Origin of the sequence: Enterobacter cloacae complex sp. CDL013, from assembly GCF_049238805.1 — a bacterium.
GTDB lineage: Bacteria > Pseudomonadota > Gammaproteobacteria > Enterobacterales > Enterobacteriaceae > Enterobacter > Enterobacter hormaechei_C.
The window spans coordinates 1-226,734 of record NZ_JBMKGT010000005.1 but is presented as its reverse complement, the minus strand read 5'-3'; the positions used below and the strand labels follow the sequence as shown (position 1 = coordinate 226,734).

At 55.1% G+C, this 226,734-nt stretch carries 219 protein-coding genes, 4 tRNA genes, 1 other RNA gene, 1 pseudogene and 1 riboswitch (1 of these 226 only partly in view); of the genes and pseudogenes, 102 read left to right on the top strand and 123 right to left on the bottom strand.

Annotated features, from left to right (window positions below; genetic code table 11):
• On the bottom strand, positions 1–416 hold the 5' portion of the coding sequence (locus ACOTXD_RS11735; RefSeq protein ID WP_421766414.1) for a MipA/OmpV family protein. The gene continues 331 nt to the left of window position 1, outside the view; only the first 416 of its 747 coding nucleotides appear in the window; the start codon lies at positions 414–416; its stop codon lies off the left edge, out of view.
• 432 nt (positions 417–848) lie between these two features.
• Between ACOTXD_RS11735 and yeaG the strand changes: the two genes are divergently transcribed.
• From yeaG to ACOTXD_RS11720, 3 genes are all read left to right on the top strand, one after another.
• Positions 849–2,783, top strand: coding sequence for a protein kinase YeaG (gene yeaG / locus ACOTXD_RS11730; RefSeq protein ID WP_006809140.1), 1,935 nt, complete (start codon positions 849–851; stop codon positions 2,781–2,783).
• 89 nt (positions 2,784–2,872) lie between these two features.
• Positions 2,873–4,156: a YeaH/YhbH family protein gene (locus tag ACOTXD_RS11725; RefSeq protein WP_017384692.1), complete on the top strand. Its 1,284-nt coding sequence runs from the start codon at positions 2,873–2,875 to the stop codon at positions 4,154–4,156.
• A 99-nt stretch (positions 4,157–4,255) separates the two neighbouring features.
• Entirely contained in the window at positions 4,256–4,756 is a 501-nt protein-coding gene (locus ACOTXD_RS11720; protein WP_022650816.1) for a YbaK/prolyl-tRNA synthetase associated domain-containing protein, read from the top strand.
• A 20-nt stretch (positions 4,757–4,776) separates the two neighbouring features.
• On the opposite strand, the gene yoaI is transcribed toward ACOTXD_RS11720, so the two are convergent.
• Positions 4,777–4,878, bottom strand: coding sequence for a small membrane protein YoaI (gene yoaI / locus ACOTXD_RS11715; RefSeq protein WP_017384693.1), 102 nt, complete (start codon positions 4,876–4,878; stop codon positions 4,777–4,779).
• Positions 4,879–5,166: 288 nt separating this feature from the next.
• Between yoaI and ACOTXD_RS11710 the strand changes: the two genes are divergently transcribed.
• The 3 genes from ACOTXD_RS11710 to ACOTXD_RS11700 all read left to right on the top strand — a co-directional run bounded on the left by ACOTXD_RS11710 (position 5,167) and on the right by ACOTXD_RS11700 (position 9,103).
• Positions 5,167–6,498 (top strand): glycoside-pentoside-hexuronide (GPH):cation symporter, encoded by a 1,332-nt coding sequence (locus tag ACOTXD_RS11710; protein WP_044596273.1) that lies wholly within the window; start codon positions 5,167–5,169, stop codon positions 6,496–6,498.
• Positions 6,499–6,513: 15 nt separating this feature from the next.
• Positions 6,514–8,550, top strand: a complete 2,037-nt coding sequence (locus tag ACOTXD_RS11705) for a TIM-barrel domain-containing protein (protein ID WP_023315858.1) — start codon at positions 6,514–6,516, stop codon at positions 8,548–8,550.
• A 106-nt stretch (positions 8,551–8,656) separates the two neighbouring features.
• Positions 8,657–9,103 carry a DUF441 domain-containing protein gene (locus ACOTXD_RS11700; RefSeq protein ID WP_126501181.1) on the top strand — a complete coding sequence of 149 codons (447 nt, stop codon included), beginning with the start codon at positions 8,657–8,659 and terminating at the stop codon, positions 9,101–9,103.
• Here the strand turns inward: ACOTXD_RS11700 and ACOTXD_RS11695 are convergent.
• A complete protein-coding gene (locus ACOTXD_RS11695) occupies positions 9,087–9,878 on the bottom strand; it encodes an AraC family transcriptional regulator (RefSeq protein WP_022650813.1) in 792 nt (263 codons plus the stop codon). The genes ACOTXD_RS11700 and ACOTXD_RS11695 overlap by 17 nt on opposite strands.
• A gap of 99 nt (positions 9,879–9,977) precedes the next feature.
• Here ACOTXD_RS11695 and ACOTXD_RS11690 point away from each other — a divergent pair, with 99 nt between their 5' ends.
• Positions 9,978–11,165 carry a CynX/NimT family MFS transporter gene (locus ACOTXD_RS11690; RefSeq protein WP_022650812.1) on the top strand — a complete coding sequence of 396 codons (1,188 nt, stop codon included), beginning with the start codon at positions 9,978–9,980 and terminating at the stop codon, positions 11,163–11,165.
• Positions 11,166–11,196: 31 nt separating this feature from the next.
• On the opposite strand, the gene ACOTXD_RS11685 is transcribed toward ACOTXD_RS11690, so the two are convergent.
• Entirely contained in the window at positions 11,197–11,904 is a 708-nt protein-coding gene (locus ACOTXD_RS11685; protein ID WP_421766413.1) for a CTP synthase C-terminal region-related (seleno)protein, read from the bottom strand.
• 150 nt (positions 11,905–12,054) lie between these two features.
• Between ACOTXD_RS11685 and ACOTXD_RS11680 the strand changes: the two genes are divergently transcribed.
• Entirely contained in the window at positions 12,055–12,399 is a 345-nt protein-coding gene (locus ACOTXD_RS11680; protein ID WP_003857886.1) for a DUF488 domain-containing protein, read from the top strand.
• Here ACOTXD_RS11680 and ACOTXD_RS11675 read toward each other — a convergent pair whose 3' ends face one another.
• Both ACOTXD_RS11675 and ACOTXD_RS11670 read right to left on the bottom strand, forming a co-directional pair.
• The gene (locus ACOTXD_RS11675) at positions 12,400–12,705 is read right to left on the bottom strand and encodes a hypothetical protein (RefSeq protein WP_022650810.1); all 306 of its coding nucleotides are present in this window, start codon (positions 12,703–12,705) and stop codon (positions 12,400–12,402) included. It lies immediately after the preceding gene.
• Positions 12,706–12,785: 80 nt separating this feature from the next.
• The gene (locus ACOTXD_RS11670; RefSeq protein WP_022650809.1) at positions 12,786–13,040 is read right to left on the bottom strand and encodes a DUF333 domain-containing protein; all 255 of its coding nucleotides are present in this window, start codon (positions 13,038–13,040) and stop codon (positions 12,786–12,788) included.
• A gap of 312 nt (positions 13,041–13,352) precedes the next feature.
• Between ACOTXD_RS11670 and ACOTXD_RS11665 the strand changes: the two genes are divergently transcribed.
• Genes ACOTXD_RS11665 through yoaJ form a run of 3 tightly spaced genes read left to right on the top strand, consistent with a single transcriptional unit; the run spans position 13,353 to position 14,600 of the window.
• On the top strand, positions 13,353–14,381 hold the full coding sequence (locus ACOTXD_RS11665; protein ID WP_023315855.1) for a sensor domain-containing diguanylate cyclase: 1,029 nt from the start codon (positions 13,353–13,355) through the stop codon (positions 14,379–14,381).
• Positions 14,382–14,426: 45 nt separating this feature from the next.
• Entirely contained in the window at positions 14,427–14,525 is a 99-nt protein-coding gene (locus tag ACOTXD_RS11660; RefSeq protein ID WP_126501184.1) for a YoaK family small membrane protein, read from the top strand.
• Positions 14,526–14,600 carry a protein YoaJ gene (yoaJ, locus tag ACOTXD_RS11655; protein ID WP_015570794.1) on the top strand — a complete coding sequence of 25 codons (75 nt, stop codon included), beginning with the start codon at positions 14,526–14,528 and terminating at the stop codon, positions 14,598–14,600.
• 53 nt (positions 14,601–14,653) lie between these two features.
• On the opposite strand, the gene ACOTXD_RS11650 is transcribed toward yoaJ, so the two are convergent.
• Entirely contained in the window at positions 14,654–14,902 is a 249-nt protein-coding gene (locus ACOTXD_RS11650) for a GlsB/YeaQ/YmgE family stress response membrane protein (protein WP_003857896.1), read from the bottom strand.
• A 371-nt stretch (positions 14,903–15,273) separates the two neighbouring features.
• Between ACOTXD_RS11650 and yncL the strand changes: the two genes are divergently transcribed.
• Together yncL and ACOTXD_RS11640 are read left to right on the top strand one after the other, a co-directional pair.
• Positions 15,274–15,366, top strand: a complete 93-nt coding sequence (gene yncL / locus ACOTXD_RS11645; RefSeq protein ID WP_071524166.1) for a stress response membrane protein YncL — start codon at positions 15,274–15,276, stop codon at positions 15,364–15,366.
• 124 nt (positions 15,367–15,490) lie between these two features.
• The gene (locus tag ACOTXD_RS11640; protein WP_023315854.1) at positions 15,491–16,990 is read left to right on the top strand and encodes an EAL domain-containing protein; all 1,500 of its coding nucleotides are present in this window, start codon (positions 15,491–15,493) and stop codon (positions 16,988–16,990) included.
• A gap of 4 nt (positions 16,991–16,994) precedes the next feature.
• On the opposite strand, the gene ACOTXD_RS11635 is transcribed toward ACOTXD_RS11640, so the two are convergent.
• Together ACOTXD_RS11635 and icd are read right to left on the bottom strand one after the other, a co-directional pair.
• On the bottom strand, positions 16,995–17,240 hold the full coding sequence (locus tag ACOTXD_RS11635; RefSeq protein WP_022650806.1) for a YmjA family protein: 246 nt from the start codon (positions 17,238–17,240) through the stop codon (positions 16,995–16,997).
• 75 nt (positions 17,241–17,315) lie between these two features.
• Positions 17,316–18,566: an NADP-dependent isocitrate dehydrogenase gene (icd, locus tag ACOTXD_RS11630; RefSeq protein ID WP_061856391.1), complete on the bottom strand. Its 1,251-nt coding sequence runs from the start codon at positions 18,564–18,566 to the stop codon at positions 17,316–17,318.
• A 117-nt stretch (positions 18,567–18,683) separates the two neighbouring features.
• Here icd and rluE point away from each other — a divergent pair, with 117 nt between their 5' ends.
• The 5 genes from rluE to purB are packed head-to-tail and all read left to right on the top strand — an operon-like array spanning position 18,684 to position 23,019.
• Positions 18,684–19,346 carry a 23S rRNA pseudouridine(2457) synthase RluE gene (gene rluE, locus ACOTXD_RS11625; protein WP_022650805.1) on the top strand — a complete coding sequence of 221 codons (663 nt, stop codon included), beginning with the start codon at positions 18,684–18,686 and terminating at the stop codon, positions 19,344–19,346.
• Complete coding sequence (locus ACOTXD_RS11620; protein ID WP_022650804.1) at positions 19,346–19,819, top strand: NUDIX hydrolase; 474 nt, start codon at positions 19,346–19,348, stop codon at positions 19,817–19,819. The genes rluE and ACOTXD_RS11620 overlap by 1 nt, the downstream gene beginning before the upstream one ends.
• 40 nt (positions 19,820–19,859) lie before the next feature.
• Entirely contained in the window at positions 19,860–20,972 is a 1,113-nt protein-coding gene (gene mnmA, locus ACOTXD_RS11615; protein WP_048208918.1) for a tRNA 2-thiouridine(34) synthase MnmA, read from the top strand.
• A 27-nt stretch (positions 20,973–20,999) separates the two neighbouring features.
• Complete coding sequence (hflD, locus tag ACOTXD_RS11610) at positions 21,000–21,629, top strand: high frequency lysogenization protein HflD (RefSeq protein WP_006809213.1); 630 nt, start codon at positions 21,000–21,002, stop codon at positions 21,627–21,629.
• Between the two features lie 19 nt (positions 21,630–21,648).
• Entirely contained in the window at positions 21,649–23,019 is a 1,371-nt protein-coding gene (gene purB / locus ACOTXD_RS11605) for an adenylosuccinate lyase (protein WP_022650802.1), read from the top strand.
• 87 nt (positions 23,020–23,106) lie between these two features.
• Here purB and ACOTXD_RS11600 read toward each other — a convergent pair whose 3' ends face one another.
• Positions 23,107–23,499: a hypothetical protein gene (locus ACOTXD_RS11600; RefSeq protein WP_022650801.1), complete on the bottom strand. Its 393-nt coding sequence runs from the start codon at positions 23,497–23,499 to the stop codon at positions 23,107–23,109.
• Positions 23,500–23,893: 394 nt separating this feature from the next.
• Between ACOTXD_RS11600 and phoP the strand changes: the two genes are divergently transcribed.
• From phoP to ACOTXD_RS11585, 3 genes are all read left to right on the top strand, one after another.
• A complete protein-coding gene (gene phoP / locus ACOTXD_RS11595) occupies positions 23,894–24,565 on the top strand; it encodes a two-component system response regulator PhoP (protein ID WP_026094318.1) in 672 nt (223 codons plus the stop codon).
• Positions 24,566–26,029, top strand: a complete 1,464-nt coding sequence (gene phoQ, locus ACOTXD_RS11590; RefSeq protein WP_015570801.1) for a two-component system sensor histidine kinase PhoQ — start codon at positions 24,566–24,568, stop codon at positions 26,027–26,029.
• A gap of 91 nt (positions 26,030–26,120) precedes the next feature.
• The gene (locus ACOTXD_RS11585; RefSeq protein ID WP_003857909.1) at positions 26,121–27,242 is read left to right on the top strand and encodes a cupin domain-containing protein; all 1,122 of its coding nucleotides are present in this window, start codon (positions 26,121–26,123) and stop codon (positions 27,240–27,242) included.
• 92 nt (positions 27,243–27,334) lie between these two features.
• Here the strand turns inward: ACOTXD_RS11585 and pepT are convergent, their stop codons facing one another.
• The gene (pepT, locus tag ACOTXD_RS11580) at positions 27,335–28,558 is read right to left on the bottom strand and encodes a peptidase T (protein ID WP_023315823.1); all 1,224 of its coding nucleotides are present in this window, start codon (positions 28,556–28,558) and stop codon (positions 27,335–27,337) included.
• 237 nt (positions 28,559–28,795) lie between these two features.
• Between pepT and potA the strand changes: the two genes are divergently transcribed.
• The 4 genes from potA to potD are packed head-to-tail and all read left to right on the top strand — an operon-like array spanning position 28,796 to position 32,604.
• Positions 28,796–29,944, top strand: coding sequence for a spermidine/putrescine ABC transporter ATP-binding protein PotA (potA, locus tag ACOTXD_RS11575; RefSeq protein ID WP_166726884.1), 1,149 nt, complete (start codon positions 28,796–28,798; stop codon positions 29,942–29,944).
• A complete protein-coding gene (gene potB, locus ACOTXD_RS11570; protein ID WP_017693625.1) occupies positions 29,928–30,785 on the top strand; it encodes a spermidine/putrescine ABC transporter permease PotB in 858 nt (285 codons plus the stop codon). The genes potA and potB overlap by 17 nt, the downstream gene beginning before the upstream one ends.
• Entirely contained in the window at positions 30,782–31,573 is a 792-nt protein-coding gene (gene potC, locus ACOTXD_RS11565; RefSeq protein WP_015570805.1) for a spermidine/putrescine ABC transporter permease PotC, read from the top strand. The genes potB and potC overlap by 4 nt, the downstream gene beginning before the upstream one ends.
• Positions 31,570–32,604 carry a spermidine/putrescine ABC transporter substrate-binding protein PotD gene (gene potD, locus ACOTXD_RS11560; RefSeq protein ID WP_022650796.1) on the top strand — a complete coding sequence of 345 codons (1,035 nt, stop codon included), beginning with the start codon at positions 31,570–31,572 and terminating at the stop codon, positions 32,602–32,604. The genes potC and potD overlap by 4 nt, the downstream gene beginning before the upstream one ends.
• Positions 32,605–32,638: 34 nt before the next feature.
• Here the strand turns inward: potD and cobB are convergent, their stop codons facing one another.
• Genes cobB through lolC form a run of 5 tightly spaced genes read right to left on the bottom strand, consistent with a single transcriptional unit; the run spans position 32,639 to position 37,578 of the window.
• Positions 32,639–33,460: a Sir2 family NAD+-dependent deacetylase gene (gene cobB / locus ACOTXD_RS11555; protein ID WP_022647760.1), complete on the bottom strand. Its 822-nt coding sequence runs from the start codon at positions 33,458–33,460 to the stop codon at positions 32,639–32,641.
• A gap of 14 nt (positions 33,461–33,474) precedes the next feature.
• A complete protein-coding gene (gene nagK, locus ACOTXD_RS11550; protein WP_061856389.1) occupies positions 33,475–34,386 on the bottom strand; it encodes an N-acetylglucosamine kinase in 912 nt (303 codons plus the stop codon).
• 54 nt (positions 34,387–34,440) lie between these two features.
• Positions 34,441–35,685, bottom strand: a complete 1,245-nt coding sequence (gene lolE, locus ACOTXD_RS11545) for a lipoprotein-releasing ABC transporter permease subunit LolE (protein WP_003857918.1) — start codon at positions 35,683–35,685, stop codon at positions 34,441–34,443.
• Positions 35,685–36,386 (bottom strand): lipoprotein-releasing ABC transporter ATP-binding protein LolD, encoded by a 702-nt coding sequence (gene lolD, locus ACOTXD_RS11540; RefSeq protein ID WP_126501189.1) that lies wholly within the window; start codon positions 36,384–36,386, stop codon positions 35,685–35,687. The genes lolE and lolD overlap by 1 nt, the downstream gene beginning before the upstream one ends.
• Entirely contained in the window at positions 36,379–37,578 is a 1,200-nt protein-coding gene (lolC, locus tag ACOTXD_RS11535) for a lipoprotein-releasing ABC transporter permease subunit LolC (protein ID WP_017384712.1), read from the bottom strand. The genes lolD and lolC overlap by 8 nt, the downstream gene beginning before the upstream one ends.
• A 256-nt stretch (positions 37,579–37,834) precedes the next feature.
• Here lolC and ACOTXD_RS11530 point away from each other — a divergent pair, with 256 nt between their 5' ends.
• The 3 genes from ACOTXD_RS11530 to ldtC all read left to right on the top strand — a co-directional run bounded on the left by ACOTXD_RS11530 (position 37,835) and on the right by ldtC (position 43,611).
• Complete coding sequence (locus ACOTXD_RS11530) at positions 37,835–38,908, top strand: acyltransferase family protein (RefSeq protein ID WP_023324461.1); 1,074 nt, start codon at positions 37,835–37,837, stop codon at positions 38,906–38,908.
• A gap of 145 nt (positions 38,909–39,053) precedes the next feature.
• Complete coding sequence (mfd, locus tag ACOTXD_RS11525) at positions 39,054–42,500, top strand: transcription-repair coupling factor (protein ID WP_061856388.1); 3,447 nt, start codon at positions 39,054–39,056, stop codon at positions 42,498–42,500.
• Positions 42,501–42,645: 145 nt separating this feature from the next.
• On the top strand, positions 42,646–43,611 hold the full coding sequence (gene ldtC, locus ACOTXD_RS11520; protein ID WP_022650791.1) for a L,D-transpeptidase LdtC: 966 nt from the start codon (positions 42,646–42,648) through the stop codon (positions 43,609–43,611).
• A 77-nt stretch (positions 43,612–43,688) separates the two neighbouring features.
• On the opposite strand, the gene bhsA is transcribed toward ldtC, so the two are convergent.
• Positions 43,689–43,946: a multiple stress resistance protein BhsA gene (bhsA, locus tag ACOTXD_RS11515; RefSeq protein WP_006809234.1), complete on the bottom strand. Its 258-nt coding sequence runs from the start codon at positions 43,944–43,946 to the stop codon at positions 43,689–43,691.
• A 245-nt stretch (positions 43,947–44,191) separates the two neighbouring features.
• Here bhsA and comR point away from each other — a divergent pair, with 245 nt between their 5' ends.
• The gene (gene comR, locus ACOTXD_RS11510; RefSeq protein ID WP_022650790.1) at positions 44,192–44,827 is read left to right on the top strand and encodes a TetR family copper-responsive transcriptional repressor ComR; all 636 of its coding nucleotides are present in this window, start codon (positions 44,192–44,194) and stop codon (positions 44,825–44,827) included.
• Positions 44,828–44,886: 59 nt separating this feature from the next.
• On the opposite strand, the gene ACOTXD_RS11505 is transcribed toward comR, so the two are convergent.
• From ACOTXD_RS11505 to hinT, 8 genes are all read right to left on the bottom strand, one after another.
• Positions 44,887–45,426, bottom strand: a complete 540-nt coding sequence (locus ACOTXD_RS11505) for a glycine zipper 2TM domain-containing protein (RefSeq protein WP_017384715.1) — start codon at positions 45,424–45,426, stop codon at positions 44,887–44,889.
• A gap of 193 nt (positions 45,427–45,619) precedes the next feature.
• Positions 45,620–46,924: an NAD(P)/FAD-dependent oxidoreductase gene (locus tag ACOTXD_RS11500; protein ID WP_022650789.1), complete on the bottom strand. Its 1,305-nt coding sequence runs from the start codon at positions 46,922–46,924 to the stop codon at positions 45,620–45,622.
• A gap of 236 nt (positions 46,925–47,160) precedes the next feature.
• Positions 47,161–47,703 carry an alpha/beta hydrolase YcfP gene (ycfP, locus tag ACOTXD_RS11495; protein ID WP_006809239.1) on the bottom strand — a complete coding sequence of 181 codons (543 nt, stop codon included), beginning with the start codon at positions 47,701–47,703 and terminating at the stop codon, positions 47,161–47,163.
• A gap of 31 nt (positions 47,704–47,734) precedes the next feature.
• Positions 47,735–48,760, bottom strand: coding sequence for a beta-N-acetylhexosaminidase (gene nagZ, locus ACOTXD_RS11490; protein ID WP_003857934.1), 1,026 nt, complete (start codon positions 48,758–48,760; stop codon positions 47,735–47,737).
• Between the two features lie 11 nt (positions 48,761–48,771).
• On the bottom strand, positions 48,772–49,596 hold the full coding sequence (thiK, locus tag ACOTXD_RS11485; protein WP_061856387.1) for a thiamine kinase: 825 nt from the start codon (positions 49,594–49,596) through the stop codon (positions 48,772–48,774).
• Positions 49,577–50,221, bottom strand: a complete 645-nt coding sequence (gene lpoB, locus ACOTXD_RS11480; protein WP_085929697.1) for a penicillin-binding protein activator LpoB — start codon at positions 50,219–50,221, stop codon at positions 49,577–49,579. The genes thiK and lpoB overlap by 20 nt, the downstream gene beginning before the upstream one ends.
• Positions 50,222–50,234: 13 nt before the next feature.
• The gene (locus ACOTXD_RS11475) at positions 50,235–50,609 is read right to left on the bottom strand and encodes a YcfL family protein (RefSeq protein ID WP_003857939.1); all 375 of its coding nucleotides are present in this window, start codon (positions 50,607–50,609) and stop codon (positions 50,235–50,237) included.
• A gap of 1 nt (position 50,610) precedes the next feature.
• Positions 50,611–50,970, bottom strand: a complete 360-nt coding sequence (gene hinT / locus ACOTXD_RS11470; RefSeq protein ID WP_006809243.1) for a purine nucleoside phosphoramidase — start codon at positions 50,968–50,970, stop codon at positions 50,611–50,613.
• 353 nt (positions 50,971–51,323) lie between these two features.
• Here hinT and fhuE point away from each other — a divergent pair, with 353 nt between their 5' ends.
• Entirely contained in the window at positions 51,324–53,513 is a 2,190-nt protein-coding gene (gene fhuE / locus ACOTXD_RS11465; protein WP_032658035.1) for a ferric-rhodotorulic acid/ferric-coprogen receptor FhuE, read from the top strand.
• A 141-nt stretch (positions 53,514–53,654) separates the two neighbouring features.
• Here fhuE and ptsG read toward each other — a convergent pair whose 3' ends face one another.
• From ptsG to yceD, 14 genes are all read right to left on the bottom strand, one after another.
• Positions 53,655–55,088, bottom strand: coding sequence for a PTS glucose transporter subunit IIBC (gene ptsG, locus ACOTXD_RS11460; protein WP_003857942.1), 1,434 nt, complete (start codon positions 55,086–55,088; stop codon positions 53,655–53,657).
• Between the two features lie 297 nt (positions 55,089–55,385).
• Positions 55,386–56,180, bottom strand: a complete 795-nt coding sequence (locus ACOTXD_RS11455; protein WP_003857943.1) for a metal-dependent hydrolase — start codon at positions 56,178–56,180, stop codon at positions 55,386–55,388.
• Between the two features lie 10 nt (positions 56,181–56,190).
• Positions 56,191–57,195: a DNA polymerase III subunit delta' gene (gene holB, locus ACOTXD_RS11450; RefSeq protein ID WP_061856386.1), complete on the bottom strand. Its 1,005-nt coding sequence runs from the start codon at positions 57,193–57,195 to the stop codon at positions 56,191–56,193.
• On the bottom strand, positions 57,192–57,833 hold the full coding sequence (tmk, locus tag ACOTXD_RS11445; RefSeq protein ID WP_061856385.1) for a dTMP kinase: 642 nt from the start codon (positions 57,831–57,833) through the stop codon (positions 57,192–57,194). The genes holB and tmk overlap by 4 nt, the downstream gene beginning before the upstream one ends.
• On the bottom strand, positions 57,823–58,845 hold the full coding sequence (yceG, locus tag ACOTXD_RS11440; RefSeq protein WP_061856384.1) for a cell division protein YceG: 1,023 nt from the start codon (positions 58,843–58,845) through the stop codon (positions 57,823–57,825). The genes tmk and yceG overlap by 11 nt, the downstream gene beginning before the upstream one ends.
• Before the next feature lie 2 nt (positions 58,846–58,847).
• Positions 58,848–59,657, bottom strand: a complete 810-nt coding sequence (pabC, locus tag ACOTXD_RS11435; protein ID WP_061856383.1) for an aminodeoxychorismate lyase — start codon at positions 59,655–59,657, stop codon at positions 58,848–58,850.
• A gap of 120 nt (positions 59,658–59,777) precedes the next feature.
• On the bottom strand, positions 59,778–61,019 hold the full coding sequence (fabF, locus tag ACOTXD_RS11430; RefSeq protein WP_003857950.1) for a beta-ketoacyl-ACP synthase II: 1,242 nt from the start codon (positions 61,017–61,019) through the stop codon (positions 59,778–59,780).
• 91 nt (positions 61,020–61,110) lie between these two features.
• On the bottom strand, positions 61,111–61,347 hold the full coding sequence (acpP, locus tag ACOTXD_RS11425; protein WP_003857954.1) for an acyl carrier protein: 237 nt from the start codon (positions 61,345–61,347) through the stop codon (positions 61,111–61,113).
• A gap of 154 nt (positions 61,348–61,501) precedes the next feature.
• Complete coding sequence (gene fabG, locus ACOTXD_RS11420) at positions 61,502–62,236, bottom strand: 3-oxoacyl-ACP reductase FabG (RefSeq protein ID WP_003857956.1); 735 nt, start codon at positions 62,234–62,236, stop codon at positions 61,502–61,504.
• Between the two features lie 12 nt (positions 62,237–62,248).
• Positions 62,249–63,178, bottom strand: coding sequence for an ACP S-malonyltransferase (gene fabD / locus ACOTXD_RS11415; RefSeq protein ID WP_061856382.1), 930 nt, complete (start codon positions 63,176–63,178; stop codon positions 62,249–62,251).
• A 15-nt stretch (positions 63,179–63,193) separates the two neighbouring features.
• The gene (locus tag ACOTXD_RS11410) at positions 63,194–64,147 is read right to left on the bottom strand and encodes a beta-ketoacyl-ACP synthase III (protein WP_003857960.1); all 954 of its coding nucleotides are present in this window, start codon (positions 64,145–64,147) and stop codon (positions 63,194–63,196) included.
• Between the two features lie 6 nt (positions 64,148–64,153).
• Positions 64,154–65,188, bottom strand: a complete 1,035-nt coding sequence (gene plsX / locus ACOTXD_RS11405; protein ID WP_153677011.1) for a phosphate acyltransferase PlsX — start codon at positions 65,186–65,188, stop codon at positions 64,154–64,156.
• An 81-nt stretch (positions 65,189–65,269) separates the two neighbouring features.
• Entirely contained in the window at positions 65,270–65,443 is a 174-nt protein-coding gene (gene rpmF, locus ACOTXD_RS11400) for a 50S ribosomal protein L32 (protein ID WP_003857964.1), read from the bottom strand.
• Between the two features lie 16 nt (positions 65,444–65,459).
• The gene (gene yceD / locus ACOTXD_RS11395) at positions 65,460–65,981 is read right to left on the bottom strand and encodes a 23S rRNA accumulation protein YceD (protein ID WP_003857966.1); all 522 of its coding nucleotides are present in this window, start codon (positions 65,979–65,981) and stop codon (positions 65,460–65,462) included.
• Between the two features lie 140 nt (positions 65,982–66,121).
• Here yceD and ACOTXD_RS11390 point away from each other — a divergent pair, with 140 nt between their 5' ends.
• Positions 66,122–66,706 (top strand): Maf family protein, encoded by a 585-nt coding sequence (locus tag ACOTXD_RS11390; protein WP_003857968.1) that lies wholly within the window; start codon positions 66,122–66,124, stop codon positions 66,704–66,706.
• Between the two features lie 95 nt (positions 66,707–66,801).
• Here ACOTXD_RS11390 and rluC read toward each other — a convergent pair whose 3' ends face one another.
• A complete protein-coding gene (gene rluC, locus ACOTXD_RS11385; protein WP_003857970.1) occupies positions 66,802–67,749 on the bottom strand; it encodes a 23S rRNA pseudouridine(955/2504/2580) synthase RluC in 948 nt (315 codons plus the stop codon).
• Positions 67,750–68,319: 570 nt separating this feature from the next.
• Here rluC and rne point away from each other — a divergent pair.
• Positions 68,320–71,427, top strand: coding sequence for a ribonuclease E (gene rne, locus ACOTXD_RS11380; protein WP_061856380.1), 3,108 nt, complete (start codon positions 68,320–68,322; stop codon positions 71,425–71,427).
• 40 nt (positions 71,428–71,467) lie between these two features.
• Here the strand turns inward: rne and ACOTXD_RS11375 are convergent, their stop codons facing one another.
• Positions 71,468–72,406 carry a LysR family transcriptional regulator gene (locus ACOTXD_RS11375; protein WP_198531431.1) on the bottom strand — a complete coding sequence of 313 codons (939 nt, stop codon included), beginning with the start codon at positions 72,404–72,406 and terminating at the stop codon, positions 71,468–71,470.
• Between the two features lie 109 nt (positions 72,407–72,515).
• Between ACOTXD_RS11375 and ACOTXD_RS11370 the strand changes: the two genes are divergently transcribed.
• Entirely contained in the window at positions 72,516–73,727 is a 1,212-nt protein-coding gene (locus ACOTXD_RS11370) for an MFS transporter (protein WP_003857976.1), read from the top strand.
• 75 nt (positions 73,728–73,802) lie between these two features.
• Here ACOTXD_RS11370 and flgL read toward each other — a convergent pair whose 3' ends face one another.
• The 11 genes from flgL to flgB form a co-directional block, all read right to left on the bottom strand.
• The gene (flgL, locus tag ACOTXD_RS11365; protein WP_421766412.1) at positions 73,803–74,756 is read right to left on the bottom strand and encodes a flagellar hook-associated protein FlgL; all 954 of its coding nucleotides are present in this window, start codon (positions 74,754–74,756) and stop codon (positions 73,803–73,805) included.
• Positions 74,757–74,771: 15 nt separating this feature from the next.
• On the bottom strand, positions 74,772–76,412 hold the full coding sequence (flgK, locus tag ACOTXD_RS11360; protein WP_003857979.1) for a flagellar hook-associated protein FlgK: 1,641 nt from the start codon (positions 76,410–76,412) through the stop codon (positions 74,772–74,774).
• Between the two features lie 75 nt (positions 76,413–76,487).
• Positions 76,488–77,441, bottom strand: a complete 954-nt coding sequence (gene flgJ / locus ACOTXD_RS11355; protein WP_061856377.1) for a flagellar assembly peptidoglycan hydrolase FlgJ — start codon at positions 77,439–77,441, stop codon at positions 76,488–76,490.
• Positions 77,442–78,539 carry a flagellar basal body P-ring protein FlgI gene (locus ACOTXD_RS11350; protein WP_003857984.1) on the bottom strand — a complete coding sequence of 366 codons (1,098 nt, stop codon included), beginning with the start codon at positions 78,537–78,539 and terminating at the stop codon, positions 77,442–77,444.
• A gap of 12 nt (positions 78,540–78,551) precedes the next feature.
• Positions 78,552–79,250, bottom strand: a complete 699-nt coding sequence (flgH, locus tag ACOTXD_RS11345; RefSeq protein WP_003857987.1) for a flagellar basal body L-ring protein FlgH — start codon at positions 79,248–79,250, stop codon at positions 78,552–78,554.
• A 57-nt stretch (positions 79,251–79,307) separates the two neighbouring features.
• Entirely contained in the window at positions 79,308–80,090 is a 783-nt protein-coding gene (flgG, locus tag ACOTXD_RS11340) for a flagellar basal-body rod protein FlgG (protein ID WP_000625853.1), read from the bottom strand.
• Between the two features lie 11 nt (positions 80,091–80,101).
• Positions 80,102–80,857, bottom strand: a complete 756-nt coding sequence (locus tag ACOTXD_RS11335) for a flagellar basal body rod protein FlgF (protein WP_058656911.1) — start codon at positions 80,855–80,857, stop codon at positions 80,102–80,104.
• 20 nt (positions 80,858–80,877) lie between these two features.
• The gene (gene flgE, locus ACOTXD_RS11330) at positions 80,878–82,086 is read right to left on the bottom strand and encodes a flagellar hook protein FlgE (protein WP_003857992.1); all 1,209 of its coding nucleotides are present in this window, start codon (positions 82,084–82,086) and stop codon (positions 80,878–80,880) included.
• A gap of 26 nt (positions 82,087–82,112) precedes the next feature.
• On the bottom strand, positions 82,113–82,823 hold the full coding sequence (flgD, locus tag ACOTXD_RS11325) for a flagellar hook assembly protein FlgD (protein ID WP_003857994.1): 711 nt from the start codon (positions 82,821–82,823) through the stop codon (positions 82,113–82,115).
• A gap of 11 nt (positions 82,824–82,834) precedes the next feature.
• Entirely contained in the window at positions 82,835–83,239 is a 405-nt protein-coding gene (gene flgC, locus ACOTXD_RS11320) for a flagellar basal body rod protein FlgC (protein ID WP_003857997.1), read from the bottom strand.
• Positions 83,240–83,242: 3 nt separating this feature from the next.
• On the bottom strand, positions 83,243–83,659 hold the full coding sequence (flgB, locus tag ACOTXD_RS11315; protein ID WP_003857999.1) for a flagellar basal body rod protein FlgB: 417 nt from the start codon (positions 83,657–83,659) through the stop codon (positions 83,243–83,245).
• A 157-nt stretch (positions 83,660–83,816) separates the two neighbouring features.
• Here flgB and flgA point away from each other — a divergent pair, with 157 nt between their 5' ends.
• The 3 genes from flgA (at position 83,817) to flgN (ending at position 85,293) form a co-directional block, all read left to right on the top strand.
• Positions 83,817–84,476 (top strand): flagellar basal body P-ring formation chaperone FlgA, encoded by a 660-nt coding sequence (gene flgA, locus ACOTXD_RS11310; protein ID WP_032610198.1) that lies wholly within the window; start codon positions 83,817–83,819, stop codon positions 84,474–84,476.
• Positions 84,477–84,569: 93 nt separating this feature from the next.
• Entirely contained in the window at positions 84,570–84,863 is a 294-nt protein-coding gene (gene flgM, locus ACOTXD_RS11305; protein ID WP_003858002.1) for a flagellar biosynthesis anti-sigma factor FlgM, read from the top strand.
• A gap of 4 nt (positions 84,864–84,867) precedes the next feature.
• Positions 84,868–85,293: a flagella biosynthesis chaperone FlgN gene (gene flgN / locus ACOTXD_RS11300; RefSeq protein WP_003858003.1), complete on the top strand. Its 426-nt coding sequence runs from the start codon at positions 84,868–84,870 to the stop codon at positions 85,291–85,293.
• A 59-nt stretch (positions 85,294–85,352) separates the two neighbouring features.
• On the opposite strand, the gene murJ is transcribed toward flgN, so the two are convergent.
• The 4 genes from murJ to rimJ form a co-directional block, all read right to left on the bottom strand.
• Positions 85,353–86,888: a murein biosynthesis integral membrane protein MurJ gene (gene murJ, locus ACOTXD_RS11295; protein WP_023324447.1), complete on the bottom strand. Its 1,536-nt coding sequence runs from the start codon at positions 86,886–86,888 to the stop codon at positions 85,353–85,355.
• 129 nt (positions 86,889–87,017) lie between these two features.
• Positions 87,018–87,941, bottom strand: a complete 924-nt coding sequence (locus ACOTXD_RS11290; RefSeq protein WP_032658019.1) for a Gfo/Idh/MocA family protein — start codon at positions 87,939–87,941, stop codon at positions 87,018–87,020.
• A gap of 2 nt (positions 87,942–87,943) precedes the next feature.
• On the bottom strand, positions 87,944–88,594 hold the full coding sequence (locus ACOTXD_RS11285) for a YceH family protein (RefSeq protein ID WP_045350125.1): 651 nt from the start codon (positions 88,592–88,594) through the stop codon (positions 87,944–87,946).
• A 9-nt stretch (positions 88,595–88,603) separates the two neighbouring features.
• Positions 88,604–89,188: a ribosomal protein S5-alanine N-acetyltransferase gene (gene rimJ, locus ACOTXD_RS11280; RefSeq protein ID WP_003858007.1), complete on the bottom strand. Its 585-nt coding sequence runs from the start codon at positions 89,186–89,188 to the stop codon at positions 88,604–88,606.
• A gap of 236 nt (positions 89,189–89,424) precedes the next feature.
• On the opposite strand from rimJ, the gene mdtH reads away from it, so the two are divergent.
• The 9 genes from mdtH (at position 89,425) to ACOTXD_RS11235 (ending at position 96,082) form a co-directional block, all read left to right on the top strand.
• Positions 89,425–90,633, top strand: coding sequence for a multidrug efflux MFS transporter MdtH (gene mdtH, locus ACOTXD_RS11275; protein WP_061856373.1), 1,209 nt, complete (start codon positions 89,425–89,427; stop codon positions 90,631–90,633).
• A gap of 98 nt (positions 90,634–90,731) precedes the next feature.
• Positions 90,732–91,292 (top strand): lipoprotein, encoded by a 561-nt coding sequence (locus tag ACOTXD_RS11270; protein WP_023305855.1) that lies wholly within the window; start codon positions 90,732–90,734, stop codon positions 91,290–91,292.
• A gap of 128 nt (positions 91,293–91,420) precedes the next feature.
• Positions 91,421–92,467 (top strand): dihydroorotase, encoded by a 1,047-nt coding sequence (gene pyrC / locus ACOTXD_RS11265; RefSeq protein ID WP_023315804.1) that lies wholly within the window; start codon positions 91,421–91,423, stop codon positions 92,465–92,467.
• Between the two features lie 74 nt (positions 92,468–92,541).
• A complete protein-coding gene (gene dinI / locus ACOTXD_RS11260; protein WP_003858011.1) occupies positions 92,542–92,787 on the top strand; it encodes a DNA damage-inducible protein I in 246 nt (81 codons plus the stop codon).
• A 273-nt stretch (positions 92,788–93,060) separates the two neighbouring features.
• The gene (bssS, locus tag ACOTXD_RS11255) at positions 93,061–93,315 is read left to right on the top strand and encodes a biofilm formation regulator BssS (RefSeq protein WP_003858012.1); all 255 of its coding nucleotides are present in this window, start codon (positions 93,061–93,063) and stop codon (positions 93,313–93,315) included.
• A gap of 112 nt (positions 93,316–93,427) precedes the next feature.
• Positions 93,428–94,546 (top strand): N-methyl-L-tryptophan oxidase, encoded by a 1,119-nt coding sequence (gene solA, locus ACOTXD_RS11250; RefSeq protein ID WP_061856372.1) that lies wholly within the window; start codon positions 93,428–93,430, stop codon positions 94,544–94,546.
• 50 nt (positions 94,547–94,596) lie between these two features.
• Positions 94,597–94,710, top strand: coding sequence for a YceO family protein (locus tag ACOTXD_RS11245; RefSeq protein ID WP_003858014.1), 114 nt, complete (start codon positions 94,597–94,599; stop codon positions 94,708–94,710).
• 225 nt (positions 94,711–94,935) lie between these two features.
• Positions 94,936–95,502, top strand: coding sequence for a cytochrome b (locus tag ACOTXD_RS11240; protein WP_003858015.1), 567 nt, complete (start codon positions 94,936–94,938; stop codon positions 95,500–95,502).
• Position 95,503: 1 nt separating this feature from the next.
• Positions 95,504–96,082 carry a YceI family protein gene (locus ACOTXD_RS11235; protein ID WP_022650779.1) on the top strand — a complete coding sequence of 193 codons (579 nt, stop codon included), beginning with the start codon at positions 95,504–95,506 and terminating at the stop codon, positions 96,080–96,082.
• A gap of 38 nt (positions 96,083–96,120) precedes the next feature.
• On the opposite strand, the gene ACOTXD_RS11230 is transcribed toward ACOTXD_RS11235, so the two are convergent.
• Positions 96,121–97,170 carry a rhodanese-related sulfurtransferase gene (locus tag ACOTXD_RS11230; protein ID WP_003858018.1) on the bottom strand — a complete coding sequence of 350 codons (1,050 nt, stop codon included), beginning with the start codon at positions 97,168–97,170 and terminating at the stop codon, positions 96,121–96,123.
• A 218-nt stretch (positions 97,171–97,388) separates the two neighbouring features.
• Between ACOTXD_RS11230 and ACOTXD_RS11225 the strand changes: the two genes are divergently transcribed.
• The 3 genes from ACOTXD_RS11225 to ACOTXD_RS11215 all read left to right on the top strand — a co-directional run bounded on the left by ACOTXD_RS11225 (position 97,389) and on the right by ACOTXD_RS11215 (position 100,146).
• Positions 97,389–98,315 carry a Kdo(2)-lipid IV(A) acyltransferase gene (locus ACOTXD_RS11225; protein ID WP_003858019.1) on the top strand — a complete coding sequence of 309 codons (927 nt, stop codon included), beginning with the start codon at positions 97,389–97,391 and terminating at the stop codon, positions 98,313–98,315.
• A gap of 141 nt (positions 98,316–98,456) precedes the next feature.
• Positions 98,457–99,692, top strand: a complete 1,236-nt coding sequence (mdtG, locus tag ACOTXD_RS11220) for a multidrug efflux MFS transporter MdtG (RefSeq protein WP_003858021.1) — start codon at positions 98,457–98,459, stop codon at positions 99,690–99,692.
• Positions 99,693–99,771: 79 nt separating this feature from the next.
• Positions 99,772–100,146, top strand: a complete 375-nt coding sequence (locus ACOTXD_RS11215; protein ID WP_061856371.1) for a MysB family protein — start codon at positions 99,772–99,774, stop codon at positions 100,144–100,146.
• A 7-nt stretch (positions 100,147–100,153) separates the two neighbouring features.
• Here the strand turns inward: ACOTXD_RS11215 and ACOTXD_RS11210 are convergent, their stop codons facing one another.
• The 3 genes from ACOTXD_RS11210 to mdoG form a co-directional block, all read right to left on the bottom strand.
• Positions 100,154–100,381 (bottom strand): YceK/YidQ family lipoprotein, encoded by a 228-nt coding sequence (locus ACOTXD_RS11210; RefSeq protein WP_032658011.1) that lies wholly within the window; start codon positions 100,379–100,381, stop codon positions 100,154–100,156.
• 84 nt (positions 100,382–100,465) lie between these two features.
• Positions 100,466–102,994: a glucans biosynthesis glucosyltransferase MdoH gene (gene mdoH / locus ACOTXD_RS11205; protein WP_061856370.1), complete on the bottom strand. Its 2,529-nt coding sequence runs from the start codon at positions 102,992–102,994 to the stop codon at positions 100,466–100,468.
• Complete coding sequence (gene mdoG, locus ACOTXD_RS11200) at positions 102,987–104,540, bottom strand: glucans biosynthesis protein MdoG (protein ID WP_032608994.1); 1,554 nt, start codon at positions 104,538–104,540, stop codon at positions 102,987–102,989. The genes mdoH and mdoG overlap by 8 nt, the downstream gene beginning before the upstream one ends.
• 255 nt (positions 104,541–104,795) lie before the next feature.
• Between mdoG and mdoC the strand changes: the two genes are divergently transcribed.
• Positions 104,796–105,935, top strand: coding sequence for a glucans biosynthesis protein MdoC (gene mdoC / locus ACOTXD_RS11195; RefSeq protein ID WP_023315799.1), 1,140 nt, complete (start codon positions 104,796–104,798; stop codon positions 105,933–105,935).
• A 41-nt stretch (positions 105,936–105,976) separates the two neighbouring features.
• Here the strand turns inward: mdoC and ymdB are convergent, their stop codons facing one another.
• From ymdB to csgB, 5 genes are all read right to left on the bottom strand, one after another.
• Positions 105,977–106,513, bottom strand: coding sequence for an O-acetyl-ADP-ribose deacetylase (gene ymdB / locus ACOTXD_RS11190; protein WP_023324442.1), 537 nt, complete (start codon positions 106,511–106,513; stop codon positions 105,977–105,979).
• Between the two features lie 80 nt (positions 106,514–106,593).
• Positions 106,594–106,914, bottom strand: coding sequence for a type 1 fimbrial protein (locus tag ACOTXD_RS11185; protein ID WP_003858038.1), 321 nt, complete (start codon positions 106,912–106,914; stop codon positions 106,594–106,596).
• Between the two features lie 153 nt (positions 106,915–107,067).
• Positions 107,068–107,400, bottom strand: a complete 333-nt coding sequence (gene csgC, locus ACOTXD_RS11180; RefSeq protein ID WP_003858040.1) for a curli assembly chaperone CsgC — start codon at positions 107,398–107,400, stop codon at positions 107,068–107,070.
• A gap of 56 nt (positions 107,401–107,456) precedes the next feature.
• Positions 107,457–107,912: a curli major subunit CsgA gene (gene csgA, locus ACOTXD_RS11175; protein WP_003858043.1), complete on the bottom strand. Its 456-nt coding sequence runs from the start codon at positions 107,910–107,912 to the stop codon at positions 107,457–107,459.
• A gap of 39 nt (positions 107,913–107,951) precedes the next feature.
• Positions 107,952–108,407: a curli minor subunit CsgB gene (gene csgB / locus ACOTXD_RS11170; RefSeq protein ID WP_023315797.1), complete on the bottom strand. Its 456-nt coding sequence runs from the start codon at positions 108,405–108,407 to the stop codon at positions 107,952–107,954.
• A gap of 743 nt (positions 108,408–109,150) precedes the next feature.
• On the opposite strand from csgB, the gene csgD reads away from it, so the two are divergent.
• The 4 genes from csgD to csgG are packed head-to-tail and all read left to right on the top strand — an operon-like array spanning position 109,151 to position 111,498.
• The gene (gene csgD / locus ACOTXD_RS11165) at positions 109,151–109,801 is read left to right on the top strand and encodes a biofilm master transcriptional regulator CsgD (RefSeq protein ID WP_061856369.1); all 651 of its coding nucleotides are present in this window, start codon (positions 109,151–109,153) and stop codon (positions 109,799–109,801) included.
• Positions 109,802–109,805: 4 nt separating this feature from the next.
• Positions 109,806–110,195, top strand: coding sequence for a curli production assembly/transport protein CsgE (gene csgE, locus ACOTXD_RS11160; protein ID WP_003858052.1), 390 nt, complete (start codon positions 109,806–109,808; stop codon positions 110,193–110,195).
• 26 nt (positions 110,196–110,221) lie between these two features.
• On the top strand, positions 110,222–110,638 hold the full coding sequence (gene csgF, locus ACOTXD_RS11155; RefSeq protein ID WP_003858054.1) for a curli production assembly/transport protein CsgF: 417 nt from the start codon (positions 110,222–110,224) through the stop codon (positions 110,636–110,638).
• A 26-nt stretch (positions 110,639–110,664) separates the two neighbouring features.
• Positions 110,665–111,498: a curli production assembly/transport protein CsgG gene (gene csgG, locus ACOTXD_RS11150; protein ID WP_061856368.1), complete on the top strand. Its 834-nt coding sequence runs from the start codon at positions 110,665–110,667 to the stop codon at positions 111,496–111,498.
• Between the two features lie 43 nt (positions 111,499–111,541).
• Here csgG and ACOTXD_RS11145 read toward each other — a convergent pair whose 3' ends face one another.
• From ACOTXD_RS11145 to ghrA, 4 genes are all read right to left on the bottom strand, one after another.
• A complete protein-coding gene (locus tag ACOTXD_RS11145) occupies positions 111,542–112,024 on the bottom strand; it encodes a DUF1097 domain-containing protein (RefSeq protein WP_072201885.1) in 483 nt (160 codons plus the stop codon).
• 96 nt (positions 112,025–112,120) lie between these two features.
• Positions 112,121–112,675, bottom strand: coding sequence for a TorD/DmsD family molecular chaperone (locus ACOTXD_RS11140; protein WP_061856367.1), 555 nt, complete (start codon positions 112,673–112,675; stop codon positions 112,121–112,123).
• 19 nt (positions 112,676–112,694) lie between these two features.
• Positions 112,695–113,432, bottom strand: a complete 738-nt coding sequence (locus tag ACOTXD_RS11135) for a phosphatase (protein WP_061856366.1) — start codon at positions 113,430–113,432, stop codon at positions 112,695–112,697.
• An 84-nt stretch (positions 113,433–113,516) separates the two neighbouring features.
• Positions 113,517–114,455 carry a glyoxylate/hydroxypyruvate reductase GhrA gene (gene ghrA, locus ACOTXD_RS11130; RefSeq protein WP_003858063.1) on the bottom strand — a complete coding sequence of 313 codons (939 nt, stop codon included), beginning with the start codon at positions 114,453–114,455 and terminating at the stop codon, positions 113,517–113,519.
• A gap of 229 nt (positions 114,456–114,684) precedes the next feature.
• Here ghrA and ACOTXD_RS11125 point away from each other — a divergent pair.
• A tRNA-Ser gene (locus tag ACOTXD_RS11125) sits at positions 114,685–114,772 on the top strand.
• 42 nt (positions 114,773–114,814) lie between these two features.
• Positions 114,815–114,952, top strand: a non-coding RNA gene (locus ACOTXD_RS11120) — RtT sRNA.
• Positions 114,953–115,083: 131 nt separating this feature from the next.
• Here ACOTXD_RS11120 and ACOTXD_RS11115 read toward each other — a convergent pair.
• A complete protein-coding gene (locus ACOTXD_RS11115) occupies positions 115,084–115,989 on the bottom strand; it encodes a LysR family transcriptional regulator (protein WP_023324439.1) in 906 nt (301 codons plus the stop codon).
• A 109-nt stretch (positions 115,990–116,098) separates the two neighbouring features.
• Here ACOTXD_RS11115 and ACOTXD_RS11110 point away from each other — a divergent pair, with 109 nt between their 5' ends.
• From ACOTXD_RS11110 to ACOTXD_RS11100, 3 genes are all read left to right on the top strand, one after another.
• Entirely contained in the window at positions 116,099–116,959 is an 861-nt protein-coding gene (locus ACOTXD_RS11110) for a pirin family protein (protein ID WP_003858066.1), read from the top strand.
• A 19-nt stretch (positions 116,960–116,978) separates the two neighbouring features.
• Positions 116,979–117,656 carry an isochorismatase family protein gene (locus tag ACOTXD_RS11105; protein ID WP_003858068.1) on the top strand — a complete coding sequence of 226 codons (678 nt, stop codon included), beginning with the start codon at positions 116,979–116,981 and terminating at the stop codon, positions 117,654–117,656.
• A gap of 137 nt (positions 117,657–117,793) precedes the next feature.
• Positions 117,794–117,881 (top strand) — tRNA-Ser (locus ACOTXD_RS11100).
• Positions 117,882–118,357: 476 nt separating this feature from the next.
• Here ACOTXD_RS11100 and phoH read toward each other — a convergent pair.
• The 4 genes from phoH to efeU form a co-directional block, all read right to left on the bottom strand.
• Positions 118,358–119,146: a phosphate starvation-inducible protein PhoH gene (gene phoH, locus ACOTXD_RS11095; RefSeq protein ID WP_003858070.1), complete on the bottom strand. Its 789-nt coding sequence runs from the start codon at positions 119,144–119,146 to the stop codon at positions 118,358–118,360.
• Positions 119,147–119,645: 499 nt separating this feature from the next.
• Positions 119,646–120,929 (bottom strand): iron uptake transporter deferrochelatase/peroxidase subunit, encoded by a 1,284-nt coding sequence (efeB, locus tag ACOTXD_RS11090; RefSeq protein ID WP_003858074.1) that lies wholly within the window; start codon positions 120,927–120,929, stop codon positions 119,646–119,648.
• Between the two features lie 3 nt (positions 120,930–120,932).
• Positions 120,933–122,060, bottom strand: coding sequence for an iron uptake system protein EfeO (efeO, locus tag ACOTXD_RS11085; RefSeq protein ID WP_061856364.1), 1,128 nt, complete (start codon positions 122,058–122,060; stop codon positions 120,933–120,935).
• 40 nt (positions 122,061–122,100) lie between these two features.
• Entirely contained in the window at positions 122,101–122,934 is an 834-nt protein-coding gene (gene efeU / locus ACOTXD_RS11080; protein ID WP_003858080.1) for an iron uptake transporter permease EfeU, read from the bottom strand.
• Between the two features lie 251 nt (positions 122,935–123,185).
• Between efeU and ACOTXD_RS11075 the strand changes: the two genes are divergently transcribed.
• The gene (locus ACOTXD_RS11075; RefSeq protein WP_023315790.1) at positions 123,186–124,370 is read left to right on the top strand and encodes a NupC/NupG family nucleoside CNT transporter; all 1,185 of its coding nucleotides are present in this window, start codon (positions 123,186–123,188) and stop codon (positions 124,368–124,370) included.
• A gap of 82 nt (positions 124,371–124,452) precedes the next feature.
• Here the strand turns inward: ACOTXD_RS11075 and ACOTXD_RS11070 are convergent, their stop codons facing one another.
• Together ACOTXD_RS11070 and putP are read right to left on the bottom strand one after the other, a co-directional pair.
• Positions 124,453–124,872, bottom strand: a complete 420-nt coding sequence (locus ACOTXD_RS11070; protein ID WP_023315789.1) for a DUF3574 domain-containing protein — start codon at positions 124,870–124,872, stop codon at positions 124,453–124,455.
• Between the two features lie 71 nt (positions 124,873–124,943).
• Positions 124,944–126,452 (bottom strand): sodium/proline symporter PutP, encoded by a 1,509-nt coding sequence (gene putP, locus ACOTXD_RS11065; RefSeq protein ID WP_003858085.1) that lies wholly within the window; start codon positions 126,450–126,452, stop codon positions 124,944–124,946.
• Between the two features lie 422 nt (positions 126,453–126,874).
• Between putP and putA the strand changes: the two genes are divergently transcribed.
• Positions 126,875–130,837 (top strand): trifunctional transcriptional regulator/proline dehydrogenase/L-glutamate gamma-semialdehyde dehydrogenase, encoded by a 3,963-nt coding sequence (putA, locus tag ACOTXD_RS11060; RefSeq protein ID WP_421766411.1) that lies wholly within the window; start codon positions 126,875–126,877, stop codon positions 130,835–130,837.
• A gap of 51 nt (positions 130,838–130,888) precedes the next feature.
• Positions 130,889–131,284, top strand: coding sequence for a lysozyme inhibitor LprI family protein (locus tag ACOTXD_RS11055; protein ID WP_032608981.1), 396 nt, complete (start codon positions 130,889–130,891; stop codon positions 131,282–131,284).
• Here ACOTXD_RS11055 and rutR read toward each other — a convergent pair.
• A complete protein-coding gene (gene rutR / locus ACOTXD_RS11050; protein WP_061856362.1) occupies positions 131,281–131,919 on the bottom strand; it encodes an HTH-type transcriptional regulator RutR in 639 nt (212 codons plus the stop codon). The genes ACOTXD_RS11055 and rutR overlap by 4 nt on opposite strands.
• 245 nt (positions 131,920–132,164) lie before the next feature.
• Between rutR and rutA the strand changes: the two genes are divergently transcribed.
• From rutA to rutG, 7 genes are read left to right on the top strand one after another with little or no spacing between them, the layout of a single operon-like run.
• Positions 132,165–133,256, top strand: coding sequence for a pyrimidine utilization protein A (gene rutA, locus ACOTXD_RS11045; RefSeq protein WP_003858092.1), 1,092 nt, complete (start codon positions 132,165–132,167; stop codon positions 133,254–133,256).
• Complete coding sequence (rutB, locus tag ACOTXD_RS11040) at positions 133,256–133,945, top strand: pyrimidine utilization protein B (protein WP_023324432.1); 690 nt, start codon at positions 133,256–133,258, stop codon at positions 133,943–133,945. The genes rutA and rutB overlap by 1 nt, the downstream gene beginning before the upstream one ends.
• Positions 133,946–133,956: 11 nt before the next feature.
• Positions 133,957–134,343 carry a pyrimidine utilization protein C gene (gene rutC, locus ACOTXD_RS11035; protein ID WP_032608979.1) on the top strand — a complete coding sequence of 129 codons (387 nt, stop codon included), beginning with the start codon at positions 133,957–133,959 and terminating at the stop codon, positions 134,341–134,343.
• A 7-nt stretch (positions 134,344–134,350) separates the two neighbouring features.
• Positions 134,351–135,151, top strand: coding sequence for a pyrimidine utilization protein D (gene rutD / locus ACOTXD_RS11030; protein WP_061856361.1), 801 nt, complete (start codon positions 134,351–134,353; stop codon positions 135,149–135,151).
• 9 nt (positions 135,152–135,160) lie between these two features.
• Complete coding sequence (locus ACOTXD_RS11025) at positions 135,161–135,751, top strand: malonic semialdehyde reductase (protein WP_058675228.1); 591 nt, start codon at positions 135,161–135,163, stop codon at positions 135,749–135,751.
• 12 nt (positions 135,752–135,763) lie between these two features.
• Positions 135,764–136,255, top strand: a complete 492-nt coding sequence (gene rutF, locus ACOTXD_RS11020; protein WP_015570873.1) for an NADH-dependent FMN reductase RutF — start codon at positions 135,764–135,766, stop codon at positions 136,253–136,255.
• A 21-nt stretch (positions 136,256–136,276) separates the two neighbouring features.
• Complete coding sequence (gene rutG / locus ACOTXD_RS11015) at positions 136,277–137,599, top strand: pyrimidine utilization transport protein G (protein WP_061856360.1); 1,323 nt, start codon at positions 136,277–136,279, stop codon at positions 137,597–137,599.
• Between the two features lie 110 nt (positions 137,600–137,709).
• Here the strand turns inward: rutG and ACOTXD_RS11010 are convergent, their stop codons facing one another.
• Together ACOTXD_RS11010 and ACOTXD_RS11005 are read right to left on the bottom strand one after the other, a co-directional pair.
• Entirely contained in the window at positions 137,710–138,630 is a 921-nt protein-coding gene (locus ACOTXD_RS11010) for a DMT family transporter (protein ID WP_003858106.1), read from the bottom strand.
• 116 nt (positions 138,631–138,746) lie between these two features.
• A complete protein-coding gene (locus ACOTXD_RS11005) occupies positions 138,747–138,917 on the bottom strand; it encodes a general stress protein (protein ID WP_001273664.1) in 171 nt (56 codons plus the stop codon).
• A gap of 391 nt (positions 138,918–139,308) precedes the next feature.
• Between ACOTXD_RS11005 and wrbA the strand changes: the two genes are divergently transcribed.
• Together wrbA and ACOTXD_RS10995 are read left to right on the top strand one after the other, a co-directional pair.
• Complete coding sequence (gene wrbA, locus ACOTXD_RS11000; RefSeq protein WP_006809323.1) at positions 139,309–139,905, top strand: NAD(P)H:quinone oxidoreductase; 597 nt, start codon at positions 139,309–139,311, stop codon at positions 139,903–139,905.
• Positions 139,906–139,923: 18 nt separating this feature from the next.
• Positions 139,924–140,151, top strand: coding sequence for a YccJ family protein (locus tag ACOTXD_RS10995; RefSeq protein WP_006809324.1), 228 nt, complete (start codon positions 139,924–139,926; stop codon positions 140,149–140,151).
• A 32-nt stretch (positions 140,152–140,183) separates the two neighbouring features.
• On the opposite strand, the gene agp is transcribed toward ACOTXD_RS10995, so the two are convergent.
• Both agp and ACOTXD_RS10985 read right to left on the bottom strand, forming a co-directional pair.
• Complete coding sequence (gene agp / locus ACOTXD_RS10990) at positions 140,184–141,425, bottom strand: bifunctional glucose-1-phosphatase/inositol phosphatase (protein ID WP_032657984.1); 1,242 nt, start codon at positions 141,423–141,425, stop codon at positions 140,184–140,186.
• Between the two features lie 92 nt (positions 141,426–141,517).
• Positions 141,518–142,018: a DedA family protein gene (locus ACOTXD_RS10985; RefSeq protein ID WP_003858113.1), complete on the bottom strand. Its 501-nt coding sequence runs from the start codon at positions 142,016–142,018 to the stop codon at positions 141,518–141,520.
• A 158-nt stretch (positions 142,019–142,176) separates the two neighbouring features.
• Positions 142,177–142,346, top strand: a riboswitch (M-box (ykoK) riboswitch).
• A 60-nt stretch (positions 142,347–142,406) separates the two neighbouring features.
• Here ACOTXD_RS10985 and ACOTXD_RS10980 point away from each other — a divergent pair.
• The gene (locus ACOTXD_RS10980; protein ID WP_015570882.1) at positions 142,407–143,408 is read left to right on the top strand and encodes a magnesium transporter; all 1,002 of its coding nucleotides are present in this window, start codon (positions 142,407–142,409) and stop codon (positions 143,406–143,408) included.
• A 42-nt stretch (positions 143,409–143,450) separates the two neighbouring features.
• Here ACOTXD_RS10980 and ACOTXD_RS10975 read toward each other — a convergent pair.
• Positions 143,451–143,538: transfer RNA gene (locus tag ACOTXD_RS10975), tRNA-Ser, on the bottom strand.
• A gap of 253 nt (positions 143,539–143,791) precedes the next feature.
• Between ACOTXD_RS10975 and ACOTXD_RS10970 the strand changes: the two genes are divergently transcribed.
• On the top strand, positions 143,792–144,310 hold the full coding sequence (locus ACOTXD_RS10970) for a LuxR C-terminal-related transcriptional regulator (RefSeq protein ID WP_003858117.1): 519 nt from the start codon (positions 143,792–143,794) through the stop codon (positions 144,308–144,310).
• Positions 144,311–144,350: 40 nt separating this feature from the next.
• On the opposite strand, the gene ACOTXD_RS10965 is transcribed toward ACOTXD_RS10970, so the two are convergent.
• Positions 144,351–145,964: a mechanosensitive ion channel family protein gene (locus ACOTXD_RS10965; RefSeq protein ID WP_061856359.1), complete on the bottom strand. Its 1,614-nt coding sequence runs from the start codon at positions 145,962–145,964 to the stop codon at positions 144,351–144,353.
• Between the two features lie 173 nt (positions 145,965–146,137).
• Here ACOTXD_RS10965 and ACOTXD_RS10960 point away from each other — a divergent pair, with 173 nt between their 5' ends.
• The 3 genes from ACOTXD_RS10960 to ACOTXD_RS10950 are packed head-to-tail and all read left to right on the top strand — an operon-like array spanning position 146,138 to position 148,931.
• Positions 146,138–147,145, top strand: a complete 1,008-nt coding sequence (locus ACOTXD_RS10960) for an ABC transporter substrate-binding protein (protein WP_061856358.1) — start codon at positions 146,138–146,140, stop codon at positions 147,143–147,145.
• The gene (locus ACOTXD_RS10955; protein WP_115469747.1) at positions 147,142–148,173 is read left to right on the top strand and encodes a FecCD family ABC transporter permease; all 1,032 of its coding nucleotides are present in this window, start codon (positions 147,142–147,144) and stop codon (positions 148,171–148,173) included. The genes ACOTXD_RS10960 and ACOTXD_RS10955 overlap by 4 nt, the downstream gene beginning before the upstream one ends.
• Positions 148,170–148,931 (top strand): ABC transporter ATP-binding protein, encoded by a 762-nt coding sequence (locus ACOTXD_RS10950; protein WP_061856356.1) that lies wholly within the window; start codon positions 148,170–148,172, stop codon positions 148,929–148,931. The genes ACOTXD_RS10955 and ACOTXD_RS10950 overlap by 4 nt, the downstream gene beginning before the upstream one ends.
• A gap of 60 nt (positions 148,932–148,991) precedes the next feature.
• Here ACOTXD_RS10950 and ACOTXD_RS10945 read toward each other — a convergent pair.
• Both ACOTXD_RS10945 and ACOTXD_RS10940 read right to left on the bottom strand, forming a co-directional pair.
• Positions 148,992–149,079, bottom strand: a tRNA-Ser gene (locus tag ACOTXD_RS10945).
• 144 nt (positions 149,080–149,223) lie between these two features.
• The gene (locus ACOTXD_RS10940; protein WP_126501199.1) at positions 149,224–150,852 is read right to left on the bottom strand and encodes an ABC transporter substrate-binding protein; all 1,629 of its coding nucleotides are present in this window, start codon (positions 150,850–150,852) and stop codon (positions 149,224–149,226) included.
• Between the two features lie 270 nt (positions 150,853–151,122).
• Between ACOTXD_RS10940 and yccA the strand changes: the two genes are divergently transcribed.
• Positions 151,123–151,782, top strand: coding sequence for an FtsH protease modulator YccA (yccA, locus tag ACOTXD_RS10935; RefSeq protein WP_061856354.1), 660 nt, complete (start codon positions 151,123–151,125; stop codon positions 151,780–151,782).
• A gap of 88 nt (positions 151,783–151,870) precedes the next feature.
• Positions 151,871–152,200 (top strand): sulfurtransferase TusE, encoded by a 330-nt coding sequence (tusE, locus tag ACOTXD_RS10930; RefSeq protein ID WP_003858129.1) that lies wholly within the window; start codon positions 151,871–151,873, stop codon positions 152,198–152,200.
• Here tusE and yccX read toward each other — a convergent pair.
• Positions 152,197–152,478, bottom strand: coding sequence for an acylphosphatase (gene yccX / locus ACOTXD_RS10925; protein WP_003858131.1), 282 nt, complete (start codon positions 152,476–152,478; stop codon positions 152,197–152,199). The two genes, tusE and yccX, sit on opposite strands and share 4 nt — an antisense overlap.
• Before the next feature lie 93 nt (positions 152,479–152,571).
• Here yccX and rlmI point away from each other — a divergent pair, with 93 nt between their 5' ends.
• A complete protein-coding gene (rlmI, locus tag ACOTXD_RS10920) occupies positions 152,572–153,762 on the top strand; it encodes a 23S rRNA (cytosine(1962)-C(5))-methyltransferase RlmI (RefSeq protein WP_045897369.1) in 1,191 nt (396 codons plus the stop codon).
• 60 nt (positions 153,763–153,822) lie between these two features.
• Entirely contained in the window at positions 153,823–154,140 is a 318-nt protein-coding gene (gene hspQ, locus ACOTXD_RS10915) for a heat shock protein HspQ (protein WP_003858136.1), read from the top strand.
• A gap of 32 nt (positions 154,141–154,172) precedes the next feature.
• Here the strand turns inward: hspQ and ACOTXD_RS10910 are convergent, their stop codons facing one another.
• Positions 154,173–154,586: a CoA-binding protein gene (locus tag ACOTXD_RS10910; RefSeq protein WP_003858138.1), complete on the bottom strand. Its 414-nt coding sequence runs from the start codon at positions 154,584–154,586 to the stop codon at positions 154,173–154,175.
• Positions 154,587–154,757: 171 nt separating this feature from the next.
• Between ACOTXD_RS10910 and csgI the strand changes: the two genes are divergently transcribed.
• Together csgI and mgsA are read left to right on the top strand one after the other, a co-directional pair.
• Positions 154,758–155,420, top strand: coding sequence for a curli synthesis inhibitor (gene csgI, locus ACOTXD_RS10905; protein ID WP_061856353.1), 663 nt, complete (start codon positions 154,758–154,760; stop codon positions 155,418–155,420).
• 80 nt (positions 155,421–155,500) lie between these two features.
• Entirely contained in the window at positions 155,501–155,959 is a 459-nt protein-coding gene (mgsA, locus tag ACOTXD_RS10900) for a methylglyoxal synthase (RefSeq protein ID WP_003858146.1), read from the top strand.
• Between the two features lie 53 nt (positions 155,960–156,012).
• Here mgsA and helD read toward each other — a convergent pair whose 3' ends face one another.
• Positions 156,013–158,067, bottom strand: a complete 2,055-nt coding sequence (helD, locus tag ACOTXD_RS10895; RefSeq protein ID WP_061856352.1) for a DNA helicase IV — start codon at positions 158,065–158,067, stop codon at positions 156,013–156,015.
• Between the two features lie 122 nt (positions 158,068–158,189).
• Here helD and ACOTXD_RS10890 point away from each other — a divergent pair, with 122 nt between their 5' ends.
• Entirely contained in the window at positions 158,190–158,636 is a 447-nt protein-coding gene (locus ACOTXD_RS10890) for a YccF domain-containing protein (protein WP_003858149.1), read from the top strand.
• Positions 158,637–158,654: 18 nt separating this feature from the next.
• The gene (gene yccS, locus ACOTXD_RS10885) at positions 158,655–160,817 is read left to right on the top strand and encodes a YccS family putative transporter (protein WP_003858151.1); all 2,163 of its coding nucleotides are present in this window, start codon (positions 158,655–158,657) and stop codon (positions 160,815–160,817) included.
• Here the strand turns inward: yccS and ACOTXD_RS10880 are convergent.
• The gene (locus ACOTXD_RS10880; protein ID WP_023315767.1) at positions 160,774–161,400 is read right to left on the bottom strand and encodes a TfoX/Sxy family DNA transformation protein; all 627 of its coding nucleotides are present in this window, start codon (positions 161,398–161,400) and stop codon (positions 160,774–160,776) included. The genes yccS and ACOTXD_RS10880 overlap by 44 nt on opposite strands.
• A gap of 217 nt (positions 161,401–161,617) precedes the next feature.
• On the opposite strand from ACOTXD_RS10880, the gene sulA reads away from it, so the two are divergent.
• Both sulA and ompA read left to right on the top strand, forming a co-directional pair.
• A complete protein-coding gene (sulA, locus tag ACOTXD_RS10875; protein ID WP_003858155.1) occupies positions 161,618–162,127 on the top strand; it encodes an SOS-induced cell division inhibitor SulA in 510 nt (169 codons plus the stop codon).
• Positions 162,128–162,483: 356 nt separating this feature from the next.
• Positions 162,484–163,536, top strand: coding sequence for a porin OmpA (gene ompA / locus ACOTXD_RS10870; RefSeq protein ID WP_003858156.1), 1,053 nt, complete (start codon positions 162,484–162,486; stop codon positions 163,534–163,536).
• A 65-nt stretch (positions 163,537–163,601) separates the two neighbouring features.
• Here ompA and matP read toward each other — a convergent pair whose 3' ends face one another.
• Positions 163,602–164,054 (bottom strand): macrodomain Ter protein MatP, encoded by a 453-nt coding sequence (gene matP, locus ACOTXD_RS10865; RefSeq protein WP_003858158.1) that lies wholly within the window; start codon positions 164,052–164,054, stop codon positions 163,602–163,604.
• Positions 164,055–164,240: 186 nt separating this feature from the next.
• On the opposite strand from matP, the gene ACOTXD_RS10860 reads away from it, so the two are divergent.
• Positions 164,241–166,001, top strand: coding sequence for an AAA family ATPase (locus tag ACOTXD_RS10860; protein ID WP_003858160.1), 1,761 nt, complete (start codon positions 164,241–164,243; stop codon positions 165,999–166,001).
• 68 nt (positions 166,002–166,069) lie between these two features.
• The gene (gene fabA, locus ACOTXD_RS10855) at positions 166,070–166,588 is read left to right on the top strand and encodes a bifunctional 3-hydroxydecanoyl-ACP dehydratase/trans-2-decenoyl-ACP isomerase (protein WP_000227926.1); all 519 of its coding nucleotides are present in this window, start codon (positions 166,070–166,072) and stop codon (positions 166,586–166,588) included.
• Between the two features lie 71 nt (positions 166,589–166,659).
• Here the strand turns inward: fabA and rmf are convergent, their stop codons facing one another.
• The 6 genes from rmf to rlmKL all read right to left on the bottom strand — a co-directional run bounded on the left by rmf (position 166,660) and on the right by rlmKL (position 174,585).
• The gene (rmf, locus tag ACOTXD_RS10850; protein WP_003858162.1) at positions 166,660–166,827 is read right to left on the bottom strand and encodes a ribosome modulation factor; all 168 of its coding nucleotides are present in this window, start codon (positions 166,825–166,827) and stop codon (positions 166,660–166,662) included.
• Positions 166,828–167,081: 254 nt separating this feature from the next.
• Positions 167,082–167,648 (bottom strand): membrane integrity-associated transporter subunit PqiC, encoded by a 567-nt coding sequence (pqiC, locus tag ACOTXD_RS10845; protein WP_022650740.1) that lies wholly within the window; start codon positions 167,646–167,648, stop codon positions 167,082–167,084.
• Entirely contained in the window at positions 167,645–169,285 is a 1,641-nt protein-coding gene (gene pqiB, locus ACOTXD_RS10840) for an intermembrane transport protein PqiB (RefSeq protein ID WP_003858166.1), read from the bottom strand. The genes pqiC and pqiB overlap by 4 nt, the downstream gene beginning before the upstream one ends.
• Positions 169,286–169,289: 4 nt before the next feature.
• Positions 169,290–170,543 (bottom strand): membrane integrity-associated transporter subunit PqiA, encoded by a 1,254-nt coding sequence (gene pqiA / locus ACOTXD_RS10835; protein ID WP_045336731.1) that lies wholly within the window; start codon positions 170,541–170,543, stop codon positions 169,290–169,292.
• Positions 170,544–170,556: 13 nt separating this feature from the next.
• A complete protein-coding gene (locus ACOTXD_RS10830) occupies positions 170,557–172,464 on the bottom strand; it encodes an ABC transporter ATP-binding protein (RefSeq protein WP_006809352.1) in 1,908 nt (635 codons plus the stop codon).
• 12 nt (positions 172,465–172,476) lie between these two features.
• Positions 172,477–174,585, bottom strand: coding sequence for a bifunctional 23S rRNA (guanine(2069)-N(7))-methyltransferase RlmK/23S rRNA (guanine(2445)-N(2))-methyltransferase RlmL (rlmKL, locus tag ACOTXD_RS10825; protein ID WP_003858171.1), 2,109 nt, complete (start codon positions 174,583–174,585; stop codon positions 172,477–172,479).
• A gap of 98 nt (positions 174,586–174,683) precedes the next feature.
• On the opposite strand from rlmKL, the gene ACOTXD_RS10820 reads away from it, so the two are divergent.
• Entirely contained in the window at positions 174,684–175,793 is a 1,110-nt protein-coding gene (locus ACOTXD_RS10820; RefSeq protein ID WP_003858174.1) for a YcbX family protein, read from the top strand.
• Here ACOTXD_RS10820 and zapC read toward each other — a convergent pair.
• Both zapC and pyrD read right to left on the bottom strand, forming a co-directional pair.
• Positions 175,790–176,332: a cell division protein ZapC gene (zapC, locus tag ACOTXD_RS10815; protein ID WP_022650736.1), complete on the bottom strand. Its 543-nt coding sequence runs from the start codon at positions 176,330–176,332 to the stop codon at positions 175,790–175,792. The genes ACOTXD_RS10820 and zapC overlap by 4 nt on opposite strands.
• Before the next feature lie 166 nt (positions 176,333–176,498).
• Positions 176,499–177,509: a quinone-dependent dihydroorotate dehydrogenase gene (pyrD, locus tag ACOTXD_RS10810; RefSeq protein ID WP_015570907.1), complete on the bottom strand. Its 1,011-nt coding sequence runs from the start codon at positions 177,507–177,509 to the stop codon at positions 176,499–176,501.
• 249 nt (positions 177,510–177,758) lie between these two features.
• On the opposite strand from pyrD, the gene ssuE reads away from it, so the two are divergent.
• Genes ssuE through ssuB form a run of 5 tightly spaced genes read left to right on the top strand, consistent with a single transcriptional unit; the run spans position 177,759 to position 181,999 of the window.
• A complete protein-coding gene (ssuE, locus tag ACOTXD_RS10805; protein ID WP_003858180.1) occupies positions 177,759–178,334 on the top strand; it encodes an NADPH-dependent FMN reductase in 576 nt (191 codons plus the stop codon).
• Positions 178,327–179,289, top strand: a complete 963-nt coding sequence (locus tag ACOTXD_RS10800) for a sulfonate ABC transporter substrate-binding protein (RefSeq protein WP_061856348.1) — start codon at positions 178,327–178,329, stop codon at positions 179,287–179,289. The genes ssuE and ACOTXD_RS10800 overlap by 8 nt, the downstream gene beginning before the upstream one ends.
• Positions 179,286–180,431 carry an FMNH2-dependent alkanesulfonate monooxygenase gene (gene ssuD, locus ACOTXD_RS10795; RefSeq protein WP_003858183.1) on the top strand — a complete coding sequence of 382 codons (1,146 nt, stop codon included), beginning with the start codon at positions 179,286–179,288 and terminating at the stop codon, positions 180,429–180,431. Before ACOTXD_RS10800 ends, ssuD begins: the two co-directional genes overlap by 4 nt.
• 9 nt (positions 180,432–180,440) lie before the next feature.
• Positions 180,441–181,232: an aliphatic sulfonate ABC transporter permease SsuC gene (gene ssuC / locus ACOTXD_RS10790; protein ID WP_003858185.1), complete on the top strand. Its 792-nt coding sequence runs from the start codon at positions 180,441–180,443 to the stop codon at positions 181,230–181,232.
• Positions 181,229–181,999, top strand: coding sequence for an aliphatic sulfonates ABC transporter ATP-binding protein (ssuB, locus tag ACOTXD_RS10785; protein WP_061856347.1), 771 nt, complete (start codon positions 181,229–181,231; stop codon positions 181,997–181,999). Before ssuC ends, ssuB begins: the two co-directional genes overlap by 4 nt.
• 100 nt (positions 182,000–182,099) lie before the next feature.
• Here the strand turns inward: ssuB and pepN are convergent, their stop codons facing one another.
• Positions 182,100–184,712 carry an aminopeptidase N gene (gene pepN / locus ACOTXD_RS10780; RefSeq protein ID WP_061856346.1) on the bottom strand — a complete coding sequence of 871 codons (2,613 nt, stop codon included), beginning with the start codon at positions 184,710–184,712 and terminating at the stop codon, positions 182,100–182,102.
• Positions 184,713–184,966: 254 nt separating this feature from the next.
• On the opposite strand from pepN, the gene pncB reads away from it, so the two are divergent.
• The 4 genes from pncB to ACOTXD_RS10760 all read left to right on the top strand — a co-directional run bounded on the left by pncB (position 184,967) and on the right by ACOTXD_RS10760 (position 190,779).
• Positions 184,967–186,169, top strand: a complete 1,203-nt coding sequence (gene pncB / locus ACOTXD_RS10775; protein WP_003858188.1) for a nicotinate phosphoribosyltransferase — start codon at positions 184,967–184,969, stop codon at positions 186,167–186,169.
• Positions 186,170–186,338: 169 nt separating this feature from the next.
• Complete coding sequence (gene asnS, locus ACOTXD_RS10770) at positions 186,339–187,739, top strand: asparagine--tRNA ligase (protein ID WP_003858191.1); 1,401 nt, start codon at positions 186,339–186,341, stop codon at positions 187,737–187,739.
• A 606-nt stretch (positions 187,740–188,345) separates the two neighbouring features.
• A complete protein-coding gene (ompF, locus tag ACOTXD_RS10765; RefSeq protein ID WP_023324410.1) occupies positions 188,346–189,404 on the top strand; it encodes a porin OmpF in 1,059 nt (352 codons plus the stop codon).
• Between the two features lie 184 nt (positions 189,405–189,588).
• Positions 189,589–190,779, top strand: coding sequence for an amino acid aminotransferase (locus ACOTXD_RS10760; protein ID WP_003858198.1), 1,191 nt, complete (start codon positions 189,589–189,591; stop codon positions 190,777–190,779).
• 54 nt (positions 190,780–190,833) lie between these two features.
• Here the strand turns inward: ACOTXD_RS10760 and ACOTXD_RS10755 are convergent, their stop codons facing one another.
• The 7 genes from ACOTXD_RS10755 to cmoM form a co-directional block, all read right to left on the bottom strand.
• Positions 190,834–191,481, bottom strand: coding sequence for an MBL fold metallo-hydrolase (locus ACOTXD_RS10755; RefSeq protein WP_022650729.1), 648 nt, complete (start codon positions 191,479–191,481; stop codon positions 190,834–190,836).
• A gap of 20 nt (positions 191,482–191,501) precedes the next feature.
• Positions 191,502–192,053, bottom strand: coding sequence for a YcbK family protein (locus tag ACOTXD_RS10750; RefSeq protein WP_003858202.1), 552 nt, complete (start codon positions 192,051–192,053; stop codon positions 191,502–191,504).
• Positions 192,054–192,228: 175 nt separating this feature from the next.
• Positions 192,229–194,052 (bottom strand): L,D-transpeptidase, encoded by a 1,824-nt coding sequence (ldtD, locus tag ACOTXD_RS10745; protein WP_061856345.1) that lies wholly within the window; start codon positions 194,050–194,052, stop codon positions 192,229–192,231.
• A gap of 179 nt (positions 194,053–194,231) precedes the next feature.
• Positions 194,232–198,680 (bottom strand): chromosome partition protein MukB, encoded by a 4,449-nt coding sequence (gene mukB / locus ACOTXD_RS10740; protein ID WP_032657945.1) that lies wholly within the window; start codon positions 198,678–198,680, stop codon positions 194,232–194,234.
• Positions 198,680–199,384, bottom strand: coding sequence for a chromosome partition protein MukE (gene mukE / locus ACOTXD_RS10735; RefSeq protein ID WP_003858208.1), 705 nt, complete (start codon positions 199,382–199,384; stop codon positions 198,680–198,682). The genes mukB and mukE overlap by 1 nt, the downstream gene beginning before the upstream one ends.
• Positions 199,365–200,687: a chromosome partition protein MukF gene (gene mukF, locus ACOTXD_RS10730; RefSeq protein ID WP_421766410.1), complete on the bottom strand. Its 1,323-nt coding sequence runs from the start codon at positions 200,685–200,687 to the stop codon at positions 199,365–199,367. Before mukF ends, mukE begins: the two co-directional genes overlap by 20 nt.
• Before the next feature lie 3 nt (positions 200,688–200,690).
• Complete coding sequence (cmoM, locus tag ACOTXD_RS10725; RefSeq protein ID WP_003858212.1) at positions 200,691–201,470, bottom strand: tRNA uridine 5-oxyacetic acid(34) methyltransferase CmoM; 780 nt, start codon at positions 201,468–201,470, stop codon at positions 200,691–200,693.
• A 120-nt stretch (positions 201,471–201,590) separates the two neighbouring features.
• Between cmoM and elyC the strand changes: the two genes are divergently transcribed.
• Positions 201,591–202,370 carry an envelope biogenesis factor ElyC gene (gene elyC / locus ACOTXD_RS10720; protein ID WP_061856343.1) on the top strand — a complete coding sequence of 260 codons (780 nt, stop codon included), beginning with the start codon at positions 201,591–201,593 and terminating at the stop codon, positions 202,368–202,370.
• On the opposite strand, the gene ACOTXD_RS10715 is transcribed toward elyC, so the two are convergent.
• The 13 genes from ACOTXD_RS10715 to ACOTXD_RS10655 form a co-directional block, all read right to left on the bottom strand.
• On the bottom strand, positions 202,347–203,240 hold the full coding sequence (locus tag ACOTXD_RS10715) for a YcbJ family phosphotransferase (RefSeq protein ID WP_003858216.1): 894 nt from the start codon (positions 203,238–203,240) through the stop codon (positions 202,347–202,349). The two genes, elyC and ACOTXD_RS10715, sit on opposite strands and share 24 nt — an antisense overlap.
• A 142-nt stretch (positions 203,241–203,382) precedes the next feature.
• Positions 203,383–204,129, bottom strand: a complete 747-nt coding sequence (kdsB, locus tag ACOTXD_RS10710) for a 3-deoxy-manno-octulosonate cytidylyltransferase (RefSeq protein WP_003858218.1) — start codon at positions 204,127–204,129, stop codon at positions 203,383–203,385.
• A complete protein-coding gene (gene ycaR / locus ACOTXD_RS10705) occupies positions 204,126–204,308 on the bottom strand; it encodes a protein YcaR (protein ID WP_003858220.1) in 183 nt (60 codons plus the stop codon). The genes kdsB and ycaR overlap by 4 nt, the downstream gene beginning before the upstream one ends.
• 45 nt (positions 204,309–204,353) lie before the next feature.
• Positions 204,354–205,583, bottom strand: a complete 1,230-nt coding sequence (locus ACOTXD_RS10700; protein ID WP_126501205.1) for a winged helix-turn-helix domain-containing protein — start codon at positions 205,581–205,583, stop codon at positions 204,354–204,356.
• 43 nt (positions 205,584–205,626) lie between these two features.
• Positions 205,627–206,604 (bottom strand): tetraacyldisaccharide 4'-kinase, encoded by a 978-nt coding sequence (gene lpxK / locus ACOTXD_RS10695; protein WP_061856341.1) that lies wholly within the window; start codon positions 206,602–206,604, stop codon positions 205,627–205,629.
• The gene (gene msbA, locus ACOTXD_RS10690; protein WP_003858227.1) at positions 206,601–208,349 is read right to left on the bottom strand and encodes a lipid A ABC transporter ATP-binding protein/permease MsbA; all 1,749 of its coding nucleotides are present in this window, start codon (positions 208,347–208,349) and stop codon (positions 206,601–206,603) included. The genes lpxK and msbA overlap by 4 nt, the downstream gene beginning before the upstream one ends.
• A 36-nt stretch (positions 208,350–208,385) precedes the next feature.
• Entirely contained in the window at positions 208,386–210,650 is a 2,265-nt protein-coding gene (locus tag ACOTXD_RS10685; protein WP_061856340.1) for a ComEC family protein, read from the bottom strand.
• A 212-nt stretch (positions 210,651–210,862) separates the two neighbouring features.
• Positions 210,863–211,150 carry an integration host factor subunit beta gene (gene ihfB, locus ACOTXD_RS10680; RefSeq protein WP_003858233.1) on the bottom strand — a complete coding sequence of 96 codons (288 nt, stop codon included), beginning with the start codon at positions 211,148–211,150 and terminating at the stop codon, positions 210,863–210,865.
• A 170-nt stretch (positions 211,151–211,320) separates the two neighbouring features.
• Positions 211,321–212,994 carry a 30S ribosomal protein S1 gene (gene rpsA, locus ACOTXD_RS10675; protein ID WP_003858235.1) on the bottom strand — a complete coding sequence of 558 codons (1,674 nt, stop codon included), beginning with the start codon at positions 212,992–212,994 and terminating at the stop codon, positions 211,321–211,323.
• 111 nt (positions 212,995–213,105) lie between these two features.
• Positions 213,106–213,789, bottom strand: coding sequence for a (d)CMP kinase (gene cmk, locus ACOTXD_RS10670; RefSeq protein WP_003858236.1), 684 nt, complete (start codon positions 213,787–213,789; stop codon positions 213,106–213,108).
• Between the two features lie 185 nt (positions 213,790–213,974).
• Complete coding sequence (gene aroA / locus ACOTXD_RS10665; RefSeq protein WP_003858238.1) at positions 213,975–215,258, bottom strand: 3-phosphoshikimate 1-carboxyvinyltransferase; 1,284 nt, start codon at positions 215,256–215,258, stop codon at positions 213,975–213,977.
• Positions 215,259–215,326: 68 nt separating this feature from the next.
• Positions 215,327–216,415, bottom strand: coding sequence for a 3-phosphoserine/phosphohydroxythreonine transaminase (gene serC / locus ACOTXD_RS10660; protein WP_058658894.1), 1,089 nt, complete (start codon positions 216,413–216,415; stop codon positions 215,327–215,329).
• Between the two features lie 162 nt (positions 216,416–216,577).
• Complete coding sequence (locus tag ACOTXD_RS10655) at positions 216,578–217,270, bottom strand: DUF421 domain-containing protein (RefSeq protein WP_003858241.1); 693 nt, start codon at positions 217,268–217,270, stop codon at positions 216,578–216,580.
• 127 nt (positions 217,271–217,397) lie between these two features.
• On the opposite strand from ACOTXD_RS10655, the gene ycaO reads away from it, so the two are divergent.
• The 4 genes from ycaO to pflA all read left to right on the top strand — a co-directional run bounded on the left by ycaO (position 217,398) and on the right by pflA (position 223,700).
• Complete coding sequence (gene ycaO, locus ACOTXD_RS10650; RefSeq protein WP_003858243.1) at positions 217,398–219,158, top strand: 30S ribosomal protein S12 methylthiotransferase accessory factor YcaO; 1,761 nt, start codon at positions 217,398–217,400, stop codon at positions 219,156–219,158.
• Between the two features lie 406 nt (positions 219,159–219,564).
• A complete protein-coding gene (gene focA / locus ACOTXD_RS10645; protein WP_017384832.1) occupies positions 219,565–220,422 on the top strand; it encodes a formate transporter FocA in 858 nt (285 codons plus the stop codon).
• A gap of 51 nt (positions 220,423–220,473) precedes the next feature.
• A complete protein-coding gene (pflB, locus tag ACOTXD_RS10640) occupies positions 220,474–222,756 on the top strand; it encodes a formate C-acetyltransferase (RefSeq protein ID WP_003858247.1) in 2,283 nt (760 codons plus the stop codon).
• Positions 222,757–222,959: 203 nt separating this feature from the next.
• Entirely contained in the window at positions 222,960–223,700 is a 741-nt protein-coding gene (pflA, locus tag ACOTXD_RS10635; protein WP_003858250.1) for a pyruvate formate lyase 1-activating protein, read from the top strand.
• 36 nt (positions 223,701–223,736) lie between these two features.
• Here pflA and ACOTXD_RS10630 read toward each other — a convergent pair whose 3' ends face one another.
• From ACOTXD_RS10630 to ACOTXD_RS10615, 4 genes and pseudogenes are all read right to left on the bottom strand, one after another.
• The gene (locus ACOTXD_RS10630; protein ID WP_022650721.1) at positions 223,737–224,258 is read right to left on the bottom strand and encodes an anti-virulence regulator CigR family protein; all 522 of its coding nucleotides are present in this window, start codon (positions 224,256–224,258) and stop codon (positions 223,737–223,739) included.
• 123 nt (positions 224,259–224,381) lie between these two features.
• Positions 224,382–225,530: an MFS transporter gene (locus ACOTXD_RS10625; protein WP_003858254.1), complete on the bottom strand. Its 1,149-nt coding sequence runs from the start codon at positions 225,528–225,530 to the stop codon at positions 224,382–224,384.
• A gap of 274 nt (positions 225,531–225,804) precedes the next feature.
• Complete coding sequence (locus ACOTXD_RS10620) at positions 225,805–226,668, bottom strand: dimethyl sulfoxide reductase anchor subunit family protein (protein WP_061856337.1); 864 nt, start codon at positions 226,666–226,668, stop codon at positions 225,805–225,807.
• A gap of 1 nt (position 226,669) precedes the next feature.
• Positions 226,670–226,734 (bottom strand): annotated as a pseudogene (locus ACOTXD_RS10615) (dimethyl sulfoxide reductase subunit B); the annotation flags it as partial.

Below are 226,734 nucleotides of genomic sequence, written 5' to 3'. Positions count from 1 at the left end.
AAGCCGTTGCTGTTGTCCAGGGTATCGCCCGCCAGCGCAGTGCGCAGGAAGCCATACTCGGTATTATGGACGTAAGAAAGCCCCGCTATCAGTGAGCTTCTGCGTTTGTCCAGTTGACGAAGCGCATTGCTGTCGCTGTCGCCTGGTTTAAAGTGCGTTGGGTCGTAATAGGCCATGATGGAGAGCTTATCGGCCGTATCGTTCCACAGATAGTAGCCGCCGCCCAACCCACGGAACCAGAAGTTATCGCCTTCATAGGTGACAACGGGGACAGGATAAACGTCGCGGTCATACTGCTTGTACGGGCTGTTAATCACGCCAGCACCCGCGCCAACAGTCCACTGGCTCTCAGCCTGTACGGTGCTCGCTGCGGTAGCGGCAAGGATGCCCAATGCCAGAAGTTTGAGTTTGGTCACAATCCATTCTTTCCTGTAGTCAAATAATCAGCGGGTGAAGTGTAACCGCCATTCCCGTACATCCCAAAATTTTTTGCGCACTAATCCGTTTGATTAACCCGTTATTTTTCATTTTTCAGATGACATCCCGCTTTCATTTATGTGACCGATAAATGAAAAACCCGCTTTTCGCTTATAACCGCAGTGGAAATTTTTGGATGAGTTATTGATATGTCATTGAAAGTAGATTTTATCCGTATGCAAGTTTTGCAATTGCCATCTACGCTTTAATTTAAGAAGAGGTTTTGCTGAACACCCTGCGGTTCATAGCCTTCGACCTGGCACACAGGTTGCTGCTCTGGCAGTGAGGTGCGAAAAATTCTCTTCCGGGAGCCTCCACTACTCATACGAACGGCTCTTATCCTGTGCTAAAAAACGAAAGGACGGCATGCCATGAATATATTCGATCACTATCGCCAGCGCTACGAAGCTGCCAAGGACGAAGAGTTCACACTGCAGGAGTTTCTTACCATTTGTCGGCAAGATCGCAGTGCCTATGCCAATGCGGCAGAACGGCTATTGATGGCTATTGGTGAGCCAAACATGGTTGATACTGCCCTGGAGCCACGGCTTTCCCGTCTCTTTTCGAATCGGGTGGTCGCCCGATACCCGGCGTTTGAAGAGTTCTATGGCATGGAAGATGCCATTGAGCAGATCGTCTCCTACCTGAAGCATGCCGCTCAGGGGCTGGAAGAGAAGAAGCAGATCCTTTACCTGCTGGGTCCTGTCGGTGGGGGTAAATCCTCCCTGGCTGAACGGCTGAAAGCGCTGATGCAGCGCGTGCCGATCTATGTGCTGAGCGCCAACGGCGAGCGCAGCCCGGTCAATGACCATCCGCTGTGCCTGTTTAATCCGCAAGAGGATGCGCAAATTCTGGAAAAAGAGTTTGGCATTCCGCATCGCTATCTCGGTACGATCATGTCGCCGTGGGCGGCAAAACGTCTGCACGAGTTTGGCGGGGACATTACCAAATTCCGCGTCGTGAAAGTGTGGCCGTCTATCCTCGAGCAGATCGCCATTGCCAAAACAGAACCCGGTGACGAGAACAACCAGGATATCTCGGCGCTGGTGGGTAAAGTCGATATCCGTAAGCTGGAGCATCACGCGCAAAACGACCCGGATGCCTACGGCTATTCCGGTGCGCTGTGCCGTGCCAACCAGGGGATTATGGAATTCGTCGAGATGTTTAAAGCACCGATCAAAGTGCTGCATCCGCTGCTGACCGCCACCCAGGAGGGGAACTACAACGGGACGGAAGGTATTTCCGCCCTGCCGTTTAACGGGATTATCCTTGCCCACTCTAACGAATCTGAATGGGTGACCTTCCGTAACAACAAAAACAATGAGGCGTTCCTTGACCGTGTGTACATCGTCAAAGTGCCTTATTGCCTGCGGATCTCCGAGGAGATCAAGATTTACGAAAAACTGCTCAACCACAGTGAGCTGGTCCATGCCCCTTGCGCACCGGGAACGCTGGAAACGCTGTCGCGCTTCTCGATCCTGTCGCGCCTGAAAGAGCCGGAAAACTCCAGCATCTACTCAAAAATGCGCGTGTATGACGGCGAAAGCCTGAAGGATACCGACCCGAAAGCGAAATCGTACCAGGAATACCGCGATTACGCCGGGGTCGACGAAGGGATGAACGGTCTGTCGACGCGTTTCGCGTTTAAGATCCTCTCCCGCGTCTTTAACTTCGACCACGCGGAGGTGGCCGCCAACCCGGTACATCTGTTCTACGTGCTGGAACAGCAAATTGAACGTGAACAGTTCCCACAGGAGCAGGCTGAACGCTACCTGGAGTTCCTGAAAGGCTACCTGATCCCGAAATACGCCGAGTTCATTGGCAAAGAGATCCAGACCGCCTATCTGGAATCCTATTCCGAATACGGCCAGAACATCTTCGACCGGTACGTCACTTACGCTGACTTCTGGATCCAGGATCAGGAGTATCGCGACCCGGATACCGGCCAGCTGTTTGACCGTGAATCCCTGAACGCGGAACTTGAAAAAATCGAGAAACCAGCCGGGATCAGCAACCCGAAAGACTTCCGAAACGAGATTGTGAACTTCGTGCTGCGCGCCAGAGCGCATAACAACGGCCGCAATCCGAACTGGACCAGCTACGAAAAACTGCGCACGGTTATAGAGAAGAAAATGTTCTCTAACACGGAAGAGCTGTTGCCGGTCATCTCGTTCAACGCCAAAACCTCAACCGACGAGCAGAAAAAGCACGACGATTTTGTCGACCGTATGATGGAAAAAGGCTATACGCGCAAACAGGTCCGCCTGCTTTGTGAATGGTATCTGCGCGTGCGTAAATCGTCTTAAAACAAGTGCCCGGTAACGCGCTTACCGGGCCAACAAAATGTCCGGCACTTACGGACGCTGCAAGTTGGCAAATGCAGTACGGGGGATATATGACCTGGTTTATTGACCGGCGTCTTAACGGCAAAAACAAGAGCACGGTGAATCGCCAGCGCTTCTTGCGCCGTTATAAAGCGCAAATTAAACAGTCGATCTCCGAGGCCATCAACAAACGCTCGGTGACCGACGTCGACAGCGGCGAATCCGTCTCCATCCCCAACGATGACATCAGCGAACCGATGTTTCATCAGGGGCGTGGCGGCCTTCGCCACCGTGTACACCCAGGTAATGACCACTTCGTCCAGAATGACAGAATCGAGCGTCCCCAAGGCGGAGGCGGCGGTTCTGGCAGCGGTCAGGGGCAAGCCAGCCAGGACGGAGAAGGCCAGGATGAGTTTGTCTTCCAGATTTCAAAAGACGAATATCTCGATCTGCTGTTTGAGGATCTGGCCCTGCCGAATCTGAGAAAGAATCAGCACCGTCAACTCAACGAATACAAAACCCATCGTGCGGGCTATACCGCAAATGGGGTGCCCGCCAACATCAGCGTGGTGCGTTCACTGCAAAACTCGCTGGCGCGACGCACGGCGATGACGGCAGGCAAACGGCGCGAACTGCGCGAGCTGGAAACCAGCCTGAAAGTAGTGGAAAACACGGAACCGGCGCAACTGCTGGAAGAGGAGCGCCTGCGAAAAGAGATTGCCGAACTGCGGGCGAAGATCGACCGGGTGCCGTTTATCGACACGTTCGACCTGCGCTACAAGAACTACGAAAAACGCCCTGAGCCTTCCAGCCAGGCGGTGATGTTCTGCCTGATGGACGTGTCAGGTTCAATGGATCAGGCCACCAAGGATATGGCTAAGCGTTTTTATATTCTGCTCTATCTGTTCCTGAGCAGAACGTATAAGAACGTGGAGGTGGTCTACATCCGCCATCACACTCAGGCGAAAGAGGTGGATGAACATGAGTTCTTCTACTCGCAGGAGACCGGTGGCACCATCGTGTCGAGCGCCCTGAAGCTGATGGATGAGGTAGTGAAGGAGCGCTACGATCCGGCGCAGTGGAACATCTACGCCGCGCAGGCATCGGATGGCGATAACTGGGCGGATGACTCGCCGCTGTGTCATGAAATTCTGGCGAAGAAGATCCTGCCGGTGGTGCGTTACTACAGCTACATTGAAATTACCCGTCGCGCCCACCAGACGCTATGGCGTGAGTATGAGCATCTGCAAGCGATGTTTGATAACTTTGCGATGCAGCACATTCGTGACCAGGATGACATCTATCCGGTCTTCCGGGAACTGTTCCAGAAACAGTCATCCACCAGCAACGCATGACCCAACAGCCAGCGCTCCCGCTGGCTGTTTTCTTTCAGCCCTCTCCGTCCCGTGCTAATGTAGCAAGCTACGTATTGGCAAATCACAGGTGAAATCGTTATGTCTGATGACGTGACCGGGACGACGACCCATCAGCGCCTAATCAGCTTATTAACCGAGCAGGAGGCGCGCTTTCGCGTGGTGGCGCATGAGGCCGTTGGGAAATGCGAAGCGGTCAGTGAAATTCGCGGGACCGATCTCCGGCAGGGTGCAAAAGCACTGGTCTGCAAGGTAAAAGGCAACGGCGTTAAGAAACATATTCTGGCAATCCTTGCCGCCGATCGGCAGGCCGATCTGAGCCTGCTGGCCAGCCATTTCGGTGGGCTAAAGGCCTCTCTCGCCAGTCCGGCAGAAGTGGATGCGCTTACCGGCTGCGTTTTCGGCGCCATTCCCCCCTTCAGCTTTCATCCGGATCTGACGCTGGTCGCCGATCCGCTGCTGTTTGAGCGCTTCGATGAGATCGCCTTTAACGCCGGCCTGCTGGAAAAGTCGGTGATTATGGATACCCAGGACTATCTGCGTATCGCCCGTCCTGAACTGGTGACGTTCCGTAAACAATAAATACAGCGGCTGGCTAACGGTCAGCCGTTTTCCAGCAGCAGCACGGAAGCAATCAAAATAATCGCGATGATAAAAAATGATGAGGAAATAATTAGCGTTTCGACAAACATAGGATCGTTCATGATGCCCTCTGCTTTGCCCATTTACCTCTTTTTTTACTCCCCCACAATGACAGCTAAATGACAATGACGCGTCCGCGAAAAGACGATTTTTTTCGCTGAAACGATTCGCTGTTAACTATCCTCCTCCGTATAAAGTCACTGTTTAAACACTTTATTTGTTACCGGTATCACGAAAAGAAATTTACGTAACCCCGATGCCAGATCTCGCAATTGTTAACCTTTTCATCCTGGTTAACCCTGTTTACGGAGCACCTCAAAAATAAACCTTACACTGGCAAGGTGAATACAATGACCGAGATAATTACCCGTAAAGAAAAGATCAGTTATGGGTTAGGCGATATGGCGAGCCATATTGGGCTGGATAACGTCATTATTTTTCTGACGTTTTACTATACGGACGTGGTGGGGCTACCTGCCGCATTCGTGGGCACCATGTTTCTTCTGGCGAGAACCGCCGATGCCATAATAGACCCGGCGATGGGCTATATCGCTGACAGGACGCGCACGCGCTGGGGCAAATTCCGTCCCTGGATGCTGTGGCTGGCGCTGCCCTTTGGCGCAAGTTGTCTGCTGACCTACGCCGTGCCGGCGTCCCTCGATCTGCACGGTAAAATGATTTTCGCCACCGTCAGTTATACCCTGATGATGCTGATGTACACCGCAATCAATATTCCCTATTGCTCCATGGGCGCGGTGATTACGCCCGACAACGATGCGCGAATTTCCCTCCAGTCTTATCGCTTTTTCCTTGCCACTTTGGGTGGCGCGCTGTCGACATTCTTTATGATGCCGCTGGCAGAGTTTTTAGGTGGCGACGATAAATTACTGGGCTACCGCTGGGCAATGGCCATTATGGCGACCGTCGCGGTCGTCATGTTCTGGATCTGCTTCGCCAATACGCGTGAACGTATTAAGGCTCCCGCTACCCACAATAATTATCTTGCGGAACTGCGGGATTTATTACGAAACGACCAATGGCGGATTGTCGCCGTCCTGGTATTAACCAACATTGGTTTTGGCGTTATTCGCCTTGGCGCAATGATGTATTTCGTCACTTATTATCTCGGTAGCGCAAGCTATTTTATGTGGATGCTCGGGGCGCATATTCTCGGGAAAGCCGCAGGCAGCGCGCTGGCCAAACGTCTGACGCAGAACGTCAGCAAAGTGCAGATGTTTGGATACTGTTCCGTACTGGCGGGGGTACTCAGCATCGCTCTGTTCTTTGCGCCTAAGTCGGTGCTTATTCTGGTGCCCATGACGTTTATCGTCTCCACCCTTTACCAGGCCACCACCACGCTGATGTGGGTAATGATGGCGGACGTCGCCGATTACGGCGAATGGAAACAGGGCAAACGCATGGACGGCGTGATCTTCTCCACTTTCCTCGCCGTACTCAAGTTGGGGATGGCGATCAGCGGCGCGATTGTTGGCTGGACGCTGGGCTTAAGCGGTTATGTTGCCAATGCCCCGGAGCAGACCAACACGGCCATGTACTGCATCATCGCCCTCTTCACCGTCGTGCCTGGCGTCTTGTCACTCTGCGCGTTTGCCACGCTGCGCTGGTATAAGCTCGACGACAGCACAATGCAATCCATCCATCTCGCCAAACACCCTGTTTAGAAGGACGCGTTATCCATGAGTGAGCTGATTCAACATTCCAACAGCATCGAATGGCGTTTTGAACGCCAGATCCTGCGTATTGAACCGTGGGGAGAAAACAGCCTGCGCGTCAGGGCCACCTGCTCCCCGGCTTTTGAGGACGCCTTACAGGCACTGTTGCCCGCCGCCCCTTGCCAGGCTGAGATTATCGCCGAAGCGGAAAGCCTGACGCTGCGCAACGGCAATATTACCGCGACGCTGAACCTTAAAGGTCAGCTGGCCTTCTACAATCAGCGCGGCGAACTGCTGCTGGAAGAGATGTGGCGCCAGCGTTCAACGGTGGGTATCGGTGCCAGCGAGAAGAGTCAGGATAAATATGTCAGCGCCCTGAAGCTGGATGGCCGTGAATTTAAGCCGCTAATGGGGGGAAAATATCAGCTCACCGTCCGGTTTGAATCGCGTCCGGATGAACGCATCTATGGCATGGGTCAGTATCAACAGCCGTGGCTGGATCTGAAAGGCTGTACGCTGGAACTGGCGCAGCGCAACTCCCAGGCCAGCGTGCCCTTTATGCAGTCCAGCCTTGGCTATGGCCTGCTGTGGAACAATCCGGCGATTGGTGAAGCCAGCTTTGCAAAAAATCAGACGGAATGGCGCGCCCGCGTGACGGGAGAAATGGACTACTGGATCACCGCCGCTGACACGGTGGCGGATATCACCCGCCAGTATGTAAAAGCCACCGGAACTCCGCCCGCCGCCCCGGCGTTTATCAGCGGGCTGTGGCAGTGCAAATTACGCTACCGTACCCAGCAGGAGGTGCTTGAGGTTGCGCGGGAGTATCGCCGCCGTAATCTGCCGCTGTCGGTAATGGTCATCGACTTTTTCCACTGGCCGAATCAGGGCACCTGGTGCTTCGACCCCGTAGACTGGCCCGACCCTGAAGGGATGGTCGACGAGCTGCGCGAAATGGGTATTGCGCTGATGGTGTCGGTGTGGCCAACGGTAGAGGCGCGCAGCCCTCTCTATCCGCTGATGAAAGCCAAAGGCTGGCTGGTCAGCAGTGAACGTGGCGTGCAGGTCAACCTCGACTTTATGGGCAATACCACCTTCTTTGATGCGACCCATCCTGAGGCGCGGAAATTCGTCTGGGATACGGTGAAGAAAAATTACTACGACATGGGCATTAAGCTGTTCTGGCTGGACGAAGCGGAACCGGAATACCGCGCCTATGATTTTGACAACTATCGCTACCACGCCGGTCCGGTACTGGAAGTGGGCAATCGCTACCCGCGTGATTTTGCGCAGGGCTTTTACGATGGGCTCCAGGCAAACGGTGAAACCGACATTGTTAACCTTGTACGCTGCGCCTGGGCAGGCAGCCAGCGATTCGGCGTGCTGGCGTGGTCGGGTGATGTCCACTCCTCATTCCATGCTTTTCGCAATCAACTCGCCGCGGGACTGAATATGGGGCTGGCGGGGATCCCATGGTGGACGACCGATATCGGCGGCTTCCAGGGAGGGAACGTTAACGACCCGGCGTTCCACGAATTACTGATCCGTTGGTTCCAGTGGGCGGTGTTTACACCGGTTCTGCGCATGCACGGCTATCGCGAACCGCAGATTCAGCCTCCGGAGCGCTACCGTGACGGCATTCCTCAGTGTAACAGCGGTTCGCCTAATGAGCTGTGGAGTTACGGAGAAGAGAATTACGCCATCATGCAGCACTGGCTTACCGTGCGCGAAACCCTGCGCCCGTATATTGACGCGTTGTACCAGCAGGCTCATCTGCACGGAGACCCGCTCATGCGTCCGCTGTTCTGGCACTATCCGCAGGACAAGCAGAGCTGGGCGTGTGAAGATCAGTATCTGTTTGGCGAAGATCTTCTGGTGGCACCGGTTATGCAGGCCGGCCAGCGTGAGCGCGATGTCTGGCTGCCGACGGGCAATAGCTGGGTCGCTCTCAACGGTGAGCGCTACGCCGGTGGGGAGCATATCCGGGTGCCTGCGGCGCTGGAAACCATCCCGGTGTTTATCCGCGAAGGGAGTCCGCTTATCCAGCAGCTGGTGGACTGACGTCAGGCAAGTGCCCAAAAATAGACAATTTTTTCAGTAAAGCCTGCCTGCCGACGCGTTTGCGCGTAAAGTAAGCAGGCTTACTATTTTTGGCAAGGATCCCGTCATGTTCGACCCTACACTGCTCATACTTCTGGCCCTGGCTGCACTGGGTTTTGTCAGCCACAACACCACCGTCGCGATTTCCATTCTGGTCCTGATCATCGTTCGCGTCACACCGTTGAACACCTTCTTCCCGTGGATAGAAAAACAGGGGCTTACCATCGGGATCATTATTTTGACCATCGGCGTGATGGCCCCGATTGCCAGCGGAACGCTACCGGCCTCAACGCTGCTGCACTCCTTTGTAAACTGGAAATCGTTGATGGCGATTGCGGTGGGCGTTTTTGTCTCGTGGCTTGGCGGTCGCGGCGTGACGCTGATGAGCAGCCAGCCTTCGCTGGTGGCCGGGCTGCTGGTGGGCACCGTGTTAGGCGTGGCGCTGTTTCGTGGCGTGCCGGTTGGCCCACTGATTGCTGCCGGTCTGGTTTCGCTGTTTATCGGGAAGTCGTAGTCAGGCTGGCGATATAGCGGGCCGGCGTCTGTCCCAGTCCTTTCTTAAACATGGTGATGAAGGCGGTGGTGGAGTCATACCCCAGCGCCTGCGCCGCCTGCTGGACCGACTTCCCGCCGATCAAAAACTGCAATGCGACAATCAGCTGGAGCTGGTGCCGCCAGCGGCGAAAGCTTAAGCCGGTCTCTTTCACCACCAGCCGCGCCAGATTGCGTTCGCTCATGGCAAAGTGGCTTGCCCACTGCGCCAGCGTCTGCCAGGCGGCAGGTTCGTTTGCCATGGTCTCACTCATCAGGCGAATTTTTGGATGCGGAGATACCGGCAGCTGTAGATGCTCCTGCGGTTGCAGGGGCAGTTCATCAAACAGGACGTCTACCAGCCTTCCGGTAGCGGGAAGAGGCAACTCTTCCCGTGACCTGTCCGCAAGCGCCAGCACCAGCTCCCGCACCAGGGGCGATATTTTCAGCGTACAGGTACGCGTCGGCAATTCGAGCGCACCGGGTTCAATAAACAGCAGGCAGAGCTGCGCGCCGGGCGTCGCCTTGTTGCTGTGCGGCGTTTGTCCTGGGATCCACACCGCATACTGGGGCGGCACCATCAGCATCGCGCTCTCCACTTCACAGGTGATCGCTCCACCCAGCGCCATAATCAGCTGCCCTTTGCGGTGCTGATGCAGCGGAATAAATTGTTCCTGTGCCACCACGCGGATGCGAAAGGCCACCGCCGCGTCGTGCTGGCTATCGGGATCGTAGCCGTCGAGCCCCAGTCCGTACATAAAGTTGTCCGATATTAGCGATAAACTGTCATTTTAGCCTGATTTCAACCACAACTTAAATCGGTATGGTATGCGCTCGCCTGAACGTAAGAGACAATAATGACTACTGCTATTCAACCTTCCGGGAAACAGGGTGCACTGCTGGTTGCAGGCATCCTGATGATCGCCACGACGCTGCGCGTCACATTTACCGGTGTCGCCCCCCTGCTCGACACCATCCGACAGGACTATGGCTTAAGCACGGCGCAAACCGGCCTGCTCACAACGCTGCCCCTGCTTGCCTTCGCCTTTATCTCTCCCCTTGCCGCAGGCGTCGCCCGGCGCCTGGGCATGGAGCGCAGCCTTTTTATCGCTCTGCTGCTGATTTGCATCGGGATTGGCGTACGTTCGCTGCCGTCGGCCGCGCTGCTGTTTATCGGTACGGCGATCGTGGGCTGTGGGATTGCGCTGGGCAATGTCCTGTTACCTGGCTTAATCAAACGTGATTTTCCGGGCCAGGTCGCAAAACTCACGGGGGCGTATTCGCTGACGATGGGGGCCGCCGCTGCCGCAGGGTCGGCGCTGATCGTCCCGCTGTCGCTGGGGAGTGGTGGCTGGCACGGAGCGCTGTTGATGCTGATGTTCTTCCCGCTGGTGGCGCTGCTGCTGTGGTTACCGCAATGGCGCCAGAGGCCGGCCGCCACCCTGACCGGCGCGGGCGCGTTGCACAACCGGGCTATCTGGCGCTCGGCACTCGCCTGGCAGGTGACGCTTTTTCTGGGCATTAACTCGCTGATTTACTATGTCATTATCGGCTGGTTACCCGCGATTTTGCTTAGCCACGGCTACAGCGAAACGCAGGCTGGCTCCATGCACGGGCTTCTCCAGCTGGCAACCGCTGTTCCCGGTCTCGCCATTCCGCTGATCCTGCACCGTCTTAACGATCAGCGTGGCATAGCCGGGCTTGTCGCTCTGATGTGCGCTGTCAGTGCGGCCGGGTTCTGGTTCGCGCCGGGGCTGGCCGTCGTCTGGACGCTGGTGTTTGGCTTTGGATCCGGCGCCACCATGATCCTCGGCCTGACGTTTATCGGACTGCGGGCCAGCTCGGCACATCAGGCCGCCGCGCTCTCCGGCATGGCACAGTCGATTGGCTATCTTCTGGCGGCCTGTGGCCCACCGCTGATGGGGAAAATTCACGATACCGCCGGAGACTGGCGCATTCCGCTGCTGGCCTGTGCGCTGGCTGCGGTAGTGATGGCCCTGTGCGGCATGCTGGCCGGGCGTGACCGGGAGATCACACCCCGCTGACATTCAAGGCAGACCTGACGGTCTGCTTTTTTTATCCCTGCGCCGCCCGCAGCATGGCCTGTACCAGCACGACAGGTCGCCCTTGAAGCGCAGCCCGCTCATGCTGGAACAGGGTGATGACAAAGAAAGGATGGGTTATCAGCTCTGCCGCGCGGATCTCGCCCTGCTCGTCCCAGCCCGTTACGCGCATGTCGCCCCGCTCAAGCTGGCTGGCAAACTCAGGTGAGACGCCGTAATTGCAGTGATACCCCTCCTGAATTTCCGGCTTGCCATACGCTTTGGCAATCAGCGTGTTATTCCGCAGCTCTATCGCGTCGGTTTTTTCTACCAGCGAGCAGGTCAGCGGCGCAATCACCATCCTTCCCTCGGTATCGGTTTCGGCATGGCCTGCATCGTGCCAGCCCAGTACATTACGCGCATACTCAATCAGCGCATGCTGGAACCCGCCGCAGGTGCCGAGAAAGGGGATGCTATTCTCACGCGCGTAACGCGCCGCAATAAACGCCGCCTCGGTGTTTTTATACGGGCTTGCCGGTACCAGCCAGATGGCATCGTACCCGACCAGGTCTTCGGGGCTGGTCAGCTCAGGCGTGGCGAGCCAGTCATAATCAGCGGTGAGATCCAGAACCGCAGCGGCGTCGTCAATCGCCAGCGGGATCGCCTGGTGCGCAATAACATCAGGATTGAAATCACCAACCAGCGCAATGCGCAGCGTCGTTTTAACCAGGGAGAGTTCCATGAGAGATTCCTTATGCCGGAGGATTTTCAGATAACATAAGGAGCCTCAGACTACCGATCTTTTGCAATTATCACAATACCTTAAATTGGGTGGATAAAAGCCGGGTGCTATAGTGTTCTTGCCGAACGTCGCACGGCAGGAGGAAAACGGATGATTCAATGTAAGCGCGTATATGAACAGGCAACATCAGACGATGGTTACCGGGTGCTGGTAGACAGACTCTGGCCGCGAGGAATAAAAAAGACCGACCTCGCCTGTGATGAGTGGTGTAAATCGCTAACGCCGTCCAGCGAACTGCGAAAAGCTTTTCACAGTGAAACGATAGATTTCACTGCGTTCAGTGAAGCCTATCGTAAAGAGCTGGCGCAGCATCAGGATGAAGGCAAACGCCTGGCGGCCCTCGCCCGACAGCAGACCGTGACGCTACTCTACGGGGCGAAAAACAGGGAGCAGAATCACGCGCGGGTACTGGCGGACTGGCTACGTAAACTGTGATTAACCGATCGCCAGCTCATCCACGTTGTGTGGCATCTCGTCGGGAGTTAGCGGCATCAAATGTTCCGGGCGAACAAACGCAAAACCGTGCTGGTTATCAAAGGCGTAAACATCACCGGTGACCAGCCACAGCGCACGTGCTGATGTATCAGGTAATTGCGTCATGACGCCGTTAACCGGGTTTACAAAACGCTGGCCCGGCTGACAAAGGCCAAACAGCTCCACGGATTTACCGATATTTCGACGGCCTGCCGCCGTACGCGCACCCACGATCATCGCCATGCTGCCCGGTTTTAACTGAAACATACTTCTTCTCGCAAACGTACTGCCAGAAACTGGCTAAGAATAATCCTAAAGAGAAGTGTATCGCAGTTTTATTGCCCTTGTCATCTGGTTGGTTGCGGGTGATCGCGTCGGTAGAGATCCCATTCATCGATCACTTCCCCGCCTGGTAATTTGCACTCGGTACGTACACCCTGCGGGCTTTGAACAGGGATTTGCTCTCCCCCTTTCTCCAGACAGTACACTGACGCCGGGTTTGCCATACCAATAGCGTGCGGCGGTTGAGGCGCATCAGGAGGGGTAGTCTTTGTTGAGCAGGCGGCCAGCGGTACAACCAGCGCCAGGAGTAGATATTTCATTATCATGATCCTTCAGGATGTAAAAAACGTCAGAGTAACGGGTCATCGCCATTTTCTCCATGATTTCTCCATTAAACCTGCACGATTCCCACTTATAGTGATACCTGTTCTCACACTGACCAGAGAACATCATTCCGTAATCAAGATGTTTTGCCCCGATCTCAACATCGGGGCTTTTTTTAGCCTCTCCCTCATCCGCTTTCAGAAGAATCTATAAAATTAATCCTGTTCATGTTTTACTATGACCGGAGTCTAAATTTTCAGCATAACATGCAGATACAGAGGTCTTCTGCATGGGAGTCAACCTGCCTCATGTCAGATATCATTCTTGCCCGTGTTTCAGAAACCCTCTCCACTGAGCAATCTCTCGACAGTCTTGTGCGTCAGCTACTGGAAATGCTGGAAATTGTGACGGATATGGAATCAACCTACCTGACCAAAATCGATATTAACGCGCGTTTGCAGCACATTTTATATGCCCGTAACAGCAAGCAAATGCAAATCCCGGAAGGGTTCAGCGTGCCCTGGGACGAAACGCTCTGTAAGCGCGCCATGGATAGCGACACCTTGTTCAGTAACGAGGTGCCCGACCGCTGGCCGGAGTGTGAAGCGGCAAAAGCACTGGGTATTACAACCTATATGAGCGTGCCGGTTCACCTGGCTGACGGTTCTCTGTACGGCACGCTTTGCGCTGCCAGCACCGCACAGAAACAGTTCAGCGAGCGTGGCGAGCAGGTGATCAGGCTCTTTGCCGGGTTAATTGGTCAGTACATTCAGAAAGAGTCGCTTGTGCTTCAGCTTCGCGAAGCAAATGCGGCGCTCATTGCCCACTCTTACACCGACGCCCTTACCGGCCTGCCGAATCGTCGCGCCATTTTTGAAAACCTTACCACCCTGTTCTCACTGGCGCGCCATCTTAGCCGCAACGTCATGATTGCCTTTATTGACCTCGATGATTTCAAGCGAATCAATGACCAGTACGGGCATGAGGCGGGCGATCGCTTCCTCGTACAGGTCGGCAAGCGACTGACTCACGAGCAAACGCAGGATGAGATTATTGGCCGGCTCGGCGGCGATGAATTTCTGGTTGCCAGCCTGAGTCACAGCGATGATGGCGACGCCAGTACAGAGATCAACGCAATCAAAACCCGCCTCAATGGTCTCATTGCGGGCGAATACGGGTTAGGCAATGCCACCATTCTTTATCCCGGTGCAAGCCTTGGCGTCGTTATTGTCGATCCTCACAGCACGGATGAAGATAGCGCCCTGCGCACCGCGGACCTCGCGATGTATCAGGATAAAAAAGGAAAAAGCAAAACAGGCTTTGTCGCGTTAGATTAAAACCGTACACTCTACGGCCTTATACAAACTCAAACAGGTGATGGCATGAGAATAGGGATCCTCTTTCCGGTGGTTATTTTTATCATAGCGGTGGTGTTTTTAGGCTGGTTTTTCCTTGGCGGTTACGCCGCGCCGGGGGCATAAATGAGAAAAACGACCATCATCATGCTTATTGTCGCCATCGTGGCCGTCGCCGGTACGCAGTTAGGCTGGTGGTAACGCCCAAAGTAAAAAGGCCGCCGTCAGGCAGCCTTTTTTAACACAGGTCAGATTTAGCTTTTGATTTTTCTGTAGATAAACAGAACAACCAGCGCGCCAATCACCGCGACGACAAAGCTGCCGAAGTTGAAGCCATCAACTCTGCCAAAGCCGAACAGGGTACTGATCCAGCCGCCGACGACTGCACCCACAATCCCCAGAATGATCGTGACGATGAAACCGCCGCCATCTTTGCCCGGCATAATCCACTTCGCCAGGATCCCCGCAATCAGCCCAAAGATAATCCAGGATAAAATTCCCATAGCTTTCCTCTCTGTATGGTTTTTGTCATTAAATCAACGACACAGAAAAGGATAGCACAGGATCTGAGAAAGGAAATTTGTGATAAGAATCACACGGCTCGTTTGAGTAAAATATGAGCAGTAAAAAATGTCGATCCACACACATCCTGGGGTTGCATCTTCTACTGAGAAAGATTATCTTTCTCATTACTGAATAGTTGAGCAAATAACTCAGGTATTCAGTACGACATTGCTCACATTGCTTCCAGTATTTCTTGCCCACTTTTTAGTGGGCTTTTTTTTTGCCTCAACCCACCAAAATCTGGCGTTTTTTCTGTGGAGGTGAAACGCTATTCTCTGTTGCTTCTGAATAACCAAAAAGCGTTGATAACATGAACGTATCGAGCAAGTTCGTCATCTGCCTTAATCTTGTTTCTGCCAGTACGCTACTGCTACTGCTCTCAACACGGTTTGAGTGGTTCTGAGTTGAAAGGAGCCTGGCAGGGTGGCTTTCCTTTCGATTCCGTGCAGCCTCAACTCTCATACTTGTAGCTTTTATGACCTGTGATAAGATCCCTGCACCTCAGGACGTGGCGGGACAGCAGGAAAATGAAGAAGGCCATTGCCGTTGCTATCATCTCAACCCTAATGGTCGTCCTGTCGCTGTATGCGGTTAACGCCATTATCGTTGAGCAGCAAAAGAACCGGCAGAGGGAGATCTCCCACACGCTCTTAAGCTATTCCGAAGAGTTAACACAAAATATCGCCAGTACGCTTAAAAATACCACCGTGCAGGGATGCGATAGCGCCAGTCTGAACGTCTACCGAAAATTAAAGATGCGTAGTCTCTATTTCGCCGATGTGGGGTTTATTGAAAAGGGGAAAATCACCTGCACCGCGTTTTGGGGCAAGCTGGCAAATCCCATCGCCCTTCCCCCTGAGCTGCATAAAACCCAGAACGGATTCAGTCTGGCGCAGTTTTCGCAGAAAGATTTCTTTATCGGTAATGCGACAATTTATAACCACCTTATTATTTTCACCTCCCGTTCAGCCTACGATAAATTTGCCCCCGTTACCGCCAACTATTCGCTTCGTTCTTCCACTAAAGATTTCGGCCGCACCTTTTTCACCGTTACGCCGCCATCAGAAAACTTCAGCCGCTTACAGTCTCTGTTATTTACGCTGGCTGTGACAGAGTGCAGTACACGCTGGGATTTGTGCGTTACCGTCACACACCATGATGCCGGACTGGCTTCGCTCTCCCACGTAGTGATGGTGCTTCTGTGCTTGTTTTTATACTTTATCTGGGTATCCCTGACGCTGTTTTCTCTTCGACTTTATGAAGACCGACGTTCTCTGGAACGAACGCTGGTCAAAGCGGTAAAAGCGAATACCATCAGCGTTCATTTTCAGCCTGTTATTCGGGTTGCTGATAAGAAAATCGTTGGGGTTGAAGTGTTATCAAGATGGCAGGATAACAATCACAAAGAGGTTTCTCCTGAGCTGTTTATCCCGTTAATTAAAAAAATTGGCCTGTATAACGTTTATTATCAGAACATGATAAAGAAATCCCTGGCGGAAATTGCCGCGCTGGCCGCTGAACATCAGTTAATGATTTCACTGAACGTTGGCCGGACGGAAATTGAAGACGGCAAATTCCTGTCGGTATTACGTCATGCATGCTCAGAGAACGCGATTCCTTTATCGTTAATCAAAGTTGAGTTATCCGAGAATGGCGTTTCCACCTCGGCCATCCTTGAAGAGTTTTGTGAGGAGCTTAAATCGGCAGGCGTCAAAATTTCAATAGACGATTTTGGCGTGCAAAACTCTAATCTTGCCAGGCTCACAAATCTCAAATATGACGAAATCAAGGTAGATAAGTCGTTAGTGGACGGCATCAGCGAGCACTATAAACAGGATATCCTGGTGATCTTCAGCGACGCGCTCGCTAAACTGAACAAAACCCTGGTTTTTGAAGGGGTTGAAAGCGAAACACAATTTCAGTTCATCGCGCAGAGATACCCCGATGCCCTCGTACAAGGCTGGTACTTTTCAAAGTCGCTAACCCGGCACGACCTCGCCAGGCTGCTGGCAGACTCAGCGCGATGATGCGTTATTCATTGCCCCACTGATTCAGGAAGTTCGCAATATCGTCAATGCGCGCTTCGTCTATCTCCGCCTGGACAGCCATCTCCCGCTGCGCCTCTTCACTGATTTCCTCATTGTTGTATAAGCGAGTGAGCAGCAGCTGGAAATAGTGTGCCAGCGGCGTACGCTCTGCCTCTTCTACCGGTTTCGCCGTTTCAGTCGCATACTCGTCGACGATGTCATAATACTTGAGCGGGATATCATGGGTCATAGCGTTGTTTCCGTCTTGTGTGCATAAAAAACGGGAACCCTCAGGCTCCCGTTGTCATTTAACCCAGCGAGTGGATTACATGTTCGCGATAATCGCGTCGCCAAACTCTGAGCATTTCAGCAGTTTAGCGCCTTCCATCAGACGTTCAAAGTCATAGGTGACGGTTTTCGCGTTAATCGCGCCTTCCATACCCTTAACGATCAGGTCTGCGGCTTCGAACCATTCCATATGACGCAGCATCATCTCTGCGGACAGAATGATAGAGCCTGGGTTGACTTTATCCTGGCCTGCGTATTTCGGTGCAGTACCGTGAGTGGCTTCGAACAGGGCGCACTCGTCACCGATGTTCGCGCCCGGGGCGATACCGATACCACCCACCTGTGCTGCCAGCGCATCGGAGATGTAGTCACCATTCAGGTTCATACAGGCGATCACGTCATACTCAGCAGGACGCAGCAGGATCTGTTGCAGGAACGCATCGGCAATCACATCTTTAATGATGATCTCTTTACCGGTGTTCGGGTTCTTAATTTTCTGCCATGGGCCGCCGTCGATCAGTTCACCGCCGAACTCTTCGGTCGCCAGCTCGTAGCCCCAGTCTTTGAACGCGCCTTCGGTGAACTTCATGATATTGCCTTTGTGCACCAGGGTCACAGAGTCACGATCGTTGGTGATAGCGTATTCGATGGCGGCACGCACCAGACGCTTGGTCCCTTCTTCGGAGCACGGCTTGATGCCGATGCCGCAATGCTCAGGGAAGCGAATTTTCTTCACGCCCATCTCTTCGCGCAGGAATTTAATCACTTTTTCTGCGTCAGCAGAGTCCGCTTTCCATTCGATACCCGCGTAGATGTCTTCAGAGTTTTCACGGAAGATAACCATGTCGGTCAGTTCCGGGTGCTTAACCGGGCTTGGGGTGCCCTGGTAGTAACGCACCGGACGCAGACACACATACAGATCCAGTTCCTGACGCAGCGCCACGTTCAGGGAGCGAATGCCGCCGCCAACTGGCGTGGTCAGAGGGCCTTTGATAGCAACGCGATAGTCGCGGATCAGGTCCAGCGTTTCGGCTGGCAGCCAGACGTCCTGGCCATAAACTTGAGTGGATTTTTCACCGGTGTAAATTTCCATCCAGGAAATTTTACGCTCGCCTTTGTAGGCTTTCTCAACAGCGGCATCAACCACTTTCAGCATCGCCGGGGTAACGTCTACACCGATACCGTCACCTTCGATGAACGGGATAATCGGGTTGTGAGGAACGTTAATCTTGCCGTTTTGCAGGGTGATCTTTTTACCTTCCGCCGGAACAACTACTTTGCTTTCCATTAACCTCTCCTTCGAGCGCTTCTGGTTGTTACTGATCTTATGTTAATAAATTGTAATGAGCCTTCCGATAGTACCTGATTGTCCGACGCCATGAAAGGTCTTCGTTATTAGGCTATAATGCGGCAATTGATAACGCCTGAAAATACCATGACGAAAACTTCTTTTAGAAAACACCGGGTTGAGCGATTCAGCTCACGACAAGCCACCAGAAGAACGCCAGAACCCCAGCCAACGCGGGTCATACTGTTCAATAAACCCTACGATGTATTGCCGCAGTTTACCGACGAGGCCGGGCGCAGCACGCTGAAGGACTTTATCCCCGTACAGGGAGTCTACGCAGCGGGACGCCTGGATCGCGACAGCGAGGGGCTGCTGGTCCTTACCAATGACGGCGTGCTCCAGGCCAGGCTTACTCAGCCGGGCAAACGTACCGGAAAAATTTACTATGTGCAGGTTGAAGGCGAGCCGGACGACGCGTCGCTGGCAAAGCTGCGCAACGGCGTAACGCTGAACGACGGTCCCACCCTGCCGGCTGGTATTGAACGTGTGAATGAACCCGAGTGGCTGTGGCCGCGCAACCCGCCGATTCGTGAGCGTAAATCCATTCCTACCAGCTGGCTTAAAATCACCCTTTATGAAGGCCGCAACCGACAGGTCAGGCGCATGACTGCGCATGTGGGCTTCCCTACCCTGCGACTCATTCGCTACGCCATGGGCAGCTATACGCTGGACTCGCTGGCAAACGGGGAATGGCGGGATGTTACCCCTAAGGAGAACTGATGTTTAAACCTCATGTTACGGTCGCCTGCGTGGTCCACGCGCAGGGGAAATTCCTGGTGGTGGAAGAGACCATTAACGGCAAAGCGCTGTGGAACCAGCCAGCCGGGCATCTTGAAGCCAATGAAACCTTATTGCAGGCAGCGAAACGCGAGCTCTGGGAAGAGACGGGTATCCGCGCCGAACCGCAGCACTTTATCCGTATGCATCAGTGGATAGCGCCTGACCAGACACCTTTCCTGCGCTTTTTATTCGCCGTTGAGCTTAACGAAACGTGCGCCACTGAACCGCACGACGACGATATCGATCGCTGCCTGTGGGTGACCGCAGAGGAGATCCTGAACGCGCCAAACCTGCGCTCGCCACTGGTTGCGGAAAGCATCCGCTGCTGGCAGTCTACGGCGCGCCTGCCGCTGGATGTCATTGCAGAATTTAACTGGCCGTTTACAGAGGGTGTCAATGGTGGGGGGGCGTGATAGAATACGCCGCCTTGAAGTTCAATGTCGTGAGTATTCCATGTCAGATAACAGCCAGAAAAAAGTAATCGTCGGCATGTCCGGCGGTGTCGATTCCTCCGTTTCCGCCTACCTGTTGCAGCAACAGGGCTATAAGGTGGAGGGCCTGTTCATGAAGAACTGGGAGGAAGACGATGGCGAGGAATACTGCACTGCCGCTGCGGATCTCGCCGATGCGCAGGCCGTGTGCGATAAGCTCGGCATCGAACTGCACACCGTTAACTTTGCCGCAGAATACTGGGACAACGTTTTTGAACTCTTCCTCGAAGAGTACAAAGCGGGCCGCACGCCAAACCCGGATATCCTGTGCAACAAAGAGATCAAATTCAAAGCCTTCCTGGAATTCGCTGCGGAAGACCTGGGCGCAGACTACATTGCGACTGGCCACTACGTGCGTCGCGCGGATGTGAATGGCAAAAGCCAGCTGCTGCGCGGCCTGGACGGCAATAAAGATCAGAGCTACTTCCTCTATACGCTGAGCCACGAACAGATTGCCCAAAGTCTGTTCCCGGTCGGCGAGCTGGAAAAGCCGGAAGTGCGTAAGATTGCTGAAGATCTGGATCTGATCACCGCGAAGAAAAAAGACTCCACCGGTATTTGTTTTATCGGCGAGCGTAAATTCCGCGAGTTCCTGGGGCGCTACCTGCCTGCACAGCCGGGCAAAATCGTCACCGTTGACGGTGATGAGATTGGTCAGCACCAGGGACTGATGTACCACACTCTCGGCCAGCGTAAAGGTCTGGGTATCGGCGGCACCAAAGAGGGCAGCGAAGATCCGTGGTACGTGGTCGACAAAGACGTCGAAAACAATATTCTGGTTGTGGCTCAGGGTCACGACCACCCGCGCCTGATGTCCGTTGGACTGATCGCGCAACAGCTGCACTGGGTCGATCGCGAGCCGCTGAAAGGCACGCTGCGCTGCACAGTGAAAACGCGCTACCGCCAGACGGACATCCCTTGCACCGTAACCGCACTGGATGGCGATCGCATTGACGTGCGTTTCGACGAGCCGGTTTCCGCCGTTACCCCTGGCCAGTCTGCTGTTTTCTACAGCGGCGAAATTTGCCTCGGCGGTGGGATCATTGAACAGCGCCTGCCGCTGCCTGCTGTTTAAACCGTTTGCACACATAAAGGAGACCGTGTGGCGAAGAACTATTACGACATCACCCTGGCGCTGGCGGGAATTTGCCAGTCAGCCCGTCTGGTGCAACAGCTGGCGCATCAGGGTCATTGCGACGCTGACGCCCTGCACGTTTCACTTAACAGCGTTATCGACCTCAACCCAGGCTCCACGCTGGGCGTCTTTGGCGGCAGTGAAACCAATCTTCGTCTCGGTCTTGAAACTCTGCTCGGCGTGCTCAACGCCAGTAACCGTCAGGGGTTGAATGCGGAACTGACCCGCTACACCTTAAGCCTGATGGTGCTGGAACGTAAGCTGAACGCGGCAAAAGGCGCAATGAATACCCTGGGCGATCGCATCGCCGGGCTACAGCGCCAGCTCGACCACTTTGACCTCCAGTCTGAGACCCTGCTGAGCGCGATGGCCGGTATCTACGTTGACGTGATTAGCCCGCTCGGCCCGCGTATTCAGGTCACCGGTTCGCCTGCCGTATTGCAAAGCCCACAGGTACAGGCGAAGGTACGCGCTTCGCTGCTGGCAGGCATCCGTGCCGCCGTGCTGTGGCAACAGGTCGGCGGTGGCCGCCTACAGTTAATGTTTTCTCGTCATCGCCTGACGACTCAGGCAAAACAAATTCTTGCTCATTGTTAACCTCCCGGAGTTGCGAATTATGGAATTATCCTCACTGACCGCCGTATCCCCTGTCGATGGACGCTACGGCGATAAAGTCAGCGCGCTGCGCGGGATCTTCAGCGAATATGGCCTGCTGAAGTTCCGTGTTCAGGTTGAAGTACGCTGGCTGCAAAAGCTGGCCGCCCAGACAGCAATCAAGGAAGTTCCTGCTTTTGACGCAAAGGCAAACGATTACCTTGATAAAATCGTTGCTGAGTTCAGCGAAGAAGATGCCGCGCGCATTAAAACCATCGAACGCACCACCAACCACGACGTGAAAGCAGTTGAATACTTCCTGAAAGAGAAAGTGGCATGCGTCCCTGCCCTGCACGCGGTATCTGAATTTATTCACTTCGCCTGTACGTCTGAGGATATTAACAACCTGTCTCACGCGCTGATGCTCTCTACCGCGCGGAAAGAGGTGGTACTCCCTTACTGGCGTAAAATCATTGATGCGGTGAAAGCGCTGTCCGTGGAATACCGCGACATTCCGCTGCTGTCCCGTACTCACGGCCAGCCAGCAACCCCATCTACCATGGGTAAAGAAATGGCGAACGTGGCGTACCGCATGGAACGCCAGTATCGTCAGCTGGAGCAGGTTGAGATCCTCGGCAAAATCAACGGCGCGGTGGGTAACTACAACGCCCACATCGCCGCGTACCCGGAAGTGGACTGGCACCAGTTCAGCGAAGAATTTGTGACCTCTCTGGGGATCCAGTGGAACCCGTACACCACCCAGATTGAGCCGCACGACTACATCGCCGAGCTGTTTGACTGCATTGCGCGCTTCAATACCATCCTGATCGACTTCGATCGTGACGTATGGGGTTACATCGCCCTGAACCACTTCAAGCAGAAAACCATCGCCGGGGAAATCGGTTCGTCCACCATGCCGCACAAAGTGAACCCAATCGACTTCGAAAACTCCGAAGGTAACCTGGGTCTGGCGAATGCCGTGTTGCAGCATATGGCGAGCAAGCTGCCGGTATCCCGCTGGCAGCGCGACCTGACTGACTCCACGGTGCTGCGTAACCTGGGCGTAGGTATTGGCTACGCGCTGATCGCCTACCAGTCAACCCTGAAAGGTGTGAGCAAACTGGAAGTTAACCGCGACCGTCTGCTGGACGAGCTGGATCACAACTGGGAAGTGCTGGCGGAGCCGATTCAGACCGTGATGCGTCGTTACGGCATTGAAAAACCGTACGAGAAACTCAAAGAGCTGACCCGCGGTAAACGCGTTGATGCTGAAGGTATGAAACAGTTTATCGACGGTCTGGCGCTGCCAGAAGAAGAAAAAGCGCGCCTGAAAGAGATGACCCCGGCAAACTATATTGGCCGTGCCATCACTATGGTTGACGAGCTGAAGTAATCGCCCTTCCCCCTTTCCATCCGGAAAGGGGGCTGTTTTTCATCATCGAGTTGATGTTTTCACGTCACATTACCTGTTTTGCCGGGATTAAAGCCTGCCGTCAGGATGGTTGTTAATTTTCGTCGTGGAATAACTTTCCGGAATATATCGTTTTAAGCCGAACGGGCACAGTTTGAACTGGCATGGGGTTTCAGCCGTGCACGGACGATCCATCTCTTGCCGGTTGCCTGGACACGCGTTTTTCTGTTTGAACCCCATCCAGCCTATGGATGTAAAGGGCATTGCCTGCGCTATCCATACTCTACGGCGTCGATCGTTAATCAGGATCCCCTGGTTTGAGGTGGTGATGATTTCACCTGTACGAACGTAATAATCTCCCTTTAACCACAGGATATAATTCAGGCCATACTGTGTTTCAACTTTGCAAAAGATAGTTCCGCTTTCCGGGCTCGCAATAGTCTCAACAACCTTCCATTCCATAAAACCCTCTTTACTCGCTATATTGCTGTTTTGTCGTGTAAAAATGCTGCTTTTCTGGCACATCTTATGCAAATCTAATTTCGCACCATAAAATAAGCGTAGACAAAGGCAGACATAGTGAGAACATCCTTACAAAAAAAAGGGCAATCTTTACAAAACTGGCGTGACCCTTCTGTCAAAAAAGCGACTCGCCTTCAACATTTCATAAACGGATGGCTGTTTTATCCGGATTGCAGAAGCTTGCGAAAACAAGTCCGTTTATATTACCCGCGCCTGGCGTCATGCCCCCTGTGTTCTGGAGCATGCAAAAAAATCATTTAATTTCATCGCGCTGGTGTCAACCTGAATAATCAGCGTTAAACTATTCATACCATTTATAAAGGGAGAAGTGATGATGCGCGTACTGGTTGTTGAGGATAACGCATTGCTACGTCATCACCTGAAAGTTCAACTTCAGGAGATGGGTCATCAGGTGGACGATGCTGAAGACGCAAAAGAGGCCGATTATTATCTCAATGAACACCTGCCGGACATCGCCATTGTCGATTTAGGGCTACCGGATGAAGACGGATTGTCCCTTATCCGCCGCTGGCGTAGCCATGACGTTTCCCTGCCGGTGCTGGTGCTAACTGCCCGTGAAGGCTGGCAGGACAAGGTTGAAGTCCTGAGCGCTGGCGCGGATGACTACGTGACCAAACCCTTCCATATTGAAGAAGTCGCCGCGCGTATGCAGGCGCTTCTGCGCCGCAACAGCGGGCTGGCGTCGCAGGTGATCTCTCTGCCGCCATTCCAGGTGGATCTCTCCCGCCGCGAATTTTCTATTAATGATGAAGTGATCAAGCTGACCGCATTCGAATACACCATCATGGAAACGCTGATCCGTAACAACGGTAAAGTGGTGAGCAAAGATTCCCTGATGCTTCAGCTCTATCCGGATGCCGAACTGCGCGAAAGCCACACCATTGACGTGCTGATGGGCCGCCTGCGTAAAAAAATTCAGGCGCAGTACCCGCATGACGTGATCACCACCGTGCGTGGTCAGGGCTACCTGTTTGAATTACGCTAAATGAAAGGGATTTTGCGTCACATTTTACCCCTTTCGCTGCGGGTTCGCTTTTTGCTGGCAACCGCCGCCGTCGTGCTGGTGCTGTCGCTCTCTTACGGGATGGTGGCGCTGGTCGGGTATAGCGTGAGCTTCGATAAAACCACCTTCCGCCTGCTTCGCGGCGAAAGTAACCTGTTTTATACCCTGGCGAAGTGGGAGAACAACCGAATCACCGTCGAGATGCCGGAAAACCTGAATCAGCAGAGCCCGACGCTGGCGCTGATCTATGATGAAAAAGGGAAATTGCTGTGGGCCCAGCGCGATGTCCCGTGGCTGAAAAAGCGCATCCGTCCGGAATGGCTGAAAACCAACGGTTTTCATGAAATAGAAGCCGATCTCAACTCCACCAGCAGCCTGCTGCGTGACGATCGCGCCTTACAGATCAAGCTTAATGAGATCCGTGCCGAAGATGACGACACGGAGATGACCCACTCTGTGGCCATCAACCTTTATCCCGCCACCCTGAACATGCCGCAGTTAACCATTGTGGTGATCGATACCATCCCGGTTGAGCTGAAACGCTCATATATGGTATGGAACTGGTTTGTGTATGTTCTGGCTGCCAACCTGCTGCTGGTGATCCCTCTCCTGTGGGTTGCTGCATGGTGGAGCCTCCGCCCGATTGAATCCCTTGCCAAAGAGGTGCGCGAGCTGGAAGAACATCACCGCGAGAAGCTGAACCCGGAAACTACGCGCGAACTGACCAGCCTGGTGCGCAACCTCAACCGCCTGCTGAAAAGCGAACGTGAACGCTACGACAAGTATCGCACGACGCTCACCGACCTTACGCACAGCCTGAAAACCCCGCTGGCGGTGATGCAGAGTACCCTGCGTTCCATGCGCAGTTCGAAAATGAGCGTGGATGATGCAGAGCCGGTGATGCTGGAACAAATCAGCCGTATTTCACAGCAGATCGGCTATTACCTGCACCGCGCGAGCATGCGCTCCGGAAGCGCCCTGTTGAGCCGTGAACTGCACCCGGTAGCCCCGCTGCTGGATAACCTCACCTCGGCGCTGAACAAGGTGTACCAGCGTAAAGGGGTCAACATCAGTCTGGATATCTCACCGGAAATTAGCTTTGTTGGCGAGAAGAATGACTTTATGGAAGTGATGGGAAACCTGCTCGATAACGCCTGCAAATATTGTCTGGAGTTTGTCGAGGTCTCCGCGCGGGTAACGGATAACGAACTGCATATTATCGTTGAGGATGATGGTCCTGGCATTCCCCGTAATAAACGCGAAGTAGTGTTCGATCGCGGCCAGCGCGCCGATACGCTGCGGCCAGGCCAGGGCGTCGGATTATCCGTCGCCAGGGAAATAGTCGATCAGTACGAGGGCAAGATTGAAACCGGTGAAAGTTTGCTGGGCGGAGCCCGGATGGAAGTCATTTTTGGCCGCCAGCATCCCGTATCGAACGATAGTTGACCCGGAATGTGAAAAATACGCGGATCTCGCAGCCAGGGAGCGGGGCTTCCGTTATAATCCGACTCAGTAAGAGCCTGCGGAATACATAAATATGGATTATCAATTAACGCTTAACTGGCCCGACTTTATTGAACGTTACTGGCAAAAACGCCCGGTCGTTCTTAAACGCGGGATCAGCAATTTTATCGACCCTATTTCTCCTGACGAACTCGCTGGTCTGGCGATGGAAAACGAGGTAGACAGCCGTCTGGTAAGCCACCAGGACGGGAAATGGCAGGTCAGCCACGGTCCCTTTGAAAGCTACGATCACCTGGGCGAAAACAACTGGTCTTTACTGGTGCAGGCGGTCAACAACTGGCACGAACCTACCGCAGCCTTAATGCGTCCCTTCCGCGCCCTGCCAGACTGGCGAATGGACGATCTGATGATCTCCTTCTCCGTTCCCGGTGGCGGCGTGGGTCCGCATCTGGATCAGTACGACGTGTTTATCATTCAGGGTACCGGTCGCCGTCGCTGGCGCGTGGGCGAAAAAGTGCCAATGAAACAGCACTGCCCGCACCCGGATCTGCTCCAGGTTGATCCGTTTGAAGGGATCATTGATGAAGAGCTGGAGCCAGGTGACATTCTTTATATCCCACCGGGCTTCCCGCATGAAGGTTATTCCCTGGAAAACTCGCTGAACTATTCGGTTGGTTTCCGCGCGCCAAGCGGGCGCGAGATGATCAGCGGATTTGCTGACTATGTTTTACAGCGTGAGCTGGGCAGTTACCGTTACAGCGATCCGGACGTTCCGGCGCGTGAGCATCCGGCGGATATTCTGCCAGAGGAGCTGGATAAGCTGCGCGGGATGATGCTGGATCTGATCAACGAACCGGAGCACTTCAGACAGTGGTTTGGCGAGTTTATCAGCCAGTCGCGTCACGAACTGGACGTCGCACCGCCAGAGCCGCCTTATCAGGCAGATGAAATTTATGATGCGCTCCAGCAGGGCGATAAGCTGGTTCGTCTGGGCGGATTACGTGTACTGCGCATTGGCGAAGAGGTATTCGTCAACGGCGAGCGCCTGGACTCTCCGCATCGCCCGGCGCTGGAAGCAATTGCCAGCCATATGGTGCTGACTGCGGATACCTTTGGCGACGCGCTGGACGATCCCTCCTTCCTCGCCATGCTGGCCGCGCTGGTTAACAGCGGGTACTGGTTTTTTGAGGACTGAACCATGATGTTTGCCGGGTGGCAGCTACGCCTTACCCGGCCTACAAAAGCCGTTCCTGTAGGCCCGGTAAGCGAAGCGCCACCGGGCTTTTTTTACCGCTTCGCGGTTAACTCCGCTATCCGCACAATCACCTGCACCGCTTTCTCCATCCCTTCCAGCGTCACGAACTCATGCTTGCCGTGGTAGTTATATCCACCGGTAAACAGGTTCGGGCACGGCAGGCCCATAAACGACAGCTGTGAACCATCGGTTCCACCACGGATCGGTTTCATCACCGGCTCGATGTCACAATCGCGCATCGCCTGCTGGGCGATATCAAGAATGTGCGGATGTTCCATCACCTTCTCGCGCATATTGTAATAGCTGTCTTCGATGATGAGCTCAATATAGCAATCCGGATGTAGCCCCTTGCCGACTTTTTTCGCGATCTCCATCATCTTACGCTTGCGCGCTTCAAAGGCTTTGCGGTCGAAATCGCGGACAATATAGTGCATCTGCGCGCTGTCCACGGTCCCCTTGATGCTGGTCAGATGATAAAAACCCTCATACCCTTCCGTCATCTCCGGGCTTTCTTCGGCGGGCACTTCCGCATGAATACGCGCAGCCAGCGACAGTGCATTCACCATCACTCCTTTCGCAGAGCCCGGGTGCACGTTATTCCCGACGATTTTGATCGTTACCGATGCCGCGTTGAAGTTTTCATACTCAAGTTCACCCACGCCGCCACCGTCAACGGTGTAGGCCCATTGCGCGTTAAACGCCTCAACGTCAAAGTGTTTCGCGCCTTTTCCAACCTCTTCATCCGGCGTGAAGGCCACGCGGATATCGCCATGCGGGATATTTTTGCCCTTCAGCACCGCCAGCGCCGTCATGATCTCGGCGATGCCCGCTTTGTCATCGGCCCCCAGCAAGGTTTTGCCGTCGGTGGTGATTAACGTCTGCCCCAGCAGCTGATGCAGTACCGGGAACATCACTGGCGACAGCACTTCGTCGCCAATGCCCAGTGCTATATCACCGCCGCGGTAGTTTTCAACAATCTGCGGATTAACGTGTTTACCGCTAAAATCAGGTGAGGTATCGACATGAGAAATAAAGCCAATTGCCGGGATATCGCCGTCAATATTCGCCGGCAGCGTTCCCATCACGGTCCCTTTTTCGCTGAGCGTGACGTCAACCAACCCCATAGCCTCCATCTGCTCTTTCAGCAGATTTAGCAGCTTCCACTGGCCTTCGGTGCTTGGCACCTGTCGGACCCCCGGCTTAGATTGGGTATCCAGCGAAACGTAATGTAAGAAACGCTCAAGTAGTTTATCCATGCAGTCACCCTCACTTTTTGTGACAACATTATCATTAAGCAGCAAAACGCAAATATTGCGTCAGGTCACTTTTATCCCGCAAACGAGAACTTTTTACGTTTATATCGTTCTGCGTTAATAAATGTAGCTTATGAATAAGTGAGAAGGATTGGCGATTCAATGGGTTTGCCGTAGAATGTCCGCCCTCATTACGAGTCACCAAGGTGGTTACACACAAACCCCGCTTCAGTCTGCTGCCTGAGGCGTCTATATGGGACAGCGCGAAAATTGAATACACAACACCGTTCCCTTTCACCGCTGGTGCAACTGGAACGAATTCGTAAAAGTTTCGATGGCAAAGATGTCATTTCCGACCTTAATCTGACCATCAATGACGGTGAGTTTCTCACGCTGCTCGGCCCCTCCGGCTGCGGCAAAACCACCGTCCTGCGCCTTATCGCCGGGCTGGAAAGCGTCGATAACGGCCATATCCATCTTGAGAACCAGGACATTACCCAGGTTCCTGCCGAAGATCGCCACGTCAATACCGTCTTTCAGAGCTATGCCCTGTTCCCGCACATGACCGTGTTTGAGAACGTGGCGTTTGGCCTGCGGATGCAAAAAACACCGGCCAGCGAGATCCCGCCTCGGGTTACCGAAGCCCTGCGCATGGTGCAGCTGGAGGCATTCGCCCAGCGCAAGCCTCATCAACTTTCCGGTGGTCAGCAGCAGCGTGTGGCCATTGCCCGCGCCGTGGTCAACAAACCTCGCCTGCTCCTGCTGGATGAATCCCTTTCCGCGCTGGACTACAAGCTGCGCAAGCAGATGCAGAACGAGCTGAAAGCACTTCAGCGTAAGCTCGGGATTACGTTCGTGTTTGTCACGCACGATCAGGAAGAAGCCCTGACCATGTCAGACCGTATCGTGGTGATGCGCGACGGCAAGATTGAGCAGGATGGCACCCCGCGTGAAATTTATGAAGAGCCGAAAAACCTGTTCGTCGCCAGCTTCATTGGTGAAATCAATATTTTCAACGCCACGGTGATTGAGCGTCTGGACGAGCAGCGCGTGCGCGCAAACGTGGAAGGCCGCGAATGCAACATCACGGTTAACTTTGCCGTGGAAAAGGGGCAAAGGCTCAACGTCCTGCTGCGCCCGGAAGATCTCCGCGTTGATGAGATCCACGACACGGCTGACGTCGAAGGTCTGATCGGTTACGTTCGCGAACGTAACTACAAAGGGATGACCCTCGAATCCGTGGTCGAACTGGAAAACGGCAAAATGGTGATGGTCAGCGAATTCTTTAACGAGGACGATCCGGACTTCGACCACTCGCTGGATCAGAAAATGGTCATCAACTGGGTAGAAAGCTGGGAGGTTGTACTGGCTGATGAAGAACACAAGTAAGTTCCAGAATGTGGTGATTGCCACGATCGTCGGTTGGCTTGTGTTGTTTGTCTTTCTTCCCAACCTGATGATCATCGTGACCAGCTTCCTGACCCGCGACGACGCGAACTTCGTGGCGATGGTCTTTACGCTGGACAACTACGCGCGCCTGCTCGATCCGCTCTATTTTGACGTGCTGCTGCACTCGCTCAATATGGCGCTGATTGCCACCCTCGCCTGCCTGGTACTGGGGTATCCGTTCGCCTGGTTCCTGGCCCGCCTGCCGCAAAAAGTGCGGCCGCTGCTGCTGTTTTTACTGATTGTGCCGTTCTGGACCAACTCGTTAATCCGCATCTACGGGCTGAAAATCTTCCTCAGCACCAAAGGTTATCTGAACGAGTTTCTGCTGTGGCTGGGGGTGATCGAGACGCCGATCCGCATCATGTTCACCCCGGGCGCGGTGATTGTCGGCCTGGTCTATATCCTGCTGCCGTTTATGGTGATGCCGCTCTACTCCAGCATTGAAAAGCTCGATAAACCGCTGCTGGAAGCAGCGAAAGACCTGGGCGCCAGTAAGTTACAAACCTTTGTCCGCATCATTATTCCGCTGACCATGCCGGGTATTATCGCCGGCTGTCTGCTGGTCATGCTGCCTGCGATGGGGCTGTTCTACGTCTCGGACCTGATGGGCGGGGCGAAAAACCTGCTGATCGGTAACGTGATTAAGAGCCAGTTCCTTAACATTCGCGACTGGCCGTTCGGCTCGGCCACCAGCATAACGCTGACGGTGGTGATGGGGCTGATGCTGCTGGTTTACTGGCGTGCCTCACGCCTGCTGAATAAGAAGGTGGAGCTGGAATGATCGGTCGACTGCTTCGCGGTGGTTTTATGACCGCCATTTATGCGTATCTTTATATTCCGATAATCATTTTGATCGTGAACTCCTTTAACAGCTCGCGCTTCGGGATCAACTGGCAAGGGTTTACCACCAAATGGTATGGACTGCTGATGAACAATGACAGCCTGCTACAGGCCGCTCAGCACTCGCTGACGATGGCGGTATTCTCTGCCACCTTCGCGACGCTGATTGGCTCGTTGACCGCCGTGGCGCTGTACCGCTACCGTTTTCGCGGTAAGCCGTTCGTCAGCGGTATGCTGTTTGTGGTGATGATGTCCCCGGACATCGTGATGGCCATTTCACTGCTGGTGCTGTTTATGCTGCTGGGCGTCCAGCTCGGTTTCTGGTCGCTGCTGTTTTCGCATATCACCTTCTGTCTGCCGTTTGTGGTGGTAACCGTCTACGCGCGTCTGAAAGGGTTCGACGTACGCATGCTGGAAGCGGCGAAAGATCTGGGTGCCAGCGAGATGACCATTTTGCGCAAAATCATTCTGCCGCTGGCGATGCCCGCCGTGGCAGCAGGATGGCTGCTCAGCTTTACCCTGTCGATGGACGACGTGGTCGTGTCCTCCTTCGTCACCGGGCCGAGCTATGAAATTCTGCCGTTGAAGATCTACTCAATGGTTAAAGTCGGTGTTTCACCCGAAGTGAACGCGCTGGCGACTATTCTGTTGGTGTTATCGCTGGTTCTGGTGATTGCCAGCCAGGTTATTGCTCGTGATAAAACAAAATCTCAGGGGACACAGAAATGAAAAAAATGCTTGCCGCTGCGGCACTGGTGCTCGGAATGGGCGCTGCGCATGCTGATGACAGCAAAACGCTCTATTTCTACAACTGGACCGAGTATGTGCCGCCGGGCCTGCTGGAGCAGTTCACCAAAGAGACAGGCATCAAGGTGATCTATTCGACCTACGAGTCGAATGAAACCATGTACGCCAAGCTCAAAACCTATAAAGATGGCGCGTATGACCTGGTGGTGCCGTCGACCTATTTCGTCGACAAGATGCGCAAAGAAGGCATGATCCAGAAGATCGACAAAACGAAGCTAACCAATTTTTCTAACCTCGATCCTGAGATGCTAAACAAGCCGTTCGACCCGAACAACGACTACTCCATTCCGTACATCTGGGGCGCGACGGCAATTGGCATCAACAGCGATGCCATTGATCCCAAAACGGTTTCATCCTGGGCTGACCTGTGGAAGCCGGAATACAAAAGCAGCCTGCTGTTAACCGACGATGCGCGCGAAGTGTTCCAGGTGGCGCTGCGTAAACTCGGCTATTCCGGCAACACCACCGATCCGAAAGAAATCGAAGCAGCGTATAACGAACTGAAAAAGCTGATGCCAAACGTGGCGGCGTTCAACTCGGATAACCCGGCTAACCCGTATATGGAAGGTGAAGTGAATCTGGGGATGGTCTGGAACGGCTCTGCGTTTGTGGCGCGTCAGGCCGGGACGCCGCTTGAGGTGGTCTGGCCGAAAGAGGGCGGCATCTTCTGGATGGACAGCCTCGCGATCCCGGCGAATGCGAAAAACGTCGAGGGTGCCCTGAAGCTGATCAACTTCCTGCTGCGCCCGGATGTGGCAAAAGAGGTGGCGGAAACTATCGGCTACCCGACGCCAAACCTGGCCGCACGGAAGCTTTTAAGCCCTGAAGTGGCAAATGATAAATCGCTTTATCCGGACGCTGAAACCATCAGCAAAGGGGAATGGCAGAACGACGTCGGTGACGCGAGCCGCCTGTATGAAGAATATTATCAGAAGCTCAAAGCAGGCCGTTAATGCATAACGGGCGACGCAATGTCGCCCGTTACTCTTATAGCCCCTTCAGGAGTTTATCCACAAAGGCTGGCACCACCTCGCTCGCCAGACCGTAATGTTTCTCTTCAAACTCACTCCCGACCTGGCTTGGCTCCAGATTAAGCTCCACCGTATGGGCACCTTGAAGTCGCGCTTCGTGAACAAATCCCGCCGCCGGATAGACATGTCCCGAAGTACCAATGGCGATAAAGACGTCCGCCATGGCCAGGGCGCTGTAGATCTCATCCATTCCCAGCGGCATTTCGCCAAACCAGACCACATGCGGACGCAGACGCGAAGGGAACTGACAGCAGTGGCAGCGGTCTTCGTCCAGCACGTCCTCTTTCCACTCCAGCACCTGACCACTCCAGGCGCACCGCACCTTGAGCAGTTCGCCGTGCATGTGAATGATGTTGTGGTTTCCGGCCCTTTCGTGAAGGTTGTCGATGTTCTGCGTGACCAGCAGAAAACGATCCCCCAGCGCCTCCTCCAGCTTTGCCAGCGCCAGGTGCGCCGCATTCGGCGCAATCTCCGGCTGCTGAAGCTGGCGACGGCGGGCGTTGTAGAACGCCTGCACCAGCGCCGGGTCGCGGGCGAAACCTTCCGGCGTCGCCACATCTTCAACTCGGTGTTCTTCCCACAGTCCATCCGCTGCGCGGAAAGTCTGAATACCGGATTCGGCGGAGATCCCCGCCCCGGTCAACACCACCACTCTGGGTTTATCCATCGCTTCTGGCATCATCCTGTCTCTGAAAAAGATCCGCTGACGCAGGCGTTCACGTAAGCGGCGTTTATTTTTGCGAAAACGGCTGAGTCGACCCTGGCGACGCGACAGCATAATAACCTCGTAAACTAATCGGTGAGATGAAGGAATGCGGCTCCGCGCATGCCTCCTGCGTCCCCGTGTCGCGCACGCTCAATGCGCGGCACGCGGGCGACCGGCAATAAATGTCGGGTCAGACGCCCGGACAACTGTTCCGTAATCGCAGTGAAATTTGACAGCCCTCCCCCGATCACCAGCAGATCCGGATCGACGATAGTCAGGATATTCCCCAGACACACCGCCAGCAGATCCAGATAGCGCTCGACGTGCTCACGCGCCTGCGCATCCCCCTGCTCCCACAGGGTAATGATTTGAGGGGCCTCAAGTTTCTGATGATAGAAGTGTTCGTAAAGCCATGCAAACCCGCGGCCTGATAGGTAGTTCTCAATACAGCCGTGCTGCCCACAGCCGCAGCGGGTCAGCGGGAAATCACGTCCGACGACCTCCAGAGCATCCACCGGCAGGCGGATATGGCCAAATTCGCCGGTAATATAGCTGCGCCCGGTAATGGGCTTACCGTTAATGACAATCCCGCCACCGACGCCCGTTCCGAGGATCAGCCCCATCACCAGCGGGAAGCGACGGAATTCATCATCCCAGGCTTCAGAGAGCGCGAAGCAGTTGGCATCGTTATCTAAACGCACATCGCGTTCAAGGAGCGCGGAGAGATCGTCCCGCAGCGGTTTGCCGCTGGCGGCAGGCACGTTGGCCGCGTACAGCGTGCCATCGTCGGTTTCGGGCATACCCGGAATACCAATGCCAACGCTGCCTTTGACGCCAAAGCGTTCATCCGCTTGCGCCACCAATGCGGCAATGGCGGTTAAAAATTCATCGTAGCTTTCGCGCGGCGTGGGGACGCGGGTTTCCCATTGTAGCTTAAGATCTTTATCGAACACGCCGAGCGCAATCTTGGTGCCGCCAATATCAAATCCGTAATACATGATGCATTCCTCTGTTTGATTCAGCGGCCAAAAGACCGCTAAACCATGACGAAATTACTGGCCACTTAATACCCTCGCCGGATCAATTCGGCTAGCGCGACGCGCCGGATACCAGCTTGCCAGCAGACTCAGTAAAAGTGCTGTAACCAGCACATAAATAACGTCCAGCCAGTGCAGTTCAGACGGCAGGAAGTCAATAAAATAGATATCGCCTGACAGGAACTGATGGCCAATAAGCGCTTCAATCCCGTTGATAATCGGCGTCAGCTGAAGGGAAACCACCACGCCGATCGCCACGCCGCAGAGGCTGCCAAACAGCCCCGCCAGTAAACCGTACCAGACGAAGATGGCGCGAATAAGACCGTCTTTCGCCCCTAAGGTACGCAGCACGGCGATGTCGCCGCTCTTATCCTTAACGGCCATCACCAGCGTCGAGACGATATTAAAACACGCCACCCCAATAACCAGCACCATCGCCAGATACATAATCGCGCGGATCATCTGGATATCACGGTACATATACCCGTAAGTGCCGATCCAGCTTTTGATGTAGACATAGTTATTGGTCACGCTGCCAGCGTCACGCACCAGTTTATTGGCGTTGAAGACGTCGTTAACCTTAATGGCAATGCCCGTCACGCTGTCGCTCATATCCAGATACTGGCGTGCATCTTCCAGCGGCACCATCGCGAAGCTGTGATCGAGCTGGCCGCTCAGCTGCAAAATACCGGTGACGTGCAGACGTACGCGCTTAGGCTGCTGCAATTTGTGATCAGCGCTGGCGTTCGGGATCATGATCGAGACCCAGTCGCCCTGCTTCACCTTCAGCGCATCGGCAACGCCTTTGCCCATGATAATCTGCTGCTCGCCAGCCTTAAAGTTTGCCCATGCGCCATTTTGCACATAGCGCGGCAGCGCGCTCAGACGCTCTTCCTGACGAGGATTTACCCCTTTCACCTGAATGGCGCGCAGGTTTACCCCGCTCTCTACCAGCCCGGTAAAGTTAATGTAAGGTGCAGCCGCCGCAATACCGGGCACCTTTTCCACTTTGTTCAGGGCATCCTGCCAGTTGGACCACGGCTGGTTAACCGGCTCGATTTCACCGTGAGGGACAACGGCCAGAATGCGGTTATTCAGTTCACGCTCAAAGCCATTCATGGCGCTTAAGCCCACAATCAGCACCGCCACGCCCAGGGCGATACCGATGGTGGAGATCACGGAGATAAGGGAAACCATCCCGCTCCGGCGACGACCGCGGCTAAAGCGTAACCCGATGAGTAACGATAACGGTGAAGCCATTACTCCGCTCCCATCAGCGTCAGTTCAGCATTCAGACGACCGTCGCGCATTTCCAGCTGACGCCCCATCCGCTTAGCCAGTTGTAAATCGTGGGTGACCACCAGAAACGCGGTTCCCTGCGCGGCGTTCAGTTCGCCGAGAAGCTGGAAAATGCTGTCTGCGTTACGCGCATCGAGGTTACCTGTCGGTTCATCCGCCAGCACCAGGCGCGGGTTGTTGACCAGCGCACGGGCGATGGCCACACGCTGACGCTCACCGCCGGAAAGCTCAGACGGACGGTGATTCCCGCGATGACCCAGCCCTACCGCTTTTAGCATGTCGCTGGCGCGGGCATTAATTTCCGCGGGTTTCTTTTTACCAATCAGCAGCGGCATTGCGACGTTTTCCAGCGCCGTAAAGTCCGGCAGCAGATGGTGGAACTGATAGATAAAGCCCAGCTCGCGGTTACGCAGCTCGGCTTTCGCCGTAGACGACATTTTACTCAGCGGCTGCCCGGAGAGGATCACATCGCCTTCGGTTGGCGTGTCCAGCCCGCCAAGCAGGTGCAGCAACGTACTTTTACCGGAGCCAGAGCTGCCGACAATCGCCATCATCTCGCCTTCGCCCACGCTAAAACTCACATTGTGCAACACGTCGGTCTGCACAGTGCCTTCCTGATAGCGTTTGGACAGGTTGTCGCACTGCAACAGGATCTTATTCATAACGTAAAGCCTCAGCGGGTTGAGTGGCGGCAGCCCGCCAGGAAGGATAAAGCGTAGAAAGCAGCGCAATGGCCATCGCGGCCAGCGCAATACCGACCACCTGGAGCGGCTCGATAGCCACCGGCAGCGCCGCGCCATCAAGCAGCGCGCCGATAATCGGCATGAGATTGTTGAGCTGGCTGGCGAGCAGCGCCCCCAGCGCCGCGCCGAGCAGCGCGCCGATGATGCCGGCGCTGGCGCCCTGGACCATAAATACCGCCATGATCTGGCGCGGAGTCAGCCCCTGGGTTTGCAGAATGGCGACTTCGCCTTGCTTCTCCATCACCATCAGCCCGAGCGAGGTGATGATATTAAACGCGGCAACGGCCACGATCAGGCTCAGCAGCAGCCCCATCATGTTTTTCTCCATGCGCACGGCCTGGAACAGTTCGCCTTTCCGGTCGCGCCAGTCCTGCCATTTCGTCCCTTCCGGTAGCGTCTGCTGGCTGAGGGTATCCACCTTCAGCGGCGCATCAAGCCACAGACGCCAGCCGGTAATATTTCCCGCGGGGTAGCGCATCAGACGCGAGGCGTCCTGAATGTTCACCAGCATCTGGTAACCATCAACTTCGCTGTTCGCCGCAAACGTGCCAATCACGTTGAACAGGCGCTGGCTTGGCAGACGCCCCATCGGCGTAAACTGACTGGCTGACGGCACCATCACGCGCAGCTGATCGCCACGGTTGACCCCGAGCTGCCCGGCAAGCTGCTCGCCGAGGATGACGTTGTATTTACCCGCTTCCAGGTCGGTTTGTTTCACATTGACCAGGAACGGCGTCAGCGGATCTTTTTGCGCGGGATCGATACCCAGCATCACCCCGACCGCCACGCTACGGGCGCTTTGCAGCACCACATCGCCCGTCGTGAGCGGCGCAACGCGCGTGACACCCTGTAACTTCACCGCGCTTTCCGGCAGCTGTTGCGGATTAACGGAACCCTGAGTGGAAGAGAGAACGGCCTGCGGCATGAGCCCCAGGATATTGTTTTGCAGCTCGCGCTCGAAGCCGTTCATGACGGAAAGCACCGTCACCAGTGCCATCACGCCAAGCGTAATGCCAATAGTCGAAAGCCAGGAGACAAAGCGACCGAAGCGGTCCGCGGCGCGCCCACGCATGTAACGTAAGCCTATAAAGAGTGCGACAGGTTGATACATGAAATCCGTCTGTTTGCTGATAGCAGACCCACGAGTATATAAGCGAATCCGTTAAGCGTAAATGACTGAAACCGTAAGATTCGGTAATCATTTTTCCGAAAAATTCAGATAAATCATCATGCTACTGACTGAACTTCCGCCAGACAGCCTCCACCTTTTCCGAAAATCGTCCTGATACAGACTGTTACCCATTACATCAGGGCTTCATTTTACAACAATCGGCGTTTCGTTTATGGCAACAAGGTCGTCACGCACCATGAAACAAAAAGCATTATGGATTAACCAGATAAAAGGCCTGTGCATCTGCCTGGTGGTAATTTACCACTCGGTGATCACCTTTTATCCTCACCTTGACGGGCTACAGCATCCGTTATCGGGCCTGCTCGCCAAATGCTGGGTCTACTTTAATCTTTACCTTGCCCCGTTCCGTATGCCGGTGTTTTTCTTTATCTCCGGCTATTTGATCCGTCGTTATATTGACGAGGTGAACTGGCGCACCAGTCTCGACAAGCGGATCTGGAGCATCGTCTGGGTTTTGGCCCTGTGGGGCGTCCTGCAATGGCAGGCGCTGACCCATCTGAATGCCTGGCTCGCCCCCGAGCGAGAACTGGCGACAGCATCCAATGCGGCCTACGCCGATTCCGTTTCAGGGTTTGTACTGGGAATGCTCACGGCCAGCACCAGCCTGTGGTATTTGTACGCGTTAGTGGTCTACTTTACGCTCTGTAAGCTGCTGAGCCGCTGGAAACTGCCGATGCTGGGGATTCTGGCGCTGGCAAGCATCGCCATCAACTTCCTGCCGTTACCGTGGTGGGGAATGAACAGCGTGGTGCGCAACATGATCTACTACAGCCTCGGCGCATGGTACGGCGCGCAGTTGATGGCGTGGATGAAAGGGATGAATTTGCGCCGCAGCTGGCTGGTACTTATCGCCTCTGGCGCGGTGTCGGTAGTGCTGTGGTTCGCTAATGTTCCTCTGCCGCTCTCACTGCTGTCGATCGTAGTCATCATGAAGCTCTTTTACAGCTTCGAGCAGCGTTATGCCGTTCATCCCAATAATCTGCTGAACGTCATCGGTTCAAACACCATCGCGATTTATACCACCCACCGCATTTTAATTGAGGCGTTTAGCCTGCTCCTGATTCGCGAAATGAATGCGGCGTACTGGCCGATCTGGGCGGAGTTAACGCTGATTCTGGTCTATCCGTTTATCAGCCTGCTCGTCTGCACGCTGGTTGGGCTGGGGGCACGTAAGCTCTCAACCGCCCTCTTTGGCGACCTTTTCTTCTCCCCTCCCGCGCGGCTTTCTCCACAGACTGCTACCCGTTAATCTCCTCGGCCCCCATCCGGGGGCACTTTCCCTCTTGTGCGGTTACGATTTGCTTATGCATAACGATCGAGGATAATAAAGACATTGCGTATCAGTGATATGCCCCAATACTGTTGGTATATCCCCAAGAGACTCTGACATAGCCATGCCTGAACACTATCGTTTTTCCTTGCCTGTAAAAGCAGGTGACCAACGCCAGCTGGGCGAACTGACAGGCGCGGCCTGCGCCACGCTGGTGGCGGAAATTGCCGAGCGGCATCCAGGGCCGGTGGTGCTGGTTGCCCCGGACATGCAAAACGCCCTGCGCCTGCACGACGAAATTCGTCAGTTCACCGACAGTCTGGTATTCAGCCTGGCCGACTGGGAAACGCTTCCCTACGACAGTTTCTCTCCGCACCAGGAGATCATCTCCTCGCGCCTGTCGACGCTGTATCAGCTCCCCACCATGCAGCGCGGCGTGCTGATTGTGCCGGTGAATACCCTGATGCAGCGCGTCTGCCCGCACAGCTATTTGCACGGCCATGCGCTGGTGATGAAAAAAGGCCAGCGCCTGTCGCGCGATGCCCTGCGCGTGCAGCTGGATGGAGCCGGCTATCGACATGTCGATCAGGTGATGGAGCACGGCGAATACGCGACGCGCGGTGCGCTGCTTGATCTCTATCCGATGGGCAGCGACCAGCCGTACCGTCTGGATTTCTTCGATGATGAGATCGACAGCCTGCGCGTGTTCGACGCCGACACCCAGCGCACGCTGGAGGAAGTGGACTCTATTAATCTGCTGCCCGCCCATGAGTTCCCGACGGATAAAACCGCCATCGAACTGTTCCGCAGCCAGTGGCGCGACAGGTTCGACGTGAAGCGTGATGCCGAACATATCTACCAGCAAGTCAGCAAAGGCACCCTTCCGGCCGGGATCGAGTACTGGCAGCCCCTGTTCTTTAACGAACCGCTGCCGGCGCTGTTCAGCTACTTCCCGGCAAATACGCTGATTGCTAACACCGGGGATATCGACGCCAGCGCCAGCCGCTTTGAAAGCGAAACGCGCGCCCGCTTTGAAAACCGGGGCGTTGACCCGATGCGTCCGCTGCTGCCGCCGGAAATGCTGTGGCTGCGTACCGACGAGCTCAACGCCGAGCTGAAACGCTGGCCGCGTATGCAGCTCAAAACCGATTCGCTTGCCGATAAGGCCGCCAACACTAACCTCGCCTTCCGGATGCTGCCTGACCTGGCCGTTCAGGCGCAGCAGAAATCCCCGCTCGATAATCTGCGCAAGTTTCTTGAGTCCTTCACCGGGCCGGTGGTCTTCTCCGTTGAAAGTGAAGGTCGCCGTGAAGCGCTGGGCGAACTGCTGGGAAGGATCAAAGTCGCGCCAAAGCGTATTCTTCGCCTGAGCGAAGCGACCGGAAATGGCCGTTACCTGATGATCGGCGCCGCCGAACACGGATTCATTGATACGCTCAATAACCTGGCGTTGATATGTGAAAGCGACCTGCTGGGCGAGCGCGTCGCGCGCCGTCGTCAGGACAGCCGTCGCACCATCAACCCGGACACCCTGATCCGCAACCTGGCCGAACTGCACCCCGGTCAGCCGATTGTTCACCTGGAACACGGTGTGGGTCGCTATCAGGGGATGACCACCCTCGAAGCAGGTGGCATCAAAGGTGAATACCTGATGCTGACCTACGCTAACGACGCCAAGCTGTATGTTCCGGTGTCGTCCCTGCATCTGATCAGCCGCTACGCCGGGGGCGCGGAAGAGAATGCGCCGCTGCACAAGCTGGGCGGCGATGCCTGGGCGCGTGCACGCCAGAAAGCGGCGGAAAAAGTGCGCGACGTGGCCGCCGAGCTGCTGGATATTTACGCTCAGCGTGCGGCCAAAGAGGGGTATGCGTTTAAGCATGATAAAGAGCAGTACCAGCTGTTCTGCGACAGCTTCCCGTTTGAAACTACGCCGGATCAGGCCCAGGCCATCAACGCCGTGCTGAGCGACATGTGCCAGCCGCTGGCGATGGATCGCTTAGTCTGCGGCGACGTGGGCTTCGGTAAAACCGAGGTGGCGATGCGCGCCGCTTTCCTGGCGGTTGAGAACAACAAGCAGGTGGCGGTGCTGGTGCCGACCACCCTTCTTGCCCAGCAGCACTTCGACAACTTCCGCGACCGCTTCGCCAACTGGCCGGTACGTATCGAAATGTTGTCCCGCTTCCGCAGTGCCAAAGAGCAGACGCAGATCCTGGAACAGGCAAGTGAAGGCAAAATTGATATTCTGATCGGCACTCACAAACTGCTGCAAAGTGACGTGAAGTGGAAAGATCTGGGGCTGCTGATCGTCGACGAAGAGCACCGCTTCGGGGTGCGCCACAAAGAGCGCATCAAAGCGATGCGCGCCAACGTCGATATTCTGACCCTGACCGCAACGCCGATCCCGCGCACCCTGAACATGGCGATGAGCGGCATGCGCGATCTGTCGATAATCGCTACCCCACCGGCGCGCCGTCTGGCGGTGAAAACCTTTGTTCGCGAGTACGACAATCTGGTGGTGCGCGAGGCGATCCTGCGCGAAGTGCTGCGCGGTGGCCAGGTCTATTACCTGTACAACGACGTTGAAAATATTCAGAAAGCCGCCGACAGGCTGGCAGAGCTGGTGCCGGAAGCGCGCATCGCCATTGGTCACGGCCAGATGCGCGAGCGCGAGCTGGAGCGGGTGATGAACGATTTCCACCACCAGCGTTTCAACGTGCTGGTGTGTACCACCATCATTGAGACCGGAATCGACATTCCGACGGCGAACACCATCATCATCGAACGGGCGGATCACTTCGGCCTGGCCCAGCTGCACCAGCTGCGCGGGCGGGTCGGGCGTTCGCACCATCAGGCCTACGCCTGGCTGCTGACGCCGCATCCGAAGGCAATGACCACCGACGCGCAAAAGCGTCTGGAAGCGATCGCCTCGCTGGAAGATCTGGGCGCTGGCTTTGCGCTGGCGACCCACGACCTGGAGATCCGCGGCGCCGGTGAGCTGCTGGGTGAAGACCAGAGCGGCTCCATGGAAACCATCGGTTTCTCGCTGTATATGGAGCTGCTGGAAAATGCCGTCGACGCGCTTAAAGCCGGACGTGAACCGTCTCTGGAAGATCTCACCAGCCAGCAGACCGAAGTGGAACTGCGCATGCCTTCCCTGCTGCCGGATGATTTTATTCCTGACGTGAATACCCGTCTGTCGTTCTACAAACGCATTGCCAGCGCGAAAAGCGAAGGCGAGCTGGAAGAGATCAAAGTCGAACTGATTGACCGTTTTGGGATATTGCCCGATGCGGCGCGCAACCTGCTGGATATTGCCCGCCTGCGTCAGCAGGCGCAGAAGCTGGGCATTCGCAAACTTGAAGGCAATGAGAAAGGCGGCGTAATTGAGTTTGCCGAAAAGAACCACGTCGATCCGATGTGGCTGATTGGCCTCCTGCAAAAACAGCCGCAGCATTTCCGTCTTGATGGCCCTACGCGTCTGAAATTTACTCAGGATCTGACGGAACGTAAAACCCGCATGGACTGGGTGCGTAACTTTATGCGTCAGTTGGAAGAGAACGCCATCGCATAACGGTTTCCCCCGCCAGCGCCCGGCTGGCGGGGGGACAATTTACAAACTCTTTGCACTTCGCCCGATCTTCCCGACTATACATTCGCCATAATTATCATTAACGCCTTATAAAATAATAACCTTATCATTTGCATGGATTATCATAATGATGATTTCTTCGCGTTTTACCCGCTGGTTAACTCTGGTTGCGCTGGCCGCGACGGTTGCCGTCGCGCTCCCTGCTCGCGCCAATACCTGGCCTCTTCCGCCCGCCGGCAGCAACGTCGTAGGTGAAAACCGCTTTCACGTGGTTGAAAACGATGGCGGCTCGCTGGAAGCGATTGCCAAAAAATATAACGTCGGGTTCCTGGCGCTGTTGCAGGCCAACCCGGGCGTAGATCCGTACGTGCCCCGGGCGGGCAGCGTACTGACGATTCCGCTGCAAACCATCCTGCCGGACGCGCCGCGTCAGGGCATTGTGATTAACCTCGCCGAGCTACGTCTGTATTACTACCCGCCGGGCAAGAACGAAGTGACCGTCTACCCTATCGGTATTGGTCAACTGGGGGGCGATACGCTCACACCTACCATGGTCACCACCGTCTCTGATAAGCGCGCTAATCCTACCTGGACCCCGACGGCAAACATTCGCGCCCGTTATAAAGCTCAAGGTATCGACCTGCCCGCCGTGGTACCTGCTGGCCCGGATAATCCGATGGGGCATCATGCAATTCGCCTGGCGGCATATGGTGGGGTTTATCTTCTGCACGGAACGAATGCGGATTTCGGGATCGGGATGCGCGTCAGCTCCGGCTGCATTCGCCTGCGCGATGACGATATCAAAACGCTCTACCGCGTGATCGCCCCTGGCACGAAAGTGAATATCATTAATACGCCGATTAAAGTATCTGAAGAGCCAGGTGGCGTCCGTCTGGTTGAGATCCACCAGCCGCTATCGAAAAACATCAATGACGATCCGCAGACGTTGCCGATTAATCTGAATGCCTCCATGGTGAGCTTTAAAACGAATGCCAACACCGATGGCGCAGTGATGGAGCGGGCGATGGAAGCACGTTCGGGGATGCCAACCGATGTTACGCGGCATCATGAGGTTGCTCAGCAGTCAATGTAAAGCAGCAATAACGACAAACGCCCTGCATCAGCAGGGCGTTTTTTATTGCAGTGGCATAACGGAGGGTTGCGTTACGCTTATTTGTAGATAACTGCGGTACCGTGCAGGGTGTTAGGACCGGTCACAGAGGTGATGCGGAATGATTTCGCACCCATTTCGTCAGCTTTTTGCGCCAGCTGATCTTCCAGAGAGCCCAGGTTAGTCCCGGCAGTGGCAGAGATGGTACCGACTTTCTGCTGGTCTGCTGGAGTGGATTGCACTTCAACAGCAGCGAAGCTTGCGAAAGAGAGTGAACTCAGAACGGCGGCAGCGATCAGGGTTTTAACGTTTTTCATGATTTTATACCTTTAGGCAGATGATGTAGTGGTCGTTAGTTATTTAGTTAACGATCGATAGGTAAATGATAGATGTGATCCAGGTCACACGTCAACTCATTTTTATAATGGTCGTTAAATTAATTTCATTTGCCTTATATTTCAAAAAGATAAAATTAAATTATTTTTCAGAAATCACCGCTGGTCGTTGCAGACGTTTATTTTTATAATGACTATTCAACAAAACAACAGAGGATCAACGGCACATGACAACCGATGTCACGCGTTGCGCAAAGAAAAGCCGTGGCCGACCAAAAGTGTTCGACAGGGATGCGGCGCTCGATAAGGCCATGACGCTCTTCTGGCAGCATGGGTATGAAGCCACGTCGCTTTCCGATCTCGTGGAAGCTACGGGTGCTAAAGCCCCTACCCTGTACGCAGAGTTCACCAACAAAGAAGGCTTATTCCGGGCCGTTCTGGACAGATACATCTCGCGCTTCGCGGCAAAACATGAAGCCCAGCTATTCTGTGAAGAAAAAACGGTTGAGCAGGCATTACAGGATTATTTCACGGCAATCGCGACCTGCTATACCAGCAAGGACACGCCTGCGGGGTGTTTTATGATCAACACCTCCGCGACCCTCGCGGCATCGTCTAAAGAGATTGCCAACACGGTCAAATCGCGACATGCGATGCAGGAGGAGACGCTCAGCACGTTTCTGGCTCAGCGTCAGCTGCGTGGCGAAATCCCGGCGCATTGCCGTCCGCAGGAGCTGGCCCAGTATCTGAGCTGTATTTTACAGGGGATGTCCATCAGCGCCCGTGAAGGCGCGACGCTGGAAAAATTGCAGGGGATTACGCACACAACGCTGCGCCTGTGGCCTGAACTTCTTAAACTCTGACGCAAAAAAAAGCTCCTCAGCCTGAGCGCATGAGGAGCTAAGTTCAGAGAACATCTTTTTTACACTTTGTTATTCAGTATCAGCTGACCATTGCTGTCGAGAGGGATCTGCGTACCAGGATCTTTATCCATGCGGATTTTGCCCTGCTGATCGCCAATTTTGTAGGTTACGTCGTAGCCCAACATTTTTTCAGACTTGTCATACACGGTTTTACAGCGCTGCTGCGTTGTGGTGTAGGTATCATTTTCCTGCATCGCGCCCTGCACCTGGTTACCGGCATAACCGCCACCCAGCGCACCAACCACCGTCGCGACATCCTTACCACGGCCGCCACCAAACTGATGACCAATCACCCCACCAGCAACCGCGCCCAGCACGGAGCCAGCGATACGGTTTTCATCCTGAACCGGACGACGATGGGTGACAGAAACATTACGGCACTCCTGACGAGGCGTCTTGACCGTCTCTTTGATCGGTGTAGCGGAAACCACCTGCGCATACTGCGGGCCACGATCAAGTACGTTCAGACTGGCAACGGCAGCCACACCTAACGCAGCTGCGACGCCAATCCCTATACCCGCCAACATTGATTTATTCACGGGACTTCCTCCTTTGTTGCAATTGGTAGCAATTTTGCAGCGCAATAAACGCTTCGCCAATAAGATAAAGGATCAAAATCAGGGTTGTTGGCCGGGACAACGTGGGTTTAAGAGAACTCTTAAGCGTCAGGAGGGAAATGCACAGCATGATGTGCTAAGAATTCCCTCCGGAGGGTCCGGAGGGAGAGAGAAATTAGTGCAGCTTCAGGCGTGGACGGATCACGCGGTTGATGCGGCCAACCAGCATCATCAGGCCGGTTTTGAAGTAGCCGTGCAGCGCAATCTGGTGCATACGGTACAGAGAAATGTACACGAAGCGGGCGATGCGCCCTTCCACCATCATGGAGCCGCGCATCAGGTTACCCATCAGGCTGCCCACGGTGGAGAAGTTTGAGAGCGACACCAGAGAGCCGTGGTCTTTGTAGACATAGGCTTTCATCGGTTTGCCTTTTATCTGCGCCAGGATGTTATGCAGCACGAGGCTTGCCATCTGGTGCGCAGCCTGAGCGCGAGGCGGTACAAATCCGCCTTCCGGACGTGCGCAGGAGGCACAGTCGCCGATGGCGAAGATGTCCGGATCGCGCGTGGTTTGCAGCGTCGGTTCTGTCACCAGCTGGTTAATGCGGTTTGTCTCCAGCCCACCGATATCTTTCATGAAATCAGGCGCTTTGATCCCCGCAGCCCAGACCATCAGGTCGGCCTGGATGTACTCGCCGTCTTTGGTATGCAGGCCGCCCTCATCCGCGCTGGTCACCATGGTCTGGGTCAGCACGCGCACGCCCAGTTTAGTCAGCTCGTTGTGCGCCGCGCCGGAAATACGCGGCGGAAGCGCAGGCAGAATGCGTTCACCTGCTTCCACCAGCGTCACATTCAGCGCTTCGTTAGTCAGCCCTTTGTAGCCGTAGCTGTGCAGCTGCTTGACCGCATTGTGCAACTCCGCCGATAATTCAACGCCCGTTGCGCCGCCGCCCACGATAGCAATGTTGACCTTGCCGTTAGCACCCATGTTGTTGGTGTACTTCAGGAACAGGTTAAGCATCTCCTGATGGAAACGACGCGCCTGATGCGGGTTATCCAGGAAGATGCAGTGCTCTTTTACGCCTGGGGTGTTGAAATCATTGGAGGTACTGCCCAGGGCCATCACCAGCGTGTCATAGGCCAGCTTGCGCTCAGGAACCAGCAACTCGCCTTTATCATCACGCAGCTCAGCCAGCGTGATGGTTTTGTTTTCACGATTGATATCCACCACCGAACCCAGCTGGAACTGGAAGTGGTGGTTACGCGCATGCGCCAGATAGCTGAGCGCATCCACGCCCTCATCCAGCGACCCGGTCGCCACTTCGTGCAGTAACGGCTTCCACAGATGGCTGTGGTTACGATCCACCAGCGTGATTTTGGCTTTCTTACCGCGACCCAGTTTCTTACCCAGCTGCGTCGCCAGCTCCAGTCCGCCAGCACCACCGCCGACAATCACTATCTTTTTCAATGGCGTAGTCAACGTGACCCCCTCAAATTATTAACCAATTGTTAATTAAAAGTTATATAAATAACCCTTAATTAACAACAGGTTACTGCGCTGAAACCATTCAGATTCATTGAGAATAGCACGTCAGGCGCATTGGTCATACCAAAATTGATATGTATCAAGTTTTGATGGTTTAAAAGTAGACAACTCTGACAAAAAAGAGGCCCGGTACGCTTTCGCGTACCGAGCCTTTACCAGGTTCAGGGAGATCAGCCCAGCGTTTTAAAGGCTTTAATACGCTGCAAGTGCGGGGAAATGTTTTTGAACTTGTGGGTCTGCTCTTCGTCCCAGACAATTTCGTAGTAATGGTGCAGAAGCTCGGCGGCGCGGGAGCTGTTCAGCGCTTCATCGTTGCGGGAGAGGATCACCAGACACCGATCGCGGTTCTTTTCACGGAAATTGCTCACGCATTTGGTTGCGATGTCGGCGTACTCCTCCGGGCGATCGATTTTGCCTTCCATGTTTTCGTTCGGAAACAGGTTAGGATTAAAAATGACCTGACGGATATCGCACAAAAAACCGATGCGCTCTGCCCAGTATCCTCCTAACCCCACGCCGCAGATCAGCGGGCGATCGTCGATATTGAGCTGCAACATTTTATCCACTTCTTTAAGCAGATGCTGCATGTCATGCTTCGGATGACGTGTGCTGTAACTGATCAGCCGGACATCCGGATCGATAAACTGCAATTGCAGCACTTTCTCATGATTACCAGGACTGTTTGAGTCAAAACCGTGTAAATAGATGATCATCGTCTCACCACGCTACGCCTTCCGGGATGAATTAAAGGGCTGCTTTATGTGCCTGCCAGCGCTCGTTCAGGGCTTCAAGCCGGGCGTTTACCGTTTTCCAGCGCGCCGAGTCCATCAGCTCCTGACGACTAAATGAACCTTTATGATACAATTGTGTAACACGTTCAGCATTGATCGGCGACAGGTTATCCAGCACGCTCACCGCCCCTTTACGATTATTGCAGACGAGGATCATATCGCAACCCGCATCCAGCGAAGCCTGCCCACGTTCGGCATAGCTACCCATAATCGCCGCCCCTTCCATGGATAAATCGTCAGAGAAAATTACGCCATTGAAGCCTAACTCCTGACGCAGCACGGTTTTCAGCCAGTGTGGAGAGCCGCTGGCCGGACGCGGATCGACCTCACTGTATATGACGTGCGCAGGCATGATGGCATCCAGCTTGTTATCAGCGATCAACGAGCGGAAAACCGACATATCTTTAGCGCGAATGTCTGCTTCCGGGCGCGGATCGCGCGGGGTTTCTTTATGGGAATCCGCCGTCACCGCCCCGTGGCCCGGGAAATGTTTGCCGGTGGTTTTCATGCCCGCAGCATGCATACCGTCAATAAAGCGCGTCGCCATTGCCAGCGCAATACGCGGATCGTCATGATACGAACGCTCACCAATTGCCGCGCTAATGTGTCCTACGTCCAGCACCGGGGCGAAGCTGATGTCGATATCCATGGCGATCATCTCGCTGGCCATCAGCCAGCCGGCATCCTGCGCCAGTTGACCGCCCTCTTCGATCCCCAGCAGCGCAGCAAAAGATTGCGCGGCGGGTAAACGGGTAAACCCTTCGCGGAAACGCTGCACACGCCCACCTTCCTGGTCTACGGCCACCACCAGGTGATTGCGCGACGCCGCACGGATCTGGCGAACCAGCTCACGCAACTGCTCCGGATCATGATAATTGCGGGTGAAAAGAATCAGCCCCCCTACCAGCGGATGCGCCAGAATTTCGCGCTCTTCCGCATCCAGCTCAAATCCTTCGACATCCAACATTACTGGACCCACACCAACCTCTCTTATCCTTTCGTTTGTAACTGACGCCAGGCATCATTTGCCAGCGCAATAAATTGTTTGTCACATGTCTGCTGAAGGCGCATTTCAAACCATCCCGCCATCAGCATCAACACCCACGGACGCCAGCGCGCGACCTGCCGCGCAAGGGTGAGCGCATTGATGTTGGCGTTTCGGGCATAGGCGGTTATCAGCTGCTCGCGCGACGCCTCATCAGGCATCCAGACCGCAGCAAGTTCGAGCGCCACGTCACCGTCTCCGGCATATTCCCAGTCGATAAGTTTCTCGCCTGCCGTGGTATGAACGATATTCCCCGCGTGGACATCCATATGCAGCGGCGCCAGACGTAACGCCTGCGGCTCTCCCGCTTTACGCAACCGCTTAAGCTGCGCCAGCCAGTAGGGCGTGCGTCGTCCAGGCGCAGCCTGCTGCCAGTAGTGATCCAGCAAAGGAAGTAACGTTACCCGCCAGCCCAGACGCGGCTGGCGATGCAGATGATACAGCATGGCTGTCAGCGCAGGCGTATCGGGAAGCTCGCTTTTGATCTCACCCGCAATAAACGCCACCGCCATCCAGTCTCTGATAAAGAGATGAGGTTGTGGCGCAAGGTCGGCGGGCAGGCGCTTCAGGGCGCGGAACTGGCGACGAAAATGGGAGGCAGGCGCGGCGGCATCGTGATGCTGACGTAAAACCAGCCGATGGTCGCCATGCTCAATAATGCAACTCGCGCCGCCAAGCCCGGCGGGGGCTTGCGGCGCGATAACATGGTATTGAGGGAAATAACGCGTCAGGACATCATGACGCGTGCGCTTATTGTTGCGTAACGGCACCTTTACCTGACCAGATAATTTCGCCGGTCTGAACCAGCATTAACTGCATCTGCAACGACGGCGTGTTCACGTTGCCTGTCGCGTTAGAATAAAGGACATACTGCGCGCCAACGTTGCGGGCAATACCAATCGCTTTACTGCGCGAACCCAGGCTGTCCTGAGGCGACAGACCAAGCTGCTGCTTGGCGACCGCGAGCTGCTGAGCAGAGACCAGCGTAAATTTACCGTTGTTTGCCAGCGCGTTGCGCAGGGTTTCCGTCGCTTCTCCCGCATTCAGGGAACCGTTTGTACGGTTGTTCACGCTGTCCACCAGCAGCACGCTGCCGGGCGTAACACCCTGTGCCTGCAACATTTTACCCACCATCGGCTGCATTGCGCCATTCCAGTCATAGTGGCGTACTCGCGGCGCAGGCTGTGCGGTGTCGTCCGGATGTTCGATCGGGCCAGGCTGCGCCGGAATGGTCGGTACAGACGGCACGGTTGGAACAGGCTGCGCTGGCGTTGTTGGCTGTTCCGTTCCCGGCTTCGCCTGATCCACCGGTGCAGGTTCTTCCGTTCGCGTCACACAACCCGCCAGAAAGAGTGCAAAGGCACTCAGGAGCGCATAACGGCTCATTGTTTTAATCAAGGTTCACTCCTTACAAATAAAGATAAAGTCTCACCTTATGTGCACCCAGATAGCTGGCGCTGCCGTAGAGCGTGACCGACGATCTTGCTGGGATGGTCACGCTGCGCGGCGCCTCAAGCGGGTGCATCTCAAGACCTCTCACGTCATACCAGTAGAAGCGATAATGCACCGTCACTGGCTCTTGCCTTTCGTTATAGAGCGTAGAAGAGGCTGAAGACTGGATTTCGCTTATGGTCAGCGAAGGCTTCTCCGCCGTGATGCCCGCAGCAAGCACTGAGGACTCCATCACCAGCGTCTGTTCTTCACTGACCGGGATGGCGGGACGCGCGCTGCACCCAACCATTACCAGCGTCACGATCAGCGCTGCAATACGCCCAGTTAACATATTAAAGACCTTTATGTGCCAGCATCGGTCCCAGTGGACGTCCACCCAGCAGATGCATATGAATATGATAGACTTCCTGGCCGCCATGGCGATTACAGTTCATGATCAAACGGTATCCGTCTTCAGCAATCCCTTCCTGCTCAGCGATTTTCGCGGCCACCGTCAGCATACGGCCCAGCGCCACTTCATGCTCGGTTTTAACGTCATTAACGGTCGGGATCAGAATATTGGGAATAATAAGGATGTGCGTCGGCGCCTGGGGAGAAATGTCGCGGAAAGCCGTGACCAGTTCATCCTGATAGACAATATCCGACGGAATTTCGCGGCGGATAATTTTACTGAAAATCGTTTCTTCAGCCATGACCTTTTCCTTTTAAGTTTAATCTGGCGTCGTGCGTCCGTTGTTAACACACATTGTCTGATTTACTGCGTGACACAAGACAAGAGTATGAGCGAGTTTCTCCTGTCCTTTCAACCTTCTCCCGTGATTTCTTTCCTGATCGTCCCCCATCTGGCTGAAGAGGCATCGCTTTAGGACATTTCTTTTCTGAAACCTTATTTCAGTTCATCCCGAAACATCTGTTTACAGCGTTAATCACAATGCGTATATTTCGCATTTGCATTTTCATGCGCATTTTTAACATAGAAAACGACGTCAGCCCGTGCTAGCGGGACTGTCGCGAAATACCTTCACCATTCACTAAGGGTTTGATGATGTCTTTCATTAATCACACCAGGGATGGGCAACGTCAGCCTGCCGCAACACCTTCGTTGCTGGCCGCCTGCATTGCTATGGCATTGACGCCAACCGCCGCTTTCGCTGCTTCAACCACCGAAGATACCGTTGTCGTTGACGGGGGTTTTGACAACACACAGGATCTTTCTGCCAGCCAGGATCAGGATTACAGCGTAAAAACCACCACCACCGGCACCAAACTGTTGCTGGTTCCCCGCGACATCCCGCAGTCCGTCAGCGTTATCAGCCAGCAACGTATGGCTGACCAGAATCTGCAATCCATCGGACAGGTGCTGACGAACACCACGGGCATTACGGCCCAGGTGCAGGACAGCGACCGTACCGTGTTTTACTCACGCGGCTTTTTCGTCAGCAACTACGCCTATGACGACTTGCCAACCTCCATCAGTGAAGTGTGGAACTTTGGTGATACCGCCGCCGATACCGCGATTTATGACCGCATTGAAGTGGTTCGCGGCGCCACCGGCCTGATGTCCGGCACGGGGAACCCGGCGGCGTACGTTAATATGGTGCGTAAGCACGCGGACAGCCCGGAATTTAAAGGTAACGTCTCCGCCAGCTACGGCAGCTGGGACAAGCAGCGCTACGTGCTGGATCTCCAGGCGCCGCTGGTAGAGTCAGGTAAGGTACGGGGTCGTCTGATCACCGGTTATCAGGACAACGACAGCTTCGTGGATAACTACCACTACCGGAAGAAATTCCTCTACGGCGTGATGGACGCGGATGTCACCGACAGCACGACTCTCTCGGTAGGGTATGAGTATCAGGAAAGCCATACCGCCGACCCAACCTGGGGCGGACTGCCGACCTGGTACAGCGACGGAAGTAAGACTAACTACAATCGCAGCCAGACCGTCGCGCCTGACTGGGCCTATTCGGATAAAGACAGCACCCGCATCTTCGCTAACCTGACCCAGCGTTTCGATAATGGCTGGGAAGCGCACATCAACGGCATGCATGCTGAAACCAACTTTGACTCTAAGCTGATGTATATGTCCGGCTATCCGGATAAAGAGACCGGCGCGGGCCTGGTGGGTTACGGCGGCTGGAACCGCGGGGAACGTAAACAGGATGCGGTCGACGCCTTCCTGCGCGGCGGCTTCGATCTCTTTGGTCGTCAACATGAAATGATGTTCGGCGGCAGCTTCAGCCGTCAACGTAACCATTACGACAACTCCATGCCGGATGCGGTATACGGCATGGTGGATGTCGGCAACTTTAAGAACTGGAACGGGAACATCGCCGATCCGCAGTGGACGCCGTGGAAACTCTACAGCAAGGATGATATTCGCCAGTCTTCAGCCTATTCTTCGGCTCGTTTCTCGCTGGCCGATCCGCTGCACCTGATCCTGGGCGCGCGCTACACCCAATACAATATTCGTTATAACCCGGCAGGATCGCCGAATACCCGTCTGGAAAGCACCAAAGATGATGTCACGCCGTACGCTGGCCTGGTGTATGACATCAATGAGGACTGGTCGACCTACGTCAGCTATACCTCTATCTTCCAGCCGCAGGATAAGCGCGATGCCAACGGACGTTATCTCGACCCTACCACGGGCAAAAGCTACGAAGCCGGGGTGAAGGCAGACTGGTTTAATACCCGCCTCACCACCTCACTGGCGATTTTCCGCATTGAGCAGGATAACGTCGCCAGCAATACCTACACCTACATGCCGAGCGGTGAGTCGATCTATGAATCGCTGGACGGGGTGGTCAGCAAAGGGGTCGAGTTCGAGCTCAACGGTGCCCTGACCGATAACTGGCAGCTGACCTTCGGCGCGACGCGTTACATCGCAGAAGATAAGAATGGCAACGCCGTCAGCTCCGATCAGCCGCGCACAACCATGAAGCTCTTCACCCGCTATCAGTTGCCAATGCTGCCGGAACTGACCGTGGGCGGTGGCGTAAACTGGCAGAACAAAGTGTGGACGGACGTGGAAGGCGGCCCGGCAGGACGTTCCCGCGCGGAGCAAGGCAGCTATGGGCTGGTGAACCTGTTCAGCCGTTATCAGGTCACCAAAGATTTTGCGGTACAGGCTAACGTCAACAACCTGTTCGACAAAGAGTATTACGACTACGTCGGATCGTATGCGGTGTATGGCGCGCCGCTGAACGTCTCGGTGAGCGCGAGCTACGATTTCTGAGTGACAGAAGCCCGGTGGCGCTGCGCTTACCGGGCCTACCCATCACGTAGGCCAGGTAAGGCGCAGCCGCCACCCGGCACCACAAGCCGCAATAATAAAAAAGGCAGCCATTCGGCTGCCTTAGTCTCCCCAGGTCACAGCTTAGTTGTTGCGGATGTACTCATCCATTTCAGTTTTCAGGTTATCGGATTTAGTACCGAAGATTGCCTGAACACCAGAACCTGCAACAACGACGCCCGCTGCGCCCAGTTTTTTCAGACCCGGCTGGTCTACTTTCGCAACGTCGGCAACGCTCACACGCAGACGAGTGATACACGCGTCCAGGTTAGTGATGTTCTCTTTACCGCCGAAAGCAGCTACCAGAGCAGGCGCCATTTCGCTGGTCGCACCGGCTTTGCTGTCTTCCGTTGCATCTTCACGACCCGGCGTTTTCAGGTCCAGTGCTTTGATCAGCACGCGGAAGACGGTGTAGTACACCACTGCGTAGCCTGCACCCACGATTGGGAACAGCCACAGCTTGCTGCTGTTACCGGACAGAACGATGAAGTCGATCAGACCGTGAGAGAAGGACGTACCGTCACGCATACCCAGCAGGATACAGATTGGGAATGCCAGACCTGCCAGTACCGCGTGGATGATGTACAGGATCGGCGCAACGAACATGAAGGAGAACTCGATCGGCTCGGTGATACCGGTCAGGAACGAGGTCAGCGCTGCGGAGATCATGATACCGCCCACTTTTGCACGGTTCTCTGGTTTAGCAGAGTGCCAAATCGCAATTGCGGCAGCTGGCAGACCGTACATTTTGAACAGGAAGCCACCAGACAGTTTACCTGCCGTTGGGTCACCCGCCATGTAGCGTGGGATGTCGCCGTGGAACACCTGGCCTGCTGCGTTGGTGTATTCACCAATCTGCATCTGGAATGGAACGTTCCAGATGTGATGCAGACCAAATGGTACCAGGCAGCGCTCAATGAAGCCGTAGATACCGAACGCCACAACCGGGTTCTGGTAAGCCGCCCACTGAGAGAAGGTCTGGATTGCCGTACCGATTGGTGGCCAGATGAAGGACAGGACAACACCGGTGAAAATCGCGGCCAGACCAGAAATGATCGGCACAAAACGTTTACCCGCGAAGAAGCCCAGATACTCAGGCAGCTTGATGCGATAGAAGCGGTTAAACATGTACGCTGCAATCGCACCGGAGATGATACCGCCGAGAACACCGGTGTCTGCCAGGTGCTTAGCGGCAATCTCTTCAGCAGGTAAATGCAGGACCAGCGGCGCAACCACAGCCATGGTTTTCACCATGATGCCGTAAGCAACAACGGACGCCAGAGCGGATACACCGTCGTTATTGGTGAAGCCCAGAGCAACACCGATAGCGAAGATCAGCGGCATGTTAGCAAAAACAGAACCGCCTGCTTCGGCCATCACGTGGGAAACTACGGCTGGCAGCCAGCTGAAGTTTGCAGAACCGACACCCAGCAGGATACCTGCGATAGGCAGTACGGATACTGGCAGCATCAGCGATTTACCGACCTTTTGCAGGTTAGCAAATGCATTCTTAAACATAATTGAGAGTGCTCCTGAGTATTTGTGCTTTTTTTACGTTTTCACGCATTGGCCCGGGGGGAGTACCGCGCCGTGGACAGGACATCTAAGCGCCCTTTATTTATTACACAGAGTAAAATAATTCCCTCTGAGTTTGTTTGACGGCTATCACGTTTCAGTTCAAGACGGCCAAAAAACTTGCAGATATTTACATAAAGCATGTCTGGATGTGTCTAAAAACGCCATCACCGCCCCAAATGAGGCGGTGAACTTTACTCGTTTTACTTATTAATTACGAGCCTAAAAATAACAGGTGTATCAGACAGATTGCAGGCGGGCGGGGTCGATATGGAACAGGCTGGCGAAGTTTTTCGTTGTCACGCGAGCCAGTTCTTCGATACTGACACCTTTCAGAACGGCCATATACTCAGCGACATCCCGGGTCATCGCTGGCTGATTCTCTTTGCCGCGATGAGGCACCGGCGCCAGGTACGGGGAATCGGTTTCCACCAGAATACGATCCAGCGGAACATAGCGCGCCGCATCACGCAGTTGCTCAGCATTGCGGAACGTGACAATCCCCGAGAATGAAATATAAAAGCCTAAATCAAGCAGCTTACCCGCCGTTTCTCTGTCTTCTGTGAAACAGTGTAGTACGCCACCGCAATCCGTCACCTTTTCTTCCCGCAGGATCGCCAGCGTGTCGGCGCGCGCATCGCGGGTATGAACGATAACCGGCTTATTCAGCTCACGGCCAATACGGATGTGGTTGCGGAAGGATTCCTGCTGGCGAGGTTTTGTTTCGGGGGTGTAGAAATAGTCCAGACCGGTCTCGCCCATCGCCACTACGCCCTCTTCTGCGGCAAGACGGCGTAAATCCTCAACGTCGTAAGCTTCATCCTGATTCAGCGGATGCACGCCGCAGGAGAAGACGACATTATCGCGCTCGCCTACCAGTTCACGCATGGAGCGGTAACCCGGCAGCGTGGTCGCCACGGCCAGGCAAAATTTCACATCGCGCGCGGCGGCTTTCGCCAGCACGTCGTCCACATTTTTATGCAGGGATTGATAATCCAGGCCATCGAGATGGCAGTGTGAGTCGACTAAAAACATAATGTCTCTCTCAGAGGTGGGAAACCGGCGGTATGACACCCGGTTGCAGGTAGTGTTCGATACGCAGTAACTGGTCGGTCAGTAAAAGCTCGCGATTGAGACCGGTTACCGTCAAAAGTTGTTCACGACTCTGGCAGATATCATGAAGGATAGCGTGCAGCGACTGCCCTGACAGGCGATTCGCAAGTGTGGTGACCAACGCCCACACGTCAGGGTTAGTCAGAAGCGTAGCCCCCTGCTGGATTTTGAGCGCATCCAGCAGCAGTGCGGCCAGCCAGTGCAGCCGTTCCGGAGCCTGATCGCTGTTCAGCGCTGGCAGCATGCTCAGCCAGTCATGGCTGTCGAGGGCTGATTCAACCGCACGACACAGCGTTTCACGCTGGGACCACACCTCCGGCTGCAATAAGGCCAGCGCAGCCGCAGGCGCACCGCTGCACAGGCGCAACGCCGAGCGCGCCGCGCCTTGTGACACCGTCACTTCTCGCTCAAGCCAGGCGAGCGACCAGGATTCCTGAGGGACAGCGAGGTGGTGAAGACGGCAGCGACTGCGCAGCGTCGCCAGCAAGCGTTCCGGCTCGCGGCAGGAGAGGAAAAACCAGGTGTTCTCTGGCGGCTCTTCCAGGGTTTTTAACAGGGCGTTGGCTGCGGCTTCCGTGAGCAGCGCGGCGTCTTTCAGCCACACTACTTTCGCCCCGCCCAGACGCGCATATTCGTACAGTTTCTCACTGACCTCACGCACCGCGTCGATACCGAGCGTATTTTTGCCCTTCTCGGGTTCGAGGGTGTAATAGTCAGGATGCGTGCCCGCCTGCATGAGCTGGCAACCCCGGCACTTACCGCAGCTTTTATGTCCTTCCGGCTGTTGGCACATCAGAAAGCGGGTGATGGCGTAAATCAACGCATCATCACCCATTCCCGGAAGCGCCTGGATCAGTAACGCATGATGCCCCCGACCAACCTGATAGCTGCCGATCAGCTGTTCAAAGTGTGGGCGCAACCATGGATACCATTTCATGCCTGCTGCTCCTGTAGCCACTGCGTAACAGTCTGCTGAATATCACGCGTAACGTCTTCAAGGGATTGCGTCGCATCGATGGTACGAATGGTGTTGTCCTGCCCGGCCAGCTCCAGATAACGCGCACGGGTGCGGTTAAAGAAATCAAAAGATTCCTGTTCAATGCGGTCCAGTTCGCCGCGGGCACGGGCGCGCTTCAGGCCCACCTCAGGGGTCACGTCCAGATACAGCGTCAGGTCAGGACGGAAATCGCCCAGAACCGCGTTGCGAAGCGTAGCCAGCATGGTCTGGTCGATACCCCGGCCACCGCCCTGATATGCCTGGGTTGAGAGATCGTGGCGATCGCCAATCACCCATTTCCCTTCTGCCAGAGCGGGTTTGATCACCGTCTCCACCAGCTGAACGCGCGCCGCATAGAACATCAGCACTTCCGCTTTGTCGGTAATAACTTCATCGCCAACGGATTTGATATCCAGAACCAGGCTGCGCAGTTTTTCCGCCAGCTGCGTACCGCCCGGCTCGCGGGTGAAGACCATATCGGCAACGCCAAGCGACGTAAGCGTATCCACCACCACGTTACGGGCAGTTGTTTTGCCCGCCCCTTCGAGTCCCTCAATGACAATGTATTTACTGCGCATTTTTTTCCTTAAGTGCCTTCAGATAGTCCTGAACGGAGCGATTGTGGCTGGCCAGGTTGGTATTGAACGTGTGCCCCCCTTTTCCGTCAGCCACAAAATAGAGATACGGCGTTTTGGCCGGGTGCGCGGCGGCCTTCAACGATGCTTCACTCGGCGTCGCAATCGGTCCAGGCGGCAGGCCGCTAATCACGTAGGTATTATACGCCGTTGGCGTCTCCAGATCTTTTCTGGAAATCCTGCCGTTGTAGTTTTCGCCCATGCCGTAGATGACGGTAGGATCGGTTTGCAAACGCATGCCGATGCGCAGACGGTTAATAAACACCGAGGCAACCTGGTCACGTTCGGCAGCAACGGCCGTCTCTTTCTCGATGATCGAGGCCATCGTCATGAACTGGTTTTGATCTTTATAAGGCAGGCCTTCAGCTCGCCCTTCCCAGGCAGCGTCTACCGCCGCGACCATTTTGTTGTGCGCGCGCTTCAGAATGGCCACATCCGTCGTGCCTGCCGTATACATCCACGTATCGGGCCAGAACCAGCCTTCCACCCACTCGAGATGTTCGAATTTTAAGGCGTCTGCCACGGTCTGATAGCGGTCATCTTTCAGCGTATGCTTGATGTACGGCGCGTCACGCAGCTGCCTGAGGTAATCGCTCAGACGCATACCTTCCACGAAACGCAGCGGGAACTGGGCTTCTTTACCACTTTCCAGCAGTTGCAGCATCTCGCGCACGGTCATGCCAGGGGTAAAGCGATAGGTACCGGCTTTGAAATGGGACAGGTCCGGTTCAATACGCAGCAGCCACTGGAATACGCGTGGGCGAAGGATAATTTTGTCGTCATACAGCTGCTGACCAAGCGCCTGCCGCCCGGTCCCCGCTTTCAGGGTAAAAATCGTCTCGTCTTTTATCAGGATCTGACTCTCCGCCAGCTGACGGACTTTCCACACTCCCGCTCCGCCAGCGAGACCTAACGCAACGATCAGAAGGAGGACAAAGCGTAACATTTTCTTCATGACTACCTGGTTTGCTCACATAACGGGGCCAGAAACTGGAACAGCTCGCGGGATGACCAGCATTTGCGGCCATAAGCGCGAACGGGGACAACGGGCATCAGCGCATTGCAGATAACGACTTCATCGGCAGCCAACAGCGCCTCTTCCTTAGCGTTGACTTCGACAACGCGAAAGCCTGCGCGTGCCAGCTGGTGCATACAAAACTGCCGCATAATGCCGTTGACGCCGGCCTGCTCCAGCGAAGGCGTGAACACGTCACTGCCCTTCCGCCAGAGTAAATTAGCCGCACAGCATTCCGTAATGTACCCTTCGCTGTCAAGAACCAGCGCCTCCCCGGCCTCCGTCTGCTCAAGATGAGTACGAATTAGCACCTGTTCAAGGCGGTTGAGGTGTTTTATGCCAGCGAGCATCGAGTTTCTTCCCAGACGTACCGGACTTAGCGCCACGGCTACGCCCTCTTCACGCCAGTGCGCATAATGGGAAGGATAATCTGAAACGGAAAGGATCCGCGTAGGATGCAGACAGGCAGAACCGCTATAGCCCCGGCCACCGCTCCCGCGGCTGATAATGACTTTCAGGACGCCGCTTGCTTTTTCTGACGCCAGCCGACGCATCTCACTTTCAAGAATGTCCCACTGCGAGAAGGGGATCAGTAATGTTTCGCAGGCTTTTTGTAAACGAAGGATATGGGCCCCGAGCAGGCACACGTCACCGTCGAGAATACGCGCAGTCGTGAAACAGCCATCGCCAAACTGGGTCGCCCTGTCGCTTGCCGGCAGCGTGTCTTGCTCAAGGCCATTAATCAAAAACATAGTGGCTCCTTATGCGTGGAGGCTCAGTCTGGCAGGATGTGAACAGCCGGACAAGGGGATTTCGCCTAATAAAAAAGGCCCGGCAAGCGGACCTTTTTTATCGTCAGCGACCAACCAGACTCAGACCTTTTTGAAGATCAGAGAACCGTTAGTCCCACCGAAGCCGAAGGAGTTACACAGGGTATACTCCATACCGCTAACCTGGCGCGCTTCGTGAGGAACGAAGTCCAGATCGCAACCTTCATCCGGGTTATCCAGGTTGATGGTTGGTGGTACAGCCTGATCGCGCAGCGCGAGAATAGAGTAGATTGACTCTACTGCCCCCGCAGCGCCCAGCAGGTGACCGGTCATGGATTTCGTGGAGCTCACCAGCACACGGCTGGCAGATTCGCCGAAGATAGACTTAACAGCCTGCGCTTCTGCTTTATCGCCCGCAGGGGTAGACGTCCCATGCGCGTTAACGTAGCCAATCTGTGCCGGCGTAATGCCCGCATCACGGATGGCGTTTTCCATCGCCAGCGCAGCACCTGCGCCATTCTCTGGAGGAGACGTCATGTGATAAGCATCGCTGCTCATGCCAAAGCCAACAACTTCAGCATAAATTTTCGCGCCACGTTTTTTCGCGTGTTCGTACTCTTCCAGTACGATCATGCCTGCACCGTCACCCAGCACGAAACCATCACGGTCTTTATCCCACGGACGGCTCGCCGCCTGAGGATTATCGTTTCGGGTAGAGAGCGCACGCGCTGCACCGAAACCACCGACGCCCAGTGGGGTACTGGCTTTTTCAGCGCCGCCCGCAACCATAGCATCTGCATCGCCGTACGCAATGATACGCGCGGCCTGGCCGATGTTATGCACGCCAGACGTACAGGCTGTCGCGATTGAGATGCTTGGGCCACGCAGGCCGAACATAATGGTCAGGTGACCTGCCACCATGTTGACAATCGTAGACGGAACGAAGAACGGGCTGATTTTACGCGGGCCGCCATTCATCAGAGATGTATGGTTTTCTTCAATCAGTCCAAGACCGCCAATCCCGGAGCCGATAGCGGCGCCGATACGGGTCGCGTTCTCTTCCGTAATCTCAAGGCCAGAATCCTGCATGGCCTGAACGCCAGCGACAATTCCATATTGAATGAAGGCATCCATCTTGCGCTGTTCTTTGCGCGAGATGATCTCTTCACAGTTAAAATCCTTTACTAAGCCAGCAAATTTCGTTGCATAGGCGCTAGTATCGAAATGGTCGATTAGGCTGATGCCGCTCTGACCGGCAAGGAGAGCTTTCCAGGTGGACTCTACGGTATTGCCGACAGGAGACAACATGCCAAGTCCGGTCACAACTACACGACGCTTAGACACGCTTGTCCTCCAGGGAGGGATAAAAAAAGAGATTCGTGGGACAACAAAAGATAAAACTCAGGCGGTCGAATGACCGCCTGGAGATGTTCACTTACGCCTGGTGACCGTTGATGTAATCAATGGCAGCCTGAACGGTGGTGATTTTCTCAGCTTCTTCGTCCGGAATCTCAGTATCAAACTCTTCTTCCAGAGCCATTACCAGCTCAACGGTGTCAAGAGAATCTGCGCCCAGGTCTTCAACAAAGGAAGCGGAGTTCACAACTTCTTCCTGCTTAACGCCCAGCTGTTCGCCGATAATTTTCTTAACGCGTTCTTCGATAGTGCTCATACTCTTAAATTTCCTATCAAAACTCGCTTTCGCGATGGTTTTCGTAGTGTATAAAATGTTGAAAAATTTGCAACTAAATCCCGGCAGGTCTTACCACGATTTTACGTTATTTTGAGGCCATTTGCCCAAATAACGCAAATATTTTCGATCGTGATTAAACCATGTACATCCCGCCGTTGACGTGGAGGGTTTCACCAGTGATGTAACCCGCTTCGTCAGAGGCTAAAAATGCAACCGCGCTGGCGATTTCTTTAGGGTCGCCAAGACGACCCGCTGGAACTGCCGCCAGCGTACCCGCACGCTGCTCATCAGTTAGCGCACGCGTCATGTCCGTTTCAATAAAGCCCGGAGCAACAACGTTTACAGTAATTCCGCGGGACGCGACTTCACGCGCCAGCGACTTACTGAAACCGATCAGACCTGCTTTCGCCGCAGCGTAGTTAGCCTGACCAGCATTTCCCATGGTACCAACCACAGAACCTACAGTGATAATACGACCATGACGCTTTTTCATCATAGCGCGCATTACCGCTTTTGACAGACGGAATACAGATGACAGGTTGGTTTCGATAATATCGTTCCACTCGTCGTCTTTCATTCGCATCAGCAGGTTGTCGCGAGTGATCCCGGCATTATTGACCAGAATATCCACTTCGCCAAACTCTGCGCGAATATTTTCCAGAACAGATTCGATAGATGCTGGTTCAGTCACATTCAGTACCAGACCTTTACCGTTCGCACCCAGATAGTCGCTGATGGCCTGTGCGCCATTCTCGCTGGTCGCAGTCCCGATCACCGTTGCGCCGCGCGCAACCAGTGTTTCAGCAATAGCGCGCCCAATACCGCGGCTTGCGCCGGTCACCAGGGCAATTTTTCCTTCAAAACTCATGGTATTCCTCTTTTATTGCGAGAGTGCCGCTTTCATGGCTTCCGGCTCGTTAATCGCCGAGGCAGTCAGGGTATCTACAATACGTTTTGTCAGACCGGTAAGTACTTTACCTGGACCGACTTCATACAGATGTTCCACGCCCTGAGACGCCATAAATTCAACAGTTGTAGTCCACTGAACCGGGCTGTAGAGCTGGCGAACCAGCGCGTTACGGATAGCCTCCGGCGCGGTTTCGCACTTCACATCGACGTTATTCACAACGGAAATCGTCGGTGCGTTAAAGGTCATTTTTTCCAGCTCAACCGCGAGCTTATCGGCTGCGGGCTTCATCAGCGCGCAGTGAGACGGCACGCTCACCGGCAGGGGCAGTGCACGTTTTGCGCCCGCAGCTTTACAGGCAGCGCCTGCACGCTCAACCGCTTCTTTATGACCCGCGATTACCACCTGGCCTGGCGAGTTAAAGTTTACCGGAGAAACGACCTGACCTTCAGCAGATTCTTCACAGGCTTTAGCGATAGAAGCATCATCCAGACCGATGATGGCAGACATGCCGCCCGTGCCTTCTGGCACCGCTTCCTGCATGAATTTACCACGCAATTCAACCAGGCGTACCGCGTCAGCGAAGGCAATCACGCCAGCGCAGACCAGCGCAGAGTATTCACCGAGGCTATGACCCGCCATCAGCGTCGGCGCTTTGCCGCCCTGCTGCTGCCATACGCGCCACAATGCGACGGATGCCGCCAGCAGTGCCGGTTGAGTCTGCCAGGTTTTGTTCAGTTCTTCAGCGGGGCCCTGTTGGGTCAGCACCCACAGATCATAACCCAGCGCGTCAGAAGCTTCACGGAAAGTCTCTTCAATAACCGGATAGTTTGCTGCCATTTCAGACAACATCCCAACAGTTTGCGAGCCCTGTCCCGGGAACACAAAAGCAAATTGCGTCATTTTTTAATCCTTATCCTAGAAACGAACCAGCGCGGAACCCCAGGTGAACCCGCCACCAAAGGCTTCAAGCAAGACCAGTTGGCCCCGTTTAATTCGTCCATCGCGTACCGCTTCGTCAAATGCGCACGGTACCGATGCCGCAGAGGTGTTGCCGTGGCGATCGAGCGTCACCACAACGTTATCCATAGACATGCCCAGCTTCTTCGCCGTCGCGCTGATAATACGCAGGTTAGCCTGATGCGGTACCAGCCAGTCGAGTGCGGCGCGGTCCAGATTGTTCGCTTCCAGCGTCTCATCAACGATGTGAGCCAGTTCAGTCACGGCCACTTTAAACACTTCGTTACCTGCCATTGTCAGGTAAATTGAACTGTCCGGATTAACGCGATCGGCGTTAGGCAGCGTTAACAGCTCGCCGTAGCGGCCATCGGCATGCAGGTGCGTGGAGATGATGCCCGGCTCTTCGGACTGCCCCAGCAGCACCGCGCCCGCGCCATCGCCAAAAATAATGATCGTGCCGCGATCGGTTGGATCGCAGGTACGCGCCAGCACGTCAGCGCCGATCACCAGCGCATATTTTACGGCGCCCGATTTTACATACTGATCGGCGATGCTCAGTGCATAGGTGAAACCCGCGCATGCTGCTGCAACATCAAATGCCGGGCAGCCTTTGATGCCGAGCATGTTCTGCACCTGGCACGCTGCGCTTGGGAAGGCATGCGTGGCAGAGGTGGTCGCCACCACAATAAGCCCGATCTGTTCTTTATCAATGCCAGCCATCTCAAGCGCTCGCTGAGCGGCTTCGTAGCCCATGGTGGACACAGTTTCGTCTGGCGCGGCGATACGACGTTCACGGATACCTGTGCGCGTGACAATCCACTCGTCAGACGTATCTACCATTTTTTCAAGATCGGCGTTGGTACGCACTTGTTTTGGCAGGTAGCTGCCGGTACCTAAAATCTTCGTATACATGTACGCTCAGTCACTTTTAGCTAATACAGATCCCAGGCGAGCGGCAATCCTCTGAGGGACTTGACGCTGCACCGCCTGCACTGCCTGTTCAATCGCGACGGTAAATGCTCGCTGATTGGCGGCGCCATGACTCTTAATCACGATGCCGCGCAATCCTAACAGACAGGCGCCATTATACTGGTCGGGGTTGAGGTGACTGAATCGCCGCGTCAGGCTTTTTTGTAACCAACGCTTTAATATAATCAGCCACCAGGACCTTTTTTTACCGTCTCCCTGCGATTTCAGCAGAGAAAGGAACATTCGTACGACCCCTTCCATGGTCTTCAACGTCACGTTTCCGGTGAAGCCATCACACACTAATACATCCGTTTTGCCCGTCAGCAACTCATTGGCTTCGAGATAACCAATATAGTTGATGGAGGGGACCTGTTTGAGTATTTCCGCAGCGTCGCGGATACTGTCCAGACCTTTGGTCTCTTCTTCACCAATATTCAATAACGCAACGCGGGGATTGTTAATCCCGACCACGTCTTCTGCCAGCACCGACCCCATAACGGCAAACTGAGCCAGCATTGTACTATCACAATCCACGTTAGCGCCCAGATCCAGCACCACCGTTTTGCCCTTCTGCTGATGCGGTAACACCGTCACCAGCGCCGGACGCTCAATGCCCTCAATCGGCTTGAGCAATAATTTCGACAGCCCCATCAGCGCGCCAGTATTTCCCGCGCTGACGCAAGCCTGCGCTCGCCCTTCTTTCACCAGCTCCAGCGCCATTCGCATAGAGCTGCCGCGGCTATTACGAATAGCCTGCGATGGCCGGGCATCACTGGCAATAACTGACTGCGCAGGAATAATCTGCAGACGCGAACGTTGTTCAAAGTCAGCTTTTGCAAGTAATGGCGTGATTGTGTCGGGATTACCGACTAAAAGAAGTGTGAGTTGCGAATTAGAATTCAGTGCCTGCAATGCTGCAGGCACTGTCACGGTAGGGCCAAAATCTCCCCCCATGACATCTAACGCCAGGGTTAGACGTGTCAAGGTATCGTCGCAGCCTGGTTCGGTAAACTCCCCGTTTGCACGGGGAAGTTCCTCACTAAGCCTAATCACGCTGACGCGTGATTACTTAGTGATAACCTTGCGGCCGCGGTAGAAACCGTCAGCGGTGATGTGGTGACGCAGGTGTTTCTCACCAGAAGTCTTGTCTACAGACAGGCTGGTAACTGCGGTCAGCGCGTCATGGGAACGACGCATGCCACGTTTGGAACGGGTTGGTTTATTCTGTTGTACGGCCATGGACCTTACTCCTCAATTACTTACGCTTTAAGCTGGCTAATACGGCAAATGGGTTTGGTTTTTGCGCTTCATCAGGCAGTTCCCCAAAGACCATGTCCGCCTCGGACACTTCACAGTGTTCAGAATCATGCACCGGAACGACTGGCAGGGAGAGGATGACTTCATCTTCAACCAGCGCCAGAAGATCGATTTCACCGAATTCGTTAACCTCAATCGGCTCGTACGCTTCCGGGAGTGCTTCAGCCTGTTCGTCAGAACGAACCGGACTAAAACAATACGTTGTGTGAACATGCTGTACAAACGGTTTCCCGCAACGCTGACATTCGAGCGTTACCGTCACCTTTGCATCACCGGTTAACACGGCGAGACGCTGGTTGTCGATAGCGAACGACATGGAGCATTCTACATCACTGTCCACACTGACTACAGATTCGGCAATACGCTCAGCCTGATCGGAAGAATAGATTCCTTCGTAATCGAGGCGTTTTTGAGCCGTACGAACCGGATCAAGAGTCAGGGGTAATTTTACCTTTTGCATAGGGCGCGCATATTAACTTTGTAACGTCATAGAGTCAAAGAAAAAGGCAACCAGAGCTGCCTTTTGCCAATTATTCGCACACATTGCGGCCTGTAGTTTAAAATGGCTGGCATCGATACGCTATATCTGGTGATAAAAATATGCCAAATCTCGTCCTTGCTTCCACTTCACCTTATCGCCGAATGCTGCTGGAAAAGCTCGGGATCCCGTTTGAATGCGCTGCGCCGGAGGTGGATGAAACGCCACAGCCGGGCGAGTCACCGCGTCATCTGGTGACCCGTCTCGCGAAAGAGAAAGCACAGTCGCTGGCCGTACGTTACCCCGCTCATCTGATTATAGGCTCCGATCAGGTTTGTGTGCTGGACGGCGAAATCACCGGCAAACCGTATACGGAAGAAATCGCCTGCCAGCAGCTTTTGCGTGCGCGAGGCAGTATCGTGACCTTTTATACCGGCCTGGCGCTTTATAATTCGGCTTCCGGTCATCTGCAAACCGAGTGCGAGCCGTTTGATGTGCACTTCCGTCATCTTAGCGAACAGGAGATTATGGATTATGTGCGTCGGGAACGTCCGCTGAACTGTGCAGGGAGCTTTAAAAGTGAAGGACTAGGGATTGCGTTGTTCGACAAGCTCGATGGCCGCGATTCCAATACGCTGGTGGGGTTGCCGCTGATTGCGCTGTGCCAGATGTTAAGGCGAGAAGAGTGTAATCCGCTGACGATGTGACCGTTGCGGCCTGATGCCCCCACCCCGGCCCTCTCCCTGTGGGAGAGGGAGAAAAACATGTAGGCCGGGTAAGCGCAGCGCTACCCGGCACAAAATCAGCCGCGCAGAACTTTTAGACAGCGTTTGAGCTGCTCATCCAGCGGCGCTTCAATACGGATAACTTCACCGGTATTAGGATGGGTGAACTTCAGCGCTGCCGCATGCAGGAACAGACGCGATAGCCCCGTCCCCGCCAGCTGCTTATCAAATTCGCGATCGCCATAGCGGTCATCAAACGCAATCGGATGGCCCGCAAACTGGGTATGGACGCGAATCTGGTGAGTACGCCCCGTCACCGGACTACAGCGCACCAGCGTGGCGAATTCGTAGCGCTCTTCAACTTTAAAGCGCGTCTCAGACGGTTTCCCTTCCTGATTAACACGAACAATGCGCTCGCCGCTTTGCAGAATATTTTTCAGCAGCGGCGCCTGCACCACTTTCACGTGGGACTGCCACTGGCCGCGCACCAGCGCCAGATAATCTTTCTGCATCCCTTTTTCGCGCAGCTGTTCATGCAGTGAACGCAGCGCAGAACGTTTTTTCGCCACTAGCAGCACGCCAGAGGTATCACGGTCAAGACGGTGAACCAGTTCGAGGAAACGCGCTTCCGGGCGCAGCGCGCGTAACCCTTCAATCACGCCGAAGCTCAGGCCGCTCCCCCCGTGTACCGCCGTTCCGGACGGTTTATTCAGCACCAGAATGTGGTCGTCCTCATAAAGGATAACGTCGCTCAGGGCCGCGACTTTTTGCAGCTTCGGAGAAACGACCTCTTCTTCACGCTCTGCAACACGTACCGGTGGAATGCGGACTTCATCGCCCGCCTCGAGCTTATACTCTGGCTTCACGCGTTTTTTGTTCACCCGCACCTCGCCCTTACGCAAGATGCGATAAATCATGCTTTTTGGCACACCCTTCAGCTGGGTGCGCAAAAAATTATCGATACGTTGCCCCGCCTCGTCGTCGGCGATGGCAACCATTTTTACGGCTGGAGTCTCTGTTTTCATGGTTGGCGATTCTAAATAGCGTCAGGCATTAGCGCCACTCATTTTTCTATGCTTATATTTACTTTTATCCGGACCGCTCCCCTTTCGCGCAATCGATTTGGTGGTTATTAAACCAATCACCCCGTTGAAGTGAAGAAACTGTGAGTAACCGGGTGATAATTGGTAAAAGTCATCTTGCTATAACCCGGCGAGCAGTGGAATAATGAATCCGTTTTCCGCGTTAAATCCGGGTTTTGTAAGGATGTCGACGGAATGACCAATTTTGTCTGACCGATCATCCACGCAGCAATGGCGTAAGACGTATTGATCTTTCAGGCAGTTAGCGGGCTGCGGGTTGCAGTACTTCCCGGTATAAGGATTGTTCTCTGGAGAGTTTTCCCAGGCAATTCCCCTGATAATTGCGCTGTGTTTCCGTATGAAACACAGGCAACCGACACTCTGCGCCTCTTAAGCGAGCGACAACCGTGAGGTTGGCGACGTGAATAGACACGAGGCCATCGGTTCATACCCCGGAAAGCGTCACCTTGCCCGCAGCTTTGTCGTCAATGTAAGAATAACGAGTAAGTTACGATGAAAAGAATGTTAATCAACGCAACTCAGCAAGAAGAGTTGCGTGTCGCCCTTGTGGATGGGCAGCGCCTGTACGATCTGGATATCGAAAGTCCTGGACACGAACAGAAAAAAGCGAACATTTACAAAGGCAAAATCACCCGCATTGAACCAAGCCTTGAAGCTGCATTTGTCGATTACGGTGCTGAGCGTCACGGTTTCCTTCCTCTCAAAGAAATCGCCCGCGAATATTTTCCTGCAAACTACAACTCCCATGGCCGTCCGAACATTAAAGATGTTCTGCGTGAAGGTCAGGAAGTTATCGTCCAGATCGATAAAGAAGAGCGTGGCAACAAAGGTGCCGCACTGACCACCTTTATCAGTCTGGCAGGAAGCTATCTGGTGTTGATGCCAAACAACCCGCGTGCGGGTGGCATCTCTCGCCGTATCGAAGGTGATGACCGTACAGAGCTGAAAGAAGCGCTGGCAAGTCTCGAGCTGCCAGACGGCATGGGCCTTATCGTGCGCACCGCAGGCGTCGGCAAATCTGCCGAAGCATTGCAGTGGGACCTGAGCTTCCGTCTGAAGCACTGGGAAGCCATCAAGAAAGCGGCTGAAAGCCGTCCTGCTCCGTTCCTGATCCACCAGGAAAGCAACGTCATTGTGCGTGCCTTCCGTGATTATCTGCGTCAGGACATCGGTGAAATTCTGATTGATAACCCGAAAGTGCTTGAGCTGGCTCGCCAGCACATCGCCGCGCTGGGTCGCCCGGATTTCACCAGCAAAATTAAACTGTACACCGGTGAAATCCCGCTGTTCAGCCACTATCAGATTGAATCCCAGATCGAGTCTGCCTTCCAGCGTGAAGTGCGTCTGCCGTCCGGCGGTTCTATCGTTATCGATACCACCGAAGCGCTGACCGCTATCGACATCAACTCCGCGCGTGCAACCCGCGGCGGCGACATCGAAGAGACTGCCTTCAACACCAACCTAGAAGCCGCTGATGAAATCGCCCGCCAGCTCCGCCTGCGCGACCTGGGTGGTCTGATTGTTATCGACTTCATCGACATGACCCCGGTTCGCCACCAGCGTGCGGTTGAAAACCGTCTGCGTGAAGCGGTGCGCCAGGATCGCGCGCGTATCCAGATTAGCCATATCTCGCGCTTCGGCCTGCTGGAAATGTCCCGTCAGCGTCTGAGCCCGTCACTCGGCGAGTCCAGCCATCACGTCTGCCCGCGCTGTTCCGGGACAGGTACCGTGCGTGACAATGAATCGCTCTCCCTCTCTATTCTGCGTCTGATTGAAGAAGAAGCGCTGAAAGAGAACACCAAAGAGGTTCACGCCATTGTTCCGGTGCCGATTGCCTCCTACCTGCTGAACGAAAAACGTGCAGCGGTGAGCGCAATCGAAGCGCGTCAGGGCGGCGTTCGCTGCATCATCGTGCCAAACGACGAGATGCAAACCCCGCACTATCACGTGCTGCGCGTGCGTAAAGGTGAAGAGACAAGCACCCTCAGCTACCTGCTGCCGAAGCTTCATGAAGAAGAAATGGCGCTGCCATCGGATGAAGAGCCTGCCGAGCGTAAACTGCCTGAGCAGCCTGCATTAGCAACCTTCATCATGCCGGAAGCCCCGCCGGAAGCGACGCTGGAAAAACCAGCGGCAAAACCTGCCGTGCAAAAGGCGGCCCCTGCCGCGGCAAAAGCGCAGCCTGAGCAGCCGGGTCTCCTGAGCCGCATCTTCGGCGCGCTGAAAAAAATGTTTGCTGGCGAAGAAGTTCAGCCTGAGCAGCCGAAAGAAGCGCCAAAAGAAGCGAAACCAGAGCGTCAGCAGGACCGTCGTAAGCGTCAGAACAATCGTCGCGATCGTAATGACCGTAGCGATCGTAACGAGCGCCGTGATAATCGTTCCGAGAACAACGAAGGTCGTGAACAACGCGAGGACAACCGTCGCAACCGTCGCGAGAAGCAGCAGCAGAACGTTGAAGATCGTGAGATTCGCCAGCAGGCGGGCGATGAGTCCGAGAAGAGCAAACAGCGTGACGAGCAGCAACCTCGCCGCGAGCGTAACCGTCGTCGTAACGACGAGAAACGCCAGGCCCAGCAGGAAGTCAAAAACCTGAACCGCGAAGCGCCTGTTGAACAGCAGGACACGGAGCAGGAAGAGCGTACTCAGGTTATGCCGCGTCGTAAGCAGCGTCAGTTGACCCAGAAAGTGCGTGTGGGTGCTGTTCAGGCGGAAGAAAACGACGTTATCGCGGTTGAAGCAGCAGAAAGCACAACGGGTACACAGGTTGCGAAAGTTGACCTGCCAGCCGTAGTAGAAAATCAGGTTGAGCAGGACGAAAGCAGCGAAAACCGTGACAACGCAGGTATGCCGCGTCGCTCCCGTCGTTCTCCGCGTCATCTGCGCGTGAGCGGTCAGCGTCGTCGTCGTTACCGTGACGAGCGTTACCCAACTCAGTCGCCAATGCCATTGACCGTGGCGTGTGCGTCACCAGAGATGGCATCCGGTAAAGTCTGGATCCGTTATCCGGTTGCTCGCCCAGAGCAGGCTGTTGAAGAACAGACTGTGGCCGAAGAGGTGATTGCACCAATAGCAGCGGTGGAAGACGTCGTGACTGAAGCGGCAACCGTGGTTGAACCGCAGGTTATTGACACAGCGGCACCGCAGGCTGTGGAAGTGGAAACGACCCATCCTGAAGTCATTGCTGCGCCGGTTGATGCCGCTCCGCAGATCATTGCCGAAGAAGATACCGTGGTGGCTGAAGAAGTCACAGAAGACGCTGAGCCAGTCTCCGCAGCAGAAGAGCCCGCTGACGTTACCGTCGAAACGGTGACTGAAGAGGTTGTTCAGGACGTCGAGATTCAGGTTGAACCTGTTGTCGAAGAGGTCAAAGCGCCTGAAGTGAAATCAGAGCCGATTGAGGTCGTTGCAGCTGTAGCGCCTGCTCACGTTGCTACCGCGCCGATGACTCGCGCCCCGGCACCTGAGTATGTGCCTGAAGCGCCACGCCATAGCGACTGGGTTCGTCCGGCATTCAACTTCGAAGGCAAAGGTGCTGCCGGTGGTCACAGTGCAACGCACATGGCTACTGCGCCAGCTACTCGTCCTCAGCCTGTTGAATAACGCACGCTAATACTGAAAGCCGACCTTCGGGTCGGCTTTTTTATGGCTGTTGCAGGGGCTTTCTCATTCCGGTGACCTCCGGCATTATCTGCCGCATCAGCTCCAGAAAACGCCGCAAGCGCGCCGGATAATAACGAGACCAGGGGTAAACCAGATGTACCGGTAGCGCTGCCGGCTGCCACTCTGGCAGTAGATGCGCCAGTCGTCCTTCCTGAATATCATCCTGTACTGTCCAGCTGGATACCACCGCAACGCCTAGCCCGGTGAGTGCCGTATTGCGCGCCACATACAGGCTGTCGGTACTCAGGCGTGGCGTAATGGTAACCCGCGTCGGGGCAGATGATGCATCGTGGAAAAGCTCCACATGGCGTTGATAAAAAGAGCTGATGGCAATCCAGGGAAGCTGTTGCAAATCTTCCGGCGTTTTAACCGCGGGATAACGGGCCAGTAATTCCGGTGAAGCCACCACCGAGCGCGGCACTTCAGCCAGCAGCACGGACACGGTTGCCGGATCGACTTCCACACCCACCCGAATAGCACAGTCAAGGTTGTCGCCGAGGAAATCAACCGAGCGATCGTTGAGCATCCACTCAACAGAAAGATGGGGATAGCGCTGCAAAAATTCGGTTAACGGTTTCAGAAGCTGATCCTGGCCAAACGCGTGCGGGGCGCGCACCCTCAGCACCCCAACCGGTTCATCTTCCGTCTGCCCTACCTCGTCTTCCAGCGCCAGCCAGCTTTCAATCACCCGTCGGGCATGCTGATAGCAGCGTTCGCCGTCATCGGTCAGCCGGGTCGTATGGGTTGTGCGCAGCATCAGGCGTACTCCCAGCATGGTCTCAAGCGACTGCAACCGTCGGCTCACCGTGGCCTGGGTTGTTGCCAGCTGACGTGCTGCCGCAGAAAGAGACCCCGCCTCCACAATGCGAACAAACGTTCGCATCAGTTCTACCCGATCTATACGCTCAGGCCTTTTCATATCATTTCCATCCATACGCTACACGTATAAGCGTTTTACCACCGCGCCCGCTACCGTCGCAAGGCGTACTGATAAAAAATAGCCGCACACGACGAATGAGGAACATCTTATGAACACAACTACCACCCGGGCTGTAAGCCGCTGGGTAATCTTAATGCTGGCGCTCGGTGCGGGCTTTAGCGTGGCATCCATCTATTATGCCCAGCCTCTGCTGCCGCTGATGGGCTCAGACCTGAACCTGAGCATCGAAGGCATGGGCATGGTCCCGACGCTTACCCAGGCGGGTTATGCCTTAGGTATCCTGTTTCTGCTCCCGCTCGGCGATCGTCATGATCGCAGAACGCTGATCCTGATAAAAAGTGCGGCTCTGGCGCTGTTCCTGCTGGGTTGTAGCCTGACCGGACAACTGCACTCCCTGCTGCTCACCAGCCTGCTGATTGGCATGGCCGCCACCATGGCGCAGGATATTGTCCCGGCCGCAGCGATCCTCGCGCCGGAAGGCAAACAGGGAAAAACGGTCGGCACGGTGATGACCGGCCTGCTGCTGGGGATTTTGCTCTCCAGAACCGTGAGCGGCGTGGTGGGTGAAGCCTTTGGCTGGCGGGTGATGTATCAGCTGGCCGCCGCAAGTATTGCCTTTGTCGGCGTGGTCATGTGGGCCGTGCTTCCCCGCTTCGCCGTTCACTCCACGCTGAGCTACCCGGCGCTGATGCGCTCCATGGAACACCTCTGGCGCCGCTACCCGGCGCTGCGTCGGGCCGCGCTGGCCCAGGGTTTTCTGTCGATTGCCTTTAGCGCATTCTGGTCAACGCTGGCGGTCATGCTGCTGGAACGGTATCACCTTGGCAGCGCCGTGGCGGGTGGATTTGGTATTGCCGGAGCCGCTGGCGCGCTGGCCGCACCGCTGGCAGGTGGTCTGGCAGATAAACTGGGCGCCGGTAAAGTCACCCAATTGGGTGCCGCGCTGGTGACCCTCTCGTTTGCCCTGATGTTCCTGATGCCGGCACTGGGTATACACGGTCAGTTGATCCTGATTGCCCTCTCCGCGGTCGGTTTCGATCTCGGCTTGCAGTCCAGCCTCGTGGCCCACCAGAATCTGGTCTACAGCCTTGAGCCGCAGGCCCGTGGACGCCTGAACGCTCTGCTGTTTACCGTCATTTTCATCGGAATGGCGCTGGGTTCGGCATTAGGCAGCAATATCTACACGCTGGCAGGCTGGTCTGGCGTGGTGGCTCTGGCAACCCTGTGTGGTGCCATTGCGCTGGCTATCAGAGTGATTGAAAGCGCCCGGGTGCTGTCCGCACAGGCAGAAAGTGTGTAAAAAAAATGCCCAACCCGGACGGGTTGGGCAGTCAAAACATGCCCAGTTTCAAGACATGTTAAACAGGTCAGAGTCTTATCTGTTCATCTGGAACAAAGACATACCCTGCATATCGCTAAAGGCTTTATACGAGGCCTGCAACGCCGCCTGCTGCATGGTGTAGGACGAAATCACCGAGTTCCAGTCCACGTCAACCAGGTTACTCATCTGCTGGGTCTGACCCAGCGCGCGGTCTGCACCCAGAGCGTCCAGCTTGCCCAGCTCATCCAGCTTGATGCCGAGGTCGGCGCGCACGGTCAGCACGTTGTTGAGGGAGTTGCTCAGGCCACGGTTGGCTTTATCAATAGCCGCCGTAAACGCCTCGGCTTTCGTTTCATCCTCCCCAATCGGCGTATTCAGCGCTTCAATTGCGGAGTCGAGGATCTTGAACAAATTCGTTTCCGGTTTACTACCATCTGGCTCTGGCTTCGCATTGCTGGTGAAGCTCTCGAAAACTTCAGTGCCCGTATGGCTGATTTGCATCGTGCGCGCGGAGTCAACCTGCTGGCTGATTGGCGTTCCGCCGCCCTTATAATCACCCGTAGTCTGGTCGAAAGCCGCCGCTTCGGTCTTGTAACCGGAAAAAATATAGCGACCGTTACCGTCCGTGCTGTTAGCCAGGTTCATGAGCTGATCGCGAATACCTTGCAGGTTCGTGGCCAGCGAAGCGCGGTCATCGTCACTTAACGTACCGTTGCCCGCATTGACAATCTTTTCCTGAGCAGCCTGGATAGCGGTTGTCACTTGCGATAACACGTTCTCTTCCAGCGAGACTTTCGTCGTAGCGAAGGAGCGCGCCAGCGCATACTGACTGTTTTGCGTTTGAGCCTGAGAGAGCACAACGGCCTGCGAGGCGGCAATCGGATCGTCAGATGGACGGTTGATACGCTTCCCCGTAGACATCTGCTCGCCGTAGCTGAGCCAGAGACTTTGGGAGTTCGTCACGCCGCGCATGCTTTGCTCATACATCATTTGAGTACTAATACGCATTTTTATGCCTCAGCCTTAGCGGATATTGATCAATGCATCAAACAGCGTGCTCGCCGTTTGCAGCACCTGCGCATTCGCCAGATAGTACTGCTGATAGCGTTGCAGGTTGCCATACTCTTCATCCAGGTTAACCCCGGAGATTGACTGCTGTTGTTTGGTCAGCTGCGTCACCACGTTAACTTTGGTTTCGCTGCTGGTTTTCAGCGACGCCGTGGTGCTGCCCACCGTACTGACCAGCGCGGCATAAGCATCGTTAAAGGTTTTGTTCCCCCCCACCAGCTTAGCGCTCTGTAAATCCAGCAGCTTCTGGCCATTGGTATTGTCGCTTTCGCCGCTTCCTTGCGCGGAGGCCATCGCCAGTTTGGATTCGTCGCTGATCGCAACGTCCATATTCACAATGACGTCATTCACCGGTTTGACGATGAAACTGTCTTTATTATTGGCTGAGCCGCTAATCTTAACGTTAAGACCATCAAACGACAGATTACCGCTGGCGTCAGGCTTGGCCGTGAAGCTGGTGTTGTCCGACAGACGCGTGATTGTCCAGTCAGTACCGTTGTACTCAACTTTGTAGTTTGTCGCCTGGACCTTGGTACTGTCCGTCATCGTTGCCGTAACGGACGCGCTTCCGGTGTTTTTGCCGTTACTCAGCACTGCCGGGGAGCCAAAATCAAACAGCTTGCCGCCTTTATCTCCGTTGGCGTCAAAGCCCGCCTGGTGCTGGGTATTCATGGCATCCGCAAACGCCAGCGCCATCTGGTTGAGGGTATTTCGCGCCTGATCCAGATCCTGAGAACGGAACGTTAACAGCCCTCCAAGCGACCCCGTGGTGATCTGTTTTTCTGAGATCTCCACGTTGCCTGCTGCGGCATCCACATACGCAATCGTCGTACGCGCTGGGTCCGCACTGGATTTCACCGCCGCCAGCTGACTTGCGTTGCTGCCCTGTACCAGGGTGTAACCGTTGGCGATAGAGATGTTATACGTGCCGCTGTCCTGTACGGTAACGTCCACACCGACAATCTTGTTCAGTTCACTCACCAGCTGATCGCGCTGATCGAGCAGTTCGTTCGGGGATGCGCCCGCCCCTACGCCAGTCAGCCGGGAGATCTGATCGTTAAGGTTAGCAATCTGCTTCGCATAGTTATTGATCTGATCGACGCTGGTAGAAATCGCCGTATTGACCTGCGCATCCTGATCGCGGAGATATTGATCGTTGGTTTTAAACTGGTTTACCAGACCATCCGCCTTACCGAGCACCGTCTGGCGTGCAGCCGGATCTTCTGCGTTACTCACCAGCGTTTGCAGGCTTTTAAAGAAATCCTGGAGGTTGGCAGAAAGCGAGTTCGTGGTATCCGACAGCACGTCGTCAATTTTTGACATCTGCTGGTAGCGCGTGGTCAGCCCACTGCTCTGGTTCTGCGCCGCACGCAGCTGGTTGGTGATGAACGCATCATATTCACGCTGAACGCCGGAGACATAGACCCCGTTACCCACCCAGCCACCACCGGTCAGGGTGCTGTTTGATGCCCCCAAAATGGTGGTCTGGCGGGTATAACCTGCCACGTTGTAGCTTGAAATATTATTACTGACGGTATTGAGTGCCGACTGCGCAGCACTGAGGCCACTCATGGCGCTGTTAATCAAACTGGACATGGGGGTTCCTTTTATACGTTCAGACACGAGTCCTGATGAAGGTTATCGGCAACCTCCTCCGGGACTTGAGAACTTTCAGAACAGATTTTCGAGATCTGTGCTATATGCTTTGCTGACCTTCTCAGACATGGATTTCAGCTGCTGGATCATGCTGGTCAGCTTGCGTGCATAGTTTGGATCGGTCGCGTAGCCGGCATTCTGCAATGCCTGAGCGCCCTGCTCTGGCGTGGCGGCCTGGGTCACCGCAGTGTAGCGCGGGTTCCGGCTCAGCAGCCCGACATAATCCGACAACGCTTCCAGATACGAGCTGTAGACGCGGAATTTGGCTTTCACCTTCACTGCCGCACCGTTTTCATATTCGGTGGTGGTGATTTCCGTGGTCGGCCCTTTCCAGCTGGAGGTGGCCTTCACGCCAAAGATGTTGAAGCTCGGCTCGCCGTTCTCCCTGCGGATCTGACGTTGCCCCCAGCCCGACTCCAGCGCCGCCTGCGCCAGAATCAGATGGTGCGGCACGCCGCTCTCTTCACTGGCAAGACGCGCCGGCAGGGAGAGCTGCGCCAGGAAGTCTTTGCTGTCGCCGGAGAGCGGCTCGTCACGCGTTTCTGCCGGCTTCGGCATCGCCTTACGCACCATCTGCGTTAGCGCCTGATTTTGATAACTGGTCACCTTTTCCAGATCAAACTTCAGCGGCACCTGCGGCGGGGCCTCTTCAGGCGGGAGTCCCTGAGCGGCTGCGGTCTGCTTCACGATCATGTCCGCCAGGCCGAGTCCCTTTCCGGCGGTCATTTGCTGGGCAATCTGCTGATCGTACATGCTGGTGTAAAGCCGCGTGGAATCACTGCTGAACATGCCGTCTTTCGGCAGAGTTTCACGCATGCTTTTCAACATCATCTGCACGAACATGCCTTCCACCTGACGGGCAACCGGGCGGATATTCGCCGCCGGATCCTTGCCCGCTTTGGTTTTCAGCTCGCTGAGCGACTGGGCATCCCACGCGGCACTGGTCAACAGTTTGCTATCGGTCAGCATTTAGATGATTTCCAGTTTAGCGCGCAGGCAGCCTGCACTTTGCATGGATTGCAGAATGGACATCAGATCCATTGGCGTTGCACCCAGCGCATTCAAGGCACGCACCACGCTGTTCAGGTTGGCGCTGGAGCGCACGCTCTGCAACGAACCGCCGCTCTGTCGTAAATCAATCTGCGTTTGCGGGGTCACTACCGTCTGACCGCCACCAAACGGGGTATCCGGCTGGCTGACGTTGGCCGAGCGGTTAACCGTGACGGAGAGATTGCCCTGCGCCACGGCGCAGCTGTCCAGCGTCACTTCCCGGTTCATCACCACCGAGCCGGTACGGGAGTTGATAATGACTTTCGCATCCTGAACCGGCACGTTCACTTCCATATTCTGGATATCGGCCAGCATCCGCACCTGGTTGCTGCTGCCGGTTGACGTGCGGATCTGCACGGTGCGGGCATCCAGCGCGGTAGCGCTGCCGTAGCCCCGGCTGCGGTTGATGGTGTCAGCGATCTGCTGCGCCATCGTAAAGTCTTCGTTATTCAGTTGCAGGTTAATGGTGTTGCCGGTGCCGAACTGGGTCGGCAGCTCACGTTCGATGATCGCGCCGTTGGTAATACGTCCCCCGTTCAGCTGGTTCACCTGCACGCTGCTGCCGCCCGCCGACGCGCCTGCTCCGCCAACCAGAATGTTGCCCTGCGCCAGAGCATACACCTGGCTGTCGACGCCTTTCAGCGGCGTCATCAGCAACGTACCGCCACGCAGGCTTTTGGCATTACCCATCGACGAGACAACCACGTCGATGGTTTGCCCCTGACGCGCAAAGGCCGGATAAGACGCGGTCACCATCACGGCCGCCACGTTTTTCAGCTGCATGTTGGTCCCGGCCGGTACGGTAATACCGAGCTGCGAGAGCATGTTGTTCAGGCTCTGGGTGGTGAACGGCGTCTGGGTCGTCTGGTCACCCGTCCCATCCAGCCCCACCACCAGGCCATAGCCAATCAGGGAGTTTTCGCGCACGCCCTGCACGCTGGTGAGATCGCGTATGCGATCGGCCTGCGCAACGGTAGCGACCAACGACAGCGCCACGGCGAAGAGAAATTTATACATAGGTCACCTCGCTTACATCGGCGATAGGTTAAGGAAGAAGCGTTGCAGCCAGCCCATATTTTGCGCTTCGTTGATGTAGCCGTTGCCGACGTACTCAATGCGCGCATCCGCCACCTGGGTGGACGGTACGGTGTTGGTGCCGCTGATAGTGCGAGGGTTAACCACACCGGAGAAACGAATGAATTCCGTACCCTGGTTAATGGCGATCTGTTTTTCGCCCACCACGTGCAGGTTGCCGTTCACCAGAACCTGGTCAACCGTTACCGTCAGCGTTCCGCTGAAGGTATTGCTGGCGTTCGCGCCACCTTTACCGTTAAAGGTGTTGCCGCCGGAGGCTTCCACATCCGCACGGGCGTTGCCGAACAGCCCTTGCAGATAGCGCGGTACGGTGTCGAAGCCAAAATTGGTTTTGCCGTCGCGGCTGGCGTTCGCCGACGAGCTCTTGCTCGCGCTGACGTTTTCCTGCAACACAATGGTCAGCGTATCGCCGACGTTACGCGGACGACGGTCTTCAAACAGCGGCTGATAACCGTAGTTAATCGGCTGCGCGGTCTGGAAAATAGAACCGTTCACCACCGGCGCGGGGCCGGGAACGGGTTGGGCGGTAGTCGCACCCTGTACCAATGGTTTAGACGGGATCCAGGCACACCCGCTGAGGGTGACGGCCAGAACAGTCAGGATCGGATAACGAAACGCCGCGTTTTTTTGCATTGCCTTCATCTTCGAAAACAGGGAGCCGGTGCGACGTTTACCGCACCGGGCTACACCTTAGAGTTGCGTCAGTTTTTGCAGCATCTGGTCGGTCGTCGACACTGCTTTACTGTTAATTTCATAGGCGCGCTGGACCTGGATCATATTCACCAGCTCTTCCGCCACGTTAACGTTCGAGGTTTCCACATACCCCTGATACAGCAGCCCCGCCCCGTTCAGGCCCGGGGTACTTTCATTTGGCGTGCCGGAAGACTGCGTTTCGGTGTAGAGGTTCTCACCGATGCTTTCCAGCCCGGTATCGTTCATGAAGGTCGTCAGATTGAGCTGTCCAACCTGGACCGGCGCGGCCTGACCTTGCTGAGTGACGCTGACGATACCGTCACGACCAATGGTGATACTCAGCGCGTTCGCCGGGATGGTGATCGCAGGCTGAACCTGGAAGCCGCCCGCTGTCACCAGCTGACCATTCTGATCCACCTGGAACGAACCATCGCGGGTATAGGCGGAGGTCCCGTCAGGCAGCTGCACCTGGAAGAAACCCTGACCTTTGATGGCAACGTCTTTACTGTTGTTGGTCTGGGACAGGTTGCCCTGGCTGTGCAGACGCTCGGTGGCAACCGGGCGCACGCCGGTACCAATTTGCAGACCGGACGGCAGCGTGGTTTGCTCAGAAGACTGCGCCCCTGGCTGACGAATCGTTTGATAAAGCAAATCTTCGAAAACCGCACGCTGGCGCTTGAAACCATTGGTGCTGACGTTTGCCAGGTTGTTGGCAATCACATCCATATTGGTTTGCTGTGCGTCCAGACCGGTTTTCGCGATCCATAAAGAACTGATCATAGGGAGTCCTGTTAACTCATAGCCAGAAGTTGGTTAGCCTTGCCTGCGTTTTCATCGACGCTGCTGATAATTTTCATCTGCATTTCGAAGCGGCGGGCGCTGGCGATCATGTCGGTCATGGCTTCTACCGGTTTGACGTTACTGCCTTCCAGCACGCCGGACATCACGCGGATGGTCGGGTCGGCCTGTAACGTGGCGCCACGCGTGGCCTGCGCCGCCTGGGTCAGACGGAACATCCCGTCATCGCCACGCTGCACTTCGTTGCCTTCCGCTTTCACCAGCTTCAGACGACCGACAGGCGCAACGGTGTTAGCCGGGTCGCCCGGGTTTAACGCCGAAATCGTCCCGTCTGCCGCAATGGTCAGCTCTGACCCTTCCGGCACCGTCAACGGACCGGCTTCGCCCATCACCGGATGCCCCTGAATCGTCAGCTGCCCGGTGGAGCTCACCTGGATATTACCGTTGCGGGTATACCCTTCCCCGCCGTCAGCCGTTTGCACCGCCAGCCAGCCGTCCTGCTGAAGGGCAACGTCCAGCGGACGCGCGGTGTAATCCATCTGGCCTGGCGTCATGTCGGCGCCCGGCGTGGAAGCGGTGACCAGCGTACGCGTGGGCAATGACAGCCCTTCTACCGGCACCGCACGCAGCGCGTTGAGCTGCGCACGAAAACCTGGCGTGGAGGCGTTCGCCAGGTTGCTGGCGGTAACAGCCTGCTGGTTGAGCGTCTGGCTTGCTGCGCCCATCGCTGTATATATTGCGTGATCCATTGCGCTTTCCCGTCAGCTGCTTAACGCAGGTTAACCAGCGTGTTAAGGATCTGATCCTGGGTTTTGATGGTCTGCGCGTTGGACTGGTAGTTACGTTGCGCGACGATCATGTTCACCAACTCTTTGCTCAGATCGACGTTAGAGGCTTCCAGCGCGCCGTTGGTCAGCGTGCCGAAGTTACCGGAACCCGCAGTACCCAGCAGGGCAACACCGGAAGACTGCGTGGCAGACCAGACGTTGTCCCCTTCGGATTTCAGGCCTTCGTTGTTGGCGAAGTTTGCCAGCACGATCTGGCCCAGCACCTGGGTCTGTTCGTTCGAATAGTTACCGACAACGGTACCGTCATCGTTGATCTGGTAGCTCACCAGATCGCCCGGCTTATAACCGTTCTGGCTGGTCGCCACGATGTTGTTCGCACCGGTATTCTGTTGCATGGAGTTGGCGAAACTCATGTCAAACGTGGCTGGCGTCGCGCCCGGAACGGTGCCCGTTGTGATCTTGATATCATCGCCACCCGTCAGCACGCCGCTCGCGTTAAAGGTCAGCGTGGTTGCCAGTTTCGCTGCATCTCCCGCTACGCTGCCGTCCTGGGAATACACCTTCCAGGAGTTAGCTGGCGTCGCGTTTTTGACATAGAACAGGTTCATGTTGTGCGCATTACCCTGGCTGTCAAACACCGTCACGGTGCCTTTCTTGTTGTAAGAGTCAGGGTTGGCCGGGTCGAAGGCGACGGTTGGTGCGGTATCGGTGGAGTTCAGGTTGATCTGCTGAGAGGCCGTGGTGGTGGACTTCGCCGCCATCAGCGTCGTTGGGATGGAGATCGCCTGCGGATTCGCACCGGTTTGCACCGTAGGCGGCGTGCCGGCAACCGGATAACCGGTTAACTGAAGCCCCTGCATGTTCACCAGGTTGCGGTTTTCATCCAGCTTGAACTGGCCGTTGCGGCTGTAGAATACGGAACCGTTGGCATCCACCATACGGAAGAAACCGTTCTGGCTGATGGCGACGTCCAGACCGCGACCGGTGTTGGTGGTCGTCCCGTCGGTGAAGTCCTGGGTGATACCCGCCACCTTCACGCCCAGGCCCACTTTAGAGCCTGCAAACATATCTGCAAAAGACGCAGAACCGGATTTAAAACCATAGGTCGCGGAGTTGGCGATGTTGTTGCCAATGACGTCCAGGTTGGTGGCCGCAGCATTCAGGCCGCTGACCGCTTGAGAAAAGGCCATGACTTACTCCTGATAAGTATGAAGGCTTAGATAATCTGCCGAACTTCGTCGAGTGTGGTGGTACCGGAGGTACCCAAATCCAGTTTGTTACCATCGCTACCTTTGATGACGCCCTGAACCAGGGCAAACTGTAGCGGCTGAGCCACCAGCTGAGTGGTGCCGTTGCTGGCGCTAATCGCAACCTGATACGAGCCGTTAGGCGCTTTAGTGCCGTCGGTCAGGCTGCCATCCCAGGTAAAGGTATGAACGCCCGCTTTAAGCTCGCCAATCTCAATCGTGCGCACCACGTTGCCGCTGGCGTCTTTGATGGTGGCGGTGACTTTGTCGGCCGGCTGCTGCAACTCAACGCCAAACGGCGTCGTGGTGGTGGTGGACGTGCCATCGGTAGTGCTGGTGCCCGCCAGAATCGTGGTCCCCGGGATCATCACCCCGTGACCGATCAGGTTGGCGGCCTGCAAGGACTGGCTATTATCGATTTGACCGGAGACCGAGCCGAGCGTGGTGTTCAGTTTCTCAATGCCGCTGACGGTACTGATCTGCGCAAGCTGCGTGGTCAGTTCGTTGTTCTGCATCGGATTGGTCGGGTCCTGATTTTTCAGCTGCGCCACCAGCAGGGTCAGGAAGCTGCTCTGTAAATCGGAGGCATTGCTCCCGGTGAGAGAGCTGGAACCGGTCGCACTGCTGGTGCTATTGACGCCGGTATTTGTCGGGTCATTCACGTTTACGGCGATGGACATGCGTGTCTCCTTTACTGGCCGAGAGTGAGTGTTTTGAGCATCATGCTCTTCACGGTATTAAGCACTTCGACGTTTGCCTGGTAGCTGCGCGACGCGGACATGGAGTTCACCATCTCCCCGACCACATCCACGTTCGGCATTTTCACGTAGCCGCTGGCATCCGCGAGCGGGTTGCCTGGCTCGTAAACCAGCTTGTCGGGTGCCTGGCTCTCAACCACGTCCGCCACTTTTACGCCGCCCGTTGCCGCACCCGGTGCAGCATCAACCTGGAAGACAACCTGTTTAGCGCGATACGGTTGCCCGTCAGGGCCGGTCACGCTGTCGGCGTTGGCCAGGTTACTGGCGGCCACGTTCAGTCGTTTAGACTGCGCCGTTAATGCCGAACCGGCGATATCAAAAATATTCAGCAAGGCCATTTACTAATTGCCCCCCTGTAGGACGGTCATCATGCCTTTAATTTGCCCGCCGAGTAGCGTCAGGCCTGTCTGGTATTGCAGGCTGTTATCGGCAAACTGTGTGCGCTCCCGGTCCATGTCGACGGTGTTACCATCAAGCGAGGGCTGATCGGGAATACGGTAAAGCAGGTCGGTCGTTGGCGCGGTCATCGCCTGAGCGGGAATATGACGTGAGGATGTCAGGGCCAGTGAGACACCCGTTCCTTCGGCACGTCCACGCTCCATCACTTTTTTGAGTTCACTGGAAAAATCAATATCGCGCGCCTGATACCCGGGGGTATCCGCGTTGGCGATATTGGCGGCTAAAATCTCCTGCCGCTGGGCGCGTAAATTGAGCGCTTCCTGCTGAAAACGTAACGCGGCGTCGAGTTTATCGAGCATGTCTCCTCCGCTGATGAGAAAATTTCAGTTCACAGCTTAAATCTCAAGGCGTCTCCCTTATCGACGGAATAAGCGCAAAATGCGTCGCTATTTGTTGCGTTGATGGAAAACCACTGCGGGTAGAATTTGCTTAATTCTGGACATGGTGGAACGTGCGATGCGGACTTTTAAACGTGGCCTGGCGGCGACCCTGTTGCTTTTGAGCCCTCTGTTGCAGGCGGAGGGGTTAGAGGACCAGCTCAATGCATTCTTTGCGCAGAAGCTGGCCGGTTTCAGCGATGACGTACGCGTGACCGTGCGCACCCCGCCTAACCTTTACCCTTCCTGCGAAGCCCCGTCATTTAGCGTGACCGGCAGCACAAAGTTATGGGGTAACGTGAACGTGCTGGCGCGTTGCGCCAATGAAAAACGGTATTTACAGGTTGCGGTACAGGCGACGGGCAATTATGTTGTCGCCGCCGTTCCGATTCCGCGAGGTAGCCTGCTGCAACCTGACAGCGTAACGCTGAAGCGAGGCCGTCTGGATCAGCTTCCACCGCGGACGATGCTGGACATTAACCAGGCTCAGGAGGCGGTCAGCCTGCGCGATGTCGCCCCTGGACAGGCGATACAGCTATCCATGCTGCGCCAGGCATGGCGGGTGAAAGCGGGACAACAGGTGATGGTGGTCGCCAATGGCGAAGGGTTTAGTATCAACAGCGAAGGAAAAGCGCTGAATAATGCCGCAGTGGCGCAAAATGCCCGGGTCAGAATGTCCTCAGGCCAGGTGGTCAGCGGCACGGTCGGTCCTGATGGGAATATTCTGATTAACCTGTAATCTTTTTAAAGATTTCGCGGCGACTGCCGATAAATATTCAACAAATGATGATGTCAGGCGCAAACGCCGCGAACCCTCGATGAGGACAACACTATGAGCATTGATCGTACATCAGCCCTGAAGCCGGTTAGCACTGTACAACCTCGCGAAACGAATGAGGCTGCCCCGCAAAAAACGCGTCTGGAAAAAACGTCGACGGCTAACAGCACCAGCGTCACGCTGAGCGATGCGCAGTCGAAGCTGATGCAGCCAGGCAGCAGCGATATCAACATGGAACGTGTTGAAGCGCTGAAAACGGCTATCCGTAACGGCGAACTGAAAATGGATACCAGCAAAATCGCTGATGCGCTGATTCAGGACGCACAGAGTTTCCTCCAGAGTAACTAACCGTATGAGTCGACTGTCAGAAATACTGGATCAGATGACGGTGGTCCTGAACGACCTGAAAACGGTGATGGATGCCGAACAGCACCACCTCTCTTCTGGTCAAATCAACGGCAGCGCGTTGCAACGCATAACTGAAGATAAAAGCTCGCTGCTGGCGACCCTGGATTATCTGGAAAAACAGCGACGCGCTGAGCAAGACGCGAAACGCAGCGCCAATGATGAGATCAACGAACGCTGGCAGACCATTACAGAAAAAACCCAGCATCTTCGCGATCTCAACCAGCATAACGGCTGGCTGCTGGAAGGTCAGATTATCCGTAATCAGCAGGCGCTTGAGGTGTTAAAGCCCTATAAAGAGCCGGGGCTGTACGGTGCGGATGGTCAGACGGCCACGGCACGTATCACGGGCGGGAAAAAGATTTCGATTTGACGCAGTAGCGGCACGTCATGAAGCGGGGAGCACCTTCTGGTGAACTCCCCTTTTGACGTTTATACCGTGCGGCGGGCGAATTCTTTCACCTTGAAGCCAAGCACCGCCAGCGTGGCAAAGTACGCCACCACCCCGACCGCCACCACGGCCATCAGACGCATCAGGCGGTAAGGCATGGTGCCCTGCGCCCATTCAGGCATGACATACAACATGCCAACCAGCGCAGCCGCCATCACCACTACCGCGATCGCCAGACGCAGCAGGAAGCTTGCCCAGCCCGGCTGCGGTGTGAAGATATCCTGCTTGCGCAGCTGCCAGTACAGCAGCCCGGCGTTCAGACAGGCCGCCAGACCAATCGACAATGACAGCCCCGCGTGTTTCAGCGGTCCAATAAACGCGAGGTTCATCAGCTGCGTCATAATCAGCGTCACAATGGCAATCTTAACCGGCGTTTTGATGTCCTGACGTGAATAGAAACCGGGCGCAAGCACCTTCACGACGATCAGCCCCATCAGCCCCACCGAGTAGGCTACCAGTGCACGCTGGGTCATGGCGGCATCAAAGGCGGTGAATTTTCCATACTGGAACAACGACACCGTCAGCGGTTTTGCCAGGATCCCCAGCGCCACCGCGCTTGGCAATGCCAGCAGAAAACAGAGACGCAGTCCCCAGTCCATCAGGCGGCAGTATTCATCGTGGTTTCCGCTGGCGAAACTTTTCGACAGCGACGGCAGCAGAATAGTCCCCAGCGCCACGCCCAGCACCCCTGATGGAAACTCCATCAGACGATCGGCGTAGTACATCCAGGACACCGAGCCCGACACCAGGAAAGAGGCGAAGATGGTATTGATGATCAGCGAGATCTGGCTGACGGACACGCCGAGTATCGCCGGTCCCATCTGTTTAATAACGCGCATTGCGCCCGCATCTTTGAAACTAATGCGCGGCAGAACCAGCATGCCGATCTTTTTCAGGTGCGGAAGCTGGTAAGCAAGCTGTAACACCCCGCCGACGGTCACGGCCCAGGCCAGCGCCAGCACCGGTGGGTTAAAATGCGGCGCGGCGAACAGCGCAAAGCCAATCATGCTGACATTAAGGAACGTGGGGGCAAAGGCCGGCACGGAGAAGCGGTTCCAGGTATTCAGGATGGCACCCACCAGCGACGCCAGCGAAATCAGCAGAATATAGGGGAAGGTTATCCGCAGCAGTTGCGTCGTCAGGGCAAATTTATCCGCCGTGTCGGCAAAGCCCGGTGCCGTTACCATGATTACCCAGGGCGCTGCCAGCATGCCCAGGACGGTCACGATCGCCAGCGCCAGCGTCAGTAAACCGGAAACGTAAGCCACAAAGACGCGGGTGGCATCTTCGCCCTGCTTGCTTTTATATTCCGCAAGGATCGGGACAAATGCCTGTGAGAAAGCCCCTTCGGCAAAAATACGGCGCAGCAGGTTCGGCAGCTTGAACGCAACGAAAAAGGCGTCAGTCGCCATCCCTGCGCCAAAAACCCTTGCCACAATGGCATCGCGCGCAAAGCCAAGCACGCGGGAAAACATGGTCATCGAGCTGACGGCCGCCAGCGATTTTAATAAGTTCATTAACGTGAAGTTCCACAACCCTACGGATTTCCAGGACGGATAAGCGAAAGCGCCACCCGGCAAAGCCAACAAGCGGCGCTTAGTCTAACCGGATTTCAACGAATTACTATCGGCAGATGTTACAGCGAGTTATTCCGACATGGCTTCGCGCCAGAGTCGTTCCACGATGCGCTGCGCCAGAATGGCCTGCTCCCCGGACGTTTCAGGAACCGTCTGATTCTGCACGCAGGTGATGAAGTGACGCGCGCAGCCCACAAAGCCACGCTGTTCCAGGGTGCTCTGCCAGCCGGGAACGGGTAACGCAACCACGCCATTGCCCTTCTCTTCCCGCCACTCTCGCATATCGGTGACGTCATACAGCGCGCCATCCGTAACGGCCTGCACGGACTCGCGCTGGCTGCCCGCCCGACGATGCATGCTGGTCGTCACCTGCAAATGCTCAACGGCAAAATGATGTTCGGCGTAAACCATCTCACCCTGCTCGTTGGTCAACAGCGTGCCGCTTTGCAGCTGGGCTTTTCCGTTACTCAGCCACAGGGCCGTATCCACGACGTGGAGATAATCATCCAGCAGCGTGAAGCGCAGATCGCTCGGCCCCACGCTGTCGGTACGGTGCTTATCCATACGCAGAGAGGCGAACGAGCCGGACTGCGCTTTAAGCTGCTGATAGAGCGGCGCAAAACGGCGGTTGAAGCCGACCATCAGCGTCAGCTTTTTACGCGCGGCCAGCTCAATCAGTCGCTCAGCATCCTGTACATTTTCCGCCAGGGGTTTATCCACGCAGACGTGAACGCCTGCATTCAGCAACTCGCTCACCACCTGGTAGTGCGTCGCGGTTGAGGTATGCACAAATACCGCATCACATTCACGGGCTAAATCCTGTAGCGAACCGGCATAAGGGATGCGCCAGGTTTTGCAGATGCGCTCTGCTTTCTCGCGGGTGGGAGACCACGCCCCTTGCAGCGTCCAGTCTGACGCGGCGCCTAAAACGGGCAGCCAGGCTTTTTGCGCAATCCCTCCCAGCCCCACAACACCAATGCGTAATGTTGTCACGATTAATCTCCCAGATGTGCGAGTAACGCATCCAGACGCTGCTTCAGCGCGGCAACCTCGTCTTCCAGGGCTGCCACGCGCGCGGTCAGGCTTTCGTTTGATGCTGGCGTGTCGGATACGACGGCCAGCGCAGAGGGCTCCACGTCGCCGCTAAACAGGTGCATGTAGCGGCTTTCACGCTTGCCCGGTTCGCGGGGCAGACGCACCACGTAGGGACCGTCCTCGCGTGAGGCTAATCCCTCCAGCGTCTGTTCAACGTCCTGCATATCCTGAAACTCATGCATGCGGGAGGCGCGTGTGCGCAGTTCCCCCGGCGTCTGCGCCCCGCGCAGCAGCAACGTGGTGATAACAGCCACTTCCGCAGCGCTGAGTTTTAAATCGCCAAATTCAGAATTACAAAAGCGCTGTTCATATTTAGTGACGCGGTTACCGAAGCCGCTGACGGTGCGCAGGTAGTGGCGCTTCACCAGCTCATCAAGGATATCCTGCACCTCGTGCTCGCCAAGGTTCATCACCGGCTCACGGTTCGTCTTCTGGTTGCAGGCCATCGTGACGGCATTCACGGACAGAGGATACTGTTCCGGCGTGGTGACCTGCTTTTCCAGAAGGCAGCCGATCACGCGCGCTTCGGCGCCATTTAACTGATATTTCATCTTTTCTCCTTAACGACCCGCGGTCCACTCCTGCGTGGTGAGCGCGGTGAGCACATGGTCCCGCCACTCGCCGTCAATCAGCAGATAATCTTTGGCATAGCCTTCTTTCTCAAACCCCAGGCGGGCCAGCAGATCGCCGCTGCGCTTATTGTGCGGCATGTAGTTAGCCATAATGCGATGGATATGTTGCGTGCGCTGCATGTAGCGAATCGCCGCCGTCAGCGCCTCAAACATGAGCCCCTGTCCCTGCCATTTCTGGCCGATGGAATACCCGAGATAGCAGGCGTGAAACGACCCGCGTACCACGTTTGAAAAATTGGCAATGCCAACGATCTCTTTCTCTTCCGGATCGAGAAGCGCGAAATAAAACGCACTTCCCTGTTTATGAAATTCCGCAATCATACTGAGGCGCGCCTGCCAGCCAGAGGGGTAGCAGTGGCTCTCGTCCCGAACGGGTTCCCAGGGTTTTAAAAACTGGCGATTCTCGGCGTAATAATCCGCCAGACGCCAGGCATCACGCTCATGCACCAGACGAACGACCAGCCTGTCCGTCGTCAGACGCACTTTTGGCACATTACTGCGATAGCCAAACATCGTTACCACTCCTTCCCGTCGCTTCTGCTCTGCCTGTTAGCTTTACTATACCTGTGCCTGCGCCTTCTGTGAAAACAGTGACATACCATTTTGATCGCTTTTCACATTTTTCGATGAGAACTCTCTATCAAAGCACCTTTTTGATAAAAAAATATTGTCGCCAGCGGGTATGGGAAAAAGAGCGGCGACACCGCAGAATGTTAGCGTGCTCACCTTTTATTTTCCCTGGAGGGAAAATGTCCCGCGTATCACAGGCCAGGAGCCTGGGTAAATATTTCCTGCTCGTCGATAACATGCTGGTCGTGCTCGGCTTTTTTGTCGTTTTTCCGCTTATATCAATTCGTTTTGTCGATCAAATGGGCTGGGCGGCATTGATGGTCGGGATCGCGCTGGGTCTACGCCAGTTTGTACAACAGGGTCTGGGCGTGTTTGGCGGCGCAATAGCTGACCGCTTCGGCGCGAAACCGATGATCGTCACCGGCATGCTGTTACGTGCGGCGGGATTCGCCACCATGGCAATCGCTCATGAACCCTGGCTGCTGTGGTTCTCCTGTTTCCTTTCCGGGATTGGCGGCACCCTTTTCGACCCACCGCGTACCGCGCTGGTGGTTAAGCTTATCCGTCCGCAACATCGGGGGCGCTTCTTCTCGATTTTGATGATGCAGGACAGCGCTGGCGCGGTAGTGGGCGCCCTGCTGGGAAGCTGGCTGCTGCAATACGATTTCCGCCTGGTTTGCGCCACCGGCGCGGTGTTGTTTATTCTCTGCGCGCTGTTTAACGGTCTGTTTCTGCCCGCATGGAAGCTGTCGACGGTGAAAGCACCTGTGCGGGAAGGGCTTGACCGTGTGTTGAGCGATAAACGCTTCGTCACCTATGTGTTAACCCTGACCGGCTACTACATGCTCGCCGTGCAGGTCATGCTGATGCTGCCCATTATGGTTAACGATATTGCCGGCACGCCGGCAGCGGTGAAATGGATGTATGCCATAGAGGCCTGCCTCTCACTGACTCTGCTCTATCCAATTGCCCGCTGGAGCGAGCGCCGTTTCCGGCTTGAGCACCGTCTGATGGCCGGGCTGTTGCTGATGACGCTGAGCATGATGCCCATCGGTCTGGTAAGTTCGCTTCAGCAGCTGTTTATGCTGATCTGCACCTTCTATATTGGCTCAATCATTGCCGAGCCAGCCCGTGAAACGCTGAGCGCGTCACTTGCCGACGCCCGGGCCCGGGGCAGCTACATGGGCTTCAGCCGTCTCGGGCTGGTGCTTGGCGGCGCGCTGGGTTACACCGGTGGCGGCTGGCTGTTTGATGCCGGAAAAGCGCTCCATCAGCCGGAGCTGCCGTGGGTCATGCTCGGCATGGTCGGCTTTATGACGCTGATTGCCCTCTGGTGGCAGTTCAGTGATAAACGCAGCACCCGCGGGATGCTGGAGCCTGGCGCCTGACCTCTTGCATTATCAGTTTTTTCTGCTGGTTTCTGTAGGATCACCCTGACATACTGGCGTATCAGGACAGATGCGCCGATTTTATGTTGAGGAACGCCATGAAAAAGATCGTTATTGCCGCTGCGTTAATTGTCAGTGGTCTGCTGGTGGGATGTAACCAGCTTACGCAGTACACCGTCAGTGAGCAGGAAATTAATCAGGCGCTGGAAAAACATAATAACTTTTCAAAAGATATCGGCGTGCCCGGCCTTGCGGATGCGCATATCGTCCTGACGAATCTCGCCAGCCAGATTGGTCGCGAGGAGCCTAACAAAGTCACCCTTTCCGGCGATGCCAGCCTCGATATGACCTCGCTCTTCGGCAATCAGAAAGCGGATATCAAGCTGAAGCTCAAGGCGCTGCCGGTCTTTAATAAAGAGAAAGGGGCAATTTTCCTGCAAGAGATGGAAATCGTCGATGCGGTTGTAACGCCGGATAAAATGAAACCGGTGCTGCAAACGCTGATGCCGTATCTCAACCAGTCGTTGCAGAACTACTTTAACCAACAGCCTGCCTATGTTCTGAGCGAAGACAAAAGCAAAGGTGAATCTCTGGCGAAAAAATATGCCAAAGGGATAGAGGTGAAACCGGGTGAAATCATCATCCCTTTCACCGACTAAATACTCCGGGCGCTCAGGCGCCCGTTTTTTTTAACGGAATAGTGTGCAAACGAAAACGTTTCCGCTTATGATTTGTGTCCGGCAAAAACAGCCATCTTATGACTGATCTCTTTCAAGCCGGAGCTTCCATGACTGTACAATCCCAGGTTCTCAAAATCCGCCGCCCAGACGACTGGCATATCCATCTTCGTGATGGCGACATGCTGAAAACCGTCGTGCCGTATACCAGCGAAATTTATGGCCGTGCGATTGTTATGCCTAACCTGGTTCCGCCAGTCACTACCGTCGAGGCCGCGATTGCCTATCGCCAGCGTATCCTTGACGCCGTTCCGGCCGGGCACGATTTTACCCCGTTGATGACCTGCTACCTGACGGACTCGCTGGATCCCAATGAGGTTGAGCGCGGGTTTAACGAAGGTGTGTTCACCGCCGCGAAGCTCTACCCGGCGAATGCCACCACCAACTCCAGCCATGGGGTGACCAGTATCGACGCCATCATGCCCGTTCTGGAGCGTATGCAAAAACTGGGCATGCCGCTGCTGGTGCACGGGGAAGTGACCCACGCTGACATTGATATTTTCGATCGCGAAGCACGTTTTATCGAAACGGTCATGGAGCCGCTGCGCCAGCGTCTTCCGGGGCTGAAAGTGGTGTTTGAACACATTACGACTAAAGATGCCGCAGAGTATGTCCGGGATGGAAACGAGCTGATTGCCGCCACCATCACCCCGCAGCACCTGATGTTTAACCGTAACCACATGCTGGTGGGCGGCGTTCGCCCACATCTGTATTGTCTGCCGATCCTCAAGCGCAACATCCACCAGCAGGCGCTACGTGAGCTGGTCGCCAGCGGCTTCCCGCGCGCGTTCCTCGGCACGGATTCCGCGCCGCATGCCCGTCACCGTAAAGAGGCGAGTTGCGGCTGTGCAGGCTGCTTTAACGCCCCGACCGCCCTGGCAAGTTACGCGACCGTGTTTGAAGAGATGAATGCGTTAGACCATTTCGAAGCCTTCTGCTCCCTTAACGGCCCGCGTTTCTACGGTCTGCCGATCAATGACACGTTCATTGAGCTGGAGCGCAAAGAAAGCCAGGTTGAAGCGTCGATTGCGCTCACCGACGATACGCTGATCCCCTTCCTGGCCGGTGAAACCGTAAACTGGACGGTAAAACGCTAAAAAACTGTCGCCCCCTGTTGTCAAACCGACAATATAACTGTATAAATAAACAGTATATTACACAGGGGGCATTTATGCGTATTGAAGTCACCATTGCCAAATCCACCGTCCTGCCTGCTGGCGCACTCGACGCTCTGGCGGGTGAACTATCCCGACGTATTAACAGCACTTTTCCTGAAAACGATGGCGCCGTAACGGTACGTTATGCGACAGCAAACCATCTTTCCGTCATCGGCGGTGCGAAAGAAGACAAAGAACGCATCAGCGAAATTTTGCAGGAAACATGGGAAAGCGCCGACGACTGGTTCATCACTGATTAAAATTTGCTCCCTCATTGTGTTTTTTGCCGGGTCGCCCCGGCTTTTTTTCGTTTCGTCTCCTGAAAGTTCAAAATATTTCAGCATCTTCTTAGAAAATCGTGAACAAGATGGCGTTTTATTGTTCGAACAATCCTAAAAAGCAGAAAAATGTGTTGCTACCCGTTTATTTTTTCCTGCTGAACCCTTATTAATTGATATACTGAAATTGCTTTCAGAAAAACATGCATTGAACCTCAAAGTCGTTGTCTTCTAACACGCATTAAGGGGGTTATAATGGAAAAGAATAGTGAAGTGATCCAGACCCATCCGCTTGTTGGCTGGGATATCAGCACCGTAGACAGCTACGATGCGCTGATGCTGCGTTTGCACTACCAGACCCCAAATCAGCTAAACCGTGATGAAGCGGAAGTTGGACAGACGCTGTGGCTTACAACAGACGTCGCCCGTCAGTTTATCTCTATTTTGGAAGCAGGCATCGCAAAAATAGAATCTGGCGACTACCAGGAAAATGAGTATAAACGGCATTAATCTTATGCCTCTTCACTCAACAGGCACCCTCGCGGTGCCTTATTTATTTCGTTCTTGTATAAGCCTACATAGTTAATTACTCTGCTAACAAAGCGTTAGTAAAGAGAAGCCTATGAAATACGATTTGATCATTATCGGAAGCGGCTCCGTAGGATCTGCCGCCGGTTATTACGCCACGCAGGCGGGTCTGAATGTGCTGATGATTGACGCCCATCGTCCTCCCCACTCTGAAGGAAGCCATCACGGCGATACCCGTCTGATCCGTCACGCTTATGGCGAAGGTGAGCGCTATGTACCGCTGGTGCTTCGGGCTCAGACGCTGTGGGATGAGCTGGCCGCCCTCACCGAAGAACGCATTTTTGAGCGCACCGGGGTCGTTAACCTGGGGCCAGCAAGCTCCACGTTTCTGGCGACCGTCGAGGAGAGCGCGAAAGCCTACCGCCTGGACGTCGAGCGTCTGGATGCGAACGGCATCATGGCGCGCTGGCCGGAAATTTCTGTCGCTGAAGACTACATTGGGTTGTTTGAAGCCAACTCTGGCGTACTGCACAGCGAAACGGCCATTAAGACCTGGATTGATCTCGCCGCCAAAGCGGGCTGCGCGCAGTTGTTCAACTGTCCGGTCACGGGCATCACCCACCATGCAGAGGGTTCAACCGTCACCACCTCTGAAGGTGAATATACCGCCACGCGTCTGCTGGTGAGTGCGGGAACGTGGGTGACGAAACTGCTGCCGGACCTGCCCATCCAGCCGGTGCGAAAAGTCTTCTCCTGGTTCCAGTCTGACGGGCGTTACAGCAGCCAGAACAAATTCCCGGCGTTTACAGGCGAGTTACCCAATGGCGACCAGTTCTACGGTTTCCCCTCGGAAAAAGACGCGCTCAAGATTGGCAAACATAACGGCGGGCAGGTAATTTCCTCTGCGGAAGAACGCAAACCGTACGGAGCTTATCCGCAGGATGGTTCCGAAGCCTTCACGTTCCTGCGTAATATCCTGCCGGGCGTAGGCGGGTTGCTTTACGGCGCAGCGTGCACCTACGACAACACCCCGGATGAAGACTTTATCATCGACACCCTGCCGGGGCACTACAACACCCTGCTCGTAACCGGGCTCAGCGGTCACGGGTTTAAATTTGCCTCTGTGTTAGGTGAAATCGCCGCCCAGTTTGCTCAGGGGAAAGCGCCTTCGTTTGATCTCAAGCCCTTCGCGCTCTCGCGCTTTGATCGATAATACCTCTTCAGGCTCCGAGTAACCGGGGCCTGTTTAGCGAGAGGGGCATGATGCGCAGACTGGTGAATTACCTTATCAATAACATCCGCGAGCATTTCATGCTCTACATTGTTCTTTGGTCGCTACTGGCGATCATTGACGTTATCTATATTGTATTCTTCTGAACGTTCTCGCTGACGTTTATTGACACTCCTTTAAATTTATTTAACTTATATTTTTAAAAAACGTCGCCTCAAATTTATTGAACGAAGCGATTGAAATACATTGCGGAAACACATTCAAATTCGCTGAAATAAATTAAATAAAATACATTATTCATTTTTTTCAGTTGCATTATTTATTTAACCCGTCCATTTTTATTGCTCAGTCATTTGAGAACGGAAATTCATATGCAATGGCGTAACTCCTCCCGTCGCTACGGAATAATATCCATGTGTTTACACTGGCTATTTGCAATTGCCGTCTATGCCATGTTTGGTCTCGGCCTCTGGATGGTGACATTAAGCTATTATGACGGTTGGTATCATCAGGCCCCCGAATTGCACAAAAGCATTGGGGTTCTGCTGATGATGGGTCTGGTTTTTCGCGTGATCTGGCGACATATCTCTCCGCCCCCTCCTGCGCCCAAAAGCCATGGCCGACTTACCCGCATAAGCGCTGTTGGCGCGCATATCGCACTCTATGCCCTGCTGTTCGCCATTCTGATCAGCGGCTATCTCATTTCGACCGCAGACGGCAAACCGATCAGCGTATTTGGGCTTTTTGATGTCCCAGCCACGCTGGCTGACGCCGGTTCACAGGCTGACACCGCAGGTGTGGTTCATTTGTGGCTGGCATGGAGCGTAGTGATCTTGTCTGTCCTGCATGGCCTTGCGGCCCTGAAACACCACTTTATTGATAAAGACGATACGCTGAAGCGCATGCTTGGCCGTTCGTCAGTTGACTCTGGAGCATAAAATGAAAAAACGCCTGTTGGGTATCGCATTAGGTTCGCTGTTATTTACTACCGGTTCGGCCCTGGCCGCCGACTATAAAATTGATAAAGAGGGCCAGCATGCCTTCGTCAATTTCCGTATTCAGCATCTGGGTTACAGCTGGTTATATGGCACGTTCAATGATTTCGATGGCACATTTACTTTCGACGAGAAAAACCCTGCTGCCGATAAAGTGAACGTCACCATTAATACCAACAGCGTCGACACTAATCACGCCGAGCGTGATAAACATCTGCGCAGCGCTGAATTCCTGAACGTGGGCAAATTCCCGCAAGCTACTTTCGCGTCGACAGAGGTGAAGAAAGACGGTGATAAACTCGCTATTACCGGTAATCTCACGCTGAACGGCGTAACAAAACCGGTCACACTGGATGCCAAATTAATTGGACAGGGTGACGATCCATGGGGCGGAAAACGTGCTGGCTTTGAAGCCGCAGGCAAAATTCATCTGAAAGATTTTAATATCACCACGGATTTAGGCCCGGCATCGCAGGATGTAGAGCTGATTATTTCGGTGGAAGGCGTTCAGCAGAAGTCATAAAACAGGCCCGGCAGGCTTGTGAGCCGCCGGGCAGTGTTTTACTCCGGGTCCGGAATACCCAGTTTGGTATTCAGTCGGCCCCGGGATTTATTAAAGATCTTATTCCCGTTCTCGCGTCCGGCACGGCGACGACGTTGCTCTTCTTCAGGCAACATACTCTCTTCACTGCACAGCTCGCTACAGCAGCCATTAAACTTCTCGGCACATGCAGGGCACTGAATAAACAGCAGATGACACCCGTCGTTTTTGCAGTTGGTATGCGTATCGCACGGTGTTCCGCACTGGTGGCAGTGCGCGATCACGTCCTCTGAAATTCGCTCGCCCATACGCTCATCAAACACAAAGTTCTTACCGATAAAACGCACCGGTAAACCCTGCTCACGGGCGCGGCGGGCATACTCGATAATCCCACCCTCAATGTGCCAGACTTTATTAAACCCGTTGTGCTTCATCCAGGCGCTGGCTTTTTCACAGCGGATCCCCCCGGTACAGTACATCACAATCTTTTTGTCTTTATGCTCCTGCATCATCTCAACCGCTTTCGGCAGTTGCTCGCGGAAGGTGTCGGCAGGAATTTCCATCGCATTCTCGAAGTGCCCCACTTCATATTCGTAGTGGTTACGCATATCGATGAACACCGCATCCGGATCGTCGAGCATCGCGTTCACTTCAGCGGCCTTCAGGTATTCCCCCACATTAGCAGCATTGAAGCTCGGATCGTCAATGCCATCCGCCACAATACGCTCGCGCACCTTCATGCGCAGCACCCAGAATGATTTACCGTCATCATCCAGCGCAATATTCAGGCGTAAGCCGTTAAGCGCCGGATCAAACCCGTAAAGGAGATCGCGGAAGGCGCTGACCTTGCTTTCCGGCACGCTGATCTGCGCGTTAATCCCCTCACGCGCCAGATAGACGCGACCAAACACGTTCAGGGCGGTGAAAGCCTGGTAAAGCGCATCGCGGGTCGCCTGTGGATCGTCGATGGTGAAATACTTATAGAAAGAGATCGTTGTGCGCGGTTCGGTTTCGGCCAACATACGCGCTTTCAACATCTCATTCGAAACGCGGTTGTGTAACACTGGCATGGTGTACAAGTCCTGCAATCGTTGAGAAATAAAAATCGGTCGGCATGATATAGCAAACAAAGACAATTTACATCCACACAATTTACGCTACATTTCAGTCAATCTGATTAATCAGACTTAACATTTGCATATTCTTTCATGTTTCGATGACAGACATTTTGGCTATGCCTAAAAAAATGAGACAATAGCCTTTCAGGACGTTAGAACACAGGACAGACATGACCCAGTTACCGAAATTTACTGCCGCGCTTTTGCATCCCCGCTATTGGTTAACATGGTCAGGCATTGGCTTGTTGTGGCTAATTGTACAGCTGCCTTATCCCGTCATTTTCCGCATGGGTAAAGGGCTGGGTCGCATTGCTCAGCAGTTTATGAAGCGTCGCGCCAGGATCGCGTATCGCAACCTTGAGCTTTGCTTTCCTCAGATGAGTGAATCTGAGCGCCACGACATGGTGGTTAAAAACTTCGAATCTGTCGGCATGGGGCTGATGGAGACCGGTATGGCCTGGTTCTGGTCGGATAAACGCATGGCGCGCTGGACGGAAGTGGCTGGGACCGGCATGGAGCCAGTGCATACTCTTCAGGCCAACCAGACTGGCGTCCTGCTGATTGGCGTTCATTTTCTGACGCTCGAAATTGGCGCACGCATGTTCGGCATGCAGGCGCCCGGTATTGGCGTTTATCGTCCTAACGATAATCCGGTGATCGATTTGATCCAGACCAACGGACGCATGCGCTCCAATAAAAGCATGATCGACCGAAAAGACCTGAAAGGGATGATCCGCGCCCTGAAATCAGGTGAGGTGGTCTGGTACGCCCCGGATCATGACTATGGCCCGCAATCCAGCGTGTTTGTTCCGTTCTTTGCGGTGGAAGATGCAGCGACGACCACCGGGACCTGGATGCTGGCGCGAATGTCCAAAGCGGCTATCGTGCCGTTTGTACCGCGCCGTAAACCAGACGGTTCAGGCTATCAGCTCATCATGCTGGAGCCGGAGCTCGCGCCACCGCTGATTGATGCGGAAACCACCGCCCGCTGGATGAACGGCGTTGTCGAGAAATGCATTATGCTCGCCCCGGAGCAGTACATGTGGCTGCATCGCCGCTTTAAAACCCGGCCTCAGGGCGTCCCTTCACGTTATTAACCTGCATGCGGCCATCCGGGCCGCATGTTGTTTTAGCTTTAAAAGCTCCCCGTCATTGCGGCAATCATACCCCGGGCGCATAATTAGCAGGCTTATTACCTCACTGGTCACGGTGCCCTGCACCTCATTATGCGGATAGTTATGTCCCCCACAGATGCTCCCATAAACTGGAAACGTAACCTGACGGTTGCGTGGCTGGGTTGTTTTCTTACTGGCGCCGCCTTTAGCCTGGTGATGCCTTTCCTGCCCCTCTACGTTGAGCAGCTCGGCGTCACCGGACATAGCGCCCTGAATATGTGGTCCGGCCTGGTGTTCAGCATTACGTTCCTGTTCTCCGCCATTGCGTCGCCTTTCTGGGGTGGGCTGGCGGATCGCAAAGGCCGCAAAATTATGCTGCTGCGCTCCGCGCTCGGCATGGCGATCATTATGCTGCTGATGGGGATGGCGCAGAACGTCTGGCAGTTCCTGATATTACGCGCACTCCTGGGTCTGCTCGGGGGATTTATCCCTAACGCCAACGCCCTGATCGCCACCCAAATCCCGCGCCAGAAAAGCGGCTGGGCGTTGGGCACGCTCTCCACTGGCGGCGTAAGTGGCGCACTGCTGGGCCCGCTGGCGGGCGGGCTGCTGGCCGACCACTACGGACTGCGGCCGGTATTCTTCATTACCGCCAGCGTGCTGTTCCTCTGCTTCCTGGTGACGCTTATCTGTATCCGGGAGAATTTCACGCCGGTAGCCAAAAAAGAGATGCTGCACGCCCGGGATGTGCTGGCCTCGCTGAAAAACCCAAAGCTGGTGCTGAGTCTGTTTGTGACCACCATGATTATCCAGGTGGCCACCGGTTCAATCGCGCCTATTCTGACGCTCTATGTCCGCGATCTGGCGGGAAACGTCAGCAATATCGCCTTTATCAGCGGCCTGATCGCCTCTGTTCCCGGCGTGGCGGCGCTACTGAGCGCGCCGCGGCTCGGCAAGCTGGGAGACCGTATCGGCCCGGAAAAGATCCTGATCTGCGCCCTGATCGTCTCCGTCCTGCTGCTGATCCCCATGGCGATGGTGCAGTCTCCCTGGCAGCTCGGCGTCCTGCGCTTCCTGCTGGGGGCTGCCGATGGCGCACTGCTCCCGGCCGTGCAGACGCTGCTGGTCTATAATTCCACCAACCAGATAGCCGGTCGTATTTTCAGCTATAACCAGTCGTTTCGCGATCTGGGTAACGTCACCGGGCCGCTGGTCGGTGCGGGGATTTCAGCCAGTTTCGGTTTCCGGGCGGTCTTTATCGTGACGGCAGGCGTCGTGCTGTTCAACGCCGTTTATTCGTGGCTCAGCTTATCCCGGGCGCTACGCCCGGGGCGAATAAGACAACATCGTGACGGCTAATTTTCGCATTCATACTTGCAAAATCACATAATCAGCTATTCTTTCCCTGAATACCTTCACGAAAAACAGGGAGACACCAATGACCATGTACGCCACGCTGGAAGAAGCAATTGATGCCGCTCGCGAAGAGTTCCTCGCCGATAATCCCGGCATTGAGGAAGAAGATGCTGACGTGCAACAACTCAATATCCAAAAATACGTCCTACAGGACGGCGATATTATGTGGCAGGCCGAATTCTTTGCTGATGAAGGTGAAGATGGTGAATGTCTGCCGATACTGAGTGGTGAAGGTGCACAGGCGGTATTCGACGGCGACTATGACGAAATTGAGTTACGTCAGGAGTGGCTGGAAGAAAATACGCTGCACGAATGGGACGAAGGCGAGTTTCAGCTCGAACCGCCGCTGGATAGCGAAGAGGGTCAGGCCGCAGCGGACGAATGGGACGAGCGATGAGCTCCCGTTACTCGTAAGGGCCGTGGCTGGCATCGATGGGCAGCAGCAGCGTGTCGAAAATCAGCGAAAACGGCAGATCGATCACGGTGAGATAGCGCCATGCGGAATCGCGAACGTCCCACTGTACGCCGGGGTAGTATTGATTCCCGTGGCCCTGCCCGGGGATGGTGCGGCTGATAATGCTGCCGCAGCCGCTGAGCAGGCATGCCATCATGACGACAATGATTACTTTCATGTCTGACCTCTAAAAAAATACCGGCGATTAAGCCGGTATTTCATTTGGCGGGTGGCGCTTCGCTTACCCGCCCTACTTAACAACTTACTTCGCCTTCAGTGCCAGCGGATTCAGCTTAACGTCCTTATAGTAGTTCACCCACGAAGAGTATTTCTCCGGCGCGGACCACACGCGGTAGTGAAGCCGTGCCATCGTCACCGGATCGCTCAACAGCACCAGACGACGGTCGCGGTTAAGCTTTTCTGGCGTCTCGTTCAGCGCCTGCTCAACGTGGCGATCGCGGGCGATCTCCAGCACCTGGCTGGCGCGGTGACGCGCCGTCGCCATCGCGGTTGCCAGCGCGTTGAATGACGGGTTAAACACGGCGTGCATAAAGCCATCATCCAGCGTGCGTTTGCGGTTCTGCTCCAGATAGGTATCGGTATCCACCAGCACCTGCGGCGGAGAATACTCTTCCGGGATCAGGAACAGCTTCCAGCGTTTGGTACGCAGGCCCACCGTGGAACGGCTGGAGATCACCGACACAAACGGCGACAGGATCAGCGAGAAGACGATTGGCGCCAGCCAGAACAGGAAACGCAGATCCAGCCAGGCCATACCAACGGCCCACACCAGGCCCAGCAGCAGCTGAGAGCCGTGGCGCATAAAGGCCTCACTCCACGGCGTAGAGTCATCGTCACGCTGCGGTGAATTCCACACCACTTCCCATCCCAGGAACGCGCTCACCACAAACACCGTATGGAACAGCATACGCACCGGCGCCAGCAGGACCGAGAACAGCACTTCCAGCAACAGTGAAAGGGTCACGCGGCAGAAACCACCGTACTCCTTCGAACCTTTGCACCAGATCAGAATGATACTGAGCAGCTTAGGCAGGAACAGCAGCACCATGGTCGACGCGAACAGCGCAATCGCCAGCTCCGGACGCCACTGCGGCCACACCGGGAACAGCTGGCGCGGTTGCAGGAAGTATTGCGGCTCCGTCAGAGCATGCACAACCTGCAACGCGGTCGAGAGTGCCAGGAACATAAACCACAGCGGCGCAGACAGATAGGACATAACGCCCGTCAGGAACACCGCACGGTGAACAGGGTGCATCCCTTTCACCAGGAACAGGCGGAAGTTCATCAGGTTACCGTGACACCAGCGGCGGTCGCGTTTGAGCTCATCCAGCAGGTTCGGCGGCAGCTCTTCATACGAGCCAGGCAGATCGTAGGCAATCCAGACGCCCCACCCTGCACGACGCATCAGAGCAGCTTCCACAAAGTCATGCGACAGAATGGACCCGGCAAACGACCCTTCACCCGGCAGCGGCGCCAGGGCACAGTGCTCGATGAATGGCTTCACGCGGATAATGGCGTTGTGGCCCCAGTAGTGAGATTCACCCAGCTGCCAGAAGTGCAGACCGGCAGTAAACAGCGGCCCGTAGACGCGGGTCGCAAACTGCTGGCAGCGCGCATACAGCGTGTCCATACCTGACGCTTTTGGCGAGGACTGAATAATACCCGCGTTCGGGTTGGCTTCCATCAGACGGACCAGCCCGCTCAGGCAGTCGCCGCTCATCACGGAGTCCGCATCCAGTACCACCATGTAGCTGTATTGGTTACCCCAGCGACGACAGAAGTCATCAATGTTCCCGCTCTTACGCTTAACACGACGACGACGACGGCGGTAGAAGATCTGCCCTTCCCCCTGCACCTCGGCAATCAGCTCCATCCAGGCTTTTTGCTCTGCCACGCAAATATCCGGGTTGTAGCTGTCGCTCAGGATATAGACGTCGAAATGCGCCGCGTTACCGGTCGCCTTCACGGACTCCCAGGTGGCACGCAGCCCGGCGAATACGCGGTCAACGTCTTCGTTACAGATAGGCATGATCAGCGCGGTACGGTGCTCAGGATTGAGGGGTTCATCCCCGACCGTCGACGCGGAAATGCTGTATTTGTCACGCCCCATCAGCAGTTGCAGGAAGCCCATCAGCGCCGTCCAGAACCCGGCGGAGACCCAACAGAACAGCACGGCGAACAGCAGAAGAATGCCGCTCTGTAAAATATACGGCAGCAGCTGCATGAAGGAGACCCAGATATCCTGGCCAATCATGTCAGCAGGGTTAATCAACGCCCAGCCCTGGTACGGCAGAATGGTTTTCATGTACCAGGTGGCGACAACCGTCTGCGCCAGCGTCAGCAGCAGCAGAATGTAACGACGAATCGTTCCTACGGTACGCCATTTCTGCTCGGAGGCCTGCTGTTCTTTGGTCAGACGTGACAGATAGCGCGGTGTCACGTCACGCCCACGCAGACGATCCCAGAAGCGGCCCACCGGGTTGGTGCGCCACGGATCGGGGAACATGGAGGAACGCGTGGCCTTCGGCATCGCCTGTAACTGGTCACGCCCTTCGTCATCCTTGATTAACTGCCCTTCTGCCAGCGAGTCCGGCCATGCCTGCTCCAGACGTGCCTTCACTGACCCCAGCGGCGTATCATCATCACGGGAAAAATGACGATGTTCACCATCCAGCGCGGTGTGAACCGCGCGGATGTCGCTCGCAGGGAGCGCCGCTTTTTCAATGTCCGTCAGCGGCATGGCATCAATATATTCAGATGTATTATTCATTGGCAGGTAGCTGATAGCTCCAGGTTTCACTCAGCGGCTTATCGTTACTGACCAGCGCGGCGCGCATTTCAGTGGTCTGTTTCGGATCCTTCACCTTCACGCGCAGGGTCAAACGCCACCCTTTGGTGACCGGGTTGTACCGCACGGCGTTTTCAACGATTTCACCGTTATCGCCAATGCTGGCCTGTGCCGTCACGGCAGTATCCGGCGCCAGTTTTTTCATATCCTGCCCGGCGAAGTCCACGATAAATGCCAGCGTGCCATCCGGCTGACGAATCAGGTTGGACTGCTTCACATCACCCGTTGAACGACGCGTCTGCATCACATACGCGTTATCCGGTGCGTGCAACTTGTCTTCGTCACGGCTGAAGGTAATCGCATACTTGAAGTTCATCTCTTTACCGGCTTCAGGCAGCTGATCCGGTGTCCAGTACGCCACGATGTTATCGTTGGTTTCATCGTTGGTTGGAATTTCAACCAGCTCAACCTTACCTTTACCCCAGTCGCCTTTCGGCGTAACCCAGGCGCTTGGGCGCAGATCGTAGCGGTCATCCAGATCTTCAAAGCGGGAGAACTGACGGCCACGTTGCAGCAGACCAAAGCCCTGCGGGTTTTCCATCGCAAAGCTGCTGACCGCGAGGTGTTTCGGGTTGTTCAGCGGACGCCAGATCCACTCGCCGTTACCGGCATGGATGGAGAGGCCATTGGAATCATGCAGTTCAGGACGGAAATTGGTCGCCGGAGATGGCTGGTTCGGCCCAAACAGGAACATACTGGTCAGCGGTGCGACGCCCAGTTTGCCCACTTTATCGCGCAGGTAAACTTTAGACTGCACGTCAACCACCGTGTCACGCCCTGGCATGATCACGAAGCGATAAGCGCCGGTCGCACGAGGGGAGTCCAGCAGCGCATAAATTGTCAGACGTTTGTCGGTTGGTTTTGGACGTTCGATCCAGAACTCGCGAAAACGTGGAAATTCTTCACCTGATGGCAGCGCGGTATCAATTGCCAGACCGCGCGCAGAAAGCCCGTACACCTGCCCCGCGCCAATCACGCGGAAGTAGCTGGCGCCAAGCATGCTGACGATTTCATCGTTTTTATCTTTGCTGTTAATCGGATAAAGCACCTTGAAGCCTGCGAAGCCGAGGTCTTTCACCGTGTCTTTATCGTGTTGCACATCGCCAAAATTGAAGTAATCCGGGCTGTACTTGATTTTGCGTACCGCGGTCGCCGTCACTTCATTGATGGCAACTGGCGTGTCGAAGTACATACCCTGGTGGTAAAATTCAAGCTTGAACGGGGTTTTAATATTGTTCCAGTACGCTTTATCGTGATTGAACTGGATCTGCTGATAGTCCGCGTATTTCATGTCGCGGAAAACGGAGGGCAGGTTACTTTTTGGCGCTTCGTAGCTCTTGCCCGCCATCGATTTTGCCTGTTTTGCGACATCATCGATGTTAAAGGCCAGTGCAGATGAGGTATACAGTGACAACAGCACTGCTACACCCAACCAACGCATTTTCATCATTTGTGGTTTATGTTTCATAATAAGTAAGCACTTCCCCCTTTGTGTGCTTATATCGATCCGATCCATTTTAATGGAAACTCAGGCAATCCGACAACATTATCACTGCTTTGTTCAGCTCGCTGGCTCATGGATTAAGCAAATGAAAGAACCCGCTTTTCACTTTGCGTGCTTATCCTGGAGACAGGGTGTCGGTCTTGGTGTAGGGTTGGCTCCGAATGTAACCATTATGAGCCTTAGGGATAAGGCGAAAAGTCTGAGAATGCGCAAAGTTATATGAGCACAACCCCTGTACAACGTGAATATTTCCTCGACTCGATCCGCGCATGGCTCATGCTATTGGGGATCCCTTTTCATATTTCACTGATCTATTCCAGCCACACCTGGCACGTGAACAGCCAGATGCCCTCCTGGTGGCTGACGCTGTTTAATGATTTTATCCATGCCTTCCGCATGCAGGTGTTTTTTGTTATTTCCGGTTATTTCTCTTACATGCTCTTCTTGCGCTATCCCCTCAAGCGATGGTGGAAAGTGCGCGTGGAGCGCGTGGGCATACCGATGTTGACGGCCATTCCGCTGCTGACGCTGCCGCAGTTCATCATGTTGCAGCATGTTAAAGGCAAGGCGGAAAACTGGCCGAATCTCTCCTTCTATGAGAAATACAACACCCTGGTCTGGGAGCTTATTTCCCACCTCTGGTTCCTGCTGGTACTGGTGGTGCTAACCACGGTGAGTTTGCTGATCTTCAGCCAGCTGCGTCAGCGCGCGAGCACCACATCCTCGACCTTCTTCGCCAACATCACCCTGGGCAAGCTGTCGCTGCTGTTTCTTGCGCTGGGGGTCGCGTATGCCGCCATCAGGCGTACCCTGCTCATTGTCTACCCTCCCATTCTGAGCGATGGGCTGTTTAATTTCGTGGTGATGCAGACCCTGTTCTACATTCCCTTCTTCCTGATTGGGGCGCTGGCATTTATTCATCCCCGGCTTAAAGCGCTGTTTACCACCCCCTCCCCCTGGTGTGCGGTGGGTGCTGCGCTGGCCTTTGCCGCCTATCTTCTCAATCAGCGCTATGGCAGCGGGGACGCGTGGATGTATGAAACAGAGAGCGTTATAACGATGCTGATGGGCCTGTGGATGGTGAACGTGGTGTTCGCCCTTGGCCATCGTCTGCTGAATTTTAAATCCAGTCGCGTCACCTATTTCGTTAATGCTTCGCTGTTTATCTACCTGGTTCACCATCCGCTGACGCTGTTTTTCGGGGCGTACATTACGCCGCATATCGCCTCGAATGCGCTGGGCTTCTTCACCGGCCTGGTCTTTGTGGTTGGCATTGCCATCGTGTTGTATGAAATCCACCTGCGGATCCCGCTTTTGCGTTTCCTGTTCTCAGGCAAACCTCAGGTTAAAGCGGGATAACAAAACGGCGCCTCCAGGGCGCCGTTTTTGCACTTCAGACATCAAAATGCCTGGCTGCGCGCGGTCAAAATCCGCTGATACAGGTCGGCGGTGTGCTCATCGAAACAGACAAAAATGACTTTTTCCGGCATGGGTTTGAGGGAAAGGTAGTGATAAACGGTATTCACGGCGATCGTAGCTGCCGCTTCCTTTGGATAGCCGAACACCCCGGTGCTAATGGCGGGGAACGCCATGGTCTTATACCCGTTATCCGCCGCAAGCCGCAGGCAGTTACGATACGCCTGCTCCAGAATCTCAGCCTCATGGCGGTCGCCACCGTGCCAGACGGGTCCAACGGTATGGATCACCGCTTTGGCCGGGAGATCGCCCGCAAGCGTAATAACAGCATGCCCCGGCGGGCACTCTCCCTGCTGCTGACGCACGGTTTTGCATGCTTCAAGGAGTTGAGGGCCTGCGGCCCGGTGAATGGCACCGTCCACCCCGCCACCACCCATCAGGGAGGAATTGGCTGCGTTGACGATCACGTCAACGCGCACCGTCGTGATATCGCCATGAATAACGTCGATTTGCGGTCTCATAAACACCCTCTGCAACCCGCCTTTTTCACCAGTGTATCGCAGAGGGAGAAGGAGAAAAACTGCCGCGAAAAAAACGTCGGTTAGCGGTAATCCACCTGAACGACCGCAAGCGTTTTCTGTTCATTCAGGTATTTCATGCTGACAGCGGCCAGAGCTGAATGAGGATGATGGCCCCGGAGCGCCTCGTCATAACTGATGGTATGCGTTTTCATACGGTTATTTTCCGGACAGGAGATCGCAAACTGCTGATGCCGGGGCGTGACTTCGCACGGGTCAGCGACCACCGCGCCACGAAAATGAATCACCCCACCATTTTCTATAGTTGCTGAATAAGCCGGAGAAAAAAAAGAGGACAGGATCAGTCCCAGACCAGAAATAATACACGCTGCGGATTTGAACATTATTTGTACTCCTCAATGAAATTCGTCCTTGAGGGGTAAAAACGCTCCGTTATGAAGTATCAATTTAAGCAACCCGATGACTGGGTTCTTGATATCAGCATAGCTTACCTGTGCAGCGCCGCCACTTTATTAAATCATTGATTTCATGAATTATTAAAGCGCACTTACCGGTGCGTTCCACTGCTGTGATAAATGAAGCGATTTTCCATCGGAAACGGTGACGATTATTTTTACCGCATCCCCTGAGCGAATATTTAAACTGATTCGCGTTAAATCAATCGGCTGATTAGCGGGTATAAAAAGAGTATTTTTCTGCCGCGATGTACTTTGTCCCCCCTGCCCCTGTCGGACAGATAACACCTCAACCTGACATTCGCAAGCGTCTGCCAGCGTGACCTGAGGAATAATGGTTGTCATATTTGCCTGCTGTGAGGTGCTGAACGTTATCTGGCTGGCAAGCGCGGCAAGGAGAATGAAGGTGCTCATGAGATCCTCCCGAAAAAAAACAGGGCGCATGCCCTGTTTTTTGGTACAGAAATGAATCAGTACTGGTGTGCGGTCGCGTTGTTGCCAAAGCCAACCTGGTGCACAGTCACCGTTGAGCCGGACGCTGTCTGGTCTACCGCCGCGCCGTTGCCGCCGCCGAACTGTTTCACGTTGATAACAGAGTCTTTGCTATTCCACTGGTCGATGGTGGCGCTGTTACCAAAGCCTTTTTGCAGCAGATCGATAGAACTGTCATCAGAGCCCTGGCCAACATCTGCGCCGTTACCACCACCATGCTGGGTAATGGTCAATTCAGAATCTCGGGCGTCCGTCTGCAAAGCAAGCGCGGAGTTACCGCCGCCGTACTGGTAAATGCTCAGGGTTGAGTCAGGGCCGTTATTGCCGCCACCCCAGCCACCACCGTGGCCGCCGCCAAATTGTGGTACCGCACCTGCGAAAGCACTGCCAGAAACTACGATTGCTGCAATAACTGCCACTTTGAAAAGTTTCATGGTAAACCCCCATCGGATTGATTAAGGCGTCACACATCGCTAACGTTGAATAACGCGAATAGCCATTTGCGACTGTCTCTGTACTACAACTGCTGTTTTCTGCGTACCATACTGCGTTATATTCGCCCTGTTACCCGAGCCTTTCTGGATAATCATGGCGGTGTTGCCAAAAGCGCCCTGCTTAATACTCGCATCGTTGCCGTTGCCGGTCTGATCGATATAAGCAAGGTTATACGTCCCTGACTGATCAACATTCGCGCGGTTATTCCCGCCCTCCTGAGAAATAACGGACAGCAATTTAGAACCGCCCTGGCGTACATCAGAATTATTTCCTGAACCCTGTTGACCAATAATGGCTGCCTGATTGTATGAAGCTTTACTTAATTCATTTATCGCAAAATTATATTCAGAACTGGCTAAATCTGAATCACCTGCGATTACAAACCCAGGCGCACCCAGTAATGTAAACATCATAAACAACGTTTTGTTTTTCATGCTGTCACCCTGGACCTGGCTATAAAAAAGTATCTCTTGCTCCGTTAACGCGATTCGTTTTGTTAACGCCGCGTTACGGAAAAGAGTATGTCTGCCGAAACATGTTTAATATCTCACCCGTGCGCCTTATTTTTATATTCTCCTTCACCTCAAAGTCGTAAATCTCGCCTGAAACGACGGGATACACGCCTAAAGCAGAAACCAAAAATGTCTTCCTGCGCTTGTACAACAGCGAGACAGACTGTCCAACCTGCACCGGCTTCTTCAGACAAAAAAGACAATGCCCTTTGCCACGCGCGTGACACGAAGCAAGTTTTCTTAAGAAAAAATTCTGGCTTAGGGAAGTCTTATGTTTTTAGCAGAGATCATACTTTTTATCGGCTGGCTTAGAATAATACAAAGCCAAATAATTCAACCCATTATAATATACTTTATGGTTTTTCAAATCTGTGCACGTTTATACACATGTACAACTTTCCCCTTATCTTAAAATCTATTAGCCCTGCAATATACACAAATTAATATCGAATTTTACATTCTGTTACACGATTAACACTTGCTTTAAAGTTTGCAATAGCTAGATTGAAAACAGCAGTACGTTATTTGTTTTTAATTTTACCGCCTCCTTTGGAGGAAGGTTTTTTAACTACACACAGCAGTGCCACACCTGTCAGTACCTCTGGTGCCCTTTTCAATAATACGAGGGCAACTGCCGGGTGTCATAAATAACGTGGGGTTTCATCATGTTTAATGAAGTCCATAGCTTACCCGGTCATACATTATTGTTGATCACAAAACCTTCCTTACAAGCGACAGCGTTATTGCAGCATTTAAAGCAATGCCTGTCTCTTAACGGGAAACTGCATAATATTCAACGTTCTTTTGATGATATCGCTTCTGGCAGCATCATTCTTCTCGATATGATGGAAGCGGATAAAAAACTCATTCATTACTGGCAAGATAATTTAAGCAGGAAAAACAATAATATCCGCGTATTGTTATTAAATACGCCTGATGAGTATCCTTTCCCCGAAATTGAGAGCTGGCCGCATATTAACGGCGTGTTTTACGTCACTGAAGAAGAAAACCGTGTCGTGGAGGGTTTGCAGGGCATATTGCGGGGGGAGTGTTATTTCTCGCAGAAACTGGCCAGCTACCTCATTACCCACTCCGGAAATTATCGCTATAACAGTTCGGAATCGGCCCTTCTGACGCACCGTGAGAAAGAGATCCTGAACAAACTGCGTATTGGTGCTTCAAATATTGAAATCGCCCGTTCGTTATTTATCAGCGAAAATACGGTTAAGACGCATCTTTATAATCTTTTCAAAAAGATAGCTGTTAAAAATCGCACGCAGGCGGTGTCGTGGGCAAACGATAACCTCAGGCGTTAATAGCATGAAACGCACCTTAAGTTGGATTGCCGCCGCAGGCATTATGCTTGCTGCCGGAAACCTTCAGGCTGTTGAGGTAGAAGTTCCCGGACTGTTAACCGACCACACCGTCACCTCTGTCGGACACGATTTTTATCGTGCCTTCAGCGATAAGTGGGAAAGCGATTATCCGGGTAACTTAACCATCAACGAACGGCCCAGTGCGCGGTGGGGAAGCTGGATCACAATAACCGCTAATCAGGACGTTATTTACCAGACTTTTTTATTCCCAACGAAAAGAGACTTCGATCAGAACGTCGCTTTCGCGCTGGCACAAACAGAAGAAGCTATTAACCGCCTACAGTTAGACAAAGCCCTTTTGAGCACAGGCGATTTAGCAAAAGATGAGTTCTAACAACGATACCAATTTCGGAGGCTGTAATGCGTCTCGCACACACAGTGATTTCGTTAATGCTCATTGCGCCGTTGAGCTGGGCCGGAAATATGACATTCCAGTTCCGCAACCCTAATTTTGGCGGCAACCCGAATAACGGAGCCTTTATGCTTAACCAGGCTCAGGCTCAAAACTCCTATAAAGACCCCAGCTATGACGATGATTTCGGTATCGAGACCCCGTCAGCCCTGGATAATTTTACTCAGGCCATCCAGTCGCAAATATTAGGTGGCTTATTAACTAACATTAATACCGGAAAACCCGGCCGGATGGTCACTAACGACTTTATCGTCGATATTGCCAATAAAGACGGGCAGCTTCAGTTAAATGTGACAGACCGAAAAACCGGTAAAACGTCGACAATCCAGGTTTCCGGTTTGCAGACCAGTTCAACTGATTTCTAAACAACCCCGAAATAAGGACAATTATTATGCAGCGCTTTTTTATTTTAGTTGCAGTGTGCTTATTAAGCGGTTGTTTAACTGCCCCGCCAAAAGAAGCCGCTAAACCCACCCTGATGCCTCGTGCCCAGAGCTATCGGGATCTGACGCATCTGCCGGTCCCAACCGGAAAGATATTCGTCTCGGTGTATAACATTCAGGATGAGACGGGTCAGTTCAAACCGTATCCGGCCAGTAACTTCTCGACAGCCGTACCGCAGAGCGCCACCGCGATGCTGGTTACCGCCCTGAAAGATTCTCGCTGGTTTATCCCGCTGGAACGTCAGGGGCTGCAAAACCTGCTTAACGAACGAAAAATCATTCGTGCCGCGCAGGAGAATGGTACCGTTGGCGTCAATAACCGCATGCCGCTACAGTCTCTCACCGCAGCCAATATCATGGTGGAAGGCTCGATTATCGGCTACGAAAGTAACGTGAAATCGGGTGGCGCGGGTGCGCGTTACTTTGGCATCGGGGCCGACACGCAGTATCAGCTGGACCAGATTGCCGTCAACCTGCGCGTGGTTAACGTGAGCACGGGTGCGATATTATCCTCGGTGACCACCAGCAAAACGATTCTCTCTTATGAAGTGCAGGCCGGGGTATTCCGCTTTATCGATTACCAGCGTCTGCTGGAGGGTGAAATTGGCTATACCTCTAACGAGCCGGTCATGCTGTGTCTGATGTCGGCCATCGAAACCGGCGTGATTTTCCTCATTAATGACGGTATCGATCGCGGCTTGTGGGATCTTCAGAATAAAAGTGACGTGAGTAATGCGGTGCTGGTGAAATATCGTGAGATGTCGGTGCCGCCAGAGTCATAATCAGCGGCGCATAAAAAAGGCGAGAATTCCGTCTCGCCTTTTTTTATTTACTTACCGCAGGAACGCTCTGGCTCTTCTCGCGTCGGGCCGCAAGCCAGAGGCCGCTGTTCTTCATGGCGTAGCCAAACAGTAACCCCAGCATGAGCGAAGGGACCACCAGCTTCCAGTCCCCCTGCCCTGCAAAGGTCGCGCAGGCACCCATGAATGTGCCGGGCACAAAGGACAACAGCAGATGTTTTGCCTGAACGCACATCAGGAAGGCCACAATGCCGGTCATGGCGTACCCCAGGATTTCCACATGCGGCGCCAGCGCGCTGCCTTTCATAATGACCAGCGCCCAGACCACGCCACTCAGTAACGTGCAGCCTGAAATAAAGAGCCCTTTGAGACCACCCTGCGGGCAGGCGAAATAGGCCGTGCAGCCAAGAAAACCAGCCCAGCTCAACAAGCCGAGAGAGACAGCCACCCAACCCCAAAGGCCGGAGAGGATGCCAGTCGTGATTGCAATACAAAGTAATATGTTCATGGTGCGCATCTTAGCAGATGCGCACCTTAGAAATGAGATCAGAAGCACATTACGTGCAAGTTGAAATGTATCGTTGCAGGATTTTTGTGATTCAAGTCACTCTTTGTTCTCTTCTTCCAGCTCGTCCCACATAGCAGCGATAGCGTCACGCGTCAGCGGAGCCAGCGTTCTCCAGAATGGCGAGGTAGCGTGGGCTTCCACTTTACCCAGGAAGGTGCCAACCCACGGCAGCAGATACGTTTCGAACAGGGTTTCAATCGCCTCGTTCTCATCATCACCTGCATTATCTTCAATCCAGGAGGCCGCCAGCAGCAGGGTACCGATATGATCGGCAGGCATATCCGTCAGCGGCATGCCGCGTTCTGAAAGAAACGCCCGAACCTCCGCTTCGGTCGCACCTTCCTGCCAGGCAGAACGATACGGCGACACGCGACACTCTTCCCCCACAAACAGCGCGTTGTAATCCGTTGAAATCTGCTGCATATCGCAGCTTTTTTGCAAACGTTCCAGCAATTCATCCTGTTCCAGCGGCCAGCTCTGCGCCAGTTTACCTTCACGAATCAGGGTAAACAGCGGAACCAGCAGCGGATCCTGCGGCTGGCGGTAATATAAGGTGCCCAGCACGCGGCAAAGGATGGAAAACTCATTCATGTTTTTATTCCGTTATTAATTAAAGATCGGCAAATTCATCAATCGGCGCCATGCCGCGCGACTCAAGGAAGTCGAGCATACGACGCGGCGTGACGTTCAGGATCTGTTCTTCCGGGAAATTCACGTCCCGCAATATTTTCAGGCACTCGCTGAAATCCCCCAGCGTGAAGGCCGTGTGTGAATCAGAGCCCAGCGCCACCATGCCGCCCGCGTCACGCACGGCCGCCGCCACTTCGCGGCAGTTGGCTTCACTGCCCTTACGCGAGTGAACAAAGGAGGAGTTGTTAATCTCCAGCGCCACGCGGTGCTTCGCTGCCGCCTGCGCCACGGCCTGAATATCAATCGGGTATTTCGGATTTCCCGGGTGGCTGATAATGTGCACGTTGCCGCTTGCAATAGTGGCAATCATCGCTGCGGTGTTGGTCTCTTTATCCTGGGGCGCAAAGACCGGCTCATGGAAGCCAGCGAGGATCAGATCTAAAGAGGTCAGCATCGGGCCGGTGCAGTCAATTCCACCGTCGGTATTTTTGATGTTCGCTTCGATGCCGCGCAGTATCCCAATACCGTCCACCAGGCGTGGCCAGATACGCATATTCACAAAATGCCAGTAGTGCGGCGCATCCGCCATATCCGGACCGTGATCGGTTATCGCAAACAGTTTGATGCCTTTCAGCTTCGCCTGAGCGATATAATCATGGAGGTTACTGTAAGCGTGGGTACTGGCGACGGTGTGCATATGCAGGTCAACGGGATACATCTTTCTCTCCTCTGCGGTTTTTCCAAAGGATAGCAGTTATCAGCGGCGAATATTAGCAAAAACCCGGCGAACGCCGGGTTTCTCTCAGTAGCCTCGCTGTCTGTCGACCTGTCCGGTCACCGCGTTACCCTTCTCTATTTCGCTGATGGTATGCGAGATGTACGCCACGGCCTCCGCCGGTCGCGTCACGGCCGCAATATGGGGCGTCATCGCCACGCGCGGATGTGCCCAGAGCGGGCTGTCTTTTGGCAGCGGTTCGCGGCTATACACATCCAGCATTGCGCCTTTCAGTTTACCGCTATCCAGCGCTTTCAGCAGATCGTCTTCCACAACGTGTACCCCGCGCGCCAGGTTCATTAAGTAGCTGTCTTCTGCCAACTGGTTGAGGAGCGTGCCATTGATAATGCCGACCGTTTCCGCCGTATTCGGCAGCAGGTTAATGAGGACGCGAGTCCCTTTCAGGAACGCCGGGAGTTCGTCCGTTCCGGCAAAGCTCTCGACGCCCGGATACTCCTTACGGCTCCGGCTCCAGCAGCGCAGTGGGAAGCCCCACGGTGCGAGCGCTTCGGCGACTTTCGAACCCAGTACACCCGCGCCGAGGATGCCGATGGTGAAATCTTCACGCTGATAATCCGGAAGCGGTTCCCAGTGGGATTGCTGTTTAAACGCCTGATAATCGTCGAAACGGCGGAACCAGTGCAGCACCTGGCTCACGGCATATTCCTGCATCTGCTGCCCCATACCGGTATCTTCCAGACGAAACAGGGGAATATCTTCCGGCAGCATTTCAGGGTGTGCCTTCAGCTTACTGAGAATGGAATCCACCCCCGCACCAAGAGCAAATACCGCCTTCAAACGGCGTCCCTGAAGCATTTCGACCGGGGGATGCCAGACCAGCGCGTAGTCGGCATGTTCATTATCGCCCTGTTTCCATTCGCGAACGCGTGAGCCAGGCAGTGCCGCCGTAAGCGCATTAATCCAGTAAGCCGTATCAAAAGTGGGGTGATAGAAGATAATATCCATAGTCATTGCCTTTTATTGCACTGTTTTATTTTCATTTTCAACTGGCTTGCCAGCATAACAAATTTATCGCTAAACCGCGTTGCTGATAAAAGAGGCGCATTTCGCACATTTCGGAATCAGGTTGCCTGAAGTTTGTCTAAACACGCTAAATTACTGAAAAAGTGGGTTGACGGCAGTACGGCTTTTACTTACATTAGCGCCCGTCCCGACAACAACGGGATGACAATATGGTGAGGTGTCCGAGTGGCTGAAGGAGCACGCCTGGAAAGTGTGTATACGGCAACGTATCGGGGGTTCGAATCCCCCCCTCACCGCCATATTCATGATGAGAGCTCGTACGAAAGTACGGGCTTTTTTCTTTTATATTCTCGTAAGGGGGGATGAGACCCCCCGACCGGGGTTCGGCAACTGGCGACAGCCAGTTGGACAGACTGAGAGCGTAGCGAACAGGCTGCCCGAAGGGCGAGCGAAGCGAGTCAATCCCCCCCTCACCGCCATATTTGAAAAAGAGCTCGCATGAAAATGCGGGCTTTTTTTTCACATGTTGCACGCCTGTGGGGGATTCGAACTTTGCAGCCCCTGCGGTAATTGTGTCGGGTGGCGCTACGCTTACCCGACCTACAAAAAGCTAGTCTTCAACCATCTTTGCATACTCTTCGGTGAGAAAATCCACCAGCGTCCTGACCGATGGCAGCAGGCCGCGCCGGGAAGGATACACCGCATGGATCACTTCCCGTCTGGGTTCCCAGGCATTCAGCACCCGAACAAGTTCACCTGAAGCCAGCTGATCCTTCACCATCAAAATGGGCAGCTGTACCACGCCCACGCCCGCCATCGCTGCCTCCCGCAGCGCCAGCATGTCGGTAGTCACCAGGCGCGGCGTGAAGTGAATTTCTGCCTTTGCGCCCTCCGGACCGTTCAATTCCCACTTATGCAGGTGCTTGCCCGCCCCCATACTTAACCCCGGCCACTCGCTGAGTTCAGAGGGCATCGCCGGGTTGCCCATCCGTTCAATCAGTGCCGGCCCGGCAACCAGACAGTGTCCCCTGTCCGCCAGCACCCTTAATACCAGATCGCTGTCATCAAACGGGCGCGGACGAACGCGGATCGCCACATCCACCCCCTCCGCCACCAGATCGACCCGGCGGTTGGTGGCTTCGAGCTGAAGGTTGATCCCCGGATAGCGCGCCATAAACCGCGCCAGCATGGGCCCCACGTGAACGTGCAGCAAGGTGACAGGACAGGTGATCCGGACCATACCACGCGGCTCAGCCTGTAAAGCAGCCACCGCCTCCTCCGCAGCTTCAGCCTCCACCAGCATAGCTTTACAGTGCTGATAGAATGTCTGCCCCACCTCCGTCACCGCAAACTGCCGCGTGGTACGTTGTATCAACCGAACACCCAGGCGTTCCTCCAGCTGCGCAATCCGACGGCTCAGTTTCGACTTAGGCTGATCGAGCGCCCGACCCGCCGCTGCAAAGCCGCCATGCTCCACCACCTTCACAAACCATACGAAATCATTGAGGTCCTGCATACGCCTCCATTGTTCCATTTAAGGAACAGTGAATGTCATTTTTGCTATCTACCGGGATATTAACCCTGAATATAAGCTAATTCCATCAACAGGACATCAGGAGTTAATCATGAAAAACGTAACAGGCGTGTATACCGCACCTCGTCCGCACTGGGTCGGTGACGGTTTTCCGGTTCGTTCGATGTTTTCTTACCAGACGCATGGCGAGCCCCTGAGCCCGTTCCTGCTGCTGGACTACGCCGGACCGCATACCTTCCCGGCGGATGGCGCGAAACGCGGCGTGGGCGAGCATCCTCATCGCGGTTTTGAAACGGTGACCATCGTCTACTCAGGCGAAGTGGAGCACCGTGATTCAACCGGCAGAGGCGGCGTTATTGGTCCAGGTGACGTGCAGTGGATGACGGCGGGCGCAGGCATTTTGCACGAGGAGTTCCACTCCAGCGCGTTTTCGCAGAAAGGCGGTGAACTGAAAATGATGCAGCTGTGGGTCAACCTGCCCGCCAAAGACAAAATGGCGACGCCTGGCTACCAGAGCATCACTCAGGCGGATATCCCGGTGGTCACCCTGCCGGATAACAGCGGAACATTGCGCGTGATTGCTGGCCGCTTTGGAGAGGTAACCGGCCCGGCGCATACCTTCTCACCGCTGAACGTGTGGGATCTCGCGCTGCATCAGGGTAGCCACCTGACGCTTAATCAGCCCGAAGGCTGGAGCACGGCGCTGGTTGTCGTTGAAGGCAGCGTGACGGTGAACGGCACCACGCCTGCCGGTGAGGCGCAACTGGTCGTGCTGAGCCAGAGCGGTGACAAACTGCATCTCGAAGCCAGCAGCGATGCCAAAGTGCTGCTGATGGCCGGGGAGCCGCTGAATGAACCCATCGTGGGCTATGGCCCGTTTGTGATGAACAGTAAAACCGAAATCGCCGAGGCTATTCGCGATTTCAACTCCGGCCGCTTTGGCCAAATCTAAACGTAATAAGGAGCGCATTATGTCTACCCCTGCAAACTTCAACGGTGCACGTCCCGTTATTGACGTAAACGATGCCGTTATGCTGCTTATCGATCACCAGAGCGGGCTTTTCCAGACCGTTGGAGACATGCCAATGCCTGAGCTGCGCGCCCGTGCAGCGGCGCTGGCAAAAATCGCCTCGCTGGCGAAGATCCCGGTGATCACCACGGCGTCGGTTCCACAGGGACCAAACGGCCCGCTTATCCCGGAGATCCACGCCAACGCGCCGCACGCACAGTATGTCGCACGCAAGGGTGAGATCAACGCCTGGGATAACCCGGAGTTCGTGGCGGCGGTGAAAGCCACCGGGCGCAAAACGCTGATTATCGCGGGGACGATCACCAGCGTCTGCATGGCCTTCCCGTCCATCAGCGCGGTGGCGGACGGATATAAAGTGTTTGCGGTGATTGATGCCTCCGGCACCTACAGCAAAATGGCGCAGGAGATCACCCTGGCGCGCGTGGTGCAGGCAGGCGTGGTGCCGATGGACACGGCTGCTGTTGCTTCCGAAATTCAGCGCACGTGGAACCGTGAAGATGCGGGTGAATGGGCAGAGGTGTACACACACATCTTCCCGGCCTACCAGCTGCTGATCGAAAGTTACAGCAAAGCGCAGGACGTGGTGAAAAATAGCGAAGTGCTCGATTCGCAGCGTTAACCCTGCGCGCTGCGACATAAGCTGATTAAGGCTTAACCGAACAAGCACGAATGCTGAAAATCTGCTTGACCGTTTTAGCGCAACTCCCTATAGTAGCGCCCCGTTGCCCCCCAAGCGGTCAGGCAGCAAAACAATATGGTGAGGTGTCCGAGTGGCTGAAGGAGCACGCCTGGAAAGTGTGTATACGGCAACGTATCGGGGGTTCGAATCCCCCCCTCACCGCCATATTTGAAGAAGAGCTCGCATGAAAATACGGGCTTTTTTTTCGCATGTTGTACGCCTTTGGGGGGAATGAGAGCCCCCGACCGGGGTTCGACAACTGGCGCAGCCAGTTGGACAGACTGAGAGCGTAGCGAACAGGCTGCCCGCAGGGCGAGCGCAGCGAGTCAATCCCCCCCTCACCGCCATATTTGAAGAAGAGCTCGCATGAAAATGCGGGCTTTTTTTTCGCATGTTGTACGCCTTTGGGGGGAATGAGAACCCCCGACCGGGGTTCGACAACTGGCGCAGCCAGTTGGACAGACTGAGAACGTAGCGAACAGGCTGCCCGCAGGGCGAGCGCAGCGAGTCAATCCCCCCCGGTGCTATATGCAGCTCGGTGCGGCCTGAGCCCCTCACCCTAACCCTCTCCCCAGGGAAGAGGGGATAAAATGCACAAAAAACAAAGCCCGGTTTCCCGGGCCTTGAACACAACAGCATATTCAATAATACGCTTGTAGCGTGCGCTGGCAGAGCGCCGAGCGGACGCAGTCCTCTTTTGTGAAGCGGACCACCCCTATCATCTCATCTTCCTCAAAACGTGACATGGCATCGCTCAGGCCGGACTTCACGCCCGACGGCAGGTCACACTGGGTAATATCGCCGTTGACGATCACCGTCACGTTCTCCCCGAGGCGCGTTAAAAACATCTTCATTTGCGCAGCGGTCACGTTCTGAGCCTCGTCAAGAATAACGACCGCATTTTCAAATGTACGTCCGCGCATATAGGCGAACGGCGCGATTTCCACCTTGCCAATCTCTGGTCGCAGGCAGTACTGCATAAAAGAAGCGCCCAACCGCTTCACCAGCACGTCATAGACGGGCCTGAAGTACGGGGCAAACTTCTCGGAAATATCGCCGGGCAGGAAGCCCAGATCTTCATCCGCTTGCAGTACCGGACGGGTAACGATGATCCTTTCCACGTCCTTATGAATCAGCGCCTCCGCCGCTTTGGCGGCGCTGATCCAGGTTTTCCCGCATCCGGCTTCCCCGGTTGCAAAGATGAGCTGTTTACTCTCGATAGCATTCAGGTAGTGCGCCTGAGCTTCATTTCGCGCCACAATTGGCGATGCATCGCGGCTGTCCCGCGCCATGCCAATGGATTCTACGCCGCTCATCTGCACAAGCGAGGTGACCGATTCTTCTTCACGCTGTTTATGACTACGTGAATCCCGTCTCAGCACACGTTTTGCTTCGCGACGAGCTTTGATCACTGCTTTCTGTCTTCCCATGGATAGCACCTTGAGTTGTTGGTATTCATCACACGCGCCAGCATCGGCACGATTATGCGCACGAACATCAGAGGGTTGGCTTCCTTGTAAGCCATTGCTTGCATTACCGGATGACGATATACAACGGCTACGCGCACCGTTATGCACGTCGGTAGAAAAAGGTTGTTGAGGTGAAGGAGAGAATTTGGTGGTGAAGAAATCGCTGCCGGAGTCTGAGCCTCCGCGCCGGGTACTGCGGTTGATGTGTTTACCTTGTCCAGTACAGGACGCAACCATTCGCGATCTCCATAGTGAGTTAACATCACTGCCGGGAACTACCGCTGTCTTCTCTTAAGTACATCAGGAATTATCATAAATGCAACATTTGTTTTACCTGAATGCAACTTTTCGGACTGCCCTACATGGAAAATCAGTCTTATATAGAAATATTACAGAAATATAACAATAAGATAGTCTGGGAAAAAAATAATGTCCCCGCGAACTGTCGCAGGGACGATTATCAGGCTTCTATGAGACCCTGAGCGAGCCAGGCGTTCGCGTCACGCGCGCCGGGCAGGGCAAAGAAATAGCCGCCGCCGATGGGCTTAATGTACTCTTCCAGCGCTTCGCCGTTGAGCCGCTTCTGCACGGTGAGGAATCCCTTCTCCAGATCGTGCTGATAGCAGACAAACAGCAGTCCCATATCAAGCTGCCCGGAGTTGGTCACCCCCAGCGAGTAGCTGTAACCCCTGCGCATCATCAGGCTGGATTGCGTCTCTTTGGTGCGAGGATTGGCGAGGCGAATATGGCTGTCCAGCGCGATGACATCCCCGTTCGGATCGCGGGCGTAGTCGGGTTCATCGTGCTCGAGCTTCATGCCGAGCGGTGCGCCGGTTTGCTTATCGCGGCCGAAGATAGTCTGCTGCTCTTTCAGCGGCGTGCGGTCCCAGAACTCCACGTGAAACTGAATGATACGCACCGCCTGATAGCTGCCGCCCACCGCCCAGGCCGGTTCGCCCTGATCCGCCGTAACCCAGACCACCTTGTTCATCAACGCGGTATTGCTGCTGTCCGGGTTGGCGGTACCGTCTTTGAAGCCCAGCAGGTTGACCGGCGTCTCTTTCCCTTTACTGCGCGCGGCGTGGTCAGAGATAAAACCTTCCCGCTTCCAGCGCACGCTCAGCAGATCCGGGGTGTGCTTGATAATATCGCGCAGGGCGTGGATCACCGTATCCTGGGTATTAGCGCAGATCTGCAACAGCAGATCGCCGTGGCACAGCGCCGCGTCGAGAGAATCATTCGGGAATCGCGTCATTTTTTGCAGCGCTTTCGGCTTCTGCTTCGCCAGACCGTAGCGATCATCAAATAGTGATTCCCCCACCGACACGGTGATGGTCAGATTATCGGGAGCGATAAACGCCCCGAGGATCCCGGAATCCATCGGCGGCAGGCGCGGATTCGGTGTTTCCGGTGCCGGACCTCCGGCGGTGAGGAAGGCAATGCGCGTGGTTAATAGCCTGAACAGACGCTCAAGGTCGGCCTTATCACTCGCCAGCGAATCGAAAGCCACCAGCATCATCGAGGCCTGCTGCGGCGTCAGGATCCCCGCCTGGTGCTCACCATAAAACGGCTGCGTTTCCATACGCGCGTCCGGGGAGAGCGTGCCGGGGGCGCTTTGCGGTTTTGCCGCATGCGCCACCGGACAGCCGCCCGCCAGGGCAAACGCGCCGCCCAGCGCCCCTACCCCTTTTAACAACCGACGTCGGGAAGGTTCCGCCACGTCGTACTCGTCATGCTCGTTCATCGCTTAATCCAGACCCAATACGCCACGCAGCAGGGAGAGATCTTCCGCCAGCGTCGTAATCGGGCCTTTCAGCGCGTTACGATCAGCATCGGTCAGCTTGTCGTAGGTTTCGAACCCGTCTTTGGTGCGGTATTTCGCCAGGATAGCGTCAACTTTCTTAAAATTGGCATCCACTTTCGCCAGCAGTTCGCCGTTCTCTTTTTGCAACTGTGGCCGCAGCAGATCGACAATTTTCTGTGCGCCGTCGACGTTTGCCTGGAAGTCCCACAGGTCGGTGTGGCTGTAACGATCTTCTTCACCGCTGATTTTGCTGGCGGCTACTTCTTCAATCAGACCCGCTGCGCCACCCACCACTTTCGACGGTGGGAATGCCAGCTCGCTGATGCGTTTTTGCAGCTCCAGCACGTCGCTGTTGAGCTGCTCGGCGTATTTCTCCATCCCCCTGGTGGAGTTATCGCCAAACAGGGCTTTTTCCAGACGGTGGAAGCCGGTGAATTTCGGATCGGCGGCCTTCTGCTCGTAGTCGTCTTCACGGGCGTCAATGCTGCCATCGAGGTTAGAGAACAGCTCGGCAATCGGCTCGATGCGCTCGTAGTGCTGACGTGTAGGCGCATACAGGGATTTCGCTTTTTCGATATCGCCCGCTTTCACCGCGTCGGTAAAGGCTTTGGTGCCTGCCACCAGGTCCGCCGTCTCTTTGGTGACGTAGGCTTTATAGGCGGTAATAGCGTCGCCGAGACTCAGCAGCGCCGTGCCTTTGGCCGCGTCCGCCGTCGCTGCGCCTTTGACGATCAGCTTACCTTTCGGGTTAGTCAGCAGGCCGCAGGTCATGTCATATTCCCCGGGCTGAAGATTTGCGGTCATCTTCTGGCTGAAGCCCGGCGCGATATTCTCGCGCTCTTCCACCACCATCACGCCTTTCAGGATTTCCCACTCCAGCGCCTTCTGGCTGTGGTTCTGAATAATAAACTGGGTTTTACCGCTGTTAACCGTGATGGTCATCGGCTCACACTGTTTATCGTTGACGGTGACTTTGACCTGCGGAATATCTGCTGCCTGAGCGGCGAAGGCAGACACGAACAGCGCGGCGATGCCTGCGCATAACGCACTACGACGGAACTGAATGGCCATGACTCTTCCCTTTAAAAGTATGTTGTAACTAAAACAGCACTTACGGCGCAACGCGCGACGTCTGCGAGCCGGTACGTGGCGGCATAGCGAACAGGATCAGCGCCGGAACCAGATAGATAAAGTACATCGCCACTTCGCTGACGCTCGGCGTTTCCTGGTAGCCGAAGATCCCTTCGAGCAGGGTACCGGTCAGTGAATGGGTCGACAGGACGTTGCTGAGATCGAACGCCACGTCCTGGAAGTGGTTCCACAGGCCCGCTTCGTGGAAGGCGCGGATCGCCCCTGCCGCCAGTCCCGCGGCCACCAGCAGAATAAACAGGCTGGTCCACTTGAAGAACGCGCCCAGGTTAAGACGAATGCCGCCCCAGTAGAGCAGGAAGCCAAGCACAACCGCCGTGGCCAGCCCGAGCATCGCGCCCAGCGGCGGCCAGATGCCCACGTCCTGCTGAAAAGCCGCGAGCAGGAAGAACACGGACTCCAGGCCTTCACGCGCCACGGCGAAAAAGACCATCATGATCAGCGCCCAGCCGTGGTGGTTGCCTTTTTGCAGGGCGTTATCCACCGCCTGCTCAAGCTGTACCTTCACGTTACGGGAAACTTTGCGCATCCAGAACACCATCCAGGTGAGGATCACCACCGCTATTACGGCAACAATGCCTTCAAACAGCTCCTGCTCTTTCTGCGGAAATTCACCGGTGGTTTCGTTGATAAGAATACCCAGCCCCAGGCAGAGCGCCGCGGCAAGGAAAACGCCAACCCACATCACGCCAATCCAGCGTCCGCGCTGGGTACGCTTCAGATAACTGGCGATAAGGCTAACAATCAGGGCCGCTTCAAGGCCTTCACGTAACATAATGAGAAAAGGAACAAACATGCCGACACCTTAAATGTTTATCGCGGTCAACTGATGCAAAGAAAGGTAAATTCTTGTGATAGTGATTATCATTACGGCAACAAGAAAAACAAGCGAAATGTGTTGCGTTTTGATGACCAGATGTAAACGCATTGCGCAGTAATAATTGCCTGAGTAACCGTTGCGTTTATAAGGTATAACGAAAATGCCCATTTACGGTTAACCGGGGCTGTGGCTAAATGTCCACCTCGAAAACCAACTGAAAATAAACCATGTTTAAAATTGTCCATTTCCTGCTGGCGCTGGTGATTATTCTTGCGCTTGCCTGGCTGGTGAGTTTCGACCGCCGAAAAGTTCGTATTCGTTTCGTTTTACAGCTGATCGTGATTGAAATTGCGCTGGCGTTCTTTTTCCTGCATGCAGAAAGCGGTCTGTTTATTATTAAATACGTCTCCGGTTTCTTTGAGTCGCTGCTTAAATTCGCTGCCGAAGGGACGAATTTTGTCTTTGGCGGGATGGGTGAAAAAGGGCTGGCGTTTATTTTCCTTGGCGTGCTCTGCCCCATTATTTTTATCTCAGCGTTGATCGGTATTCTTCAGCACTGGCGCATTCTGCCGATCTTTATTCGGGTGATCGGGACGCTGCTGTCAAAACTGAACGGCATGGGCAAGCTGGAATCCTTCAACGCGGTGAGCTCGCTGATCCTCGGTCAGTCGGAAAACTTTATTGCCTACAAGGGCGTACTCGGGGATCTCTCCTCACGTCGTCTGTTTACGATGGCTGCCACGGCTATGTCGACGGTGTCGCTGTCGATTGTCGGGGCCTATATGACCATGCTCGACGCCAAATTTGTCGTCGCGGCGCTGATCCTGAACATGTTCAGCACCTTTATTATTCTTTCGGTCATTAACCCGACCCGCCCGGAAGCGGAGCCGGATATCAAGCTGGAAAAACTGCACGAATCCCAGAGCTTCTTTGAAATGCTGGGCGAGTATATTCTGGCCGGTTTTAAGGTGGCAATGATTATTCTGGCGATGCTGATTGGTTTTATCGCCCTTATTAGCGCCGTTAACGCCCTCTTCTCCAGCATATTTGGCATGAGCTTCCAGCAGATTCTGGGTTATGTGTTTTATCCGCTGGCGTGGCTTATTGGTATTCCGTTGAGCGATGCCTTAAACGCGGGGAGCATTATGGCAACTAAACTGGTGGCGAATGAATTTGTGGCGATGATCGAGCTGCAAAAAATTGCCCATCAAATGTCACCTCGCGGGCTGGGTATTTTGTCCGTGTTCCTGGTGTCGTTCGCTAACTTCGCTTCCATTGGCATTGTGGCGGGGGCAATAAAAGGTCTGAACGAGCAGCAGGGCAACGTGGTGTCGCGGTTTGGTTTGCGTCTGGTGTACGGCGCGACGCTGGTGAGCCTGCTTTCGGCGAGCTTTGCGGGGTTGGTGTTGTAAGTTTTGTGCGGTTAATGCCCGGCGGCGCTTCGCTTGCACGGGCCTACGATACTACAACGGCGGGATTTCCCGCCGTTTTTCATTAAAACTGCACGCACACCGGCTGGTCAACCCGCATCACCGACTCCTGCGCGAAGCGTGACTTATAGATCCCGCGCAACGCTTCAATATTCTTCTCACTCTGCGCATCTTTCCCGTGGATCAGCATCAGCGCCTTGCTCGGCTCGCGCGCCACCTTGCCGTCGTTACCCAGCCACTGACCACGGGCATCAAACACCGTTAAGCCATCGCGAAAACGCGGCGTCACGTCCTGGTCAACAAACTGCTGCCACTCGCTGCCGGTAATCTGCGCCCCTGCCGGGCGATTCAAGCCAAAATAGAGCGTGGTCTGCTGCATCTGGTTATCCGCTTTGCAGGTTTCCACCGGCACGTGCTGCGCGGGTGCGTTACAGCCCGCCAGCATCACGAATGCTGCCACCATTAACCCTGTTTTAATTCTCATTGATGAAGACTCACATAGGTGAAAGGACTATCCCCTCTCCCCACCGGGGAGAGGGTTGGGGTGAGGGGAGATTACTCAGCCTGAAGCTTAGTCGGCGGCGCAGTGTGGTAGTGCGCGTCGGCTTCCGCAAAGCGTTTCTGCATGGAGGCAGACGGTGCTTTACCCAGCAGGCTGAAGACCACGATACCGATGCTGCCGAAGATGAAGCCAGGAATGATTTCGTACAGGCCCAGCCAGGCGAACTGTTTCCAGACGATAACGGTCACCGCACCGATAATCATCCCCGCCAGCGCGCCGTTGCGGGTCATGCGTGACCACATGACGGAGAACAGGACTACCGGCCCAAACGCGGCACCGAAGCCCGCCCACGCGTAGCTCACCAGCCCCAGCACGCGGTTTTCCGGGTTTGCTGCCAGCGCAATCGCCACCAGCGCAACCAGCAGCACCATAAAACGCCCTACCCACACCAGCTCTTTCTGGCTCGCGCCCTTACGCAGGAACGCTTTGTAGAGGTCTTCGGTGATGGCGCTGGAGCACACCAGCAGCTGACAGCTCAGGGTGGACATCACCGCCGCCAGGATCGCGGAGAGCAGAATACCGGCAATCCACGGGTTGAACAGGATCTGCGCCAGCTCGATGAACACGCGCTCGGCGTTCTGGTTCACCGCGCCCGCCTGCGCCGGGTTGTTGTTAAAGTACGCAATGCCGAAGAAGCCAACCGCGCACGCGCCCGCCAGACACAGGATCATCCACGTCATGCTGATGCGACGCGCGTGAACGATGGTATGGTGAGAATCCGCCGCCATAAAGCGCGCCAGAATGTGCGGCTGACCGAAGTAGCCCAGGCCCCAGCCCATCAAGGAGACGATGGCCACGAAGTTCAGCCCTTTCAGCATATCGACGTTTTCGATGCTCTTCTGCTTGATCACTTCCAGCGATTCGCCAAAGCCGCCGACGGTGAAAATGACAATCACCGGAGTCAGGATCAGGGCGAAGATCATCAGGCTCGCCTGCACGGTGTCGGTCCAGCTTACCGCCAGGAATCCGCCCACGAAGGTATAGAGGATGGTCGCGGCCGCACCGGCCCACAGGGCGGTTTCATAGCTCATGCCGAAGGTACTTTCGAACAGACGCGCGCCCGCCACGATGCCGGAAGCACAGTAGATGGTGAAGAACAGCAGGATCACCACCGCAGAGATAATGCGCAGGATACGGCTGTTATCTTCAAAGCGTCCGGTGAAGTAGTCCGGCAGCGTCAGGGCGTTGTTGTTGGCTTCGGTATGCACGCGCAGACGGCCTGCCACCAGCTTCCAGTTGATCCACGCGCCGACGGTCAGGCCGATGGCGATCCAGCTTTCGGAGATACCGGAGATGAAAATCGCGCCCGGCAGCCCCATCAGCAGCCAGCCGCTCATGTCGGAAGCGCCCGCAGAGAGTGCGGTGACCATCGGGCCTAAGCTGCGCCCGCCGAGGATGTAGTCGTCAAAGTTTTTAGTGGAACGCCATGCCAAAAACCCTATCAGGATCATGCCAAAAATATAAACGAGAAATGTCACCAGCATCGGTGTGCTAATAGCCATTCAAATTCTCCAAAATGTCGAGCGACAACCGTCCGGGTTGCCTTGTTATGTCATCACCGGAACGTAGTGATGTGTGTATGTGTTTCCGTTGGGCGCGCTATCCTGCCGTATACGCATCCCACTGACAAACGATTTAACACTGCATTTACATGAATTTCATCACTGGTTTTATACGTCTTTCCTATAGGTTGCACTCGCTCACGCTTTTACGGGTTGCACCTTTAAAAAGTGTTAAGCACCGCATAAAAACTGGGCTCAGAAACGGCCGCACGTTCTTTTTCACAGCTAACTAATCGTTAACAATCCATTCATTTTCCAGCTTGCAGACCAGGTCACATTTAACACGGTTGCACAAAGTTGCAACATGGTGGATATTTCACGCTATCAACAGAACGCTATTACAGAACAACAGGAGTTTTGGCATGGGGATGACCACCATGGGGGTTAAGCTGGATGACGCTACCCGCGAACGGATTAAAACCGCTGCGACCCGCATCGACCGCACACCGCACTGGTTAATCAAGCAGGCGATTTTTAACTATCTGGAAAGACTGGAGAGTGAAGAAGGTCTGCCGGAGCTGCCTGCCCTGCTGGTGGGCGCAGCGAACGAAAGCGAAGAAGCCGCGACGGCCGTTGAGGAGAACCACCAGCCGTTCCTCGAATTTGCCGAGCAGATCCTGCCGCAGTCCGTCAGCCGCGCCGCCATTACCGGCGCCTACCGCCGTGCCGAAACCGACGCCGTGCCGATGCTGCTGGAGCAGGCGCGCCTGCCGGAAGCCGTTGCCGCTCAGGCGCACAGCCTGGCGTATCAGCTCGCCGACAAGCTGCGTAATCAGAAAACCGCCAGCGGACGCGCCGGTATGGTGCAGGGTCTGTTGCAGGAGTTCTCCCTCTCCTCGCAGGAAGGCGTGGCGCTGATGTGTCTGGCGGAAGCGCTGCTGCGTATTCCGGATAAAGCCACCCGCGATGCCCTGATCCGCGACAAAATCAGCAACGGCAACTGGCACTCCCACATTGGCCGCAGTCCGTCGCTGTTCGTTAACGCCGCCACCTGGGGCCTGCTGTTTACCGGCAAGCTGGTCTCCACCCATAACGAAGCCAACCTGTCGCGCTCCCTGAACCGCATCATCGGCAAGAGCGGCGAGCCGCTGATCCGCAAGGGCGTGGACATGGCGATGCGCCTGATGGGCGAGCAGTTCGTCACCGGGGAAACCATTGCCGAAGCGCTGGCGAACGCCCGCAAGCTGGAAGACAAAGGCTTCCGCTACTCCTACGACATGCTGGGTGAAGCGGCGCTGACCGCCGCCGACGCGCAGGCCTACATGGTCTCTTACCAGCAGGCGATCCACGCCATCGGTAAAGCGTCCAACGGTCGCGGTATTTATGAAGGTCCGGGCATCTCTATCAAGCTTTCCGCCCTGCACCCGCGCTACAGCCGTGCGCAGTACGACCGGGTGATGGAAGAACTCTACCCGCGCCTGAAGTCCCTGACCCTGCTGGCGCGCCAGTATGACATCGGCATCAACATCGACGCCGAAGAGGCGGACCGTCTGGAGATCTCCCTCGACCTGCTGGAAAAACTGTGCTTCGAGCCGGAGCTGGCGGGCTGGAACGGGATTGGTTTCGTTATCCAGGCCTACCAGAAACGCTGTCCGTTCGTCATTGACTACCTGATTGACCTGGCCAGCCGCAGCCGTCGCCGCCTGATGATCCGTCTGGTGAAGGGCGCCTACTGGGACAGCGAAATCAAACGCGCCCAGATGGAAGGTCTGGAAGGTTATCCGGTCTATACCCGCAAGGTCTATACCGACGTCTCTTACCTCGCCTGCGCGAAAAAACTGCTCGGCGTGCCGAACCTGATTTATCCTCAGTTCGCCACCCACAACGCCCACACCCTGGCGGCGATCTACAGCCTGGCGGGTCAGAACTACTATCCGGGCCAGTACGAGTTCCAGTGCCTGCACGGCATGGGCGAACCGCTGTACGAGCAGGTGACCGGTAAAGTGGCCGACGGCAAGCTGAACCGTCCGTGCCGAATCTATGCCCCGGTAGGTACCCACGAAACCCTGCTGGCCTACCTGGTGCGTCGTCTGCTGGAGAACGGGGCGAACACCTCCTTCGTTAACCGCATCGCCGATACCACCCTGCCGCTGGACGAACTGGTGGCCGATCCGGTACAGGCCGTTGAGAAGATGGCGGCGCAGGAAGGCCAGATTGGTCTGCCGCATCCGAAGATTGCCCTGCCGCGCGAGCTGTATGGTGCAGGTCGCGTCAACTCGGCGGGTCTGGATCTCGCCAACGAACACCGTCTGGCGTCGCTCTCTTCTGCCCTGCTAAACAGCGCATTGCAGAAGTGGCAGGCCAGGCCGATCCTTGAGCAGTCCGTTGAGGACGGTGAAATGCAGCCGGTGATCAACCCGGCAGAGCCGAAGGATATCGTCGGCTACGTGCGCGAAGCCACGGAAACGGAAGTGGAGCAGGCCCTGGAGAGCGCGGTGAACAACGCGCCAATCTGGTTTGCCACCCCGCCGCAGGAGCGTGCCGCCATTCTGGAACGCGCGGCGGTTCTGATGGAAGATCAGATGCAGCAGCTTATCGGCATTCTGGTGCGTGAAGCGGGTAAAACCTTCAGCAACGCCATCGCCGAAGTGCGCGAGGCGGTCGACTTCCTGCACTACTACGCCGGTCAGGTGCGCGATGATTTCGACAACGAAACCCACCGTCCGCTCGGCCCGGTGGTGTGTATCAGCCCGTGGAACTTCCCGCTGGCGATCTTCACCGGCCAGATTGCCGCGGCCCTTGCCGCAGGCAACAGCGTGCTGGCAAAACCGGCAGAGCAGACCCCGCTGATTGCCGCCCAGGGCATTAACATTCTGCTGGAAGCGGGCGTACCGGCGGGCGTGGTGCAGCTGCTGCCAGGGCGCGGTGAAACGGTCGGGGCCAAACTGACCTCCGATAACCGCGTACGCGGCGTGATGTTTACCGGTTCTACCGAAGTGGCCTCCCTGCTACAACGCAACATCGCCACCCGTCTGGATGCGCAGGGCCGTCCTACCCCGCTGATCGCTGAAACCGGCGGCATGAACGCCATGATCGTGGACTCCTCCGCACTCACCGAGCAGGTCGTCGTTGACGTGCTGGCCTCTGCCTTCGACAGCGCGGGCCAACGCTGTTCCGCCCTGCGCGTACTGTGCTTACAGGATGACGTGGCTGACCACACGCTGAAGATGCTGCGCGGTGCGATGGCGGAATGCCGCATGGGCAACCCGGGCCGTCTCACTACCGACATCGGGCCGGTGATCGACGCGGAAGCCAAAGCCAACATTGAAAACCACATTCAGACCATGCGTACAAAAGGCCGTCCGGTGTTCCAGGCGGTGCGCGAGAACAGCGAAGATGCCCGCGAGTGGCAGACCGGCACCTTCGTGCCGCCAACGCTGATTGAGCTGGCAAGCTTCGACGAGCTGAAAAAAGAGGTCTTCGGCCCGGTACTGCACGTGGTGCGCTACAACCGTAACAACCTCAACGAGCTGATCGATCAGATCAATGCCTCGGGTTACGGCCTGACGCTTGGCGTGCATACCCGTATCGACGAAACCATTGCCCAGGTGACCGGCAATGCTAAAGTTGGCAACCTGTACGTCAACCGCAACATGGTTGGCGCGGTCGTGGGCGTGCAGCCGTTTGGCGGTGAAGGTCTCTCCGGCACCGGCCCGAAAGCGGGCGGTCCGCTCTATCTGTACCGTCTGCTGGCAAACCGTCCGGAAAATGCGCTGGGCGTGACGCTGGCGCGTCAGGACGCGGAATATCCGGTGGATGCGCAGGTGAAAGCCGTGCTGACCCAACCGCTGGACGCGCTGATTAAGTGGGCTGAAAATCGTCCCGAGCTGCATGCGATTGCACAGCAGTACGGCGAGCTGGCGCAGGCGGGAACACAGCGTCTGCTGCCGGGTCCAACCGGTGAGCGCAACACCTGGACGCTGATGCCGCGCGAGCGTGTGCTGTGCGTGGCGGATAACGAGCAGGATGCGCTGGTGCAGCTGGCAGCCGCAACGGCAACGGGCTGTGAGGTGCTGTGGCCGGAAGATGCTCTGCATCGTGACCTCGCCAAACAGCTGCCAAAAGCGGTTTCGGCCCGCATTCGCTTTGCGAAGGCCGATGCCCTGCTGACCCAGCCGTTTGACGCGGTGATCTACCACGGTGATTCCGACCAGCTGCGCGAACTGTGCGAGCAGGTTGCGGCCCGCAGCGGTGCCATCGTTTCCGTGCAGGGCTTTGCGCGCGGGGAAACCAACCTGCTGCTGGAGCGTCTGTACGTTGAGCGCTCGCTCAGCGTCAACACCGCGGCGGCGGGGGGTAACGCCAGCCTGATGACAATCGGCTAACGCTGTGCTAATAAGGCTCCGGAGACGGAGCCTTATTTTATTGGGGAGTGTATGAAACGATATCTTATCGCAGGCGCAGCACTGCTGCTCAGCGCCGGCGCGCTGGCCGACGAGTGCGACAAAGCGACCACCCAGACAGAACTCAGTGCCTGTGCGGCAGAGCAGTACCAGGCTGCGGATAAAAAGCTCAACCAGACGTACCAGGCCGCCATCAAACGCGCGGCAGCCCCTCAGCGCGACCTGCTGAAAAAGGCGCAGCAGGCGTGGATCGGCCTGCGCGACGCAGACTGTGCGTTTATCGGTTCGGGTACGGAAGGCGGGAGCGTTCAGCCAATGATTGTGAACCAGTGTCTGGCGGAGAAAACCGCAGAGCGCGAAGCGTTTCTGGCCACGCTGATGCAGTGTGAAGAGGGCGACCTAAGCTGCCCTCTCCCACCGGGCAATTAACGCACGCGGATCCCTTCGATAATCATCCGCTGTACGTTTTCGAGGGTGCTCTGGAAAAACACCTCGTCCTGGAGCGTTTTACCGGTCACCGCCTCGACCTGGGCCGCGAAGTCAGCGTAGTGCTGGGTTGAGGCCCAAATCATGAAGATCAGATGATGCGGATCGACGGGCGCCAGTTTTCCGCTGGCGACCCATCCGGCAATAATGGCCGATTTATCGTCCACCAGCTGCTTTAGATCTCCCGTCAGCTCCGCCTGCAACAGCGGCGCGCCCTGCAACATCTCCAGACAGAACAGCCTGGATGCCTGCGGGTAATCACGCGATACCTCCAGCTTCAGCCTTATGTACTCCTCTATCGCCACCAGCGGGGCCAGCTCTTCGCGAAACGCCTTGAGAGGTGCCAGCCAGATATCGAGGATTTGCTGCATCACCGCCACATACAGCGCCTCTTTCGACGGGTAGTAGTAGAGCAGATTGGTCTTGGACACCCCGGCCTGCTCCGCCACCTGCTCAAGGCGCGTACCGTGAATACCAAACTGCGAAAATGTCTCCAGCGCAGCGCTGAGGATCGCCTGTTTCTTGGCGCTCACCGCCTGCGAACGTTTTCCGGGTGTTTTCACTGCGCCTTGTGTCATTTTCGCTCTCCATTTTCTGTCCTGCGCTCAGCATAGCAAAACCCCCGTCTCGCCACGACCTTCTGCACCCTCAGCGCGCATGAGTGCCTGTTTTCTGTGCAATGATTTTGACCATCTAGTCCACATTTTCGCTGTTAATTTCAACAACCATCATTTAACACCCTAATAACAAAGTGATTTTCAAAACTGGCACTGCCTTTGCAAAAACATCGTGACACCTGCGACGTAATGAAGAGAGGTTCGTGATGAAAATTGGCGTATTTGTACCGATCGGCAACAACGGCTGGCTTATCTCGACCACTGCCCCGCAATACATGCCGACCTTTGAGCTGAATAAAGCCATCGTGCAGAAAGCGGAGCATTACCATTTCGACTTTGCGCTCTCGATGATCAAGCTGCGCGGTTTCGGCGGTAAGACCGAATTCTGGGACCACAACCTGGAGTCCTTTACCCTGATGGCGGGCCTGGCGGCGGTCACCTCGCGGATCCAGATCTACGCCACCGCCGCCACCCTTACCCTGCCCCCGGCGATCGTGGCGCGGATGGCCTCCACCATCGACTCCATCTCCGGCGGGCGCTTTGGCGTTAACCTGGTCACCGGCTGGCAAAAGCCGGAGTACGAGCAGATGGGGATCTGGCCGGGGGACGATTACTTCTCCCGTCGCTACGACTACCTGACTGAATATGTGCAGGTGCTGCGCGATCTGTGGGGCACCGGCAAAAGCGATTTCAAAGGCGATTTCTTCACCATGAACGACTGCCGCGTCAGCCCGCAGCCGTCGGTGCCGATGAAGGTTATCTGCGCCGGGCAGAGCGACGCCGGGATGGAATTCTCCGCGAAATACGCCGACTTCAACTTCTGCTTCGGCAAAGGCGTTAACACCCCTGCCGCCTTCGCGCCCACTGCGGCACGCATGAAAGCGGCCGCCGATAAAACCGGGCGCGACGTGGGCTCCTACGTGCTGTTTATGGTGATTGCCGACGAAACCGATGACGCCGCGCGCGCCAAATGGGAACGATACAAGGACGGCGCGGATGACGAAGCGCTGAGCTGGCTGACCGAGCAGAGCCAGAAGGATACCCGCTCCGGCGCGGACACCAACGTTCGCCAGATGGCCGACCCGACGTCTGCCGTCAATATCAACATGGGCACCCTGGTTGGCTCGTATGCCAGCGTCGCCAGAATGCTCGACGAAGTGGCTGCCGTGCCCGGCGCCGAAGGCGTGCTGCTGACCTTCGATGATTTTCTCACCGGCGTGGAAACCTTCGGCGAGCGCATTCAGCCGCTGATGCAGTGCCGCGCCCACATCCCTGCCGTGACGAAGGAGGTGGCGTAATGACGACCCTCAACGCTCGCCCGGAAGCCATTACCTTTGACGCGCAGCGCAGCGCGCTGATCGTGGTGGATATGCAAAACGCCTATGCCAGTAAAGGCGGGTATCTGGATCTGGCCGGGTTTGACGTCTCCACCACGCAGCCGGTGATTGAGAACATCAAAACCGCCGTGCACGCTGCGCGCGCTGCGGGCATGCTCATCGTCTGGTTCCAGAACGGCTGGGACGACCAGTACGTCGAAGCTGGTGGTCCCGGCTCCCCCAACTTTCACAAATCCAACGCCCTGAAAACCATGCGCCAACGGCCAGAACTCCAGGGCACGCTGCTGGCGAAAGGCGGCTGGGATTATCAGCTGGTGGATGAGCTGGTACCGGAAGCCAGCGATATCGTACTGCCGAAACCGCGCTACAGCGGCTTTTTCAATACCCCGCTCGACAGCCTGCTGCGCAGCCGGGGCATTCGTCATCTGGTCTTTACGGGCATTGCCACCAACGTCTGCGTGGAGTCGACCCTGCGCGACGGCTTTTTCCTCGAGTATTTTGGCGTGGTGCTGGAAGACGCTACCCATCAGGCCGGGCCGGATTTTGCCCAGAAAGCCGCCCTGTTCAATATCGAAACCTTTTTTGGCTGGGTCAGTAACGTCAATGATTTCTGCGACGCGCTGAATCCCCCGCTCGCCCGCATCGCCTGAGGAGAACCGCTATGCCGAAATCCGTGATTATTCCGCCGGGCACCAGCACCCCGATTGCCCCCTTCGTTCCCGGCACCCTCGCCGACGGCGTGGTGTATGTCTCGGGCACGCTGCCGTTTGATAAAGACAACAACGTGGTATTTATCGATGACCCAAAGGCGCAAACCCGCCACGTGCTGGAGACGATCAAAACCGTGATCGAAACGGCGGGTGGCACGATGGAGGACGTGACCTTCAACAGCATCTTTATCACCGACTGGAAAAACTACGCCGCGATTAACGAAATCTACGCGGAGTTTTTCCCGGGCGATAAACCGGCGCGGTTTTGCATCCAGTGCGGGCTGGTAAAGCCGGACGCGCTGGTTGAAATTGCCACCGTTGCGCACATCGCGAAGTGAGGCCGCCATGAAACTGTCCATTTCCCCGCCCCCCTTTGCGGGCGCGCCCGTGGTGGTACTGATTGCCGGGCTCGGCGGCAGCGGGAGCTACTGGCTGCCTCAGCTCGCCGTGCTGGGGCAGGAGTATCAGGTGGTGTGCTACGACCAGCGGGGCACGGGGAATAACCCGGATACCCTGCCGGAAGACTACACCCTCGCACACATGGCCGACGAGCTCGCACTGGCGTTAGCCGGGGCAGGGATCGCCCGTTACTGCGTGGTCGGCCACGCGCTGGGGGCGCTGGTGGGCCTGCGGCTGGCCATCGATAAGCCCGACGCCCTTACCGCGCTGGTCTGCGTCAACGGCTGGCTGACGCTCAATGCCCATACCCGACGCTGTTTTGACGTTCGCGAACGTCTGCTGCATGCGGGCGGCGCGCAGGCGTGGGTAGAGGCACAGCCCTTGTTCCTCTACCCGGCAGACTGGATGGCCGCCCGTGCCCCGCGGCTGGAGGCCGAGGACGCGCTGGCGCTGGCCCATTTTCAGGGCAAAGCCAATCTGCTGCGCAGGCTGCATGCGCTGAAGCAGGCCGATTTCAGCCGCCACGCTGCACGCGTTCGCTGCCCCGTGCAGATTATCTGTTCCACCGACGATCTGCTGGTGCCGTCCGTCTGTTCTGATGAACTGCACGCCGTACTCCCGCACGCCCGTAAAACGGTCATGCGTCAGGGCGGGCATGCCTGCAACGTGACCGCGCCGGACAACTTTAACACTCTGCTGCTGAACGGGCTTGCCAGCCTGCTGCACAGCCCAGAACCCGCTTTGTAAGGAGTTTGAATGAGCGAAGCCATCACGCACGCCGCGCTGGAAACGCTGTTTACCGGCGCACGTACCCATAACGGCTGGCTGGATATACCGGTCAGTGACGAGACGCTGCGCGAGATTTATGACCTGATGAAATGGGGGCCGACGTCCGCCAACTGCTCCCCGGCGCGCATTGTGTTTGTGCGAAGCCCGGAAGGAAAAGAGAAGCTGCGCCCGGCGCTCTCCAGCGGCAACCTTGAGAAAACGCTCACTGCCCCGGTCACGGCGATTGTCGCCTGGGACAGCGAGTTTTATGAGCGCCTGCCTGAACTGTTCCCGCACGGCGATGCCAGAAGCTGGTTTACCGCAAGCCCCGCGCTGGCGGAAGAGACCGCCTTTCGCAACAGCTCAATGCAGGCCGCGTACCTGATTTTCGCCTGCCGCGCGCTCGGGCTGGACACCGGGCCGATGTCGGGTTTTGACCGGGAAAAAGTGGACGCGGCATTTTTCACGGGCACGCTACTCAAAAGCAATCTGCTGATTAACATCGGCTATGGCGATACGACCAAACTGTACGGACGCCTGCCGCGTCTGGCCTTTGACGATGCCTGCGGGCTGGCGTAAGGAGCGAACGTGATGACACCGGATAAACAAACCTTTCGCGACGCTATGGCCTGCGTCGGCGCAGCGGTCAATATCATTACCACCGACGGCCCGGCAGGCCTGGCGGGCTTCACCGCCAGCGCGGTATGCAGCGTCACGGATTCCCCGCCTACCCTGCTGGTGTGCCTGAACCGCGGCGCGTCGGTCTGGCCGATTTTCAGCGAGAACCGCACCCTGTGCGTTAACACGCTGAGTGCCGGACAGGAGCCTTTATCCAACCTGTTTGGCGGGAAAACGCCGATGGCGGACCGCTTTGCCGCTGCCCGCTGGCAGACAGGCGACACGGGCTGCCCGCGTCTGGAAAATGCGCTGGCCTCGTTCGACTGCCGCATCAGCCAGGTGGTGAGCGTTGGCACTCACGACATTCTGTTTTGCGACATCGTATCCATCGTACGCCACCCGGCGCCGCAAGGGCTGGTGTGGTTCGACCGCGGCTATCACGCACTTATGCGACCCGCCTGTTAATCCGCATTCAGGAGACAGATCATGTTCGGACTTCCCCACTGGCAGTTGAAATCGACCTCCACAGAAGCAGGCGTGGTCGCGCCGGATGAAAGGCTCCCGCTCGGGCAGACCATGGTGATGGGCGTGCAGCATGCGGTCGCGATGTTTGGTGCGACGGTGCTGATGCCCATGCTGATGGGGCTGGATCCTAACCTCGCCATTTTGATGTCGGGTATGGGTACCCTGCTGTTCTTTTTTGTCACCGGCGGGCGTGTGCCCAGCTATCTGGGCTCCAGCGCCGCCTTCGTTGGGGTGGTCATTGCAGCGACCGGGTTTAACGGTCAGGGTATTAACCCCAACCTGAGCGTGGCCCTCGGCGGCATTATCGCCTGTGGGCTGGTCTACACCCTGACCGGTCTGGTGGTGATGAAAGTCGGCACACGCTGGATCGAGCGGATGATGCCCCCCGTCGTCACCGGGGCGGTGGTGATGGCGATAGGCCTGAACCTCGCGCCGATTGCGGTGAAGAGCGTTTCCGGCTCACCGTTTGAAAGCTGGATGGCGGTGATTACGGTGCTGTGCATCGGCGTGGTGGCGGTCTTTACGCGCGGCATGATCCAGCGGCTGCTGATACTGGTCGGGCTGATTGCGGCCTGTCTGGTCTACGCGCTGCTGGCGAACGTGTTCGGCCTCGGCAAACCGGTTGATTTCACACTGATTCATCAGGCTGCCTGGTTCGGCATGCCGCACATAACCTCGCCCACCTTTAACGCTCAGGCGATGATGCTCATCGCGCCTGTCGCGGTGATTCTGGTGGCTGAAAACCTGGGCCATTTGAAAGCCGTAGCGGGAATGACCGGCCGCAATATGGACCCGTATATGGGACGGGCGTTTGTGGGAGACGGTCTGGCGACCATGCTCTCCGGCTCGGTCGGCGGCAGCGGCGTGACGACCTACGCGGAAAACATCGGCGTGATGGCAGTAACCAAAGTCTACTCGACGCTGGTCTTCGTGGCGGCGGCGGTGATGGCGATGCTGCTCGGCTTTTCCCCAAAATTCGGCGCATTGATCCACACCATCCCGGCACCCGTGATTGGCGGCGCCTCGATTGTGGTATTTGGTCTTATTGCCGTCGCGGGGGCACGTATCTGGGTGCAGAATCATGTTGATCTGAGCCAGAACGGTAACCTGATCATGGTGGCGGTGACACTGGTGCTGGGGGCGGGTGATTTCGCCCTGACGCTGGGCGGGTTTACGGTAGGCGGGATTGGCACGGCGACCTTCGGCGCGATCCTGCTCAACGCCCTGCTGAGCCGCCGGAAAAGGAATGTACCGCAAGGAAAAGCCATCACCCCTTCCACCTGAAATACGTGCCGCATTCTTGCCGGGTGACGCTACGCTTACCCGGCCTACAATTGGCAAGTAGGCCCGAGCAAGCGAAGCGCCGCCGGGCTAAACGGACAGGGTGCGCGTTGTTAGCTATCTGCCCCTTGTTCAGCGCTCAATCCGGCAGTCGCCTTACGTCGTTTTTTTAACTTCAACTCGCTCACCAGCACCCCGGCGATAATAAATGCCGCGCCCACCAGCGCCAGCAGCGGCAGACGCTCCCCGGCGAGTCGCCCGAAAATACCCGCCCACACCGGTTCACCGGTGTAAATGACCGTCGCCCGTGTCGGGGATACGCTGCGCTGCGCCCAGTTCATGGTAACCTGGATAATGGCGCTGAAAATGCCCAGCCCCAGCGCCACGACGATAAGCCCGGTAGACATCGGCGGGACGGACTCCCCTGCCGGCACCATCGTCGCGAACGCCACCAGCGACGCGGTGGCAAGCTGCACCACCGTCACCCGCTTGACGTCCACTTTTCCTGCCCAGGCGCTAATCAGAATAATTTCTGCCGCAATGGCGACGGCCCCCACCAGAGTGATGATCTCCCCCGGCCCCAGCGCCAGCAGATTATTTTCCGGCCCGGCTAATAAAATAAGGCCGATGAACGCCAGCACGATGCCAATGCACGACATCAGGCCCGGCATTCTGCCGAGGCACAGCCACTGCAACAGCGGCACCAGCGGTACGTACATGGCGGTGATGAAGGCGGATTTACTGCTGGAGATAGACTGGAGCCCCCACGTTTGCAGGCTGTAACCCATGGCAATCGCCACGCCAATGGCGACACCCGCTTTAAGCTCTCTCAGGGTCAATCCGCGCAGGGTTTTCAGTGAAATAAGCGCCACGGCAACCGCAGCGGTTGCAAAACGCAGCCCTACAAAGAAAAACGGATCGCTCATCGTGACCGCGTACTGAACGGCAAGAAAGGTTCCGCCCCAGAACATGGTGATCAAAATCAGGATGGCTTCCTGAGGCTTAATGGAGAAGGTAAAACGGGAAACGGACATGGGACACCAGCACGAAGAATCAATCCTGTAGTGTGCGATGCCTTTGATGACAGTTCAATGTAGCAGACATAAAAAAACCGCCGGGAAACCCGGCGGCAGAGAGTTAACCCGGCGTACTACTTGTTGCTGCCGTGGCTATTTTTACCCCCTTTTTTACCAGCCTCTGATGCGCGCTGAGGGTCGTTTTTAAAGTTGCCCCCGCTAGACTGGCCACCTTTACGACCTGCTTCTGATGCTCTTTCACGGTCTTCAGCGAAATTACCTGAACCACCACGATGGTTTGCCATCTCTAACCTCCAGAGTGTGAAACATTAGACATCATATTGCATTCAGTAAAAGAGGATTCTTTCACCTCGCGGCTCAAGGACAGTGCCTTTATCTGTGCCGCGTGAAACTAAGCTTAGTGTAATGCGGCTATCCGGCAAGCGAGAGGTAATATTCTGCAACATGATCTCAGCCTTTCGTATGAAATATTGAGGAAGTCATTCATAAGCCATTCTTATATTTTGAAAAATCCGCGCCGCGAAAGTTGTTTCATTTTGCTACAAAGCACGTAACGAAAAGATATTGTTATATATCAAAGAAATGCCGTTCATTTTTGCAGTCTGGCTGTGATGTCATATCTTTAAAGGAACGCAGCGATCCGCTGTAAGAAAAACCAACGAGGAGTGATGCAAAATGGCAAAAGTTCTGGTGCTCTATTATTCCATGTATGGACACATTGAAACCATGGCTCACGCAGTAGCAGAAGGCGCAAACAGAGTAGACGGCGTTGAGGTCGTGGTTAAACGCGTACCGGAAACCATGCAGGCGGAAGCCTTCGCCAAAGCCGGGGGGAAAACACAAAACGCCCCGGTCGCCACCCCGCAGGAGCTCGCGGACTATGATGCCATTATCTTCGGCACCCCGACCCGCTTCGGCAATATGTCCGGCCAGATGCGCACCTTCCTCGACCAGACGGGCGGGCTCTGGGCCTCCGGCGCGTTATACGGCAAGCTGGCCAGCGTGTTCAGCTCTACCGGCACGGGCGGCGGCCAGGAGCAGACGATCACTTCCACCTGGACAACGCTTGCGCATCATGGGATGGTCATTGTGCCGATTGGCTACGGCGCGCAGGAACTGTTTGATGTCTCCCAGGTCCGTGGTGGTACGCCCTATGGCGCAACAACGATTGCCGGTGGGGATGGTTCACGTCAGCCAAGCAATGAAGAACTTTCAATCGCCCGCTATCAGGGTGAATACGTCGCGGGTCTTGCCAAAAAACTGAACGGCTAACCTAACAGGAGGACAAGTATGCCAACTCAAGAATCCAAAGCTCACCACGTGGGCGAATGGGCAAGTTTACGCAATACCTCTCCGGAGATTGCCGAAGCCATCTTTGAAGTCGCCAATTATGACGAAAAGCTGGCTGAGCAGATTTGGGAAGAAGGCAACGATGAAGTGCTGGTTCGCGCCTTCGAAAAAACCGACAAAGACTCGCTGTTCTGGGGCGAGCAAACCATCGAACGTAAAAACGTCTGAACGTTCCCCCCGCCCACGCGGGGGGGTATTTTCTATTTCGCCGCGTTATCCATCACCGCATTGAATTTATCGACAGGACAGAAGCCGTTGCCATCCACCGGACAGCCCTTCAGCTCCAGCGTCACGCGCTGCGCAGGGGATTGCAGCGACAGTACGCTGGCGTTACGCAGCTGATCTGAACTCTGGTAAACATACTCAATTTTCATCAGCTCCTGGTTAGTGTTTTTATCATGCCAGCGCTGGAAGACAATTTTACCGCCAATCGGGGTTCTTTCCTGCTGGTCGTGCAGCTGATAAGGCCTGAAGTCCAGCGCGGTCAGCAGCGAGGCGATGTTAGAGTCGTGCCCTACCAGCAGGGTGATTTTTGGCGCTTTTGCCTGGTCGGTCACCAGCGCTTTATCAATGTACTTCACCAGCGGTTTAGCCACGTTCTGCGCCACCTCCGTCGACGTAAACAGCGAGTCCTGATAGCCGTTTTTCAGCTTCGACAGCACGCGCCACTGCTGATCGGTTTTGATTTCCCCCCAGGCAACCTGGTCTGTCGGGAAGCCTTCGTAATACTGTAGCGTGAAAGCATCTACCAGCGAGTTACCCACCTTCAGCGGCCCGGAGACGCCCGGCTCTTTTTCATAATCGGCGCTGAACGTATCTTTCGCCTCCGTCAGGGAGCAGACTTTTTTCTCCTTGCAGGACGGCGAGTCGCTGTAGTTTGTCAGCTGTTCCAGCAGTTTGTAGCTTTCATCCAGCTGCATTTTCTGCCGTTCCGTCTCCATCGCTTTCAGCGCTTTCTCGCGAAACTCAGGGGAGTTATCGGTAATGACCGGATTGAAGGTGGGGTCCATGGTGCCCATTTTTTCCTGGTGATGCACAGGAACATCGCACCCGGGGAACGCGCCGGTGATAAAGAACTGCGCGGTCGCCACGGTGCGCTGGAGGCTGTTGGCGTAGGCATAGACGGTATCCGCTGGCGGGCATTCACCCGTCTTCACCATCCCCTGCTCTGCCAGCCACTCGCGCATATAGTGACCCATATACACTTCCAGTACGCCACCTTTGGTGGTGAGCTGTCCACCCGGGACGTCCCACTCCGGCCACTGCTTCGGCGTGGACTGCTCCAGCACGCTGCCGTTATTGGCAAGCGGCGCGCGCAGGTTGTGGCGGCTCATGATGAGCACCTGTTCCAGCTGATAGCCATCCGGCGTGTCCTGTGCCTGCGCCCCAAACGTCACTGAAAGCGTTCCTGCCACGGCGACAGCGAGTAGTGCTTTTCTCATCCCTTTTTCCTCATGCGTTTTTATCGTTACGCTGAGTGTGACAGACTGGTGACCGTTTTTTCGGGAAGCATTTCTCAAACTGATGAATACGTTCAGATGCTGATGCCGGTGACGATGCCGACATACAGCGCCGCCCATGCGCAGGCTGACAGCAGGCTAACGACGTAAACCTTCATCGCGCTCATCCTGAGCATGCCGGCCGCCAGCGGCACGATATAACGCAGCACCGCCAGGAAACGCGACGTGAACAGCGCGACTACGCCGTTCTTTTGCAGCTGATGCTGTACCCGCAGAATCTTATCGGCATGTTTTGCGGTGAGGCGTGACACCAGCCGGGTATGCCCCATCAGCTGGCCGATATGGTAATTCAGCACCGAACCTGCCGTAGCGCCCATCACCACCGCCAGCCACGTCATTCCGGGATGCAGACTCGACTGGCTGACGGCGATCCCCGCCATCAGCATGACCGATGCGGGCGGCAGCACCGAGGAGACCAGCACCGTCGATTTACTCAACGCCATAACAACGAGCAGCGCGAACAGATGCGTCGGATAATGCGCAAAATGATCCAGCAGCGTGTCCAGCCATGCCATTTTACTCTCTCCGGTAACAAATGAATTCTCCATTTAAAAAGAAAACAGTTAAATAAAACCTCAACATGCGTTTAATACTATTCATTTAAACCGTTCTTCAACATTATTAAAATTCCTCAGCAGCAGTTTTAAATAAGCGTATTATCCCTCTCGTTTTACAACGATCTCGTTATGGCGAGGCTCCTGTACAAATAAACGTTATCGCTCTGGTGGGTTCGAGAGAACCGGCACAGGGTAAAACAGGCACTGTCGAATCAAGGCTTTGTCAGTATAACTTCCCTTGCGGGATACGGTGTACAGTGCTGAACCCAGGACGTGGGGATCTCCTTTCCGACATGCCCTGTCTTGCTCGCCCCTGAGAGATTTTATTATTCAAAGGGAATTTGCTATGTCTTACGCTATTCACAACCAAAACCTGGCTTTCAATGACAGCGCCATTGCGCAATATATGAATACCGATTTTATCGTTATTGATATTTCATTATGCGTGGCTCTGGCACGCGAGCAGTTCTTTGAAAAATTAAAAGATGATGATATTCCGTCGCATATTTTTATCGAAGATAACGGTCGCCTCGCGGGTTTGATCGCCGTACGCAAATTGTTGCAGGCCACCGACACCGTGCAGCCCGTTAAGGGGTTGATGATATCGGATTTTATTCAGCTCAAACCGGAAGATGAGCGGGCGGATGTCGCCGGGCTGCTGGCGCATGCGGGTGCGGATGTAGTGCCGGTGGTGACCCACGGCAAGCTGGTGGGCTGCCTTACCGAGCGTGAAATCGCCCATCTGCTGGAAGATGACGTTACTGAAGATGCCCAGCTTCAGGGGGCGACGCTGCCGCTGGAGAAGCCCTATCTGGAAACCAGCGCCTTCAGCCTGTGGAAGAAACGCTCCGTCTGGCTGCTGCTGCTGTTTGTCGCGGAAGCGTATACCAGCTCGGTGATCCAGCATTTTGAAGAGGCGCTGGAATCCGCCATTGCGCTGGCGTTCTTTATTCCGCTGCTGATTGGCACCGGCGGAAACAGCGGGACGCAGATCACCTCGACGCTGGTGCGCGCCATGGCGCTGGGTGAAGTCCACCTTCGCGATGTGGGTCGCGTGCTGCGCAAAGAGATCAGCACCTCGTTAATGATTGCCGCCACGCTGGGTCTGGCGGGCTGCGTTCGCGCCTGGATGATGGGTATTGGGATGGAAATCACGCTCATCGTCAGCCTGACGCTGGTCTGCATTACGCTGTGGAGCGCCATCGTCTCGTCGGTGATCCCGATGGTACTGAAACGCTGCAAAATCGATCCGGCGGTGGTCTCCGCACCGTTTATCGCCACGCTAATCGACGGGACCGGGCTGATTATCTACTTCAAAATCGCGCAGTATACGCTGGGGCTGGAATAACGAAAAAACCCTGCGATATTGCTATCGCAGGGTTTTCGAATTTGGCGGAAGCGTAGAGATTCGAACTCTAGAACCCTTTCGGGTCGCCGGTTTTCAAGACCGGTGCCTTCAACCGCTCGGCCACGCTTCCAAAGTGAGGCGCACTATAAACATCTCTGAGCATGATGTAAAGCACGAATTTGCATAACATTACACGTCTTCCGTCCTCCCCTTCCGTCCCGCTGATTTCTTCGCCATCGACTGGCTAAAATGTAAACATTTATTTTTACATTCATAACGTTTATTAGATTCGCGGGTGGTCATTTAGACTCTTTTTCGCACAACACTCATTAACCGTAGATCACTGCGTTAAGAGATAGCCATGACTTTATTTAACGACGATTATGAATTTTTTATTTATCAGTGATAACTATTACCTTTGCCATGGTGTATCAAGCTCCCTGACATCAACCCATTTGATTCGCGATGACGCGGATATTCACGATCTTGATGGGGTCGATCAGGCGATGGATTTTATCATTGCGATTGAACAGGATAAGTTACGCAATAAAACCATTCGGCAGGTCAAAAAAGTTAAGCGTGATTACATTGTCCTGATGCATGAGATAGAAGCCAACCGCGCAGTGAGAATCGATAATATTATCTATTCGTCGATGCATTTTACTGCTCACCCTTTTCAGCAGCTGATGCGCTTTTACCGGGCGCTCAGAACACACTCCTTTACGCGACGAGAATATGACGTGCTGAAGCTGTTTCATTTGGAAAACCATGAGATCGCGAAAAAGCTGCAATTGTCACAAAAAACGACCAGCACCTACCGCGTGAGGATCCTCGAGAAATTAAATATGCGCTCAAAAAACATTCTGGCGATGACCCGTGTAAAATCGGCGATCGTCGATTAAAAGCTGTAACATTTTGCCTTGCCACGGAAAAACCGGGCCGTCACGTTTCGCCCTGAGGGGGTTTGGCTGGCGCGGTATACCAGTTCTCTTTGACAACCATCACGCTGCCCTCTGGCTGCATAACAAAATTCGGGGACATGATCTGCACGTTAAATTCGTTAAACACATCCTGTATCTGGCTATGCAGTTCATTGCGGGCAACCGCGAGGGACTGATCGGGCAGCAGGCGGACCTGCAATTCGTAAGCGATATACCAGTCCATTAACCCTAACTGGCGCACCAGCGGCGGCTCGGAAAGGTCAATCCCTTTTGCCCGTTTCGCGGCCAGCTCCAGCATGGCATGCACCTGACGCCATGGGGTGTCATAACCGATAGTGACGCTGACCGTCAGATTGAGGCTGCCATCGGGCTGTAGCGCGCTCAGGTTGGTGATCTTACCGCTCACCACCACCGCGTTGGGCACGGTAACGACATAATTTTCCCGGGTAATAATTTTGGTCGCCAGCATGCCAATTTCACTGACCTTACCTTCGTTATCCGCCACCCGAATGACATCGCCTTTACGCAGTGCGCGGGAGTAAATCAGGACCAGACCGCTCATGGCATGGTTCATCACCCCTGCCGAACCCAGCGTTAACATCAGTCCAAAGAAGACGCTAATACCTTTAAACGCCAGCGAGTTTGCACCGGGAAGAAACGGCCAGGCGGCGGAGAGAGCAAATAGCCAGACGGCAACGGAAATGAGCTTACGGGTAGCCCCCACGGTTTCCGGATGTACGCCGGGAAGTTGCAGACGACCAGCCTCCACCTGATTCAGCACCATCTTAAGAAGCTTCAGAATAAAAGCGGTAATGAGGAAAATGATCAGAACAATCGTCAGCCCCGGCAAGGCCGAGACAATCGCCAGGGCGATTTGCTGCACCACGCGAAGCGTCCAGTCTCCCAGCGACGTGCCCCACACCCGCGTCCACGGAAACAGACTGAATGCCCAGCTCAGCCAGACGTAAAAGCCAATCAAACCCAGCAGGAACATCAGCAAGGCGTAAAGCCGAATCTCAATGGCGCCAATGTACCGCCGCCAGCTTTGCGGCACCCGGCTGCGATTCTCCACAATACGCAGACGGTAGACGCGTCGAAACCAGCGCCAGGATCGCCACGCGCCGTAGCAGAGCAGCAACAGCGCCAGCAGGCCAGCGGCTGTTTTTACCGTCGACAGCGCCAGCCAGCCGGAATCGTATTGATCGCGCAGCGCCATTCTCTGCGCTTCCATGCGCGCCAGCACGCGCTGTGCGGCCTGATCGAGGGTAAGATCGTCCCCTTCGTCCAAATCCCCTTCCGTCAGCAGCATCACGGGCTTACCGTTCATCACTATCAGCCGTCCCTGCTGGTTATAGCGGGTCACGGGGACGATGCTGAGCGGCTCACGCACATCCGCCTCGGTAAAATTGCGCAGGGTGTTGCGGATGCGTAAAACGCGCTCTTCCGGCGTGGTCAGGCCAAATTTCGCCTGTAGCATGACGATGGGCTGATGGAAGATATAGACCGTTCGGGCGCGCTCCTGCTCCGTAGGCGCCTGGCGGGGCTCTGCGGCATACGATGAGAAGGCGCTCAGGGCGGCAAAACAGAACGCAAACGCGAGCAGGATCTTTTTCATCCTCACTCCCCCAGGTCAGAAATCTTGTTATTTTTCAGGCAACCCGCGAATGCCAGGTGGGTATGTTGAGAATAGTCCAGCCTTTCGTTTCTGCAACAAGCGACGGTGAGCGTGTTGCTCTAAATCGCAATATATGTATTATGTTATAACATTACAATTTCGGATAGCGTTCTATGTTACTTAAAAAAGGGTTATTTCTGGCTTCACTGCTCTCCATGGCACCTGCCGCTTTCGCCGCAACCACCTGGCCTCTCACGATTGAAAATTGCGGCGTAAAGCAGACCTTTACGCAGGCTCCTCAGCGCGTCGTGACCGTGGGTCAGCATGAAACAGAATTACTGCTCGCACTGGGGCTGGAGAAAACCATCGCCGCGACGTCAGTCTGGTTCGGCACGCTGCCACCCACGCTGGAGGATGCCGGGAAAAACCTCCCCCGGCTTGCGGATAATTCCCCCTCCTTTGAGGCCGTGGTAGGGCAGAAACCTGAACTCGTTCTCGCGCAGTATCACTGGCACATTGGTCCGCAGGGAGAAGTGGGAACCCGTGAACAGTTTGCGTCGCTGGGGATTAATACGTGGATCTCCCCTGCCGACTGCACGGATAAAACGGTAACGGAAACCTCAAACGCAGACGGAGCACGTAGCGCGCCGTTTTCACTGGCGGAAATTACACGGGAAGTGACAGATCTGGCGACGATTTTTGATGTTTCCGCGCGAGGTGAGCAGCTCAATCGTGCGCTGGCGGAGCGTATTAAAAAGGCCCAGGCGCGCGCCTCCGCGAAACAACTTAGCGTCGTATTCTGGTTCTCCAGCAGCCGTCTGAATGGCGATCCCTGGGTGGCGGGGAATTACGGCGCGCCTGGCTGGATCAGCCGCACGTTGGGGTTGAAGAACATTATTGACTCTCACGACGAATGGCCCGCTGTAACGTGGGAACATATTGCCCAGTCGCAGCCGGACGTGATTGTTATCGCCGGGATGTCCCGCAGGCTCTATCCTGCCGATGACGTTGAGGTAAAAAAAGCGTTCTTGCGCAGTGACCCGGTGACAAAGAACATGCCTGCGGTCAGGAACAACCACATCATCGTGGTGCCAGCGATGTCGTTAAACCCTTCATTGCGTAACGTCGATGCGGTTGAGCTTATCAGCGATCGGCTGGCTTCTTTCCAGGATGAACAATGAGTCATTTCGCTTTTGACCGCCGCCAGCAGGGTTTACTGGCAGCAGGTGCCATGGCGCTGCCGCTGATGCTGGTCTTTGCCGCCAGTATCGGGGATATGCCGGTGTCGTATGCCAGTACCGGGAAAGCGATCCTCAACGGACTGGGTTTGACCTCTTATGCGTTGCCGCAAACGGAGGAAGGTATCGTCTGGCAATATCGCATGAGCCGGGCAGTAATGGCCGCGTGCAGCGGAGGCGGCCTGGCGTTGTGCGGGCTGGTGTTACAGTCGATCCTGCGTAACCCTCTGGCTGAGCCTTATCTGCTGGGGATTTCCGCGGGCGCATCGCTGGGGGCCGTCTGCGTGATGCTTCTCGGCATGGGGGGAAGCGTGATTGGCGTGAGCAGCGGTGCGTTTGTCGGCTCGTGCGCCGCCTTTGCGCTCATCATGGTGATAACAAACGGGATGAGTGAAAGCCCGTCGCGCATTTTGCTGGCTGGCATTGCGGGCACCCAGCTCTTCAACGCCATGACCGCGTACGTCGTCAGCACGTCCGCCAATGCCGAGCAGTCCCGTAGCGTCATGTTCTGGCTGCTGGGAAGTCTGAGCGGCGTGCGCTGGCCTGACGCGCTGCTGGCGCTGGCCGTTACGCTGGCGGGTTTACTGGTGGTATTGCTCTTTTCACGGGCGCTGGACACCTTCACCTTCGGGGATGAGGTCTCCACCACGCTGGGGATCCCGGTTACCGCCGTGCGTATTGTCTTATTGCTGACCTGTGCCATTGTTACCGCCACGCTGGTGAGCGCCACCGGCGCAGTGGGGTTTGTCGGGCTGGTCATTCCCCATGTGACGCGCATGCTATGCGGGCCGGGCCATCGTCGCTCGATCCCGCTGACGTTTCTTATCGGCGCCCACTTTATGATCCTCGCCGATATCGTCTCACGCACGCTGATTGTGCACCAGGTTCTCCCCATCGGGGTGGTGACTGCGCTGGTGGGCGCCCCCGTCTTTGTGGCGTTGCTTTATCAAAACCGAAAGGAGCATCCATGAATATTACTGTGGCCGGGTTAACCGTAACCCGACAAGCGCAGACGGTGCTTAAGAATATCGATCTCGACCTGCCATCCGGGCAGATTATCGGCCTGTTAGGGCCAAACGGCTCGGGCAAGTCGACGCTGCTGCGCTGTCTCGCCGGGCTGTTTCCACGACTCAGCGAACGCGTGGCGCTTAATGGCACAACGCTCGGCATGATGCCGCTGAAAAAACGCGCGCAGCACATGGCGTTTGTCCCGCAACATGCTGAGGTCGACGGAGAACTGACCGTTGAGGACATTGTCAGACTGGGGCGTACGCCCTACCGGAAAACATTCCAGAGAACCTCGCGCGACGATGAGGCTGCGGTTGAGCAGGCGATTGGCCTGATGCAGTTATGCCGCTTACGCCAGCGGCGATGGCACTCTTTGTCTGGCGGAGAGCGCCAGCGAAGCCAGATAGCCCGCGCGCTGGCCCAGCAGCCGCAGGTGCTGTTGCTCGATGAACCGACAAACCACCTGGACATTCAGCACCAGCTGGAGCTGATGCGGCTCGTTTCACAGCTGCCGCTTACGGTGGTGGTTGCACTGCACGATCTCAATCTTGCGGCCAATTATTGCCAGCGTCTGATCCTCCTGAAGGCAGGGCAGATCGCCGCCACGGGCGCGCCCGAAGCGGTTCTGACGCCGGCAAACATTGAGGACACCTGGTGCGTAAAAGCTCAGGTCTGCAAGGACGACGCCGGGATCACGATAAGCTACAACATGGTGGCATGACGGAAGACTGGCGCAAAAGCAAAAACCCCTGCGATATTGCTATCGCAGGGGTTTCGAATTTGGCGGAAGCGTAGAGATTCGAACTCTAGAACCCTTTCGGGTCGCCGGTTTTCAAGACCGGTGCCTTCAACCGCTCGGCCACGCTTCCTAAGTGAGGCGAACTATAAACACCTCACCGCGCGCTGTAAAGAGTGTGCGCATTCGTTCGCTTTAAAAATAGCCAAAATGCGTTTAATCGGTTGAATAGACGACAGATTGGCCGTTTTGACAGCATAATATCCACCGCGGATCGTTAGTGCTTTTTGATGTACATATCTTTGGTGTAGTAGTACCCGAGCTTGTCTGGCGTGAAGCCCCCTACCCACGGTTTCACCAGGTGCGTGCGCACGTAATGATAAACAGGGATCGCCGGGACATCGCGTCCCAGCAGATCTTCTGCCTGCTGGTAGAATTTACCGCGCTCCTCCGCCGTTTTCGATTTCGCCGCGTTCACCAGTGCCCGATCGTAGTCCGGATTGCTGTACTGAGTGGTGTTTTGGCTATCCCCGGTACGAAAGTTGTTCAGGAAAGTTGCCGCATCGTCGTAATCGGCAATCCAGGCGTAGCGTACCGCGTCAAAATTATGGGTGTGCATGGTATCAAGCATGGTTTTCCATTCCTGATTTTGCAGCTTCGCCTCCACGCCGAGGTTCTTCTTCCACATTGAGCTGGCGGCAATGGCAATACGCTGGTGCGATTCCGAGGTGTTATAGAGGAGATTAAAGCTGAGCGGATGGCTGTCGTTAAATCCGGCTTCGGCCAGCAGCTTTTTCGCCTCGGCAATGCGTTTATCCATCGGCCAGCTGGCGTAATCCGGGTTCTGGAGTTTGACGCCGCCAATATCCGGCTGGCTGATGAGCCATGCCGGGCGCTGACCCTGCCCTAATACTTTATCGGCGATAATGTCTTTATCCAGCGCCAGGTTCAGCGCCTTGCGCACGCGGGCGTCGTTGAACGGCGGCCGGGTGGTGTTGAATTCGTAATAATAGGTGGCAAGCTGCGGCGATACATCCAGCTCGCTCCCCAGCGTTTTCTTCAGCTGAGCAAACTGGTTGATCGGCACCGTGTAGACAATGTCGATTTCGCCCGCTTTGTAGCGGTTAACGTCAGCAGCTTCAGAGGAAATGGGCAGATAGGTTACCTTGTTAATGACGGTATGTTCGTTATCCCAATATTTCGGGTTACGCACCGCCACAATGCGTTCGTTAACCACCCACTGTGACAGTTTATAGGCCCCGCTGCTGACGAAGTGCTCCGGTTTGGTCCACTTTTCACCGAAACGGCCTACCAGGACTTTATCAATTGGCACCAGAGACGGGTGAGCCAGCATCGCCAGGAAAGCGGCGTTAGGTTGCGTGAGCGTCACTTCCAGCGTGGTGTCATTGATGGCTTTCACCCCCAGCGACTCGGGCGCTTTTTTGCCTTCTGCGATATCAGTGCCGTTGACGATACGCATACTGCCGGGATAGCTGGCATACGGAGAGGCGGTTTTCGGGTCGACCAGTCGCTGCCAGCTCCAGACAATATCTTCCGCTGTGATGGGGGTTCCATCGCTCCAGGTAATGCCCGGGCGCAGATGGAACGTCCAGACTGTGTTGTCTTTATTTTCCCATTTCTCCGCCAGGCGCGGCTGGATTTCACCTGCCGGAGAGACGCTGACCAGCCCGTCGAATAAATCGCTGATAATATTGAATTCGACATCGCTTTCAACTTTATGCGGGTCGAGCGAGGCGGGTTCACTGCCGTTGTTCCTGACCAGTTCCTGCTTATCTGCCAGCTGGGTTCCTGCCGGCACCTTAGCCGCCCAGGTTGCCGTGCTGGCGCACAGGATCCCTGTGGTTAACAAAGAGAGTGTAAAGTGCGTGCGTGTTTGTGGTTTCATTTCCTTCGCCTTATTGTCTGTTTTTATGACGATCCGGAAATAACTCTTAGCGGCCTTAGGGAAATAACGCAATATTTTTCAGTGACCTATAAGAGGTTGATCTGAATACGCCCTACAAACCGCACTTCATTCTGAGTACAAAGGCTTTGCCAGAATAAAAAACCAGCATAATCCCTAAGGGGCTGAGTAAAGATGGGTAAAACCACTTTGCGTCTGCCGCGCCGTTTCCTATTCTTTGCGCTAATTACATCTGTCATAAGAGAGTGACTCATGGATCGTATAATTACTTCTTCACGCGACCGCACATCGCTACTCAGCACCCATAAGGTGCTGCGCAATACCTATTTCATGCTCAGCCTGACGCTGGCGTTTTCGGCGATCACCGCAACGGCCAGCACCGTACTGATGCTGCCTTCTCCAGGCCTGATCCTGACGCTGGTGGGTATGTACGGTCTGATGTTCCTGACCTACAAAACCGCGGATAAACCGGTGGGGATTCTCTCCGCGTTCGCCTTTACCGGCTTCCTGGGCTACATTCTGGGGCCAATCCTGAATGCCTATCTGTCTGCCGGAATGGGCGACGTGATTGGTATGGCGCTGGGCGGTACCGCGCTGGTGTTCTTCTGCTGCTCGGCCTACGTGCTGACCACCCGTAAGGACATGTCCTTCCTTGGCGGTATGCTGATGGCGGGTATCGTGATTGTACTGGTCGGTATGCTGGCGAACATCTTCCTGCAATTGCCTGCGCTGCATCTGGCAATCAGCGCGGTGTTTATCCTGATTTCATCAGGCGCAATCCTGTATGAAACCAGCAACATCATTCACGGCGGTGAGATGAACTATATCCGCGCCACCGTGAGCCTGTATGTGTCGCTGTACAACATTTTTGTCAGCCTGCTGAGCATCCTGGGCTTCGCCAGCCGCGATTAACTCACCGTGCTGTGAACAGGGCCCCGCTTATGCGGGGCTTTGTTTTTTTGGTAGACTGAGGCGGTTTTTGACTAACGCGTGAATGAATATGTTGAGTTTTGAAGGCAAAGAGATCGAAACCGATAACGACGGTTATCTGAAAGAGAGCAGCCAGTGGAGCGAAGCGCTGGCGGAGAAAATTGCGGAAAACGAAGGAATTACCCTCTCCCCGGAACACTGGGAAGTGGTGCGCTTCGTGCGAGAATTTTACCTTGAATTCAACACGTCGCCAGCTATCCGCATGCTGGTCAAAGCCATGGCGAATAAATTTGGCGAAGAGAAAGGCAACAGCCGTTATCTGTATCGCCTGTTTCCGAAAGGCCCGGCTAAACAGGCGACAAAAATCGCCGGCCTGCCAAAGCCGGTAAAATGCATTTAATAGCGAATACTGAAGTCAGCGTATTCCCGGCCGGGTTGATGCGGTTCCGTTAGCACCTTATCAACCCGCGCACTGCGCGGTCCGCCCGCTTTCAGCCACGCCACCAGCTTCTCTACCCGATCCGCCTCACCGCAGGCCACAACCTCCACGCTGCCATCATCCATGTTACGCGCATACCCCGTCAGCCCGAGCTGAAGGGCTTCGCGCTGGGTGCTGTAGCGGAATCCGACGCCCTGTACAAGGCCATGGACCCAGGCAATGGTGCAAACATTTGACATCATCCTTCTCCTTATCCGACTGGCGCGTTGCATTTCCTCACTGAAGTCGGGAAAATGGCGGCCATTTCATTGGAATCGACAGAATAGCAAATTATGAGTGTACGTTTAGTGTTAGCCAAAGGGCGCGAGAAGTCATTACTGCGCCGTCATCCCTGGGTCTTTTCCGGCGCGGTTGCCCGCATGGAAGGTAAAGCCAGCCTCGGTGAAACCATCGATATTGTTGACCATCAGGGGAAATGGTTAGCACGCGGCGCATACTCGCCTGCATCTCAGATCCGCGCGCGCGTCTGGACGTTCAATAAAGAAGAAGCCATCGATATCGACTTCTTTGTCCGTCGTCTGCAACAGGCGCAGCAGTGGCGTGAGTGGCTGGCAAAGCGTGACGGGCTGGACAGCTATCGTCTGATTGCCGGAGAGTCCGACGGGCTGCCGGGCGTGACCATCGACCGCTTCGGCAATTTCCTGGTGTTGCAGCTGCTGAGCGCCGGGGCGGAATACCAGCGTGCCGCGCTGATTAGCGCCCTGCAAACCCTGTTCCCGGAATGTGCCATTTACGACCGCAGCGACGTGGCGGTACGTAAAAAAGAGGGCATGGAGCTGACGCAAGGCCCGGTCACCGGCGAACTGCCGCCTGCCCTGCTGCCTATTGAAGAGCATGGCATGAAGCTGCTGGTGGATATCCAGGGCGGCCATAAGACCGGTTATTACCTCGACCAGCGTGACAGCCGTCTGGCAACGCGCCAGTACGTTGCCGATAGGCGCGTGCTGAACTGCTTCTCTTATACCGGCGGCTTTGCGGTCTCTGCCCTGATGGGCGGCTGTGCCCAGGTTGTGAGCGTCGACACCTCACAGGAAGCGCTGGATGTGGCGAAACAGAACGTTGAGCTGAACAAGCTGGATCTGAGCAAAGCGGAGTTTGTGCGCGACGACGTGTTCAAACTGCTGCGTAAATACCGCGACCAGGGCGAGAAATTTGACGTTATCGTGATGGACCCGCCGAAGTTTGTGGAAAATAAAAGCCAGCTGATGGGCGCCTGCCGTGGCTATAAAGACATCAACATGCTGGCGATCCAGCTGCTGAACCCGGGCGGCGTGCTGCTGACGTTCTCCTGTTCAGGCCTGATGACGACAGATTTATTCCAAAAAATCATCGCCGATGCCGCAATAGATGCGGGTCGTGATGTACAATTTATAGAGCAGTTCCGTCAGGCCGCCGATCACCCGGTGATCGCTACCTACCCGGAAGGGCTGTATCTGAAAGGGTTTGCCTGTCGCGTCATGTAACTTGAAAAGAGAAATATTGCCCGCACATAGTGTGTATGTAATGTTTCCCGGGAGGTGACTATGATTGCCAGCAAATTCGGTATCGGCCAGCAGGTCCGCCACACCTTGCTTGGATATTTGGGTGTGGTCGTGGATATCGACCCGGAGTATTCCCTTGATGAACCGTCAGCAGACGATCTGGCCGTTGACGCAGAGCTTCGCGCCGCGCCCTGGTATCATGTGGTTATGGAGGGCGACGATGGTCAGCCTGTCCATACCTATCTTGCCGAAGCGCAGCTGAGTGGTGAACTACAGGATGAGCATCCGGAACAACCCACTATGGACGAGCTTGCTCAGACCATCCGCAAACAGTTACAGGCACCAAGACTGCGTAACTAAAGGTGTAAAAAAGCCCGTCAAACGGGCTTTTTTTATTTTGCCAGCCCCAGACGAGGAATATCGATTGCCGGACAGCGATCCATCACCACTTTCAGCCCGGCATCGCGTGCCAGCACGGCCGCCTGCTCATTAATCACGCCCAGTTGCATCCACAGCGTTTTCGCGCCAATGGCGATCGCTTCCTGCGCCACGCCCCAGGCCGCTTCTGAATTACGAAAAACGTCCACCATATCCACCTTTTCCGGCACGTCCGCGAGCGTCGCATAGCCCTGCTGACCCAGCAGCGTTTTCCCCGCCACCTTCGGCGAGACCGGGATCACGTGATATCCCTGGTCCAGAAGGTATTTCATGACCCGATAGCTTGGGCGATCCGGTTTATCGCTCGCGCCGACCAGCGCGATAGTGCGCGTGGTCGTCAGAATCTCGACAATGTCGTTCTCTTTCATGCTGTTCCTCCTGGTTTTTTTCAAAGTGTACGTCAAAGCGAACATCTCAACCACGCATCCCATACAGAAGTATGAGGGCAAAACGGCAGAATATGTCTATATGTTAGTAAACGTGTTTATCGAAAAATTTTGATACATTCTTACCGGGTAGTTTGTCTACAGGAGTCAGCTATGAAAACCGGCATTGCCTGGGCTGTGGTTGCGTTAATCATGCCGGTTTGTGTTTTCGCAACTACTCTCAGACTCACAACCGACATTGACCTGCTGGTGCTGGACGGGAAAAAAGTCTCCAGTTCCCTGCTACGGGGCGCAGACAGCATCGAGCTGGATAACGGCCCGCATCAGCTGGTTTTTCGGGTGGAAAAGACCATTCGCCTCGCCGACAACGAACAGCAGGTGTACATTTCGCCTCCGCTGGTGGTCAGCTTTAATACCCAGCGTATCAGCAAGGTCAATTTTCGTCTCCCGCGCCTTGAGACAGAAAAGGAGTCACTGGCATTTGATGCCTCGCCGCGCATTGAACTGGTGGACGGGGATTCCATGCCCATCCCGGTAAAGCTGGATATTCTGGCGCTGACAAAAAGGCCAAAGGGAACTGACTATGAAGCGGACACCGAGACCTACAACAGGGCCAGCAGGCGCGCCTCGCTGCCCCAGTTCGCCACCATGATGGCGGATGACAGTACCCTGCTTTCGGGCGTATCGGAGCTGGATGTACTCCCCCCTCAGTCGCAGACCCTTACTGAGCAACGTCTCAAGTTCTGGTTCCAGAATGCCGATCCGGACACGCGCGCCCGTTTTCTGCAATGGGCAAAACAACAACCTTCGTCGTAAGCCACATTTTTTTGTCCTTTCTCTTGCAGCATCAGTCAGTTCCCGTCATCGTGTAGCGAGGTAACCTCACGGATAAGATTATGGAACTGACAACACGCACACTTCCGGCGCGCAAGCACATTGCTCTGGTTGCGCACGATCACTGTAAACAAATGCTGCTTAACTGGGTTCGTCGCCATCAGCCTCTTTTACAGCATCATGCCCTTTCTGCTACGGGAACAACCGGCAACCTGATCCACCGCGAAACCGGTCTGGAAGTGAATGCCATGCTGAGCGGCCCGATGGGTGGTGACCAGCAGGTAGGCGCTCAGATTTCAGAAGGTAAAATTGACGTTCTGATTTTCTTCTGGGATCCGCTGAACGCGGTTCCGCATGATCCGGACGTTAAAGCGCTGCTGCGTCTGGCGACGGTGTGGAACATTCCGGTAGCCACCAATCTTTCAACGGCAGATTTCATCATTGAATCGCCGCAGTTTAACGATCCGGTGGAGATTTTGATCCCGGATTATCAGCGTTATCTTGCGGAGAGACTGAAGTAGTTTTTTGCCCGGTGGCGCTGCGCTTACCGGGCCTACAGAATTTGCCCGGCGCGTTACGGCTTTCTCGCCACCGGCACGTCAATACTCTTCAAAATATCGACAAACACCGACGGCTCCTCTTTGTTGAACAAGAGCCACACGCGATGGCGCGCGCGGGTTATCGCCACGTACAGTAAGCGCCGCTCCTCTGCATCCGGGAAATCTTCCGGAACAGGTAATAACGCCTCTTCCATCACGGATTCCCGCGCCGGCGCCGGGAAACCGTCGCTCCCCTCTTTTAGCCCCACCACAATCACGTAGTCGGCCTGCTGCCCTTTACTGGCATGAATGGTCATGAAATCGAGCTGTAGTTTTGGCCAGCGCGTCGCCGCTTTTTCCAGCGCCGTCGGCTTGAGGTGGTGGTAACGCGCCAGCACCAGAATTCGTTCATCCGGTTTCGCATAGCCGCTCAGTTTATCCAGCAGCGGTTCCAGCTGATCGTCCGCCAGCAGCGTGACGGCCTTTTTATCCCCAGACCTCAGGCTGTTAAGCGGTTTCGACAGCTGATGCGGGTTCTGCTGAATAAAACGGTTGGCTATTTCGCCAATCCGCGCGTTGAAGCGGTAGGTGGTGTCCAGATCGCTGCGATCGCCTTCCCCAAAATAGTGGTGGAAGGCTGTCGTGAGGGATAGTTGCGCCCCGCTGAAACGGTAGATAGCCTGCCAGTCATCGCCCACGGCAAACAGCGACGTGTGTTTATTCTGCGCCCGCAGCGCCGAAAGCAGCGCAGCGCGCTGCGGCGAGATATCCTGAAACTCATCCACCAGAATGTGTTTCCACGGGCTGACGAAGCGCCCTTTCTCCAGAATGATAATGGCCTGATGGATCAGCCCCGAAAAATCGACCGCGTTTTCGTCTTTCAGCGCGGTTTTCCACGCTTTCAGCATCGGCGCCATCAGCTTAACCCGCTTAGAAAACACGGCGCGGATCGACTCCGGTGCACTTTCTATCATCTCCGCCTGAGAGCCGCCGTGCATGCGCATCAGGCTTACCCACCGGTCTAGACGAGAGCCCAGCCGGCGCGCCAGCTTTTCATCCTGCCAGAAGCTGCCCTCCGGCACCTCCCAGTTGAGTTCCTCTTCAAGCCACTGACGCCAGCCTTTCGCCTGCGCCTTTTTTTCACTGCACTGCTGACGCCATGCCTTGATAAACAGCGTCTGGCGAGCCTGAGCGTCGTTCTCCAGCTTGCTGACAACAGGGACTTTTTTGCTGCCCTGTTGAATGATGTGTAAAGCGAGGGAGTGGAACGTGCGCGCCGAGATATCCTGGGTATGCAAACGCGCCTGAATGCGCTCATCCATCTCCTGCGCCGCCTTGCGACCAAAGGCCAGCAGCAAAATCTGGTCGGCAACCGCCTCGCCCGTTGTCAGAAGCCAGCCCGCGCGTGCCACCAGCACCGACGTTTTGCCGCTCCCGGCGCCTGCCAGCACTAAAAGAGACTGCTCGCCATTCACCACGGCGCGCGCCTGGGCAGGATTGAGGGGTGATGATTCCACCGTACTGAAAAAATCGGCATATTGCGTAAGCATCGCCTCAGTCCAGGCCTGGTTATGCGCCAGACGGCTTTTCTCGATATCGTTCAGCCAGGCCTGACACTTCCGCCACGCGTCGCGGCAGTTATCAAATTCCTCAAGCCGCGCCACCGGTAAAGGCAATGCCGTCAGCGCCTGGGCAATTTTTTGCTGAAGCCCGGCGGTTTGCTGGCGCGTCAGCCACTTCTGCTGCGTATTGCTTAGCGCGATATCGTCCAGCACCTGTTGCAGCACCTGTGCGGCTATCACGCTCATCTCCTGGCTCCACTGTTGCCAGCGCGTATTCAGATGGTAGTGGAAGCGTTGGGTTTCCGCCCACTCGGTCCCGTGAAGCCGCACCACTTTGTCTGACGGCAAGACGAACTCCAGCTCCCCCCATACCAGCCCTCGTTTACAATGAATGGCCAGTAGCTGATTAAACGGAATAAGATATTCGTGGCGTTCCCCGGAGACTTTCACTCCCGCATTGAGAAGGACAACCTTGTCGTAAGGGTGCTGCGCCAGGCGTTTGCCCATTGAAGTTGCTTTCAGTTCCATATCCTGCCGGATCCACGAGGTCATAATTTGTCAGACAGTTTAACTGCCAGTTTTAAGGTGCTCCAGCCCAAAAAAACGTTACAATCACCGGGCGTTAATCATATCGAAGGAAATGAGGGTTTATGCGTACCGTTCTGAATGTGTTGAATTTTGTCCTTGGCGGTTTTGCCACCACCCTTTCCTGGCTTTTTGCCACCCTGGTGAGCATTGTGCTCATCTTCACCCTTCCGCTGACGCGCTCCTGCTGGGAAATCACCAAACTGTCCCTCGTTCCTTATGGAAATGAAGCCGTGCACGTGGATGAGCTGGAGCCGGAAAGAAAAAATGCCCTGATGAATACCGGCGGCACGCTGCTGAATATTTTATGGCTGATCTTCTTTGGCTGGTGGCTGTGTCTGATGCATATTTTCGCCGGCATCGCCCAGTGCATTACGATTATTGGCATTCCGGTTGGCATCGCTAATTTCAAAATTGCCACCATCGCCCTGTGGCCGGTAGGACGCCGAGTTGTCCCGGTCGAAGTCGCGCAAGCCGCGCGTGAAGCCAATGCCCGTCGTCGTTTTCAGTAATAAGGACTGGCCGCTCTCATGCTAAGCCCCCTGCTTCGTCGCTATACATGGAACAGTAACTGGCTGTATAACGTCAGGATTTTTATCGCCCTCTGCGGCACCGTCGCTCTGCCGTGGTGGCTGAATGATGTGAAGCTCACCATCCCCCTCACGCTTGGGGTGGTGGCCGGTGCGCTGGCGGATCTCGACGACCGCCTGGCCGGTCGTTTGCGTAATCTGGTCATCACGCTGGTCTGCTTCTTTATTGCTTCCGCCTCCGTTGAGCTGCTTTTCCCGTGGCCCTGGCTGTTTGCCTTAGGGCTGACGGTGTCCACCAGCGGCTTCATTTTGCTCGGCGGCCTCGGGCAACGCTACGCCACTATCGCGTTTGGCGCCCTGCTGATTGCCATTTACACCATGCTGGGCGTCTCTCTTTACGAGCAGTGGTATCAGCAACCGGTCCTGCTGCTGTTGGGTGCTATCTGGTATAACCTGCTGACCTTAACCGGGCATCTTATTTTTCCGGTTCGTGCCTTACAGGACAACATTGCCCGCAGTTACGAACAGCTGGCCCACTATCTGGAGCTGAAATCCCGGCTGTTCGATCCGGATATCGAAGAGGACAGTCAGGCGCCCCTGTACGATCTGGCGCTGGCAAATGGCCAGCTGGTCGCCACGCTGAATCAGACCAAAGCGTCTCTGCTCACCCGTCTGCGCGGCGATCGCGGTCAGCGCGGTACACGGCGCACACTGCACTACTATTTTGTCGCCCAGGATATTCACGAGCGCGCCAGCTCCTCGCATGTGCAGTACGCTGACCTGCGCGAGAAATTCCGCTATAGCGACGTGATGTTCCGTTTCCAGCGCCTGCTGTCGATGCAGTCTCAGGCCTGCCAGCAACTTGCGCGCTCAATACTGCTGCGCACGCCCTATCAGCACGATCCGCGCTTTGAACGCGCATTCAGCCACCTGGATGCGGCGCTCGATCGCGTTCAGGCCAGTGGGACATCACCGGAACAGTTCAAAGCCCTGGGATTCCTGCTCAACAACCTGAGAGCCATTGATGCTCAGCTCGCCACCATTGAGTCTGAACAGGCGATGGCGATGCCGGGCAATGACGCTGACAACCAGCTTGCCGACGACAGTCTCAACGGTTTCAGCGATATGTGGCTGCGCCTGAGCCGTCATTTTACGCCGGAATCCGCCCTCTTTCGCCATGCGGTAAGGATGTCGCTGGTACTGTGCGTCGGCTACGCGTTTATCCAGATAACAGGATTGCACCACGGCTACTGGATCCTGTTGACCAGCCTGTTTGTCTGCCAGCCGAACTATAACGCTACCCGCCATCGGCTCGCGCTGCGTATTGTCGGGACATTAGTCGGGGTCGCCATCGGGCTGCCGGTGCTCTACTTTGTGCCATCCGTAGAAGGGCAACTGATCCTGATTGTGATTACCGGTGTACTGTTCTTCGCTTTCCGCAATGTGCAGTATGCCCACGCCACGATGTTCATCACGCTGCTGGTGCTGCTCTGCTTCAATCTGCTGGGTGAAGGCTTTGAGGTGGCCCTCCCCCGTGTGATTGACACGCTAATCGGCTGCGCCATCGCCTGGGCGGCGGTGAGTTTTATCTGGCCTGACTGGCGTTTCCGAAATTTACCGCGCGTGTCCGACAGAGCAATGAACGCCAACTGCCGCTACCTGGATGCTATTCTTGAGCAATACCATCAGGGTCGCGATAACCGTCTGGCCTATCGGATTGCCCGTCGCGATGCGCATAACACTGACGCAGAGCTGGCTTCCGTTGTCTCGAATATGTCAACTGAGCCGCGCGCTACGGCAGAAATCCGTGAGACAGCCTTCCGCCTGCTGTGTCTGAACCACACGTTCACCAGCTATATCTCTACCCTTGGCGCCCACCGAGAGAAACTGACGAATCCGGACATCCTGGCGCTGCTGGACGACGCCGTTTGCTACGTTGATGATGCGCTTCATCATCAACCTGCGGATGAGCCACGGGTTCACCAGGCACTGGATGAACTGGTGCAACGTATCGCACACCTTGATCCAGGCACCGACAACAAAGCTCCACTGGTCCTTCAGCAAATTGGCCTGCTTATCGCTTTGCTGCCGGAAATTTGTCGGCTGCGACAGCAGATCGCTACCTGGCGGAATGATGGCCCTGCGACTCAGGCAGCGCATTAAACCACTCCGTAAGCTCCCGGCGAATATCCGCCGGGAGTGCCGCTTCATGTAACCCTTCAATCGCGCCTTCAAGCGCGAACAATACCCGGATACTCAGCGCTTTATTCTTCGAGCGCATTTTCAGCCAGCTCGTCTTCGCCCCCAACTGTCGTAGCGTCTCTTCATTGGTAATGCCCGCCTCCATAAGCAGGACCTCAATCTGAAAGGTCAGGTTCGGCAGATCTTTAAGCCGGTTACGCTGATGGCGCTGGTAGCGCTCTTTCCTGGCGGCATCGAGCGCAAACGAGGAGAGCTGAAGCAGTTTTTCCCTGTTTTGCCACAGACCTTCGTCCACACGGTAGTAATTAAGCAGCACTGGGCGTCCTCGTTTCATCAGGGTCAGAAAAGAGGAAGCGTTTTTTACACAGTATTTTGCACTTTGCTCACAGGCGCGAAGGTACAGCTCGCCGTCAGACACCATCGCGAACACCGCTTCATCCACGGCCAGGGTATAACCGCCAAACAGGGCGCGATGATGAATTTCGCCCAGCGGAGAGAGGTATTCTTGAGATTGATAAATCCGCTCATAAGATATCTTTTTCATGATAATTCCATTAAAAATCATACAGTAACCACGATATTTCTTACTAACGGATCCGTTAGCAGGAAAATAGGCAACTTATTGCCGTTGGGCAAGATGATTTTTTCATGTTCACCAGGAATGGATGAAATTTGCGAGTCGCTTTCCGAAAATGAGGTTGATCTTTATGCATACAGGGGTTACTGTATATCCATACAGTAACTACAGGGCTGGAATGATTATGTACACTTCAGGCTATGCAAATCACTTAACACCTTCTACTTCTGCCGCAGGCAATGCTGCGCAGAATTCTATCGGGCGTGAATCGACAGGGCTTATCAGTGAAGTGGTTTACCGTGAAGACCAGCCGCTGTTGACACAACTCTTACTCCTGCCGCTTTTGCAGCAGCTCGGGCAACAGTCTCGCTGGCAGCTCTGGCTGACGCCACAGCAAAAATTAAGTCGCGAATGGGTTCAGTCGGCTGGGCTGCCGTTAGCGAAGGTGATGCAGATTAATCAACTCTCCCCTTGCGATACGGTCGAGTCGATGGTCCGGGCATTACGTACCGGGAACTATAGCGTCGTGATTGGGTGGTTGCCTGAGGATCTGTCGCAAGAAGAACATTTGCGTCTGACTGAAGCGGCTGAAGAAGGTAACGCGATGGGTTTCATCATGCGGCCAGTTCGTGGAGATTCCTATCGCAGAGGACAACATCCCGCGCTAAAAATTCACTCGAATGTGTACCATTGAGTGATTTTAAGAGTTTTCCTGGAATTTTTTTCGACCGCAGTATGCAAAAAAAGTTCAACGCGCCAAAACTGCGGCAAGTCTTGTCTGACGCGGTTCTCGTTAATTTTACTGCACAAAATTCGTTCAAAAATTGTTAAATATTAGGTATACGGAACTTTTTTTTTCATATGCCTGACGGACTTCACACTTGTAAGTTTTCAGCTACGTTGTAGACTTTACATCGCCAGGGGTGCTCGGCCTAAGCCGAAGATATCGGTAGGTTTATATTTGACCACGCCCCCCGGTGAAGGATTTAACCGTGATTCCTCCGATGGAGATATTCATGGCAAATTTTGGATGATAACGAGGCGCAAAAAATGAAAAAGACAGCTATCGCGATTGCAGTGGCACTGGCTGGCTTCGCTACCGTAGCGCAGGCCGCTCCGAAAGATAATACCTGGTATGCAGGTGGTAAACTGGGTTGGTCTCAGTTCCATGACACCGGTTGGTACGACAGCGCAAACAACAATGATGGCCCAACTCATGAGAGCCAGCTTGGTGCAGGTGCGTTCGGTGGCTATCAGGTTAACCCGTATGTTGGCTTTGAAATGGGTTACGACTGGTTAGGTCGTATGCCTTACAAAGGCAACGAAACCAATGGCGCTTTCAAAGCTCAGGGCGTACAGCTGACCGCTAAACTGGGTTACCCAGTAACTGACGATCTGGACGTGTACACCCGTCTGGGCGGCATGGTATGGCGTGCAGACTCCAGCAACAGCCGTGCTGGTGACGACCACGACACGGGTGTTTCCCCAGTATTCGCTGGTGGCGTTGAGTGGGCAATGACCCGTGACATCGCTACCCGTCTGGAATACCAGTGGGTTAACAACATCGGTGACGGTGCTACCGTTGGCGTTCGTCCAGACAACGGCATGCTGAGCGTTGGTGTTTCTTACCGTTTCGGTCAGCAGGAAGATGCGCCAGTCGTAGCTCCAGCTCCGGCTCCAGCGCCAGAAGTACAGACCAAGCACTTCACTCTTAAGTCTGACGTTCTGTTCAACTTCAACAAAGCTACCCTGAAACCAGAAGGTCAGCAGGCACTGGATCAGCTGTACACCCAGCTGAGCAACCTGGATCCTAAAGACGGTTCTGTAGTGGTTCTGGGCTTCACCGACCGTATCGGTTCTGACGCTTACAACCAGGGTCTGTCTGAGAAACGTGCTCAGTCTGTAGTTGATTACCTGGTATCTAAAGGTATCCCAGCTAACAAGATCTCCCCACGTGGTATGGGCGAATCTAACCCAGTTACCGGTTCTACCTGTGACAACGTGAAACCACGCGCTGCACTGATCGACTGCCTGGCACCAGATCGTCGCGTAGAGATCGAAGTTAAAGGTATCAAAGACGTTGTAACTCAGCCTGCGGCATAAGTTATCGTCTTATAAAAAAACCCCGCCATGCGGGGTTTTTTATTATCTGAAGAAAAGCAAAACGCTTATTTTTTACCTAACAGTGCCTGTAGATCGTTCTTCAGCGTCGACATCTGGCTGGCATACTTCTCTTTGTGCTCGGCATCTTCAATCAGCTGCACCACCGTTTCCGACAGGGTTTTCCCGCGCCGTTGCGCAAGCCCGGCCAGACGCTGCCAGACCATAAACTCCAGGTCGATGGATTTCTTACGGGTGTGCTGATGCTCGGCATTGAAATGCCGTTTACGACGAGCACGGATAGTTTGCTTCATCCGGTTTAACAGGGCCGGATTAATGTGTTTCTCAATCCAGCCGTTGACCAGTACCGGTTCGTTTTCGAGGGTCAGCAACATATCCACAGCTTCTTGCGCCGCGCTGGCTTCGATGTAGCAGGTGATCAGCTCCCCTTCACGGTGCTTTTTGACCAGGTACTTCCATTTCCAGCCGCTTTCGAGGTTTTCCAGTTGTTGATATTTCATTGCGATCTCAGTGTTACCGTGTAACTCTGTTCAGAATATCAGTTTTTTGGCAATCTGCTGAAAAGAAATCATATCCTGTGAAACGCCGCAGGCGATCCGCATGACGAAAACCCGAATCCTGATTGGGCAGAGTGCGCCGCTTACGGTATACTCCACGGTTTTACTTCTGACTAAAAAACATCAACTTTGACCATTACGAAACTTGCATGGCGTGACCTGGTTCCGGATACCGAGAGCTATCAGGAGCTGTTTGCACAGCCAGACCTCACAAAAGAACACGAATTCATACTTAGCGATACACAACCGCGTTTGCATTACGCGCTGGAGCAGATGTCATCCCCATGGGCTACATCTCCTTTCATGCTGCTCAAAGCCCCGGAAGAAGCCGAGTATCTGACGCTTCTCGGTGATGCCATGCGCCAGTTGCAGCCAAAAACGAATGCCGTTTTTGGTGGCCAGTATCATATTGCCGGACGTGAGGTGACGTACGAACCTGCCACGCAGGCAGACGGACAGTTCGCTGCAAAAGGCGAGGTGATCACCGCCAACTGGGTGGAAGCAGAACAGCTGTTCGGCTGCCTTCGTCAGTTCAATGGCGATGTGTCACTGCAACCGGGGCTGGTACACCGCGCGAATGGCGGCGTGTTGCTCATTTCCCTTCGCACCCTGCTTGCTCAGCCTCTGCTGTGGATGCGCCTGAAAACGGTGGTGACGCAGCAACGTTTTGACTGGGTAGGCTACGACGATTCGCGTCCGCTGCCTGTATCCATTCCGTCTATGCCGCTGTCACTGACCGTCGTGCTGACGGGCGACCGTGAATCTCTGGCTGATTTCCAGGAAATGGAGCCAGAACTCGCGGAGCAGGCTGTCTATAGCGAATTTGAAGATAATATTCAGATCGCCGATGCCGATGACATGGCGCAGTGGTGTCAGTGGGTTATGGCCGTGGCGGAACGTTTCGCACTGCCCTCGCCTGCCGAGGATGCGTGGCCGGGCTTAATCCGCGAGGCCGTACGCTACACTGGCGATCAGGAAACCCTGCCGCTCTGCCCGCTCTGGATCGGTAAACAGCTGCGTGAAGTGGGGGTTATCAGCGGTAACGGTCCGTTTACCGGTGAGCAGCTTAGCCAGATGCTGGCCCAGCGTGAATGGCGTGAAGGTTATCTTGCTGACCGTATGCAGGATGAAATTCTGCTGGAACAGATTCTGGTGGAGACCGAAGGCGAACGTATCGGGCAAATCAACGCCTTGTCCGTCATCGAGTTCCCCGGACACCCGCGCGCCTTTGGTGAGCCTTCCCGTATCAGCTGTGTCGTACACATTGGTGACGGCGAATTTACCGATATCGAACGCAAGGCCGAACTGGGCGGAAACATTCATGCCAAAGGCATGATGATCATGCAGGCGTTCCTGATGTCTGAACTTCAGCTCGAGCAGCAGATCCCCTTCTCTGCCTCGTTGACCTTTGAACAGTCCTACAGTGAAGTCGACGGCGACAGCGCCTCAATGGCGGAGCTGTGTGCCGTGATCAGCGCGCTTGCAGACGTGCCGATTAACCAGAATATTGCGATTACCGGGTCCGTGGATCAGTTTGGCCGTGCCCAACCGGTGGGCGGACTGAATGAGAAAATCGAAGGCTTCTTCGCAATCTGCCAGCAGCGCGGTTTAAACGGCAAACAGGGCGTGATTATTCCGGCACCTAACGCTCGCCATTTGAGCCTGAGCCAGGCGATTCTGGATGCGGTAGAGCAGGAACAATTCACCGTCTGGGCCATCGAAGGGGTTGAGGATGCACTACCCTTACTGACAAACCTGGTCTGGGACGGCGAAGGCCAGACAACCCTGATGCAGACCATTCAGGAACGTATAGCTCAGGCGACACAGCAGGATGCTCGTCATCGTTATCCGTGGCCGTTACGCTGGTTAAGTTGGTTTAGTGCGAACTGATCGGACTTGTTCAGCGTACACGTGTTAGCTATCCTGCGTCCTTCACTAAAATAAGGCTTACTGAGAACATGGTAGATAAACGCGAATCCTATACTAAAGAAGACCTTCTTGCCTCTGGTCGCGGTGAACTGTTTGGCGCGAAAGGCCCGCAGTTACCAGCCCCAAATATGCTGATGATGGACCGTGTCGTGAAAATGACCGAAACCGGCGGCAACTTTGATAAGGGTTACGTAGAAGCAGAACTCGATATCAACCCGGACCTGTGGTTCTTCGGTTGCCACTTTATTGGCGATCCGGTAATGCCTGGCTGCCTGGGCCTCGATGCCATGTGGCAGCTGGTTGGCTTCTATCTGGGCTGGCTTGGCGGTGAAGGCAAAGGCCGTGCGTTGGGCGTAGGCGAAGTGAAATTCACCGGTCAGGTTCTGCCTACCGCGAAGAAAGTCACCTACCGTATCCATTTCAAACGCATCGTTAACCGCCGCCTGATTATGGGCCTGGCGGACGGTGAAGTGCTGGTAGATGGTCGCCTGATCTATACCGCGAACGACCTGAAAGTGGGTCTGTTCCAGGATACCTCCGCTTTCTGATAACGGCTTTTAGCCCCATCCAGAAAGGCGAAACCTCCGCATTGCGGAGGTTTCTTTTTAAAGAGACGGTATCAAGCAAGTACTGCCCTGTCTCCGATGGCTTCTCGCCAGCCCCCTAGCCATTGGGACCTTTGATTCAGGGCCTGATAGGGACACATTTCTTTTGAACGTCCGGCGATGCCAGCCTGATAACCACGTTGATGAGCCCTTTCCAGGCGATCTCGTTTCTGTCTCTTCATGCCTCGTTTCCCTCATTCTTTTGTCTGGTGGAAAGAAAACAGTGGTTGCAATATGTGCAAGCACAGTTAACGAATACCCCGAATCGACGTCAGCGTCAACGTTCAAAATTCATACGGGTGTCATATTTGTGAGCTACATGGAAGATCGTTTGTACAAAAAATGTGACGCGGGACAAGTAACAACCTGAACGCAAAACGAAAAAAAAGCCGCAATCAGCAAGAAGCTGAGTGCGGCTTTCGTCGATGAATTTTACTTATGGCAGGCGGGAAATCTCTCTTGCGATAGCAGCCGACTCCTGTGACCACCCCTGCGCAAGCACTTTCACCATTTCGTCATAACCATCTTTCTGCTGCTTCAGTTCCAGATGGAAAGGACGCTTAATAAGCTGGCCCTGATGATTCAAGAGCCACTCCCCGCTGATAACAACAGCACCATCATAGCGGCCATGGAATCCCGTCACGTTAACATTCAGAGTGTCCTGATCGCTTCCCAGAGGCTGCGAGGCAACGACCCAACCGGGGAGCTGGCTGCTCAGATTCGCCACAAGCGTATTGCGTAGCTGCTGATCCAGCGGGCTGGCCCACAGGTTATTGTTGGCGATTACGTACTGCACATCGCTGGTCTGGTAGACCACCCCGTTGCCCGCCAGGTAATCTGGCACGGCAACCTGTTCAACCCACAGCAGACGGCTGCCCTGCGAGGTGCTGCTCTGCGCACCGGACTGGGCGCTTAACGGCAGCTGGTAGTAGCTTTTGTTATCGCTTCCAGAGCTACAGGCCGTTAATACCAGTGCGCCTGCGATGATTAGCCATTTTTTCATTGTTTCGCCCTCTTAGGCTCAGGATCCTTTTTGTCTTTCGCTTCAAACACCAGTGCGTTGCTCTTTTCATTGAGCGTTTTCAGAACGGGCTGTAGCTCGCGTAAAACCTGATCAAGACGTTGCATATCCGCCACCATCTTGTTGTAGGCCGCTGAGCCCGGCTGGAAGCCCTGCATACTACGATTCAGTTCGCGCAACGTTTTCTGCATATCCTGCGGCAGCTGCTGCATGGACTGGTTGGCCGTGATCTTGTTGATATTATCCAGGGTGGTTTGCAGACGTTGCATCGTTGCCTGGCTCTGATGCAGTGATCCCGTCGCAGCCTCAAGCATTGGATTCAGCGGCAGATTGTTGATCTTATCCAGCGTTTCCATCAGACGCTGTTGGATCTGCGCCAGGCCACTGCTGACCGTAGGAATGATTTTGTAGCCACCAAATTCACGGATACCCGTCATTGGTGGCGCTTTTGGATAGAAGTCCATATCGACATACAACGCCCCTGTGACCAGGTTGCCGGTTTTCAGCGAGCCGCGCAGCCCGCGATTCAGCAGGTCGCTGATATGCTCCCCAATATCCTGGTCCTCGCCTATCTGGTTAATCAAACGCTCAGGCTCAATGCGGATCAGCACCGGAATACGATAATCATCATCAAGCATCTGCTTCAGTCCCGGAACAAAGTAAGGCACTTGTCCCACTGTCCCCAGACGAATACCGCGGAACTCAACTGGCGCCCCTGGCTGCAAGCCGCGTACAGAGTCCTTAAAGAACATCAGGTAGTCGATGTGATCGGTATAGAGCGCATCCTGAATGCTTTTTTGATCGTCAAACAGTCTGAAGGCGGTTTTCTCCGCCACCGGTTGTCCCAGATCTATACCTTCCGGCACGTCAAAACTGACGCCCCCACCAAACAGCGTGGTGAGTGAACCCATCTCAACGCGCATCCCCGCAGAGGTGAGATCTACCGCGATCCCGCTGTCTTTCCAGAAGCGAACGTTGCTGGTCACCAGGCGGTCATTAGGCGCGTTGATAAATAGCTGATAGCTGATGGTCCGTTTTTGCGGATCGAAGGTGCTTGTTTCAACCGAACCGACGCGATACCCACGGAACAGCACCGGATCGCCCGGCGAGAGCTGGCCCGCTTTTTTACTGTCCAGAATAACGCGGATCCCTTTTGCATCCGGTGGCGCAAGCGGCGGTGAATCCAGCAGCTGATAGTTTGCTGGCTGGGCGCCTTTGTTGCCGGGCTGGAGTTCAATATAAGCCCCGGACAATAGCGTCCCTAAGCCGCTGATCCCTTCTCTCCCAACCTGCGGTTTCACTACCCAAAAAACAGAATCTTCATGGAGCAGTTTTTCCATGCCAGCATTCAGGCGGGCCTTGATTTCAACATGGGTTAAATCATCCGTCAGGGTCGCGCTTTCCACGACACCCACATCCACGCTGCGGCTCTTGATGGTGGTTTTTCCGCCCTCAATCCCCTCTGCGTTGGTGGTAATTAGCGTGACTTCCGGTCCCTGATGGCTGTAATGATAAAACAGGATCCATGCACCGATCAGCGCGGTCACGATGGGGAAAATCCACACCGGCGACCAGTTTCTGACCTTCTGCACTTTAGCCTCTCCACTCTTATTTTCCATGCTCTTACTCTTCCTCATGGCTTGAATCGGGCTCACGATCCCACGATAAACGAGGGTCGAAGGTCATGGCCGCAAACATGGTCATAATGACGACCAACGCAAACATCAGCGCTCCCATAGCGGGATAAATACTCATCAGCCCACCCATACGCACCAGCGCTGAGAGAACCGCAATCACGAACACGTCAATCATCGACCAGCGGCCAACAAATTCCACGACCTCATAAATCAGATGCATGCGCTCGCTGTCTCGCTTACCGTGCCCTTTTGCATCCCAGCAAAGCCAGGCAATGGCAATCATCTTTAAGGTCGGAACCATAATACTGGCGAGGAATATGACGCCTGCTACAGGGTAAGATCCCTCGCTCCACAGCAAAATCACCCCCGCCAGTATGGTCGAGGGCATTCTGTCGCCGAGCAAATCGGTGATCATGATCGGCAAGATATTGGCGGGCAGATAGAGCATGACAGAGGTCACCAGCAGCGCCATGGTCCATTGCAGGCTATTTTTGCGCCGGACGTGACCTTTTGTTTCACAACGCGGACACACCTCGACATCCGCGGGCAGCACGGCGGTGCAGCACGAGCAGGAGCGAAGCCCCTGACGGATACCCGGTACGCCCACCTTTACCGTCTGCGAGAGCGTCGGCGCCGGGGCAATATCGTCCCAGGCCCAGCGTCGGTCCACGCACTGGAACGCGCGCAGTTGCAGCACGCAATACAGACACCACGGAATAAAGCTGCTGCCAATCCCCACATCGCCGTAGGCCATCAGCTTCACGAAGCTGACCAGGATACCCGCGAGAAAAATTTCCGCCATCCCCCAGCTTTTCAGCTGGAAAAGGATCCGCGCGAGTTTGATTTTAAGGACAGTGGGCATCCTGACGCGGTTGACCAGCAGCAGAATGACGACCAGGCAAAAAGCCGGGACGATCTGCACGAACAGAAGAAAGAAGGTGCCAAGGCTGGCGTAATCTTCCGAGAACATCACGCCAGGAATTTCCAGTAAATCTACCTGGCTTACCATCCCACCCACTTTCATAGAGATAAAAGGGAAGAGATTGGAGAGCAGTAACATGAACAGGGCTGCCAGCGCGTAAGCCGTGGGACGCTGCCTTGGCGCGTCCCACTCGGTCGTCAGCGTAGCGCCGCAGCGCGGGCAGGCAGCTTTATGTCCGTGACCAAGCTCTGGCAACGCCACGAGCATATCGCATTGCGAGCATAATATATGCCGATCGGCATGGTGCTGGTCACACATAGATTATCCCTGTTTATGCGCCGTTTTTCAGAGACTCAAGGTACTCCCAGCGCTCAAATGCCTCTTCCAGCGCCTGTTCAGCCTGGGAGAGTTCAGCCAATACTTTCTGAGTATAGTCGTGAGGCTGCGTAAAGAATGACGCATCAGCGACCTGGATTTGCAGTGCTTCCAGTGCAGCTTCCAGCTCTTCCAGACGCTGCGGCAGCCCCTCCAGCTCGCGCTGCAAGTTATAACTCATTTTAGCAGGAGACTTTTTGACAGTTTCTGCTTTTGCAACAACAGGTTCAGCGACATTTTTGGTCTTCGCCTGTTTTTGCGCCAGCGACTGTGATTGCTGTCCACGCGCGTCATGATAGCCGCCTACATATTGCCCGATGCGTCCTTCGCCTTCGAAGATCCAGCACTCGGTCACGGTGTTATCGACAAACTGACGATCGTGGCTGACCAGCATCACGGTTCCCTGATAACCATCAATCAACTCTTCCAGCAGTTCCAGCGTTTCGACATCCAGATCGTTAGTCGGTTCATCGAGAATCAATAAGTTACTGGGTTTCAGGAACAAACGCGCCAGCAAAAGACGGTTACGCTCACCGCCGGACAGCGCGCGCACCGGCGTCATGGCGCGTTTCGGGTGGAACAGGAAGTCCTGAAGGTAGCCCAGCACGTGACGCGGCTTGCCGTTAACCATGACCTCCTGTTTGCCCTCAGCGAGGTTATCCATCACCGTACGGTCTGGATCCAGCTCTGCGCGGTGCTGGTCGAAGTACGCCACTTCCAGTTTGGTACCGCAGTGGATACGACCGCTGTCGGCCTGGAGCTGACCGAGCATCAGTTTAAGCAGCGTGGTTTTACCGCACCCGTTCGGGCCGATCAGCGCAATTTTGTCGCCGCGCTGAACCTGAGCGGAGAAATCGTTCACCAGCACTTTGCCGTCAACCGAATAATTCACGTTCTCCATTTCGAAGACAATCTTGCCCGAGCGGGACGCCTCTTCAACCTGCATTTTGGCGCTCCCCATGACTTCACGGCGTTCGCTACGTTCGCGGCGCATCGCCTTCAGGGCGCGAACGCGGCCTTCGTTACGGGTACGACGGGCTTTGATGCCCTGACGGATCCAGACCTCTTCCTGTGCCAGCTTGCGGTCGAACTCGGCGTTTTGCAGCTCTTCGACGCGCAGGTTCTCTTCTTTCTCCAGTAGATAGGTATCGTAATCGCCCGGGTAAGTCACCAGCTTGCCGCGGTCGAGGTCGACAATGCGCGTGGCCATATTGCGGATGAACGAACGGTCGTGGGAGATGAAGATAATGGTGCCGTTAAAGGTTTTCAGGAACCCTTCCAGCCAGTCAATCGCTTCGATATCCAGGTGGTTCGTCGGTTCGTCCAGCAGCAGCACCTTAGGCCCGCTCACCAGGGCACGGCCCAGCGCCGCTTTACGCAGCCAGCCGCCGGAGAGCGCCGACAGCTCCATATCCGCTTCCAGGCCAAGCTGGGCCAGCACTTCATTAATGCGGTTTTCCAGCTGCCACAGACCGTGGTGATCGAGCATCTCCTGCACTTTTGCCAGCTCGTTGAGATTCTTGTCGCTCGGGTCCGTCATCACCAGATGCGAAATCTCGTGGTAACGCTTGAGGTATTCCGCCTGCTCTGAAATCCCTTCGGCCACAAAATCGTAAACGCTGCCGGTGACGTTACGCGGCGGATCCTGTTGCAGACGAGAGACGATCAGATCCTGCTCGTAAACAATACGGCCGTCATCCAGCCCCTGCTCACGGTTGAGGATTTTCATCAGCGTCGATTTACCTGCGCCGTTACGGCCCACCAGACAGACGCGCTCGTTATCTTCGATATGCAGCTCTGCATTATCGAGAAGCGGTGAGTCGCTGAAAGAGAGCCACGCGCCGTGCATACTAATTAAAGACATTTATTTTTCCTTTCAGACTGCGGAAATCAGCCAGCAGTTGTGGATTTGACGGTTACGGGCAAAGTCCTGAGACAGCGTTTTTTGGCTGATTTCTTGTGCTTTCAGTCCCAGTTCGGCCAGGCCGTCGTGATCCATGCGGAATCCGCGCTTGTTGTTCGAGAACATAATGGTGCCGCCTTTACGCAGCAGGCGCTTCAGGTCGGTCATCAGGCGCAGGTGATCGCGTTGAACGTCAAAGCTATCCTCCATACGCTTGGAGTTAGAGAAGGTCGGCGGATCGATAAAGATCAGGTCAAACTGCTCGTCGGTATCGCGCAGCCAGCCCAGCACGTCGGCCTGTAACAGGCGATGCTGACGACCGGTTAAGCCGTTAAGACGCAGGTTGCGCTCTGCCCACTCCAGATAAGTACGGGACATATCGACCGTGGTGGTGCTACGCGCGCCGCCAAGCCCCGCATGAACGCTGGCGCTGCCGGTATAGGAGAACAGGTTCAGGAAGTCTTTGCCCTTGCTCATCTGGCCCAGCATGCGGCGGGCGATACGGTGGTCGAGGAACAGACCGGTATCAAGGTAGTCGGTCAGGTTAACCCACAGGCGCGCGTTATATTCGCCCACTTCGATGAAGTCACCCTTCTCGCCCATCTTCTGATACTGGTTTTTGCCTTTCTGACGCTCACGGGTTTTCAGCACCAGCTTGTTTGGCGAAATGCCGAGTACGGCGATGGTGGCCGCAATCACATCCAGCATACGCTGACGCGCTTTTTGCGCATCGATAGTTTTCGGCGGGGCGTATTCCTGAACCACTACCCAGTCCGCATAGCGGTCAACCGCCACGTTGTATTCCGGCAGGTCAGCGTCGTACAGGCGATAACATTCGATGCCTTCCTGCTTTGCCCACTTCTCAAATTTCTTCAGGTTTTTGCGCAGGCGGTTGGCGTAATCTTCCGCCACGCCTGACGGTTTGCTATCCGCCGCTATCTCTGCCAGATGGTAGTTTTTCTGCACGCAGTCCAGCGGGCCGTTTTTCGCCTTGAACTGGCGATCGGCACGCAATTGCAGGCAGCTCAGCAGCTCCGGCGAGGCGCTAAACAGGGAGAGGTTCCAGCCGCCGAAATGCGCTTTCATGTTGCGGCCCAGCAGGCTGTGCAGTGCAATCAGCGCCGGCTCGCTGTCCAGACGCTCACCATACGGCGGGTTGCTGATCACCGTACCGTACGGGCCTTTTGGCAACGGGTTGGTCAGGTTCGCCACGTCTTTCACCTCGAAGGTGACCAGCTCGCCGATACCGGCACGACGGGCGTTGCTGCGCGCACGTTCAATCACCCGTGCATCGCTGTCCGAACCGTAAAAGTGAGAGGTGTATTCCGCCAGCCCTTTACGGGCGCGGGTCTGCGCATCGTCTTTGACCTCTTTCCAGATGGCCTCATCGTGCTGCGCCCAGCCTTTGAAGCCCCAGTGGCCGCGGTGCAGCCCTGGCGCACGGTCGGTGGCCAGCATCGCGGCTTCAATCAGCAGCGTACCGGAACCGCACATCGGATCGAGCAGCGGCGTACCTGGCTGCCATCCGGAGCGCATCACGATAGCGGCAGCCAGCGTTTCTTTGATCGGCGCCATCCCGGTGCGATCGCGATAGCCGCGCAGATGCAGGCCTGCGCCGCTCAGATCAAGGGAAATACTGGCCGTATCGCCGTTCAGCCAGACGTTGATACGCAGATCCGGGTTTTCACGGTCAACGTTCGGACGTTCTTTATTACGACGCGTGAAGCAGTCCACAATGGCATCCTTAACGCGCAGGGCACCGTACTGGCTGTTGCGGATCTCATCGTTGACGCCGTTGAAATGCACCGCAAAGGTGGCGTCCGGGGTGAAGATCTCTGTCCAGTCGATCATCTGTACGCCGGTGTAGAGATCAAGATCGCTGTAGACCTTGCACTCTTTCATCGGCAGCATGATGCGCGACGCCAGACGGCTCCACATCAGGCTCTGGTAAATAAGCCGCGTGTCGCCCTCAAAATGGACACCACCCTGAACCACCCGGCACTCTTTCGCGCCCAGGGCTTCCAGTTCAGTTTTTAACAGCTCTTCCAGCCCACGGGCCGTACTGGCAAACAGAGAATTCATATCGTCACTTTTACTCATAGAAAATTGTCGCGCATTATAGCTAATATGGCGTGTATGTCATAAAGTTGAAGGCTTATTTTCTTTAGCGGGAGTGTGTAGTGGCGACGTTATCCAGGCTTTTTATTCATCCGGTGAAATCGATGCGCGGTATCGGCGTGACTCACGCGCTGGCCGATATGAGCGGATTCGCCTTCGATCGTATTTTTATGGTCACCGAGCCTGACGGTACGTTTATCACCGCACGTCAGTTCCCGCAGATGGTTCGCTTTACGCCTTCCCCGCTTCATGACGGGCTGCATTTGACCGCGCCAGACGGTTCAAGCGTCGTGATCCGCTTTGCTGATTTTGCGCCGCTTGATGCGCCAACGGAAGTGTGGGGCAATCATTTTACCGCGCGTATCGCGCCGGATAACATTAACCAGTGGCTCAGCGGCTTTTTCTCCCGTGACGTTCAGCTGCGCTGGGTTGGGCCTGCGCTGACCCGTCGCGTGAAGCGCCACGATGCGGTTCCCCTCTCCTTCGCGGATGGTTTTCCCTTTCTGCTGACCAGCGAGGCCTCGCTGCGAGATTTACAAAAACGTTGCAAAGCCAGCGTGCAGATGGAGCAGTTTCGCCCGAATCTGGTGGTGACCGGAGCGGAGGCCTGGGATGAAGATACCTGGAAAGTCATCCGCATCGGCAGCGTTATTTTTGACGTGGTGAAACCGTGCAGCCGCTGTATTCTCACCACCATTAGCCCGGAGAAAGGCCAGAAGCATCCTTCCGGTGAACCGCTAAAAACCTTGCAGTCATTTCGCACCGCGCAGGATAAAGGTGATGTCGACTTCGGCCAGAACCTGATCCCCCGCTCCAGCGGCGTGATCCGCGTGGGCGACGAGATCGAGATCCTTACCCGCGGGCCTGCCAGGGTGTACGGCGCAGGTCAGGAAGAAGAGATGGTTGACGTGGTAACCAACGTCGCTTCCGCGGTGGATATTCACTGGGAAGGCAAAGTTATCCGTGGTAACAATCAGCAGGTGCTACTGGAACAACTGGAACAGGCGGGTATCCGCGTACCGTATTCCTGTCGCGCGGGGATTTGCGGATGCTGTCGCATTAAACTGGTCGATGGTGAAGTGAGTGCCCTGAAGAAATCTGCGATTGGCGGTGACGGCACGATCCTGTGCTGTAGCTGTGTCCCGAAAACATCCGTACAGCTGGAAGCTTAAACCGCCTGTTCGAGGCTGAAGGAATCAACGCGCAGCTGTGGCTTCAGCCTGTCGTTCATCACTTTGATGGCATCACCTAACTGCATAACTCGCCCGGCAATGGTCACGCCGGGTTGGGCCAGCAAACAGAGCGCAGCGTTTTCACCGGGTTCAACCACCAGCAAATTCACCTCCTCTTCGGTATCGCTCAGATTGACGCTCGCCGCATCGCCGATAGCCGGGGTCCAGCTCATGCCGTGCGCAAGGAAATGCCAGCTTTTCGGCATTTGCGGTTTCAGGAAGCGGATTGCCACCAGCGCGTTTAATACCAGTTCAGCGCGCTGTTCTTTGGAGAGATCGAACTCGCGGCATTTTTCTTCGAAAGAGAAATAGAGTGCAGCATCGTCAACGCAAAAGCCTGAGGGAGCAAACGCGTCTGGCGTTAACATTCGGCGCGCAAAACGAGAGCGAAACAACATGCCATTGGCTAAGTCGAGCATCATACGGTCATGCTCTTCACAAAAATACCAGCGCCAGTTATCGTCAGGTTTAATTCGCATGTTTCTCTCCCGTCCCCTAAACGTCCTGTACTAAAAATGTCCTGTTTGCCGCTTCGCTTATAACACTAGTAATAAAAGACTATAATGTCTAAATAAGCAACAATGACGGAATATAAAACAACCAGGGCTGGAAATAAAGCCCTGGTTGTCTGATTAAGAGAAAAGATTAGATATGCGTGACGATTTCTTTAATCAGCGGCGGCCCTTTAAAAATAAAGCCGGAATAAATTTGCACCAGCGATGCGCCTGCCGCCATCTTCTCACGTGCAGCGATGACGGAGTCAATGCCACCCACGCCAATAATCGGCAGCTGGCCTTTTAATTCCGCGGAGAGTGCGCGAATAATTTCGGTGCTTTTTAATTGTACCGGACGGCCACTTAATCCACCCGCTTCGTCACAGTTTTTCATTCCCTGAACGAGAGAGCGATCGAGTGTCGTATTGGTCGCAATCACACCATCAATATTATGGCGAACTAAACTGTCGGCAACCTGGATCAATTCTTCTGCCGAAAGATCCGGGGCGATCTTAACCGCGACCGGAACATATTTATGGTGGATCGCCTGTAGCGCCGTTTGTTTATTTTTAATGGCGCTAAGAAGATCGTCGAGCGCTTCGCCATATTGTAATGAACGCAGCCCTGGGGTGTTAGGCGAGGAAATATTCACCGCAATATAACCGGCATAGGCATAGACTTTTTCCATACAAATCAGATAGTCATCTTTACCCTGCTCGACCGGCGTGTCTTTATTTTTGCCAATATTTATACCCAGCACGCCATCAAAATGGGCTTTCTTAACGTTCTCAACCAGATGATCGACGCCAAGGTTATTAAAGCCCATGCGGTTGATCAGCCCTTCGGCTTCAACCAGGCGAAACAGACGTGGCTTGTCATTTCCCGGCTGCGGACGCGGCGTTACCGTCCCGATTTCGATCGAGCCAAAGCCCATCGCACCGAGTGCATCAATGCATTCGCCATTTTTGTCCAGACCGGCCGCCAGGCCCAGTGGATTTTTGAAAGTCAGGCCCATGCACTGAACTGGTTTTTCCGGCACGTTTTGACGCACCAGCGCGGCCAGAGGCGTTCCTGTAATACGGCGTAACTGCTGAAATGTAAATTCATGAGCGCGCTCAGGATCGAGCTGGAAAAGGGCTTTACGAACGAAGGGGTAGTACATGAACTCTCCTGGATTCCCGGTGTGCAAACCGGGAGGGGATTATGTGCGATCCCGCCCGGAAAGGGAATTGACCTGTGGCAAAAAAAGCCACGTAAAACGCAATCGTTTACTTATCGGTTCGCTTCTTATGCATTTTTCTGCATTCATCCTGAGGATAAATCATTTAGTGGAATAACCACGCAATGTCACACTCCTGAAAATTGTTATGAATGTTAGATAAAAGCAAACAATTAGTTATAAGGAGCAACCATGCGCGTCATTACCCTGGCCGGAAGCCCCCGCTTCCCCTCTCGCTCCAGCGCACTGCTGGAATACGCTCGCGAAAAGCTTAATGCTCTGGATGTCGAAGTGTGTCACTGGAATTTGCACAATTTCGCGCCTGAAGATCTGCTCTACGCCCGTTTCGACAGCCCGGCGCTGAAAACCCTGATCGAACAACTTAAGAGTGCTGACGGGCTGGTCGTCGCGACACCGATTTATAAAGCTTCTTTTTCCGGCGCACTGAAAACGCTCCTCGATCTGCTGCCCGAACGTGCGCTGGACGGTAAGGTCGTCCTGCCGCTGGCCACAGGCGGTACGGTAGCCCATTTACTGGCGGTGGATTATGCCCTCAAGCCGGTTCTGAACGCGCTGAAAGCACAGGAGATCCTGCATGGCGTCTTCGCTGACGACTCACAGGTAATCGACTACCAGCATAAACCGCATTTCACGCCGAATCTGCAAACCCGCCTCGACAGCGCGCTTGAAACCTTCTGGCACGCCCTGAACCGTCGGGATCGCCACGCGGCGGCATTTCATCAATCACAAGGAGTGGCGCATGTTTAAAACACTTACCCGTATCGGGCTGGCAGGTCTGCTGGCAGTGGCGTCGCTGGCTCAGGCGACGGTGAAAGCGCCGGAGAGCCTGCGTATCGGTTATCAGAAAGGCAGCGTCAGCATGGTGCTGGCGAAAAGCCATGCGTTGCTGGAGAAGCGTTTCCCGGAGACCAAATTCTCATGGGTCGAGTTCCCTGCCGGACCACAGATGCTGGAGGCGCTGAACGTCGGGAGTATTGATTTAGGCAGCACCGGCGATATCCCGCCGATCTTTGCGCAGGCTGCCGGGGCGGATCTGGTTTACGTTGGCGTTGAGCCCGCCAAGCCGAAGGCAGAGGTTATTTTGGTGCCCGAAAACAGCGAGATCAAAAGCGTCGCCGACCTCAAAGGCCATAAGGTTGCTTTCCAGAAAGGTTCAAGCTCGCACAACCTGCTGCTGCGCGCGTTGCAGGAGGCCGGCCTAAAATTCACCGATATCCAGCCCGTTTACCTGACGCCTGCCGATGCGCGCGCGGCGTTTCAGCAAAAAAATGTTGATGCCTGGGCTATCTGGGATCCGTACTACTCCGCCGCACTGTTGCAGGGCGGTGTGCGGGTGCTGAAAGACGGCACCACCCTGAAGCAGACCGGTTCGTTCTACCTGGCGGCACGTCCTTACGCTGAGAAAAATGGCGCCTTTATTCAGCAGGTGCTGGATACCTTCTCTCAGGCCGATGCGCTGACCCAAAGCCAGCGTCAGCAGAGCATCACGCTGCTGGCAAAAACCATGGGCCTGCCTGAACCGGTGATCGCCACCTATCTTGACCACCGTCCTCCCACCACCATAGCACCGGTTGACGCCCACGTTGCCGCTCTCCAGCAGCAAACGGCAGACCTCTTTTATCAAAACCGCCTGGTTCCAAAGCAGGTGAATATTCGCGAACGCATCTGGCAACCCGCTGGCATTGAAGGAAAAAAATCATGAGTCTGAATCTTTTCTGGTTTTTACCCACCCACGGTGATGGACACTATCTTGGCACAGAAGAAGGCGCCCGCCCGGTCGATCACGGCTACCTACAGCAGATCGCCCAGGCGGCAGACCGCATCGGTTTTACCGGGGTGCTGATCCCGACGGGCCGTTCATGTGAGGATGCGTGGCTGGTTGCCGCGTCAATGATCCCCGTCACCCAGCGCCTGAAATTCCTGGTAGCCTTGCGCCCGAGCGTGGTGTCGCCCACCGTCGCGGCGCGTCAGGCGGCAACGCTGGACAGGCTTTCCAACGGCCGTGCGCTGTTCAACCTTGTGACGGGCAGCGATCCGCAGGAGCTGGCGGGGGATGGCGTTTTCCTCGATCATACCGAACGCTATGAAGCCTCCGCAGAGTTCACCCGCGTCTGGCGACGTCTGCTGGAAGGGGAAACCGTCACCTTCGAAGGGAAACATATCCACGTTCGCGATGCGCAGCTCTACTTCCCGCCGTTACAGCAGCCGCGCCCTCCCCTCTATTTTGGCGGATCGTCGGACGTGGCGCAGGAGCTGGCGGCTGAGCAGGTCGATCTCTATCTGACCTGGGGCGAGCCACCGGAGCTGGTGAAAGAGAAAATTGCTCAGGTACGCGCTAAAGCCGCAGAACATGGCCGTACGGTACGCTTTGGTATTCGCCTGCACGTGATCGTCCGCGAAACCAACGACGAGGCCTGGCAAGCCGCCGACCGTCTGATCGCTCATCTGGACGACGATACTATCGCTAAAGCACAGGCGGCGTTTGCCAAAACCGACTCCGTGGGCCAGCACCGGATGGCCTCCCTGCACAACGGCAAGCGTGAAAATCTTGAGATCAGCCCGAACCTGTGGGCCGGGGTGGGTCTGGTGCGCGGCGGCGCCGGCACGGCGCTGGTCGGCGACGGTCCAACCGTAGCGGCACGCATTAATGAATACGCGGCGCTGGGGATCGACAGCTTTATCCTGTCTGGCTACCCGCATCTGGAGGAGGCGTACAAGGTGGGTGAACTGCTGTTCCCGCACCTGGATGTCGCTATCCCGGAAATTCCGCAGCCACGCCAGCTTCAGTTACAGGGCGAAGCCGTGGCGAACGCGTTTATCCCGAGAAAAGTCGCGCAAAGCTAAGGAGCCACCATGTCTGCAACCGCACAAAAATGGCTACTGCGCGCCGCGCCGTGGTTTCTGCCCGTCGGCATTGTCCTCGTCTGGCAACTGGCGTCTTCAACTGGCTGGCTGTCGAGCCGCATTTTGCCCTCTCCGGAGGGCGTTGTGGAAGCGTTCTGGTCGCTCAGCGCCAGCGGTGAGCTGTGGCAACATCTTGCCATCAGCTCCTGGCGCGCGGTAATCGGCTTTTCGATTGGCGGAAGCATCGGCCTGACGCTGGGGCTGATCAGTGGCCTGTCCCGCTGGGGTGAGCGGCTGCTGGATACCTCCGTTCAGATGCTGCGTAACGTGCCGCATCTGGCGCTTATCCCGCTGGTTATTTTGTGGTTTGGCATTGATGAGAGCGCCAAAATTTTCCTCGTGGCGCTGGGAACGTTATTCCCGATTTATATCAATACCTGGCATGGGATCCGCAATATCGATCGCGGTCTGGTTGAGATGGCCCGCAGCTATGGCCTGTCAGGTTTTGCCCTGTTTACCCATGTGATCCTGCCGGGCGCCCTGCCCTCCATTATGGTTGGGGTGCGTTTTGCGCTCGGCCTGATGTGGCTAACCCTGATCGTGGCGGAAACCATTTCGGCTAACTCCGGCATTGGTTATCTGGCCATGAACGCCCGCGAGTTCCTGCAAACGGACGTGGTGGTGGTTGCCATTATCCTTTATGCCCTGCTCGGCAAACTTGCGGACGTCAGCGCCCAGTGGCTGGAACGTAGCTGGCTGCGCTGGAACCCGGCCTACACCGCTCAGGAGGCGAAAGCATGAATACTGCACGACTGAACCAGGGAACACCGTTACTGCTGAACGGCGTGACCAAACGCTACGGCGACAACACCATTCTGAATGCACTGGATCTGCACATTCCTGCCGGACAGTTCGTGGCCGTTGTCGGCCGCAGCGGTGGCGGCAAGAGTACCCTGCTGCGTCTTTTAGCCGGGCTGGAAGCGCCAAACAGCGGTGACATTCTGGCAGGCACTACGCCGCTGGCCACGATTCAGGATGATACGCGCATGATGTTTCAGGATGCGCGTCTGCTGCCGTGGAAAACGGTGATGGATAACGTCGGGCTGGGCCTGAAGGGCAGCTGGCGGGAGGACGCCCGGCAGGCACTCGCTGCGGTAGGGCTGGAGAATCGCGCGGGAGAGTGGCCTGCGGCCCTGTCGGGTGGACAAAAGCAGCGCGTAGCGCTGGCACGCGCGCTGATTCATCGTCCCGGCCTGCTGCTGCTTGATGAACCGCTCGGCGCGCTTGATGCCCTGACGCGGATCGAAATGCAGGATCTGATTGAAACCCTATGGCAGACGCACGACTTTACGGTGCTGCTGGTGACGCATGATGTCAGTGAAGCCGTGGCAATGGCAGACAGGGTGCTGTTAATAGAAGAAGGTAAAATTGGTCTGGATCTGACGGTAGATATTCCGCGTCCTCGCCGCGTGGGATCGGCCCGACTGGGGGAGCTGGAAGCCGAAGTGCTGGATCGGGTGATGAAGCGTGGGGTAAGTGAACGGGTGTTGATTAAAGCTAATGCCTGATGCCCGCACCCCGGCCCTCTCCCACAGGGAGAGGGAGAAAACCGATGCCCCGCGACCCCACGTAGGCCCGGTAAGCGTAGCGCCACCGGGCTTTTTTACATCAGGCCAGCGCCTTAGCAATCTTCTCGTACAGATCGCCAGACAGATTTTCCAGCCCTTTCAGCTGCTCAAGCGCGGCGCGCATTTTCGCCTGACGCTGCGCATCGTAACGTTTCAGGCGGATCAGCGGCTCAATCAGACGAGACGCCACCTGCGGGTTACGGCTGTTCAGCTCGGTCAGCATTTCAACCATGAACTGATAACCGCTGCCGTCTTCGGCATGGAACGCGGCCGGGTTGCTGCTGGCGAAGGCACCAATCAGAGAGCGGACGCGGTTCGGGTTGCTCATGGTGAACGAACGGTGCTTCAGCAGGCTACGTACTTTGCTGAGTACATCGGCTGCCGGACTGGTGGCCTGAAGGATGAACCACTTGTCCATCACCAGACCATCCTGATACCACTTGTCGTCGTACTCCTGCATCAGCGCATCGCGGCACGGCAGCTCGGCGGCAACGCTTGCAGCCAGCGCGGCCAGGGCATCCGTCATGTTATCGGCTTCGTGGTACTGCTTGCTGACCAGCGTGTTCGCCAGCTCTGCCTCACCAAACGCCAGATAGCGCAGGCAGGTATTGCGCAGGGAACGTTTACCGATATCCGCATGTTCCACCCGATACGCGTCCAGCTTGTTGGCGTTGTAAATGGCGAGGAACTCATCTGCCAGTTCGGTCGCCAGCGTGCGGGTCAGCGCTTCACGCACGGCGACGATGGCAATCGGATCAATGATGTCAAACAGCTCGGCGATTTCAGTCGCAGACGGCAGCGTTAAAATTTCAGCCGCCAGCGCCGGGTCAATGTTCTCATCCAGCAGGATGGCACGGAACGCGTCTGCCACATGAACCGGCAGCGTCAACGGCTGGCCCTGCTGGTAACGGTTGACGTTCAGCTTGATGTAGGTCGCCAGCAGACTTTGTGCCGCATCCCAGCGCGAGAAATCGTTGCGCGCGTGACGCATCAGGAACGTCAGCTGCTGATCGCTCCACTTGTATTCGAGTTTCACCGGCGCGGAGAATTCGCACAGCAGGGCGGGAACGGGCTGGAAATAGACGTTATCGAAGATAAAGGTCTGCTCTGCCTGGGTCACGTTCAGCACGTTATGCACCGGGTGACCGCCCTTCTGTAACGGGATCACGTTGCCTTCGTTGTCGTACAGCTCAACGCTGAACGGAATGTGCAGCGGATGTTTCTCTTCCTGCTCGGCCGTTGGCGGCGTGCGCTGGCTGATGGTCAGCGTGTACTGCTCGGTTTCCGGGTTGTAGTCGTCTTTGACCGTCACGATCGGCGTACCGGCCTGGCTGTACCAGCGGCGGAAATGAGACAGATCCACGTTAGAGGCGTCCTCCATCGCCTGGACGAAATCGTCGCAGGTGGCCGCACTGCCGTCGTGACGCTCGAAGTAAAGCTGCATCCCTTTCTGGAAATTCTCTTCGCCCAGCAGGGTGTGGATCATGCGGATAATTTCAGCGCCTTTTTCATACACCGTCAGGGTGTAGAAGTTATTCATCTCAATGACTTTATCCGGGCGGATCGGGTGGGCCATTGGGCTGGCATCTTCTGCAAATTGCAGACCACGCATAGTGCGCACGTTGTTGATGCGGTTCACCGCCCGCGATCCCAGATCGGAGCTGAACTCCTGATCGCGGAAGACGGTTAAGCCCTCTTTCAGGCTCAGCTGGAACCAGTCGCGACAGGTGACGCGGTTCCCGGTCCAGTTATGAAAATATTCGTGGCCGATAACGCGTTCGATATCGAGGTAATCTTTATCCGTGGCGGTATCGGTACGCGCCAGCACGTATTTGGAGTTAAAGATGTTAAGACCTTTATTCTCCATCGCGCCCATGTTGAAGAAATCGACAGCAACAATCATATAGATGTCGAGGTCATATTCGAGACCAAAGCGCGTTTCATCCCACTTCATGGAGTTGATGAGAGAGGTCATTGCCCACGGTGCGCGGTCAAGGTTGCCACGGTCCACGAACAGCTCCAGCGCGACTTCACGGCCAGAGCGCGTTTTAAAGGTGTCGCGCAGAACATCGAAATCTCCCGCCACCAGCGCAAACAGATAGCAGGGTTTCGGGAACGGATCCTGCCACTGTGCCCAGTGACGGCCATTCTCCAGTTCCCCCTCGCCAATCCGGTTGCCGTTGGAGAGCAGGTACGGGTACAGCGTTTTGTCGGCAATAATTTTGGTGGTAAAGCGCGCCAGGACGTCCGGGCGATCAAGATACCAGGTAATGTGGCGGAAACCTTCGGCTTCACACTGGGTACACAGGGCTACGCCTGACTGGTAAAGCCCTTCCAGCGCGGTATTGGCGGCAGGGCTAATTTCATTCACGATGCGCAGGGTAAAGCGTTCCGGCAGGTTGTCGATGACCAGCTGGTTGCCTTCTTCTTTATAGTCTGACCAGGCTTCATCGTTAATATGCAGGGAAACCAGCGTCAGGTCTTCACCATCCAGACGCAGCGGCACGGCTGTCGCGCTCTGGCGCGTCACCTGGCTTACCGCCGTCACGACGGTTTTTGTGGCATCCAGGTCGAAAGTCAGATCGATATCGCTTATCAGGTATTCCGGCGCACGGTAGTCGTGGCGGTATTTAGCTTGTGGCTGTTGTGTCATAGAAAACCTTATGCATCGTTTGTCGAGTAACGATTCAATATATTCCTGTTGTGTAAAACGCGCTATGCAGAATGTTCATCTTTTCAGGCACAACGCCCTTTTTAGCTACATTTTTATAACACGGGGCACGAAATGCTCTCGACCATAAAGTGTGCTTATGTTGTGATCGGGGTTCAATAAATCACTAAACAGGGTATACTCCGGAGTTGTTTATTGTACTAAACGCTCCCGTGAGAGGATGCTACAGCGCACCTATGACTCAATTCGCTTCTCCGGTTCTGCATACGTTGCTGGATACCGACGCGTACAAGCTGCATATGCAGCAAGCCGTGTTTCACCACTATCATGATGTCCATGTTGCGGCGGAATTTCGCTGCCGGGGTGACGACTTGCTGGGTATCTACGCAGATTCCATTCGTGAACAGGTCGAGGCCATGCAGCATCTGGCGCTCACCGATGACGAATATCAGTGGCTTTCAGGCCTGCCTTTCTTTAAAGCGGACTATCTGAACTGGCTGCGTGAGTTCCGCTATAAGCCGGAACAGGTCACCGTCACCAATGATAACGGCAAGCTGGACATTCGTCTGACCGGCCCGTGGCGCGAGGTGATCATGTGGGAAGTGCCGCTTCTGGCCGTGATCAGCGAGCTGGCCCACCGCTATCGCTCCCCTGAAACCGGTGTGACGCAGGCGGTCGCCGCTCTGGAGAATAAACTCGTTGAGTTTTCCAGACTGACCGAAGGGCTGGATATGTCCCGCTTCCGTCTGATGGACTTTGGCACGCGCCGCCGCTTCTCTCGCGAGGTTCAGGAAGCCATTGTCAGACGTCTGCAACAGGAGCCGTGGTTCGTTGGCACCAGTAACTACGATCTGGCACGTCGCCTTGATTTAACGCCGATGGGCACCCAGGCGCACGAATGGTTCCAGGCGCACCAGCAGATTAGCCCTGACCTTGCCAACAGCCAGCGCGCCGCCCTCGCCGCGTGGCTAGAGGAATACCCGGATCGGCTGGGTATTGCCCTTACCGACTGCATTACCATGGACGCGTTCCTGCGCGACTTTGGCCCTGAGTTTGCCGAACGCTACCAGGGTTTGCGCCATGATTCCGGGGACCCGGTTGAATGGGGTGAGAAAGCCATCGCCCATTACGAAAAGCTGGGTATCGACCCAATGAGTAAGGTGCTGGTCTTTTCCGATAACCTTGACCTGGCGAAAGCCGTCGACCTTTATCGCCACTTCTCATCGCGGGTGAACCTGAGTTTCGGGATTGGTACGCGGTTAACCTGTGATATCCCTCAGGTGAAACCGCTGAACATCGTCATAAAACTGGTGGAATGTAACGGTAAGCCGGTCGCGAAGCTCTCCGACAGCCCTGGCAAAACCATCTGCCATGACAAAGCGTTTGTCCGCGCATTACGTAAAGCCTTCGATCTGCCTCAGGTTAAAAAAGCCAGTTAACGGCTTCGGGGGGGCCTTCATGGCTCCCCTTCTCTTATTTATTTCTTATTTCTTCTCTCAAGACGGTGAAATTTACTTGTCTGATAGCGGATGGCAGGTAACATAGATATCCCCCCCTATAAGGGCGGACAAGTGTTTATTTTTTCCGACTATTAACAGAGAGAATATTATGAGCGTTGTGCCTGTAGCCGACGTACTCCAGGGCCGTGTCGCCGTTGACCAGGAGGTCACCGTGCGCGGATGGGTGCGTACTCGCCGAGATTCTAAAGCTGGCATCTCCTTCCTCGCCGTCTATGACGGTTCCTGCTTTGATCCTGTACAGGCCGTCATTAATAATTCTCTGCCCAATTACAATGATGACGTTCTGCACCTGACAACCGGCTGTTCCGTGATCGTCACCGGTGTTGTGGTGGCCTCTCCGGGCCAGGGTCAGAGCTACGAAATTCAGGCGACCTCGGTGGAAGTGACCGGCTGGGTTGAAGATCCGGACACCTATCCGATGGCTGCAAAGCGTCACAGCATCGAATATCTGCGTGAAGTTGCGCACCTGCGTCCGCGCACCAACCTGATTGGTGCGGTTGCCCGCGTGCGTCATACGCTGGCGCAGGCGCTGCATCGCTTCTTTGACGAGCAGGGTTACTTCTGGGTTTCTACTCCGCTGATCACGGCATCCGATACCGAAGGCGCAGGTGAAATGTTCCGCGTTTCAACGCTGGATATGGAAAACCTGCCGCGTACGCCGGAAGGTAAAGTGGATTACGACAAAGACTTCTTTGGTAAAGAAGCCTTCCTGACGGTTTCTGGCCAGCTGAACGGCGAAACCTACGCCTGTGCGCTGTCTAAGATCTATACCTTCGGCCCAACCTTCCGTGCGGAAAACTCCAACACCAGCCGTCACCTGGCGGAATTCTGGATGCTGGAGCCGGAAGTGGCCTTTGCCGATCTGAATGACGTGGCAGGCCTGGCAGAAGCGATGCTGAAATACGTGTTCAAAGCGGTTCTCGAAGAGCGCGCAGACGACATGAAATTCTTCGCTGAGCGTGTCGATAACGACGCCATCGCCCGTCTTGAGCGCTTCGTCTCCGCAGACTTCGCGCAGGTGGATTACACCGACGCGGTCGCTATCCTGGAAAAATGCGGTGAGAAATTCGAAAACCCGGTTTACTGGGGCGTGGATCTCTCCTCCGAGCACGAACGTTATCTGGCAGAGAAGCACTTCAAAGCACCGGTTGTGGTGAAAAATTATCCGAAAGACATTAAGGCGTTCTATATGCGCCTTAACGAAGACGGTAAAACCGTTGCCGCGATGGACGTGCTGGCGCCGGGCATCGGTGAGATTATCGGTGGCTCCCAGCGTGAAGAGCGACTGGATGTGCTGGACGCGCGTATGCAGGAGATGGGTCTGAACCCGGCGGACTACAGCTGGTATCGCGATCTCCGTCGCTACGGCACCGTCCCGCACTCCGGCTTTGGCCTTGGCTTTGAACGTCTGATTGCTTACGTAACAGGTGTTCAGAACGTACGTGATGTGATTCCGTTCCCACGCACACCGCGTAACGCAAGTTTCTAACCGACCAAATCCTTAATGGCCAGCAAATGCTGGCCATTATTTTATCCTGCAATGTCAGTTTTCGTCAGTCAAAAGTAAGCGTATTTAAACCACAACCCCGCGATTACCCCTACCTGTTACGTTTTGTTTCCACGAAATATCCTGAGACAAAAAAATAACCCCATTTTTATGGCGCTTAATACATTCCTTACGCAATAGCACAAAAAACAACCACCCTCACAGCCATCTGGATGGCTTTTGTCGATTATAAGAAATAATGAGCCGTTTAACTTCTGTTTATACGAAAGGCCTTTAGCTAAATTAAACATAAGGAAATCATATATATAAGAATAAAGCGGAGGTTTAATTCACCAGATAGCGCTGAAGTTTGAGGTGCTTCACAAAGTTCCCAAAATTACACATTTAGTTACATATATTTTCTTTTGGTAACTGAATCTTGAAGATTGTAGCACTTTCAGTGTAGCGAAACGGTTCTATGAATGGAAAGATGCCTGTCAGACACATAAAGACACCTAACTCTCATCAATAGTTCCGGAAATATTTATTGACAGAATTTATTGACGGCAGTGGCGAGTGTCATAAAAAAACCAATGAGGGTAATAAATAATGATGAAGCGCAATATCCTGGCAGTGGTAGTCCCTGCCCTGCTGGTAGCCGGTGCAGCAAACGCTGCTGAAATCTATAACAAAGACGGCAACAAATTAGATCTTTACGGGAAAGCAGTCGGCCTGCATTACTTCTCCGATAATGACAGCAACGATGGCGACAACACTTACGCGCGTCTGGGCTTCAAAGGTGAAACTCAGATCAACGATCAGCTGACTGGCTACGGTCAGTGGGAATACAACTTCCAGGGTAACAACTCTGAAGGTGGCGATGCACAGAACGGCAACAAAACCCGTCTGGCATTCGCAGGTCTGAAATTTGGTGACGCAGGCTCCTTCGACTACGGTCGTAACTACGGTCTGGTCTATGACGCAATCGGCATCACCGATATGCTGCCTGAGTTCGGCGGCGACACCGGCGCGAGCGATAACTTCTTCGCAGGCCGTACGGGTGGTCTGGCGACTTACCGTAACAGCAACTTCTTCGGCCTGGTTGACGGTCTGAACTTTGGTGTTCAGTACCTGGGCAAAAACGAGCGTACTGATGCAGTACGTTCCAACGGCGACGGCTGGGCAACCTCACTGAGCTATGATTTCGAAGGCTTCGGCATTGTGGGTGCTTATGGCGCCGCTGACCGTACCAACAACCAGCAGACGCTGGAATGGGGTAAAGGTGACAAAGCTGAACAGTGGGCAACCGGCCTGAAATATGACGCGAACAACATCTACCTGGCAGCTATTTATGGCGAAATGCGTAACGCAGCGCGTCTGGGCAGCCGTGGTTTCGCTAACAAGTCTCAGGACTTCTCTGTCGTCGCTCAGTACCAGTTCGACTTCGGTCTGCGTCCATCCATCGCTTACTACAAATCTAAAGCGAAAGACGTAGAAGGTATCGGTGACGAAGACTACATCAACTACATCGACGTTGGTGCGACATACTACTTCAACAAAAACATGTCTACCTATGTTGACTATCAGATCAACCAGCTGAAAGACGACAACAAGCTGGGCATCAACAACGACGATATCGTGGCTCTGGGTCTGGTTTACCAGTTCTAATCAGCACACCTCGTTGTTATATGCTTAATGAACAGGGCTTCGGCCCTGTTTTTTTATTCCTGAGAGAAAATAATAGCGACTTTTGAAAAGCCGCACGCTTTTCGTCGCAAACGGTTGGCATTTTGTAAATCTACCGTTAACCTGATAGCGGATTTCACTTCTGTAATCACAATGGAACTTCGTCATGTTTGAGAACATTACTGCCGCTCCTGCCGACCCAATTCTGGGCCTGGCCGATCTGTTTCGTGCCGACGACCGCCCTGGCAAAATCAACCTGGGTATTGGTGTATATAAAGATGAAACCGGCAAAACTCCGGTACTGACCAGCGTCAAAAAAGCTGAACAGTATCTGCTGGAAAACGAAACCACCAAAAACTACCTCGGTATTGATGGTATCCCTGAATTTGGTCGCTGCACCCAGGAGCTGCTGTTCGGCAAAGGCAGCACCATTGTGAGCGAAAAACGCGCCCGCACGGCGCAGACCCCAGGCGGTACCGGCGCACTGCGCGTGGCGGCAGATTTCCTGGCGAAAAACACTTCTGTGAAGCGTGTGTGGGTAAGCAATCCAAGCTGGCCGAACCATAAGAGCGTGTTTAATTCTGCGGGTCTGGAAGTGCGTGAATACGCCTACTACGACGCAGCCAGCCACGCGCTGGATTTCGACGGCCTGCTGGCCAGCCTGAGCGAAGCCCAGGCGGGCGATGTGGTGCTGTTCCACGGCTGCTGCCATAACCCAACCGGTATCGATCCTACGCTTGAGCAGTGGGAACAGCTGGCTAAGCTGTCCGTTGAAAAAGGCTGGCTGCCGCTGTTTGACTTCGCTTACCAGGGCTTTGCCCGTGGTCTGGAAGAAGATGCAGAAGGTCTGCGTGCATTCGCCGCCGTGCATCAGGAGTTGATAGTCGCAAGCTCCTATTCCAAGAACTTTGGTCTGTATAACGAGCGTGTCGGCGCCTGTACGCTGGTGGCTGCTGACGAAGCAACCGTCGATCGCGCATTCAGCCAGATGAAGTCCGTGATCCGCGCTAACTACTCTAACCCACCGGCACACGGTGCGTCTGTGGTCGCGACGATCCTGAGCAACGATGCGCTGCGCGCAATCTGGGAACAAGAGCTGAACGATATGCGTCAGCGCATTCAGCGCATGCGTCTGCTGTTTGTGAACACGCTGGCTGAGAAAGGCGCTGACCGTGACTTCAGCTTCATCATCAAGCAGAACGGCATGTTCTCCTTCAGCGGCCTGACCAAAGAGCAGGTGCTGCGCCTGCGTGAAGAGTTTGGCGTGTATGCCGTTGCATCTGGCCGCGTGAACGTTGCAGGTATGACGCCTGACAACATGGCGCCGCTGTGCGAAGCCATTGTCGCGGTGCTGTAACCTGCATCCCTAAAAAAAAGCCTGCATCGTGCAGGCTTTTTTATTTTACCGAGTTTACCAGACAGGCATTTCATCCTGAAGGAACGGGTTATGCAACCGCTCATCCCCCAGCGTTGACATTGGTCCGTGTCCAGGGATAAACGTCACATCATCACCTAACGGTAATAACTTCTGCTTAATCGACTGAATCAGCTGACCGTGATCGCCGCGTGGGAAATCACTGCGTCCTACGCCCCCTTTGAAAATCACGTCACCGGAAATCAGCAGACGCGACACGTCATCAAAGAAGACAATATGGCCGGGCGTATGTCCGGGGCAATGCAACACCTGTAAAGTTACATTCCCTACGTTAACGCGATCGTCTTCGTTCAGCCAGCGGTCCGGTGTCAGTGGCTGACAGTCTTCCAGGCCAAACATACGGCTTTGAGCAGGTAATCCCTGTAGCCAGAACTCATCTTCTTTTTCCGGGCCGATAATCGGCACACCGTAGTATTCAGCCAGTTCAGCCGCTGCACCCACATGGTCGAGATGGCCATGGGTGAGTAAAATCTGCATCAGCGTTACACCGCTGGCAGCGACTTCCTGCTTGATTGTCTCAGCGTCGCCACCGGGATCAACAAGCGCGGCCAGTTTAGTTTGTTCACACCAGATCAATGAACAGTTCTGTGAGAACGCGGTAACCGGAATAATACGATAGTTCATACTGCTCCTGTGTTTCGTTATTACCAGTGCCGAACCGGCCCGGTATCAATATGCACAAAGTTGCTACGTGGGTAGTATCCTACACCACCTGCGCGCATAGATAACGCCGCTTTGCGAATATTGGCTAACGAAACGCCCTCAATATGGAAATCCATCGCCTGCCCTTTGGTGTGATAGCTTTTTTTCGCTACCCCACGGCTGTGGGCACGCAGTTCATTGTTGGTATCCAGAGAGCGATAGCCAGAGATGAGCTGCACCGGCCTTTTGGTCCCTAGCAGTCCCTGCAAGCGGTAAAGCTGATCGAATAATCCAGGGTCGATGGCTTTGATTTTATTCGCGCGGAAATCACGGAAAAAATGGTTGAGTCTTGCTAATTCATCCTGAATATAGCCTCTGCCATCGAAAAATTCCGCTTTAAGCGTCTCACCAGTATGCAGATTGTTGAGCGTTAAAATACGCGGACGAGGTGTCGAGAGGGTGGCAAATGCTGGCGTCGGAAGGATGGCTGCTGCGCCCAGCGCAACGCCACCTAACGCCAGCAATTTGCGGCGATTAGCGTCAAATTTGTCCATGATAATCAGGTCTACAGGTAAAAGAAATTGTCAATATGCTTAGCGCACGAAGGGCACCATAACTGGCAAAACCTGTTACGTCAAGGCGCCCAACCCCAGTAAATACGCGGCTTGCAGCCAGATCGCCTCATATTCACCATAACTTACGACAATCATTTTTACCGAACTACTTCATTTACCTGATTAATTGTTCCGCTTTTGGCAAAATTTGTGCGCCGGATCGCGCTGTCAGATCATAATTGTAAATATCTGTACGATACTGGGTACGTCCGTCTGCCCCTACAAACGCCGTCAGATAGTAAAGATTGACCGGAATATTGTGGCGGATATTGACGTAACGCGTATCTCCCTGCTTCAGCGCATCTGATATCCGCGTATCGTTCCAGCCTGCATCCTGCAACAGCATATTTGCCAGCTCAGAGGCCTTGTTCACGCGGACACAGCCCGAGCTGAGCGCGCGTGCGTCTTTCTGGAACAAATTATGGTTCGGGGTATCATGCAGATAGATTGCGTCCGAACTTGGCATATTGAATTTGTAACGTCCCAGCGAGTTATGTGCGCCCGGTGCCTGCTGGAAACGGAACGGCAGGTTCGAAGGCGTAATCGTTGACCAGTCCACCATCCAGGGGTCAATCGCTTCTTTGCTGTTCCAGCCACGCATCACCGTATAGTTATGTCGCTCCAGATAACCCGGGTCATTCCAGACCTTAGGCAGAATATCTTTGCGCGCCAGCGTCGGCGGCACGTTCCACGGCGGGTTAACCACCACGTTATTCAGCGCGCTGCTCATCATTGGCGTTTTACGGTCAGGTCGGCCGACAATCACGCGGGACGCCAGCACTTCACTACCGTCCTGATAGTAGACCAGGGAGTACGCCGGAATGTTGACCATAATGCCGGTGGATAACGTGCCCGGCAGCAAGCGCAAGCGCTGGATATTCAACGCCAGCACTCCAGCCCGCTGGGCCGGAGAGACGTTCAGCCAGTCGCGAGTAGATGGACCAATCACGCCGTCAGCGCCCAGCCCCTGCGCGGCCTGGAACTGCTTCACTGCGGCGACCAGCTCGTGATCGTAAGCGGCGGGCTTATTGCTCAACGCAACGGCGGTTTTCTCTTTTACCGGCGCCGACGGGCTGACGACCGCATTTTGCGTCTCGTCACCGGGCAGCGCAATTTTAGGGCCGCTGTCGAGAATGCCGGAGCGTTTCATAATTTCGCGGATCGCAGGCACATCGCTACTCCACTGCCCCGGACGCAGCGTTGTGGTGCCGCGCAGCTGAGGCCACGGGCGGGAATCCGCAACCAGCTCAAGAAGCGACTGATGCATCGTGGCATACTGCGGATGGGCAGGCGCAAGGCTTGCGATAAAGCGCGGCAGTTCGCCGTTATCCAGCGACAGCTGCCACTGGTTAATGACGGACAGCGCAGGCGTCGCCAGCTTGTACGGCTTACTGCTGTATAACCAGCGGTTGCCGTTCACCGAAATCCCCGCAACAAATTGTAAGTAGCCCATCATGGCATCAGACAGCACCACGTCACGCGCTTGTCCGGTCACGGCAGGATCGGTCAGGAGTTCAACCCAGGTCGTGAACTGCGGCTGAAAACCTGCAATCGCCACTTCAGCCAGCTGCTGCTGGAAGGCACGTACCGCCTCGCGATTTTCCCACATCGGTTTCATATCGCGCGCAGCGTAAAGCAGCGTGAGCTGGTTAATATAAGCGGGAGTATAGCCCGAGGGCAGCCCGGTCATAAGCTGCTGACGTAATGATCCAATATCGATGCCTTCCGGCAGCGGTTTAATGCCGGCCATGATGGCCGTTGCCGGAGACTGATCCAGCGGTTGTGACAGTGACGTCGGCTGCGCGCCCATCGTCGCGGAGCTGTCAGTCGGTACAATTTCAGGCTCATCGGCCTGAGCGGTAAACAGTGGAGCAAACATCACTGTCAGGCACAAACTCAGCGCAGACAGCTGACGACCACGATTCTTCTTAAGCAACATCCCTTGCCCCCTGTTTTTCACGACATGCTCAGTATTCTGGAGCTTTCCTTCAGTATAGAAAGGCATACACGCTGCTGCCTTGCCTTATGTAAAGAAGTTTAAAGATAACGCAGCCCTGAACACAAGTTAAGTGAATAAAAAAAGCGGCGCATGAGCGCCGCTATTTGTCGCACCCCAGGTTAAGAGGCGTCAGCCGTGCCCGGTAATGACTCCGGTGGCTGCGGGGCGAAACCACGCAGGCCCACGACGTGCACGTGTTCACTGTTCTGGAACACCTTACGCACCAGCTTATAGGTTGTCCCTTTTTCCGGACTGATGTTTTCCGGCGCCGCGATGATGAGCTGCATATCGAGTCGCTCGCAAAGCTCAAACAGCGTGGCGATGGAGCGGGCGTCGAGACGCGCGGCTTCATCGAGGAACAGCAGACGACATGGAGAGATGTCTTTGCCGCGCAGACGACGCGCTTCATCTTCCCAGCTCTGCACCACCATCACCAGAATCGACATACCGGTACCGATGGCTTCACCGGTAGAGAGCGCACCGGATTCCGCGCGCAGCCAGCCGTCTGAGCCACGGTTAACCTCAACTTCCATTTCCAGATAGTTGCGGTAGTCCAGCAGCTCCTCGCCGATGGTTTGCGGCGTACGCTGGCCCATGTCAATCTGCGGATTCAGACGCTGATACAGCTTCGCCAGCGCTTCGGAGAAGGTCAGGCGGTTACTGTTGAACAGATCCTGGTGCTGCTCATGCTGTTCAGACAACACGTCCAGCAGCGTGGAGTGCGCCTCACGCACGTTCACGTTCAGCCTCACGCTGTTGACCTGGCCAAACGACACGCTTTGCAGGCCCTGGTTCAGCTGACGGATACGGTTCTGCTCGCGCTGAATGGTTTTACGAATAATATTCGCCACGCTGCGGGAGCTGATTGCCAGCTTTTGCTCGCGGGAGGTCAGCTCTTCCGTCAGACGGCCCAGCTCGATCTCCATCTGTTCGATCGCTTCAACCGGATCGTCGGTACGGATGATGTCCTGACGGATACGCTCGCGCAAGTGCTGATACACCGCCACGAAGAACTGGATTTTGCGCTCAGGACGCTTCGGATCTTCGGACATGCGCAGCACGTCGCGCAGGTGTTCGTTATCCGCCACCGCCAGACGCAGCGCGCCCAGCGCCTTATCCGACATAGAACGCAGTTCATCGGCCGACAGATACGCCAGCTCGCGGCGGTGCAGACGACGCTCCACGTTGTTGTCTTTCACCATGCGCATCACCGCGCACCAGCCCGCCTTCGCGGTCACAACCTGCTCGCGCATCTCGTGATAGTCACGTTCCAGCTTGCGCAGGCGACGCGTCAGGTTGTCCATCTCCGCTTCACAGAAGGTCAGCGCTTTTTCCAGCTGATTACGACGCGCACGGTTGTTGCTGAGCTGAGCATGCAGCTCATCGCGGCGAATACGTGCCCGCTCTTCTGCACCGCTGTCGGCGCGCACGCCAATGTCCTGCAACTCTTTATGCAGGTCGTTTAACAGCTCTTTCTTGGTGTCGAAGGAGCTTTTCAACGACGCCATCACCTGACTGTACTGGCTCAGCTGTGCGGCGTGAGTACGCATCGCTTCGCGCGCGCGCGTACGTTCCGCTTCCGCCTGCTCAAGGCGCTGGCGCAGCTTTTCATTAAGATCGCTGTTCCCGCTCAGCATTTCTGCTGAATCGGAGTAGCCGAAGTGCGCGCGACGTTGCACCACTTCCGTCAGGGCAAACGCCTGCTGACGCGCTTCGCGCTGCACCTGCTGTGACCAGGCGTAATCCTCTTTTAACTGTTCAAACTGTTCCGGGTCGCTCTGGAGAACGGAAACCATCGGCTCCAGCTTCGCCAGCTGATTGCCGTGCTGCTGCACAAAGCGCGCGGCTTCCTGCGCCTCGTCCAGTCGTTCCTGAATTTCATCCACGCGGTCGGCGAGCGTATCGTCCGCCAGCAGGTTCAGGCGTGGCAGAATGCGGTTAAGCGCCGCAACGCCCTCTTTCGCCTGCTCGAACTGGACGCGGCTCTGCTGGTTGTCATTTTCATGGCTAGCCAGCGCACGCTCCAGCTCACCGCGGCGGGTGTTGAGCTTGCGAATTTCGGCTTCCGGATCGGGCTCAAAGGCCACGCCCAGATGGCTGCCGATAAAGCGGCTGAACGCCTGATGCAGACGCTGCGTTTTTTGTACATCAAACGACAGGGTCGCAAAACGTTCAGAAAGCGTTTCGCGCTCGGCATGCAGGCTTTCAATGCGGCTTTCACGCGCGGCGCGGCCAAACAGCGGCAGTTCCGGGAAGCGCGAATAGCGCCACTGGCGATCGGCGATTTTCACCACCACCGCTTTTTCCAGCTCGTCAACGCTGAATACGCTGTCATCAAACGACTGCGGATCTCCTTCGATGAGGTAGAGATCTTCCGGGCAGTCTTCCAGCCCTGCAAGCTGGTCAGAAATCAGCGACAGATCCGGCACCACAATCGCGTTACGGGATGGACCGTACAGCGCGGAGAAGTACGGCGCATCGTCCAGACCAACATCGTCGTAAATTTCAGACAACAGCACGCCGCCGAAACGCTCGGCTAAGGCATTCAGACGCGGATCTTCTGAGCCGCCTGGCTGGCTTAAACGCTCGATCTCCTCATCGACGTCACGCTTGCGCGCGCCCACTTCGTCACGCTCAACAATCGCTTCACGCTCACGCTCCAGCAGCTGTTGCATGTATTCGGTGACGTCCTGGCTGGAGGCAAACTCCTGGCCACACTGTTCGCTGAGCTGGTTCAGGCTGCTTTGTGCAGCCAGCCAGATCGGCGCACGCTGTAAGAGCGTCGTCGAACGGGACTGAAGCTGTTCCAGCTCCTGACGCAGCGTCATGCGCTGTTCGCTGGCATTCGATACGGTATCGGACAGGGCCGCAATACGCGCTTCCAGTTCCTGATGCAGGGCCTCAAGCTCGTCGAAATCGTAATTTTTACCCTGACGCTTGCAGAATTCCGCCAGCAGACGCTCGGCTTCCTGCTGTTCACGCAGACGCTGTTCCAGCTCGTTCAGGCGCATGCGCAGCGGCTGCACCTGTTCGGCCAGATGGCGTTGATTGACGCCGTCGCGCAGCAGCTCACGGGCAACGTCCCACGCTTCGTTACGCGCCAGCGGACCGTTAATCGCCACCACCAGCTGGTACGCCTGCTCAAACTGGCTATGCGCCGTTTGCGCCACGCTCATTTTCTGATCGAGAGAAAGCAGTTTCTCAGTGGCTTCCTGCTCTTTGGCCTGGAAGGTATCCAGCCATTCGTCAGCGCTTTCCGGGGTCAGGTCCGGCAGATGGCACAGCTCTTTGGCACGCTGCAACGCCTGCAACGCCTGGTTGTACTGAATCGCACGCGTCTGCTGCACGTCCAGCGCCTGCTGGTAGTCAGCGAGCTGGCTTTTCAGCTCATCCACTTCCAGCTCGGCGGCTTCCGCGCGGGCTTCGTTCTCTTCCTGCAATTCGGCAGCTTCGGCCACCACTTCATTTTGCTCTTCAAGACGAATTTGCAGCTCATCAAGATCGGCTTCGTAGCGCTCGATTTTTTCCTGCTGACGCAGCGCGGTCTGCACCAGATTCAGATGATCGCTGGCCGCCTGATAATCGGCTTCCAGATCCCCTTCCGCACCATTGTGCTCGCCCAGTTCGCGCGCCATTTCGACATGCTTATACTGCTCGGCCACCAGCTGTTTGCGGGAGGTAAACAGCTCGCGGCGATACTCCAGCGCCTGATCGAGATGAATACGGCGCTCGTTGGCGTGGCGCATATAGTCCGCCGCCACGTAGTTGGTGGCTTCGCTGATCAGGTGCTTAAACAGGTCCCGGTCAGACTGCGTAACGCGAATCGCTTCCAGCGTCATGCGGTTTTCACGCAGCGCGGCTTCCATATCCTGGAAGGCCTTACGCACGCCGCTGTTTTCCGGCAACAGGTAGTCGCGCAGGGAGCGGGTAATGGCGCTGGAGATACCGCCGTACAGGGAGGCTTCAATCAGACGGTAGTATTTACTACGATCTGACGCGCTGCGCAGACGACGGGCTACCACGCCGAGATCGAACATCAGAGAGTGGTAGTCGGTAATGGAATTAAACTGCTTAAACTGCACGCCTTCGATAGCTTCCAGCTTGTCTTTCAGCTCCTGGAGCGTCAGGACGCGCGCCTGACGTTCATTCAGGGTTTCCGTCAGCAGCGCGGTTGGCTGTACGGAGGTAGGCAGCCCCTGGATCGCAAACGGTTTGATATCTACTTTACGATCGCGGCCGGCAACCTGTTGCAGACGCACGCCTACAACCACGCGCTGATGGCGGGAGTTGATCACGTCCAGCACTGAATAACAAACGCCCGCTTTCAGCTTACCGTGCAGACCTTTATCACGAGAGCCGCTCGTGGCGCCCGCTTCAGTGGTGTTACGGAAGTGCAGCAGGGTCAGGTCAGGTATCAGCGCCGTCACGAAGGCCGCCATGGTGGTGGATTTACCCGCCCCGTTACCGCCGGAGAGCGTTGTCACCAGCTCATCCAGATCGAAGGTTCGGGCAAAGAAGCCGTTCCAGTTAATCAGCGTCAGTGAGCGAAATTTACCGCGTTCAATCATTACTCTTCCTCCCCGCTATCCGGCTGATTCTCTTCGTGCTCGTCATTGAGCTGCAAATGGTTTTCCACCGGCATCGCTTCACCGTCACGGATCATGCGCAGCTGCGCTTCACGCGCATCATCACCCGCACGCACGTCGGCGCCAAAACGGAAGACCGATTCGGTGATGCGGAACTTGCTGCTGTCGTGACCCATGAACCAGACCATTCCCAGACGGCGTAGACGGTTAAGGGATGAGCGAACTTTTTCCTGTAATTTCTGACGGTCCAGATCGGACCCCGTTGAGCGGTTATTCACCAGCTTGAGCAGCTTGCTTTCATCCGCCAGCGACAGCAGCTCATCGTATAGCTCCTGCTGGGTGAAGATCCCTTCATTCGCCAGACGTTCCGGGCTGAGATAGAGGTAGCAGAGAATTTTGCCGACCATCATATCCAGTTCGGAAAGCACCGAGCGCGGAATAAGCGTGGTAGAGCGCGGACGCAGGTAGAAAAACCCTTCCGGCGCGCGGATCAGCTCAACGTTATAGCGAGCGTAAAACTCTTCCAGGTACTCCTGAAAGTCCATCAAAAAGGCGTGATTATCCAGCTCGTCAAGGCCAATGTGACGACCGGCACGCAGCTGGCTGTCCAGCGCCGGAAACAACGGATTCGCCAGCGCCTGTGCCAGCTTAACTGGCATCACTTGTTCAATATTTGTCAATGACATGCGCCTGTACCTTGGCTCCGTAATCGTTAATCGGCTGCCACTTCGGCGGCAGTCCGGTGAAATCGGCTTGTGCGATGCCCAGGCGCACCGCCTGGTCTACAACAATGCGGGCAACATCGAAGTGGCGCGCGCGCGGATACTGCGCCAGATAGTCGCGTACCACGAGGCCAAGATCCAGCGGTGCTTGTCTGGTTTTGTAGACAGCGAGCTGTTCTTCGATCATCGCCGCAAGCTGCTCGCGAATTTCGTTAAATTCTTCGTATTCCAGATCCGGCGGCAGTTCACCGGTGACCTCTTCATCGCGCAGCGCCATCTCTTCGTCGCGCATATCCAGCAGACGATCGGCGTTGGCGTAGGTCAGCACCCACGGCGCATCGAAATAGGTCTGTACCGACTGGCGCAGACGTTGAGCAAAGACGCGATTCTTATCCATATCGATGGCGGTACGGATAAATTTATGCACGTGGCGATCGTAACCGATCCACAGGTCGATTGACTGCTGGCCCCAGCTGATAATGCGGTCAAGCTTGCTCTGCAAATCAAACACCAGACGGTCGATAAAATGCAGATCGTCGTGCGCCATTGTCGCGTCCTGGATGCGCAGCAGATTGGCCTGTAGCTTATCCCCCGCCGCCTCCAGCGTATCCTGCAACTCACGCAGCGTACCGGACGTTTCTGACAGCAAGAGTTCACAGCTGGAGATAGCCGCACGCCAGTCTTTATTAAGCAGTTGAGCGATATCGTCTTTCACCTGCTGCTGCTGTTCGTCCATCAGACGTTGAGTCAGATCGATACTGTCGAAAATCTCGGCGACCGAGTATTTCAGCGGCGCGTAAACGTTGCGATGCCAGTGGAATTCGTCACCGTTTTCATCAGCCGCGTCGGCGGCACGCTTCAGCTCACCTGCAACAATAGAGAGCTGCATGGAGAGACGCAGCGTGGAAAATTCGCGCTGGCGGATGTAATAGTCGGTAATGCCAATGCCCAGTGGCGTAAGACGATAGATGGCGTTTCCTTCCGCCTGCTCGCTGGTAAAGCGGTTCAGCAGACGTTGACGCACCATATCATTGATTGCGTTGTTGGCACGCACGCTAATGGTTTCGCTGGTTTGCTCAAACGCATCACTGACGTGGCGGAACGCATCCACCAGTTCGCCTTCACTCATTTCGCCATCCAGGCGTTCGCCGTTTAGCGTCGCAACCGCCAGCAGGAATGAGAGTCTGTCTACCGGCAGCGAGATGGAGAAATCGTTTTTCCTGGCCCAGGCAACCAGTTCGGGGACTGTCTGGGAAAATTCACTCATAGATTATCCTTGCATCTGCGGCTTGCGCGCGGTGACGTGTATATAGCGGCCAAGGCTCAGATAAGGCTCCTGGCGGCAGTACCGCGTCTCTATTTCTGTTAAGGCGTCTAAACAGTCATCCTGTTTTTGTTTATCACGCAGATAATCATGAAACACCCTCACGCCGGTTTTGCCGGTAATTTCCCAACCGATCTCCTCCAGCCAGCCATAGACCTGCTGCGGTTCACGGGGGAAATCCGGTGAAAGCGTGCGTCGTTTCTTTTTATACATGCCCTGCTGTACGTAGCCAAAATTGCCGACCAGCACGTTTCGCATTAGCAGGCCGTTGGCATTGTAAAACATCAGCGATAACGCACCGCCCGGGCGCAACATCGACCACAGCGTTTTTAACATCGCCTGGGGTTCGGCGATCCATTCGAGCACAGCATGAAACAATATCAGATCAACCTGCGTTTCCAAATGCTGCGGAATGTCCTGAGCGGCGCAATGTATAAAATGCATGTTGTCGCTCACACCTTTCTCTTCTGCCGCTCGCCCGGCGCGCGCAACCATCTCGGCAGAAAGATCGCAAAGCGTGACGTGATGTCCCCGCTGCGCCATCAGAATTGCAGTCTGACCTTCCCCACCGCCGGCATCCAGCACGCGCAACGGTCGGTCACCGAATTCAGCCAGCAGCTTGTCCAGATCCTGCCAGAGGATTGTCTGACGAAGCTGACCTTTGGTGGTGCCATAAATGTTGCGCGAAAACTTTTCCGCGATGTCATCAAAATTGCGATCCCGCATTGGGAGGGTTCCACTCACTGCAAAACCGCTATTTTGTCACACCCGCGCGGAGAATGAACCACTCTGGTGTAATATCACCGACAATCGCCTGCTGTATGGTTAAAAAAGGAACCAAAAAGGATGCTTTTTACCCTAAAAAAATATATCGGAGGCATGATGCTTCCCCTTCCCCTGCTGTTGCTTCTCATCGCGCTGGGGCTGGCAATGATATGGTTTAGCCGCTTTCAGAAAAGCGGTAAATCCCTTGTTACCGTGGGCTGGCTGGCGCTGCTGTTACTCAGCCTGCAACCGATCGCTGACGGTTTATTACGTCCGATTGAAAACACCTACCCGACGTGGCAGGGAAATCAGAAGGTGGGCTATATCGTGGTGCTGGGCGGCGGGTATACCTGGGATCCGAACTGGGCGCCCAGCTCGAACCTGATCAACAACAGCCTGCCGCGCCTGAACGAGGGGATTCGCCTGTGGCTGGCCAATCCTGGATCGAAGATGATCTTCACGGGCGCAGCGGCAAAAACCAACCCGGTCAGTACCGCTGAAGCAGGAGCAAGAGTGGCTGAATCGCTTGGCGTACCGCGTTCCGCCATCATCACGCTGGATAGCCCAAAAGATACCGAAGAAGAGGCGGCGGCGGTGAAACAGGCCATCGGTGATGTACCGTTCCTGCTGGTGACCTCTGCTTCACACCTGCCGCGCGCAATGATTTTCTTTGAGAAGCAGGGCCTGCATCCGCTTCCTGCTCCGGCAAACCAGATGGCTATTGACGCCCCGCTCAATCCGTGGGAACGGATAATCCCGTCCCCGGTATGGCTGATGCACAGCGACCGCGTCGGCTACGAGACGCTTGGCCGTCTGTGGCAGTGGCTTAAGGGTTCGTCAGGCAAGCCAGGGCAGGAGTGATTTTGCGGCCAGATCGAAACTGGCGCGATTAAAGCGCCCGGTGTTGACCAGTTGCGCCACCTCATCCCAGAGAAGATAGAGCCAGCGTCGCCAGAGAAAGGCCTCCGCAACAGGGGCGCGCTGGAGATAGTGCCAGAGCAAATCTTCCGCCGCCCCGCCCTCGCTCAGCCTGAACAGTTCGTACTCGCGCGGCGCCCAGAGCATGATCCCCGGCCCGACCATCGCCAGCAGTTGGTCGCTGCGCGAGTCTTTAAGCATACTGCGTAGCGTGAAGTTGCCGTGAACCAGCACGCAGTTGTCGTTAAAACCCTCAAACAGCGTCGGCAGACATTCCCGGGTGCGGAACAGAATACGTTTGTCCTGCATCGTTAAGCCGGTGTTGTTGAACTGGTTCAGCGTGCCCCACAGCACTTCGACACGCTGGCGATACCACAGCGGCCACAGGTTTTCCTGGGTGCTGTCTACCGCGCCAACAAGACCCCGGCTGTCCTGCCGATGCCAGGCAAGCAGAGCCTCGACAATCTGATCTTTCAGCTGTTCCCAGCGCTCCGGTGTACGCGTCGGGGCTTCAACAGAAACCCCGCGTAAACGCTCGATAAGCAGAACATCCGGGCCGGGATGCTCCTCATGGGTCATCACGCCGTAGACCGTCGGCATACGGACAGTCCCTTCCCGCGCCAGCATTGACATTTTCCAGGCCAGCTGTCTGGCGACGCCCGGCGAGGTAAAACTTCTGGCCATCAGCGGCATGGGGTTTCCCTGACTGTCATACAACGACCAGAGTGCGGTATCGGCCTTTTCATTCACGCATTCCACCCGGCTTAGCTTTTCGCCAAGGAGATGGCTGAGTTCAGCACGCAGCTGTTCCATATGAGATTACCCCCATTAAGACTACTGCTTTTATAATGAGCGCGCGAAACCCGGATGTCACCCGGTAGAGATCAATAATGAAAAAGAAAAGGAAAATCGCCTGGCGGGAGAGCATCCCCCCAGACGAGGGGATGCCAGCGAATTAACGCATTTCGACGCGTACGCGCTCGAGATCTTCAGGGGTATCCACGCCGGTGCCGGGGATTTCCTGGGCAACCGCAACGTGAATTTTCTCGCCGTACCACAGCACGCGAAGTTGTTCGAGCATTTCAATATGCTCCAGCGGGCTTGGTGCCCAGGCGACGTAGCGACGAATAAAGCCGGCGCGGTAGCCGTAAATACCGATGTGGCGCAGGAAGGTTTCGCCGATTGTCTCTTTCGATTGCGCGAAACGATCGCGATCCCACGGAATGGTGGCGCGGGAGAAATAGAGCGCGTAGCCCTCTGCGTCCATGACCACTTTCACCGCATTCGGATTGAACGCCTCTTCAGCGTGGTGAATCGGCACCGCGAGGGTTGCCATCCCGACCTGACGCCGAGCCAGGTTGTCGGCCACCTGACGGATAATCGCCGCCGGGATCATCGGCTCATCGCCCTGCACGTTCACAATCACCGTCTCGTCGCTGAAACCGCATTTTTCGACGACTTCCGCCAGGCGCTCGGTGCCTGACTGATGATCGGCACGGGTCATGCACACTTCCCCACCCGCGGCCTCAACCGCGCGCGCGACATCCGGGTGATCGGTGGCGACGATGACGCGTCCGGCGCCCGATTCGCGTGCCCGTTCAAGGACATGCACAATCATCGGTTTGCCATTGATATCCACCAGCGGTTTACCTGGCAGGCGCGTTGAAGCATAACGCGCAGGGATAATGACAACAAAACTCATGGTTTGATCTCTTCTGCCACCAGTGAACGGGCTTCATTTTCCAGCAGGACCGGAATACCGTCACGCAGCGGGAACGCCAGGCTGTCCAGTTTGCAAATCAGCTCTTGTTTATCCTGGCTGTAATACAGTTTGCCGTTGCACACCGGGCAGGCAATAATTTCAAGTAAACGGTGATCCATAGTTCCTCCGTATGGGTAATCGCTAAAGCTTATCACATTCCCTTTTCAGGGAGTGTCTGTTTCCCAGCCATCTCGACAGGTCGTAAACAGCCCCGCAGGCACGCGACCGAGTACAATTTCATGCGCCCCCTGCCAGCGCGCAAATTCACTGAGCGCAGTCGTTAACCCTTTTTCCAGGCCAGCCGTCACCTTTATGCCCTCTTCCAGCCAGAGCGCGATAATTTCAAGCATGCCGGTTTTACGGTGCATTTTAGCGTCCATGCGCCCGACAAGCTGTCCTTTATGCAGCAGCGGCAAAACAAAATAACCATACTGACGCCTGGGCGCCGGGGTGTAGCATTCCAGACGGTAGCTGAAATCGAACAGCTGTTCGGCCCGCTTTCTGTCCCAGACAACGGGGTCGAACGGCGACAGCACGGCACTGTGGGTCGCCTGGAGTTTGCCCTCCTGCGCCTGCGCCAGCAGAGGGAACAAATCCGCATGCAGCCACATTTCACCTAACGACTCTACCGAGACCGGCATGACGTGCTGTTCGCGCTGCCACGTTTCGAGTTGTGGTTTTAGCTGCGGCTGACGCAGACGATAATAATCCGCCAGCCACTGCGGGCGGAAGATGCCAAGGCTGCGGGCGCTGTTCCCGAGCATGATGGCTTCGGCTACGTCCTGAGACAGCAGGTCACGCGTATCGTCCCAGTGAGGCATAACGCGGTGCGTGAGGTCATAGACGCGCTGAAAGTTGCGGCGCTCGACCACCATCACTTTGCCCGACGTAAACAGCCCTTCAAGATGGCGTTTGTGCGGTTTCCACTCCCACCATCCGCTGGCGCCTTTTCGCGGGTGTTCAAAATCCGCGGAGCGTACCGGACCGTTTTCCTGAATATGGGCAATCAGTTGCTCTATTTCATCCGCGTGTTCCACCATCCACTCCTGGCGGTATTTCCAGCCCATTTTGTCCGGGGCGAGCATGCGGTGACGCACCAGTGCAAAATCGCTGCGCGGGAGAAAACAGGCTTCATGCGCCCAGTATTCCATCAGTTCGCCCTGACTCAGCGCATTATCCAGCCACTGCGGAGGATAGTTTCCCAGGCGGCTAAACAGGACCAGATACGGGCTACGCGCCACGATGTTAATGGTGTCGATTTGCAGCAACGACATGCGTTGCACGGTAGAGAGGATATCAGCTGGCTGCGCGCGGCGGCGGGGCTTTTTCAGAAGCCCCTGGGCGGCAAGATGCAGGTTTCGTGCGGCTGCAAGTGAGAGTTGCGGTAGAGACATGCGTTTTCCTGTCAGTCAAAGCGCCACCGGAACCGCGTAGAAGTTACTGCACTAACGCGAGCAGTTCCTTGAGCAAATGTTCCGGCTGTTCGCCGCTGAGTTCAGCGTCAACCGGCAGATACCACCAGTTTTCTTTCGCAAAGGCCCGGCATTTTACCGCGTCTTTTTCCGTCATGATCAGCGTCTGGCCCGGCGCTGCCAGCCTTTCAACCTCTTCGGCAACTAACGCCTGGTGATCGGCCAGCGGCACCCGTTTTTCCAGCCGCGCGCCGCACTGCTCCAGCGTTGCGAAGAAACGCGGCGGATGACCTATACCGGCCATCGCAACCAGATGTTCCAGTTGCGCGACGTCTTTACGCTCGCCGGTCAGCATATTTACGGCCTGTCCGGGACGAAGAAGCATCGGGATTTCGCCCGCTCTGGCTTCACCACCGTTCACAATCACGGCATCGACGGTTTTCAGGCGCGACGCACGCTCGCGCATTGGACCGGCTGGAAGCCACCAGCCGTTGCCAAAACGCCGAACGCCGTCAATGACCACGATCTCTTTATCACGCGCCAGCGCGTAATGCTGCAAACCATCATCGGTAATGATGATTTGTACATCATGCTCCGCAAGCAGTGCCTTCACGGCATCACTGCGCACCGGCGATACCGCAACCGGCGCGCCTGTACGCTGGTAAATCAGTACCGGCTCATCGCCGGCTTCAGCGGTTGTCGTAGCTGGGCTCAGCACCAGTGGATACTGCGCCGCTTTACCACCGTAACCGCGTGAGACAACTCCCGGGCGGATACCGCGCCTCTGGAGCTGCTCTGCCAGCCAGATCACCACCGGGGTTTTGCCGTTTCCACCCGCCGTCAGGTTGCCGACCACCACCACCGGTACCGGTGCGCGCCAGGCGCGCTTGATCCCGAGGCGGTAAAGCAGACGAATAGCACCGCTCACCAGGCCATACAGCCAGGAGAGCGGGAGAAGCAGCACCCACAGAGGGGATTCACCCGACCAGATGCGTGCAATCATTGACCGAACTGCATTTTATGAAGCTGCGCGTAAACACCACGCTGTTCCAGCAGGTCCGCATGGCTGCCGCGTTCAACGATCACGCCATCTTCCACCACCACGATTTCGTCAGCCTGTTCGATGGTCGACAGACGGTGCGCGATAACCAGCGAGGTACGGTTTTTCTGTAATTCATCCAGAGCAGACTGGATAGCGCGTTCAGATTCCGTATCCAGTGCGGACGTTGCTTCATCGAGGATCAGAATCGGGCTGTTGCGCAGCAGCGCACGGGCAATCGCGATACGCTGACGCTGACCACCAGAGAGCAGCACCCCGTTTTCGCCAATGATCGTATCCAGACCGTTATCCATTTTGTTAATGAAGTCCATCGCATAGGCCATACGCGCCGCATTCTCAATCTCTTCACGGCTGTACTCTTCGGTACGGGCATACGCAATGTTGTTCGCCACCGTATCGTTGAACAGATGCACGTTCTGCGAGACCAGCGCAACCTGGTTACGCAGCGACTGGAGGGTATATTCCCGCAGGTCGTGACCATCAAGCAGGATCTCGCCCTGGTCGATATCGTAGAAACGGGTAATCAGGCTGGCTATGGTCGACTTGCCCGAACCGGAACGACCAACCAGCGCGACGGTTTTACCCGCCGGGATGGACAGGCTGATATCACGCAGCGCCGGCACTTCACGGCCTGGATAGGTAAAGGTCACGTTACGGAATTCCAGGTCGCCTTTAGCGCGCTCGATCACGCGTGTACCTTCATCTTTTTCCTGTTCGGAATCGAGGATGCTGAACAGCGTCTGACAGGCTGCCATCCCGCGCTGGAACTGGGCGTTGACGTTAGTCAGCGATTTCAGCGGACGCATCAGCGCGATCATGGATGAGAACACCACGGTAATGGTACCCGCAGTCAGGGTTTCCATGACGCTCGGGAAGCTTGCGGCATACAGGACGAAGGCCAGGGCCAGAGAGGCAATCAGCTGAATGATCGGATCGGAAATCGACGAGGCCGATACCATTTTCATCCCTTGCAGACGCATTCTGTTGCTGACCTTGTCAAAGCGTTTGGTTTCGACTTCCTGACCGCCGAAGATCAACACTTCCTTATGGCCTTTCAGCATCTGCTCGGCGCTGGTAGTCACCTGCCCCATCGTATTCTGCATATTTTTACTGATGTTGCGAAAACGCTTTGATACCACGCGGATCGCGATGGAGACAATCGGCGCCAGCACAATAAGGATCAGCGACAGTTGCCAGCTGTAATAGAACATCATCGCGAACAGGCCGATGATGGATGCGCCTTCACGCACAACGGTAATCAGTGCGCTGGAAGAGGACGACGCAACCTGCTCTGAATCGTAGGTAATACGCGACAGCAGGGTACCGGTTGACTGCTTGTCAAAGAATGAGACCGGCATCCCCATCATATGGCTGAATAACCGACGGCGCATGGTCATCACCACTTTACCGGATACCCAGGAGATGCAGTAGCTGGATACATAGCTGGAGATTCCGCGTAAGATCATCAGCCCAATAACCACCAGCGGCATCCATAGCAGCACTGAACGATCCGTTTTACCGAAACCGTCATCCAGTAACGGTTTGAGAAGCGATAACATAAACGTATCGCTGGCTGCGTTGAGGATTAACGCTACGCCCGCCACGATCAAGCCTGCTTTGAAAGGAGCAATCATCGGCCAGAGCCGGCGGAACGTTTGCCACGTGGAGAGATCTTTGTCGTTATGCATTCAAAAAACCAGCATTTGTTGAAATAGCCGCATATTCTACCCGTTATCTACGGGCGCGCCAAACCACTGATGATACCAACGCGGTAAATAGTGTTCACGTAAGCGGCGAATTTGCCGACTTTGGTGCGAAAACGTCACAGATATCTGTCCGGACTGCGGAGTATCAAGCCAGAGATATCCCTCAGTTCGATAGCGCCTGACTACTTTGATGGAAGGGAAACGCCACGCGTTATAGCGGGCCATCGAGGCCAGCGAAACCTGTCCCTCCACGCGCTGTAGCAGCGGTGTTGAAGATGACGTGTTACTTCCATGATGCGGCACCTGAATCAGTGTAGACGCTAGTTGACGCCAGCGGTGGCTCAGCATTGCCAGTTCTGCCTGCCCTTCAATATCTCCGGTCAGTAAAACGCTTTGTTCGCCGTCATCGATTTTTACCACGCAGGAGCGGTTGTTACCTTTTGCCGAGGTATTTTCGGGTGGCCAGTGCACGGAGAACGTTAAACCCTGCCACTGCCATCGCTCTCCACGAAAGCAAGGAAGATGCCCGGCCCAGGATAAGGGGCTTCTGATCCACATTGCGGGCCAGGCAGCTTTTAGCGATGCCAGTCCCCCCGCGTGGTCGAGATGTTCATGGCTCAGGATCACCCCTTCCGGCCTCAGATGATGCCAGCGTAGCCAGGGGATAATCAGCTGCTGCGCACTGTCCCCACCGGGCCATGCCAACCCAGTGTCATACAGAATGGCCTTCCCGTGACGCTCAATGACCATCGCCAGCCCCTGCCCTACATCCAGCATATGCAGGGACCAGCTGTCTGTTTTGGCCCTGTGCCAGAGGGGAAATGCCAGCACCACGCTGCCTGCCAGACAGACTGCGGGTACTGCGCTGAAGGCCCTGAATCGCCAGCCAATGATCAGCAGCCATGGCAGTAACGTCAGGTATTGCCAGCGTTCATCAACGTCCTGCCAGCCATTCGGTAAACGCATCAATAGCCAGAAAAGCCCTGCCAGAGATTTATCGGCAGCCAGCCAGACGATACTTTCCAGCGTCGCCACCGGAAACAGATGCAGAAACATGCCGAGCAGGATCAGCGGAACTGAGATAAACGTGACCAGAGGAACGGCAAACAGATTCGCCGCCAGCGAGGAGAGACTGAAACCATGGAAAATCAGCACCTGAAGCGGCAACAGAAGCAGCAGCATACCGACCTGCAAATACAACAGCGTAACCAGCGGTCGCAGGCACCGGCCACGTTGCCAGAGCGGGAGAGGCAACCACTGATACCAAAAAATAAGCGCGGCGACCGCAAACGCTGATAGCGCCAGGCTTTGTGACAGGACCGCCAGTGGATCGAAAACCAAGATCGCCGCCACGCAGGTAAGCCATACCTGCCAGGGCGACCACTGGCGACCGCTCATTTTTAACACCGCCAGTACCACAAGCGCGATAACCGTGCGCAGCGCAGGCGGCTGTAAGCATGTTAGCCATGCGTAAAACGCGGCAAAAATCAGCCCTGCCAGCAAGGGGATTTGCCAGATAATCCAGCGGCCCGGCAGGAAGAACTGGATGCCTCGCGCCAGAAACCAGATGACAGAAGCGGCCAGCGCAATATGCAATCCCGAGATTGCCATCAGATGCATCGTTCCGGTCTCACGCATCAGGTTTTTTATCTCCCGCGAGACCGACAGCCGCTCCCCCATTCCCAGCCCCAGTATCACGGGTCCCCACTGATATGCTGAAAGCGTACTCTGTAGTGATGTCAGGTACTGCGCACGCAGGCTACAGCCTTCGTCAACGAGCGCCGCATGGGTAAACCGTCCACTCAGCGTCTGATGTCGGGCAAAGGCATTTTTCTGTGAATCATAGCCGCCATCGTTGAGTTCTCCGTGTACCACCCTGAGCCGCAGGGTCATTGCCCAGCGTTGACCCACGCAGACGTTTTGCGGCAGATAGTTGCCATACAGCGCCACGCCCATGGCAGCCCACACACGTTCTCCATTGAGGCTGACAATCCTTCCCTGATGCATCGTTGCGCCGTCCGTTGCGGTAATGACCACCTCGGCCTGCTGCGGAACTTTCGTTAAATGGTTCATCGGCCACACGCTTTCCTGAGCGGCCAGGATCCCCCAGCACATAAAAAGCAATGCGAGGCCTGAAAACCTGAGCCATTTTCTCTGCTGTACTGATAACGCAATTCCTGCGGCAATCAGCAACCAGACAATATGCAAATCTGGCAAAACGGGTAACCAATAGAGCGGGATTATGGCCAGAATGGCGCACATACTGATAACGTGGATCCCCATCTTCACCTCCATGTTTCAGGCGATTATGCGGCGGGACTGATGCGTCGTCAGACAGAAAAGGCGTGATTTACAGCGGACGCTGCAACGTTTTTTAGCGTTTACAGTAAAGAGAAAATTTAAATGCGGCGCGTATTCAGAAATGCAGGGGCGGGATACAAAAAAAGCACCCTAAGGTGCTTTCTTTAAACTCAGTTTAACCCTGATGATTAAACTCAGTTACCGTAAATATTGGCGCGATCGCGCAGTTCTTTACCCGGCTTAAAGTGCGGAACATACTTTCCTTCCAGCTCCACTTTATCGCCAGTCTTCGGGTTACGCCCGGTACGTGGTGCACGATAGTGCAGGGAAAAACTACCGAAACCGCGGATTTCAATGCGCTCGCCCTGGGCAAGAGTGGTAGCCATATGCTCCAGCATCTCTTTAACGGCATCTTCCACAGCCTTGGCAGGGATATGCGGTTGCTGACTGGCAAGTCTTTCAATCAATTCTGACTTGGTCATGATTCCTCCGGTTCCTTTCAAACCCATTAGCTGAACAGCTTATTAAACAAGGGCGGCCGTAGCCGCCCTTTGTTATTGATTACAGGACGAATCCTGCAATCTGTCAAGTCTGCTCTCCATCCTTCGCGCTGTAAATGCGTTACAGCTCAAATGATGGTGCGAACCTGAACTTACTCGCCTTTAGCTGCTTTGAAAGCTTCAGCCATTGCGTTGTTAGAGAAGTTTGCATCTTCCTGTTTGTTCACAGTTGCGATTGCATCTTTCTCATCAGCTTCGTCTTTAGCACGAACAGACAGGCTGATTGCACGGTTCTTACGGTCAACACCGGTGAACTTAGCTTCAACGTCGTCACCAACGCTCAGAACCAGAGTTGCATCTTCAACGCGGTCACGTGAAGCTTCGGAAGCGCGCAGGTAACCTTCAACGCCGTCAGCCAGTTCTACGGTTGCGCCTTTAGCGTCAACAGCAGTCACTTTACCGTTTACGATTGCGCCTTTCTTGTTCAGTGCAACCCAGTTGTTGAACGGATCTTCTGCAAGCTGTTTAACGCCCAGGGAGATACGCTCACGCTCTGCGTCAACTTGCAGAACAACTGCTGCGATTTCGTCGCCTTTTTTGTATTCACGAACTGCTTCTTCGCCTGCAACGTTCCAGGAGATGTCAGACAGGTGAACCAGGCCATCGATGCCGCCGTCCAGGCCGATGAAGATACCGAAGTCAGTGATAGACTTGATTTTACCTTCAACACGGTCACCCTTGTTGTGGGTTTCCGCGAACTGCTGCCATGGGTTGTTTTTGCACTGCTTCAGGCCCAGGGAGATACGACGACGTTCTTCGTCGATATCCAGAACCATCACTTCCACTACATCACCAACGTTAACAACTTTGGATGGGTGGATGTTTTTGTTGGTCCAGTCCATTTCGGAAACGTGCACCAGACCTTCAACGCCTTCTTCGATTTCAACGAAGCAGCCGTAGTCAGTCAGGTTGGTTACGCGACCAGTCAGTTTAGTACCTTCTGGGTAACGCTTAGCGATAGCTACCCATGGATCTTCGCCCAGCTGTTTCAGGCCGAGGGATACACGAGTACGCTCGCGGTCGAACTTCAGCACTTTAACAGTGATTTCGTCGCCCACGTTCACGATTTCGCTTGGGTGCTTAACGCGTTTCCACGCCATGTCGGTGATGTGCAGCAGGCCATCAACGCCGCCCAGGTCAACGAATGCGCCGTAGTCAGTGAGGTTCTTAACGATACCTTTGACTTCCATGCCTTCCTGCAGGTTTTCCAGCAGCTGATCGCGTTCTGCGCTGTTTTCGGATTCGATAACGGCACGACGGGAAACAACAACGTTGTTACGCTTCTGGTCCAGCTTGATTACTTTGAACTCAAGCTCTTTGCCTTCGAGGTGCAGGGTGTCACGGACTGGACGAACGTCTACCAGAGAACCTGGCAGGAACGCACGAATACCATTCAGCTCAACAGTGAAGCCACCTTTAACTTTGCCGTTGATAACACCGACCACAGTTTCAGCTTCTTCGTAAGCTTTTTCCAGCGTGATCCATGCTTCGTGACGTTTAGCTTTCTCACGAGACAGCAGGGTTTCGCCGAAGCCGTCTTCTACTGCGTCCAGAGCAACGTCAACTTCGTCACCTACCTGGATTTCCAGCTCGCCCTGGGCGTTTTTGAACTGCTCAGCCGGGATGGCAGACTCAGATTTCAGACCGGCGTCAACCAGTACAACGTCTTTGTCGATAGCAACAACAACGCCACGAACGATGGAACCCGGACGGGTTTCGATTTCTTTTAAGGATTCTTCAAACAGTTGAGCAAAAGATTCAGTCATGTTTAATCTTCAGGTTAATATTAACGTCCACCTGGCTCCGTGCCGGATGGGGTTGTTTCACATACCCGCCGTCAATCCATTGCAGCGGGGGTACTGCTAAATCGGTCGCGATTACGCGAGTGCCAGTTTTTGGCGCGCATATTGTAGCGCTTTTTCAATCACTTGCTCAATAGTTAAACTGGTTGAATCCAGCACTAATGCGTCTTGCGCGGGAACAAGTGGTGCGACGGCGCGGTTACGATCGCGGTCATCGCGCTCTTTTATCTCGGATAAAAGGCGATCAAAGTTAACACTAAACCCCTTTTCCTGCAACTGAAGCATGCGGCGATGGGCACGTTCTTCTGAAGAGGCGTCAAGGAAAATTTTCACTGGCGCATCAGGGAATACCACGGTTCCCATGTCGCGGCCGTCGGCGATCAGCCCCGGCGCTTCACGGAAACCGCGCTGGCGACGTAACAGCGCTTCACGGACGCGTGGGAAAGCCGCCACCTGAGAGGCCGCATTGGCCACTTCCTGGGTACGGATTTCACCGCTGACATCTTCCCCTTCCAGGATCACTTCAAGGTTGCCATCGGTCGAGACAAAGCGCACATCCAGATGCGCAGCCAGCGGTACCAGCGCTTCTTCAGACGCAACATCCACATGATGATGCAGCGCAGCCAGCGCCAGCACGCGATAGATTGCTCCCGAATCTAAAAGATGCCATTGCAATGCTTCCGCCATCGCTTTGCACAGAGTACCTTTCCCTGCGCCACTTGGCCCATCAATGGTGATTACCGGGGCAATTGCCGTCATCTTTTTCTCCTTAATTAAGGCATACCGTTTACATGAACGCCGCGCATTATACGCGCCAACGTGCGCAACTGTTACCTTTGCGTGCAAATTACGGAATGATTGAAGCAGAGTGTAGAAGAAATGAAAGAGGATGAGTGTCAGAAAGCGTAAGGAAATGCCGCATCAGGTGATGCGGCATACGATCATCAGGCCAGGGTGCTAATGCGCGTCAGCTGTTCGAAGTAGTCCGGGAACGTTTTTGCCGTACACTTCGGATCAAGGATAGTGACTGGCGTATCTGACAACGCCACCAGCGAGAAACACATCGCCATGCGGTGATCGTTGTAGGTGCCAATTTCTGCAAATTGCAGTTTTGCCGGCGGCGTGACGCGAATGTAGTCTTCGCCCTCTTCTACCTCGGCCCCCACTTTACGCAGCTCGGTTGCCATCGCGAACAGGCGGTCCGTCTCTTTCACACGCCAGTTGTAAATGTTTCGCAGCGTGGTGGTGCCTTTCGCAAACAGCGCAGCGGTAGCAATGGTCATCGCCGCATCCGGAATATGGTTCATATCCATATCAATGGCGTTCAGCTCACCGTGGGTACAGGAGATGAAGTCATCGCCCCAGGTCACCACCGCGCCCATTTTTTCCAGCACGTCAGCAAAACGGATATCGCCCTGCACGCTGTTGCGGCCAATGCCCGTCACTTTTACCGTACCGCCTTTAATCGCACCTGCGGCAAGGAAATAGGAGGCGGAGGAAGCATCGCCTTCAACCAGGTAGTGGCCCGGGGACTGATACTGCTGCGCTCCGCGCACCACGAAGCGCTGATAAGACTGGTTTTCCACCTCAACACCAAAGGTGTTCATCAGGTGCAGGGTGATATCAATGTACGGCTTAGAAACCAGGTCGCCTTTAATGCTGATGACGGTGTCCTGTGGTGCCAGCGGTGCGGTCATCAGCAGCGCGGTCAGGAACTGGCTGGAAACGCTACCGTCAACCTCTACATTGCCGCCAGTGAATCCCCCGCGCAGACGCAGGGGCGGGTAATTTTCCTGCTCAAGATAATCAATCTGCGCGCCGCCCTGGCGCAGGGCATCCACCAGATGGCCGATCGGACGCTCTTTCATTCGCGGCTCACCGGTCAGCACAATATCGTTACTCCCCAGACACAGCGCAGCGGCCAGAGGACGCATCGCGGTACCGGCGTTACCCAGGAAAAGCTCCAGCGCTTCAGCAGAATGTAACGCGCCGCCGTTACCGGTGACTTCACAACGGGTACGATCGTCAGACAGCGCGTACTGAACGCCCAACGCTTTCAGTGCATTGAGCATATGGCGCACGTCATCGCTGTCCAGCAGATTAGTGAGGACGGTGGTGCCGTTTGCCAGAGCTGCCAGCAGCAGAGCGCGGTTCGAGACACTTTTTGAACCAGGCAGATTAATGGTGCCATCTACCCGCGCGATAGGTTGTAACGTCAGGGATTCCATGAAACTCAACTCTCAACTCAACATAATAAAAACCCCGCAGGAACGCTGCGGGGGTGAAAAACAGCCAATTAACCGTGACGACGTTCGAAGTCGATCATGAAATCAGTCAGGGCTTTAACGCCTTCCAGCGGCATGGCGTTATAGATAGAGGCGCGCATCCCGCCTACCACACGGTGGCCTTTCAGCGCATGCAGACCCGCCGCGAAGGACTCTTCCAGGAACACGTTATCCAGGTTGCTGTCCGCCAGCTGGAACGGCACGTTCATGCGCGAACGGTTAGTTTTGGCGACATCGTTGCGGTAGAAATCGCTCTTGTCGATCACGCCGTACAACAGTTCAGCCTTTTGCTGATTGATCTTATCCATCTGCGCCACACCGCCTTTTTGCTTCAGCCATTTGAAGACCAGGCCGGAGAGATACCAGGCAAACGTTGGTGGGGTGTTGAACATGGAATCGTTGTCGTTCAGGACGGTGTAATCCAGAATTGACGGGCAAGACTTATGGGCTTTCCCCAGCAGGTCTTCACGCACGATAACGATTGTCAGGCCCGCAGGACCGATGTTTTTCTGGGCACCCGCGTAGATGACGCCGTAGCGGCTGACATCCAGCGGGGTGGACAGAATGGTTGAAGAGAGGTCCGCCGTCACAATGACATTTTCGCCAAAGTCTGGCTCTTCGTGAATGGCAATACCGTCGATGGTTTCGTTCGGGCAGTAGTGAAGATACGCGGCGTTGTCAGAAAGCTGCCACTCACTCATCGGCTTCACGGCGCGCAGACCCTCAACTTTCACTTTGGCATCGATGACATTCGGCGTGCAATATTTATGCGCTTCTTTTACCGCACTGGCCGCCCAGTAGCCCGCATCAACGTAATCAGCGGTGGTTTTGTCGCCCAGCAGATTGAGCGGGATACCCGCAAACTGGCCGCGTCCACCGCCGTGACAGAACAAAACTTTGTAGTTCGAGGGAATGTTCAGCAGATCGCGAAAATCCTTTTCTGCCTCTTCCGCCACCTGAATAAACGCTTTACCCCGGTGGCTGATTTCCATCACCGACGTACCCAGACCGTTCCAGTCACAAAGTTCCTGTTGAGCCTGTTTAAGCACGTCTGCCGGTAACATTGCCGGACCTGAACTGAAATTAAAGACTTGAGCCATTTCCCCTCACCACGCTGAAAGCCATAAGTTATAACTGTGGATATCGGTTTTATCATTCAGTGACACGCGCCGCAATGTCTAAAACTGATGGCCGGAGAAATGTGCCCCTCGTCACACAAAACAATCTGCCGTACCGTTGTCACAAAACCGACAAAATCGCTGTCAGGTAATGCGCTTAGCCCGGCTAACCTTCGTCCATTCTGGATTCGTACAGCGGGGGCATAATTGATGATCGCCCGCCTGCATGACCACCACATGACTACATTTTATGCAGGCATACTCCCCCGCTTCAGGTACAGTTTTGTATCGTTCGATAAGCATATCCGGCAGGATGCACAGACCGGGCTTCACCTCATCGTCGGGATAGTAATAAACGCTGATTTGACCATTCGTTTCCATAATCGCCAGACGCACCTGCCCCAGTTGCTCAACACTGCTCAGACGGAGTTCCATAAAGAACTCAAACTCCGTCATATTGGCGCTTTGCACATTCTCCCAGGCCAGTTGACCATCTTCGACAATCACCACCGGCTTCCCTTCGAGCAGATCTTCAAGTTTCTCACTTTTCGACATCAGCCACATGACCAGCCGGTACAGCAGTGCAAGCGTCACAAAGACGATAAAGACCGGCACCATCGGCACATCGTCATAAAAGGCAACGTCCCCTGCCGCCGACCCCAGCGTCAGGATAATCAGTACTTCAAACAGCGACATCTGCCGCACGCCGCGACGTCCGGTGATTTTCAGAAACAGGAAGACGAGTACAAAGGTGTAAAGGCTACGCAACGCCACTTCGCCTAAAAACTCAGGCGGGACTTTATCAAACGCCATCCGCTGGAGATCAAATGCTTTCATTTTTCTATGCCTTAACAGTAGGTTACTGCTTATAAGCATAGCCCAGCCATTTATTTTCGCCGGAGATAGCACCCGTCACGCAAAACCCGTATCATTGCGCGCTTTACGTACGATAAAAGTGAACGCCATGACTCAAACGTTTATCCCCGGCAAAGACGCCGCTCTGGAAGATTCCATCGCTCGCTTCCAGCAGAAACTGACCGACCTGGGCTTTAATATCGAAGAAGCCTCCTGGCTGAATCCGGTGCCTCACGTCTGGTCCGTGCATATTCGCGACAAAGACTGTGCGCTGTGCTTTACCAACGGTAAAGGCGCGACCAAAAAAGCGGCGCTGGCCTCTGCGCTGGGTGAGTATTTTGAGCGTCTGTCCACCAACTACTTCTTCGCCGACTTCTGGCTGGGCGAAACTATCGCCAACGGTCCGTTCGTTCACTACCCGAACGAAAAATGGTTCCCGCTGACCGAAAACGATGAACTGCCGGAAGGCATTCTCGATGCCCGCCTGCGCGCGTTCTACGATCCGGAAAACGAGCTGACCGGCAGCATGCTGATCGACCTGCAATCCGGCAATGAGGATCGTGGGATCTGCACCCTGCCGTTCACCCGTCAGTCTGACGAGCAGACCGTTTATATCCCGATGAACATCGTCGGCAACCTGTATGTGTCCAACGGCATGTCTGCCGGTAATACCCGCAACGAAGCGCGCGTGCAGGGGTTGTCTGAAGTTTTCGAGCGTCACATCAAAAACCGCATTATTGCTGAATCCATCAGCCTGCCGGAGATCCCGGCTGACGTGCTGGCGCGCTACCCGGGCGTGGTGGAATCCATCGCCAAACTGGAAGCAGAAGGTTTCCCAATCTTTGCTTATGACGGCTCTCTGGGCGGCAAATATCCGGTTATCTGCGTAGTGCTGTTCAACCCGGCCAACGGCACCTGCTTCGCCTCCTTCGGCGCGCACCCTGACTTCGGCGTGGCGCTGGAGCGTACCGTGACCGAACTGCTGCAAGGTCGTAGCCTGAAAGATCTCGACGTGTTTACGCCGCCGACCTTTGATGACGAAGAGGTCGCCGAGCACACCAACCTCGAAACGCACTTCATCGACTCCAGCGGTTTGATCTCCTGGGATATGTTCAAACAGGACGCGGACTATCCGTTCGTGGACTGGAGCTTTGCCGGTACGACGGAAGAAGAGTTCGCCACCCTGATGGCGATCTTCCACGCGGAAGATCAGGAAGTCTACATTGCCGACTATGAACATCTCGGCGTTTACGCGTGCCGTATTATTGTGCCAGGTATGTCGGACATTTATCCGGCAGAAGATCTGTGGCTGGCAAACAACAGCATGGGCGCGCATCTGCGTGAAACCCTGCTGGCCCTGCCAGGCAGCGAGTGGGATAAAGAAGATTATCTGAACCTGATCGCCCAGCTGGACGAAGAAGGACACGATGATTTCACCCGCGTACGCGAACTGCTGGGTCTGGCGACCGGAAAAGATAACGGCTGGTACACCCTGCGCATCGGCGAGCTGAAAGCGATGCTGGCGCTGGCGGGCGGCGATCTGGATCAGGCTTTGGCCTGGACCGAGTGGACGATGGAGTTTAACCAGTCCGTCTTCTCCGCCGAGCGCACTAATTATTACCGTTGCCTGCAAACGCTGCTCCTGCTTTCTCAGGAAGACGACCGCGAGCCATTGCAGTATCTGAACGCCTTTGTGCGTATGTACGGTGCGGATGCCGTTGAAGCTGCCAGCGCGGCGCTGAGCGGTGAAGAACCATTCTACGGCCTGCAAGCGGTTGACAGCGATCTGCAAGCCTTCCCGGCGCATCAGTCACTGCTGAATGCGTATGAAAAATTGCAGAAGGCAAAAGCCGCTTACTGGTCAAAATAAGCGCATATAACATTAATGGCTGTAGGCGTATTCAATCGCCTGAGCTATATTACGGGGCAATTTCATTGCCCCTTTTTTTTTATTTTTCCGCAATGACGTTTAATTGTAATAATTAAGTTAACCACGGGTAAATATAAAAACGCTTACCTGAGCTTTACTGTTACTAATTATAATAAATACTCCATTTTAATTAACTGTTCCATGGGAGGCTGAAGGAAAAAATTCAACTCTTTTCATAACTTTTAAAATTTATTTTTATACGGATAATCAAATACTTACTCCGCTTTTGCTGTAAAACAATACACACTGCGGGCCTATAAGCCAGGCGAGATATGATCTATATCAATTTCTCTTCTATAATGCTTTGTTAGTATCTCGTCGCCGACTTAATAAAGAGAGAGTTAGTGTGAAAGCTGACAACCCTTTTGATCTATTACTCCCCGCTGCGATGGCGAAAGTTGCCGAAGAAGCGGGTGTCTACAAAGCCACGAAACATCCGATGACGACGTTCTTTCTGGCCATTACGGCTGGGGTGTTCATCTCCATCGCTTTCGTCTTCTATATCACAGCCACCACCGGCACGGCCGGGATGCCTTTCGGCATAGCGAAACTGATTGGTGGTATTTGCTTCTCACTGGGCCTGATTCTCTGCGTCATCTGCGGCGCCGACCTCTTCACCTCAACGGTGCTGATTGTTGTGGCAAAAGCCAGCGGAAGAATTACCTGGGGTCAACTGGGGCGCAACTGGCTCAACGTTTACGTTGGCAACCTGATTGGCTGTCTGCTCTTTGTTCTGTTGATGTGGCTCTCTGGCGAGTATATGACCGCCAACGGCGGCTGGGGGCTTAACGTCCTGCAAACCGCCGACCACAAAATGCACCATACATTTATCGAAGCCGTTGCTCTCGGCATCCTCGCAAACCTGATGGTCTGCCTGGCGGTCTGGATGAGCTACTCTGGTCGTAGCCTGATGGATAAAGCCATGATTATGGTTCTGCCGGTTGCGATGTTTGTTGCCAGCGGCTTTGAGCACAGTATTGCGAATATGTTCATGATCCCGATGGGGATTGTTATCCGCAACTTTGCAAGCCCGGAGTTCTGGACTGCTGTAGGTTCAACCCCGGAAAGTTTTTCACACCTGACGATTATGAACTTCATTACTGATAACCTGATCCCCGTCACTATCGGGAACATTATCGGTGGGGGTCTGTTAGTTGGGTTGACATACTGGGTCATTTACCTGCGTGGCGGCGATCATCATTAATGGTTGTCTCAGGCAGTAAATAAAAAATCCACTTAAGAAGGTAGGTGTTACATGTCCGAGCTTAATGAAAAGTTAGCCACAGCCTGGGAAGGTTTTACGAAAGGTGACTGGCAGAATGAAGTCAACGTCCGTGACTTTATTCAGAAAAACTATACCCCGTATGAAGGTGACGAATCCTTCCTGGCTGGTGCGACTGACGCAACCACCAAGCTGTGGGACAGCGTAATGGAAGGCGTTAAACTGGAAAACCGCACTCACGCGCCAGTTGATTTTGACACCTCCGTTGCTTCTACCATCACTTCTCACGATGCTGGCTACATCAATAAAGCCCTTGAGAAAATTGTTGGTCTGCAAACTGAAGCACCACTGAAACGCGCAATCATCCCGTTCGGTGGTATCAAAATGGTTGAAGGTTCCTGCAAAGCGTATAATCGCGAGCTGGACCCAATGCTGAAAAAAATCTTCACCGAATACCGCAAAACCCATAACCAGGGCGTATTCGATGTTTACACCAAAGACATTCTGAACTGCCGTAAATCTGGCGTTCTGACCGGTCTGCCAGATGCCTATGGCCGTGGCCGTATCATCGGTGACTACCGTCGCGTTGCGCTGTACGGTATCGACTTCCTGATGAAAGACAAATACGCGCAGTTCGTCTCTCTCCAGTCTGACCTGGAAAACGGCGTAAACCTGGAAGCGACTATCCGTCTGCGTGAAGAGATCGCTGAACAGCACCGTGCGCTGGGTCAGATCAAAGAGATGGCGGCTAAATACGGCTGCGATATCTCTGGTCCTGCTACCAACGCTCAGGAAGCTATCCAGTGGACCTACTTCGGCTACCTGGCCGCAGTTAAGTCTCAGAACGGTGCAGCAATGTCCTTCGGCCGCGTATCCACCTTCCTGGATGCGTACATCGAACGTGACCTGAAAGCAGGCAAAATCACCGAACAAGACGCTCAGGAAATGATTGACCACCTGGTCATGAAACTGCGTATGGTTCGCTTCCTGCGTACCCCAGAATATGATGAGCTGTTCTCTGGTGACCCAATCTGGGCAACCGAATCTATCGGCGGTATGGGCGTAGATGGCCGTACTCTGGTAACCAAAAACAGCTTCCGCTTCCTGAACACCCTGTACACCATGGGTCCTTCTCCGGAGCCGAACATCACCGTTCTGTGGTCTGAAAAACTGCCTCTGAACTTCAAGAAATTCGCCGCTAAAGTGTCCATCGACACCTCTTCTCTGCAATATGAGAACGATGACCTGATGCGTCCTGACTTCAACAACGATGACTACGCTATCGCTTGCTGCGTAAGTCCAATGGTTGTTGGTAAGCAAATGCAGTTCTTCGGTGCGCGTGCAAACCTGGCGAAAACCATGTTGTACGCAATCAACGGCGGCGTTGATGAAAAACTGAAAATGCAGGTTGGTCCTAAGTCTGAACCGATCAAAGGCGACGTGCTGAACTATGACGAAGTCATGGACCGCATGGATCACTTCATGGACTGGCTGGCTAAACAGTACGTGACCGCGCTGAATGTTATCCACTACATGCACGACAAGTACAGCTACGAAGCCTCTCTGATGGCGCTGCATGACCGTGACGTCGTTCGCACCATGGCATGTGGTATCGCAGGTCTGTCCGTTGCGGCTGACTCCCTGTCTGCAATCAAATATGCGAAAGTTAAACCAATTCGTGACGAAGATGGTCTGGCTATCGACTTCGAAATCGAAGGCGAATATCCGCAGTTTGGTAACAACGACGCTCGCGTTGATGACATGGCGGTTGACCTGGTAGAACGTTTCATGAAGAAAATTCAGAAACTCACTACCTATCGTAACGCTATCCCGACTCAGTCTGTTCTGACCATCACCTCTAACGTTGTGTATGGTAAGAAAACCGGTAACACCCCAGACGGTCGTCGTGCTGGCGCGCCATTCGGCCCAGGTGCTAACCCAATGCACGGTCGTGACCAGAAAGGTGCGGTTGCCTCTCTGACCTCCGTTGCTAAACTGCCGTTTGCTTACGCGAAAGATGGTATCTCTTACACCTTCTCTATCGTGCCAAACGCGCTGGGTAAAGACGACGAAGTGCGTAAAACTAACCTCGCGGGTCTGATGGATGGTTACTTCCACCACGAAGCGTCCATCGAAGGTGGTCAGCACCTGAACGTGAACGTGATGAACCGTGAAATGCTGCTCGATGCGATGGAACACCCTGAGAAATATCCTCAGCTGACCATCCGCGTATCTGGCTACGCAGTACGTTTTAACTCCCTGACGAAAGAACAGCAGCAGGACGTTATTACCCGTACTTTCACTCAGTCCATGTAAGTGGAATTGACTGAAATCACGCGTTAAAAAGCGTACAATAAAGGCTCCACGCAAGTGGGGCCTTTTTAACACCCTCGCTTCATCAGTCTCTTTTGTCCGCTATCTATACTTAATGGATAACAGCCAAAACAGACTCGACATAGCCTTTGAGCTGTGCATCTACATAGGCCCCCGGATGGGCCAAATTCGGAGATATCACCGCAATGTCAATTATTGGTCGTATTCACTCCTTTGAATCCTGTGGCACCGTCGATGGCCCGGGGATCCGCTTTATCACTTTCTTCCAGGGCTGCCTGATGCGCTGCCTGTACTGCCATAACCGTGACACCTGGGACACCCATGGAGGTAAAGAAGTCACCGTAGAAGATCTGATGAAAGAGGTGGTGACCTATCGCCACTTTATGAACGCGTCCGGCGGTGGCGTGACGGCATCCGGCGGTGAAGCCATTCTTCAGGCTGAATTTGTGCGCGACTGGTTCCGCGCCTGCCACAAAGAAGGCATTCATACCTGCCTCGACACCAACGGCTTTGTGCGCCGTTACGATCCAGTTATTGATGAACTGCTTGAAGTGACCGATCTGGTCATGCTCGATCTCAAGCAGATGAACGATGAGATCCACCAGAATCTGGTTGGCGTCTCGAACCACCGTACCCTGGAATTTGCCAAATACATTGCCAACAAAGGCGTCAAGACCTGGATCCGCTACGTGGTGGTGCCGGGCTGGTCAGATGATGATGACTCTGCACATCGTCTGGGTGAATTTACCCGGGATATGGGTAACGTGGAGAAAATCGAACTCCTGCCCTATCACGAGCTGGGTAAACATAAATGGGTGGCGATGGGTGAAGAGTACAAGCTCGATGGCGTGAAGCCGCCGAAAAAAGAGACGATGGAGCGCGTCAAAGGTATTCTTGAGCAGTATGGCCACAAGGTCATGTATTAACGAAAAGGCCCGGTGAAAACCGGGCCTTTTTATATTCTATTTAAAGACGCCGTTAATAACGGAAGTCACAATCGCTGTACTCAGCGCAATTAAGACCAGGTCGTCACCTACCACGCGCCATTCATAGCCCGGATAGGAAGGAAGCTGACCCAGCATATCGGCTGGCACGGTTTTCTTCGCAATGCCCGGAGGCAGTGGCTTACCGCGCGCCAGGTTTTTCGCAATACCCGGAGGCAGAGAGTCGTAGCCCGTTAAGCCGTAATTCAGGGCCAGATGGCGGGCATGATCGAAGCTTACGCGAGCATCCACATCATTACCGACATCTTTGCTGTTTTTAAAGCTCTTATCCGATTTCCCAGGGTTATCCTGACCGTTATTGTGCTTATTACCATGGTTACCAGAGTTCCCGTTACCATGATTGCCGCTATTACCTTGTCCGCCACCGTTTCCGTGACCACCGCCATTCCCGTTACCAGGATTAGCCATGGCCGGAGCCGTTGCAAACGTTAAAGCCAACACTACGGCAAGTGCGGTAGTGGAAAAACGACGAGTAGACATGATGGCTGCCTTTTAGTGGGAGAACTCATTGGAATTATCGCCAGGCAGTAAAAACTCACAATCAGTAAAAGTCTTATATGTGACAGGGACAAAAAAGCCTGTCATCGACAGGCTTTTAATAAATCAGGCATGGGCCACTGGCGTTGGATGTTCGCCCACTTTGCGCAGCAGCATTAGCAGATAAATAAACGACACGCTGGCGATCATAATAAACAGCAGATTATCAGAATAATTTTGCATGAGCATAGCGGTAAAAGTCGGCCCCAGTAAACTGCCGATAGTGTAACTCAGCAATAAAGCCTGGTTCATCGCCACCAGCTGGTGATGCTCAACTTTCTCACAGGCCCACGCCATCGCGACCGGATAGAGCGTAAAGCCCGCAGCCCCCAGAATGAACAGCGCGGGCGCCATCGCGGCGTTGCTGAGCATGGCGAGACAGCCCATGATGACCACGAAGACCTGAACGCGCAGCACCAGCAGACGACCAAAGCGGTCCGCCAGGCGGCCAATCGGCCACTGGCCGACAATCCCCGCGCTGACCATCACCGCCATCCAGAAACCGATCCCGGAATCACTGACGCCCTGATGGTTAAGATAGAGCGGCATCAGGCCATAGAGCGAGCCCAGCACAATCCCGGAAATAATGCAGCCGTTAACCCCCAGACGCGCCTGGCGCAGTCTCAGCATCGGCCAGACGTGGGTGGCTTCCTGATGTTCGCTGTTTTGATTCACAATACGGGTAAAGAGCAGCGGCAGGATCGCCGCCAGCACCATGCCCGTCACCCACGGCAGCACGCTCATCAGGTCGGTTGGCAGTTTGCTGACCATCAGCTGTCCCAGAACGGTACCGACGTAGTAAACCATCATATAGGCCGCCAGCAGACGCCCGCGATTACGGGACGTGCCGCTGCACATCAGCGCACTTTCAACCACCACCCAGATCATGGCGCAGCCGACGCCCGCAATAAAGCGCCAGACCATCCAGCTCCAGAAGCCGACCATAAGGCCTAAACCGGCGCAGCCGACGGCAAAGATCAGCGACGCCAGATAATAACTGCGGTTAAAACCAAAGCGCTTAATAAGGCTGCCCGTTAATAAGGTGCCCAGCAGATTGCCCGTAAAAAAGGACGAGCTAACCATACCCACCTGCCAGGTCGGTAAGTTTTCATGGGCGAGCCATAGCGGGACGAGTGTGTTTAACACCGCGATCGCCAGGGTCAGCAAAAGCAGGCCACAGAGCAACAAAAGCACCGGGCGGGTATAGGTGGTCATGGATTAAAAACCGTGAGGAAGTTCAGATTTCGTGCGCATCATGCCACTGGCAAAAACAAAGTCAATCCACCGATTCAGGCGTCACGCACGTTATGCGCCTTGTCGATTTAAAAAACTCATCCTGCTAATGCAAAGCCTGCTACTTATATTAATTATCTATTTGTTTTTATTTATTTCCGGGAATTTTTACAACGAAACATCAGTCGAAAAATTTCATGAATGAAAAAAGAAAAGCCGGGCGCTATGTCCCGGCTTTTTATAACAAAATCTAAAATTAGCTGGCGATAGCCAGACCGACCGTCATATGCAGACCATAAAATACGCCGCGACCAATTAACTCCCCTGCCAGCACCAGTACAAAGGCCAGGGACAGTAACGGCAGCGCAGGCGAGTAACCTTTAAGCTGAGGGGCAATCCAGCACACCAGCGCAGCCGTCAGCAGCACCACACGCCAGGCCATCAGCGAACCGTAATCCGGCACCAGCGCCGAAGCCTGCTGGATAGAGCTGTGAATGGTCGCCAGCTCCGCTCCCTGCATGAGCGCGACAACGGTACTGATTACCAGCGCCAGCAGCGAGACCGCGGGCAGCAGGCGCATCGCCCAACCATTAATGCCAGCCACGCGCAGCAGCAGATAACCCAGCAGGGGCCCGCCAATAAACATGGTCAGGAAGAAGCTCATCGGCGTCCAGACGCTGTACCAGGTTGTAACCGTATCAATGGTGTTGTACACCCTGACCATCATCCAGACGAAGACAACGCCCATTACCATGGTGACGATGAGCCACAACGCGCGTAACCCTGACGGCAGCTTTTTCACCGCTGCCAGTAACCACCCCAGCCCGCCAACGGCAAAGAAGATTGCGCCGCTGGCAATCTCGTTACTCAGCGAAGAGGCACCTACGCGGTTCAGGGAGTTAAACGCGCGCATCGGTGAGCCCAGGTGCAGCGTAGAGGCGATAAACCCAATGCCCATCAACACCCACAGGCCAAACATGCTTAACACTAAACGCTGCTGCTGTTCAGTATTGAGGTTCCCTTTTAACAGCGCCAGCGCAAGAGCGATAAACCCGCCCGCCACGCACTGCCCAAAGACCGTGAAGATCATCAGCGGCCATTCATGCCATCCACTTCCCATCTCACACCTCCTTCGGGTTTGCCAGGTAGCCGGTGGTGTCCCCCGTCGGACGGCTGTTGGCGTTAG

What these genes read in the sequence shown, in the direction of transcription:
- yeaG (WP_006809140.1), top strand. Translation starts at nt 849, where the DNA reads ATGAATATATTCGATCACTATCGCCAGCGCTACGAAGCTGCCAAGGAC.
- ACOTXD_RS11725 (WP_017384692.1), top strand. Translation starts at nt 2,873, where the DNA reads ATGACCTGGTTTATTGACCGGCGTCTTAACGGCAAAAACAAGAGCACG.
- ACOTXD_RS11720 (WP_022650816.1), top strand. Translation starts at nt 4,256, where the DNA reads ATGTCTGATGACGTGACCGGGACGACGACCCATCAGCGCCTAATCAGC.
- yoaI (WP_017384693.1), bottom strand. Translation starts at nt 4,878, where the DNA reads ATGAACGATCCTATGTTTGTCGAAACGCTAATTATTTCCTCATCATTT.
- ACOTXD_RS11710 (WP_044596273.1), top strand. Translation starts at nt 5,167, where the DNA reads ATGACCGAGATAATTACCCGTAAAGAAAAGATCAGTTATGGGTTAGGC.
- ACOTXD_RS11705 (WP_023315858.1), top strand. Translation starts at nt 6,514, where the DNA reads ATGAGTGAGCTGATTCAACATTCCAACAGCATCGAATGGCGTTTTGAA.
- ACOTXD_RS11700 (WP_126501181.1), top strand. Translation starts at nt 8,657, where the DNA reads ATGTTCGACCCTACACTGCTCATACTTCTGGCCCTGGCTGCACTGGGT.
- ACOTXD_RS11695 (WP_022650813.1), bottom strand. Translation starts at nt 9,878, where the DNA reads ATGTACGGACTGGGGCTCGACGGCTACGATCCCGATAGCCAGCACGAC.
- ACOTXD_RS11690 (WP_022650812.1), top strand. Translation starts at nt 9,978, where the DNA reads ATGACTACTGCTATTCAACCTTCCGGGAAACAGGGTGCACTGCTGGTT.
- ACOTXD_RS11685 (WP_421766413.1), bottom strand. Translation starts at nt 11,904, where the DNA reads ATGGAACTCTCCCTGGTTAAAACGACGCTGCGCATTGCGCTGGTTGGT.
- ACOTXD_RS11680 (WP_003857886.1), top strand. Translation starts at nt 12,055, where the DNA reads ATGATTCAATGTAAGCGCGTATATGAACAGGCAACATCAGACGATGGT.
- ACOTXD_RS11675 (WP_022650810.1), bottom strand. Translation starts at nt 12,705, where the DNA reads ATGTTTCAGTTAAAACCGGGCAGCATGGCGATGATCGTGGGTGCGCGT.
- ACOTXD_RS11670 (WP_022650809.1), bottom strand. Translation starts at nt 13,040, where the DNA reads ATGAAATATCTACTCCTGGCGCTGGTTGTACCGCTGGCCGCCTGCTCA.
- ACOTXD_RS11665 (WP_023315855.1), top strand. Translation starts at nt 13,353, where the DNA reads ATGTCAGATATCATTCTTGCCCGTGTTTCAGAAACCCTCTCCACTGAG.
- ACOTXD_RS11660 (WP_126501184.1), top strand. Translation starts at nt 14,427, where the DNA reads ATGAGAATAGGGATCCTCTTTCCGGTGGTTATTTTTATCATAGCGGTG.
- ACOTXD_RS11650 (WP_003857896.1), bottom strand. Translation starts at nt 14,902, where the DNA reads ATGGGAATTTTATCCTGGATTATCTTTGGGCTGATTGCGGGGATCCTG.
- yncL (WP_071524166.1), top strand. Translation starts at nt 15,274, where the DNA reads ATGAACGTATCGAGCAAGTTCGTCATCTGCCTTAATCTTGTTTCTGCC.
- ACOTXD_RS11640 (WP_023315854.1), top strand. Translation starts at nt 15,491, where the DNA reads ATGAAGAAGGCCATTGCCGTTGCTATCATCTCAACCCTAATGGTCGTC.
- ACOTXD_RS11635 (WP_022650806.1), bottom strand. Translation starts at nt 17,240, where the DNA reads ATGACCCATGATATCCCGCTCAAGTATTATGACATCGTCGACGAGTAT.
- icd (WP_061856391.1), bottom strand. Translation starts at nt 18,566, where the DNA reads ATGGAAAGCAAAGTAGTTGTTCCGGCGGAAGGTAAAAAGATCACCCTG.
- rluE (WP_022650805.1), top strand. Translation starts at nt 18,684, where the DNA reads ATGCGGCAATTGATAACGCCTGAAAATACCATGACGAAAACTTCTTTT.
- ACOTXD_RS11620 (WP_022650804.1), top strand. Translation starts at nt 19,346, where the DNA reads ATGTTTAAACCTCATGTTACGGTCGCCTGCGTGGTCCACGCGCAGGGG.
- mnmA (WP_048208918.1), top strand. Translation starts at nt 19,860, where the DNA reads ATGTCAGATAACAGCCAGAAAAAAGTAATCGTCGGCATGTCCGGCGGT.
- purB (WP_022650802.1), top strand. Translation starts at nt 21,649, where the DNA reads ATGGAATTATCCTCACTGACCGCCGTATCCCCTGTCGATGGACGCTAC.
- ACOTXD_RS11600 (WP_022650801.1), bottom strand. Translation starts at nt 23,499, where the DNA reads ATGGAATGGAAGGTTGTTGAGACTATTGCGAGCCCGGAAAGCGGAACT.
- phoP (WP_026094318.1), top strand. Translation starts at nt 23,894, where the DNA reads ATGCGCGTACTGGTTGTTGAGGATAACGCATTGCTACGTCATCACCTG.
- phoQ (WP_015570801.1), top strand. Translation starts at nt 24,566, where the DNA reads ATGAAAGGGATTTTGCGTCACATTTTACCCCTTTCGCTGCGGGTTCGC.
- ACOTXD_RS11585 (WP_003857909.1), top strand. Translation starts at nt 26,121, where the DNA reads ATGGATTATCAATTAACGCTTAACTGGCCCGACTTTATTGAACGTTAC.
- pepT (WP_023315823.1), bottom strand. Translation starts at nt 28,558, where the DNA reads ATGGATAAACTACTTGAGCGTTTCTTACATTACGTTTCGCTGGATACC.
- potB (WP_017693625.1), top strand. Translation starts at nt 29,928, where the DNA reads ATGAAGAACACAAGTAAGTTCCAGAATGTGGTGATTGCCACGATCGTC.
- potC (WP_015570805.1), top strand. Translation starts at nt 30,782, where the DNA reads ATGATCGGTCGACTGCTTCGCGGTGGTTTTATGACCGCCATTTATGCG.
- potD (WP_022650796.1), top strand. Translation starts at nt 31,570, where the DNA reads ATGAAAAAAATGCTTGCCGCTGCGGCACTGGTGCTCGGAATGGGCGCT.
- cobB (WP_022647760.1), bottom strand. Translation starts at nt 33,460, where the DNA reads ATGCTGTCGCGTCGCCAGGGTCGACTCAGCCGTTTTCGCAAAAATAAA.
- nagK (WP_061856389.1), bottom strand. Translation starts at nt 34,386, where the DNA reads ATGTATTACGGATTTGATATTGGCGGCACCAAGATTGCGCTCGGCGTG.
- lolE (WP_003857918.1), bottom strand. Translation starts at nt 35,685, where the DNA reads ATGGCTTCACCGTTATCGTTACTCATCGGGTTACGCTTTAGCCGCGGT.
- lolD (WP_126501189.1), bottom strand. Translation starts at nt 36,386, where the DNA reads ATGAATAAGATCCTGTTGCAGTGCGACAACCTGTCCAAACGCTATCAG.
- lolC (WP_017384712.1), bottom strand. Translation starts at nt 37,578, where the DNA reads ATGTATCAACCTGTCGCACTCTTTATAGGCTTACGTTACATGCGTGGG.
- ACOTXD_RS11530 (WP_023324461.1), top strand. Translation starts at nt 37,835, where the DNA reads ATGAAACAAAAAGCATTATGGATTAACCAGATAAAAGGCCTGTGCATC.
- mfd (WP_061856388.1), top strand. Translation starts at nt 39,054, where the DNA reads ATGCCTGAACACTATCGTTTTTCCTTGCCTGTAAAAGCAGGTGACCAA.
- ldtC (WP_022650791.1), top strand. Translation starts at nt 42,646, where the DNA reads ATGATGATTTCTTCGCGTTTTACCCGCTGGTTAACTCTGGTTGCGCTG.
- bhsA (WP_006809234.1), bottom strand. Translation starts at nt 43,946, where the DNA reads ATGAAAAACGTTAAAACCCTGATCGCTGCCGCCGTTCTGAGTTCACTC.
- comR (WP_022650790.1), top strand. Translation starts at nt 44,192, where the DNA reads ATGACAACCGATGTCACGCGTTGCGCAAAGAAAAGCCGTGGCCGACCA.
- ycfP (WP_006809239.1), bottom strand. Translation starts at nt 47,703, where the DNA reads ATGATCATCTATTTACACGGTTTTGACTCAAACAGTCCTGGTAATCAT.
- ACOTXD_RS11475 (WP_003857939.1), bottom strand. Translation starts at nt 50,609, where the DNA reads ATGTTAACTGGGCGTATTGCAGCGCTGATCGTGACGCTGGTAATGGTT.
- hinT (WP_006809243.1), bottom strand. Translation starts at nt 50,970, where the DNA reads ATGGCTGAAGAAACGATTTTCAGTAAAATTATCCGCCGCGAAATTCCG.
- fhuE (WP_032658035.1), top strand. Translation starts at nt 51,324, where the DNA reads ATGTCTTTCATTAATCACACCAGGGATGGGCAACGTCAGCCTGCCGCA.
- ptsG (WP_003857942.1), bottom strand. Translation starts at nt 55,088, where the DNA reads ATGTTTAAGAATGCATTTGCTAACCTGCAAAAGGTCGGTAAATCGCTG.
- ACOTXD_RS11455 (WP_003857943.1), bottom strand. Translation starts at nt 56,180, where the DNA reads ATGTTTTTAGTCGACTCACACTGCCATCTCGATGGCCTGGATTATCAA.
- holB (WP_061856386.1), bottom strand. Translation starts at nt 57,195, where the DNA reads ATGAAATGGTATCCATGGTTGCGCCCACACTTTGAACAGCTGATCGGC.
- tmk (WP_061856385.1), bottom strand. Translation starts at nt 57,833, where the DNA reads ATGCGCAGTAAATACATTGTCATTGAGGGACTCGAAGGGGCGGGCAAA.
- yceG (WP_061856384.1), bottom strand. Translation starts at nt 58,845, where the DNA reads ATGAAGAAAATGTTACGCTTTGTCCTCCTTCTGATCGTTGCGTTAGGT.
- pabC (WP_061856383.1), bottom strand. Translation starts at nt 59,657, where the DNA reads ATGTTTTTGATTAATGGCCTTGAGCAAGACACGCTGCCGGCAAGCGAC.
- acpP (WP_003857954.1), bottom strand. Translation starts at nt 61,347, where the DNA reads ATGAGCACTATCGAAGAACGCGTTAAGAAAATTATCGGCGAACAGCTG.
- fabG (WP_003857956.1), bottom strand. Translation starts at nt 62,236, where the DNA reads ATGAGTTTTGAAGGAAAAATTGCCCTGGTGACCGGCGCAAGCCGCGGT.
- fabD (WP_061856382.1), bottom strand. Translation starts at nt 63,178, where the DNA reads ATGACGCAATTTGCTTTTGTGTTCCCGGGACAGGGCTCGCAAACTGTT.
- ACOTXD_RS11410 (WP_003857960.1), bottom strand. Translation starts at nt 64,147, where the DNA reads ATGTATACGAAGATTTTAGGTACCGGCAGCTACCTGCCAAAACAAGTG.
- rpmF (WP_003857964.1), bottom strand. Translation starts at nt 65,443, where the DNA reads ATGGCCGTACAACAGAATAAACCAACCCGTTCCAAACGTGGCATGCGT.
- yceD (WP_003857966.1), bottom strand. Translation starts at nt 65,981, where the DNA reads ATGCAAAAGGTAAAATTACCCCTGACTCTTGATCCGGTTCGTACGGCT.
- ACOTXD_RS11390 (WP_003857968.1), top strand. Translation starts at nt 66,122, where the DNA reads ATGCCAAATCTCGTCCTTGCTTCCACTTCACCTTATCGCCGAATGCTG.
- rluC (WP_003857970.1), bottom strand. Translation starts at nt 67,749, where the DNA reads ATGAAAACAGAGACTCCAGCCGTAAAAATGGTTGCCATCGCCGACGAC.
- rne (WP_061856380.1), top strand. Translation starts at nt 68,320, where the DNA reads ATGAAAAGAATGTTAATCAACGCAACTCAGCAAGAAGAGTTGCGTGTC.
- ACOTXD_RS11375 (WP_198531431.1), bottom strand. Translation starts at nt 72,406, where the DNA reads ATGAAAAGGCCTGAGCGTATAGATCGGGTAGAACTGATGCGAACGTTT.
- ACOTXD_RS11370 (WP_003857976.1), top strand. Translation starts at nt 72,516, where the DNA reads ATGAACACAACTACCACCCGGGCTGTAAGCCGCTGGGTAATCTTAATG.
- flgL (WP_421766412.1), bottom strand. Translation starts at nt 74,756, where the DNA reads ATGCGTATTAGTACTCAAATGATGTATGAGCAAAGCATGCGCGGCGTG.
- flgK (WP_003857979.1), bottom strand. Translation starts at nt 76,412, where the DNA reads ATGTCCAGTTTGATTAACAGCGCCATGAGTGGCCTCAGTGCTGCGCAG.
- flgJ (WP_061856377.1), bottom strand. Translation starts at nt 77,441, where the DNA reads ATGCTGACCGATAGCAAACTGTTGACCAGTGCCGCGTGGGATGCCCAG.
- ACOTXD_RS11350 (WP_003857984.1), bottom strand. Translation starts at nt 78,539, where the DNA reads ATGTATAAATTTCTCTTCGCCGTGGCGCTGTCGTTGGTCGCTACCGTT.
- flgH (WP_003857987.1), bottom strand. Translation starts at nt 79,250, where the DNA reads ATGCAAAAAAACGCGGCGTTTCGTTATCCGATCCTGACTGTTCTGGCC.
- flgG (WP_000625853.1), bottom strand. Translation starts at nt 80,090, where the DNA reads ATGATCAGTTCTTTATGGATCGCGAAAACCGGTCTGGACGCACAGCAA.
- ACOTXD_RS11335 (WP_058656911.1), bottom strand. Translation starts at nt 80,857, where the DNA reads ATGGATCACGCAATATATACAGCGATGGGCGCAGCAAGCCAGACGCTC.
- flgE (WP_003857992.1), bottom strand. Translation starts at nt 82,086, where the DNA reads ATGGCCTTTTCTCAAGCGGTCAGCGGCCTGAATGCTGCGGCCACCAAC.
- flgD (WP_003857994.1), bottom strand. Translation starts at nt 82,823, where the DNA reads ATGTCCATCGCCGTAAACGTGAATGACCCGACAAATACCGGCGTCAAT.
- flgC (WP_003857997.1), bottom strand. Translation starts at nt 83,239, where the DNA reads ATGGCCTTGCTGAATATTTTTGATATCGCCGGTTCGGCATTAACGGCG.
- flgB (WP_003857999.1), bottom strand. Translation starts at nt 83,659, where the DNA reads ATGCTCGATAAACTCGACGCCGCGTTACGTTTTCAGCAGGAAGCGCTC.
- flgA (WP_032610198.1), top strand. Translation starts at nt 83,817, where the DNA reads ATGCGGACTTTTAAACGTGGCCTGGCGGCGACCCTGTTGCTTTTGAGC.
- flgM (WP_003858002.1), top strand. Translation starts at nt 84,570, where the DNA reads ATGAGCATTGATCGTACATCAGCCCTGAAGCCGGTTAGCACTGTACAA.
- flgN (WP_003858003.1), top strand. Translation starts at nt 84,868, where the DNA reads ATGAGTCGACTGTCAGAAATACTGGATCAGATGACGGTGGTCCTGAAC.
- murJ (WP_023324447.1), bottom strand. Translation starts at nt 86,888, where the DNA reads ATGAACTTATTAAAATCGCTGGCGGCCGTCAGCTCGATGACCATGTTT.
- ACOTXD_RS11285 (WP_045350125.1), bottom strand. Translation starts at nt 88,594, where the DNA reads ATGAAATATCAGTTAAATGGCGCCGAAGCGCGCGTGATCGGCTGCCTT.
- rimJ (WP_003858007.1), bottom strand. Translation starts at nt 89,188, where the DNA reads ATGTTTGGCTATCGCAGTAATGTGCCAAAAGTGCGTCTGACGACGGAC.
- mdtH (WP_061856373.1), top strand. Translation starts at nt 89,425, where the DNA reads ATGTCCCGCGTATCACAGGCCAGGAGCCTGGGTAAATATTTCCTGCTC.
- ACOTXD_RS11270 (WP_023305855.1), top strand. Translation starts at nt 90,732, where the DNA reads ATGAAAAAGATCGTTATTGCCGCTGCGTTAATTGTCAGTGGTCTGCTG.
- pyrC (WP_023315804.1), top strand. Translation starts at nt 91,421, where the DNA reads ATGACTGTACAATCCCAGGTTCTCAAAATCCGCCGCCCAGACGACTGG.
- dinI (WP_003858011.1), top strand. Translation starts at nt 92,542, where the DNA reads ATGCGTATTGAAGTCACCATTGCCAAATCCACCGTCCTGCCTGCTGGC.
- bssS (WP_003858012.1), top strand. Translation starts at nt 93,061, where the DNA reads ATGGAAAAGAATAGTGAAGTGATCCAGACCCATCCGCTTGTTGGCTGG.
- solA (WP_061856372.1), top strand. Translation starts at nt 93,428, where the DNA reads ATGAAATACGATTTGATCATTATCGGAAGCGGCTCCGTAGGATCTGCC.
- ACOTXD_RS11245 (WP_003858014.1), top strand. Translation starts at nt 94,597, where the DNA reads ATGCGCAGACTGGTGAATTACCTTATCAATAACATCCGCGAGCATTTC.
- ACOTXD_RS11240 (WP_003858015.1), top strand. Translation starts at nt 94,936, where the DNA reads ATGCAATGGCGTAACTCCTCCCGTCGCTACGGAATAATATCCATGTGT.
- ACOTXD_RS11235 (WP_022650779.1), top strand. Translation starts at nt 95,504, where the DNA reads ATGAAAAAACGCCTGTTGGGTATCGCATTAGGTTCGCTGTTATTTACT.
- ACOTXD_RS11230 (WP_003858018.1), bottom strand. Translation starts at nt 97,170, where the DNA reads ATGCCAGTGTTACACAACCGCGTTTCGAATGAGATGTTGAAAGCGCGT.
- ACOTXD_RS11225 (WP_003858019.1), top strand. Translation starts at nt 97,389, where the DNA reads ATGACCCAGTTACCGAAATTTACTGCCGCGCTTTTGCATCCCCGCTAT.
- mdtG (WP_003858021.1), top strand. Translation starts at nt 98,457, where the DNA reads ATGTCCCCCACAGATGCTCCCATAAACTGGAAACGTAACCTGACGGTT.
- ACOTXD_RS11215 (WP_061856371.1), top strand. Translation starts at nt 99,772, where the DNA reads ATGACCATGTACGCCACGCTGGAAGAAGCAATTGATGCCGCTCGCGAA.
- ACOTXD_RS11210 (WP_032658011.1), bottom strand. Translation starts at nt 100,381, where the DNA reads ATGAAAGTAATCATTGTCGTCATGATGGCATGCCTGCTCAGCGGCTGC.
- mdoH (WP_061856370.1), bottom strand. Translation starts at nt 102,994, where the DNA reads ATGAATAATACATCTGAATATATTGATGCCATGCCGCTGACGGACATT.
- mdoG (WP_032608994.1), bottom strand. Translation starts at nt 104,540, where the DNA reads ATGAAACATAAACCACAAATGATGAAAATGCGTTGGTTGGGTGTAGCA.
- mdoC (WP_023315799.1), top strand. Translation starts at nt 104,796, where the DNA reads ATGAGCACAACCCCTGTACAACGTGAATATTTCCTCGACTCGATCCGC.
- ymdB (WP_023324442.1), bottom strand. Translation starts at nt 106,513, where the DNA reads ATGAGACCGCAAATCGACGTTATTCATGGCGATATCACGACGGTGCGC.
- ACOTXD_RS11185 (WP_003858038.1), bottom strand. Translation starts at nt 106,914, where the DNA reads ATGTTCAAATCCGCAGCGTGTATTATTTCTGGTCTGGGACTGATCCTG.
- csgC (WP_003858040.1), bottom strand. Translation starts at nt 107,400, where the DNA reads ATGAGCACCTTCATTCTCCTTGCCGCGCTTGCCAGCCAGATAACGTTC.
- csgA (WP_003858043.1), bottom strand. Translation starts at nt 107,912, where the DNA reads ATGAAACTTTTCAAAGTGGCAGTTATTGCAGCAATCGTAGTTTCTGGC.
- csgB (WP_023315797.1), bottom strand. Translation starts at nt 108,407, where the DNA reads ATGAAAAACAAAACGTTGTTTATGATGTTTACATTACTGGGTGCGCCT.
- csgD (WP_061856369.1), top strand. Translation starts at nt 109,151, where the DNA reads ATGTTTAATGAAGTCCATAGCTTACCCGGTCATACATTATTGTTGATC.
- csgE (WP_003858052.1), top strand. Translation starts at nt 109,806, where the DNA reads ATGAAACGCACCTTAAGTTGGATTGCCGCCGCAGGCATTATGCTTGCT.
- csgF (WP_003858054.1), top strand. Translation starts at nt 110,222, where the DNA reads ATGCGTCTCGCACACACAGTGATTTCGTTAATGCTCATTGCGCCGTTG.
- csgG (WP_061856368.1), top strand. Translation starts at nt 110,665, where the DNA reads ATGCAGCGCTTTTTTATTTTAGTTGCAGTGTGCTTATTAAGCGGTTGT.
- ACOTXD_RS11145 (WP_072201885.1), bottom strand. Translation starts at nt 112,024, where the DNA reads ATGAACATATTACTTTGTATTGCAATCACGACTGGCATCCTCTCCGGC.
- ACOTXD_RS11140 (WP_061856367.1), bottom strand. Translation starts at nt 112,675, where the DNA reads ATGAATGAGTTTTCCATCCTTTGCCGCGTGCTGGGCACCTTATATTAC.
- ACOTXD_RS11135 (WP_061856366.1), bottom strand. Translation starts at nt 113,432, where the DNA reads ATGTATCCCGTTGACCTGCATATGCACACCGTCGCCAGTACCCACGCT.
- ghrA (WP_003858063.1), bottom strand. Translation starts at nt 114,455, where the DNA reads ATGGATATTATCTTCTATCACCCCACTTTTGATACGGCTTACTGGATT.
- ACOTXD_RS11115 (WP_023324439.1), bottom strand. Translation starts at nt 115,989, where the DNA reads ATGCAGGACCTCAATGATTTCGTATGGTTTGTGAAGGTGGTGGAGCAT.
- ACOTXD_RS11110 (WP_003858066.1), top strand. Translation starts at nt 116,099, where the DNA reads ATGAAAAACGTAACAGGCGTGTATACCGCACCTCGTCCGCACTGGGTC.
- ACOTXD_RS11105 (WP_003858068.1), top strand. Translation starts at nt 116,979, where the DNA reads ATGTCTACCCCTGCAAACTTCAACGGTGCACGTCCCGTTATTGACGTA.
- phoH (WP_003858070.1), bottom strand. Translation starts at nt 119,146, where the DNA reads ATGGGAAGACAGAAAGCAGTGATCAAAGCTCGTCGCGAAGCAAAACGT.
- efeB (WP_003858074.1), bottom strand. Translation starts at nt 120,929, where the DNA reads ATGAACGAGCATGACGAGTACGACGTGGCGGAACCTTCCCGACGTCGG.
- efeO (WP_061856364.1), bottom strand. Translation starts at nt 122,060, where the DNA reads ATGGCCATTCAGTTCCGTCGTAGTGCGTTATGCGCAGGCATCGCCGCG.
- efeU (WP_003858080.1), bottom strand. Translation starts at nt 122,934, where the DNA reads ATGTTTGTTCCTTTTCTCATTATGTTACGTGAAGGCCTTGAAGCGGCC.
- ACOTXD_RS11075 (WP_023315790.1), top strand. Translation starts at nt 123,186, where the DNA reads ATGTTTAAAATTGTCCATTTCCTGCTGGCGCTGGTGATTATTCTTGCG.
- ACOTXD_RS11070 (WP_023315789.1), bottom strand. Translation starts at nt 124,872, where the DNA reads ATGAGAATTAAAACAGGGTTAATGGTGGCAGCATTCGTGATGCTGGCG.
- putP (WP_003858085.1), bottom strand. Translation starts at nt 126,452, where the DNA reads ATGGCTATTAGCACACCGATGCTGGTGACATTTCTCGTTTATATTTTT.
- putA (WP_421766411.1), top strand. Translation starts at nt 126,875, where the DNA reads ATGGGGATGACCACCATGGGGGTTAAGCTGGATGACGCTACCCGCGAA.
- ACOTXD_RS11055 (WP_032608981.1), top strand. Translation starts at nt 130,889, where the DNA reads ATGAAACGATATCTTATCGCAGGCGCAGCACTGCTGCTCAGCGCCGGC.
- rutR (WP_061856362.1), bottom strand. Translation starts at nt 131,919, where the DNA reads ATGACACAAGGCGCAGTGAAAACACCCGGAAAACGTTCGCAGGCGGTG.
- rutA (WP_003858092.1), top strand. Translation starts at nt 132,165, where the DNA reads ATGAAAATTGGCGTATTTGTACCGATCGGCAACAACGGCTGGCTTATC.
- rutB (WP_023324432.1), top strand. Translation starts at nt 133,256, where the DNA reads ATGACGACCCTCAACGCTCGCCCGGAAGCCATTACCTTTGACGCGCAG.
- rutC (WP_032608979.1), top strand. Translation starts at nt 133,957, where the DNA reads ATGCCGAAATCCGTGATTATTCCGCCGGGCACCAGCACCCCGATTGCC.
- rutD (WP_061856361.1), top strand. Translation starts at nt 134,351, where the DNA reads ATGAAACTGTCCATTTCCCCGCCCCCCTTTGCGGGCGCGCCCGTGGTG.
- ACOTXD_RS11025 (WP_058675228.1), top strand. Translation starts at nt 135,161, where the DNA reads ATGAGCGAAGCCATCACGCACGCCGCGCTGGAAACGCTGTTTACCGGC.
- rutF (WP_015570873.1), top strand. Translation starts at nt 135,764, where the DNA reads ATGACACCGGATAAACAAACCTTTCGCGACGCTATGGCCTGCGTCGGC.
- rutG (WP_061856360.1), top strand. Translation starts at nt 136,277, where the DNA reads ATGTTCGGACTTCCCCACTGGCAGTTGAAATCGACCTCCACAGAAGCA.
- ACOTXD_RS11010 (WP_003858106.1), bottom strand. Translation starts at nt 138,630, where the DNA reads ATGTCCGTTTCCCGTTTTACCTTCTCCATTAAGCCTCAGGAAGCCATC.
- ACOTXD_RS11005 (WP_001273664.1), bottom strand. Translation starts at nt 138,917, where the DNA reads ATGGCAAACCATCGTGGTGGTTCAGGTAATTTCGCTGAAGACCGTGAA.
- wrbA (WP_006809323.1), top strand. Translation starts at nt 139,309, where the DNA reads ATGGCAAAAGTTCTGGTGCTCTATTATTCCATGTATGGACACATTGAA.
- ACOTXD_RS10995 (WP_006809324.1), top strand. Translation starts at nt 139,924, where the DNA reads ATGCCAACTCAAGAATCCAAAGCTCACCACGTGGGCGAATGGGCAAGT.
- agp (WP_032657984.1), bottom strand. Translation starts at nt 141,425, where the DNA reads ATGAGAAAAGCACTACTCGCTGTCGCCGTGGCAGGAACGCTTTCAGTG.
- ACOTXD_RS10985 (WP_003858113.1), bottom strand. Translation starts at nt 142,018, where the DNA reads ATGGCATGGCTGGACACGCTGCTGGATCATTTTGCGCATTATCCGACG.
- ACOTXD_RS10980 (WP_015570882.1), top strand. Translation starts at nt 142,407, where the DNA reads ATGTCTTACGCTATTCACAACCAAAACCTGGCTTTCAATGACAGCGCC.
- ACOTXD_RS10970 (WP_003858117.1), top strand. Translation starts at nt 143,792, where the DNA reads ATGAATTTTTTATTTATCAGTGATAACTATTACCTTTGCCATGGTGTA.
- ACOTXD_RS10965 (WP_061856359.1), bottom strand. Translation starts at nt 145,964, where the DNA reads ATGAAAAAGATCCTGCTCGCGTTTGCGTTCTGTTTTGCCGCCCTGAGC.
- ACOTXD_RS10960 (WP_061856358.1), top strand. Translation starts at nt 146,138, where the DNA reads ATGTTACTTAAAAAAGGGTTATTTCTGGCTTCACTGCTCTCCATGGCA.
- ACOTXD_RS10955 (WP_115469747.1), top strand. Translation starts at nt 147,142, where the DNA reads ATGAGTCATTTCGCTTTTGACCGCCGCCAGCAGGGTTTACTGGCAGCA.
- ACOTXD_RS10950 (WP_061856356.1), top strand. Translation starts at nt 148,170, where the DNA reads ATGAATATTACTGTGGCCGGGTTAACCGTAACCCGACAAGCGCAGACG.
- ACOTXD_RS10940 (WP_126501199.1), bottom strand. Translation starts at nt 150,852, where the DNA reads ATGAAACCACAAACACGCACGCACTTTACACTCTCTTTGTTAACCACA.
- yccA (WP_061856354.1), top strand. Translation starts at nt 151,123, where the DNA reads ATGGATCGTATAATTACTTCTTCACGCGACCGCACATCGCTACTCAGC.
- tusE (WP_003858129.1), top strand. Translation starts at nt 151,871, where the DNA reads ATGTTGAGTTTTGAAGGCAAAGAGATCGAAACCGATAACGACGGTTAT.
- yccX (WP_003858131.1), bottom strand. Translation starts at nt 152,478, where the DNA reads ATGTCAAATGTTTGCACCATTGCCTGGGTCCATGGCCTTGTACAGGGC.
- rlmI (WP_045897369.1), top strand. Translation starts at nt 152,572, where the DNA reads ATGAGTGTACGTTTAGTGTTAGCCAAAGGGCGCGAGAAGTCATTACTG.
- hspQ (WP_003858136.1), top strand. Translation starts at nt 153,823, where the DNA reads ATGATTGCCAGCAAATTCGGTATCGGCCAGCAGGTCCGCCACACCTTG.
- ACOTXD_RS10910 (WP_003858138.1), bottom strand. Translation starts at nt 154,586, where the DNA reads ATGAAAGAGAACGACATTGTCGAGATTCTGACGACCACGCGCACTATC.
- csgI (WP_061856353.1), top strand. Translation starts at nt 154,758, where the DNA reads ATGAAAACCGGCATTGCCTGGGCTGTGGTTGCGTTAATCATGCCGGTT.
- mgsA (WP_003858146.1), top strand. Translation starts at nt 155,501, where the DNA reads ATGGAACTGACAACACGCACACTTCCGGCGCGCAAGCACATTGCTCTG.
- helD (WP_061856352.1), bottom strand. Translation starts at nt 158,067, where the DNA reads ATGGAACTGAAAGCAACTTCAATGGGCAAACGCCTGGCGCAGCACCCT.
- ACOTXD_RS10890 (WP_003858149.1), top strand. Translation starts at nt 158,190, where the DNA reads ATGCGTACCGTTCTGAATGTGTTGAATTTTGTCCTTGGCGGTTTTGCC.
- yccS (WP_003858151.1), top strand. Translation starts at nt 158,655, where the DNA reads ATGCTAAGCCCCCTGCTTCGTCGCTATACATGGAACAGTAACTGGCTG.
- ACOTXD_RS10880 (WP_023315767.1), bottom strand. Translation starts at nt 161,400, where the DNA reads ATGAAAAAGATATCTTATGAGCGGATTTATCAATCTCAAGAATACCTC.
- sulA (WP_003858155.1), top strand. Translation starts at nt 161,618, where the DNA reads ATGTACACTTCAGGCTATGCAAATCACTTAACACCTTCTACTTCTGCC.
- ompA (WP_003858156.1), top strand. Translation starts at nt 162,484, where the DNA reads ATGAAAAAGACAGCTATCGCGATTGCAGTGGCACTGGCTGGCTTCGCT.
- matP (WP_003858158.1), bottom strand. Translation starts at nt 164,054, where the DNA reads ATGAAATATCAACAACTGGAAAACCTCGAAAGCGGCTGGAAATGGAAG.
- fabA (WP_000227926.1), top strand. Translation starts at nt 166,070, where the DNA reads ATGGTAGATAAACGCGAATCCTATACTAAAGAAGACCTTCTTGCCTCT.
- rmf (WP_003858162.1), bottom strand. Translation starts at nt 166,827, where the DNA reads ATGAAGAGACAGAAACGAGATCGCCTGGAAAGGGCTCATCAACGTGGT.
- pqiC (WP_022650740.1), bottom strand. Translation starts at nt 167,648, where the DNA reads ATGAAAAAATGGCTAATCATCGCAGGCGCACTGGTATTAACGGCCTGT.
- pqiB (WP_003858166.1), bottom strand. Translation starts at nt 169,285, where the DNA reads ATGGAAAATAAGAGTGGAGAGGCTAAAGTGCAGAAGGTCAGAAACTGG.
- pqiA (WP_045336731.1), bottom strand. Translation starts at nt 170,543, where the DNA reads ATGTGTGACCAGCACCATGCCGATCGGCATATATTATGCTCGCAATGC.
- ACOTXD_RS10830 (WP_006809352.1), bottom strand. Translation starts at nt 172,464, where the DNA reads ATGTCTTTAATTAGTATGCACGGCGCGTGGCTCTCTTTCAGCGACTCA.
- rlmKL (WP_003858171.1), bottom strand. Translation starts at nt 174,585, where the DNA reads ATGAATTCTCTGTTTGCCAGTACGGCCCGTGGGCTGGAAGAGCTGTTA.
- zapC (WP_022650736.1), bottom strand. Translation starts at nt 176,332, where the DNA reads ATGCGAATTAAACCTGACGATAACTGGCGCTGGTATTTTTGTGAAGAG.
- pyrD (WP_015570907.1), bottom strand. Translation starts at nt 177,509, where the DNA reads ATGTACTACCCCTTCGTTCGTAAAGCCCTTTTCCAGCTCGATCCTGAG.
- ssuE (WP_003858180.1), top strand. Translation starts at nt 177,759, where the DNA reads ATGCGCGTCATTACCCTGGCCGGAAGCCCCCGCTTCCCCTCTCGCTCC.
- ACOTXD_RS10800 (WP_061856348.1), top strand. Translation starts at nt 178,327, where the DNA reads ATGTTTAAAACACTTACCCGTATCGGGCTGGCAGGTCTGCTGGCAGTG.
- ssuD (WP_003858183.1), top strand. Translation starts at nt 179,286, where the DNA reads ATGAGTCTGAATCTTTTCTGGTTTTTACCCACCCACGGTGATGGACAC.
- ssuC (WP_003858185.1), top strand. Translation starts at nt 180,441, where the DNA reads ATGTCTGCAACCGCACAAAAATGGCTACTGCGCGCCGCGCCGTGGTTT.
- ssuB (WP_061856347.1), top strand. Translation starts at nt 181,229, where the DNA reads ATGAATACTGCACGACTGAACCAGGGAACACCGTTACTGCTGAACGGC.
- pepN (WP_061856346.1), bottom strand. Translation starts at nt 184,712, where the DNA reads ATGACACAACAGCCACAAGCTAAATACCGCCACGACTACCGTGCGCCG.
- pncB (WP_003858188.1), top strand. Translation starts at nt 184,967, where the DNA reads ATGACTCAATTCGCTTCTCCGGTTCTGCATACGTTGCTGGATACCGAC.
- asnS (WP_003858191.1), top strand. Translation starts at nt 186,339, where the DNA reads ATGAGCGTTGTGCCTGTAGCCGACGTACTCCAGGGCCGTGTCGCCGTT.
- ompF (WP_023324410.1), top strand. Translation starts at nt 188,346, where the DNA reads ATGATGAAGCGCAATATCCTGGCAGTGGTAGTCCCTGCCCTGCTGGTA.
- ACOTXD_RS10760 (WP_003858198.1), top strand. Translation starts at nt 189,589, where the DNA reads ATGTTTGAGAACATTACTGCCGCTCCTGCCGACCCAATTCTGGGCCTG.
- ACOTXD_RS10755 (WP_022650729.1), bottom strand. Translation starts at nt 191,481, where the DNA reads ATGAACTATCGTATTATTCCGGTTACCGCGTTCTCACAGAACTGTTCA.
- ACOTXD_RS10750 (WP_003858202.1), bottom strand. Translation starts at nt 192,053, where the DNA reads ATGGACAAATTTGACGCTAATCGCCGCAAATTGCTGGCGTTAGGTGGC.
- ldtD (WP_061856345.1), bottom strand. Translation starts at nt 194,052, where the DNA reads ATGTTGCTTAAGAAGAATCGTGGTCGTCAGCTGTCTGCGCTGAGTTTG.
- mukB (WP_032657945.1), bottom strand. Translation starts at nt 198,680, where the DNA reads ATGATTGAACGCGGTAAATTTCGCTCACTGACGCTGATTAACTGGAAC.
- mukE (WP_003858208.1), bottom strand. Translation starts at nt 199,384, where the DNA reads ATGTCATTGACAAATATTGAACAAGTGATGCCAGTTAAGCTGGCACAG.
- mukF (WP_421766410.1), bottom strand. Translation starts at nt 200,687, where the DNA reads ATGAGTGAATTTTCCCAGACAGTCCCCGAACTGGTTGCCTGGGCCAGG.
- cmoM (WP_003858212.1), bottom strand. Translation starts at nt 201,470, where the DNA reads ATGCGGGATCGCAATTTTGATGACATCGCGGAAAAGTTTTCGCGCAAC.
- elyC (WP_061856343.1), top strand. Translation starts at nt 201,591, where the DNA reads ATGCTTTTTACCCTAAAAAAATATATCGGAGGCATGATGCTTCCCCTT.
- ACOTXD_RS10715 (WP_003858216.1), bottom strand. Translation starts at nt 203,240, where the DNA reads ATGGAACAGCTGCGTGCTGAACTCAGCCATCTCCTTGGCGAAAAGCTA.
- kdsB (WP_003858218.1), bottom strand. Translation starts at nt 204,129, where the DNA reads ATGAGTTTTGTTGTCATTATCCCTGCGCGTTATGCTTCAACGCGCCTG.
- ycaR (WP_003858220.1), bottom strand. Translation starts at nt 204,308, where the DNA reads ATGGATCACCGTTTACTTGAAATTATTGCCTGCCCGGTGTGCAACGGC.
- ACOTXD_RS10700 (WP_126501205.1), bottom strand. Translation starts at nt 205,583, where the DNA reads ATGTCTCTACCGCAACTCTCACTTGCAGCCGCACGAAACCTGCATCTT.
- lpxK (WP_061856341.1), bottom strand. Translation starts at nt 206,604, where the DNA reads ATGATTGCACGCATCTGGTCGGGTGAATCCCCTCTGTGGGTGCTGCTT.
- msbA (WP_003858227.1), bottom strand. Translation starts at nt 208,349, where the DNA reads ATGCATAACGACAAAGATCTCTCCACGTGGCAAACGTTCCGCCGGCTC.
- ACOTXD_RS10685 (WP_061856340.1), bottom strand. Translation starts at nt 210,650, where the DNA reads ATGGGGATCCACGTTATCAGTATGTGCGCCATTCTGGCCATAATCCCG.
- ihfB (WP_003858233.1), bottom strand. Translation starts at nt 211,150, where the DNA reads ATGACCAAGTCAGAATTGATTGAAAGACTTGCCAGTCAGCAACCGCAT.
- rpsA (WP_003858235.1), bottom strand. Translation starts at nt 212,994, where the DNA reads ATGACTGAATCTTTTGCTCAACTGTTTGAAGAATCCTTAAAAGAAATC.
- cmk (WP_003858236.1), bottom strand. Translation starts at nt 213,789, where the DNA reads ATGACGGCAATTGCCCCGGTAATCACCATTGATGGGCCAAGTGGCGCA.
- aroA (WP_003858238.1), bottom strand. Translation starts at nt 215,258, where the DNA reads ATGGAATCCCTGACGTTACAACCTATCGCGCGGGTAGATGGCACCATT.
- serC (WP_058658894.1), bottom strand. Translation starts at nt 216,415, where the DNA reads ATGGCTCAAGTCTTTAATTTCAGTTCAGGTCCGGCAATGTTACCGGCA.
- ACOTXD_RS10655 (WP_003858241.1), bottom strand. Translation starts at nt 217,270, where the DNA reads ATGAAAGCATTTGATCTCCAGCGGATGGCGTTTGATAAAGTCCCGCCT.
- ycaO (WP_003858243.1), top strand. Translation starts at nt 217,398, where the DNA reads ATGACTCAAACGTTTATCCCCGGCAAAGACGCCGCTCTGGAAGATTCC.
- pflB (WP_003858247.1), top strand. Translation starts at nt 220,474, where the DNA reads ATGTCCGAGCTTAATGAAAAGTTAGCCACAGCCTGGGAAGGTTTTACG.
- pflA (WP_003858250.1), top strand. Translation starts at nt 222,960, where the DNA reads ATGTCAATTATTGGTCGTATTCACTCCTTTGAATCCTGTGGCACCGTC.
- ACOTXD_RS10630 (WP_022650721.1), bottom strand. Translation starts at nt 224,258, where the DNA reads ATGTCTACTCGTCGTTTTTCCACTACCGCACTTGCCGTAGTGTTGGCT.
- ACOTXD_RS10625 (WP_003858254.1), bottom strand. Translation starts at nt 225,530, where the DNA reads ATGACCACCTATACCCGCCCGGTGCTTTTGTTGCTCTGTGGCCTGCTT.
- ACOTXD_RS10620 (WP_061856337.1), bottom strand. Translation starts at nt 226,668, where the DNA reads ATGGGAAGTGGATGGCATGAATGGCCGCTGATGATCTTCACGGTCTTT.